Source organism: Fibrella forsythiae, assembly GCF_017353175.1.
GTDB lineage: Bacteria > Bacteroidota > Bacteroidia > Cytophagales > Spirosomataceae > Fibrella > Fibrella forsythiae.
This window is the reverse complement of the sequence record NZ_JAFMYW010000007.1, coordinates 57,242-287,927: the sequence shown is the minus strand read 5'-3', so window position 1 is coordinate 287,927 and position 230,686 is coordinate 57,242. Positions and strand designations below refer to the sequence as shown.

Annotated in this window: 200 protein-coding genes and 2 tRNA genes (1 of these 202 only partly in view); 96 read left to right on the top strand and 106 right to left on the bottom strand. The window is 51.0% G+C overall.

Annotated elements, in window-relative coordinates:
* The first annotated feature begins 134 nt into the window (after positions 1-134).
* From uxaC to J2I46_RS22180, 9 genes are all read left to right on the top strand, one after another.
* Positions 135-1,583, top strand: coding sequence for a glucuronate isomerase (gene uxaC / locus J2I46_RS22220; protein ID WP_207331261.1), 1,449 nt, complete (start codon positions 135-137; stop codon positions 1,581-1,583).
* 69 nt (positions 1,584-1,652) lie between these two features.
* Positions 1,653-2,957 carry an MFS transporter gene (locus J2I46_RS22215; protein ID WP_207331260.1) on the top strand — a complete coding sequence of 435 codons (1,305 nt, stop codon included), beginning with the start codon at positions 1,653-1,655 and terminating at the stop codon, positions 2,955-2,957.
* A 467-nt stretch (positions 2,958-3,424) separates the two neighbouring features.
* Entirely contained in the window at positions 3,425-6,628 is a 3,204-nt protein-coding gene (locus J2I46_RS22210; protein WP_207331259.1) for a SusC/RagA family TonB-linked outer membrane protein, read from the top strand.
* Between the two features lie 23 nt (positions 6,629-6,651).
* Entirely contained in the window at positions 6,652-8,418 is a 1,767-nt protein-coding gene (locus tag J2I46_RS22205) for a RagB/SusD family nutrient uptake outer membrane protein (protein ID WP_207331258.1), read from the top strand.
* A 97-nt stretch (positions 8,419-8,515) separates the two neighbouring features.
* Complete coding sequence (gene pelA, locus J2I46_RS22200) at positions 8,516-9,613, top strand: pectate lyase (RefSeq protein ID WP_207331257.1); 1,098 nt, start codon at positions 8,516-8,518, stop codon at positions 9,611-9,613.
* Positions 9,614-9,646: 33 nt separating this feature from the next.
* A complete protein-coding gene (locus tag J2I46_RS22195; protein WP_207331256.1) occupies positions 9,647-10,627 on the top strand; it encodes a pectinesterase family protein in 981 nt (326 codons plus the stop codon).
* A gap of 45 nt (positions 10,628-10,672) precedes the next feature.
* Positions 10,673-11,434: a rhamnogalacturonan acetylesterase gene (locus J2I46_RS22190; RefSeq protein ID WP_207331255.1), complete on the top strand. Its 762-nt coding sequence runs from the start codon at positions 10,673-10,675 to the stop codon at positions 11,432-11,434.
* A gap of 96 nt (positions 11,435-11,530) precedes the next feature.
* Positions 11,531-12,457, top strand: coding sequence for an alpha/beta hydrolase (locus tag J2I46_RS22185; RefSeq protein WP_229379888.1), 927 nt, complete (start codon positions 11,531-11,533; stop codon positions 12,455-12,457).
* Between the two features lie 41 nt (positions 12,458-12,498).
* Positions 12,499-14,436: a glycoside hydrolase family 88 protein gene (locus J2I46_RS22180; RefSeq protein ID WP_207331253.1), complete on the top strand. Its 1,938-nt coding sequence runs from the start codon at positions 12,499-12,501 to the stop codon at positions 14,434-14,436.
* A 141-nt stretch (positions 14,437-14,577) separates the two neighbouring features.
* Here J2I46_RS22180 and J2I46_RS22175 read toward each other — a convergent pair whose 3' ends face one another.
* The gene (locus tag J2I46_RS22175; RefSeq protein ID WP_207331252.1) at positions 14,578-15,309 is read right to left on the bottom strand and encodes a DUF6503 family protein; all 732 of its coding nucleotides are present in this window, start codon (positions 15,307-15,309) and stop codon (positions 14,578-14,580) included.
* 141 nt (positions 15,310-15,450) lie between these two features.
* Between J2I46_RS22175 and holA the strand changes: the two genes are divergently transcribed.
* A complete protein-coding gene (gene holA / locus J2I46_RS22170; protein WP_207331251.1) occupies positions 15,451-16,470 on the top strand; it encodes a DNA polymerase III subunit delta in 1,020 nt (339 codons plus the stop codon).
* A 54-nt stretch (positions 16,471-16,524) separates the two neighbouring features.
* Here holA and J2I46_RS22165 read toward each other — a convergent pair whose 3' ends face one another.
* Entirely contained in the window at positions 16,525-17,196 is a 672-nt protein-coding gene (locus tag J2I46_RS22165; protein ID WP_374758100.1) for a carbonic anhydrase, read from the bottom strand.
* Positions 17,150-18,763 (bottom strand): SulP family inorganic anion transporter, encoded by a 1,614-nt coding sequence (locus J2I46_RS22160; protein ID WP_207331250.1) that lies wholly within the window; start codon positions 18,761-18,763, stop codon positions 17,150-17,152. The genes J2I46_RS22165 and J2I46_RS22160 overlap by 47 nt, the downstream gene beginning before the upstream one ends.
* Positions 18,764-19,072: 309 nt before the next feature.
* Here J2I46_RS22160 and J2I46_RS22155 point away from each other — a divergent pair, with 309 nt between their 5' ends.
* Positions 19,073-21,415 carry a S9 family peptidase gene (locus J2I46_RS22155; RefSeq protein ID WP_207331249.1) on the top strand — a complete coding sequence of 781 codons (2,343 nt, stop codon included), beginning with the start codon at positions 19,073-19,075 and terminating at the stop codon, positions 21,413-21,415.
* Positions 21,416-21,567: 152 nt separating this feature from the next.
* Here J2I46_RS22155 and J2I46_RS22150 read toward each other — a convergent pair whose 3' ends face one another.
* A complete protein-coding gene (locus J2I46_RS22150) occupies positions 21,568-24,114 on the bottom strand; it encodes a M1 family aminopeptidase (RefSeq protein WP_207331426.1) in 2,547 nt (848 codons plus the stop codon).
* Positions 24,115-25,131: 1,017 nt separating this feature from the next.
* Here J2I46_RS22150 and J2I46_RS22145 point away from each other — a divergent pair.
* On the top strand, positions 25,132-26,538 hold the full coding sequence (locus J2I46_RS22145; RefSeq protein WP_207331248.1) for a site-specific integrase: 1,407 nt from the start codon (positions 25,132-25,134) through the stop codon (positions 26,536-26,538).
* Here the strand turns inward: J2I46_RS22145 and J2I46_RS22140 are convergent.
* The 3 genes from J2I46_RS22140 to J2I46_RS22130 form a co-directional block, all read right to left on the bottom strand.
* Complete coding sequence (locus J2I46_RS22140) at positions 26,535-27,218, bottom strand: IS3 family transposase (RefSeq protein ID WP_310589073.1); 684 nt, start codon at positions 27,216-27,218, stop codon at positions 26,535-26,537. The genes J2I46_RS22145 and J2I46_RS22140 overlap by 4 nt on opposite strands.
* 147 nt (positions 27,219-27,365) lie before the next feature.
* Positions 27,366-27,773, bottom strand: a complete 408-nt coding sequence (locus J2I46_RS22135; RefSeq protein ID WP_207331246.1) for a transposase — start codon at positions 27,771-27,773, stop codon at positions 27,366-27,368.
* A 1,010-nt stretch (positions 27,774-28,783) separates the two neighbouring features.
* Entirely contained in the window at positions 28,784-30,289 is a 1,506-nt protein-coding gene (locus J2I46_RS22130; protein ID WP_229379887.1) for an autotransporter outer membrane beta-barrel domain-containing protein, read from the bottom strand.
* Between the two features lie 241 nt (positions 30,290-30,530).
* Between J2I46_RS22130 and J2I46_RS22125 the strand changes: the two genes are divergently transcribed.
* The 3 genes from J2I46_RS22125 to J2I46_RS22115 all read left to right on the top strand — a co-directional run bounded on the left by J2I46_RS22125 (position 30,531) and on the right by J2I46_RS22115 (position 34,211).
* Positions 30,531-30,740 carry a hypothetical protein gene (locus tag J2I46_RS22125; RefSeq protein WP_207331245.1) on the top strand — a complete coding sequence of 70 codons (210 nt, stop codon included), beginning with the start codon at positions 30,531-30,533 and terminating at the stop codon, positions 30,738-30,740.
* 805 nt (positions 30,741-31,545) lie between these two features.
* Positions 31,546-31,812 carry a hypothetical protein gene (locus J2I46_RS22120; RefSeq protein ID WP_207331244.1) on the top strand — a complete coding sequence of 89 codons (267 nt, stop codon included), beginning with the start codon at positions 31,546-31,548 and terminating at the stop codon, positions 31,810-31,812.
* A gap of 656 nt (positions 31,813-32,468) precedes the next feature.
* A complete protein-coding gene (locus J2I46_RS22115; protein WP_229379886.1) occupies positions 32,469-34,211 on the top strand; it encodes a beta strand repeat-containing protein in 1,743 nt (580 codons plus the stop codon).
* Positions 34,212-34,258: 47 nt separating this feature from the next.
* On the opposite strand, the gene J2I46_RS22110 is transcribed toward J2I46_RS22115, so the two are convergent.
* The gene (locus J2I46_RS22110) at positions 34,259-35,506 is read right to left on the bottom strand and encodes a hypothetical protein (RefSeq protein WP_229379885.1); all 1,248 of its coding nucleotides are present in this window, start codon (positions 35,504-35,506) and stop codon (positions 34,259-34,261) included.
* Positions 35,507-36,347: 841 nt separating this feature from the next.
* Positions 36,348-36,421, bottom strand: a tRNA-Met gene (locus J2I46_RS22105).
* Positions 36,422-36,615: 194 nt separating this feature from the next.
* Here J2I46_RS22105 and J2I46_RS22100 point away from each other — a divergent pair.
* From J2I46_RS22100 to J2I46_RS22090, 3 genes are all read left to right on the top strand, one after another.
* The gene (locus J2I46_RS22100; protein WP_207331243.1) at positions 36,616-37,008 is read left to right on the top strand and encodes an START-like domain-containing protein; all 393 of its coding nucleotides are present in this window, start codon (positions 36,616-36,618) and stop codon (positions 37,006-37,008) included.
* Positions 37,009-37,170: 162 nt separating this feature from the next.
* Positions 37,171-38,658 (top strand): LptF/LptG family permease, encoded by a 1,488-nt coding sequence (locus J2I46_RS22095; protein ID WP_207331242.1) that lies wholly within the window; start codon positions 37,171-37,173, stop codon positions 38,656-38,658.
* 465 nt (positions 38,659-39,123) lie between these two features.
* Positions 39,124-39,606 (top strand): response regulator, encoded by a 483-nt coding sequence (locus tag J2I46_RS22090; protein WP_207331241.1) that lies wholly within the window; start codon positions 39,124-39,126, stop codon positions 39,604-39,606.
* A gap of 6 nt (positions 39,607-39,612) precedes the next feature.
* Here J2I46_RS22090 and J2I46_RS22085 read toward each other — a convergent pair whose 3' ends face one another.
* The 8 genes from J2I46_RS22085 to J2I46_RS22050 form a co-directional block, all read right to left on the bottom strand.
* Positions 39,613-40,440 carry a LytTR family transcriptional regulator DNA-binding domain-containing protein gene (locus J2I46_RS22085; protein ID WP_207331240.1) on the bottom strand — a complete coding sequence of 276 codons (828 nt, stop codon included), beginning with the start codon at positions 40,438-40,440 and terminating at the stop codon, positions 39,613-39,615.
* Positions 40,441-40,472: 32 nt separating this feature from the next.
* Positions 40,473-41,093, bottom strand: a complete 621-nt coding sequence (locus tag J2I46_RS22080) for a glycosyltransferase family 2 protein (protein ID WP_207331239.1) — start codon at positions 41,091-41,093, stop codon at positions 40,473-40,475.
* 338 nt (positions 41,094-41,431) lie between these two features.
* The gene (bioB, locus tag J2I46_RS22075) at positions 41,432-42,427 is read right to left on the bottom strand and encodes a biotin synthase BioB (RefSeq protein ID WP_207331238.1); all 996 of its coding nucleotides are present in this window, start codon (positions 42,425-42,427) and stop codon (positions 41,432-41,434) included.
* A gap of 32 nt (positions 42,428-42,459) precedes the next feature.
* Entirely contained in the window at positions 42,460-43,671 is a 1,212-nt protein-coding gene (locus J2I46_RS22070; protein ID WP_229379884.1) for a thioredoxin domain-containing protein, read from the bottom strand.
* Positions 43,672-43,702: 31 nt separating this feature from the next.
* Positions 43,703-44,056: a gliding motility protein GldC gene (gene gldC / locus J2I46_RS22065; RefSeq protein ID WP_207331237.1), complete on the bottom strand. Its 354-nt coding sequence runs from the start codon at positions 44,054-44,056 to the stop codon at positions 43,703-43,705.
* A gap of 81 nt (positions 44,057-44,137) precedes the next feature.
* Entirely contained in the window at positions 44,138-45,538 is a 1,401-nt protein-coding gene (locus J2I46_RS22060; protein ID WP_207331236.1) for an alkaline phosphatase family protein, read from the bottom strand.
* Between the two features lie 171 nt (positions 45,539-45,709).
* Positions 45,710-46,900 carry a metabolite traffic protein EboE gene (eboE, locus tag J2I46_RS22055; protein WP_207331235.1) on the bottom strand — a complete coding sequence of 397 codons (1,191 nt, stop codon included), beginning with the start codon at positions 46,898-46,900 and terminating at the stop codon, positions 45,710-45,712.
* Between the two features lie 124 nt (positions 46,901-47,024).
* Entirely contained in the window at positions 47,025-48,182 is a 1,158-nt protein-coding gene (locus tag J2I46_RS22050; RefSeq protein ID WP_207331234.1) for a 3-dehydroquinate synthase, read from the bottom strand.
* A 136-nt stretch (positions 48,183-48,318) separates the two neighbouring features.
* On the opposite strand from J2I46_RS22050, the gene J2I46_RS22045 reads away from it, so the two are divergent.
* The gene (locus tag J2I46_RS22045; RefSeq protein WP_207331233.1) at positions 48,319-48,645 is read left to right on the top strand and encodes a DUF3106 domain-containing protein; all 327 of its coding nucleotides are present in this window, start codon (positions 48,319-48,321) and stop codon (positions 48,643-48,645) included.
* Between the two features lie 143 nt (positions 48,646-48,788).
* Here J2I46_RS22045 and eboC read toward each other — a convergent pair whose 3' ends face one another.
* From eboC to J2I46_RS22025, 4 genes are all read right to left on the bottom strand, one after another.
* Positions 48,789-49,673 carry a UbiA-like protein EboC gene (gene eboC, locus J2I46_RS22040; protein ID WP_207331232.1) on the bottom strand — a complete coding sequence of 295 codons (885 nt, stop codon included), beginning with the start codon at positions 49,671-49,673 and terminating at the stop codon, positions 48,789-48,791.
* A gap of 101 nt (positions 49,674-49,774) precedes the next feature.
* Positions 49,775-50,680, bottom strand: a complete 906-nt coding sequence (locus J2I46_RS22035; protein ID WP_207331421.1) for a TatD family hydrolase — start codon at positions 50,678-50,680, stop codon at positions 49,775-49,777.
* A 192-nt stretch (positions 50,681-50,872) separates the two neighbouring features.
* Positions 50,873-51,598 carry an EboA domain-containing protein gene (locus J2I46_RS22030; RefSeq protein WP_207331231.1) on the bottom strand — a complete coding sequence of 242 codons (726 nt, stop codon included), beginning with the start codon at positions 51,596-51,598 and terminating at the stop codon, positions 50,873-50,875.
* Between the two features lie 197 nt (positions 51,599-51,795).
* A complete protein-coding gene (locus J2I46_RS22025; protein ID WP_207331230.1) occupies positions 51,796-52,569 on the bottom strand; it encodes a DUF4197 domain-containing protein in 774 nt (257 codons plus the stop codon).
* Positions 52,570-52,733: 164 nt separating this feature from the next.
* Here J2I46_RS22025 and J2I46_RS22020 point away from each other — a divergent pair, with 164 nt between their 5' ends.
* The 13 genes from J2I46_RS22020 to J2I46_RS21960 all read left to right on the top strand — a co-directional run bounded on the left by J2I46_RS22020 (position 52,734) and on the right by J2I46_RS21960 (position 65,021).
* Positions 52,734-53,987, top strand: coding sequence for a competence/damage-inducible protein A (locus J2I46_RS22020; protein ID WP_207331229.1), 1,254 nt, complete (start codon positions 52,734-52,736; stop codon positions 53,985-53,987).
* Positions 53,988-54,090: 103 nt separating this feature from the next.
* Positions 54,091-55,491: a dihydrolipoamide acetyltransferase family protein gene (locus tag J2I46_RS22015; protein WP_207331228.1), complete on the top strand. Its 1,401-nt coding sequence runs from the start codon at positions 54,091-54,093 to the stop codon at positions 55,489-55,491.
* 137 nt (positions 55,492-55,628) lie between these two features.
* Positions 55,629-56,159: a 5' nucleotidase, NT5C type gene (locus J2I46_RS22010; RefSeq protein ID WP_207331227.1), complete on the top strand. Its 531-nt coding sequence runs from the start codon at positions 55,629-55,631 to the stop codon at positions 56,157-56,159.
* Positions 56,160-56,245: 86 nt separating this feature from the next.
* Positions 56,246-57,481 carry an ATP-dependent Clp protease ATP-binding subunit ClpX gene (clpX, locus tag J2I46_RS22005; RefSeq protein ID WP_207331226.1) on the top strand — a complete coding sequence of 412 codons (1,236 nt, stop codon included), beginning with the start codon at positions 56,246-56,248 and terminating at the stop codon, positions 57,479-57,481.
* A 204-nt stretch (positions 57,482-57,685) separates the two neighbouring features.
* Entirely contained in the window at positions 57,686-58,300 is a 615-nt protein-coding gene (locus J2I46_RS32920; protein WP_229379883.1) for a hypothetical protein, read from the top strand.
* A 44-nt stretch (positions 58,301-58,344) separates the two neighbouring features.
* Positions 58,345-58,956: a hypothetical protein gene (locus J2I46_RS21995; RefSeq protein WP_207331225.1), complete on the top strand. Its 612-nt coding sequence runs from the start codon at positions 58,345-58,347 to the stop codon at positions 58,954-58,956.
* Positions 58,957-59,141: 185 nt separating this feature from the next.
* Complete coding sequence (locus tag J2I46_RS21990; RefSeq protein WP_207331224.1) at positions 59,142-59,885, top strand: alpha/beta fold hydrolase; 744 nt, start codon at positions 59,142-59,144, stop codon at positions 59,883-59,885.
* Positions 59,886-59,999: 114 nt separating this feature from the next.
* Entirely contained in the window at positions 60,000-61,145 is a 1,146-nt protein-coding gene (locus tag J2I46_RS21985) for an aspartate aminotransferase family protein (protein ID WP_207331223.1), read from the top strand.
* Positions 61,145-61,324, top strand: a complete 180-nt coding sequence (locus J2I46_RS21980; RefSeq protein ID WP_207331419.1) for a GxxExxY protein — start codon at positions 61,145-61,147, stop codon at positions 61,322-61,324. The genes J2I46_RS21985 and J2I46_RS21980 overlap by 1 nt, the downstream gene beginning before the upstream one ends.
* Before the next feature lie 30 nt (positions 61,325-61,354).
* Positions 61,355-62,317: an N-acetylornithine carbamoyltransferase gene (locus J2I46_RS21975; protein ID WP_207331222.1), complete on the top strand. Its 963-nt coding sequence runs from the start codon at positions 61,355-61,357 to the stop codon at positions 62,315-62,317.
* Between the two features lie 110 nt (positions 62,318-62,427).
* Positions 62,428-63,216 (top strand): acetylglutamate kinase, encoded by a 789-nt coding sequence (gene argB, locus J2I46_RS21970; protein ID WP_207331221.1) that lies wholly within the window; start codon positions 62,428-62,430, stop codon positions 63,214-63,216.
* Positions 63,217-63,602: 386 nt separating this feature from the next.
* Positions 63,603-63,902, top strand: coding sequence for an ArsR/SmtB family transcription factor (locus J2I46_RS21965; protein WP_207331220.1), 300 nt, complete (start codon positions 63,603-63,605; stop codon positions 63,900-63,902).
* Positions 63,903-63,914: 12 nt separating this feature from the next.
* Positions 63,915-65,021, top strand: a complete 1,107-nt coding sequence (locus J2I46_RS21960; protein ID WP_207331219.1) for an NADH:flavin oxidoreductase — start codon at positions 63,915-63,917, stop codon at positions 65,019-65,021.
* A gap of 331 nt (positions 65,022-65,352) precedes the next feature.
* Here J2I46_RS21960 and J2I46_RS21955 read toward each other — a convergent pair whose 3' ends face one another.
* The gene (locus tag J2I46_RS21955; protein ID WP_207331218.1) at positions 65,353-67,167 is read right to left on the bottom strand and encodes an acyl-CoA dehydrogenase; all 1,815 of its coding nucleotides are present in this window, start codon (positions 67,165-67,167) and stop codon (positions 65,353-65,355) included.
* Between the two features lie 234 nt (positions 67,168-67,401).
* Here J2I46_RS21955 and J2I46_RS21950 point away from each other — a divergent pair, with 234 nt between their 5' ends.
* The gene (locus tag J2I46_RS21950; protein ID WP_207331217.1) at positions 67,402-67,932 is read left to right on the top strand and encodes a DUF2911 domain-containing protein; all 531 of its coding nucleotides are present in this window, start codon (positions 67,402-67,404) and stop codon (positions 67,930-67,932) included.
* A gap of 132 nt (positions 67,933-68,064) precedes the next feature.
* On the opposite strand, the gene J2I46_RS21945 is transcribed toward J2I46_RS21950, so the two are convergent.
* From J2I46_RS21945 to J2I46_RS21915, 7 genes are all read right to left on the bottom strand, one after another.
* On the bottom strand, positions 68,065-68,943 hold the full coding sequence (locus tag J2I46_RS21945) for a glycosyltransferase family protein (protein ID WP_207331216.1): 879 nt from the start codon (positions 68,941-68,943) through the stop codon (positions 68,065-68,067).
* Between the two features lie 49 nt (positions 68,944-68,992).
* Positions 68,993-71,353: a translocation and assembly module lipoprotein TamL gene (gene tamL / locus J2I46_RS21940; RefSeq protein ID WP_207331215.1), complete on the bottom strand. Its 2,361-nt coding sequence runs from the start codon at positions 71,351-71,353 to the stop codon at positions 68,993-68,995.
* Positions 71,354-71,356: 3 nt separating this feature from the next.
* Positions 71,357-71,506, bottom strand: coding sequence for a hypothetical protein (locus tag J2I46_RS21935; protein WP_207331214.1), 150 nt, complete (start codon positions 71,504-71,506; stop codon positions 71,357-71,359).
* A 2-nt stretch (positions 71,507-71,508) separates the two neighbouring features.
* Complete coding sequence (locus tag J2I46_RS21930; protein ID WP_207331213.1) at positions 71,509-76,644, bottom strand: translocation/assembly module TamB domain-containing protein; 5,136 nt, start codon at positions 76,642-76,644, stop codon at positions 71,509-71,511.
* Positions 76,645-76,852: 208 nt separating this feature from the next.
* Positions 76,853-79,333 (bottom strand): alkaline phosphatase family protein, encoded by a 2,481-nt coding sequence (locus J2I46_RS21925; protein ID WP_207331212.1) that lies wholly within the window; start codon positions 79,331-79,333, stop codon positions 76,853-76,855.
* Between the two features lie 105 nt (positions 79,334-79,438).
* A complete protein-coding gene (locus J2I46_RS21920) occupies positions 79,439-80,641 on the bottom strand; it encodes a molybdopterin molybdotransferase MoeA (RefSeq protein ID WP_207331211.1) in 1,203 nt (400 codons plus the stop codon).
* Positions 80,642-80,759: 118 nt separating this feature from the next.
* Positions 80,760-81,677 (bottom strand): YihY/virulence factor BrkB family protein, encoded by a 918-nt coding sequence (locus tag J2I46_RS21915; protein ID WP_207331210.1) that lies wholly within the window; start codon positions 81,675-81,677, stop codon positions 80,760-80,762.
* Between the two features lie 199 nt (positions 81,678-81,876).
* Between J2I46_RS21915 and J2I46_RS21910 the strand changes: the two genes are divergently transcribed.
* Together J2I46_RS21910 and J2I46_RS21905 are read left to right on the top strand one after the other, a co-directional pair.
* Positions 81,877-83,199 (top strand): PQQ-dependent sugar dehydrogenase, encoded by a 1,323-nt coding sequence (locus J2I46_RS21910; protein WP_207331209.1) that lies wholly within the window; start codon positions 81,877-81,879, stop codon positions 83,197-83,199.
* Positions 83,200-83,302: 103 nt separating this feature from the next.
* Entirely contained in the window at positions 83,303-84,412 is a 1,110-nt protein-coding gene (locus J2I46_RS21905) for a lactonase family protein (protein ID WP_207331208.1), read from the top strand.
* Between the two features lie 11 nt (positions 84,413-84,423).
* Here the strand turns inward: J2I46_RS21905 and J2I46_RS21900 are convergent, their stop codons facing one another.
* Positions 84,424-85,551, bottom strand: a complete 1,128-nt coding sequence (locus J2I46_RS21900) for an XdhC family protein (protein WP_207331207.1) — start codon at positions 85,549-85,551, stop codon at positions 84,424-84,426.
* 271 nt (positions 85,552-85,822) lie between these two features.
* On the opposite strand from J2I46_RS21900, the gene J2I46_RS21895 reads away from it, so the two are divergent.
* The 4 genes from J2I46_RS21895 (at position 85,823) to J2I46_RS21880 (ending at position 91,022) form a co-directional block, all read left to right on the top strand.
* On the top strand, positions 85,823-87,172 hold the full coding sequence (locus J2I46_RS21895; RefSeq protein ID WP_207331206.1) for a GH1 family beta-glucosidase: 1,350 nt from the start codon (positions 85,823-85,825) through the stop codon (positions 87,170-87,172).
* A 203-nt stretch (positions 87,173-87,375) separates the two neighbouring features.
* Positions 87,376-89,415 (top strand): M3 family metallopeptidase, encoded by a 2,040-nt coding sequence (locus J2I46_RS21890; protein WP_207331205.1) that lies wholly within the window; start codon positions 87,376-87,378, stop codon positions 89,413-89,415.
* Positions 89,416-89,569: 154 nt separating this feature from the next.
* Complete coding sequence (locus tag J2I46_RS21885; RefSeq protein ID WP_207331204.1) at positions 89,570-90,550, top strand: helix-turn-helix transcriptional regulator; 981 nt, start codon at positions 89,570-89,572, stop codon at positions 90,548-90,550.
* Between the two features lie 79 nt (positions 90,551-90,629).
* Positions 90,630-91,022 (top strand): RidA family protein, encoded by a 393-nt coding sequence (locus tag J2I46_RS21880; protein ID WP_207331203.1) that lies wholly within the window; start codon positions 90,630-90,632, stop codon positions 91,020-91,022.
* Positions 91,023-91,219: 197 nt separating this feature from the next.
* Here the strand turns inward: J2I46_RS21880 and J2I46_RS21875 are convergent, their stop codons facing one another.
* The gene (locus tag J2I46_RS21875; protein WP_207331202.1) at positions 91,220-91,768 is read right to left on the bottom strand and encodes a YceI family protein; all 549 of its coding nucleotides are present in this window, start codon (positions 91,766-91,768) and stop codon (positions 91,220-91,222) included.
* 235 nt (positions 91,769-92,003) lie between these two features.
* Between J2I46_RS21875 and J2I46_RS21870 the strand changes: the two genes are divergently transcribed.
* From J2I46_RS21870 to tkt, 11 genes are all read left to right on the top strand, one after another.
* A complete protein-coding gene (locus J2I46_RS21870; protein WP_207331201.1) occupies positions 92,004-92,846 on the top strand; it encodes an outer membrane beta-barrel protein in 843 nt (280 codons plus the stop codon).
* Between the two features lie 154 nt (positions 92,847-93,000).
* On the top strand, positions 93,001-94,869 hold the full coding sequence (locus J2I46_RS21865) for a glycoside hydrolase family 13 protein (RefSeq protein ID WP_207331200.1): 1,869 nt from the start codon (positions 93,001-93,003) through the stop codon (positions 94,867-94,869).
* Between the two features lie 178 nt (positions 94,870-95,047).
* Positions 95,048-96,040, top strand: a complete 993-nt coding sequence (locus tag J2I46_RS21860) for a hypothetical protein (protein WP_207331199.1) — start codon at positions 95,048-95,050, stop codon at positions 96,038-96,040.
* Between the two features lie 11 nt (positions 96,041-96,051).
* Positions 96,052-96,720: a hypothetical protein gene (locus J2I46_RS21855; RefSeq protein ID WP_207331198.1), complete on the top strand. Its 669-nt coding sequence runs from the start codon at positions 96,052-96,054 to the stop codon at positions 96,718-96,720.
* Positions 96,717-97,793, top strand: a complete 1,077-nt coding sequence (locus J2I46_RS21850) for an ATP-binding protein (protein WP_207331197.1) — start codon at positions 96,717-96,719, stop codon at positions 97,791-97,793. The genes J2I46_RS21855 and J2I46_RS21850 overlap by 4 nt, the downstream gene beginning before the upstream one ends.
* A 12-nt stretch (positions 97,794-97,805) precedes the next feature.
* Positions 97,806-98,438: a response regulator transcription factor gene (locus tag J2I46_RS21845; RefSeq protein WP_207331196.1), complete on the top strand. Its 633-nt coding sequence runs from the start codon at positions 97,806-97,808 to the stop codon at positions 98,436-98,438.
* A 317-nt stretch (positions 98,439-98,755) separates the two neighbouring features.
* The gene (locus J2I46_RS21840) at positions 98,756-99,310 is read left to right on the top strand and encodes a hypothetical protein (RefSeq protein ID WP_207331195.1); all 555 of its coding nucleotides are present in this window, start codon (positions 98,756-98,758) and stop codon (positions 99,308-99,310) included.
* Between the two features lie 165 nt (positions 99,311-99,475).
* Positions 99,476-100,351: a PIG-L family deacetylase gene (locus tag J2I46_RS21835; protein ID WP_207331194.1), complete on the top strand. Its 876-nt coding sequence runs from the start codon at positions 99,476-99,478 to the stop codon at positions 100,349-100,351.
* A 102-nt stretch (positions 100,352-100,453) separates the two neighbouring features.
* Complete coding sequence (pgmB, locus tag J2I46_RS21830; protein ID WP_207331193.1) at positions 100,454-101,140, top strand: beta-phosphoglucomutase; 687 nt, start codon at positions 100,454-100,456, stop codon at positions 101,138-101,140.
* Between the two features lie 131 nt (positions 101,141-101,271).
* Positions 101,272-103,596 carry a glycoside hydrolase family 65 protein gene (locus tag J2I46_RS21825; RefSeq protein ID WP_207331192.1) on the top strand — a complete coding sequence of 775 codons (2,325 nt, stop codon included), beginning with the start codon at positions 101,272-101,274 and terminating at the stop codon, positions 103,594-103,596.
* 291 nt (positions 103,597-103,887) lie between these two features.
* Positions 103,888-105,933 carry a transketolase gene (gene tkt / locus J2I46_RS21820; RefSeq protein ID WP_207331191.1) on the top strand — a complete coding sequence of 682 codons (2,046 nt, stop codon included), beginning with the start codon at positions 103,888-103,890 and terminating at the stop codon, positions 105,931-105,933.
* Between the two features lie 72 nt (positions 105,934-106,005).
* Here the strand turns inward: tkt and J2I46_RS21815 are convergent, their stop codons facing one another.
* A complete protein-coding gene (locus tag J2I46_RS21815; protein WP_207331190.1) occupies positions 106,006-107,160 on the bottom strand; it encodes an acyltransferase family protein in 1,155 nt (384 codons plus the stop codon).
* 118 nt (positions 107,161-107,278) lie between these two features.
* Between J2I46_RS21815 and J2I46_RS21810 the strand changes: the two genes are divergently transcribed.
* The gene (locus J2I46_RS21810; protein ID WP_207331189.1) at positions 107,279-108,520 is read left to right on the top strand and encodes a glycosyltransferase family 4 protein; all 1,242 of its coding nucleotides are present in this window, start codon (positions 107,279-107,281) and stop codon (positions 108,518-108,520) included.
* On the opposite strand, the gene J2I46_RS21805 is transcribed toward J2I46_RS21810, so the two are convergent.
* Complete coding sequence (locus J2I46_RS21805; protein WP_207331188.1) at positions 108,517-108,828, bottom strand: GNAT family N-acetyltransferase; 312 nt, start codon at positions 108,826-108,828, stop codon at positions 108,517-108,519. The genes J2I46_RS21810 and J2I46_RS21805 overlap by 4 nt on opposite strands.
* A gap of 333 nt (positions 108,829-109,161) precedes the next feature.
* Here J2I46_RS21805 and J2I46_RS21800 point away from each other — a divergent pair, with 333 nt between their 5' ends.
* The 5 genes from J2I46_RS21800 to J2I46_RS21780 all read left to right on the top strand — a co-directional run bounded on the left by J2I46_RS21800 (position 109,162) and on the right by J2I46_RS21780 (position 114,414).
* Complete coding sequence (locus J2I46_RS21800; RefSeq protein WP_207331187.1) at positions 109,162-109,905, top strand: 3-keto-disaccharide hydrolase; 744 nt, start codon at positions 109,162-109,164, stop codon at positions 109,903-109,905.
* A gap of 69 nt (positions 109,906-109,974) precedes the next feature.
* Positions 109,975-111,024, top strand: a complete 1,050-nt coding sequence (locus J2I46_RS21795; RefSeq protein WP_207331186.1) for a LacI family DNA-binding transcriptional regulator — start codon at positions 109,975-109,977, stop codon at positions 111,022-111,024.
* 169 nt (positions 111,025-111,193) lie between these two features.
* The gene (locus J2I46_RS21790) at positions 111,194-112,063 is read left to right on the top strand and encodes an inositol oxygenase family protein (RefSeq protein WP_207331185.1); all 870 of its coding nucleotides are present in this window, start codon (positions 111,194-111,196) and stop codon (positions 112,061-112,063) included.
* 250 nt (positions 112,064-112,313) lie between these two features.
* A complete protein-coding gene (locus tag J2I46_RS21785) occupies positions 112,314-113,627 on the top strand; it encodes an OmpA family protein (protein ID WP_207331184.1) in 1,314 nt (437 codons plus the stop codon).
* A 358-nt stretch (positions 113,628-113,985) separates the two neighbouring features.
* A complete protein-coding gene (locus J2I46_RS21780) occupies positions 113,986-114,414 on the top strand; it encodes a hypothetical protein (RefSeq protein WP_207331183.1) in 429 nt (142 codons plus the stop codon).
* Between the two features lie 482 nt (positions 114,415-114,896).
* On the opposite strand, the gene J2I46_RS21775 is transcribed toward J2I46_RS21780, so the two are convergent.
* From J2I46_RS21775 to J2I46_RS21765, 3 genes are all read right to left on the bottom strand, one after another.
* Positions 114,897-116,546: a DUF8832 domain-containing protein gene (locus J2I46_RS21775; RefSeq protein WP_229379882.1), complete on the bottom strand. Its 1,650-nt coding sequence runs from the start codon at positions 116,544-116,546 to the stop codon at positions 114,897-114,899.
* A gap of 52 nt (positions 116,547-116,598) precedes the next feature.
* The gene (locus J2I46_RS21770) at positions 116,599-117,837 is read right to left on the bottom strand and encodes a hypothetical protein (protein WP_229379881.1); all 1,239 of its coding nucleotides are present in this window, start codon (positions 117,835-117,837) and stop codon (positions 116,599-116,601) included.
* 398 nt (positions 117,838-118,235) lie between these two features.
* Positions 118,236-119,510 (bottom strand): asparagine synthetase B, encoded by a 1,275-nt coding sequence (locus J2I46_RS21765; RefSeq protein WP_207331182.1) that lies wholly within the window; start codon positions 119,508-119,510, stop codon positions 118,236-118,238.
* Positions 119,511-119,676: 166 nt separating this feature from the next.
* On the opposite strand from J2I46_RS21765, the gene J2I46_RS21760 reads away from it, so the two are divergent.
* Complete coding sequence (locus J2I46_RS21760) at positions 119,677-120,915, top strand: ABC transporter permease (protein ID WP_207331181.1); 1,239 nt, start codon at positions 119,677-119,679, stop codon at positions 120,913-120,915.
* A 219-nt stretch (positions 120,916-121,134) separates the two neighbouring features.
* On the top strand, positions 121,135-123,930 hold the full coding sequence (locus J2I46_RS21755) for a TonB-dependent receptor (protein WP_207331180.1): 2,796 nt from the start codon (positions 121,135-121,137) through the stop codon (positions 123,928-123,930).
* A gap of 46 nt (positions 123,931-123,976) precedes the next feature.
* On the opposite strand, the gene J2I46_RS21750 is transcribed toward J2I46_RS21755, so the two are convergent.
* Entirely contained in the window at positions 123,977-124,741 is a 765-nt protein-coding gene (locus tag J2I46_RS21750) for a class I SAM-dependent methyltransferase (protein WP_207331179.1), read from the bottom strand.
* 142 nt (positions 124,742-124,883) lie between these two features.
* On the opposite strand from J2I46_RS21750, the gene J2I46_RS21745 reads away from it, so the two are divergent.
* A tRNA-Leu gene (locus J2I46_RS21745) sits at positions 124,884-124,967 on the top strand.
* Between the two features lie 118 nt (positions 124,968-125,085).
* Positions 125,086-126,270: a tyrosine-type recombinase/integrase gene (locus J2I46_RS21740; RefSeq protein ID WP_207331178.1), complete on the top strand. Its 1,185-nt coding sequence runs from the start codon at positions 125,086-125,088 to the stop codon at positions 126,268-126,270.
* A gap of 59 nt (positions 126,271-126,329) precedes the next feature.
* Here the strand turns inward: J2I46_RS21740 and J2I46_RS21735 are convergent, their stop codons facing one another.
* The 31 genes from J2I46_RS21735 to J2I46_RS21585 all read right to left on the bottom strand — a co-directional run bounded on the left by J2I46_RS21735 (position 126,330) and on the right by J2I46_RS21585 (position 148,313).
* Positions 126,330-126,899 (bottom strand): hypothetical protein, encoded by a 570-nt coding sequence (locus J2I46_RS21735; RefSeq protein WP_207331177.1) that lies wholly within the window; start codon positions 126,897-126,899, stop codon positions 126,330-126,332.
* A gap of 6 nt (positions 126,900-126,905) precedes the next feature.
* Positions 126,906-127,400 carry a hypothetical protein gene (locus J2I46_RS21730; protein ID WP_207331176.1) on the bottom strand — a complete coding sequence of 165 codons (495 nt, stop codon included), beginning with the start codon at positions 127,398-127,400 and terminating at the stop codon, positions 126,906-126,908.
* Position 127,401: 1 nt separating this feature from the next.
* Positions 127,402-129,333 carry a hypothetical protein gene (locus J2I46_RS21725; protein ID WP_207331175.1) on the bottom strand — a complete coding sequence of 644 codons (1,932 nt, stop codon included), beginning with the start codon at positions 129,331-129,333 and terminating at the stop codon, positions 127,402-127,404.
* A gap of 3 nt (positions 129,334-129,336) precedes the next feature.
* Positions 129,337-129,699, bottom strand: a complete 363-nt coding sequence (locus J2I46_RS21720; protein ID WP_207331174.1) for a hypothetical protein — start codon at positions 129,697-129,699, stop codon at positions 129,337-129,339.
* Positions 129,700-129,766: 67 nt separating this feature from the next.
* Positions 129,767-130,537: a hypothetical protein gene (locus J2I46_RS21715; protein ID WP_207331173.1), complete on the bottom strand. Its 771-nt coding sequence runs from the start codon at positions 130,535-130,537 to the stop codon at positions 129,767-129,769.
* A gap of 34 nt (positions 130,538-130,571) precedes the next feature.
* Positions 130,572-132,872, bottom strand: a complete 2,301-nt coding sequence (locus J2I46_RS21710) for an SGNH/GDSL hydrolase family protein (protein ID WP_207331172.1) — start codon at positions 132,870-132,872, stop codon at positions 130,572-130,574.
* A gap of 37 nt (positions 132,873-132,909) precedes the next feature.
* On the bottom strand, positions 132,910-133,167 hold the full coding sequence (locus tag J2I46_RS21705) for a hypothetical protein (RefSeq protein WP_207331171.1): 258 nt from the start codon (positions 133,165-133,167) through the stop codon (positions 132,910-132,912).
* A 3-nt stretch (positions 133,168-133,170) separates the two neighbouring features.
* Positions 133,171-134,454: a hypothetical protein gene (locus J2I46_RS21700; RefSeq protein ID WP_207331170.1), complete on the bottom strand. Its 1,284-nt coding sequence runs from the start codon at positions 134,452-134,454 to the stop codon at positions 133,171-133,173.
* 6 nt (positions 134,455-134,460) lie between these two features.
* Positions 134,461-135,573 carry a hypothetical protein gene (locus J2I46_RS21695; protein ID WP_207331169.1) on the bottom strand — a complete coding sequence of 371 codons (1,113 nt, stop codon included), beginning with the start codon at positions 135,571-135,573 and terminating at the stop codon, positions 134,461-134,463.
* A gap of 44 nt (positions 135,574-135,617) precedes the next feature.
* Positions 135,618-136,517, bottom strand: a complete 900-nt coding sequence (locus tag J2I46_RS21690) for a hypothetical protein (RefSeq protein ID WP_207331168.1) — start codon at positions 136,515-136,517, stop codon at positions 135,618-135,620.
* Positions 136,518-136,542: 25 nt separating this feature from the next.
* Complete coding sequence (locus J2I46_RS21685; RefSeq protein ID WP_207331167.1) at positions 136,543-137,949, bottom strand: LPD29 domain-containing protein; 1,407 nt, start codon at positions 137,947-137,949, stop codon at positions 136,543-136,545.
* A 35-nt stretch (positions 137,950-137,984) separates the two neighbouring features.
* Positions 137,985-138,641, bottom strand: coding sequence for a hypothetical protein (locus tag J2I46_RS21680; RefSeq protein WP_207331166.1), 657 nt, complete (start codon positions 138,639-138,641; stop codon positions 137,985-137,987).
* 4 nt (positions 138,642-138,645) lie between these two features.
* Positions 138,646-138,804: a hypothetical protein gene (locus J2I46_RS21675; RefSeq protein WP_207331165.1), complete on the bottom strand. Its 159-nt coding sequence runs from the start codon at positions 138,802-138,804 to the stop codon at positions 138,646-138,648.
* A 114-nt stretch (positions 138,805-138,918) separates the two neighbouring features.
* Positions 138,919-139,287 carry a hypothetical protein gene (locus tag J2I46_RS21670; RefSeq protein WP_207331164.1) on the bottom strand — a complete coding sequence of 123 codons (369 nt, stop codon included), beginning with the start codon at positions 139,285-139,287 and terminating at the stop codon, positions 138,919-138,921.
* A gap of 63 nt (positions 139,288-139,350) precedes the next feature.
* Positions 139,351-139,692, bottom strand: a complete 342-nt coding sequence (locus tag J2I46_RS21665) for a hypothetical protein (protein WP_207331163.1) — start codon at positions 139,690-139,692, stop codon at positions 139,351-139,353.
* A complete protein-coding gene (locus tag J2I46_RS21660; RefSeq protein WP_207331162.1) occupies positions 139,689-140,348 on the bottom strand; it encodes a hypothetical protein in 660 nt (219 codons plus the stop codon). Before J2I46_RS21660 ends, J2I46_RS21665 begins: the two co-directional genes overlap by 4 nt.
* Positions 140,252-140,848: a hypothetical protein gene (locus J2I46_RS21655; protein WP_207331161.1), complete on the bottom strand. Its 597-nt coding sequence runs from the start codon at positions 140,846-140,848 to the stop codon at positions 140,252-140,254. The genes J2I46_RS21660 and J2I46_RS21655 overlap by 97 nt, the downstream gene beginning before the upstream one ends.
* A complete protein-coding gene (locus tag J2I46_RS21650) occupies positions 140,845-140,982 on the bottom strand; it encodes a hypothetical protein (RefSeq protein ID WP_207331160.1) in 138 nt (45 codons plus the stop codon). The genes J2I46_RS21655 and J2I46_RS21650 overlap by 4 nt, the downstream gene beginning before the upstream one ends.
* A gap of 13 nt (positions 140,983-140,995) precedes the next feature.
* Positions 140,996-141,703: an N-acetylmuramidase family protein gene (locus tag J2I46_RS21645; RefSeq protein WP_207331159.1), complete on the bottom strand. Its 708-nt coding sequence runs from the start codon at positions 141,701-141,703 to the stop codon at positions 140,996-140,998.
* Positions 141,704-141,952: 249 nt separating this feature from the next.
* Positions 141,953-142,147 carry a hypothetical protein gene (locus J2I46_RS21640; RefSeq protein WP_207331158.1) on the bottom strand — a complete coding sequence of 65 codons (195 nt, stop codon included), beginning with the start codon at positions 142,145-142,147 and terminating at the stop codon, positions 141,953-141,955.
* Positions 142,148-142,149: 2 nt separating this feature from the next.
* Positions 142,150-142,608 (bottom strand): hypothetical protein, encoded by a 459-nt coding sequence (locus J2I46_RS21635; RefSeq protein ID WP_207331157.1) that lies wholly within the window; start codon positions 142,606-142,608, stop codon positions 142,150-142,152.
* A gap of 2 nt (positions 142,609-142,610) precedes the next feature.
* The gene (locus J2I46_RS21630; RefSeq protein ID WP_207331156.1) at positions 142,611-143,348 is read right to left on the bottom strand and encodes an SH3 domain-containing protein; all 738 of its coding nucleotides are present in this window, start codon (positions 143,346-143,348) and stop codon (positions 142,611-142,613) included.
* A 1-nt stretch (position 143,349) separates the two neighbouring features.
* Positions 143,350-143,910 (bottom strand): hypothetical protein, encoded by a 561-nt coding sequence (locus J2I46_RS21625; RefSeq protein ID WP_207331155.1) that lies wholly within the window; start codon positions 143,908-143,910, stop codon positions 143,350-143,352.
* A complete protein-coding gene (locus tag J2I46_RS21620) occupies positions 143,900-144,625 on the bottom strand; it encodes a hypothetical protein (RefSeq protein ID WP_207331154.1) in 726 nt (241 codons plus the stop codon). The genes J2I46_RS21625 and J2I46_RS21620 overlap by 11 nt, the downstream gene beginning before the upstream one ends.
* A gap of 9 nt (positions 144,626-144,634) precedes the next feature.
* Positions 144,635-144,985: a hypothetical protein gene (locus tag J2I46_RS21615; RefSeq protein ID WP_207331153.1), complete on the bottom strand. Its 351-nt coding sequence runs from the start codon at positions 144,983-144,985 to the stop codon at positions 144,635-144,637.
* A gap of 12 nt (positions 144,986-144,997) precedes the next feature.
* Entirely contained in the window at positions 144,998-145,354 is a 357-nt protein-coding gene (locus tag J2I46_RS21610) for a hypothetical protein (protein ID WP_207331152.1), read from the bottom strand.
* Positions 145,347-145,694, bottom strand: a complete 348-nt coding sequence (locus J2I46_RS21605) for a hypothetical protein (RefSeq protein WP_207331151.1) — start codon at positions 145,692-145,694, stop codon at positions 145,347-145,349. Before J2I46_RS21605 ends, J2I46_RS21610 begins: the two co-directional genes overlap by 8 nt.
* Before the next feature lie 44 nt (positions 145,695-145,738).
* Positions 145,739-146,257: a hypothetical protein gene (locus tag J2I46_RS21600; RefSeq protein WP_207331150.1), complete on the bottom strand. Its 519-nt coding sequence runs from the start codon at positions 146,255-146,257 to the stop codon at positions 145,739-145,741.
* Between the two features lie 36 nt (positions 146,258-146,293).
* Positions 146,294-146,566 carry a hypothetical protein gene (locus tag J2I46_RS21595; RefSeq protein WP_207331149.1) on the bottom strand — a complete coding sequence of 91 codons (273 nt, stop codon included), beginning with the start codon at positions 146,564-146,566 and terminating at the stop codon, positions 146,294-146,296.
* Between the two features lie 501 nt (positions 146,567-147,067).
* Positions 147,068-147,628: a PKD domain-containing protein gene (locus J2I46_RS21590; protein WP_207331148.1), complete on the bottom strand. Its 561-nt coding sequence runs from the start codon at positions 147,626-147,628 to the stop codon at positions 147,068-147,070.
* 88 nt (positions 147,629-147,716) lie between these two features.
* Positions 147,717-148,313, bottom strand: a complete 597-nt coding sequence (locus tag J2I46_RS21585; protein WP_207331147.1) for a recombinase family protein — start codon at positions 148,311-148,313, stop codon at positions 147,717-147,719.
* Between the two features lie 374 nt (positions 148,314-148,687).
* Between J2I46_RS21585 and J2I46_RS21580 the strand changes: the two genes are divergently transcribed.
* The gene (locus J2I46_RS21580) at positions 148,688-151,384 is read left to right on the top strand and encodes a metallophosphoesterase (protein WP_262898049.1); all 2,697 of its coding nucleotides are present in this window, start codon (positions 148,688-148,690) and stop codon (positions 151,382-151,384) included.
* A gap of 1,008 nt (positions 151,385-152,392) precedes the next feature.
* Positions 152,393-152,548 (top strand): hypothetical protein, encoded by a 156-nt coding sequence (locus J2I46_RS21575; protein ID WP_207331145.1) that lies wholly within the window; start codon positions 152,393-152,395, stop codon positions 152,546-152,548.
* Positions 152,549-152,797: 249 nt separating this feature from the next.
* Here the strand turns inward: J2I46_RS21575 and J2I46_RS21570 are convergent, their stop codons facing one another.
* The 6 genes from J2I46_RS21570 to J2I46_RS21545 form a co-directional block, all read right to left on the bottom strand.
* Positions 152,798-153,184, bottom strand: coding sequence for a hypothetical protein (locus J2I46_RS21570; protein WP_207331144.1), 387 nt, complete (start codon positions 153,182-153,184; stop codon positions 152,798-152,800).
* On the bottom strand, positions 153,171-153,386 hold the full coding sequence (locus tag J2I46_RS21565; protein ID WP_207331143.1) for a hypothetical protein: 216 nt from the start codon (positions 153,384-153,386) through the stop codon (positions 153,171-153,173). Before J2I46_RS21565 ends, J2I46_RS21570 begins: the two co-directional genes overlap by 14 nt.
* A gap of 1 nt (position 153,387) precedes the next feature.
* Positions 153,388-153,993, bottom strand: coding sequence for a hypothetical protein (locus tag J2I46_RS21560; RefSeq protein ID WP_207331142.1), 606 nt, complete (start codon positions 153,991-153,993; stop codon positions 153,388-153,390).
* The gene (locus J2I46_RS21555) at positions 153,990-154,667 is read right to left on the bottom strand and encodes a hypothetical protein (RefSeq protein WP_207331141.1); all 678 of its coding nucleotides are present in this window, start codon (positions 154,665-154,667) and stop codon (positions 153,990-153,992) included. The genes J2I46_RS21560 and J2I46_RS21555 overlap by 4 nt, the downstream gene beginning before the upstream one ends.
* 192 nt (positions 154,668-154,859) lie before the next feature.
* Entirely contained in the window at positions 154,860-155,414 is a 555-nt protein-coding gene (locus J2I46_RS21550) for a hypothetical protein (protein WP_207331140.1), read from the bottom strand.
* Between the two features lies 1 nt (position 155,415).
* On the bottom strand, positions 155,416-156,375 hold the full coding sequence (locus tag J2I46_RS21545; protein WP_207331139.1) for a hypothetical protein: 960 nt from the start codon (positions 156,373-156,375) through the stop codon (positions 155,416-155,418).
* A 211-nt stretch (positions 156,376-156,586) separates the two neighbouring features.
* Between J2I46_RS21545 and J2I46_RS21540 the strand changes: the two genes are divergently transcribed.
* Positions 156,587-156,733 (top strand): hypothetical protein, encoded by a 147-nt coding sequence (locus J2I46_RS21540; protein ID WP_207331138.1) that lies wholly within the window; start codon positions 156,587-156,589, stop codon positions 156,731-156,733.
* Positions 156,734-157,042: 309 nt separating this feature from the next.
* Entirely contained in the window at positions 157,043-157,174 is a 132-nt protein-coding gene (locus J2I46_RS33205) for a hypothetical protein (protein WP_262898048.1), read from the top strand.
* A 297-nt stretch (positions 157,175-157,471) separates the two neighbouring features.
* Here J2I46_RS33205 and J2I46_RS33360 read toward each other — a convergent pair whose 3' ends face one another.
* The 7 genes from J2I46_RS33360 to J2I46_RS21510 form a co-directional block, all read right to left on the bottom strand.
* A complete protein-coding gene (locus J2I46_RS33360; protein ID WP_310589068.1) occupies positions 157,472-157,879 on the bottom strand; it encodes a phytanoyl-CoA dioxygenase family protein in 408 nt (135 codons plus the stop codon).
* Positions 157,876-158,127, bottom strand: a complete 252-nt coding sequence (locus tag J2I46_RS33355) for a hypothetical protein (protein ID WP_310589067.1) — start codon at positions 158,125-158,127, stop codon at positions 157,876-157,878. Before J2I46_RS33355 ends, J2I46_RS33360 begins: the two co-directional genes overlap by 4 nt.
* Before the next feature lie 608 nt (positions 158,128-158,735).
* Positions 158,736-159,869 carry an SAVED domain-containing protein gene (locus J2I46_RS21530; protein WP_207331137.1) on the bottom strand — a complete coding sequence of 378 codons (1,134 nt, stop codon included), beginning with the start codon at positions 159,867-159,869 and terminating at the stop codon, positions 158,736-158,738.
* A 26-nt stretch (positions 159,870-159,895) separates the two neighbouring features.
* Positions 159,896-161,695, bottom strand: coding sequence for an SAVED domain-containing protein (locus J2I46_RS21525; RefSeq protein ID WP_207331136.1), 1,800 nt, complete (start codon positions 161,693-161,695; stop codon positions 159,896-159,898).
* A gap of 66 nt (positions 161,696-161,761) precedes the next feature.
* Positions 161,762-162,265 carry a Mov34/MPN/PAD-1 family protein gene (locus J2I46_RS21520; protein ID WP_207331135.1) on the bottom strand — a complete coding sequence of 168 codons (504 nt, stop codon included), beginning with the start codon at positions 162,263-162,265 and terminating at the stop codon, positions 161,762-161,764.
* Positions 162,262-163,983, bottom strand: a complete 1,722-nt coding sequence (locus J2I46_RS21515) for a ThiF family adenylyltransferase (RefSeq protein WP_207331134.1) — start codon at positions 163,981-163,983, stop codon at positions 162,262-162,264. The genes J2I46_RS21520 and J2I46_RS21515 overlap by 4 nt, the downstream gene beginning before the upstream one ends.
* A 5-nt stretch (positions 163,984-163,988) precedes the next feature.
* Positions 163,989-165,074 carry a cyclic GMP-AMP synthase DncV-like nucleotidyltransferase gene (locus J2I46_RS21510; RefSeq protein WP_207331133.1) on the bottom strand — a complete coding sequence of 362 codons (1,086 nt, stop codon included), beginning with the start codon at positions 165,072-165,074 and terminating at the stop codon, positions 163,989-163,991.
* Between the two features lie 90 nt (positions 165,075-165,164).
* Between J2I46_RS21510 and J2I46_RS21505 the strand changes: the two genes are divergently transcribed.
* From J2I46_RS21505 to J2I46_RS21495, 3 genes are read left to right on the top strand one after another with little or no spacing between them, the layout of a single operon-like run.
* Positions 165,165-165,857 (top strand): RNA polymerase sigma factor, encoded by a 693-nt coding sequence (locus J2I46_RS21505; RefSeq protein ID WP_207331132.1) that lies wholly within the window; start codon positions 165,165-165,167, stop codon positions 165,855-165,857.
* Position 165,858: 1 nt separating this feature from the next.
* The gene (locus J2I46_RS21500; protein ID WP_207331131.1) at positions 165,859-166,188 is read left to right on the top strand and encodes a hypothetical protein; all 330 of its coding nucleotides are present in this window, start codon (positions 165,859-165,861) and stop codon (positions 166,186-166,188) included.
* Positions 166,185-166,979, top strand: a complete 795-nt coding sequence (locus J2I46_RS21495) for an ImmA/IrrE family metallo-endopeptidase (RefSeq protein WP_207331130.1) — start codon at positions 166,185-166,187, stop codon at positions 166,977-166,979. Before J2I46_RS21500 ends, J2I46_RS21495 begins: the two co-directional genes overlap by 4 nt.
* 780 nt (positions 166,980-167,759) lie before the next feature.
* Here J2I46_RS21495 and J2I46_RS21490 read toward each other — a convergent pair.
* From J2I46_RS21490 to J2I46_RS21450, 9 genes are all read right to left on the bottom strand, one after another.
* A complete protein-coding gene (locus J2I46_RS21490; protein ID WP_207331129.1) occupies positions 167,760-167,930 on the bottom strand; it encodes an Hc1-related histone H1-like protein in 171 nt (56 codons plus the stop codon).
* Positions 167,931-168,114: 184 nt separating this feature from the next.
* Positions 168,115-168,402 carry a hypothetical protein gene (locus J2I46_RS21485; RefSeq protein WP_207331128.1) on the bottom strand — a complete coding sequence of 96 codons (288 nt, stop codon included), beginning with the start codon at positions 168,400-168,402 and terminating at the stop codon, positions 168,115-168,117.
* 161 nt (positions 168,403-168,563) lie between these two features.
* Positions 168,564-168,791 carry a hypothetical protein gene (locus J2I46_RS21480; RefSeq protein WP_207331127.1) on the bottom strand — a complete coding sequence of 76 codons (228 nt, stop codon included), beginning with the start codon at positions 168,789-168,791 and terminating at the stop codon, positions 168,564-168,566.
* A 2-nt stretch (positions 168,792-168,793) separates the two neighbouring features.
* Complete coding sequence (locus J2I46_RS21475; protein ID WP_207331126.1) at positions 168,794-169,435, bottom strand: hypothetical protein; 642 nt, start codon at positions 169,433-169,435, stop codon at positions 168,794-168,796.
* Positions 169,416-169,802 carry a hypothetical protein gene (locus J2I46_RS21470; RefSeq protein WP_207331125.1) on the bottom strand — a complete coding sequence of 129 codons (387 nt, stop codon included), beginning with the start codon at positions 169,800-169,802 and terminating at the stop codon, positions 169,416-169,418. The genes J2I46_RS21475 and J2I46_RS21470 overlap by 20 nt, the downstream gene beginning before the upstream one ends.
* 199 nt (positions 169,803-170,001) lie before the next feature.
* Entirely contained in the window at positions 170,002-170,304 is a 303-nt protein-coding gene (locus tag J2I46_RS21465; RefSeq protein ID WP_207331124.1) for a hypothetical protein, read from the bottom strand.
* Positions 170,305-170,312: 8 nt separating this feature from the next.
* On the bottom strand, positions 170,313-171,686 hold the full coding sequence (locus J2I46_RS21460) for a helix-turn-helix domain-containing protein (protein WP_207331123.1): 1,374 nt from the start codon (positions 171,684-171,686) through the stop codon (positions 170,313-170,315).
* Positions 171,687-171,797: 111 nt separating this feature from the next.
* Positions 171,798-172,271: a hypothetical protein gene (locus tag J2I46_RS21455; RefSeq protein WP_207331122.1), complete on the bottom strand. Its 474-nt coding sequence runs from the start codon at positions 172,269-172,271 to the stop codon at positions 171,798-171,800.
* A 216-nt stretch (positions 172,272-172,487) separates the two neighbouring features.
* The gene (locus tag J2I46_RS21450) at positions 172,488-172,781 is read right to left on the bottom strand and encodes a hypothetical protein (RefSeq protein WP_207331121.1); all 294 of its coding nucleotides are present in this window, start codon (positions 172,779-172,781) and stop codon (positions 172,488-172,490) included.
* Positions 172,782-172,978: 197 nt separating this feature from the next.
* Between J2I46_RS21450 and J2I46_RS21445 the strand changes: the two genes are divergently transcribed.
* From J2I46_RS21445 to J2I46_RS21410, 8 genes are all read left to right on the top strand, one after another.
* On the top strand, positions 172,979-173,320 hold the full coding sequence (locus J2I46_RS21445) for a hypothetical protein (RefSeq protein WP_207331120.1): 342 nt from the start codon (positions 172,979-172,981) through the stop codon (positions 173,318-173,320).
* Between the two features lie 173 nt (positions 173,321-173,493).
* Entirely contained in the window at positions 173,494-173,754 is a 261-nt protein-coding gene (locus tag J2I46_RS21440) for a hypothetical protein (RefSeq protein ID WP_207331119.1), read from the top strand.
* A 277-nt stretch (positions 173,755-174,031) separates the two neighbouring features.
* On the top strand, positions 174,032-177,940 hold the full coding sequence (locus tag J2I46_RS21435) for an SdrD B-like domain-containing protein (protein WP_207331118.1): 3,909 nt from the start codon (positions 174,032-174,034) through the stop codon (positions 177,938-177,940).
* A 228-nt stretch (positions 177,941-178,168) separates the two neighbouring features.
* Positions 178,169-178,858, top strand: coding sequence for a response regulator transcription factor (locus J2I46_RS21430; protein ID WP_207331117.1), 690 nt, complete (start codon positions 178,169-178,171; stop codon positions 178,856-178,858).
* Entirely contained in the window at positions 178,855-180,222 is a 1,368-nt protein-coding gene (locus tag J2I46_RS21425; protein ID WP_207331116.1) for a HAMP domain-containing sensor histidine kinase, read from the top strand. Before J2I46_RS21430 ends, J2I46_RS21425 begins: the two co-directional genes overlap by 4 nt.
* Before the next feature lie 114 nt (positions 180,223-180,336).
* Complete coding sequence (locus tag J2I46_RS21420; RefSeq protein ID WP_207331115.1) at positions 180,337-181,620, top strand: TolC family protein; 1,284 nt, start codon at positions 180,337-180,339, stop codon at positions 181,618-181,620.
* An 8-nt stretch (positions 181,621-181,628) separates the two neighbouring features.
* Positions 181,629-182,711, top strand: coding sequence for an efflux RND transporter periplasmic adaptor subunit (locus tag J2I46_RS21415; RefSeq protein ID WP_207331114.1), 1,083 nt, complete (start codon positions 181,629-181,631; stop codon positions 182,709-182,711).
* Between the two features lie 93 nt (positions 182,712-182,804).
* A complete protein-coding gene (locus tag J2I46_RS21410) occupies positions 182,805-185,939 on the top strand; it encodes an efflux RND transporter permease subunit (RefSeq protein WP_207331113.1) in 3,135 nt (1,044 codons plus the stop codon).
* On the opposite strand, the gene J2I46_RS21405 is transcribed toward J2I46_RS21410, so the two are convergent.
* Complete coding sequence (locus tag J2I46_RS21405; RefSeq protein ID WP_207331112.1) at positions 185,918-186,112, bottom strand: hypothetical protein; 195 nt, start codon at positions 186,110-186,112, stop codon at positions 185,918-185,920. The genes J2I46_RS21410 and J2I46_RS21405 overlap by 22 nt on opposite strands.
* Positions 186,113-186,211: 99 nt before the next feature.
* The gene (locus tag J2I46_RS21400) at positions 186,212-188,965 is read right to left on the bottom strand and encodes a hypothetical protein (RefSeq protein WP_207331111.1); all 2,754 of its coding nucleotides are present in this window, start codon (positions 188,963-188,965) and stop codon (positions 186,212-186,214) included.
* Positions 188,966-189,264: 299 nt separating this feature from the next.
* Here J2I46_RS21400 and J2I46_RS21395 point away from each other — a divergent pair, with 299 nt between their 5' ends.
* The 18 genes from J2I46_RS21395 (at position 189,265) to J2I46_RS21310 (ending at position 209,458) form a co-directional block, all read left to right on the top strand.
* Positions 189,265-189,795, top strand: a complete 531-nt coding sequence (locus tag J2I46_RS21395) for a hypothetical protein (protein WP_207331110.1) — start codon at positions 189,265-189,267, stop codon at positions 189,793-189,795.
* A gap of 10 nt (positions 189,796-189,805) precedes the next feature.
* Complete coding sequence (locus J2I46_RS21390; RefSeq protein ID WP_207331109.1) at positions 189,806-190,633, top strand: fimbrial biogenesis chaperone; 828 nt, start codon at positions 189,806-189,808, stop codon at positions 190,631-190,633.
* Positions 190,630-191,133, top strand: coding sequence for a hypothetical protein (locus tag J2I46_RS21385; protein WP_207331108.1), 504 nt, complete (start codon positions 190,630-190,632; stop codon positions 191,131-191,133). Before J2I46_RS21390 ends, J2I46_RS21385 begins: the two co-directional genes overlap by 4 nt.
* 159 nt (positions 191,134-191,292) lie before the next feature.
* On the top strand, positions 191,293-192,933 hold the full coding sequence (locus J2I46_RS21380; protein ID WP_207331107.1) for an NADP-dependent glyceraldehyde-3-phosphate dehydrogenase: 1,641 nt from the start codon (positions 191,293-191,295) through the stop codon (positions 192,931-192,933).
* Between the two features lie 113 nt (positions 192,934-193,046).
* A complete protein-coding gene (locus tag J2I46_RS21375) occupies positions 193,047-193,841 on the top strand; it encodes a DUF2490 domain-containing protein (RefSeq protein WP_207331106.1) in 795 nt (264 codons plus the stop codon).
* A 126-nt stretch (positions 193,842-193,967) separates the two neighbouring features.
* Positions 193,968-194,513 (top strand): hypothetical protein, encoded by a 546-nt coding sequence (locus J2I46_RS21370; RefSeq protein WP_207331105.1) that lies wholly within the window; start codon positions 193,968-193,970, stop codon positions 194,511-194,513.
* A gap of 331 nt (positions 194,514-194,844) precedes the next feature.
* Positions 194,845-195,978 (top strand): hypothetical protein, encoded by a 1,134-nt coding sequence (locus tag J2I46_RS21365; protein WP_207331104.1) that lies wholly within the window; start codon positions 194,845-194,847, stop codon positions 195,976-195,978.
* A 115-nt stretch (positions 195,979-196,093) separates the two neighbouring features.
* Positions 196,094-196,984 carry a hypothetical protein gene (locus tag J2I46_RS21360; RefSeq protein WP_207331103.1) on the top strand — a complete coding sequence of 297 codons (891 nt, stop codon included), beginning with the start codon at positions 196,094-196,096 and terminating at the stop codon, positions 196,982-196,984.
* A gap of 49 nt (positions 196,985-197,033) precedes the next feature.
* Complete coding sequence (locus J2I46_RS21355; protein WP_207331102.1) at positions 197,034-198,575, top strand: phosphatase PAP2 family protein; 1,542 nt, start codon at positions 197,034-197,036, stop codon at positions 198,573-198,575.
* Between the two features lie 110 nt (positions 198,576-198,685).
* Positions 198,686-200,869 carry a TonB-dependent receptor family protein gene (locus J2I46_RS21350; RefSeq protein ID WP_207331101.1) on the top strand — a complete coding sequence of 728 codons (2,184 nt, stop codon included), beginning with the start codon at positions 198,686-198,688 and terminating at the stop codon, positions 200,867-200,869.
* A gap of 14 nt (positions 200,870-200,883) precedes the next feature.
* On the top strand, positions 200,884-201,435 hold the full coding sequence (locus tag J2I46_RS21345; protein ID WP_207331100.1) for a hypothetical protein: 552 nt from the start codon (positions 200,884-200,886) through the stop codon (positions 201,433-201,435).
* Between the two features lie 174 nt (positions 201,436-201,609).
* Entirely contained in the window at positions 201,610-202,170 is a 561-nt protein-coding gene (locus J2I46_RS21340; RefSeq protein ID WP_207331099.1) for a carboxymuconolactone decarboxylase family protein, read from the top strand.
* Between the two features lie 43 nt (positions 202,171-202,213).
* Entirely contained in the window at positions 202,214-204,991 is a 2,778-nt protein-coding gene (locus tag J2I46_RS21335; protein WP_207331098.1) for a TonB-dependent receptor, read from the top strand.
* Positions 204,992-205,067: 76 nt separating this feature from the next.
* Positions 205,068-206,300 carry an MFS transporter gene (locus J2I46_RS21330; protein ID WP_207331097.1) on the top strand — a complete coding sequence of 411 codons (1,233 nt, stop codon included), beginning with the start codon at positions 205,068-205,070 and terminating at the stop codon, positions 206,298-206,300.
* A 47-nt stretch (positions 206,301-206,347) separates the two neighbouring features.
* A complete protein-coding gene (locus J2I46_RS21325; RefSeq protein ID WP_207331096.1) occupies positions 206,348-206,917 on the top strand; it encodes a carboxymuconolactone decarboxylase family protein in 570 nt (189 codons plus the stop codon).
* A gap of 93 nt (positions 206,918-207,010) precedes the next feature.
* Positions 207,011-207,577 (top strand): carboxymuconolactone decarboxylase family protein, encoded by a 567-nt coding sequence (locus tag J2I46_RS21320; protein ID WP_207331095.1) that lies wholly within the window; start codon positions 207,011-207,013, stop codon positions 207,575-207,577.
* A 109-nt stretch (positions 207,578-207,686) separates the two neighbouring features.
* Complete coding sequence (locus J2I46_RS21315; RefSeq protein WP_207331094.1) at positions 207,687-208,148, top strand: ester cyclase; 462 nt, start codon at positions 207,687-207,689, stop codon at positions 208,146-208,148.
* A gap of 107 nt (positions 208,149-208,255) precedes the next feature.
* On the top strand, positions 208,256-209,458 hold the full coding sequence (locus J2I46_RS21310) for a DUF3179 domain-containing (seleno)protein (RefSeq protein WP_207331093.1): 1,203 nt from the start codon (positions 208,256-208,258) through the stop codon (positions 209,456-209,458).
* Positions 209,459-209,521: 63 nt separating this feature from the next.
* On the opposite strand, the gene J2I46_RS21305 is transcribed toward J2I46_RS21310, so the two are convergent.
* Positions 209,522-212,227, bottom strand: coding sequence for a hypothetical protein (locus tag J2I46_RS21305; protein WP_207331092.1), 2,706 nt, complete (start codon positions 212,225-212,227; stop codon positions 209,522-209,524).
* A 320-nt stretch (positions 212,228-212,547) separates the two neighbouring features.
* Between J2I46_RS21305 and J2I46_RS21300 the strand changes: the two genes are divergently transcribed.
* Positions 212,548-212,751: a hypothetical protein gene (locus tag J2I46_RS21300; RefSeq protein ID WP_207331091.1), complete on the top strand. Its 204-nt coding sequence runs from the start codon at positions 212,548-212,550 to the stop codon at positions 212,749-212,751.
* Positions 212,752-213,118: 367 nt separating this feature from the next.
* On the opposite strand, the gene J2I46_RS21295 is transcribed toward J2I46_RS21300, so the two are convergent.
* The 13 genes from J2I46_RS21295 to J2I46_RS21235 form a co-directional block, all read right to left on the bottom strand.
* Positions 213,119-214,393, bottom strand: coding sequence for a hypothetical protein (locus tag J2I46_RS21295; RefSeq protein WP_207331090.1), 1,275 nt, complete (start codon positions 214,391-214,393; stop codon positions 213,119-213,121).
* Positions 214,394-214,424: 31 nt separating this feature from the next.
* The gene (locus J2I46_RS21290; RefSeq protein ID WP_207331089.1) at positions 214,425-215,105 is read right to left on the bottom strand and encodes a hypothetical protein; all 681 of its coding nucleotides are present in this window, start codon (positions 215,103-215,105) and stop codon (positions 214,425-214,427) included.
* A gap of 18 nt (positions 215,106-215,123) precedes the next feature.
* Positions 215,124-216,488, bottom strand: coding sequence for an ethanolamine permease (gene eat, locus J2I46_RS21285; RefSeq protein WP_310589064.1), 1,365 nt, complete (start codon positions 216,486-216,488; stop codon positions 215,124-215,126).
* Positions 216,479-217,270 (bottom strand): hypothetical protein, encoded by a 792-nt coding sequence (locus J2I46_RS21280; RefSeq protein ID WP_229379880.1) that lies wholly within the window; start codon positions 217,268-217,270, stop codon positions 216,479-216,481. Before J2I46_RS21280 ends, eat begins: the two co-directional genes overlap by 10 nt.
* Before the next feature lie 21 nt (positions 217,271-217,291).
* Entirely contained in the window at positions 217,292-217,510 is a 219-nt protein-coding gene (locus J2I46_RS21275) for a YgaP family membrane protein (RefSeq protein WP_207331088.1), read from the bottom strand.
* 106 nt (positions 217,511-217,616) lie between these two features.
* Positions 217,617-218,495, bottom strand: coding sequence for an N-acetylmuramoyl-L-alanine amidase-like domain-containing protein (locus J2I46_RS21270; protein WP_207331087.1), 879 nt, complete (start codon positions 218,493-218,495; stop codon positions 217,617-217,619).
* Between the two features lie 36 nt (positions 218,496-218,531).
* Positions 218,532-220,268, bottom strand: coding sequence for an alpha-amylase family protein (locus tag J2I46_RS21265; protein WP_207331086.1), 1,737 nt, complete (start codon positions 220,266-220,268; stop codon positions 218,532-218,534).
* 122 nt (positions 220,269-220,390) lie between these two features.
* Positions 220,391-221,155: a GLPGLI family protein gene (locus tag J2I46_RS21260; RefSeq protein ID WP_207331085.1), complete on the bottom strand. Its 765-nt coding sequence runs from the start codon at positions 221,153-221,155 to the stop codon at positions 220,391-220,393.
* Positions 221,156-221,247: 92 nt separating this feature from the next.
* Positions 221,248-224,103 carry an outer membrane beta-barrel family protein gene (locus J2I46_RS21255; RefSeq protein ID WP_207331084.1) on the bottom strand — a complete coding sequence of 952 codons (2,856 nt, stop codon included), beginning with the start codon at positions 224,101-224,103 and terminating at the stop codon, positions 221,248-221,250.
* A gap of 518 nt (positions 224,104-224,621) precedes the next feature.
* The gene (gene trhO / locus J2I46_RS21250) at positions 224,622-225,581 is read right to left on the bottom strand and encodes an oxygen-dependent tRNA uridine(34) hydroxylase TrhO (protein ID WP_207331083.1); all 960 of its coding nucleotides are present in this window, start codon (positions 225,579-225,581) and stop codon (positions 224,622-224,624) included.
* A gap of 118 nt (positions 225,582-225,699) precedes the next feature.
* Positions 225,700-226,449, bottom strand: coding sequence for a uroporphyrinogen-III C-methyltransferase (gene cobA, locus J2I46_RS21245; RefSeq protein ID WP_207331082.1), 750 nt, complete (start codon positions 226,447-226,449; stop codon positions 225,700-225,702).
* A 111-nt stretch (positions 226,450-226,560) separates the two neighbouring features.
* Positions 226,561-228,702, bottom strand: coding sequence for a nitrite/sulfite reductase (locus J2I46_RS21240; protein ID WP_207331081.1), 2,142 nt, complete (start codon positions 228,700-228,702; stop codon positions 226,561-226,563).
* 248 nt (positions 228,703-228,950) lie between these two features.
* On the bottom strand, positions 228,951-229,322 hold the full coding sequence (locus J2I46_RS21235) for a DUF3471 domain-containing protein (RefSeq protein WP_207331080.1): 372 nt from the start codon (positions 229,320-229,322) through the stop codon (positions 228,951-228,953).
* 159 nt (positions 229,323-229,481) lie between these two features.
* On the opposite strand from J2I46_RS21235, the gene J2I46_RS21230 reads away from it, so the two are divergent.
* Entirely contained in the window at positions 229,482-230,015 is a 534-nt protein-coding gene (locus tag J2I46_RS21230; RefSeq protein WP_207331079.1) for a (2Fe-2S)-binding protein, read from the top strand.
* 23 nt (positions 230,016-230,038) lie between these two features.
* On the top strand, positions 230,039-230,686 hold the 5' portion of the coding sequence (locus J2I46_RS21225; protein WP_207331078.1) for an FAD binding domain-containing protein. Its footprint extends 369 nt past the window's final position; only the first 648 of its 1,017 coding nucleotides appear in the window; its start codon is at positions 230,039-230,041; its stop codon lies off the right edge, out of view.

The window sequence follows — 230,686 nt, the reverse complement described above, 5'->3', positions numbered from 1 at the left end:
GTGTGCCGGGGCGCAGAGCATAGGCTGTCATTCGTTGACAGCAATCAATGACTACCTGATGCCGGCGAGGCCCAGTGAGCACTCAGGCTCCGCGCCCCGACAGAATGACCACACAAATGACTCTTCTCTAAATCATGAAAAAAACCTTTCTAACCGATACCGACTTCCTGCTGCAAACCGAAACAGCGCAGCAGCTATATCATCAGTTTGCCAAGCCGATGCCCATCATCGACTACCATTGCCACCTGCCGCCCGACCAGATTGCCGGCGATAAACAGTTCGGTAACCTGACCCAGGCCTGGCTCTATGGTGATCACTACAAGTGGCGGGCCATGCGGACCAACGGCATTAACGAACGGTTTTGTACCGGCGACGCCTCCGATGTCGAGAAGTTCCAGAAGTGGGCCGAAACTGTACCCTACACCCTCCGCAACCCATTGTATCACTGGACGCACCTGGAATTGCAACGCTACTTTGGCATCAATGAGGTGCTGTCTGGTAAAAATGCCCGGTCTGTCTACGACGCCTGCACCGAGCAGCTACAAGCATCCACCCATTCGGTGCGGGGGCTGCTTCGTCAGATGAACGTTGAAACTGTTTGTACAACGGATGATCCGGCTGATTCGCTGGAGCATCACCGGAAAATTGCCGACGAGCAGGCGGCCGGGTCCGACTTCACGATCAGCGTGTTGCCCACCTTCCGGCCCGATAAGGCAATGGCAGTTGACAACGCCGCAGAATTCAATAGGTACGTTGCCCGGCTTGAAGAAGCAGACAATTCGTCGATCACCACGTTTGATGACTTTCTGGGTACGTTGGCCCGCCGGCACGATTACTTTGCCGAGATGGGGTGCAAGCTATCTGACCACGGTCTGGAGCAGATCTACGCCGCCGACTATACCGACGAGGGCGTGAAGTCGATTTTCAACAAAGTGCGGTCGGGCAGCGAACTGACAACGCAGGAAGTGCTGGTGTTTAAATCGGCGATGCTGGTTTACCTGGCTGAAATGGACTGGGAAAAGGGCTGGACGCAGCAGTTTCACCTGGGTGCCCTGCGTAATAATAACAGCCGGATGCTCTCGCAACTTGGTCCCGACACGGGCTGGGATAGCATTGGCGACTTCTCACAAGCCCGCGCCCTGTCGCGTTTCCTCGACCGATTGGACACGAGCGATAAACTGGCTAAAACAATCATCTATAACCTGAACCCCGCCGATAACGAGATCATGGCGACGATGATCGGGAATTTCAACGACGGGTCCGTTGCCGGGAAAGTACAGTTTGGCTCTGGCTGGTGGTTCCTGGATCAGAAAGACGGTATGGAGCGGCAGATGAATGCCCTCTCGAACATGGGGCTGTTGAGCCGTTTCGTGGGTATGTTAACCGATTCCCGTTCTTTCCTGTCGTATCCACGCCACGAGTATTTCCGGCGCATTTTGTGCAACCTGCTGGGTAACGACATTGAAAACGGCGAACTGCCCGACGATATGGAGTGGATCGGTCAGGTGGTTCAGAATATCAGCTACGGAAACGCAAAGACTTATTTCGGATTTAGCAGTAAACCCGTTGCGGCGGTCCTCTAAGTCAGGCGGTAGGTGGCCGGGTACGTACCTGACCGGCCAGTATGCAGTACTTTCATTCTCTACACCCCTATGACCAAACCGTTAGGAAACTACCGCTGGACCATTGTAGCGCTCCTGTTTTTCGCTACGACCATAAACTACCTCGACCGGCAAGTGGTCGGATTGCTTAAACCTGCGCTTGAAAAGGAGTTCCACTGGTCGGAGCTTGATTTCAGCCGAATTGTGCAGGTGTTTTCAGGTGCATACGCCATTGGCCTGCTTATTTTCGGTCGGGTGATTGACCGGATCGGCACCAAACTGGGCTACACCATCTCCATTATTTTCTGGAGTCTGGCGGCCATGCTTCATGGGTTGGCAACCAGCACCACGGGCTTCATCTTTGCCCGGATCGGTCTTGGCTTAGGTGAGGCGGGCAACTTCCCGGCGGCGATCAAAACCGTTGCCGAGTGGTTTCCCAAGCGGGAGCGCGCACTGGCAACGGGTATTTTCAACTCCGGCGCAAACATTGGTGCCGTTATTGCCCCCATTGCCGTTCCCTGGATTCTGGGTATCTACGGCTGGGAAATGGCCTTCATTGCAACGGGTGCCGTTGGTTTCATCTGGTTGATTTTCTGGCACTTTACCTACGAAATTCCGGCCAAACAGGCGAAACTAACGAAAGCTGAATTCGACTATATCCATAGCGATAACGAAACCACGCCCGACGAGGAAGCGGATCATGGCAAACCGGTATCATGGGCTAAGTTGCTGAGTGTTCGCCAAACCTGGGCGTTCGTTTTCGGTAAAATGCTGACCGACCCGATCTGGTGGTTTTTTCTGTTCTGGTTGCAGGATTATTTCGCCACGACCTTCCACCTCGACGTGAAGAAGCCGAACCTGTACCTGGCCGTATTATACACGTTGGTGAGTATCGGTAGTATTGGCGGCGGCTATCTATCGTCTTGGCTGATTGGTCGTGGCTGGACCGTATGGCGGGCCCGGAAAACAGCCATGTTCATCTTTGCCGTTCTGGTCCTACCTGTTATTGCCGTACGCTTCGGCCCTGGTATCTGGGGTGCTGTTGCCCTGATCGGTCTGGCAGGGGCTGCTCACCAGGCCTGGAGCGCAAATATTTTTACAACGGCATCGGATATGTTCCCGAAACGGACCATTAGTTCAATCGTTGGTATTGGCAGTATGGCCGGGTCAATTGGCGGAATCATTTTCCCGGAAATTGTTGGGCGTATTCTTGATACTTACAAAAAAGCCGGTGATGCACAGGGCGGCTATGGTATCATTTTCCTGATGTGCGGGTCGGCCTATATGCTTGCCTGGATCGTGATGCACCTGCTTACGCCGACCATGAAGCCGGTAAAGCTTGATACAACTGAGTAGACGTCTGTTAGTCAGACGGAGCATTCAGGTTCGTTCATTCGCTCGACACGTACCTGACCCCGGAAAGCCCTTCTGTGGTAAGCCTTTGATAACACAAGTCAAAGGCTTGCCACAGGAGGGCTTTTCGGCGTAAGAACCACTGGTTCTTATATATTGGAATAGTTATATAATAGGGAAAACCCTAATACGATCTTGTCAGAATTTATATACAATACTTGCACGCTTTGGTTCTGAGATTATTCCCATTGATCCGTTAAAAATTTCTTTTTGGCATCGTTCCCGGTAACGATTGCGTAAAAAAAGTCAATTGTATACTTGTTCCTTACCATTTACAGCGCAAATTTTAATAGGCTACTAATCTCGGTGGTAGTGGCTATTATCTTCAATAAGTACAACTCTTTCAGTTTGGTACTGCTGTTATGCACCTATCTGTTTTCCGCGAAAAAAGCGGTTATACATGCTGCCTTATGAATCGAACACTACGTCTACTTGTACTCCTGCTAGGCATCATCCCGGCGGCTTACGCCCAACAGACCCGTCAGATAACGGGGCAAATCAAGGACAACGCTACGGGTACAACGCTACCCGGCGTATCAGTTGTGTTAAAGGGAACATCGTCGGGAGCAACCTCCGATGCCGATGGAAAATATGCCATCCGGGTTCCTGACAAAAGCGATGTGAAGCTGACGTTCAGTTTCATCGGGTACGTTCCACAGGAAGTGAGTGTGGGCAGCCGCGCAACGCTCGATATATCGCTGGCGACCGACGAAAAAACGCTGAATGAAGTGGTTGTTATCGGTTACGAAGCCGTAAACCGTCGCGACGTGACCGGGTCTGTTTCGTCGGTGAATAGCCGCCAGATCCGCGACGTACCCATCACCAACGCTGCCGAAGCCATTACCGGTCGGTTGGCGGGCGTTCAGGTAACCACCGCTGAGGGTGGCCCCGGGGCTGATATCCGTATCCGGGTGCGGGGTGGTAACTCCATTACGCAGGATAACTCGCCGATCTATGTGGTCGATGGTATTCAACTGGACAACGCGCTCAATACGATCAGTCCGCAGGATATTGCCAGTATCGACGTGCTGAAAGACGCCTCGGCCACCGCCATCTACGGGGCACGTGGCGCCAATGGGGTGGTTATTATTACAACCAAATCTGGCCGCACCAACAGCCGAACTACCGTGACGTATAATGGCTCGTTCGGCTTTCGCGAAAACCTGAAGCAACTGCCTGTTCTGAAGCCCTACGATTACGTGCTGTATCAGTATGAGCGCACGCGGGGTAGCGCTACCGACAGTTCATCGTTCGCCAGACAGTATGGGTCAACCTTCGATACGTTGCAGGTGTACAAAAATGCACCATTCATCGACTGGCAGGATAACGTGTTCGGACGGCGGGCGGGTTATCAGAATCACAACGTGTCGATCAACGGTGGTAATCAGCAGACCAGCTACAACCTGAGCCTGACCAACAACAAGGAAGATGGCATTCAACTTGGCTCGGCGTTCACCCGGAATCTGGCCAACTTTAAGCTAGACCACGCTGTCAATTCAAAATTCAAGGTGGGCGTTGTTGTTCGCTACATCGATCAACGGATTGATGGCGCCGGAACAACAACAAGCGGCACGGCCGGTACAAACCGACTGCGCCAAAGCATTCAGTACCAGCCACTCGACCTGGCTACACGTCCGGCCTCGGCTATTGAGTTCGACGAGGATTATTACCTGTCAACACGCCTCACGAACCCGGTTACCCTGACTGGAGCTGAGTACCAGAAGCGGTTTACGAATGGGGTTAATTTAAGCGGATACGCTACCTACGACTTCGCCCCCGGACTTACCCTCCGCGTAACGGCTGGTTATGCCAACAACGTTGACCGGACAGACCAGTTCTACAGCAAGATTACCGGAACGGCCCGTAACTACGCGAGCCTGCCCGTGGCCATTATCCGCAACAGCACCGCCATTACGATCAACAACTCAAACGTGTTGACCTACCGTAAAGCTGGTTTTGGTGGGGGCAAACACGATATTGACGCCCTGATCGGTCAGGAGACGTATGAAACGAACGGCCGGGCAGTAGGACTTGAAACGCGCTATTTCCCGTCAGAGATTTCGCCCGAAAAAGCCCTGGCCAACATGAACCTGGGCTCGCCGCCAACGGGTGCTATTCAACCCCAACCAACGAGTGCTGAATACCAGAACCGGCTGCTATCATTCTTTGGTCGATTGAATTATTCGTACGATAAGAAATACCTGGCCACGGCTACGTTCCGGGCCGACGGGTCAACCAAGTTTGCCCCGGAGAATCGCTGGGCTTACTTCCCATCGGGCTCGCTGGCCTGGCGTTTTTCGCAGGAAGAATTCATGAAGTCGCTGAAGTTTGTGGACGATGCCAAGCTGCGGGTGAGCTATGGTGCAGCCGGAAACAACCGCGTGAATGACTACCTGTACGCCCAGCTGTATAACACGTCGGCTCAGTATGCACTGGGCGAATCGGTTCTGCCTGCTTTCTCGCCGGTTGCGCTGGCTCAGGCAAACCTGACGTGGGAAACCACCTATTCGCGGAACATCGGTCTCGATTTGAGCCTGCTGGGTGGGCGGGTGCAGTTTACCGCCGACTACTACCAGAATACAACGAAAAACCTGCTCGTAAACCTGCCAATTCCGTCAACATCGGGTTATACGACCCAGATCAAAAACGTGGGTGCCACCTCGAACCGGGGCCTTGAGTTCCAGCTGAATGGCACGGTGATGCGCACCAACGATTTCACCTGGAATGCCAGTGCCAACATCTCCTTCAACCGAAACCGGATCGAGGATCTGGGGCCCGTTCTTCAGCAAACGACCAACTCGGGCTGGCAGGGTAGCGATGGCGCCGATGACTACATCCTGAAAGTAGGTGAGCCGGTTGGCCTGATGTACGGATTCGTGACCGATGATTTTTATAAGGTCGACGACTTCACCTACAACGCCACCACACGTACCTACACCCTGAAGGAAGGAATTGCCAACGATGCAACCATCTTCGGGACGCCTCAGCCTGGTACCATCAAACTCAAAGATCTGAACGGAGATGGTCAGGTACGTCTGGAAAACGACCGGACCGTGATTGGTAACGCCAACCCGAAACATATTGGCGGGATGAACAACCAGTTCAGCTACAAGAGTTTCGACCTGAGCGTCTTTGTCAACTGGGTGTATGGCAACAGCGTCTACAACGCCAATAAAATCGAGTTCACGTCGGGGTACTACCTCAACACCAACATGCTCGAGGTGATGAATAACCGCTGGCGGACCATTGACGATAAAGGCGTTGTGGTGAAAGATCCATCGGCGCTGGCCGCCCTGAACGCCAATGCAACGATCTGGCAGCCAATTACCAATAACCGGCCTTACCTGCATTCGTGGGCCGTTGAAGATGGCTCATTCCTGCGGATCAATAACATTACGCTCGGCTACTCGATTCCGAAAGACATTATTCGTAAGGTTAAGGTACAGACCGCCCGTTTCTACGCAACGGTCAATAACGTGGCCACCATCACCGGCTACTCGGGCTTCGATCCGGAAGTGAATGCTCGTCGGTTCAATCCCCTTACGCCGGGTGTTGACTATGCCGCTTACCCCCGCGCCCGGACGTTTGTTTTCGGGGTTAATCTAACGTTTTAATTGCTATACAGACTTGATTTGCTATGAAAATCAATCGATTATATAAAGTACTGGCTGGGGTAGCCCTGTTTTGTACGTCGCTCACGGCCTGCAAAAGTTACCTTGATCTTCAGCCGATTTCTGAATTTGATAACCAGGCCGTGTTCTCCAATGTCAGCAATGCCACGCTGGCTGTGCTGGGAGCCTATGATCTGCTCTCGGGCGATAACACGTACGGTATTCGCATCAGCCTGTATTACCCCTACGACTCAGACGAAATGATGGTGAGCGGTGCGGTTGATAATGGCCGTCGCGGTATTGGCCGGTACAATGCGCTGGCGGGAAATACCGAAATTGCCAATCCCTGGAACAACCTGTATCAGGGCATCGAACGGGCTAACCTGTGTATCGAACAGATTCCGAAAATGGATCTGTACATGAATGGCTCGGCGGCCGACCAGAAGGAATTACGCCGGCTGCATGGCGAAGCGCTGACCTTGCGGGCGCAATATTACCTGGAGCTGATTCGCAACTGGGGCGACGTACCTGCGCCGATGGTACCGGCCTATCAGCAGGCGAACCTGTTTGTGGAAAAAGAAGATCGTGACAAGGTATACGAAAAGCTGATTGCCGACCTGAAAACGGCGGCCGACCTGTTGCCCTGGCGTACTGACGCAGGCGCCCGCAACGAACGCATCACGAAAGGAGCGGCCAAAGCCCTACGTGCGCGCATTGCCCTGTACCGGGGTGGTTATTCGCTCCGCCGTGACTCAAAAGTGATGGAGCGCCGAGCCGACTACGCGACCTATTACCAGATCGCCCGCGACGAAACGAACGACCTCATGCAGCGTCGCGATCAGCACACGCTGAACACCGACTACGTTGCCTTGTTCAAGACGTACGTGAATGGCCTGACCCCCGACCCAGCCGCAGAAATCATGTTCGAAGTTGGTTCAGCGGGCGGTAGTGCTCAATCGGACAGTAAACTGGGCTACTACAATGGGCCGCGCCTTGATGCGGCATCGCGGTACGGACAGGGCGGTGGCGGTATCAACCCGTTGCCAACCTACTTCTATGCATTTGACTCAACTGACGTGCGTCGCGATGTAACCATCACGATCTATCAGGTGCTGGCCACCAACATCAAAAACCCACAACGGCTGACCACCATCACCGATGGTAAGTTCCGGCGCGACTGGCGGAACCCGATCCTATCAGGTACGTCGCAAAACCTGGGCTATAACTGGCCGCTCATTCGTTTCTCAGACGTACTGCTGATGTTTGCTGAAGCGGAAAACGAACTGAAAGGTGGTCCAACGGCCCAGGCGATTGCAGCTTTTGAAGAGGTGCGGAAGCGGGGCTACGCTGGCAAGACGGCGTTGATCGGCCCGACGCCAACCACGAAAGAGGCGTTCTTCAATGCCATCGTGAACGAACGGTTCCTGGAATTTGGGGGCGAAGGAATTCGGAAATATGACCTGATTCGCTGGAACCTACTGTCGTCGAAAATCACCGAAGCACGGGCCAATCTGACCGATATGCAGGCGGCCAAAGGGAAGTACGTCAATGTGCCGCAATATCTGTTCTGGAAAAATAACGGCGAGGAAATTCAGTTTCTGAACTCGTTCTACAAACCCAGCACCGCCACAACTGTAGCCGGCTGGACTCGCCTCGACTGGCGGCAGAACATTACGGCGACATACATTACGTCAGTCGCTCAGTTTTTTACGCCTAACAAGAGCGAATTACTCCCAATCAATCAGGCGGCGCTGGATGCCAATCCGAAACTGACTCAGGATTACGGGTATTAATAAGTAAGCGTCAGCCTATAGTCACTGGCCCACCTGCCCGCAGGTTTGGTCAGTAACTATAGGCTGACTACTTTTTGCTCACGTTACTCTATTTACTATGCGTTATAAAGCAGGCATCACTGTATTGTTGTTATCATCCGGTATTCCAGTAGTGAATGCCGTATTTGGCGTTTCATTCACCGCCTGTAAATCGGCGGTAGTTCCAACGGGGGTTAGCCACGTGGCTGAAGCGAAACTAGATTCCATTGCCGAACGCATGCTGCTCTATCAACGTAGCAACGGCGGCTGGCCTCAACCTGGCGGTAACGCGATTAACTACAACCGGGAACTGACTATTGATCTGAAGAAAAAACTGCTTGCTGATAAAGATAAGCTGGACACCACGATCGATGATAAAGCGACAACCCGCGAAATAAATTACCTGGTTGACGCATTCGGCAAAACGCAGAACGACGCGTACCTAACCGCTGCTCAACAAGGAATTATGTACCTGCTGTCGGCCCAAAATGCGAAAGGGGGATGGGGACAGTTTTACCCCGATTCTAGTTCATACCGGAAGCAGATTACGTACAACGATAACGCGATGATCGATGTGATGTGGGTCATGAAACGTACCGCCGAAAAGACAAACGCTTTTGCCCAACTCGATCGATCGCTGGCTCCGAAGGCGCAGCAGGCCGTTGATAAAGGCGTTGAATGCATTCTGAATTCGCAATACACTCAGCATGGAAAACTTACGGCCTGGTGTGCACAGCATGACCGGAATACGCTGCAGCCAACCAACGCGCGGGCGTTCGAACTGGCATCGCTTAGTGGCAGCGAAAGTGTCGGCATCATTGAATTTCTCATGAGCCTGCCCAACCCATCCGACCGGGTAAAACGGTCTGTTAGTGCTGCCATTGCCTGGCTTGATTCGGTGAAGTTGCTGGGGATCAGTACAAAAACGATTGCAGACCCAACTCAGAAGTCGGGGAAGGACGTGATTGTGGTGCAGGAGCCTAACGCTGTGAAGTGGGCCCGGTTTTACGATTTGGAAACCAACAAGCCGTTCTTTTGCGGCCGCGATGGGGTAAAGAAATTTAGCCTCGACCAGATTGAGAACGAGCGCCGGGTTGGCTACGGCTGGTACGGTACCTGGCCCGCCAAACTCATTGCCACCGATTACCCGGCCTGGCAGGCAACGTGGGGAAAATAAGCCTGAACGATGGTTAGAACGAAACGAATACAGATGCTGCTCTGGTCAGGCTGGCTGTTGCTGCTTCCAGGTACGTTGCTGGCGCAAAAGCAGCGGATAACAGTGGCGCAGGATGGCAGCGGCGACTTTACAACGGTTCAGGCGGCCTTGAATACGGTGCCGGCCAACAACAAGAGTCGCCTCCTGATTCTTATCCGAAAGGGAACGTATAAAGAAAAGCTCAGGCTCGATTCAACCCAGCATATGGTAACGCTGATTGGCGAAGACAAGGCGACGACCGTGCTGACGTATGACGATTTTTCGGGGAAGGAACTGCCGAATGGCACCAAGCTCCGGACATCGACCTCCGGCTCATTCTACATCTTCGGAAACGACTTCCGCGCCGAAAACCTGACCTTCGAGAACACGGCCGGCCGGGTTGGGCAGGCCGTGGCTGCGTTTGTCACGGGCGATCGGGCCGTATTTATCAACTGCCGTTTTTTGGGCAATCAGGATACGCTCTATACGGGTATGCCAGGTCAGTACGGGCGGCAGTATTACAAAGATTGCTATATCGAAGGAACGGTCGATTTTATCTTCGGTTCGGCAACGGCGGTGTTCGAGCACTGCACGATTTACAGTAAGCAGGGATCGTATATCACCGCCGCATCTACCCCCGAGGGTAAGGCGTTTGGGTACGTGTTCCTGAAGTGCACACTCTCCAGCGATCTCCCCAGAGCGAGTACGTACCTGGGTCGCCCGTGGCGCGATTTTGCCAAGACTGCTTTTATCAACTGCACATTGGGTGAACACATCAGGCCCGAAGGATGGCACAACTGGGATAAGCCCAGTGCCGAAAAAACGACGCTTTACGCCGAATACAATTCATCGGGGCCAGGAGCCAACACCGGCCAGCGCGTGGGCTGGGCGAAGCAGCTAACCCGCCAGGAAGCCAGGACCTATACACCCGCCGTCGTTCTGGCAGGAAATGATCGGTGGAAACCTGACTTGACACGCACGTCTATCCGCTTCTGACGGCTAGCTTCAGCGCAAAACTATCACACCAAACCAATTCACCGAATGAAACGCAACACGTTCACCCGACTTAGCGCTGCTGTTTGCTTATTCTCATTACTGGCATTTACGCAGCCACCAGGCCACATTACGGTTTACCTGATCGGCGACTCAACCATGTCGATCAAGCAGGTGAAAGCGTATCCTGAAACGGGCTGGGGCATGCCCTTCGTCCACTTTTTCGATGAGAGCGTAACGGTCGACAATCGGGCCATGAACGGCCGCAGTACAAAATCATTCATCGAAGAAAACAGGTGGCAGCCTGTGGCAGACCAACTGCATGAAGGCGATTACGTGTTTATTCAGTTTGGCCATAATGATGAGGTGAAAACCAAGAAAACCTACACTACAGAAGCCGAATACCAGACTAACCTGATTCGGTTTATCGCCGAAAGCCGGGCTAAGAAAGCGATTCCGGTGCTGTTGACGCCCGTTGCCCGCCGCCAGTTTGATGAGGCTGGTAAAATTCAGGAAACACACGCTGTTTATTCCCAACTGGTCAGAGAGGTGGCCAATGAGTACAAAACCCCACTGATCGACTTAGACAGGCAGAGTCAGGAGCTGTTGCAGCGCTTTGGCGTCGATACCTCGAAACTACTCTATCTGCAGCTAGCGCCCGGCGAGCATCCGAATTATCCTGAAGGAAAAGTTGACAATACCCATTTCAACGAACTCGGCGCGCGTAAAATGGCCCAATTGGTGCTGGCCAATATAATAAGCCTGAAGCTGGAGCTGGCCGGGCGTATCGTTAAGAAAGAGATTAAATAAATGCCCGTAAGTTGGTTGTTGTCAATGAGTAAAGCTGAAATAGTATGTTGCGCGCTGTTGAGTTGCTGTTGTTCCTTGACGGCTTCAGCACAGCAAATGAATGGCCTTACGGGAAAACGCGATACCTCGTTTACGACCTGGAGTGCCTACCGTAAACTGGCAAAGCAGTATCCAGATGCCCGTATTGTTGAGCCAGTGCTACTGCCCGGCGTAACGGCCCAGATGAACGTTGTTTACTGCAACCGGAGTGGACGTGACCTGCATCTCGACGCGTTTTATCCGGCGAAAGCAGACCGTAAAGAATTGCGTCCGGCCGTGCTGATCATTCACGGAGGGGGCTGGCGTTCGGGTGATCGGTCGCAGCATATTCCGATGGCGCAGCGTCTGGCCGCCGCTGGGTACGTTGCCGTAACGGCCGAATACCGACTCTCAACTGAAGCCCTGTATCCGGCGGCTGTGCATGATCTCAAGGCTGTTATCCGGTGGCTCCGGGCAACTGCCGGCCAGTACGCGATCGATACCAACCGAATTGCAACGATTGGCTTTTCGGCGGGCGGTCAATTGGCTGCGTTGCTGGGTGCTTCTGCCAACGTACCTGCCCTCGAAGGTGAGGGGTGCTATCAGGGACATTCGAGCAAGGTACAGGCAATCGTTGATATCGATGGTGTGCTTGCCTTCGATCATCCCGAATCGGGCGAGGGTGACGACAGTAAGTCTACTTCGGCTGCTACTTACTGGTTTGGCGGACCGAAAACACAAACCCTGGACCGTTGGCATGAAGCCTCGGCGTTGACCTATGCCGGGCAACAGACCGCGCCAATCCTGTTTCTGAACAGTTCTGTTGACCGGATGCACGCCGGGCGCGATGATCTGCGCCGGGAATTGGCAGCGCGGGGGATTTATACCGAAATGCATACGTTTCCGGATGCCCCCCATATATTCTGCTTATTACAACCGTGGTTCGAGCCAACGATGGCGTTCATCAGTCAATTCCTGAACAAGGCGCTGGCGGTAAAACCTTAACCAGTGGCCACCCATACATTCGCTTTAAGTAAAGTAAAAAAATGATTCTGAAAACCCGACTCCTTTGTTGCCTGCTGGCGATTGGTCAGTTCGCGCTGGCACAATCTGTTTCAACGAATGCGCCCTGGTCGCAGCGTATGCTGGCAACGATCATGACCAATAACCCCGATTCACTGGCCTACGTGAAAGAAGGGAAAGATGCCCGCTGGGAATATGAAATGGGCGTACTCCTGCAGGCCGCCGAACAGGTTTGGTACCGCACCGCCGACGACCGTTATTTCCAGTATATTCAGAAGAATATGGACAGGTACGTGAACGACAACGGCTCGATACGTACGTACAAAAAAGATAATTACAACATCGATTATATAACACCCGGCCGATCATTGCTGACGCTGTCGCAACAGACGCTGCCCGGCCGGGAGAAGTATAAAAAGGCGGCAGACCTGCTCAGGCAGCAATTGGCCGAACAGCCCCGCACAAAGGAGGGTGGTTTCTGGCATAAGAAGATTTATCCCAACCAGATGTGGCTCGACGGCCTGTACATGGCCGAACCATTCTATGCCGAGTACACCCTTTTGTATGGAGGTGACGCGCAGGCCCGCGATTTTAACGATATCGTGAATCAGTTTGTGTGGATGGAGAAGCACGGCCGCGATCCGAAAACGGGTTTGCTGTACCATGGCTGGGACGAAAGCCGCGAGCAGAAATGGGCGAACAAAGAAACCGGTCAGTCGCCGAATTTCTGGAGCCGGGCTATGGGTTGGTACGTGATGGCGCTGGTTGATGTACTCGATTATCTGCCCCAGTCGCATCCACGCCGGGGCGAGTTGATCTCCATTCTCAACCGCACGCTGCCCGCTATCGTGAAATTTCAGGACCCGGCTTCGGGCTGCTGGTATCAGGTAACAAACCGCCTGGGCGACAAGGGGAACTACCTCGAAGCCTCGGGAACGGGCATGTTTGTGTATGCTTTGGCAAAGGGTGTCCGGATGGGCTACCTGCCGGCGTCGATGATGGCTGCGGCACAAAAAGGCTATGCCGGTATGCTCAAAAACTTCATCTCGACGGATGAAAAAGGCCTGATTCACCTCGAAAAGACCGTACTGGTCAGTGGCCTTGGCGGTAATCCGTATCGGGACGGCAGCTACGAGTATTACCTGAGTGAAAAACTTCGGCAGGATGATCTGAAAGGCGTTGGTCCGTTTATCATGGCCAGCGTTGAGATGGAGATCGCCCGGGAGAACAGCCTCGGGAACGGAAAAACAGTTGCCGTTGATAATTATTTCAACCATGAGTTCCGAAAGAGTATAACGGGTGAACAGGAACCGTTTCATTACCTCTGGGAGGATCGTATGCATTCGGGTTTCTACTGGTGGGGAAATGCGTTCCGACATCTGGGGGCTAAAACAACTACGGTGGCAGGCCCGCCAACGGCCGCCAGCCTGAAAGGTGTAAACGTGTATATCATTGTTGACCCCGACACGCCGAAGGAAACGGCGAAACCGAATTACGTGGGCGAGGCCGACAGCAAAGCCATTGCTGACTGGGTAAAGGCGGGCGGTACGCTGGTGCTGATGGCCAACGACACATCGAACTGCGAACACAAAAACTTTGGCAGGTTGGCTGCGCAGTTTGGTATTCAGTTTTTGCCGGCCAACATCAATATGGTGCAGGGAACCAAGTGGGAGCAGGGCCTTGTCAAGATTCCGGCGGGTACGTCGCTCTTTCCACAAACCCGTTCGGTCTATATCAAAGAGCTTTCGCCCATTGCCGTTTCGGGTCCGGCCAAAGCGGTAGTAACAGAAGCAGGGAATATCATTATGGCCGTAGCTTCTGTTGGCAAGGGAAGGGTATTCGCGGTAGGTGACCCCTGGCTCTACAACGAATACGTTGACGGACGCCGGATTCCCGCTCAATACGAAAACTTCAAAGCAGCAAAAGAACTAGCCAGCTGGCTGTTGTCGGGCAAGAAATAGCTTTAATGCTTGAGATGCATTCTGATATGCTGTCTGGCTTCGCGTGCGGTCGAAGGGCCCGCACGCGAAGCCATGCAACAAACAGAAAAGGCAACGTACCTGACGGGTCAGGTACGTTGCCTTTTCTGTTTTAACCAGATGTTATAGTGGCGTAACCCGAATGTTTTTCTGTTCGATGCGCGATAGTTCGGGAAGTTGCCCGGCCTCGTATCGTTTGTCATACGTACCTACCGAAGTCGTGTCTTTTTCGTCGCCTTTATAATTGATATAGTCCTGGAAGCGAATATCGCCGACGGTCTGCGGGTTTATGGCTTTTCGGAAACGGGGGCCGCCTTCGCTGTAGGCGAGGTAATCCATGGTGTGGGTTTTCTGATTGAACCAGTAGAAAAACGTGTCGCCGTGGTCTTTCCCACCGCCTTCTGCTTTGAAACGTACCTGAACTTTATCATACACCTGGCCGCCGATTGTGCTTTCGCCGATGTAGCTGGCAATAACGGCGGGGTCGCGGAGTTTGAACGGTAAGAGCACGAAGTAGGCCACTGAGTTCACCGCCCGGCTGTATTTACCGATCTGCGCAGTGTCGAGTGTTTGTGGCACATTATTCAGCGAACGTGCAAACGAATCGTTGGTCAGTACTTCGCGAATGACAACGCCTGCTGAATCCGTGTGGGTACGTTCGTAGCGAAAGGTTCCGCCCTGTTGTTGAAGTTCGAGGTGAAACTGCCGAAAATCAAAGGTGATACGTTTGTTCTGCCAGGCGTCGCCACCGTGGGCAGTAATCGACTGATCGATGATAGTTTGGGCTGTTTTTTGGGGAGTACAAGACGCTAGCAGGAATAGAAAGATACTGTAGCTGAAGATAAGACGGAGCATAGGCGGATCGGTTGAGTTAGGTGTAAACCTACGGTTTTCAATTGTAAGTTTGTCATGGGCTGGGCGCAGGCACCAAGTATGTCTGATTGCCTGGTTTACGTACACGTTATCTGTAACCCTCCGTGGGTTGCTCGTTTTCCTTTGTCAGCTACCGTAGATACCCTTCTGAAAGACATTCGCAATAAGCGAATTGCGCCCGTTTACCTCATTCACGGCGACGAGCCGTTTTACCTCGACAAGATTGCCGACGAACTCGAAAAAGTAGTGGTGCCGGTGGCCGAGCGGGGGTTCAACCAGTTTGTGCTGTTCGGTAAAGACGCCGATGTAGGCACAGTCCTCAACAATGCCCGCCGCTATCCGTTTATGGCCGACCGGCAACTGGTGCTGGTAAAGGAAGCCCAGCAACTGAATGGAATTAAAGACAAACAGGGGCAGCAATTGCTGGAAAGCTACGCCATGGAACCGCTTGGCAGCACGGTGCTGGCCATCTTTCACCAGGAACCGCTCGACGAACGCAAAGGCTGGGTGAAGGCATTTGCCAGCAAAGGCGTTCTGCTGGGTGTGAAAAAACTGTACGAAAATAAACTCGTTGACTGGGTTGGGGAGTATTGCCGTGGCCGCGGCGTAAAGATCAGCCCGAAAGCCTGCCAGATGCTGGTGGAGTCGATCGGTAATGACCTGAAACGAATGGCCGGTGAGGTAGACAAGATGCTGCTAAACCTGCGCGTCGACGAAGAGATTTCGGCCACAACCGTTGAGCGGCTCGTTGGCATCAGCAAGGAGTACAATGTATTTGAATTACAGAAGGCACTTGCCCAACGCGATGTGCTAAAGGCAAACCGCATTGTGGATTATTTCGGGCGGAATGCTAAAGACAACCCGGCTGTGGTGGTGCTGGCCCAGCTATATCAATATTTCAGCCGCGTGTTGCTGGTGCAGGCAAGCAAAGATCAAAGCGAGCGGGGTCTGGCCTCTGTCCTGGCGGTTAATCCGTTTTTTGTCAAAGACTACCTGTCGGCGGCGCGTGCTTACCCAATGGTCAAAGTAGCCGATATTATTCACGCCATCAGGCGCGCCGATGCACAGGCAAAAGGCATCGACACGCCTGCGTTGTCGGAAGGAGATATCCTGAAAGAATTAATATTTAGTGTGTTGCACTAAACCGCCAATCTGCGGCCACGTATAGTCAGCGCAGGACTATTGATCAGGTCAGGTTTAACTCCCGATCTTATCCGCAGTGGGCCTGGGGAAATTGTACCGGAAGATCGAAGGCAATTCATACGTATGATCAACGTTGATCAACTCAGTAATCATGCCCGTGTTTAACCCAAATACCCAGCCGTGAACGATGGGCCGCTGATCATTTCGCCAGGCAAGCTGTACAACCGCCGTACGAACGATGTTCATTACCTGTGAGACCACATTTAGTTCAACCAGCCGGTTTGTGCGGGCCTCTTCCGTTTCGATGCTTGTAAGTTCCTCTTCGTTGAGGGCATACACATCACGGATATTCTGCAACCACTTGTTAATCAAGCCCAGGTCGTCTTGCGTCATGGCTGCCTTAACTCCGCCGCAGCCATAGTGGCCGCAAACAATGATGTGCTCAACTTTCAGGACTTCCACCGCGTATTGCAACACACTTTGCAGGTTCATGTCGGTATGAACAACCATGTTGGCAATGTTGCGGTGCACAAATATCTCACCTGGTTTGGCTCCCGTAATGCTTTCGGCCGACACACGGCTGTCTGCGCAGCCTATCCACAGAAACTTGGGTTTTTGCCCTTCTGCCAGCTTATCAAAATAGGAATCGTCTAACTCGAGTTGCTCCTGGGCCCAGGCTTTATTCGCCAGTAATAGCTTCTCGTAGGCTTGCATGTTCTTTGACATATTGTTTGTTTAAAAATATTTCGTTGAGTTCGTAGTGTATCCCCTGCATGTTTGCCGTTACCGAAAAATCAGTCAACATGTTCACAATATCGTGGTCGATAAAGTTAGCGTGTCGGCCGTCAACGTATACCCTGTCGCCCCGTTTCAGGCTTTGTAACGTCTCTTTCAGCTGCGGCTTGCTCAGAAAATAAATGTCTTTCTGAAACTTGATCAGCACTTTATCTCCGTCCCGGATGACCCGGAAAGTGGCCCGCGAATTGGAATACAGGACGTACAGTAAGCCAATGACTGTACCAACCGAAATGCCGATGAGCAGGTCGGTAAAGACAATGCCGATCACCGTGACGATAAAGGGCACAAACTGATTCAATCCCTCCCGGTAAATGCTGATGAACAAGGCAGGTTTGGCGAGTTTGTAGCCAACCATAATCAATAAAGCGGCCAGGCAGGCCAGTGGAATATGGTTCAGCATGGCCCCTGCCAGCGCCACAGCACAAAGCAGCAGCACCCCGTGTGTAATGGCCGAAACACGTGTTTTACCTCCTCCGAACACGTTTGCCGACGTTCGGACAACAACCGAGGTGATTGGCAAACCACCGAGTAATCCTGAGAAAATGTTCCCCATACCCTGAGCAATCAATTCCTGATTGGTTGATGAGTTGCGGCGGAGCGGGTCGAGGCGGTCGGAGGCTTCCAGATTGAGCAGGGTTTCCAGGCTCGCCACCAGGGCAATAGTTGCCGCAACGCCATAAACCGCCGGGTTAGCCAGGCTGCTGAAATCAGGAAAATCGAAGATGGACGTTATGCTTTGGCCTGCCTTCATAATCGGTACCCGCACCATGTGTTCATTGTTGTCGCCCAAATACCAGTCAGGAAAATAGACTAAATACAGTTGATTGAAGATTACACCAATAAAGACAACCGTCAGAGCAGCCGGGAGGTTTTTGAAAAATTTGTAACCCCGTCCCGCTACTCGTTCCCAAAAGATGAGCACGATGATCGACAGTATACTGATCAGAACGGCGCCGGGGCTGGCCGTGACAAAAGCGCGGTAGATTTCGGAGATTGTGTTTTCACCATCGGCCAATTGGCTAAACTCAAATTCACCTTCGTAATCATTGTCGCGCCCCAGTGCGTGTGGAATTTGTTTGAGAATGATAACGATGCCAATACCAACCAGCATTCCCTTGATCACACTGTCGGGAAACAGACTGCTGAAACGACCCGCTTTGAACCAGCCAAGGGCTACCTGGATAGCTCCGGCCAGCATTACGGCTACCAGAAAGGCCTCGAACGTACCCAGCTTAACAATGGAATCAGCCACGATGACCGCCAAGCCAGCTGCGGGACCACTCACACTCAGTTCGGAGCCAGATAAGGTACCAACCACAATGCCGCCCAGAATCCCGGCTACCAGGCCGGAAAAAAGCGGAGCGCCAGACGCTAAGGCAATACCAAGGCAAAGGGGGAGCGCAACCAGAAAGACCGAGAGCCCAGCGGGTAGATCGTGCTGAAGATCAGCTAAGCGGTAGTGCTTAAGCGTTTTTATTGGATTGACTAGTTGCATGGTAGAGGGTGGGTTGAGGCACTGCTGCACATTGGAGACAAATTAATCAAAGCCTCCGCATTATTAAAAGAAGATTAAAAACAATTATTTCTTTTGTGCTACACCAGGTTTGAATAGGTAGTTTTCAATATAGGTACGTCGTCCAGCCTTCTTCTGGCAGAAGATGGAATATGGGCGATGAGTTGTCGTGTTTCGTGGGCATTTATAGTGGTCGCTCACTTATTTTTGAGGCCTCTTACCAACAGAGACGACAACCCGTATGAGAAAGAGTAAATCGACACACAGTTGTCAAAGGAAACGCAACAAACTATGAGTAGAATCTTACTGACAAGCCTACCTTTTATGGTTGCGCTCTGTGCCAACGCCCAGCCACGGCCCACCCTGACCGCCAACGAGTATGAGAAGGCGCAACGGTTTATGGGGTCTAATGCTGAGCAACTGATCGATCACGGCAGCCTTCGGCCAAACTGGTTATCAGGTGACCGGTTCTGGTATCGCGACCTGAATGCCGGAGGAAGCGAGTTTGTTTTGGTTGACCCGGCAAAAGGTATGCGATCAGCGCCGTTCGATGCGCAAAAACTAGCCACGACGCTTTCAAAAGTTACTGGAAAAACCTACGAAGCTGCCCGGTTGCCTTTTCAAAGCTTCAGTTTTACGCCCGGTAATCAGGCCGTCGTTATCCAAGTGGGTGGTAAATCGTGGCAGTACAATCCGTTGACCGATCAGTTGACGGCAGATACCACCAACACCAGAGCAACTACCGGCGGCGGTGGCAGGGGGGCCAGAGAAAGTGACGGAAACGAAGTGCTCTCGCCCGACAAAAAACGGGCTGCCTATATCAAAGATTACAATCTGTGGGTACGTGACGTGCAGTCGGGTGCCCAAACGCAGCTAACCACTGATGGCATAAAAGATTTTGGCTACGCCACTGATAACGCAGGCTGGAAATCGAGCGACAGGGCTATTCTGGCCTGGTCGCCAGACTCTAAAAAGATCGCTACCTTCAAACAGGATCAGCGCGAAGTAAGCGATATGTACCTGGTGACCACCAACGTGGGAAAACCGATGTTGAGGCAGTGGAAATATCCGTTGCCGGGAGACAAGGTCATTCCCATGATTCATCGGGTGATCATCGAGGTAGACGTACCTAAAGTCATTCAGCTTCAGTTGCCACCCGATCCGCACCGGGCAACGCTGAGCGACGATATAGCCAGTAGCGGAACGTTCGATGACGTCAACTGGACGGAAGACGGAGCTAAACTGGCGTTTGTATCGACCTCACGCGACCATAAACAGGAAAAGGTACGCATTGCCGATGCTACAACAGGGGCTGTTCGTGACGTGTTCGAGGAAACGGTTTCCACGCAGTATGAATCTGGTTGGGGCGCTATAAACTGGCGATACCTATCGAAAACGAATGAATTCATCTGGTTCTCGGAGCGCGACAACTGGGGTCATCTGTACCTCTATGACGGCGCCACCGGACAACTGAAAAATCAGATCACCAAGGGCGACTGGCTGGTAACCCGGCTCTTGAAGGTCGACGAAAAGAAGCGGATGCTCTACTTTATGGCGGTTGGACGTCAGGCGGCGAATCCCTATTTTGGGCAGCTTTGTCAGATTGGGTTTGATGGCAGGCAGTTCGCTGTACTTACGCCCGAGCCCGGTAATCACCAGGTAAGCTTTTCGCCGTCAGGTACGTATTTCGTCGATAGCTACTCAGCACCGGATGTTCCCCCGGTTAGTGTGGTTCGTAATCTGGACGGGAAGCTGATAGCCAGCCTGGAGAAAGCAGACATCTCCCGCCTGACGGCAACTGGCTGGCGGCCGCCCACGCCAATCCGGGTGAAAGCGCAGGACGGCCAGACTGATCTGTACGGATTGATGTACACGCCAACCAACCTTGATCCGAACAGGAAATATCCGGTGATTGATTACATATACCCTGGGCCTCAGGGAGGTAGTGTGGGCAACTGGTCGTTCTCTGCCGCCCGGAAAGACAACCAGGCACTGGCTGAACTGGGGTTTGTGGTGGTAGAACTTGAAGGCACCAGCAATCCGCTCCGGTCAAAACGTTTCCACGACATGAGCTACGGCAACATGGCCGAGAACACACTACCTGATCAGATCACCGGTATTCAGCAACTGGCTAAGCAATATCCCTACATGGATCTGGACCGGGTTGGTATCTGGGGTCATTCCGGTGGTGGGTTTGCTACAGCAACGGCTATGTTTCGCTTCCCGGATTTCTTCAAAGTAGGCATAGCCGAATCAGGCAACCACGATAACCGGAACTACGAAGATGATTGGGGCGAGCGCTATAACGGCCTGACATCGGCGTCGGATTATGAAGCGCAGGCCAACCAGAACTACGCCAAGAACCTGAAAGGAAAGCTGATGCTGGCCCACGGAATGATGGATAACAACGTACCACCCTCGAACACATTGCTGGTTGTAGAGGCCCTGGAGAAAGCTAATAAAGATTATGACCTCGTCCTGTTTCCAAACAGCGGTCATGGATTTGGCAGCTACACATCCTACATGACACGCCGGCGTTGGGATTACTTTGTTCGGCACCTGCTGGGATCAGAACCGCCCAAAGAGTTTCAACTGGAACTTAAGCCCGATCAGCGTACCAGCGTAATGCGGTAGCACAGGGCAGGCAACGTACCTGAAAACAAGGAAGAGCGCTGGTAGGCATGCCAGCGCTCTTCCTGTATAAGCGGGATAAACAACGCACAACATCCAGCCATCAGCAATTATTTGCCGATCTGTTGGCCACCGGTTACGTAAGTACTGTCTGACTAACGTACCTGGCGGGCAGGGTAAAGCAGTTTAGCAGCCCGGAACGAGCCATCGGCGGCCTGAAGAAGTTTTGCCTTCAGCCGGGGATTATACGTAGGATGCTCGGTCAGAAAAGTGCGTACAATCCGGGTCACTTCCGGCGTCTGGTAATTGCTCAGCGTTGAACGGAGCCAGGATTCAGGAAAGAATATGTCGCCTGTTCGCTGAATGTCTTCAAGCAGATCGAGACTGGTTCTGATGTAGTTCGCTGACGTAGCTGCCCGTAGCGGATGGTGAAGATACCCCAGTGCGGCCGTGACGTAGGCTTCGCGTTCCCGGTTGGCTGCGTTGCTCAGGGAAGCGAAGAAGGCGTTCCTTGTTTCCTTATCCGGCGACAGCGCCGGTATCATAAACTGAAGACGCTTTTTACGGTCCGGGTTTTTAATCCTGGCCAATTGCTGCTGAAGTAATCCGTCGGCGGGGTAGTCGCGTACGGCCAGCGCCAGCGCCAGGCTGGTGTAATCATCTTCGGTGAGGGTGACACCGGCAGGTGCCTGCTGATTGTTCCAGATAGCGTACAGCCGGTTGCGGGCCTCATTGCTCAGGGCAATGCTTTGGTAACAGCGAAACAACAGCTTCTTTTTTCCAGCCTGCTTCTCCTGTTCCAGCGCCCGCCAGAGTTCACTTTCCAGCGTCGCGGCCAGTGCAGGCCGATCGTCGGGGCGAGTGAGCCGCCAGAAAATGTCAGACAACTGATTGGTGATCAGTCGAATGTTCAGTTCCTCTGTTTCCCGGCTGAGTTGCTGTTGATACAGCGCTGCCAGTTGGCTTGGCGTCACGGCTGTTCCGCCCAGCATATTTTCGTATAAACTGATGTAGGCCGATGCCCGCCCCACCGGATTGGTAAGCTGGTTCAGGCCCAATAGCAGGCGCGGATCAACGGGAAACTGCCCGTAACCCTGCCCCGACGAATTAAAAAGGACAAACAGCGGTTCGGCCTTGCCCACTGCCTGAGTTAGCGTCACTACGGGCTGGTTCATGTTCACGGTCAGTTCCTCCACCCGGTCTGGATATACCAGCGCTACCTCAAAAAACTGGGGCCATTGCCTGTTTGAGCCGTCTTCGCCTGTCTGTGATACGACAAACTGAGAAATCCTGTGCTGACTGGTTTTTAACTGGTACGAGAAACGGGGGCGCCCTGTTTCGTTCACCCAAACCCGATTCCAGCGCAGCAGGTCGGAGGGGGTGTAGGCGTCCAGAATGGCGATGAGATCGGCCCAGGAGGCGTTACCGTAGGCGTATTTCTTCAGGTACTCACGCAGGCCATTGCGCAGTGCCTCTTTGCCCATCAGTCGTTCCAACTGCCGCATCATGATGGGGGCCTTATGATAAATTATGCCGCCGTACAGCGTGCCAGCTTCCTGCAGATTGGCCAGCGGTTGTCCAATGGGGTTGGCGCCTTCAGTTCGGTCTACGTCATAGGCTGCGGGGAAGTGGGCAATCAGGAACTCAAGGTCGTAGTTGCCATCGGGCATATTTACCTCGGTGATCTTATCGGCTATAAAATTGGCGAAGACTTCCTTCATCCAGACATCATCGAACCAGCGCATCGTTACCAGATCGCCAAACCACATGTGGGCTGTTTCGTGGGCAATCAGCGTTGCCCGACTCAGTTTCTGATCGCGGGTGGCACCATTGTCCAGAAAAAGGCTCGCTGCCCGGTATTGTATGGCACCAACATGTTCCATGCCACCGTACTGAAAATCAGGAATAGCCACAAAATCAAACTTGCTGAACGGATACTTGATCTGCGTATAGTCTTCCAGAAATGTCAGCGCATCGGAATGAGTAGAGAAAATGGGGTCCATGCTCAGCCGAATTTTCGTTGAGTCTGTTTCGCGATGGAAGAAATGCATCTCTCGCCCATTGCGCTGCTGAACTACCGTCTCGAACCGACCGGCCGCAAATGAGAATAGGTACGTGCTGATTACCTCCGATTCGCCAAATCGAAGCGTTTTCCGATCGCCGCTGCGGCTCGAATCCAGCAACGCGGCGTTGGTCATTGCCCGCCAGGTTCCGGGGATGGTCAGGGTGAGCTGAAAAGACGCTTTCAGATCGGGCTGGTCGAAGCAGGGAAATACGGTGCGGGCACGGTCGGGAACAAGTAGGGTGTACAGAAAATCGTCGCTGCGGTTGAGCGACAGATTACCGGCCGTAAACTGAAGGGATACCTGATTGGCACCTGCTCTCAACAGATGGGCATCAATAAGAATATGCTCATTGCCGAAAACAACGGGAATCTCAACCTGATTCACCAGTATACGCTGAAGCTGGGTACGTTGCTCTTTAAAATCGAGCTGAACCGGCTGATCATTCTGTTTCCAATTGAATGAGATCGTTTCGAAGGCGCTGATGGGCTGAACTTTACCAGTAGGGATATCGAACCGAATGGCATACGCCAACTGACTGATCGTTTGTTTTCGATGGATGGCCAGTTGTTTCGACACCCCTGCTTCAACGGGTAAGTTGACGGATGATGCTGGCTTGCTCTGACCATAGGCAGCCATAGTTAATAGTTGTAGCAACGAAAACGTAAGGGCAGACAGTGGCCAGTAGTGAGCAGGGGAGAGGCTTGCGGGCATATAACGCGAGAGGTAATTCATAGATAGGTAATGAAAGTAGTAAAGTAGATCAGGTTTACCATAGCGCTGGTTACCAACTCAAGTATTACAGCCTGTTTATATGAAGTCGGCCCCGGTTTATTCTACCGAAGTGGCAAAACACCTACCCGACCTATGAAGCAGGAAGCTGCTTGCGGGCGTAGCCAGATTCCCGAAAGTCGATCAGGTAGATAGCCATGTCGCTCAGTTTATGGTTATTCCCTGTAGCCTGCTTCGGTAGGCGTCAATCAACAGCTACCTGAACAACCCGGAACGAAATGGAAGTGAGTACGATCATTCTTTTAATCCTGGCTATCCTGATCGGATTAGGATATGCCGGATCCAGATGGGCAAAGCGGCGCACTGCAGTCCGTAAAGATCTGGTTGATCTGGACTGGCAGGAAGATCAATACCGATACAGCGTTCTCGACAGATTGGGGCGAAGGGTAAAGTCAATGAAGGCAAGGTGGCTGAAACAGGGAAGATCCTGACAGGCAGAAGCTCCCTTCGGCTTACGGATAGGGTCAGCTGATGGTCATAAAAACGACCATCTTTATCTATAAAGTATTGACTATCATGTGGATAGATCAGTTAACTATCCGTTGGGATTGTGTTGACATATCTGGCTAAAGTCGATATGAATGGGCCCATAAATGCCAAAAACCCGCTTTTTGGGCGGGTTGGCTAATCGGTGAACAACACGATATTAAGTAGCGGGGAGCACGCTCTCACCTACCTAATTCTATGTTTTCGATTCAAGAGAGTTACCAGCATGAAATACCCTTATTTAATCATTAAAGCCACGTTTAGGATAGGAGAGTAGTTAGGTAGGATTAGGCCGAACATGAATAAGTTAAGCTATTCCGTACACCATACCGTACACAGACTTATATTTGGTGTACGGAATAAGCCCGCTAAACGTCTATGGCTCGTACCGCTGATTCACCCGTTACTTACCTGCTTCGTGATTCAAAGGCAACCAAACCAACGCCTATTATCTGTGTAGTACGATTCGAGAACCAGCGCCTCAACGTTGGCTCAGGCTGGAAGGTATTACCCGCACACTGGAATATAGGTACTAACCGGGTAAAGAATGTTGTTGCGGCCACTGATAAGGCCGATATAAACACTTGGTTAGGTAATACAGAGGAAAAGATCAAGGCAATCATAAGTGATATGAAGGCAAATCTCATTCCTTTAACAAAACAGAGTGTTAGGGCCCGTATTGATGAATACCTTAAGCCAGTAGCTAAGGAGGAGCCAACGCAGCCCGCTCTATTTACCTTCATTGACAGGTTTATCGAGACCGCCAACGAACGGGTTAACATCGAAACGGGGAAGCAGATCCATTACCGCACGATACAGAAGTACAGAACTACGGTCAAGGTACTTCGTGATTTCGCGAAAGAGTACCATCGGCCGGTAGACTTCGATACGATGGACCTGGCATTCTACGAAGCCTTCACAACGTACCTGACCAAAAAAGGACCGGAGAAGAGAGGAAGCCAAAAAGGGGGAGAGGAAGCGACCAAAAAGAAGGAGCCCGCCAAACGCGAAGGATTAGCCGTGAACAGTGTAGGTAAGTACTTACATACCCTGAAAGTATTCCTCAACGAAGCGGCCGCCAAGGCAAAGACGTTAGGCGTTGAGGTAAACCCTGAATACAAGAACAGCCGGTTCAAGGTGATGAAAGAAGATGCTGACAGCGTGTATCTGACCGAGCCAGAATTAAAGCTACTGATTGATTTAGACCTCACCGGCAAATCGCGATTGGAGCGCGTCAGAGGTCTGTTCTTAGTCGGATGCTATACCGGGCTTCGCTTCTCTGATTTCACGGCCATACGGCCAGAATACATCAGCAACGGGCTTATCAGGATGGAGCAGTTTAAGACGCAAGGTAAGGTCGTTATACCTTGTCACCCCGTCGTTACGGCTATGCTCGATAAGTACGCAGGTACGTTGCCCGCCGCGATCAGTAACCAGAAGATGAACGATTACGTAAAGGAGCTTTGCCAAGTTGCTGGAATCACCCAGAAAGAATGCAAAGGCATAACGAAGGGAGGAAAGCGGGTTATACGCTCCGTTGAGAAGTGGGAACTCGTCAGCACGCACACAGCGAGGAGAAGCTTTGCAACTAACATGTATGTGCTCGGAGTGCCAGCCATAACGATCATGAAGATCACTGGCCACAAGACAGAGAAAGCATTCATGCGGTATATCAAACTTGATGAAGAACAGCACGCACAAATCATAGCCCAGCACTGGCAAAAGCAAGTTGCCGCTGCCTCAACGTCTATGGACTTTCAACAGTACACTGGAGATTTTTCTTAAGCGGCCATTGGGAAAGTGTAAAAATATGATTCTTGTTGAGCGGGAGTTTGATAGTTCAGGCTTGACTGTTTCCGCCGACGATTGTACCAACCCTCGATATATTCGAAGGTGGCCAACCGCGCTACACTCCGAGTCGGAAAATCAGTATGGTTCACCAGTTCGCTTTTGAACGTCTTGAAAAAGCTTTCCGCCACGGCATTGTCCCAGCAGTTGCCTTTCCGGCTCATGTTCTGTACGACTGGCAGTCCCTTTAATTGCTCTCTAAACTCAGTACAAGCGTACTGGACGCCACGATCTGAATGAAAGAGAAGTTCACCCTTTATACGCCTGTTTTTGAGCGCCATACGCCACGCAGCCACGCTCGTATCGATGGCTTTCAGGGTATCGCTCAATGCCCAGCCGATCACCTTTCGATCTGCCAAATCCAGCACAGTTGTCAAGTATAGCCAGCCTTCACCAGTTGGAATATAGGTAATATCGGACACCCATTTCTGGCCTGGCTTAGTAGCCGTAAGGTCTCTGTTTAACAGATTCTTAGCTACTGGATAATCATGCGATGAGTCGGTCGTCTGAACACGATACTGTTTATACATGATACTACGGATAGCTGCCTTGCGCATCAATCGGGCCACCCGGTTCCGTGACGCTTTTATGCCTAGTTCCTGCAATTCATCAGCGATCCGGGGGCTGGAACGTCAGCCCGGTGCCATATCGATATTGACTCTGGGTGTGTACCCTTCGAATATCGTCCAGCAACTGAGTTTGTTTTGACTGCCTGGCACCGACTGGGTGCTTGCGCCAATAATAGTAGCCACTGCTACTGGCCTTCAGCACTTTGCACATCTTCTCAACCGCAGCGGCGGACCGTGGGAAACTGATTGGCGTGTTCCGCTATAAATCGGAAAGTTTCCCCGGTCCGCCGCTGCGGTCTCCCCTGGAGAAGATGCCGACTGCTGGGGTATGTCGCGCTCAAGCTGAGCCTCTTTAAGCTCTTTCTGCAGTCGTTTGATCAGCTTCTGTTCCTCGCTCAATCCAACGGCCGGGGTTGCTAATTGACTGAAATTCTTGTGGTTTTGACGCCACTTAGTGATTCGGCTTGAATCGATGCCTAACTCGCGAGCAGCCTCCTGAACCGAGCCTTTTGCATGGGATAACTTAACCGGTCCGCCGGTGCGGGCCATTCTCCTAAACGCCTCCGGTCCGCCGGTGCGGTCGAATACACGCTTTTTTTTCATGGGTACCTTCTGGTTTGGCCCCAAATGTGCCTAAAAACTCTCTCCAGTCAAATGTAGCAAGTCCAGTTATTCATTTATATGTCTTTTGGTGTGTAGCTCCCAAAAGACATATTGGGTAAAAGTCTATCTGTGACCCAATTAGTATTGATTAAACGTGACTTTTCTATGTTGAGTCGAAGCATATGCTACCAACAGACTCTATTTAAGCAATAGGTCAGGCAAAATTTACACGGTTAAGACCAATAAAGACCGTAGATAACCAGTCCCACCAGGATCGACTCAATCAACCAGATGGTGCGCGTATTCGAATGCGCGAGACGTCGAATCAACCAGTGTGCCCCCAGACATCCAATCATGATGGGCAGCCCTAGCACAATCTCAAGTGGATAGTCTCGCTGTTGGTCGGGTGTTCCGTAAAGCGTGTAGTACAAGCCATGCAGAATCTCGTAGAGACCCACTAAAGCGCCTAGGATCAGGGGTGTAATCCAGTTTATTAACTTCTCAATGGTCATATAAGCGCCTAATAGCTCTTTAGCTTTCCACATGCAATTAAGGGACATATTAGCAAGTGACCAATAGATTTGGCGTTGCTGGCTTTTTGCCACTTTTGACGCCAACTCAAACGGGAGGTGCTTAAATACTTACGAGCTATAAAGGTGCTCGAAGGACAATAGTATTGTAATATGCCAAATGTGGACAGCCTGCTCAGATTCTGGGCGAGCTGTCCACATTTGGGCTAATAATCTATCACTATCTGATTGCCATACCGAGCCTTTGTAAGACAGTCGTAAAGCCGCCTGGAAAGGCTAATTTGACTTTTGTCAGTTTTGTCGGTAGGTCACCTAGTCGTTTTGAATAATATCAAAACAATTGTAAGCTGTAGCTGATATGGAAATTGAAATGCTACACAAACTATGTATACTTTTTAAAAGCTTTGGCTTATTTAGTAATGAGCTCAAGAGCCTCTACATGAGTGGTATATAAGCTCAACTACTGCTGCGGCCGTAAACTCATCTTTTTTCTAGAAGCTGTTTCACTAATTGCTTCAGTTCATCCATATCAGCCTTTAACCGTTTCAATTCCTGTTGCTTAGCTTGATCAGCCTTTTCTAACTGAATACTGTACAAAGTCAACTCCTCAATCTTTTCTAATAACTTGGCATCCGTCTTATGCAGGTTGTTACCCTGCTCAACCATTTGCGCGGCTGACGGTATGCCCGGCAAATGCCCGTTGACTTTTACAAACTGATCAACCTCCGCTAAAGCCATGAGCTGGTAACCGGACGCAAAAACATGATCGCTCCAGTCACTCGTATTCTTAACGGCGACCTTGACCTTCTCCGTTAAGACCCCCTCTTCAACAAAGAGTTTGTAGCCTGTCGGCGTTTCGTGGACCCCCTTGCCTATGACCACCGATTCGCCGTTCAGGCTTTGCAGCAAGTCACCCACACGATGCCACAAACTCTCGGCCGCCGATTCTCGGCCACCGTTCGTTGTACTCCCCAGGATTACGTTGCCGACTGAATCAACGGTTAGAAACTTAGTCCGATTAAGCACCGACGCGATCGAACTGGTCGTTAGATTCTCAAGCCGTAGTCCCGATTGTCCGGCTACGCCTGATGTCAGATGTAGCCGGGCGGTAGGAGCCGAGTTGCCAATGCCTACGTTGATGCCGTTCCCCAACACCATAGCATTAGATACATTTACTTGGGCGTAGTTGCCAATAGCTGCAGCGTTGGAGAGCGTTGGTGCACCAGCACTGGATGCGAAGCCAAGGAACAAGTTGTTGTTACCTGACTCTAATCCGCCACCGCTGCCGAAACCGATGGCTAAGTTGTTACTGCCACCACCAGCACCAGCGTTGGTACCTAAGTAAACATTATAGCTGCCAGTCTCATTCCGACTACCTGTGTTATCACCTAGAAAGAAGTTTCCGGAGCCTGTGCGGTTGACTAAGCCCGCATTGGTACCCATAATGAAGTTAGAACTGCCAGTTGTGTTATTCAGACCTGACTGTACACCCATGAAAGTGTTGTACCGTCCGGTGGTGTTAGAACCTCCGGCCCGAAAACCAAGGAATGTGTTACCCGTACCAGTGGTGTTCTGTCCTCCGGCTTGAAAGCCCATAAACAGATTAGAGGTTCCTGTCGTGTTGGCCGTGCCCGCCTGATAACCAAAAAACGAGTTATTCGTAGCGTTGTTGACTGAGCCAGCTGCGAAGCCAACAAATGTATTGGCGCCCCCGTTACCACTCCCCCCCGCCGAGTTGCCGACGAACGTACTTCCCGAGCCGTTTGTGAAATTTTGTCCAGCAGCGGCCCCGATAAAGGTGTTTTCAATACTACTGCTGGGATTATCTCTGATTAAAGCCGCACCCGCACTGGGGCCAACAAGCGTATTCAAATAGCCAGGTGTTGCCGATTGGGGACCATTTATGACTAGGTTTTGAGCCATTACTGCCCCTGAAAAGAATAATAGCCATCCACCGATCAATGTGGTTTGATAGAAACGGGTCATGAAGCAAAAGTTAAAAAGGTTGAGTAAATGTTCACCGTCAGCAAGATACAGAGCAGGCTAGAGATTAACAATAGTGGTAATATGAGGGCGCTGGATGCAAGAGCCGCTGGTACTATGCATCATTCGCACCTTCTACGAGGCTAACCGGTATAATCGAGCCGAACCCATCCAAGAGTCTACACCTGGCTCACTTTAGGGAGCTTATTTCAAGTCGCACTTCGCCTGTAGCAGTTGTAAATGTATGGCACGAGTTTCCAGTGAGCAGGGCAATCAAGACAGCCAGTCTGATCAATTTTATGAGCAGCAGTGGCAAGAGTATATAGCCTACGAGACAAGGGCTCGATTAGCACTTGAAGAGCAGCAAAAAGAGGAGGAGGCGCAGTCTTATCTCTACGAGATCAATTTATCTGATCGAGGTTTTGTACCCGTTGCTAAGTGGTGCCGTACGTGAACGTCTGAGAGCGTTCACGTACGGCACCAACTCGGCCGCCTCCCGGTTTACCATTTCTGGCCATGGTCATTGGTAATTAGGCTCGCCAGCTTATTTTAAACTGAGGCAGCTGACTCTAACCCAAGAAGCCGTTAACAAAATCTCTGCAGACCTGTTAAGTTTGCACTTTGTAATCTCTGGGCAAGCGTACTGCTTGCTCATCCGCTGGACTGGATTTGAATTTTACAAAGCACACCGAAGCTGGCTCCAACCGCTTCGGTTTTTTATTGGCTGTCTGCCAATAACTGCAAGGGATTGATCTAAAGATCAATCACCTTTCCTATACTCAACAGCATTCTATCTTCACGCGACATTATTACTAATGACGGTGAAGGGCCCCCGCTATTGGGTTTGAGTATCACATGACCATCAAGACCGGAAGGAAAACATCTTCATCCGTATTTCTAGAGGGTGAATTGAACATGACCGAAGTGAGTCGGATACTTGGCCATAAGACGGTTCTCACAACCGAGCGTTACTATTGCCGCACCACCGCTCAAACCGTCATCAATGGAATGAAACGGACTGGCATAGTAAATCGATAACAAAGTTAGCGCCGCTGTCATCTGCCAACTATTTGTCACCAGATTGTGACTTATTGATTCACAAGCGGTCCGAGGTACTTTGTGACGAGGGTATACAAGACCAACCACCCGCGCCGGGCATCACCACACCGGGCGAACCCACGCCGGGGGCGGTAGTCTGTCCGGTTACGGGTGCGGTTATCAAACAGCCACGTGCGGGCCAACGGTTTGTATCTGCGACAATGCTACGTAACAACGACGATCTGCTGCTGACGCTCACCAGCCAACACCGCGAATATGTCAAAGGCTCGAAAGAGGATGAGTATAGCCGCACAGCGCACAACGTCAGGAATAAGGACAGTAACCAGCGCAACAATCTACGGCGCAACATCAACAAGATTAATCGAAACCCTACACTGTTTGACGTAGCTGACACCTTGCGGCTAACGACTAACCAACGGGCCGCACTCGACTATTGGAATGGAACGCCCTATGAAGTTAACCAGTAACGTACTGCATCATTCTTGCAACCTCGCAACATCATATCAGTATAACGTCATAGGGACTACCCAACACCGTTAAGTCCTCCACTAGTTTGATACGTTTTCCCGTTCGTTCTGCTTCTTCCAATAACCTGTATAGTCTGTCTGGGTTTGACCATACGACCATACGGGCAGTACCGAGGGTTTGTGCATATATCCATTCTTCTGACCCTACAGCATGGTCATACTTATGGTCTTGTATCGTGTCAAATATTTCTTCTCCCCTGCTCATAGTGCGTAGGTTCCTTTAGGGGTTTGCCGAATCAGTGCCAGCATGGCCAGGGTATCTAACAAGGGTAGCACTTTGGCAGGTTGCCTTTTCTGGAACTAGGCAGCAACCGGGGCACTTGTTGCGGGTGTTGCCGTTGGCAGGTTGATACCCAACTGCTGTTGGCCAACTAGCTTCAATTTTCGAGATAGGTTATTGGAGAGTAGCGTGCGAATCAATAGACTAAATCTGGAAGGGATTGTATTGAAAGATAATATACGTTGTAATACCTGATCTGCTGTATACTTGTAACCTAACTGCTCTTGCTAGCCTGTGCATTTATTTTTACGGCCATATTCACTATTGATACAAACAACCCCTTTTCCACTTCCACTCATTTTTTTCTTTAACACATATGAAACATTCTACTTTCTTGTCTCAACAAGTTCTTATTCTATGGGCTGTCTTCTCCTTACCCTTGCTCAGTCAGGCTCAGACCAACTACGTGGCCAACACGGTCAATGCCAACACACCGGGTACCTACAACACCCTGGTAGGCCCTTTAGCAGGCTCAAATAGCTTAACAGGCGAAGCTAATACTTTTGTAGGTTATGGTGCAGGCAATCTCACTACTAACGGGAGGTGGAATGCCTTTATTGGCGCTAATGCGGGCTATTCCAATACCACGGGTATCGCCAATGTGTTCACTGGTTATGGTGCGGGCAACTCCAACACCACAGGTGCCGTCAACGTGTTCATAGGGTCTCATGCGGGCTATTTTAACACGACGGGTAGTCAAAATGTGTTCAGTGGATATCAGGCAGGCTATTTCAACACGACGGGTTACGCCAACGTGTTCACTGGTTATAGTGCGGGTTATTCTAACACGACGGGGAACTACAACGTGTTCACAGGAAATAGTGCGGGTCAAAACAACACGACGGGTTACGCCAACGTGTTCACAGGATTTTGGGCGGGCTATTCCAACAGCACAGGTGGTCAAAACACGTTCCTAGGATATCAGGCCGGTTTCGCCACTACCTCTTCGGCTAACACCTTCCTGGGTTACAAGGCGGGATTTAGTAACACCTCCGGTCAATACAATTCCTTCATTGGTGTGCAGGCAGGTCAGGCCAACACCACGGGCTCTTCCAACTACTTCTTCGGCACCAACTCGGGGGCCTCTAATACCACGGGTACAGGCAACTACTTTCTAGGCGATAACGCCGGAGGGGGCAACACATCCGGGGGCTTCAACATCTATATCGGGGCCAATGCTGGCAACGGTAGGGGGGTAAACGGGGATAACAACCTGGCCATCGGTTTTGAGGCCGGTAAGACTAATCAGTCGGGTATCAACAACACCTTCCTCGGTTTTCGGGCCGATGCAGGGGCAGGTAGTTTGAGTAATGCCACGGCCATAGGCAACAATGCCAAAGTGACGGCCTCCAATAGCCTGATTTTGGGCAGTGGTGCTAACGTAGGCATTGGCAATACGGCCCCTACTGCTAAGCTCCACCTCACCAGTAATACAGCCGATCAGTCGGGTTTACGGCTGGAGAACCTCACCAGTGCCTCTCCTGCCGCTGGAGGACAGAGCAAGTTCTTAACGGTTGACGCTAACGGCAATGTCATCCTGGGCACGAGTGGCTCAGGACGGATTGGAGCTAATGAACTCTGGTCAACGAGCGGAGAGTACCTGCACAATGCGAATGCAGGCGGAGTCGTGATTGGGCAGGGCATTGACAAACTGCCGTTGGATTACAACCTGTTTGTGAGCAAAGGTATCCTGACCGAGAGGGTCAAGGTAGCGGTGAAGAACACCTCGGAGTGGTCGGATAAGGTCTTCGCCCCCACCTACCAGCTTCAACCGCTGGCGGAGGTGGCTAGCTATATTACCCTTCATCAACATTTGCCGGGCGTGCCATCGGCTCAGGAGATGGTGGAACGGGGCAACGACTTACATCAAACCGACACCAAGCTTCTGGAGAAGATTGAGGAGTTGACACTCTACAGTATTCAGTTGGAAAAGGCGGGGCAGTTGTCAGAGCAGAAGCATCAGCAAGAATTACAACAGCAGCAACTTACTAATCAAACGCTAAGGGCCAGGATTGACAAATTAGAGCGAATGGTGCAACAGCTACTAGAAAAGCGATAAAGATTTTAGTCGCTACAATTCTGAATGTAATTGCAACAAGTAGTACGCTAGGGTTTGGCTACACTATTGACCATCCCTTCTAACTGGTCAATCCGTTTCTGTTGCTGCATCAACTCCCTCTTTTGCTGAAGTAAATACAGGGTTAGCTCCTCCACTTTCTCAAGCAACAGGGCATTTATCTTCGCCAGGTCGACGCCTTCTTTCATTACCTCGTCGGCCGAAGGAACACCTGGCAGGTGACCCTGATCCCGCACATATCTTTCTACTGATTCCAGGGACCGAAGCTGGTAGGATGGCGCAAATACCCTATCGCTCCACTCGCTGGCCTTGTTGATCCGTAGCTGATAGCGAGCCTTGATGATGTCGCCTTGATCGTTCACTGTCAGAAACTGATCTGTACTGTGGGTGCTCTGGCTGTTGGCCGTCAGATGACTCAAGCGCAGGCCGCTGGTATTGTCTAGGGAACTAACTACTTCTAACCGTGTGGCAGGGGCTGAGGTACCTATGCCCACATTGACGTTATTACCCAGCACTAAGGCATTACTGATTGCCACTTTAGAGCCTGAACCGATCGCTGTTGAGTTATGCAGATTAGTGGCCAGCGCGTCGGTGTCACGTTGTTCCGTATTGTAGCCGATGTACACATTGTCATCAGAGTTGCTGCCGGCTGGTCCGGCTCCATTGCCTACAAACGTATTATGGCTACCACCACTATTGCTCCGCCCTGATGCTGTGCCAATAAAAGTGTTCCCCCTGCCGGTAGTGGTCGCATAGCCAGACTGGTAGCCTACGAACGTATTGGAATCAGCTACAGCACTATAGCCCGATTGAAAACCTAAATAGGTATTGACCCGGCCAATACGATTAGTGTAGCCCGATTTGCTACCGACAAAGACACTTCCACTGGTTGCATTATTGTAGCCCGCCGAGTCGCCAACCACAACGTTGTGATTGGTACCATCAGGATAGCCCCCGTAACCTGCCGATGACCCCAGATACACGTTGTAAGAACCCTTTGACCGTGATAAGTCGGAAAATAGTCCACCGCCACAGCCAGCATATCGACCAATAACGACGTTATGCTCACCATTTAGTGAATAGCCCGCCCAGAAGCCCATATACGTATTGTTGCTTCCAGTGGTGCGCAACCCAGCAATGTAACCAACGTATGTATTATTGGACCCATAGTTGAGTGTTCCTGCGCCACGGCCAATAAATGTATTTGCTGTACCAGTATTACCCGAATTAGGTTGCGAAGCGATAAAAGTATTGGCAGCGCCAGGAGTAGCGGACATTGGCCCAGCAATCACCATATTATCTTGTGCCTGTAAAGCATCGGTTGTCACGACCAATAGGCCGACAGAAAGCATCAAGCAGTAAAAAAACGGCATATGTCTTATTAGATAGTTATAAAAAAATCAGGCCCTAGTAAGAAGGCGGATCTACTGGGCTGCCCAGTAAAGTTGGCAACAATTTGTTTTAACAAAGGGCAGGTGACCTAAATAATTATACGCTCCTACGCAAATAATGGAGGGCAACGAGTGTAATGCCTTTTCTTGGATTGTGGCTATAGATTGGCTTTAAGAGCGTGAAAGCACAATTCATTCCCGACGGCCAATAGGGGCGGTGGTTTGAAATACCCCGACATAGCCCAATAAAAATATCTTTCGTCGTTTTATCAGCGCATCGCCTTAGATGTTGGTGGCATTCTGTGTCTTGATTGTTGCCCATAGCATGGACTTCGATAAGCTAAGCATTTGTTTAGTGGTAGTAATTAGTGAGTCTACCCACTCGTACCTAATCCGTACTTGCTCGTACCTATCGTATTTCTCGTACCACTTCGTACTTCCGTATAGGTACGAATGGTACGAACAGTGAAGATTATCTGGAAAAAATTTACTCCGAACAAGGGCTATCGCTTGCTTTTATATCGTTTTGAGGCCCTGCTAGTTGGAGTAGGGGCTCACTATTTCGAGAGAAATAGTGAGTTGACTAGCAATCCAGATATTTAGTCAGTGCAGATTCCAAGCTGATTGTTTGACTAATCTGTCGCCTACACCGTACACCAATCCGTACACTATTGTAAATGAATAACGCCCAACCGTCTGACAAGCAGATAGTTGGGCGTTCTTAGTATAGCGGGGAGCAGGATCGAACTGCCGACCTTAGGGTTATGAATCCTACGCTCTAACCATCTGAGCTACCCCGCCGAATTGTTCTGCAAAAGTACGGAAAATCTTTTTTGAGACAACGGGGTGCGCCTTGTATTTGGTATATATTTTACGTTACCTTGCCGAAACCTTGTCGATCACCGTCTGATAGTCCGCCTGTTTTTCGTGGTAAACGGCTGATCGAGAGCCTATCGAAAAGAAAATCAGTATCACGTTTTAAGTCTGTCACCCTCATGGAGAAATTTAAATTTGTGACCGAATATGAGCTTCGGGCCTCTCCAAAAGTGCTTTTCCCCTACATCAGTAGCGCCTCAGGTCTATCGCAGTGGTTTGCCGCCAAGGTAAATACCCTGCCTGAACATAAATTCGATTTCATCTGGGACGACGAGAGTCACCCGGCTAAACAAACATCGCTACGTCAAAATAAAAGCGTTCGTTTCGAGTTTCTGAATACGGGCGAAAATGGGCACGATAGTAATTATGTCGATTTTCGGGTCGACGTTAGTGAACTCACTCAGGCAACGTACCTGCGCATTACCGACTACTCGACCAACACCGATGAAGAAGACCTGCAGGATATGTGGGACGGAATGGTGCACAAACTGAAAGAAATTGTTGGCTCCTGAGGTAGGTAGCCAACAACACACCAGCCAAACAGGCACCGAGCCTGGCTATTGGCAGTTAAAAATCTATAATCAGAAATGGGTAGTGAACAATGAACTGTGTAGCCTGCGTTACATTGATTGGGGCAACTCTGCTCATTTGGTAAGGGCCACTATTCGTTACACGTGAAAAAAATTGACAAACTTGTTCTGAAGTCGTTCTTCGGACCGTTCTTCCTGACATTAGCCGTCGTTATCTTCATCTTCCTGATGCGACTGCTGATGCTGTATATTGAGGAATTTGTTTCAAAAGACATCACACTCGTCACCTTCGGGCGCCTGCTGTACTTTTTTGCCGTTCTGACCGTACCGACCGCCCTGCCGCTTGCGGTGCTGCTCTCATCGCTGATGACGTTCGGTAATCTGGGTGAATTCTTTGAGTTGACAGCCATGAAAAGCGCGGGCATTTCACTGACCCGTGCCTTACGGCCCTTGTTGGTACTGGCTGTGCTGTTCATGGGTTTTTCCTTCTGGTTCAATAATAATGTGGCGCCATGGGCCAATCTGAAAGCCTACAGTCTACTGTATGATATCAAAACGGCGAAAGCTGCGCTGAACCTCAAAGAAGGAATTTTTTATAACGACCTGCCCGGATACAGTATCAAAGTAGATAAGAAGCAGGGCGACTCGCTGACCAATCTGGTTATCTACAAGAACAGTTCGTCGGGTATAGAATCGGGTAACCGCGAAATCATTCTGGCAAAGTCGGGACGGATGTACACGGATCCCAGCCGCTCCTATCTAGTGTTTGAGCTTACCAACGGTAACGATTATCAGGAATATAACGATGGACGATCGGCCGTATCCTACACGGGAAGTGGTACTGTCAAAACAACGCAGTTCATGCGGAATGGCTTCAAACACTATAAGCTGGTAATCAGTCTGGAATCATTTGGTCTGCACAGGACCGATGAGCAGCAGTTTGAATATCATCCCTACATGAAAACGCTGACGGAGTTGACAACTATCGCCGATTCATTGAAGAAAGATGCCACCAGAGCAAGCTTGACTGTGGCCGGTTCATCACGAAACTACTATACGTATCAATTTAAGGATGAGGCTGTTGTGAAAGATAAAAAGGTAACAGAGGGAAAGTGGATCGATACGGTGCTGGCTCGCCCGCTTCATACATCCAACCCGGTTGAGGTTGAGCAACTTGCCCTGTCGCAGGCGCAGAATATGCTGTCTTATGTGCAATCAAACATCCTGTATCTGGCCGAAAAAGAGAAAAGTTCGTATGCGTACGAGTTGGAAAGTCATCACAAGTTCACCCAGTCGGTATCGGTATTCATCATGTTTTTGATTGGTGCACCGTTGGGGGCCATCATTCGGAAAGGGGGGTTTGGCTTACCCGTGCTGGTATCGATTATCTTCTTCATTGTCTTGTATGTGCTTACGCTACTTGGCGACAAATTCGCCAAAGATGGTGCCTGGCCAGTTGTGCTGGGTGCCTGGATGGCTAATATAGTCTTGCTGCCGGTCGGGCTCTATCTCCTTCGGCAAGCTCGGCTCGACTCGCGCCTGTTTGATAAAGATGCGTATCTGATTGCCTGGAACCGACTCAAAGCACGGTTCGGAAAAGATAAACAGCCTTTGTCAGTTCCTGTCAGTTAGCGCCCGCGAAGCCCCGCTCGCGTCGGCCTGGGGGCGTAACAACGTACCTGACAGCTGGGTTGCGATGGCTATAACCCGCAATCCCCAATCGTTTACTGAATAAACCAACTTACTGATAACCAGTTATTTGTTATTGGGTTGGTTTTTTTACGCCTAGTGTTACTTTTTAACAGACAAGCCGGTGTAACCTGGTTATTGCGTGTCGACGCTGCTCTTCTGTGCTCCCCCGACTGTCGGGTCCTATTTATTGGGCTATGCCTGAGGCTAAGCCATTGCATAAGGTTGATAGCCTGCAAACTGATGAAGAAGTTAATCTATAACGTTAACTGAAAGTGGATATGCCTTCATATAATGTTTTAGAAAAGTATGAAGCGGGAATACCGGTGCGTAAATTTTAGTTTCTGATAAATGCATATCCTGTCATATCGGTTATTTTAGATGTTTTGCGGTTTACCCATAGATGTTATGACATATTTACAGGACAATGAATCTATCAGAGCAAATTTCAAGCGTGCCCGAATTTTAGTTGTTGAAGACAATGATGATTATTGGGTGCTCATACAGCGGGCTATGTTACAGATGTTGCCCGAAGTAGTACCAATACGCGCTGCCAGCCGTGATCAGGCCCACGATTTATTGGCCGAGTGGTCACGTGATGAATGGGATATGCCCAAGCTTGTCTTGCTCGACTTATACCTTCCGGAGCGAAATCAGGGATGGCAAGTGCTTTCCGACATCAGAGGCCTGACGGCCCCTTTCAACCAGGTCCCCGTTGTTATGTTGAGTAGTTCGAATATGCAGGCCGATATTAGTGAAGCCTACCGAAGAGGAAGTTCGTCATACCTGGTTAAGCCTACCGTTTTCACAGAGTGGCTGGATTACTTTAAGCAGTTACGTACCTATTGGTGGGAAACTGTTACGCTCCCACCAATGAGGCTCGCTTTCTAACTGACTTTACAACGCCACTGGCAGGGCTGCCGTACGCAGCCAGAATTGACTGATTCGCTCGATAGTCAGGCCGAGTGGGGTCTGGCTATCAGGAATCGATATCACCGAGTTGGCCCGACGGCGATAGCTATCCGTAATTGCATCATCAATGGGTGGAACAAGCATAACAATCGGGATTTGCCCAAACTGCTCATCTTCTTTCAACTGCTGCAACGTATTGAGTCGCTCCAGGGTCGACGTACGCGCATCCAGAATGATCAGTGTCGGCAGTTCATCTGCCGACAGCAAACTCAGCACGCGGGGTAGATGGCTGCTTTGAACAGACGTGTGCAACACGTACTGCGGCCACCGGGATTCGAGTGCCCATTTGATTGATTGCGTGTTGCTGTCTTCTGTGGCCAGCAGAACGGTCCTCGTGGGCGTAGCTGGCGACTCGGCTGATTTCAGGGGCGTAATCGGTGGTTCAACGACCTTCTCAGGTTCCGGTGCCGCAACGGCAGTCACTTCGCCGTCTGGCGAGAGGTATGGCTGAAGTGCAGTGGCAACTTCACGCCATCGCCGTCTGCTGACGGGCAACACAATACCCCCTTCGAGTTGCACGCTGCCCGCCATGCGCTGCCTGGGCGGTTGTTGTAACTTTTCAACACAGGCAGGATTGACAAGGGCTGTTTTATGCACCCGGATAAACTCCGTCAGTTGGGTTTCCAGGTAGCTGATTGGCTTTGCCAGCATTTTCTTCTCCCCATTCCGGAAGTGTAGCCATGTGTAGTTATTCGCGCCTGCTAGATAGGCAATTAAAGCTGGATGCCGAATGGCTGGTTTAACAACGCTCATAAGTTGAGTTGGAAAAAATGTGCAGCTAGCGTTTAAAGTAATTTTGATAACATAATCCGAAGCGTAGAAAACCATGCAGACCCGCGGAATGGACGAACAACGACTGCATCCGGACAGGAGATAATTGGTATCTCTGCCCGGGCCAGTCTGTCCAGCCAGTTGTCTTCATGGTGTTGTTTCCTGTTTAGCCACTCATCAAATCCACCGACCTGCTCAAGCAATGCGCGTCGGCAAAATAAATTGGCCCCTGCCGAAGCCACTATTGGATGGTTGGGCAGAGGGTACTGTACTCGACCAATAATTACCTGCGCTCCATTGTGAAACAGCGGCAACGCCGTAGTTAACCACAGGGGCTGGGGCAGACAGTCGTCGTGGGTAAAGGCAATGAACAAGCTATTGGCCAGTCGCCAACCCCGATTACAGGCAGCTGCCTCATTCCGGTCGCGTCGCTGACTTACATACCGAACGGATAACCCCAACAGGTTTGCCGTTTCCTTAACCATATTTGCCGTCGCCCGGTCGTCGGCCTGATCGACCACGATAATTTCGAACTGGCTGGGTGAAAGCTTCTGCTGTGCTAACGCCAGTAAACAAGCTCTAAGCTTAGCTTGTCGGAGACAGGTGGGTATCACAACAGTAACAAGCGGGTTCATCTATCATCGGGCGGCGGTTTACGAACACTAAGGCTGCTTAGTCAATAAACGCTATAGGGATGATAAGCATAGTTCTGCGCCCAAATGAATGAGCTAACGGTCCTAAGGTAATGTTTTGCCTTTCTTCAGGCAGTAATAGTGAGAAAACGGGCACCTCTTTGTACACTTAGTATGGACAATTTTTGAGATAGTATAAAAAAAAGCCAGACATCGTCTGGCTTTTGGCGGTACGGCTCACTCAATCGATGAACCGTTCAGTAACAAATCTGCGTCGCATTCCGGGTCGGGGCTGGAAGAAGTACAGTTCAACGCAACACGGCCCATCCGAGGCAACGGTATTACACGGGTATCTGCTCGAATTTGACAGCGGCCTGTCCATGCTCATTTTTAAAAGCAGCCCGGGGACGGATGTTCAACGTCTGGAACAGTTGTTGATCGGTGTCTACATCGGGGTTGGGGGTTGTGAGCAACTTGTCGCCGGCAAAGATTGAATTGGCCCCGGCCAGGAAACACAGCGCCTGTTCTTCAGTGGTCATCCGTACCCGACCAGCTGAAAGCCGAACCATAGCGGATGGCATCAGAATACGGGCCGTTGCGATCATGCGAATCATTTCCCAAACCGACACACGTTCCTGCTCTTCCAGTGGTGTTCCTTCAACAGGCACCAGCGCATTCACGGGTACAGACTCAGGGTGCTGTGGCAATGTGGCCAGCGTGAGCAACATACCAATCCGGTCGTTGTGCGACTCGCCCATACCGATAATACCACCCGAACAAACAGAAATACCCGCATCCCGAACGTGCCCCAGTGTATCCAGACGATCGTCGTAGGTACGTGTGCTGATAATGTCGCCGTAGAATTCTTCGCTCGTATCGAGGTTATGATTATAGGCATACAGGCCGGCATCTTTAAGCTTTTGCGCCTGCCCGTCGGTCAGCATTCCCAACGTACAACATACTTCCATACCCATGGCATTCACTCCCCGTACCATATCGAGTACGCTGTCGAAGTCCCGGTTATCGCGCACTTCGCGCCAGGCTGCACCCATACAGAACCGGCTGCTCCCCGATGCTTTGGCCTGACTGGCTGCTTCGAGCACTTCGTTTACTTCCAGGAGCTTATGCACTTTCACCTGGGTGTGATACCGGGCCGCCTGCGGGCAGTAAGCACAGTCTTCGGGACACCCCCCTGTCTTTACCGACAGTAACGTACAAACCTGCACTTCCTGTGGGTCGTGGTGTTGCCGATGTACCGTTGCTGCGCGGTAAATAAGATCTAAAACGGGGCTATTGTAAATGTCAGCGACCTCGTCGCGGGTCCAGTTTGTGCGCATAGCGTTTGAGTTGGGAGTAACAGAAAGCACTGTTACTTTAATTTATTAATCTGTTCCGTATTCCGTTTCGTGTCGATCCGACTGGCCTGGGCTATTTCAAGTGATTTAGATGCCGACTGGCGAGCCTCAGCAGTGCGTTTAGCGCGGCGGTAGGCATCAGCCTGCTCAAAATATAGATCGGCCTGCTCTCCGGGCGATGGTTTCATGGCAAGTGCCTTACCGATCCACTTGATCAGTGACGGTACATCGGCCGAGTCTGGACTGTTGCGGTTGAAAAGACGGGCCACATAAATATACTCCGGGACAGACAGCGAATGAGTGGTAATGTGGGTGTTCATCCGCTCAGCAGCCATACTGCCCTGCTTTAGCCGGAAATAGGCATTTACTTCAGGAAGTAGCGTGCGGGACGAAGCCATTTTAGGGTCAACGCCGATTCGGACCAACCCGTCGTAAACCTGTTTGATCTGAGCAGGCGGGTAGCGTCCGCCCCGGCTGCTATAAAGCGAAGACATAAGGATGTTCTCCGCTACATCGAACGCAGCTTGGCCATACTGTTTTTTGTAGGCGGCAAAGTTATTGATCAGGCTGCGAGCCAGCGGATTGTCCATGTCAATGACCAGCTTCTGCGTGACCAGCCAGTTGGTATTGGTAATGTGGGTGTTGGCAGGCTGCTGGCTGGCATATTCCTCCATGACAGCCATGTTCGTCACCGTATCGGAGATAACCCGGCTATACATAGCCAGATCGATCAGGAAATTGGGCGACTTTTCACCAGCAGCAAATCGCTGTTTCCAGGTTTGACTACGGGTTGAAGGGGCAACCGCATTGTTGGCATGACGGATCAATTCATCCGCCGAGTTTTGGCTCATCGCAAAATGCACCAGTTCACCGTTCGGTGTAAAGAACAGGAACAGGGGCAATGAAGGCACATAGAACTTCTTCGACTTTAACCAATCGCGGGTGGCTGGCAGGTTCACATCAGCCTTTGTGCTGATAAACTTGGCGTTATATGATTTTCCAACCCGGCTGTCGGCCAGCGTGGGCATGAAGCTCTGACACACGTGGCAATCGGGTGAATAGACTTCAACAAAGACCAGTTTACCCGCTTTCTGAGCCGTTTTAAACACCGTACTAAGTGGCGCTTGCTGAAAGGCAATGCCTTTCTGAGCCACCGCCTGCAGGGTGCACAACAGGCAGATTAACAGGATAGTATGCCCCAGACGGAGCCAGACAGAACGATACATAGTTAGTACGGTGAGAGGTAAAATACGCGTATTACTTGCCGGCCTGGTTTTCGGCCCTGAACTCCGCTTCCACTTTCTTACTTAAAGCCCGGCAAAGGTTATCGATATCGTCGGCCATGGCGGCATCGTTGGTGGCCGTACGGACTGTGCTGGCAATGCCGCCCATGATCTCGATCATGAAGCGCTTCATATCACCCACTTCCATGTCTTTGGTCCAGAGGTCGATTTTAAGCGTGTTGCGGTGGTAATGATCCCAAACGGCTATGGAGACACCCTTGGTGTCGTTAAGGCCTTCGTTCGGGTTGTCGGTAGCGTCCCAATAAATTTTGTCAGGTACGTTATCGTTGTCTAATTCTACAGTGAAGTTTATTTCGGATTGACGCATATTGAAGGTTGTCTTCTGTTGCGCCGCTACTTAGAAAGTTACTTCCTCAACAGCGTAACGAAGACTGATTTTTTGTCAAAATTAAGCATTAATCGAACGTGCTGGCTGTAAAACTGGCCCTTTCAGATGCTGCCAGATGACACCATAGACATCAACGGCGTTTATCTCGGGCTGTTCTACAGGCTGATCGGTCACCAGTACGGGGTAGTATTCCTTGCCAATGTTGACTGCACCATGCGATCCTTTCACGAGGGTAGCGTCCAGCGAAATAACGTCCATCAGATACCGGAATCCCAGCAACTTGCGGGCCAACTTGTAGCCCGCTTTGGCTTTGATCAGCGGATTTGTCTGGTCCATAAACAGTTCGACGGGGTCATAACCGGGCTTCCGGTGAATGTCGACAACCTGCGCGTAGTCTGGCTTTTTAGTATCGTCGAGCCAGTAATAATAGGCGAACCAGCTGTCTGATTTAGCCACGGCCACCAGGTCGCCCGAGCGTTCGTGATCGAGATGATTGGCCTTTTTACCTGCCTCATCCAGCACCTCAGCAACCCCCGGCATACCTTCCAGAAGCTTTTTGACGCGGGGAATTTGTGCCGAATCGTTTACGTAAACGTGGGCAATCTGGTGATCGGGCGCGGCGAAGGCAGCGCTGGCTCCGGCGTCGAGTAATTCGCGCCCGGCTTCGATCCGGACCGAGATGAGCCCTGCTTCGCGAAGGGCCCTGTTGATGTAGATTGGCCGGTTAACGGTGTTAATTCCGTATTCCGACAGCAGAATGATCTTCGTTTTTTTCTGCTCGTAGAAGCGAACCAGCTCAGCAACCAGCTCATCGATCTCGCGCAAATCGCTGGCGATCTTCGAGAAATCGACGCCAAACTTCTGGAGGCCATAATCAAGATGGGGCAGGTAGATCAGCGTCAGCGTCGGGTCGTGCTTATCGTCGACATACATCGATGCATTGGCAATCCACTTCGAGCAGGTGATGTTGGCGTTGGGCCCCCAGAAGGTGAACAGCGGGAACGTACCCAGCTTGGCGCTTAGTTCGTCGCGGAGTTCGGCCGGGTGGCTATAACAGTCGGGCATCTTCAGGCCGTCGGCGTGATACTGGGGCCGGGGCGTTACCGAGTAGTCCACGGAGGCGTACATGTTATACCACCAGAACATCTTGGAGCAGGTAAACGAGGGATCTTCCCGTTTGGCACGTTCCCAGATTTTTTCGGCCTGCACCAGCTTGTTCGACTGTTTCCAGAATTTCACCTCGGCGTCTTCGCGATCATACCAGCCGTTGCCAACAATGCCATGTTCGGCTGGCCATTTTCCGGTTACGTAACAGCTTTGCGACGTAGTGGTCACAGCCGGTAGTACGGGCTTGATGTAGGTCAGGTGCCGGGCGTCGATATACTGTTTCAAAAACGGCGTATGCTCGCCAATCAGGCTGGCACTCAGGCCAACAATATCAATGACTACGGTCTTGTTCATAATTCCCTGTAATGCCGAAGCTCCAGCTTCTCACATAAGCATATAGACAGTGTTTCACTACCGAAGCTGGAGCTTCGGCCCTACAGGCTCTTGCCCGTGCAACGGCGTGGTAGACGGGCTAATCTGGAAAACCAACTTGCTATCCGATGAACGTTTACGCTGGTCAGTTCATTAAACGTTCATCACTTTTTTTACCCAATCCAGTTCACGACTGATCGAAGCGCCGATGGGTAACTGGACGTCGGCCGGGAGGACGCCCCATGTGTAGGTTTCGACTTCCAACTGGTTGGTAAAGGGCTGGGTACGTTGCCGGTTCAAGACCTCGGTTACGCTATTCTGCGTAGATTGAAGGAGTCCGTAGCGTTCGAGAAAAAGCGGAACGTGAAAGTGTACACGCCATTCGCGGTGGGTTTTGGCGTCGAAATCGGCCAGGGCATCGGGTAGGTCGTCGTAGTGATTGAACGTACCATCGGCCATCCGGGCCACAACCTGATGCAGGTACGTTGGTTCGTCGAAAGCCGCAATGGCGTTATAGGTTGCCTGGGCGTCCTGATCAAATTGAAGCCGCAGGGCCGAACTGATCTGCACTTTACCCACCCGAATAGTAGCTTCATTCAGTGAGGCCAGCACTGTCTCTGTCTCTTCGTAGGCAACGGCTACATGACAAACGTCGTAGCAAAGCTGAATATGATCGCGCAGGGTAGCATCGGCTTCAGGAACGTTTAAACCGTGTTGCTCGGCCAGGTACGTTCGGGCGGCCGGTTGCAGCACGTCTGTATACCAGGCTACAAAGTCGGCTGCGTTATCGAGAAGTCCGTCCGGCTCAGGTTCAACGTCGAGGTGGAGCAGCTTTCCGGTTGCTTCACGCAGGCGAATCAACTCGCTCACAACCTGCAACATATGCTGTGTTGCCTGATGCGTTGCTTCCTGCCGGGCTTCGGGCGTTGGCCACCAGAGGCGGTAGGAGAGAGGCGACGTCGAAACCCCGCCTTCGGTTTCGCCGTCGGGCAATAGTTTGGCGAGCAACTGAAACAGCCGAATGGTATAATCGCGGCGTTCGGTGGTTGTCCAGTCGGGGGCGTGAACCCGGCCTTTTACGCGTTCATTATGAAAGCCGCCGTAGGGGAAGCCGTTCATAGTGAACACATAACAACCCGTTTCCTGAAGCCAGGCCTGAAGTTCAGCCAGCTGTTCTGGTGCCATCAGATCGATGCTCGCCTGATTAGCGAGTCTGAGGCCAAGAGGAAGCAGTGCATCCGGAGAGACAGCTTCTTTTACCGCCGGTACCTGGTCGCGCAGGTGCCGGAAATGATCAACCCAGGTTTCGCCGGGATGGATATTTGTGCAATAGCCGAGGTGCATGGGGTAGAGAGTAATTTAAGTTGTAAGTGAGTTTCAGGTGTCAAGTACGTTGCTTTTGCCAGGTTAGGCAGATAAGCAGCGCAACTTGACACCTGAAACTTGGAACCTGAAACTTACCTACAACTTATACGTTAGACAGCGAATCGACTTCCAGTTTCGATACCGCCCGACGAATCAGCGTAACGTCCATTTCGTGGACCTCAACGCCTTTGCCCAGTGCATCGAGTAGGGTAATGGTCAGCTCGCCGCCGAGGTGCTCCTGGAATTCAGCCAGGCCACGGACCAGATGTTCACTATTATTTTCGGCGAGGGCGGGGTGGAACAAATCGAAACCAACGCCCTGTAGCACATGCAGAATTCGATCGGCTTCGATCTCCTGAATCCGGCCCGCTAACTGCGAGTAAACCACATCGAGGGCGATACCGATCGCTACGGCCTCACCATGACGAATCGAAAAATCGGTCAGGTACTCCAGTTTATGGGCGGCCCAGTGGCCAAAATCGAGCGGACGAGCCGAGCCCATCTCGAACGGGTCACCCCCCGAAATGTGCTGCATGTGGAGATCGGCGCACCGATAAATCAGGTAGCTCATCGCTTCGCTGTCGCGTTGGGCCAGTGCGTCTGTATGTGTTTCCAGCCATTCGAAGAAGGGGAGGTCTTTGATCAGGGCTACTTTTACAGCTTCGGCAATGCCCGATCGCCAGTCGCGGTCATCGAGGGTTGTCAGGAAATGGGCATCGTTGAATACGGCTACCGGTGGAGCGAACGTACCGATGAAGTTTTTCTTGCCCCGATAATTCACGCCGTTCTTTACGCCTACGCCCGAGTCATTCTGCGACAATACCGTGGTGGGAATTCGAATATGCCGGACACCCCGGTGCGAAATAGCCGCCGCGTAGCCAACCAGATCGAGAACGGCACCGCCGCCAATGCCGACGATATACGAATGCCGGTCGATGCCGAACTCATTTACGGCGTCGACAATCAAATCAACCAGCGAAGGATCATTCTTTGCCGCTTCGCCGCCGGGAACAACCAGCAGATCGGCAACCAATTGAACCGCTGTGTTCTGCGCCAGGTACGTTCTGATCGCTGCCGGTAGGGTTGGGTGAGCACTCAGGACGCCTTCGTCAACGACAACCAGCATTTTTTTGACAGTTCCGCCCGAAGTCTGTTGCGCTAAAAACTGGCGGAATAAGGGGTTGTCTACGCTGAACAGTTTAGTCGTGAACGAGACGTTGTACGTGAAGGGAACGTTGAATGATTGTTGAAGTGAGGTCATTTCACAGGTAGTCAGATAAAGAAGAAAAGACAAATTTACCCACGATTACCCATGTTTTGGGCATGAATTCTAACGGGCTAAACCTTTTAAACGCATCTGTGTCCAACTGCCGATTACGTTAAACCAACACTCGAACATGAAAACGATGAAATTACTGGTTGCCGCGCTCCTGCTTTCAGCCGGTGCTTACGCCCAATCACAGCCCACACCACCCGCTACTCCAGACATGGCTGGCAGGCATCGGGGGCACGGCTCTATGACGCCTGAACAGCGGGCAGCTATGAAGGCAGAACGCAAAGCAAGATTCGATAAGATGACACCCGACGAACGGAAAGCGTTCCGCGAAACGCACCGTGCGCAACGCCAGGCCAAGCTCGACGCCCTTCCTGCCGACAAACGGGCCAAGGTCGTGGAACGGCAACGTACCCGTAAGATCCAGCGTAAACAGGAGAAGGTGAAGTAAAGAGATTGCGGATTTGGGATTACGGATTTCGGAGTTAGCAGAGGAATCCGTACCCATCCGTATCTACCGTGGAGACGCAAGATTTTGCCGGACCACGCCAGACCGTTCTCTACACCCGCATCGGCAAAACCCGTTAGCTAGTATTACGTTACCGCAAATGCTTTTGCCAGCCAGATGGATAGCGGTAGCAGCAGCAACGTACCCAGGGCGAGTTGCCAGTTACCGGATACGCTAACCCAGGCGGCATCCATTACAATCAGGGAGAGAACACCGGCTTTTACGGCGCCACCAATGTTTGATCCGATCGGGTTCTGAATTGCTTTCAGAAGCGGACGGCCAGTCAGGAAGAGGTGCAGAATGACAAAACCGACCGTTAAGTACAATGTCTGAGCACCAAGAGCCAGCGCCAATTGGGCCGAACTGACCATGAGGTAAAATCCCGCCGCCGCGTAAAGTGTCAGGCGTTTACCGCCATGTACCTCATCGCGACTGATCATGGTAATGGCGGCAATGTAAATGACCGGTACCAATGCCAGCCACCACACACCCTGAACGGCAGCGGAACCAGCAGCACCAACGCCCAGCAGCAGATTGAAGCCCCGGCAAAGGCCCATGTTTATTGGCCCAAACCATGACATGTGTTTGCCGTACCGGTCGTAGAAAACGGCGAGGCCGGCAATCAGTGCGGCTAGTCCTCCGGTGGTGGGGCCATAGAAAAAAGCGGATGCGATTCCTGCCACCAGCAAACCAACGCCCAAAGCCGATGCTTGCCCAAGGGTAACCCTACCACTGGGAATTGCCCGTTCGGGCCGTTCTACTGCGTCAAGTTCGGCGTCGAACACATCGTTCAGCACGACCCCGCCGCCGTACAGACCAACCGTCGACAGGAGTAGTAACCAGACAGGTTGCCCTGTTGATAGCGGGGAGATTCCACCTGCCAGCGCCGCCAGCGATAAACCCGCCAGCACATCGGCCACAGCCGTGACCAGGTTGGCCGGGCGCATGAGTTGGAGAAACGATTTAAGCATGAAGAGAGGTAGAGAGCAAACGAGGTAAAGCGCGAAAGAGTGGCTTAAAGCCGCTGAGAGCTCTGGCTGGCCACGCTTCCGCGCTTTACCTCGATCACACTTTACTTGATTAGTACTGAATGTTTATCTGGTCTTGGTTGCTGGCCTCCCCGCAGGATGGTGTTCCCGTTGAATTTCTGACTCTGGTCGATGGCCAGCCCGTCGGCAAAATCGGCGGTGTTGATCTGGCCACTTTGGGCAAATGCGTCGATGGCGTTCTGGTACGTAACCTGCCGAATGTGCTCAACCGGAATGCCGCGCATGACCATCAGGGCCGCTGTTTTAGGAACTGCCAGCGGGTCGCTGATGCCCCAGTCGGCGGCGGAGTTGACCATAATACGGTTGGGGCCATACTGCCGTACCACCTCGACCATGCGCTCATTCCCCATTTTTGTGAACGGGTAAATGGTAAAAGCCGCCCAGAAACCCTTATCAAGCACCGACTTCACGGTCTCTTCATTATTATGATCAACGATCACCATGCCTGGATCAAGGCCGTGTTCGAGGGCGATGGCCATGCTGCGTTCGGTACCTTCTTTTTTGTTGCGGTGGGGCGTATGAATCTGTACCGGTAAGCCGCTCTCTTTGGCTAATTCAAGCTGTGCCCGGTAGAAACGATCTTCGGCCGGTGTCTGATCGTCGAAACCAATTTCACCAATGCCAACTACCCCTTCTTTATACACGAACAGTGGCAGCAGTTCCATCACCTCCTCGGCCAGCGGTACATTGTTGGCTTCGCGCGAATTCAGTCCGATGGTGCAATAGTGCTTGATACCGAACTGCGACGATCGGAAACGCTCCCAACCAATGAGGCTGCTGTAATAATCTTTAAACGTAGCCAATCCTGTTCGGGGTTGACCCAGCCAGAAAGCCGGCTCGATCAGGGCAACAATACCGGCATCGGCCATGGCCTGATAATCATCCGTCGTGCGCGATGTCATGTGGATATGCGGATCGAAAAAACGCATGCCCTGGATATAAGCGGGGTAATCGAACGGGGTTTCGGCCACCGGTAGGGCGGCTGGAGAAACATTTTCGTCTTCGGCGTGAGAAGGGTTCATGTGTCTGTGTTCAGCTATCAGTTACCTGATAACAGTTGTCAGCGCTGCCGGAGTTTGGGTTTTCGACAAATTTCCCGGGTATGGCAACGCTGACAACTGTTATCTGGTAACTGATAGCCGTTTTGCTGGTTCGTAGTCTGTTTGATCAATCACGTGTTGGGCAGCGAGGCGGTCGCGCTCGTCTGGTGACTGGGCTAATTTTTTTACGTCGGCAAGCAATGTTTCGTTCATGAAACGCGGAATCAATTGCCACACGTCGGCCGGTACAGTTCGGCCAGCGGCCCATCGTTCGTGTGCAAAGTTCGATAAATCGTTGGCCAGCGTCTGGTTAGCACGCTGGTCGAGACCCGTGATTTGAGTGATCGGCTTGTCGTTGAAAATGCATTTCAAGACGAGCTGATTCCAGGCGGCTTCAGGGAAATAGTCGGCTGGGTACGTGTTGCCAAACGCAATGGCGTCGAACACCGGACCCATATTCGACCGTACGGCTTCGGTTGCCTGAAAAAGCCAGCGCCCCGGGTAGGTTAGATGCGGAAGCGCCGAATACAGCGCCACAAATTCATATAGTTCAGCCGTATCGAATAACGTCTGGATGGCCTTCACATACGCATCTTCCGGCTCCGTTGGTAGTGAGGTAATCAGGAGTACCCGCGCCAACTGGTCCATTGTCCAGTCGGGTATGCCAGGTACGTTCCGACGGGCAATGAATCGGGGAGCAGCTACAAATGCCGCCAGTTTCGCGGGCGTTGCTGCCGCCAGTTTGGTGTCCAGCCATTGTCGTTCGGCATCGGTGGCTGTGTCGTTGAAAATTGATAGAAGAGTCATGGTAGCCACAAAAGTCGGATAATGCAGGGCAACGGAAAAGTAACGGAATTGGATACACTACTGATTTTAGTCACCAACAATGTTGAAGCCGATCAAATTCATCACACACAACAGGAAGCGCACCGATCGCTAAGGAATTTACTCCCGCAGCCGATGCGCTTCCTGTTGTGTGGCGCTGGTCTTACAATAAACGGTTACTACTTGCTTCCGAATACCCGTCTCAAAATATCGGAAACGCGGGCGACGGGATCTTCGCGAATTCGTTTCTCTTCCTGCGCCACCAGAATAAACAGGCCATCAACCGCCTTGTTTGTGGCGTATTCGGTCAGGTTGGCGTTGACCGGCTTCACCAGCGGCAGGCGGTTGTAGGTCGAGGCCAGCGTTGTATAGTAGCGTGTTGCGTTGTTTTTCTTCAGCGTACTGTCGATGATCGGGGTGAATTCCGTCACCAGTTGCAGACCCGTTGTGCGGCGGAGGTATTGCGTGGCGGCATCCTGGCCACCCCGCAGAATACCAACGGCGTCCTGAATACTCATCTGGGTAATAGCCTTAAAGAAAACCGGCTTGGCTTTCTTGGCGGCATCTTCGGCCGACCGGTTCAGGGCCAACACAAACTGATCGACCTGATTGCCAAAACCAAGCTGGCGAAGCCGCGATTCAACGCGTTGCGCTTCAGGCGGGAACAGAATCCTGATGAGCGTGTTTTTATTGTAGCCATCCAGGGCCGAGGCCTGTGTAGCTCCTTTGTCAATCCCTACGCGAAGGGCTTCTTTGAGACCGGTAGCGATATCGGCCGACGTGAGTGATCCACCCGACGCCGCAGGCTGAATGACCTTTTCTATGAAGCCGCCCAGTTTGCCAAACGGGCTGGCTGGCTTTGGTTGCGCTGGCTTTGCGGTAGTGTCCTGAGCCTGAACGGCCCCGGTGAGCAAGAGCGAAAGGCCCACGGCCCACACACGAATTGGTTTCATCTCAATAGGTTGTTTTACGTACTTTTGACAACGGTAAATGAACAATGTAAAGCGTAGAAAGTAAAAATTTATCACCGACCGTTTCTGCCTCTATTTAACCAACCGGTCGTTTACAATTCATTACCATAGCGGCAAACCGCCAAGTTTAGATTCATACATTCTCTATGCCAACTACCATCCGGGCCGAAGTGATTACTATTGGTGACGAAATTTTATTCGGCCAGATCATCGATACCAATACACAGTGGATCAGTACTGAACTAACCAACATCGGTATACGTACCGTTCGGAAAACATCCGTTGGCGATGAAGCCAGCGTTATTCTGGCTGCCTTATCTGAAGCGGCCGCCCGTGCCGATGTGGTGATCATCACCGGTGGGCTGGGCCCCACTAAAGACGATATCACCAAAAAAACGCTTTGCGAGTTCTTTGGCGTTGGCATGGTGCGTAACCAGGCCGCGCTGGAGCTGGTTACGGGCTTTTTCGAGAAGCGAGGCCGCGAAATGACGGATCTGAACCGCATGCAGGCCGACTTGCCCGAAAACGCTGAATATATTCAGAACGACTGGGGAACTGCCCCTGGTATGTGGTTCGATCAGGAGGGGATAGTCTTCATTTCCCTGCCCGGTGTTCCGTTCGAAATGAAAAGCCTGATGACCTACCGCATGCTGCCCAAGCTGAAAGAGCGCTTCGAGATGCCGGTTATCCGTCACAAAATGATTCGTACGATTGGTATTGGTGAGTCGTTTCTGGCAGAACGGATCGAGGCCTGGGAAGATGCGCTGCCACCGCATATCCGGCTGGCTTATTTGCCCAGCTTCGGCCAGGTAAAGCTTCGATTAACGGCAACCGGTACTGATAGTGACCAGCTTGGTCGTGAACTCGACGAGCAGGTTGCAAACGTGATGCCGCTGATTGGCAACCACGTCTATGGGTTCGATGCCGACGAAATTGAACAGGTTGTCATCAGGCTGCTGAAAGAAAAAGACCTGATGCTGGGCGTGGCCGAAAGCTGCACCGGCGGCCAGGTAGCTGCTACACTTACAAAAGTGCCCGGCGTGTCGGCCGTTTTTGCCGGTGGGGTGGTGAGTTACAGCAACGAGGTGAAAATCATTGCGTTGGGCGTAAACCCTGAAACGCTCGGTCAGTTTGGAGCGGTTAGTGAACCCACCGCCAGCGAAATGGCCGAAGGGGTCCGCATTATGCTTGGCACTGACGTGGGCATAGCCACAACAGGCATTGCCGGTCCGGATGGCGGTACGCCCGATAAACCCGTCGGCACCATCTGGATCGCCGTGGCTACCGATAAAGGTACGGTCACCAAACACCTGAAACTGGGCCAATACCGCGAGCAGAATATCACGCTCACCACAACGTACCTACTAAATCTTTTACGTGAACAACTAATTGAGTCGTAAGTCGAGAGTCGAGAGTTGATAGTCGCGCTGCTTAAGTAGCAGTCTCCCGCTATAGCAGCGCGACTATCAACTCTCGACTCTCGACTTACGACTCTCGTAAAACATGGCACTTATCGACATGGTCATGCCCAAAATGGGCGAGAGTATAATGGAATGTACTGTCATCACCTGGCTTAAAGAGGTGGGCGACCGGATTGAAGTAGACGATTCATTGCTGGAAGTGGCAACCGATAAGGTTGATACGGAAGTGCCTGCCTCAGCGACAGGTACGTTGAAAGAACGGCTGGTGAATGAAGGGGAAGTAGTGCCCATTGGTCAGATCATCGCCCGCATTGAAACCGGGCAGGAATCCGCCCCGACCGATCACCCAACCGCTGATCCGGCACCGTTGGCTTCGCTGGAGGAGGTGGGCGTTGATGCTGCTGCAGTGAATGATGTGGAGGAAGCCGACGCCATTCAGTCGGCCGCCTCGCTGGAAGCCAGCATCGGTTCCATGAGCACCAAACCCAGTCTGGTACCCGCAACCGCCGGCCCGGCTTTCGAGGGGCGATACTATTCGCCGCTGGTGCTGAATATTGCCCGTGAAGAAGGCATTTCCCGTTCCGAACTCGATACTATTCCGGGAAGCGGATCTGATAACCGGGTGACGAAAAAAGACATGCTGGCCTATGTGCTCGACCGCGCTGAAACACAGCGGGCAGCGGGCTCAGGGCAAGGTGCCAAACCAGCTTCCGGCCCATCATCCCTACCCCAGGCGCCAAGCCCCGGGCCAGCCCCGATTGCCTCAAGCCTGAACGGATCATCTGACATTATCCAGATGGATCGGATGCGGAAAATGATTGCGCAGCGGATGATCGAGTCGAAGCAGATATCGCCGCACGTTTCATCATTTGTTGAAGCAGATATGACGGCAATCGTGCAGTGGCGAACGGCCAACAAAGACGCCTTCAAAAAACAAACCGGCGAAAATCTGACCTACACTCCGATTCTGATCGACGCGATTGTAAAAGCCATTCGCGACTTTCCGATGATCAACGTGTCGGTGGAAGGCGACACGATTCTGGTGAAACGCAGCATCAATATTGGTATGGCAGTAGCTCTGCCAACGGGTAACCTGATCGTTCCGGTTATTCACGACGCCGCGCAGTATAATTTGGTTGGCCTGACCAAAAAAGTGAACGATCTGACCCGTCGGGCTCGTGAAAATAAGCTCACGGCCGATGATCTGGCGGGGGGCACTTATACGATCTCAAACATAGGTACGTTCGGTAACCTCATGGGTACGCCCATTATCGTGCAGCCGCAGGTGGCCATTATGGCGTTTGGCGCCATTGTGAAGAAACCAGCGGTCATTGAAACGCCACAGGGCGATCTGCTGGGTATTCGCCAACTTATGTTCCTGAGCCATTCATACGATCACCGCGTGGTAGACGGAGCCCTCGGGGGGCAGTTTGTTCGTCGCGTAGCCGATTACTTCGAAGGCTGGAACGAGCCCAATCTCTAAAAAAAGACGGGTACGCGTATCCTGGGGATTAAACGGATTTCCGCAGATTTCAGAGCTAAGCGGATTGAGAGCTACTGTGTGACCAGTTTGTGCCAACCCGATTTTAATCCAAAAATCTGCGTACCATCAATTTACTTATGAAAAAACGCATTTGCATAGACCAGGACGATGTGCTGGCAAACACCCACGCCAAAATGATTCAGCTATATCTCGCTTCGGGCGCTCCCCGTTACGAACTGGCCGAGCTACAGGAGAAAGCGTTCCAGGAAATCCTGGACGAGAACGAACGCAAATCAATTCACGATCAGATTTTTGCGCCCGGCTTCTTCGCTGATATTGAGGTAATGCCCGGTGCACAGGAAGCCATTATTGCTCTTCAGGATAAATACGACGTTTTTGTTGCCACGGCAGCCATGGAATTCCCTAACTCATTCCGGGAGAAATACGACTGGCTCGCCAGCTATTTTCCAACGATCCACTGGAAAAACATTATCTTCCTGGGCGACAAAAGTATTCTCGGAGCTGACTACCTAATCGACGATATGCCGTATAATCTTCATACGTTCAACGGGAAAGGCCTGCTGTTCGATGCGCTACACAACCGCGACGAAACCGCTTTTGAGCGCGTTATGAACTGGACCGACGTAACAAATCTATTGCTCGATTAAGCCTTTTTTAACGAACGGTCCAACAAGCAGCTTAGACAACTCGTTGCCATTACACACAGACAACCAATCGTAACGCCCCACACGATATGCCACAAATAAGTTGTTCATTTTGCGGTCGCCGTAAAAATGAAGTTCAATTACTGCTGTCGGGCATCGACGCCCACATCTGTAATCATTGCATCGAACAGGGGTTTGAAGTGGTAGTGGAAGAAACTCGGCCAAAAAAGAATCAGAGTGCCGAACCACCGAAACTCAACCTGGTGAAACCGCAGGAAATGAAGCGGTTTCTGGATAAGTACATTATTGGACAGGATGAAGCCAAAAAAGTGCTGTCAGTCGCCGTATACAATCACTACAAGCGGTTGATGCAGCCACAAAGCGACGACGAGATCACGATCGAAAAATCGAATATTCTGATGGTAGGCGAAACCGGAACCGGTAAGACGTACCTGGCACGGACCATCGCCAAAATGCTCGATGTACCTTTTTGCATTGCTGATGCCACCGTCATTACCGAAGCCGGGTACGTTGGTGAAGACGTGGAAACGGTACTGACGCGCTTGCTACAGGCCGCCGACTACAAGATCGATCAGGCTGAGATGGGGATTGTGTACATTGATGAGATCGATAAGATTGCCCGTAAGTCAGATAACCCGTCGATCACCCGCGATGTGAGTGGTGAAGGTGTGCAGCAGGGATTATTGAAGTTGCTGGAGGGGTCATCGGTAAACGTACCACCACATGGTGGCCGCAAACACCCCGATCAGCGGTTAATCTCGATTAACACAGAAAATATTTTATTTATCTGCGGTGGTGCATTTGATGGAATTGAGCGCCATATCGCCAAACGCGTTACCGCACGCCCCATCGGATTTAGTGACGAACGCCGACTCCACGCCAGCACGGATCGCAGCCATTTGATGCGGTACGTTTCGGCCCAGGATCTAAAATCGTTTGGCCTGATTCCGGAGTTGTTAGGTCGTCTTCCGGTGCTGACTCACCTCGAAGCACTCGATCGTAATGCGCTTTTTCGTATTCTGACTGAACCAAAAAATGCCATCACCAAACAGTATGATAAGCTGTTCGCCATGGATGATGTGGTGATTCGGTGGGATGAGTCGGCTCTTAATTACATTGTTGATCAGGCACTTGTCTTTAATCTGGGCGCTCGTGGGCTTCGCTCAATCTGCGAATCGATTATCACCGACGCCATGTTCGAACTTCCTTCACAGCCGGGACAAAAAGAGCTGACCATTACGCACGAGTATGCATTTGAAAAGTTCAGCCGCACGGCTGCCCATGAACTCCGGAATGCAGCCTGATACGAGCCTGAATACGTTGTACCTTTTTACGGGGTAAGTTGCGTTACTACGTGACCATCTTGTTTGAGTAGCAACGCAACTTAGCCCGTAAAAGGTACAACGTATTCAGACTTAAGAATCCCATTTTGTCAGTTGTTCATAACATTCAGGTGGGGTTTGTGTTAGATGGCAGATAGCATATCTCTCACTTAACACACGATCGTTATGAACACGTCGACCAAACACACAATTTTAGCCCTTGCCGTAACGGCTTTCCTTGGCTCATGCAGCCGCCCAGTTGCTACGTTCCAGCCCTCAAAAGCAGAGCGTTTTTATTCATCAGCACAGTCAGCTCCCGCACCAGCAGCGGTTCAGGAAGTAGCCGTTGCTGAACCAGTGGCCGCCGCCCCCGCAACGCCGGTAGTTGAAGCAACGCCAGCCACGGCATCTGCCAGCAACAACATGGAGCAGGCGCTAACAAAAGCAGAAGCGTATGCCTCAACGAAAGCTCGCCCTGCCGATGCCCGCAAACTGGAACGCCGGATCACCAAAATCCGGGAAGTGCTGGCCACCTCACCACAGCAGGCTGTAGCCACCACCAACACGGAAACGGCGAAAAAGACCTCGCTTGTTCAGCGCATGATGCTGAAAAGCATGGACAAGAAAATTCAGAAGCACCTGGCACCAGAGCAACCAATGCGTAGCAGTACACTTACTGCTGGTTTGGTGATTGGTCTGATTGGCCTGCTGTTGCTGTTGCTGACAACCGGCACTGCGGCCACAATTGGTCTGATTGCGTTGGTTGTTGGTATCGTACTGGTTATTTTGGGCCTCCTTTAATCGACCGTTCACTGTAAACTGCATTGTCAAGTTCCATTACACGTATGAAACAGTTCATTCACTCTGTATCTCTTGCACTGGCAGGGGCCGCTCTGCTTACTGCCTGTAGCCGCCCAGTTGCCACATTCCAGAAGTCGCAGCCTGAGCGTTTTTATTCGCAGCAGAAAGCGACTGAGCCTGTAGTTGTAAATGATGAAGTGGCAGCACCTGTCGCCGAATCACCTGTGGTTGCTTCATCAGAAGCTTCCGCTACGCTACCTGTAGTGGCGCAGACAAAGCAGGCGTCTGATGCGCTGGCAAGTTTGAAAGCGACAAACACAACGGATCGCCGGATGACGAAACGGATTGAACGGGCCGAAAAAATGTTGGCCGAAGTAAATCAGAAGGCGTCTACGCAAACGACTACGTCAACGAAGAAGGCAAGCTTTATGGAACGGACGATGCTGAAAAGCATTGATGCGAAGATCAAAAAGCACATGGCTCCCAAAGAAACAAAAGCCATGACTGGCTATGTGCGGCTGGGTGCGATCATTGGCTTGGTAGGTCTTCTCTTACTGCTTATTGGTAATGGTGTGGGGGCCACGATCGGTCTGATCGCGCTGATTGCCGGGCTTGTACTGATTCTGCTGGGTGTAATTAACCAGGGTAGTTTATAGTGTGGTTCATGGGTGCGTAGGGTAATCGGTCCCCGTAAAGAAAACGGTTGTCCCTTAGTCTGCCTACGCGTCTTTTGCCAACTAGCACAGTAGTTAGTAGTTAATCGGGTGGCTTGTTGATTGGTTTTACCAACACAAGCCACCCGATTTCTGTTACAGACAACATCACCTCAATCCCGTTAACCATGATCAAACGCCCAACACTCGTCTTTCTGCATGGCCATCCTGTAAGCCCTGTTATCTGGGATTTTCTGGCCTCGGCACTGTCAGATGACTACGCGATTGTCAAACCAGATTTTTCGCGACTCACTAACCACACCAGTATCGATGCGTATGCCGACGAACTACACGGTCAATTGGTTTCTTCAGAAATGGGGGCCTGTATAATGATTGGCCATTCGATGGGTGGGTATGTTGCCCTCGCCGCTGCTGAGAAATACCCCGACCGCGTGAAAGGCATTGTGCTGTTCAATTCAACGGCCTTGGCTGACCCTGATACCGACCAGCAGCGGCAGAAACGGGACGACGCCAAAACGATGTTGGAGACAGAAGGTGGACATGCTTTTGTTGAGAAATCAATTCCGGCCATGTTTTCGGAGGAACATCGCCACTCACTTGCCAACGAAATACGACAACTGGTTGACGCCCACAAAAGCCTTCCCGAAGACGCCATGCTGGCCGGATTGCAGGCCATACGTACCCGTCCTGATCGGACAGCCGTGTTGCAAAACGCTGGTATTCCTGTGCTGATCATTGTTGGGCGAGAAGATAAAGCCATTCCCATCGAGCGTTCAAACGAGTTGAAACAGAAGCTACCAAACGCCGAATTCGTCGTGCTGGAAGAATCTGGCCATCTGGGGATGATCGAAGAGCCGGAAAAGTCGTTGCTGGCGATAAAACCGTTTATCGAGAAGATTCATGCTGAGTAGGCGTTAACTGGTCTACTATCTTTTCATAAAGTGGCCTCCTAAATGGGGGCTTTTTTTGCACCTGGACCCTCACAAATCCGTATTTTTGCCGACTTATAACCAAAGCACGTACGTATGTCACAGCTATTTAACGTCTATCCACTCTACGATATCGAACCCGTTCGGGCTCAAGGCAGCTACCTCTGGGATGCCAATGGCACGCGGTACCTCGATCTCTACGGCGGTCATGCCGTCATTTCAGTTGGGCATACACATCCCAGGTACGTTCAGGCGCTGACCGATCAGCTACACAAGATTTCGTTCTATTCTAATTCGGTGCACATTCCGCAACAGCAGGAACTCGCTGATAAACTGGGCGAACTGTCGGGACATGCAGAGTATTCGCTGTTTCTCTGTAATTCGGGGGCCGAGGCCAACGAGAATGCGCTCAAACTGGCGTCATTTCATACGGGTCGGAAAGGCGTTGTAGCGTTCACGAAATCGTTTCACGGCCGAACTGCCGGTGCCGTAGCAGCCACCGATAATCCGGCCATTGTGGCACCGGTGAATTCAACCGAACACGTTACTTTTTTGCCGTTCAACGGCGTTGATGGCCTTGACACCGGCATCACCACGAGTACCTGCGCCGTCATTGTAGAAGGCATTCAGGGCGTTGGTGGTATTCAGGTGGCTACCGACGAGTTTCTGGTTGCTTTGCGTAAGCGGTGCGACGAAACGGGAGCTGTGTTGATCCTCGACGGGGTACAGTGTGGCTATGGCCGTACCGGTAAATTCTTCTCGCATCAGTATAGCGGTATTCGTGCCGACATTATCTCCATGGCCAAAGGTATGGGTAACGGTTTCCCGATTGGGGGTATCCTGATCGCGCCGGAGTTCAAAGCCAGCTACGGGTTGCTGGGCACCACCTTTGGCGGCAATCACCTGGCTTGCACCGCCGCTATCGCCGTGCTCGACATCATGCGCGACGAAGAACTGCTCGATAACGCCGACCGCATCGGAACGTACCTGATGGACGGTATTCGCCAGATTGGTGGCTACAAAGACCTTCGTGGCCGTGGTCTGATGATCGGTATCGAATATGATTTTCCGGTCGAAAACCTGCGCCACAACCTTCTGTTCGGCCACAAACAGTTCACCGGCGTAGCTGGCAAACACACCATTCGCCTGTTGCCATCCCTGGCCCTCCGCACTGATGAAGCTGATCAGTTCCTGGAAGCACTGAGTGAAGAGGTCAGTACTGTGAACATAGAGAAAAATTAATTAAACACAGAGACGGTCCGCTAATCGATGAACTTTTAACGGCCGAATGCCTGCTTCTGATTCACATTGCAAAAACGTTAACATACCTTCGTTTATCAAATTGTAGACTTGGGTTATTGATCAATTTTAACGTACCCATGCTCGTTCAAGGAGTTAAGAGAGTTGTTTACAGACAGTAACTCTGTACCTCTGTGTTCCCCCTTTTTTCAATGCACCAATTCATCTCACTCGCCGACGTCACGGATCTTGACGCACTCATTCAGTCGGGCCGCGATGCCAAGGCCAACCCCTTCGCCGACGAACACCTCGGCCATCATAAAACGATTGGTCTGCTGTTCTTCAACTCCAGCCTTCGAACCCGGTTAAGCACCGAAAAAGCCGCCCGAAACCTGGGAATGAACGTAATGACCCTCAACGTAGGGGCCGATAGCTGGGGCCTGGAAATGGAAGACGGTGTGTTTATGAACGCCGACAAGGCCGAACACGTACGCGAAGCCGCCGCCGTTATGGGCCGCTATTGCGACATCCTGGCCGTTCGGGCCTTTGCAGGCCTGAAAGACCGCGAGGCCGATTACAAAGAACAGGTCATGACCCAGTTTGCTAGGTATGCCGGGGTGCCTATTGTGAATCTGGAATCGGCAACTCGCCATCCGTTGCAATCGCTGGCCGACTGTATTACCATCGAAGAAGCAAAGACAACACCAAAACCGAAAGTGGTGTTGACCTGGTTGCCGCACATCAAACCGCTGCCGCAGGCAGTGGCCAACTCGTTCTGTGAGTGGATGAACCCCCGCGCCGCCGCCGGCCATATCGACTTCGTGGTCACACATCCCAAAGGATATGAATTGGCCCCTGAATTTGTTGGCGATGCGCGCGTCATCTATAATCAGGAAGAAGCCTTTGCCGGAGCCGATTTCATCTACGGCAAAAACTGGTCGTCGTATTCACAGTATGGCCAGATGCTCACCGATGACCCATCCTGGGCCGTAACGATGGATAAGATGCAGCTGACCAACAACGGGAAGTTCATGCACTGCCTGCCCGTTCGCCGCAATCTGAAAGTATCTGACGCTGTGCTTGATAGTCCTCAGTCGCTGGTAATCGAACAGGCCGCCAACCGCGAATGGTCAGCTCAAGCCGTGTTGAAATCGTTATTGTTAGAGTTAAAATAGCCCTTTTTTTCTCAGTCTTGCGTCCGCTGTTCCCTCGCTGCTGTTCACGATTCTGAAACCAGCAGCGAGGGAACAGCGGACGCAAGACTGAGAACAGGAAATTTAAATCCATGAATCAAATTACCGTACTTAAAATCGGTGGGAACGTTATTGACAACCCTGCTGCACTGACCCGTTTTCTGACTGCTTTTTCTGCCCTGCGGGGCGATAAAGTGCTGGTGCACGGGGGCGGTAAAATTGCCACGCAGGTAGCCGAGAAACTGAACGTACCCACCACTATGGTTGAGGGGCGACGCATCACTGATCAGCCTATGCTGGAGGTAGTGACGATGGTTTATGGTGGTCTGGTGAACAAACAGATTGTGGCTCAGCTGCAGACTCTTGGCATCAATGCAATTGGCCTTACCGGCGCTGATGCGGGTATTGTAAAGGCTAGCAGGCGGCCGGTTGCAGCGGTTGATTATGGCTTTGTCGGCGACATTCAGGAGGTAGATTCCGGCCGTCTTCAGTCGTTAACCAGTCAGGGATTGGTTCCTGTTTTCGCCCCACTCACCTTCGATCCCTCGCTGGGTACGTTGCTGAACACCAACGCCGATACGCTGGCGCAGGCACTGGCCGTAGACATGATCCGCCACAATGACGTGACGCTTGTCTATTGCTTTGAAAAGAAAGGCGTTCTCTCGAACCCCGACGATGATAACAGCGTCATCAAGCAGCTTACACCTGATGTATATGCCGAACACAAAGATGCCGGCAGCATCAACAAAGGCATGATCCCTAAACTGGACAACGCCTTTGCCGCGCTCGAGGCGGGCGTTAAACGCGTCATCATCTGCCATGCTGATGAACTGGGGGCGGCACTGGACGGTGCTGAGGGAACGACAGTTACATTGGGGTAGTCAGGTCAGTGTTTATCAGAGCATTGACCTCGCTTATAGTTAGAACCCCCTGCCCACAGCGGCCCTGACAAACTGAACATCACAAATCGATTCATACGGTCTCATAGAGCGATTTTCGACTCTACATCTACCGCCGGTGAGCTACTCCACCCAATTCTCCGCCTCTGCCGATTTGGAATACATCAGGCTGCAACTAGTGCCTGCTACCCAGCTTTAGTGTATCGCTTGAGCCTGATGGCCCTTCCTCCTGAAGTCACGTCAGTATAGCAGTGTCCGAAACGTTCATGCTGAGCGAGCCGACTCAAAAAGCCTGTCTGGCGGGTTTCGCCCGATGTTGTCCTGATGTGTTATTTCTATATATCGAGAAAAGTCGATATATTTGCAGCATGGAACAGGTTGATATCTTCAAGGCTTTGGCCAATAAGACGCGGCTGCAAATGCTTGAGTGGCTGAAAGAGCCGGAACTGAATTTCCCGGGGCAGAAAGAAGCCGGCTACGAGCAGGGGGTGTGCGTTGGGCAGCTTCAGGCCAAAGCCAACCTCACTCAGTCGACTGTTTCCGAATACCTCTCAATTCTGCAACGAGCCGGGTTAGTTACGGCAACCCGCAAGGGGCAATGGACTTACTACCAACGCGACGAAGCGGCGTTTGAGCGGTTAAGTAAATTAATTAGCACCACGCTTTAACACCAATCACAAATGAGTACCGAGAGCTTATTCAAGCCTTTTCAGCTAAAAACACTGAACTTACGGAACCGCCTTGTCATGGCACCCATGACGCGTTCTTTTTCGCCCGGAGGCGTACCCACACCGGAAGTCGCTGCCTATTATCAAAAGCGGGCCGAAGGGGAAGTAGGCCTGATTTTATCGGAAGGCACTGTCATTGATCGTCCTTCATCTTCCAATGATGCCAACATACCCCATTTTTATGGTCAGGAAGCTTTAGCAGGTTGGCAACAGGTGATCGATCAGGTCCATGCCGGTGGGGGACAGATGGGACCTCAGATATGGCACATGGGCATTATGGATAACCACCACTCAGGTTGGGTGCCGCCGGTGCCTTTTGAGGGCCCCTCCGGTCTGAACCGCCCCGGTTTCAGTAACGGGTCAACTATGACTCAGGAAGATATCGAAAACACCATTCTGGCGTTTGGTCAGGCGGCGGCATCTGCTAAAAAAGCAGGCTTCGACTGTGTGGAGATCCACGGGGCTCACGGCTACCTGATCGATCAGTTTTTTTGGGAGAGTACTAACCTGCGTACGGACGTGTATGGAGGGAAAACCCTGGCCGAACGAACACGTTTTGCAACGGATGTTATCAGGGAAGTTCGTCGGCAGGTTGGTGACGATTTTGCCGTCATCATCCGCCTGTCGCAGTTTAAACCGTCTGCTTATACCAATAAGCTGGCGACAACGCCGCAGGAAATGGACAGCTGGCTTCAGCCGCTGGTGGAGGCTGGCGTTGACATTCTCCATTGCTCGCAGCGCCGTTTCTGGGAACCCGAATTTGAGGGGTCTGACCTGAACTTTGCCGGTTGGGCCAAAAAGCTAACGGGTAAACCAACGATTACCGTGGGTTCGGTGGGACTGACCGGTGATTTCTTCGGCGCGTTTGCGGGCGAGAGTTCGCAGCCAAGTTCGCTGGATGAGCTAAGCCGACGTATGGACCGGGGTGATTTCGACCTTGTTGCCGTTGGCCGCCCATTGCTGGCTGATCCTAACTGGGTAACAAAAATTAAAACTGGACGGACTAGTGAGCTGAAAGGCTTCACCAAAGAGGCACTTGGCGAATTGGTTATGGACTAACGAAACCCAGTTTCTGTTTCACAAAGAAAGCTCCTCAATGGAGCTTTCTTTGTGAAACAGAAACTGGGTTTTGCTGGGCCTGAGGGATATACCAGCGGTAGAGGATGCAACAGGCAGTAGACAAATGTCCCGCCAGAGATACGGCATTGGCAGACAAGCGAGCTAAAACCAATCGTGTATCCCTGACGTGAACTGCATGCTGCCTACTCCCGTCGTTTTCCGCCAACCTGCCTGACCACGACAGCCATTATGGAGAAGCTCTTCGGGTTATATCTGATATTGAGCTGTAGCCGCCTGTATACGCCACGTAGAACGACAGGCCATAAACAGCTTAAAGGGCCAATTCTTTTGCACTGACGATCGTAAGTACTTCAGGGTCTTTCAAGCGGGCGGCAAGGCCCAGCGTTTTGGGCACTTCGTAGTGGAAGAAGAATTTCATGGTGTGAACTTTCCCTTCGTAGAATGCCAACTCATCGCCCTGTGGATTCTGCGTTAGCATCGCCTGTTTCGCCACGATTCCCTGTTTTAACCACTGCCAGGCAACCACCACAATTCCCATTTGTTCCAGGAAGAGCGTCGCATCGCTGAGGTAACGCTCATAATCACCCGCGCCTGCGTGGGGCATCAAGGCTTGAAATACCTCCTGAATCTGCCCCAACTCAGTTTTTAGCATACCGGCGTATGGCTTCAGCTCGTCGTGGGCGGCGGCTTCTGCAATGGTTTTGCCAATTTCCTGCATTAGCAACTGGGCCGCCTTACCGCCTTTCATGGTCATTTTCCGACCCAGCAAATCCTGCGCCTGAATGCCCGTAGTACCTTCGTAGATGGGCGTGATACGGATGTCGCGGTAGAGCTGTTCCACCGGAAAATCTTCTGTAAAGCCGTAGCCACCAAACGTTTGTACGCTTTGGCTCACCGACTGTACACCCATTTCTGACGGATATGTTTTCGCCATCGGCATCAGAATTTCAACCAGCAGGTGCGCGTTCTCTTTCTCTTCCCCATCGGCTGCGTGGGCAATGTCGAACAGGCGGGCGGCTTCGAGCAGGAGCGAGACTGACCCTTCCGTTACCGCCTTCTGGAACAACAGCATCCGCCGAACGTCGGGGTGGTTGATGATGGGCGTTTGGGGGGCATCGAGAGCATTTTTCTCGTTCAGGCGGCGGCTTTGAGGCCGTTCGCGGGCGTATTGCAGGGCGGCGTGGTAGGCCGCCGTAGCAATGCCCGCCGCCGTCATGCCCACGCCGATTCGCGCTTCGTTCATCATCTGGAACATGTAGGGCAGTCCCTGATGCGGTTCGCCCAGCAGATAGCCCACGCAATCGTCGCGTTCGCCCATCGTCAGGTGCATGGCAGGCACACCCCGCTGCCCCATTTTGTGGTACACGCCCGTCGAAGTGACGTCGTTGTTAACGGTCCAGGTATCAGCCGACCCATCGGTCTGGCTGCGGTATTTGGGCACAACGAACAGAGAAATGCCCTTGGTGCCTTTGGGGGCGCCGTCTATCCGGGCCAACATCAGGTGAATGATGTTGCTGGCGGCGTCGTGGTCACCAGCCGAAATGAATACTTTTTGGCCTTTGATCTTGTAGGTGCCGTCTGGCTGGGGTGTAGCCGAGGTCATCACGTCGGAGAGCGACGAGCCGGCTTGTGGTTCTGTCAGGGCCATGGTTCCCTGCCATTCGCCCGAGAGCATGTTAGGTACGTAGGCGTCTATAAGTTCGCCTGAACCGAAGGAGGTAATCAGGTTAGCTGCTCCGGAGGTGAGCCCAACGTACATCATGCCGTTGTTGGCAGCCATCGTGATCAGGCCAATACACGAGTTGATCAGTTCGGGAAGCTGCTGGCCACCCTTCTCGAACGAAAAGCCCGCGCCGATCAGCCCCGCTTCACCCATTGCCCGGATGTACTCCTTCACTTTCGGGTGTACTGTCACCTGACCGTTTTTCAGCTCAGGCTGGTTGCGGTCTACCTCGCGTACGTAGGGGTGCATGAGCGTGTCGGCAATGTGCGTGGCCGAATCGATCGCCATATCGAATGTACCCCGGTCGTGGGCTGAGAAATAGGGGTACTTGGTTAAGTCTTCGGCGTGAAAGACCTCATGGAGTAAAAACTGGAGATTGCGTTTACTGAAGTAAGCAGACATAAGAAGGAGTTTTCAGTTTGCTGTTTTTCGTCTTCAGTTACCCCGCTTTCCTGGCAGCTACTCAGGGCAGCGCAATGGAAAACGGCAAACTGAAAGCTGGTTTAGTATGCATGCATACTGTTGTGTAAATGTAAGAAAAACTAGGATTCATTAACGGGTAGTGGGCAAAAACCATATTGGTACGGATGTTGTTTACGTTTAGATGCTAAATCACTAACCAATTCAATACACCTCATGAAACACGCAGCTTCACTGTTGACGATCCTGTTTTTTGCCTTTACGGTAACTACTGGCTTTGCCCAAAACACCAAAAGCCCGCATTTAACTGTTGAAAGTCCCGACAAAAACGTTAAAGTTGTGTACGGTCAGCCGTCGAAACGTGGCCGGGTAATTTTCGGGGCAGAAGGAGCCACCTCACTCGAAAAGTATGGTAAACCCTGGCGTACCGGGGCCGATGCTGCTACCGAAATCACGTTCAAGAACGACGGAATGTTCGGTGGTAAGATGGTGAAGGCGGGTACGTATACGCTGGTGACTATTCCAAATGAAAAAGAATGGTCGGTCATTCTGAATTCGGTGTTGGGGCAGTGGGGCGCATATGACTACGACAAACACGTTGCCAAAAACGTGCTTGAAGTGAAGGTGCCTGTGGTGATGAACAAAACGCCGGTTGAAAAACTGACGATCACTCCAACCAATAAAAACCTGTCCATTGCCTGGGATAACATGTCGATTAACGTACCCATTATGAATCACGGGATGTAGGCTACCAGGTACGTACCTGGTAGATGCTACTTGTTACCTTTTATTGTTTCATAAAAAATGCCGATCAGTTTTGATCGGCATTTTTTATGAAACAATCGGACTGTACAATCTGGGGACTGTTTCAGAAAACGATTATTTTTTTATACGGTAGTTCCTGTATTCGCCTATTCGCCAGCTAGTTAATTTTTCGATGAATGTCAGAATATGTACCCGTAGGGAATAGCGGCGTTGACTTGTATCGAACGTAAATGAATTGTCTGTAGAGGTTATTCGAGGTAACATGACGGCAGGATGCGTTCCCGAAAATTCAGTCAGCGAGTCGATGTGTTTTTCGTAGCTAAACTGTTTGGCTTCATTAGCAACACGTTTCATGGCTTCTTCGCTATGCCAGAACCGGTAAAAGTATCCGAATTTAGCCCGTTGCAGTTCAATGGGTTTTACCCAACCATAGTGGTAGATATAGGCGTCGATCAGCTTGACTTGCAACTTTGTGTTATCCTTTTTTCTGAAACCCTGCGCGTCACGGTAAGATGTTACGATGCCGGTATTGCGGATTACCCGTATTTCGCGTCGGTACCATCGGCGCGAATCCCCAACGTACCTGAAAGAGCCGTAAAAGTGCAGGTATTTAAAGAGTAACCCCTCTACAGAAAGGTCACTCAGATTATCCTGCATGGCCTGCCGAACCGTGTTAAGATACTGCTCATGAAGAACTTCGTCGCCCTGAATATAAAAGGCCCAGTCTGCATCGGCCGAAATGGCAGCAAGGGCCTTGTTTGTCTCTTCGGCTAATACCCTTCCGCCTTCACGCAGGTCGTCGTTCCATACTGTGTGAATAACACGCATTTTGGGCGAACAAATTGCTTCAATAAGGCCAAGTGTATTGTCAGTAGAATTACCAACTGCCACCACAAACTCGTCGCACAGTGGTAAAACAGACTGGATAGCTTCCAAGATGGGATAGCCGAACGTCTCAGCATTTCGGATGAACGTAAACCCGGCAACTTTCATGATAGGTGGGCAAGATGGCATACAAAAACGTATGCAAGTTAGCCACAAATCAGAATGGGTAGCCTACGGCGATATTGAGAATCAGGTTTTCGCGACGCCAGTCACGGCTACCAAAATCGATTTGATTCAACACCCAGCGTTGTCCTTCGGGTAAATACGGTTTTTGAAATGGCGTAGCCAGGTCGGCCCGAATCAGGAAGTATGACAGATCGAGTCGAAGGCCAATTCCCCCGCCAATGGCCAGTTGTTTAATGAAATCTTTAGAAAACTGAGACCCTGGCCCGTAGTATGTCTGATCAGTATATGACCAGACATTGCCGGCGTCGATAAAGGTGGCTAGCTGAAAAATAGAGCCAAGTTTAGCCCGCAACTCGGTGTTGACCTCCAGTTTGACGTCGCCGCCACCATCCTGGAAAAGTACCTTGCCGCTCTCACTCGAAAATGTGCCCGGCCCAACAGCCCGGGGCCTGAACGCCCGTACGCTGTTGGCACCGCCAACGAAGTATTGCCGCACGAAGGGTAACTCAACTGAGTTGCCATACGGAATACCAACACCGCCAAAGAAACGATTGGCCCACACTAACGACTTGTTTAGCTGGAAATAATGCCGCGTGTCGAGGTCAATTCTGAAAAACTGAGAAAAGGGTAAACCAAAAATCCGCTTGTAATCGAGATCATCATATTTAACCAGCAGACCGGCCAGATTGCCGGCTGGTTCAATATTCAGGGTGTAGCGATTCGAGTATTTCCTGTTTGAGTTGGGAAGGGAGGTAACATTCAGTGTGTAGATCGAACTCAATATCAAAACATCCTGATCAAGACGCAGGTATGGGCCGGAGATGGCCACATTCGTATCGCTCACGGCTTCATAAAACTTAGGCCCTTCATTGAATGGATGCACAAAGTTGACGTTGAGCGGGTTGAACGAATGCTCTACCCGGTTGCTGGTACGGAAGGCGTAGCCAAACGATGCTCTGAACGAACTCAGGTTGTAGAGCGAATCCCGTTGCAACAATTCATAGCCAAGGCTAAGGTTGGTCTTGGGTAAGATCTGACGTCGATCGTAGCGAATGGTAAACGGTGAAACAAGCCGGGGAAAGCTGAGGGTGGCATCGACCCCATAACGGTAGTTGGTGACACCGCGACCGGCGGCGCCAATCTGCAAGTCGATACCAGCAGTTCCGTTGACAGTCAGTTGTTCGGCCCGCCCCAGGAAGTTACGGCCGATAAAGCTGAGCGTCAGCAACGTACCTGCGAGGTTATTGGAGCGTGAGTTGCCCGATACTTCCAGCCGAACTGATTTGCGTGGAAGGGGTGTCAGGTAGTAATTGACGTCGAACAGCGCCGAGTCGCGACCATATCGCCCAACGGGTTCGAACCGGTTACGGACATACTTGAACGTACCCAGGTTCACCAGCCGCGACAAGGATAGGTCCTGTGCCCGGCTGTTATACCGCCGACCGGGTCGAAGGCTGATCACGTCGTTGAACAACTGCGGCTTAAATACCCGTGCCGAATCGACAATGTAAAAACGCCGCAGAGAGAGGCTCGTATCAGCCGGGTTAGCTACCGGTGGCTGGTACGCTTCGGTCAGATTCGTATCCCGCCGTGCTGTTCTTAGCGTATAATTGGGAAAGATATTAACGTTCCGAATAAAGTAAGGAACCTTGGCGGCAGCCGGGATGTCGGGCTTGATGGCCACATAGAAACGTACCTTATGGTTACCAACTGCGGTATCGGTAAGCATGGCTACATATTCGGGCAGGAAATAATAAAAGCCGCGTTGTTTTACGGCGTCGGCAATTCGCTGTTTTTCCGTGTTGATTACGTCGAGCACAAAGGGATCACCCGCTTTCAGGAGCGTACGGGGCGAGGCATTGAACATCGCTCGGGCAACCTGGGTAGAATCACCAATGAAGGAAACCGAGTCGATGAGGTAGCGTTGCGGCACCTGCGCCGTATACCGTGCCTTTGTTTTGTAACTGTTCACATCGACAAACTCACCGCCCACCCGCGACCGGAAATAGCCCTGGTTTTCGAGCACATTCGCCATTAGTTCGCTGTTGGCCGTCAGCCCCCGGGCACTGGCCAGAACGGGCGCTTCGCCAAATCGGCGGCGAAGACCGGCCCGAAAGCCTTTCTCCTTTTTAGGCTCGCCAATAAAGTAATACATGGCTACCTTGTAGGGAAAGCCAAACAACTGTTTGTTGGGCCGTGGGCGTGCCAACTCGGTCAACTGGTCGGTTAAACGGCTCTTTTCGTCCTTCGTGATCGTAGAGTCTGTATTCAGAACAAAGTCAGTGCCAACGTAGAGCTTCTCCCCGGCGGGAAGGTGTTTAGCCACGTTGCAACCGTACAGAAGTATGCTGGTCAGAAAAGCGACAAGTAGGTATGGTTGAGTTCTTTTCATTGGTTAAAAATAATCAGGTACGTTGTCGTAGCGGGCGTACCAGTCGGCTACCGTGGAGACGCAAGACGTAGCCGCTCCGGAATGCCGGGCCACGACAGGCCGGTCTCTACACGCGATAGGAATACAGACACGCCGGCATTTGAAACAGTTCATCCTTACTCAGTTTCGTCTTCTTTTCGTCGACGAACCAATTCGGCCAGGGTATTGAAATCAACGGTGATTACAAAGCCAACGCCCGTTTCAATGACGAAACCTTCCAGAATGGTTCGCTCTGTATTACTGCGGCGGTAAGCACGAAGGGCGTATCGGCCGTCGCGGGTGAGGTTGTAGTTCAGGTTGAGGTTATCAAAAACAGCGTTATTGTTCTGAGCGGCTTTCACATCCTGCGAGCCATCAACCAGAAAGTTTTTACCCACCGAAACGGTCAGGCGACCCTGTAGGAAACTGCGGGAAAGGCCAATGTTCAAGTCTGTGCGGTTCGAGCCAGACGTGCCGCCCGTTTCTGCCGTTCCACTTCTTGAATTTAAGCCCACATCGAGGTCTATCCCTTTGATCAACCCCGAAGCGAACTGCTGCAACTGCTGACTGATGATCTTGCTCACACTGCTTCGGGCGAGTCCTTCGGCCGTATTGCCAACGTTGAATTCAGATGATGAGTTACCTGACGTTTCAGCGATGAAGTTGCCCAGGATGAGCAGACCAAACACCTGCTTGTTCAGCTGGTTCTGATCTTCGCGCAGACTGGCCAGTTTCTGCGAAACCAGGTCGGAAGCACTCCCGAGGCGCGAGAGCGTTTCGCGCGGGGCAATGATATCAAAGGTGATGGTTGGCGACGCCAGATTGCCACTCAGCGTGAGAGCTACGTTATAGGGCAGGTTGACTTTGGTGGTAGGTTGGGTAGCATTGGTACTTTCGCTGGAAATAAGCGCGTCAGACGTGGTTCGGGCTTCGTAGATTGCTGTCAGGTTCAGGTCTGCCTTCAACGGATCGCCGGTAAAATTAATGTAGCCGCCTTTCTGCAACTCAAATTCACGCTGTAACACCTGGTAGGTCAGCGAATAGCGGCCTTCCGTGACCTCATACCGACCCAGGACGGATACCTGACCGCTGGGCGAGACGCTTACGGCTAAGTTGGCGTTGCCACGGGCCTTGAGGTTATCGCCGTTCAACTCATCCACAACAATCGTGATTTCTGACCGGTCGTCGGCCTCAAGCGTCAGGTTGATCGTCGAGTTGTTCAATTGGTCGAACTGAAGCGGAGCCAGGGCCGTATCTGCCCGGGGACGCAGGTATTTACTGAGCGCCAGCGTATCGTTATGGTTAATGAATGTTACCGATTGGCGCGCATCGTTCAGACTCGCCTCGTCGCTTGGTAAAACCGTTGTGATGTTGCTGCCATCTTCCAGTTTTACACTTCCCGTTACGGCTGGTGTGCCACCCTTACCTACAATATGCATGTTGGCCGAAACGGCGGCTCTTCCGTAAAAAAAGTCGTTGTCTTTACGGGCCGCATTCAGCGCCAGAAAGTTCTGGGCACGTACCCGGAGGTCGTACGAAACGTCGGGAATATTGCTTAGAACAACTTTACCATCAGTGGTCAGGGTACGTCCCAGTGTATCGCGCAGGTTAAAATCGGTGAATGTCAGCGTTTGCCCCTCCAGCCGGATTCGCTCCTGATCGATACGGTAGGTGGCATTCAATTGCTTGATGTTGAAGGCTACGGAGTCGAACGAAATACCGCCGTTGAGGCGTGGGTTATCCGTTGAACCCTGTATATCGGTTTCGCCACGTAGCTGTCCTCTTGCCCGGCGCAGTTCGCCAAAGCTGAAGGCTTCGATCGTTTTCGCGTCGAGCTTGTTGAGCTTCAGGTAAAAATCGAGCTGTTCTTTCGGGTTCGTTGGGTCGTAATAGCCCGACACTTTGGCGTCGTTGGTGGCACTCAGCAGCGTTACATTCACACCAATTCGGCCGCCCGAGGCGTTGGCAAAGTCACCATTCAAGTTCCCGATCGGTTTGTCCATCACCCGCAGACTATCCACTTTCAGGTCGCCCGTAAATGATAAGGGCGTTCCGTTGGGAGCTGAGAGGTAATCGCGCACCACGACGGTACTGTTTAGCGTACCGGCAACCAGGGTAGTATCCTGATTGGCCAGACTGGATAAATCACTCAGGCTGACATTGCGGGCTTCTACGCGTAAGGGCCCGTTGGGAACCGGCTCAACACTGTTGAGACTAATGGTTTGCGCCCCCTGTCGCAGCTGGAAATTCTGGGCAATTATACCCCGGGGTCCATATTCCAGATAGCCCGTCGTGTCAGATGTCCAGGTGCGGTAATTGGTCAATAAACCACGTTGCCCCACCTGCAAACGATAATTGGTGCCAATTAGCGAAACTAACCCTGCCAGTCCATAGCGGTCTTTATTGACCGAATCTTTATTGACGACTGAGAATGAGAACCGATTGTTGGCGGCCGATCCGCTCAGCTGCGTCAGGCCAATTTTCAGGCTGTTGGTCTGGAGCGAATTGATTTGCCCGGCCACACTCATCTGGTTGTTGTAGGCCAGCAGACCCAATGACGAGCCATTCACCACGATGGTATCATAATCGACCAACCCTGTTTTTATGCGGGCGGCAAAGGTGGTGTCGCGGGTGTTATCCAGGTAGGCATCGAGCGAAACGGGTTCGAGTTTACGAAGAGCGGGTACAAACGCCTGGAGCAGCGGATGCTGACGTACCTGACCTGTCACGTAAAAGCTATAGGGCGGTTGAACGGGCTTATAAACCAGATCAGGAATCTTGAAATATTTCCCGATTTCGCTGGCTACAATGTCGTAGAGTTGCGTGTACTCAAACTGACCGCTCAACGCCAGTTGCCCAAACGGAAGCCCCAGAATCAGACTTTTTCGATTTGGGTTGACCGTGCCGGCTTTCAGATACAGCGTATCGATCGGGTACGTCTTGCCTTTTAAACTCACTACCGCATCGTTGGCATAGATGGTACCTTCGGGCCGGACTGGATCCGTTGACGTCATCGCCAGCCGGATATTACCTTTGATCGACAATGGATCCGCGTATAGCTTCAGCTTGTCGAGGTTCAGTTCCTGAATGTTGATATCGCCGGCAATGGCTGGGTACGTGGTTTTCATGTTCACCTTCGTATCCAGATTCAGCCGTACGTTCGGATCGTCTATTCCCCCCTTCAGCGTCAGTGTGCCATTGACCAGCGAGCCATTCACGTCCGCGTTCTTGTACGAATACCCGTTTAGTCCGGCTTCGGCCACCACAGCCCGGAAGCTGGTTTGCATGGTGGCCGGGTCGATACCGGTGCCGTTCACAGCTGCCTGCGCCGTAATGGTCCCGAACTGCTTCGGATTCATCAGCCATTTACCCGCTTCAAAACTGGACAGCACCGCTTTGCCCGCATACGACTGGTTTTTGCCCGCGTAGAAATTCCGAAGTGTACCGTCGAACGAGGCAGTTCCCCAGTTGGTTGCCAGTTTGGCGTCTGTGGTGATGTTATTCAGTGTGCCCCGCACTTTACCAGTCAGTTTCAGCTGCGGAGCCAGGGCCAGCGAGTCAGGCAACGTACCTGGTGGCACGAGCTTACGAATATCGGCGCGGTTGGTTCGGGCATCGGTAAGGGTCAAATCCATACCTAGCTTGTCGGGGTTGGTTACGTTGGTGAGCCGACCGCTGGCTTTGAGCACTGTACCCGAGAACATAGCAAACTCCGCTTCCGGAATGCGTAGATCGGCCAGTGTGCCCTGTAACCGTGCATCGGCCCGGACCACTTCATTGCGATTACCCGCCAATGGTGGCGTATCGGCCAGGAAAGGGGCCAACTGCAACACATCGGCGAAAGCCAGTTTGCTTTGGCGAAGGTTCAGCAACACCTTCACGCGGTTCAGGTTTTTGCCTTCCGTAGCACGGGTCAGCTGACCGAGCGAATCGTAACGCAATTCAAGTCGGTCGCGCAGAATGGTGTTTGGGGTGCGGATAAACAGGTTCGTCAGCAGTGTTGCTTTATCACCATACAGTAGGTCAACATCGAAGTGCTGGAGAACAAACCCGCTTTTGTCTTTGAACTTTCCTTGCCGAATCTGCCCCGAAATACGATCGGGACTATACAGCAGGTTTCGCCCTTCAATGCCCAGTCCGTTCAGATCGAGATGGCCGTAATCGAGGCCGCGTGGCTGACGGGGTTGGGTCTGGTCATCGAACCGGATTCGGTTGTTTGAAAACTTCGCTGAGCCAATGCGCGCCACCCAGCCCGCCGACTGAGCGGCCTCTGCTTTTTCTTCGGCCTTTACAACAGCTTTGATCGTGGGATCAGCCTGCTTGATGGCCGCAACAGCATCGGGCGAACGACCTTCTTTCTTAACACGCTGTGGCTGCAGGAGCGTAGTGGTAATGTCGGCGTTGGCCATTGCCAGCGATTTTATACCAACCTTTTCGCCATTCAGGTGAAAATAATCGGACTCCATAGCCAGTTTGGCCACTTTCCCGGTCGTGGCAAAGTCAGCCGTTTCCAGCCGAACATCCCAAACGGCATGCGTCAGTTGCCATTTGCCGAGCCCCAGCGTCAGTGTATCGCCCGGTTTTGAAGGCGTCGACGGGGTTGGGATCCCTTCATAAATACGGCTCTTTACGTTAAGGCCGTCGGCCGTTACATCTCTGATAAGGTAGCGCGATTTGGCCACATTCACTTCACTGAAGTTGACGCGGATGCTGTCGACATAAGCGTTGACATTGGCACCAGCTACATCATCTTCGTAGCGAATCAGGGTCTTTCGAAGCGAAACCCCCGACAGGCTGATGTCGAGTGGGGTTGAGGTCGTATCGGGCGGTGGCGCAATTTTAGTAGCTAGACTGGCGGTGTCGGGTTGCGCCGTATTGAAGGCATCGATTATGTAGTTGAAATTGAAGGCGGTATCTGGTAATGTGCGTGTTACGTGCAGGCTAACCTGTTCTAGCTCGATCTGATTGAGCGAAATTTTATTCTGTAACAGCGCCATCATGTCTACATCAACGCGCATCCGTTTGCCCAGCAGGAGGGTGTCGCCCTGAGGTGTCTTGAAGAAGACGTCTTCCAGTTCAATCCAGTCAGGAATATGATAGCTAATACGCCCGATCCGAAACGGAGCCTTGATCTTTTTGCCGAGGTAGCTATTAACTTGCTGAGTAACAAAGTTTTGCCCCCACGAGGTAGTGGCTATAACCGTGACAAAGCCAGCCACCAGCAGCACGAGGGCCAGAAGAACCAGACCGGTTGTTACCAAAAATCGTTTCACAAATAGTGTAGAGTGAGTGAAGAATATACCTTACTTAAGTAACGCGAAAAAGGGCGGGGGTGTTATTTAAAGAGCGTTTAAGGCACGTTGACAAACGAAGGGTGCCTTCCCGAATTCCTTTATGAATAGATCGTAGAACGCTTCATTGGTATAAAGCAGATCAGGTAGTTGGCAACGTACCTGGGTTGCGCTTCACTATCGCTCGTTATCAATCATCGTCGTCCTCCTCCTCATCCGGTTTACCTGCTCTGACAAAGGCACCACGGCGCGGGGCAGGCATCACGCTGTGGTGCCCGCGGACAGTTTGCCAGACAATCTCGCTGAAAATCAGGTCGTCTATCTCATCGGGTCGCGTCAGGTTAAAGAGCGATGATCGTTTTGAGTTGTTGTTGATGGCTACGTTCTTCTGGTTCAGGTCAATACCCGCTTCTTTGGCGGTGAATGACGCTGGATTGGCCTTCTTGTCGAAACACCGCCACATGGGCGTCGCTGCCGCGTCGTACTGGCTCATGGGCTTCAGCCCCAGAATCAGTTCAATGGTCCGCAGGAGGCCAGACGTTGAATACATGGTGTGATCAACGTACCCGCGTTTAACGAAGCCACCCGCCACAAACGCAATGGACCGGTGCGCATCAACGTGGTCGGGACCGTTCTGGGCGTCATCTTCCAGAATAAACACGACCGATTCCTTCCAGATAGGGCTCTTCGACAGGTGTTCGACAAACCTGCCAACGGCAAGATCATTATCAGCCACGGCGGCATCGGGCGTGGGAAGGCCAATGCGGGCCCCCGATGTATGGTCATTGCCAAATCGCACTGTACTGAGTCTGGGTACGTTCCCGGCCGCTACCAGCGCATCGAAGTCCGCTTCCCAGGCGGCCTCCCGCTTCGTGTCCATATACCCGAGGTTGTAGCCTTTGAACGTAGGGCAGAAACGGCCTTCCAGCGCTTTGATGTTGGGCTTTTCATCGTCGGCAAACCAGCCGTAACTGCGAAATGAAATGCCCGCCCGAAGGCAGTGGTCCCAGATAAAACCGTCGCGGGGATGGGCAATTTCCTTTTGGCCTTCATAATCATACGTGCCGCCCCGACCGCCGTAACTGGTTACCCAGTTCTTTTCCACGTAATCATTCGTATAGGCGGCGGCTGACCAGTTGTGCCCGTCGGCGCTGACTTCGGCATCAACGTAGAAGTTATCCAGCAAGACAAACTCTTTGGCCAGCGCGTGTTGGTTCGGGGTCACTTTCTGCGGGAACAGACAAAGCGAGGCGTCGCCATTGCCTTCGGTCATGTCGCCCAGAATCTGGTCATATGTCCGGTTCTCCTTGATGATGTAAAACACATACTTGATCGGCGACCGTGAACCCACCTGCGTGGGAATCGGGTTGCCCTGCTCGCCTTCCGACTGGCGTTCTTTTCGCTTCGTGTACGGAGTGTTGGCGTAGACGAGCCGTGAATAAGCCGCCAGCATATCGGGCTCAGGTACGTCGATGATGGAAAGTGTGCCTTTGAATAACCCCGCAATGTATTGCACCGGTCCGGGATTGGCCTGTGGGTTGGCCCCGACATACTGTGGCGTACGTGTTCTAACCGGGTTTGGCCCTTTCGGATTGGCCTTCGACGAGAAGCCTTTGCCGTTGGTGACAAATAGGGTAGACCCGATCACTTTTACCGCCGTTGGGTACCAGCCGGTCGGAATAAACCCGCTGGACAAACTATGTCCTTTCCGCGACACGTCGAAGACCGCCAGGCAGTTGTTATCCGCGTTGGCGATATACAGGGTCGCCTCATCATCGCTCAGGGCTAGTCCGTTCGGCGTAGTACCAACGGGAGCATCCGGGAACAGCGACGCGGTCAGGGTTTCGATCACTTGTCGCCGGGCCACGTCGATCAGCGCCACCGTGTTGTCATTCCCGTTGGCAACGTAGAGGTACTTGCCATCGCGGGTCAGGAGCAGGTCGTTCGGGTTTTTATTCGTCGCAATTGTCGCCACTACCTGCATGGTGTTTACGTTGACCACCGCGACACCGGCACCGCCCCAAAGCGAGACGTACAGTTCCTGCTTGTCAGGCGCGAGCAGGCAGGTGTAGGCCGCCGCCCCGATGGGTAGCCGCTTTAGTACCTGATGCGTCTTTGTGTCGGCCACATAGAGTGAACTATCTTCCTTCGTCACCACATACAGCCGGTCTTTGCTGCTATCGACACAGAGTCCCGTTGGCGAGATCTTCACGGGCCAGGGTTTCCCGAGCACAATGGATTCGTCGGCTACCAGTTGCTGTTTGTCAATTCGGTAGGTCAGCACCTTATTGTCGTTACCGCCCGAGGCGAACAACCGGGATTCGTCCTCGCTGAAGGCCAGACCGACGTAGGCTTTTCCCACGCGGGCGGTGTCGAGAATCTGATGCGTAGACGCGTCGATCAGCGTGATGCTCTGCGTGCTCTGGCCATTGTTGGTAACGGCAATGTATTTCTTCGACGAAGACACGGCCATTGTGAGCGGCAGGTCGTCCAGGTCGAGGCTGCGTCCGGGTGGGGTCAATGACCAACCGTTAGGAAGATCAATCCGCTTGGCCGCCAGACTTTTATACAGGCCGGCGGCCTCTGCCGACTCGCCCGACCGGCTGGTCCGCTGACAACCAGCCAGTACGATCAAACTTAATCCAACGAAGAGAATCAATTGATTTTTCATTCGGGAGTTACCGGATAGAATAAGTGAACAAGTGATAGCCCGAATCTACACCTTTTCCGGCGACAGGAACGAGCTGGCAGTAGTCTACGAAAAATAGCGATGGACCTAACCGATCGACCAGGCGGGGGCTAACGTACCGGCGGGAAATACGGTTGAGGCGGCGGGGAGTTCGAGAAACGCGTCGGCGGCGGTCAGATTAGTGAAATCGCCGGAGCCGCTTCCCGGAAGAGGATTGGCCAGCAGGCGTCCATCTGGCATGGCTTCAAGCCGGACGGGCATGAAGTAGGTGAACGCTGGCTTGAACGTAACCTGTTTGGCCAGTTCAACGTAGAGTGGCGGGTCGGGGGTGAGCCCCATGGCGGTTTGCAGATAGGGCCGGGCGTATCTGTAAAAACACATGGTCGTGGATACCGGATTCCCTGGCAGAGCAAAAACCACGCGCTGCTGATCAGGGCTGCTGCCGAACCACAGCGGCCGACCCGGCCGTTGCTCTACCTTATGAAAATGACACCGGATGCCCAGACCACCCAGCACCTCGGGCACGAAATCGGCTTTCCCGGCCGATACGCCACCGGTCATGATCAGTACATCGTGGTTCGTGAGCAGGGTCGATAAACCCGCGGTTATCGTGGCCACATCGTCGGGAAACGTGTGTACCGAAGCGTCGAGGCCCATATCGTACAGAGCCGCCTGAAGCATATACACGTTCGATTGCCGGATCTGATGGGGGAGGGGTGTCTGATGCGTGTCGACCAGTTCATCGCCGGTAGCAATCACCGCCACACGCGGCCGCTTCAGTACCGATACGGAGGTTTGCCCAACCGAGGCTACTACGGCCAGTTCAACCGGCCGCAGCATTGTACCCGCCGGGAGCAACACATCGAACGTACGCCGGTCTGTTCCCTGTTTATGCACGTTCTGCCCTCGTTCCATTTCGGTGGGAATGGTCAGCGTGGCCACACCGTCCGTAATAGACAGGTCTTCGTACCGAATGACTGTGTCTGCGCCCGTTGGCAACATAGCGCCGGTCATGACCTCAAGGCAGCCGGTAGGGTCAGGTAGTGGTTGCAGCGGTTCACCTGCCCGCTGAATAGCCAGTATTGGGTACGTTACCTGACCGTTGGCGAGGGAATCGTAGTGAATGGCAATTCCGTCCATAGCCACCCGATCAAACGGGGGGAAATCACGATCGGCCAGAATGGTTTCGGCCAGTACCCGCCCCCGCGCCTTTGAAAATGGCACCGTTTCGGTTGTGAGGGTCATACCGTGATCGGCAAGGAGTTGGTCGGCGTCGGCAACAGTCAGCATATAGAATCGGTTGAGAAGCGCCAAAAATAGCTGATTCGCGCCGAGGATGGTTGGTCAGCCGGGACAATCGCCGAAATGCCAGGTACGTCGTCAACGAATCGGGCAGCTTTGCCAGTGGCTAACTGGCCGGGTGGGTGTCTGGTTTCTCTACTTCGGTAATCAGGTAACCAACTGCATTATCGGCGGGAGTAGCCTCCAGGTCAGCCCAGAGCGAATATTGACGGGTGAAAGCGGCACCGAAATAAAAGATCAGGGAGCAATAAAAGACCAGCAGCAACACGAGCGTAATACCGCCCGACCGGCCATGAACGGCCTGCATTTGCCGATCGGTCAGCAAAAGGGTCAGCATTTCTTCGCCGATGGTGAACAGTAACGCCGTGACGAATGAACCCACCCAAACGGCTCGCCAGCTGATCTGAATATCAGGTAAGTACTTGAACAAAAGGGCGAACCAGCATGACAAAGTCAACAGCGATACCAGGAGGCGAATGATGTCGGTTGTTAACAAGTACGTGGCGCCAGTCAGCGTAGAGGCTGGCAGGGTCAGCATTCGGTTTATTGTCAGGGAGGCCGTGACCAGCAGGCCAGACGCAATAATAATGGCCAGTGCGCTGGCTCGGTTTCGAACAAAACGGGTTGGGGGCGCGCCTGCTTTTACCTTGATGTTCCAGAGTTGGTTCAACGAGTTTTTTATCACCTCAAACATCGTTGTTGAGGCCAGCAGCAAGATGAACAGGCTGACAATCATGAGCCAGCCGTCTGTCTTCTGCGGTTGCAGATGCTGGGAAATATCCTTCAACTGGTTGGCGCTCCGGGTACCAAGCAACTCTGCCAGTTCCCGAAATAAGCGCCCGCTTACTGCCGGTTCGTAATCGTTAAATAGTAGACTCAGCACTTGGCTGACAATGATCATACTGGGAGGCAACGCAAAAAAGGCAAAAAAGGCTGTTGCCCCCGCCATCCTAATGGGGTCATTGGTCTTCAGGTTGGTGAAGGCCTGCTTAAATAGCGTCAGAATAGGAATAAGTTTTCTCAATGGTCGTTGATTGCACTCAGTTAACGACCTGCTGGCCCGATAGTTTTACCGTACCTGATTTAACACAAAACCGGCACAGTTGACCAGCCGTTCTTTCGTAAATGAACCAGAGATACAACTGAAAATAGGGTAAGCAGGGCCCATGCATCGCCTTTATCAGCCGTGGAGAATCCTCCGCCCAGACTGATCCTCTTTACTCATGACCTCTACGTTAGTTTCGTTAACCTGCCTGTTAACGTCTTTTCTGACCATCACCAGCGCAGGTACGTATGCCAGCAATCGCCCACCAGTGAAACCGACAACAGCGGTTAAACGGCTGATCAACCCCACCGATATTAAGCTGCCAACGGGTTTTAAAGCCTCTATTGTGGCCGACGATCTGGGCGCTCCCCGTCACGTTGTGGTGAGTAAGAATGGCGATATCTATGTGAAACTCGCCCAGCTGAAAGACGGCAAAGGCATATACCGCCTCCGCGATACGAACAAGGATGGCGTTGTTGATGAGCGTACTGGTTTTGGTACCTATCCCGGAACCGGCATTTTCATTAAAGATGGTTATCTGTACACGTCGTCGAACAACAGCATTTTCCGGTATAAACTCAATGACAAGCAGGAGGTAATCAATCCCGACGAGCCGGAGAAACTGGTGACGGGCCTGCGTGAGAAAGACAGGGATAAGTCGAAGTCGATAGCGCTTGACAATCAGGGAAATATCTACGTGAATATCGCCTCAGACAATGACCGTTGTCGGGTTGCGGGAACGGGGAAAGGCATGATGCCCTGCCCGTTGCTGGATTCGGCGGCGGGTATCTGGCGTTTCAAAGCTGACGTACCTGACCAGCCATTTTCGAGCGGTGTTCGGTTTGCAACGGGACTGAAAAACGTGGTTGGTCTGGACTGGAACTCGAAAACGAACTCGCTCTTTGTCATGCAGCACGGCCGGGGCGCTTTCGACGATTTCTACCCGCAGTATTACACGCCGCAGCAAAGTGCCGAGCTGCCCGCCGAAACCATGTACGAACTTCATCAGGGCGATGATGCGGGTTGGCCTTACGTGTATTTCGATTACCTGCAGAAAAAGAAAATTCTGGCACCCGAGTACGGTGGCGATGGTAAGAAAACCGGAACAGCCAACACGATCGATCCAACGGCTGCCTTCCCGGCCCACATGGGTCCAAACGGGCTGTTGTTCTATACGGGAACGGCCTTTCCGGAGCGGTATCGTAACGGGGCGTTCATTGCATTTCATGGTCAGTCGCAACCGCTGCACAAAGGGTACCTGGTAGGCTTTGTTCCGTTCAAAAACGGAAAGCCGTCAGGCCCGTGGGAGATCTTTGCCGACAATTTTGCGGGTACTGATCTGGTGAAGCCAACCGGCCCCGTTCAGCACCGCCCCTGTGGACTGGCGCAGGGCCCTGACGGCTCGCTCTACGTGACCGACGATCTGAACGGAACACTCTTCAAGATTAGCTACCAGGCGCAGGCTACGACTAAAAAACGCGCCGCAACTTCACAGAAATAGTTCGTTATCATGTTGATAGTCAGTCGGTAGGTTTTATTGGTTTGTTGTCGCTAGTTGTCACGTGGCTAGCCTCACTTACTCGTTTGTCGGGGAACGAATAATCATGAAAAATGGACTGATTACGGGGCTTTTATGCCTGCTGAGCATTTTTAGCGTTGCGCAAAACAGCGACTATTTCCTCTATGTAGGTACGTATACCCGTAAAACCAGCGAGGGAATTTATGGCTATCGGTTCAACGCCCAGACCGGTGAACTAACACAGGCTGGTATTGCCAAAGGAGTGTCGAATCCATCGTTTCTGGCGTTTTCGCCGGATCACCGATTTCTGTACGCCGTTGGCGGCGGCACCGGCGATTCCGTTCGCGCGTTCTCAATTGACCAGCAAACCCATGCGTTAACGCTACTGAATTCGGAGGCGCTGGGCGATAAAGGCGGTGTGCATCTGGCCGTCGATAAAACCCGGAAATGGCTGATCGTGGGTTGTTATAACAGCGGGAGTATCAGTATACTGCCAATTGAAGCAGATGGATCCCTGGGGAAGGTATCGCAGTTGATCCGACACGAAGGGAAGAGCATCGACCCTGAACGGCAGACGAAACCGTATGTGCATTCCATTACGATCGCTCCCAATAACCGGGATGTGTTTGTGCCCGATTTAGGGACAGACAGGGTAGTAAGCTACACCCTGAACGCCAGGACCGGCCAGCTGTTGCCCGGCAAGCCACCGTTCACAGCGGTGACACCCGGTTCTGGCCCTCGCCATTTTACCATTCATCCCAACGGAAAATTTGCGTACCTAATTCAGGAAATGGGCGGGCTGATTACGGCTTTTCGCTACAAAAAGGGTCGGTTAGATACCCTGCAAACAAGTAAAACCCTGCCCGAGGCGTATACCGGACGTACCTGGAGCGCCGATATTCACATCTCGCCCGACGGTAAGTTCCTGTACGGGTCTAACCGGGCGCACGAGAGCCTGGCCATCTACGGCATTAACCAGAAAACCGGGTTACTTACGTTCGTTGGGCACCAGCCTGTTCGCGGCAAAACACCCCGAAACTTTGCCATCGACCCAACCGGAAATTTCGTGTTGGTGGCTAATCAGGATACTGATAATGTCACCGTGTTTCGGCGGGATAAACAAACCGGACTACTCACCTTCACCGGCACGGAAGTCGCCGTGTCGATGCCGGTTTGTCTGCTCTTCACCCGCTAGCACTGCATCACTCAGGCGTGCTCGCGAACATGAATGGTACTTTGCCGCAGACGCAGGTACGTGCCGTCGCGGTCGGAGAAAGACGCTCTGATTTCAGCAGCCAGTGACAGCGCAATCTCTTCTGGCGATACCGCACCAATGTCTAAACCGACAGGGGCGTGAATCCGGGGAAAGTCTGCTGCTTCAATGGGTTTACCTTCATCGGCGAGTTCGGCCCATAGTTTTTCGGAACGTACCCGTGGCCCCAGCATACCGATATACGGTGCTTTGGTGGCCAGGGCGACAGGCAGGTTTTGCTTATCGGTTTTGTAGTCGTGCGACATAAGCACAATGGCCGTGTAGTCATCGAACAGAATGTCGGAAAACCTATCGGGGTGAACGACCTCGTCGACCAGGTCGGCAATTTTCCGGTTCACTTTCAAGGCATTGGCTACAATCGTGACGCGCCAGCCAAGTTCCTTTACCAGGCGCGTGAGTGGGTACACATCGTACTGGTGGCCCCAGAGAACCAGGTGGATTTCCGGCGATACAATTTCGATAAACGCGTCGAGCACCGACCCCAGCCCATTATCGAGCCGATACGGTGCTGATACACCCTTGGCCAGCCGTTCCTGTAGACGCTGCTCCAATTGAGCCTGAATCAGGGGATTATTAAGCACGTTCAGGTTTTCGGCACTGGTGTAGCGAATAACGTCGCCCTCCTTTATGGTGTCCCAACTACCCTGGAGACCGGTAATCGTGATGAGCACGTGCGTTTGACGGCGTTCGTTCATACAGTGTTTAAGTACTTCAACAGGGTTTGCGGCGTCGGTGAAATCCAGGGGGGTAAAGAGCACATCGATAATGCCATTACAGCCCAGCCCTACGCCGATCTGGTGCTCGTCGTCGGTAGTGGTATCGTAAGTGATCTTGGTCGGCGTTGCCTGTGCAATGGCCAATCGGGCACGGTTCAGGGCATCGCCTTCCAGACAGCCACCACTGATGCCGCCTATCCAGAGACCGTCGTTCATAACCAGCATCCGGGCACCCGTGCGGCGGTACGACGAGCCTTCAACCCGCACCACCGTAGCCAGCGCTGCCTGAGTCTGCTGGCGGTCAATCTGATCATAACCGGCAATAATGGCCTTAATTTCTTTCATAAGGGGCGTTGCATTGAATCCGTCTCAGCTGAAAAGCTGCGTGCTCATTTATACGAAACTACGCACGTACCTAACGGTTTTATCAACTCGCAACATACAAACCGAATCAAGTAACGATTTGTCTCCTGCCTGGCTATTTTTAGCAGTTGTAGACTATTCATACCGCGAAGGAGTGCAGGCCAGACAGACGACTTAACAGTTTGTTAATCACCCTGGGCGGTACTATCCGGCGTAAGCAAACCAACTTGCCGTTAATTGATCTGATTTTCCGTTGACGTCATTGCTACACCGAGCCGATTTTGGGGCTGATTTTGTTTGGGGAACGGCCACGGCAGCGTTTCAAATTGAAGGCGCCACCCTGGCCGACGGGCGGGGTGCTTCTGTCTGGGACACGTTCTCGCAGAAGCGCGGTGCCATAAAGACCGGCGAAAATGCCCTGATGGCCTGTGATTTTTATAACCGATACAAGACGGATATTGCGCTGAACAAGCAGATGGGCTTCAGCGCCTTTCGCTTTTCCATTGCCTGGTCGCGGGTATTACCACAGGGGACGGGGCGCGTGAACGAAGCCGGGTTGGCGTTTTACGATCAGGTGATCGATGAATGCATTCGGCAGGGCCAAACGCCCTGGATTACGCTTTTCCACTGGGATTTGCCTCAGGCACTCGAAGACCGGGGCGGCTGGGTAAATCGGGAAATACTGATCTGGTTTTCTGACTATGTGCGATTGATTGTCAGGGCGTTTGGTCATAAGGTGAAACACTGGTTTGTGCTCAATGAGCCATCTGCCTTCACGATTTTGGGCTACCTGGTGGGCATGCACGCACCGGGCCGGCGCAGTTTCAGAAGTGTGCCAGCGGTGATTCACCACGCCGCCCTTGCGCAGGCCGATGGTGGCCGAATCATCCGCGACAACGTACCTGGCGCCGTCATCGGTACTACCTTCTCCTGCTCGCCTGTCGAACCAATCAGCCCGCTGAAACGGGATGTCCAGGCTGCGCAACGGGCCAACGCCCTGTTGAATCGCCTCTTTATTGAGCCTGCGCTTGGTTTAGGGTATCCAGAGCGGGAATTACCGTTTCTGAAATCGATTCAAAAACGATTTGCCAAACCCGGCGACCAGGAACGGTTGGCGTTTGGTTTCGACCTGATCGGATTGCAGCACTATTTCCGGGTGGTGGTTGAACATTCCATGCTGGTACCGTATCTGTGGGGTCGTGATGTGTCGCCCAACCGCCGGCAGGTCGATGCGATCACGGAGATGGGGTGGGAGGTTCATCCAAACAGCATGCTGCACATTCTCCGGCAGTTCAGTTTGTACGATGGGTCGCACAAATGGATCGTGGCGGAGAGCGGTGCGGCCTTTTACGATCAGATAGACAACGGGCAGGTCATCGACACGGCCCGTACGGCCTACCACGTGCAATGCCTGCAACAGGTACGTCAGGCTAAAGCTGAGGGCATCGACATTACCGGTTATTTCGTCTGGACACTGCTCGACAATTTCGAGTGGGCTGAAGGCTATCGTCCCCGGTTCGGTCTGGTTCACGTTGACCACCGAACTCAGCAGCGCATCATCAAAGGGTCAGGGCAGTGGTTCCGGCATTTCCTGATGGAGTAGCGCGTCGTAGCTGAACAGAAAATGCGGTAGACGGAACCGGCGAATACGACAGGCTTCGAGCACTAAATGCTTATTTTTGTGTTTTACCCTCGATCAGCCAATCCGCTCGTCGGTACACCGTATGGGTTTGCTATGTCGTCGCATTCGCCGACGCAGCGCTTGCCCGGTCGACGGCTCCATCCGGTTCGATACCAACTACAAGTATGACTACTAATCCCCTGCTGAAACCGTTTCAGACACTTCACGAAACGGCTCCATTTCCGCTTATTCAGAATGAGCATTACCTGCCCGCCATCACGGAAGGCATTGCCGCTGGCCGGAAAGAAGTGAATGCGATTGCCGACAACAAGGATAATCCCACCTTTGCCAACACGATCGTTGCCCTGGAACGGACAGGCGACCAACTCAGCCGGGCTACATCGGTGCTGTTCAACCTGAACGCAGCTGAAACAAGCCCCGAACTGCAGAAGATCGTGAAGGAAGTATCGCCCATGCTGACGGAATACGGCAACGATATAACCCTGAACGACAAGCTGTTTGCGCGTATCAAGAGCGTATATGAGCATCGGGCGAACCTGAAACTCGACGGAGAAAGCCACATGCTTCTCGAAAAAACGTACAAGCGCTTTGCCCGGAACGGAGCCAATCTGAACGATGCCGATAAGACCATGCTCCGGGCGATCGACAAGGAATTATCGCAACTTTCTATCCAGTTTGGCGAGAACGTGCTCAACGAAACCAACGAGTACGTGATGGAAGTTGCGGACGAGGATGAGTTAAGCGGCCTACCGGATTTCGCGAAGGAATCGGCTAAAAAAGTAGCGCAGGAGAAAAATCTGACCGGCTGGGCCTTCACGTTACAGGCGCCGAGCTACGGCCCGTTCATGCAGTATGCTGACAATCGCGCGCTTCGCGAGAAACTGTACCGGGCCTATAACGGGCGCGGATTCCACGGCGATAAAAACGATAATCAGGAAATCATCAAGCGGATGGTTCAGCTTCGCTACGACCGGGCCAACCTGTTGGGCTACAAAACCCACGCCGATTTTGTCCTGGAAGAAAGCATGGCTGGCTCGAGCGAGAAAGTGCAATCGTTTCTGGACGAACTGGTGCAATATGCCCGCCCTGCCGCCGAAAGTCAGCTAAACGAACTCACCACCTACGCGCAAGCCAACGGATTTACAGGCGACCGGATTGAGCAGTGGGACTACAGTTACTATGCCGAGAAGCTGAAGAAGAAACAGCTGGATCTCGACGATGAAATGCTGCGGCCGTACTTCGAACTTGATAACGTGTTGCAGGGCGTTTTCACCGTAGCCAATAAGCTATACGGTATCACGTTCAACGAGAATAGTTCGATTCCGGTCTATAACCCGGAGGTCAAAGCTTACGAGGTATTTGATCAGAACGGTACGTTTCTAGCGGTGTTCTACGGCGATTATTTCCCTCGCGCTGGTAAACGGAGCGGTGCCTGGATGAATGACGTGCAGGGCCAGAAGATTGTGAATGGTGTAAACCTGCGCCCGCACATTGTCAATGTCTGCAACTTCACTCGCCCTACCGAAACGCGCCCGTCGTTGCTGACATTCTACGAAGTAACCACGCTATTTCACGAGTTTGGTCATGCCCTGCACGGCATGCTGGCCAATGGCCAGTACGAAAGCCTGAGCGGCACCAGCGTTCCCCGCGACTTCGTTGAGTTGCCCTCGCAGGTGATGGAAAACTGGTGCTACACGCCCGAAGCACTGAACCTGTTTGCCAAACACTACCAGACCGGCGAAGTGATTCCGCAATCGCTGGTTGAGAAGATTCGTGCCAGCCAGAATTTCATGGCGGGCATTGCCAACCTCCGTCAACTGCGTTTTGGGCTTACCGATATGTACTTCCACGACCGCCAGCCAACCGGCGAGTCGGTAACCGACGTGGAAAGTCACGCTGATTCATTGGTGAACCTGTTCCCACGGGTGAGCGGAACGTCGTTCAGCACGGCCTTCTCACACATTTTTGCGGGTGGGTACTCGGCTGGTTACTACAGCTACAAATGGAGCGAAGTACTGGATGCCGATGCGTTCGAGTACTTTCAGCAGAACGGCGGTTTAGGGGCTAAAGAAGTGGCTCGGAAATTCCGCCAGCATGTGCTGGAAAAAGGCGGTAGTGAAAAGCCGATGGAGTTGTATAAGAATTTCCGGGGGCGCGAACCATCGCCGCAGGCCATGCTTCGTCGCAGTGGTCTAGCGTTGTAGGTACGTTGTCAGCTCATCACTAAATAGCCCAGCCGGAATGCATGGCTGGGCTATTTAGTGATGAGCTGACAACGTACCTAGACTGCTGGATACAAATACTGATTCAGCAAAACGCGACAGATTGCCTAAATCGGTAGATGCTGCCCACTACGTAATGGAGAATGAAACAAACCGCCTCTCCCGGCTGGTAACCCTGCTTACCATTCTACAATCGAAACGTCTCCTGTCAGGTACGGAATTGGCCCGTCGTTTTGCCGTCAGCACCCGAACCATTTACCGCGATATCCGAACCCTTGAACAGGCGGGTGTTCCGGTCGTGACTGTGGACGGGAAAGGCTACACGCTGGTAGATGGCTATCGGTTGCCTCCGATCCTGTTTACACGCGAGGAAGCAACGGCGCTACTGACCGCCGAAAAGCTGGCAACGGGCCTGACTGACGCGTCAACCGCGCAGTTCACCGGCTCTGCGATGGATAAGTTGCGGGCCGCTCTGCGACGCACCGACCGGGATCACCTCGAAATGGTCGCTCCGCGCATCCAGGTTATGGGGGTGGGAGACCAACCAAACCCGCCGGATACCTACCAGCAACTGGTCACGGCCATCACCCTGAAACGGGTCGTTCTCCTGCGCTACAGTGCCGCCAATTCAGGTGAGATGACGACGCGCCATGTGGAGCCGATCGGTCTGTATCTAAGTCAGCAGTGGCACGTTGTGGGCTTTTGCCGTTTGCGACAGGCGTTCCGAAACTTCCGGATAGATCGGATAACGCAGTTGTCAATCAGTGAGGAAGTATTCACAGCCCGGTCGGAAACGCTACAGCAATACTGGGTTGATGAAGCTGCCCGGCGGGGAAAAGAGAAGGTTGTTGTTCGCTTTCAGCCCGCCAGCGTGTGGACCGAGCAAGCGCAGCGCCTGCACGATACGAAACACCAGTATGGCTGGGCCTATGAAACGGCATTGCCAACCGGTGAGCTGGAGATGACGTTTTTTATCGGCTCTTTTCCGTATCTGGCTGCCTGGCTTTTGCCCTACGCGGGTGCTATCACCGTTCTCGAACCAGCCGAACTACAGCAGCAACTGAGCCAACTTGCCCAGCGAGCGTACGATTTTTTTGTGTTACCGAACAGGGTATGACATAAGGCTGTCAGTGTCGACCTCAATTTTTGTATCGTCAACCGACAAGCATACTTGTTAACTCAAACACAGAAAGAAAATGGAAAAGCGAACAGTTGATCCCTGGAAATGGGGTGAATATACCAATTCGGCACAGGCCGTTGACGTTAAACAGCCCGAAGGCACGCTCTACTGCTCTGGTCAGGTAGCCATCGACGAAAATGGACAGGTCAGTGATGCCGACATGAGAACCCAGTTGCTACAAACCATTCGGAATGTAGAGCAGCTGATCAGCGAGGCCGGCTACGAATGCAGGCACATTGTGCGCCTGAATGTGTTCACTACCTCAACAGCCGAATTCTTTACCACCTGTTTGGATGTCTATCAGGGTTTTACGGCCAGGCATGGCATTAAGCAGGCAACTACGCTGGTTGAAGTAAAAGGGCTGTACCAGACCGCGACTGTTGAACTGGAAGCTACCGTGGTCAAGTGATCGGCTGAACAGAGGTCATAAACGTAAAAGAGCCGGAATGATCCGGCTCTTTTACGTTTATGAAAGGTGGTACGGTGGGAGGTATAAAGTTGTCAGTACGCCTCGTCGGTATGCATTGTCAGCAAACTAACCGACAGCGACGAATGACCAGTCCGTGGAGTAGCCGACGACTATTGGACACCTACTGGTGTGTTAAATTAGGCTTGTTTCGTTACCTGGATATTCATGATCAGGCGTACGTCGTCGCTCACCACTACGCCACCGGCTTCGGTTACGCCGTCCCAGGTAAGACCATATTCTTTCCGCTTGATGACGCCGGTTACTTCGAAACCTGCTTTGGTCTGACCGTAGAAATCCTGCATCTGTCCACCGTACTCGGCTTTCAACGTGACAGATTTCGTTACGCCGTGCAGCGTCAGGTCACCAGTCAGGTTATAGGTATCGTCGCCCGTTTTGGTCATGCTGGTCGATTTGAACGTCAGTTGAGGAAACTGCCCGGCATCAAAAAACTCACCAGACTTCAGGTGGCCGTCGCGCTGTTCGTTGCCCGTGCTGATGCTGTCAATGTCAGCAGAGAATGAGATGTCGGCGTCTTGGAAATCATCGCCAGTCATGGTCAACTGACCATCAAATTTGCTGAATGAACCTGTTACAGTCGACACCATCAGGTGCTTCACTTTAAACTGAACTTCTGAGTGAGTCGGGTCAATGACCCATGTTGTGGCGGTAGTTGCTTGCGCTTCCATGATCGAGTTTATTTATTGTATATGTATTTAATGTACATACATTGAAATAGAGAAAAGTGTTCACACTACCTGAATTTTTTTGATTGATTTTTGGGCTGATGCGTATGCGCTGTCAAAATAGGAGTGCTCACAAGTTGTCTATAAAGTATATAGTCCATATGGTAGAATTGAGGCAATAATGATCGGCTGATCCCGGTTGGACGTTTGGTTGGGATTACTTCCCGGCCTATTGCCTATGCTTATCCGACTCAACGAAAAACTAGTTACCTGCTTATTAGTCCTATGCGCTGGCACAACCGCTCACGCACAGCAATCGTCCCGTTTTAGTCGCCCCGACGAGCCCGGACAACTGGCCTTTACCGCTGGCGTGGGGGCAGCCAACTACCTGGGTGATCTGAATGAACGGGTTGCGTTTCGGCGGGGCGAAATCGGATTTGCCATAGCTGCCGGACTTGCCTACCGACTCACCGATCATTTGTCGACGCGGGCAGAGGTTCGGGTTATTCAGTTGAAAGGGTCACAGCAGGGAACCTCCCATGAGGCCAATAACCTGTCGTTCAGAAGTACGAATCCCGAATTGGCGGGAGGACTTCAATTGGATCTGCTGCCCGCTTCGGCCAAACCGAAGCTTAATCCGTATCTCGTGGTTGGAGTAGGATTTACATACCTGTCTCCCCAGGCGCGGTATCAGGATCGCTGGGTACGTTTGCCCCGGCTCGATACGGAGGGCGACGGGTACAGTCGGCTAGCCGTGCTGGCATCTGGCGGGGCAGGTATTACCCTTCGATTGCCCGGTCAGTGGCTCCTGGCGCTGGAGCTAAACCATACGCTGCCGAGCAGCGACTACGTAGACGATGTCAGCACGGTATATCCATATGCGTCTTCGCTACGCGGAACAGAGGCGATTGTCCTGGCCGATCGGCGGGCCGAATTGGGGCTACCGTTACACGACCCTGGCGATCAGCGGGGGTTCTCGCCGGGGAAAGATACCTACCTGACCGGTCTGATCCGGTTGACCGTTCCCTTGTCTTCAGCCAATGAACGAAGGTTTCGTCGTGATATGAACTGTGTTCGATGAGTCGTTGATCTGGTGTTGACCTGGATGATGAAAGCTCAGCGATCGGTCTGTGTAACGTTTGCAGAATCTATTCCCGGCTGGCAGAACAGTTGCTGGCTACTGGTTGCCAACTGAAATCTGTAAACAGCAGACCAAAATCTGATTAATTTTGGTCATGAAAAAGCCATTTTTCCTTCTCATAATCCTATTCTGTTGTCGAATTGTCTTTGCACAGACGCCACAGATTCAGCGGGTTGACCCAACAAACTGGTGGGTCGGTATGAAAAACCCCAACCTGCAACTGCTCGTTTACGGCCCCAATGCAGGTACGTTGACCTACACCATCAATTACCCCGGCGTTAAACTGGTCAAGGCTTCGAAGGTTGAAAACAAAAACTTCGCCTTTCTGGACCTGACCATCGCACCCACGACAAAAGCAGGTACGTTGCAAATTGTCGGTAAAAACGGTGGACAAACCATCACGCGTGCCTATCAGCTCAAAACTCGTGATAATCAGCCAAAAGGGCAGGGGCTGTCGTCGGCCGATTTTATTTACCTGCTCATGCCCGACCGGTTTAGCGGTGCCGACCCCACCAACGATAAGTTCGATGATATGGCCGATAAAGAGTCGGACCGGAATAGTCCGTTTCTTCGGCATGGTGGTGATCTGAAAGGCGTTGAAAACCACCTCGATTACATCAAGGAACTGGGCGCAACGGCGCTGTGGATGACGCCCGTGATTGAGAATAACCAGCCACAAACCAACGAAGGCGGCGCGATGAGGTCGGCTTACCACGGCTACGGCTTTACCGATCATTATACCGTCGATAAACGGCTGGGCGGCAACGAAGCCTACAAAGCGCTCAACAGAAAAGTGCACGCTATGGGTATGCGTGTGGTGCAGGATGCCGTGTATAACCACGTGGGTATCAACCACTGGTTTTTAAAAGACATGCCGATGAAAGACTGGCTTCACCAATGGCCAACCTACACCAACACATCCTACAAATACCAGCCCGTTACAGATCCGCATTCGTCGGCTATCGACAAGAAAGTTACGCTCGATGGCTGGTTTGTGCCCTTCCTGCCCGACCTGAATCAGAGCAACCCGTTCGTGTCAACGTACCTGATTCAGAACGCGATCTGGAGCGTTGAGGAGTTTGCGCTCGATGCCTGGCGGATCGATACGTATATGTATAATGATCAGCCATTTATGAACCGGTGTAATGCCGCACTTCAGGCCGAATATCCGAAGATGTACACTTTCGGCGAATCGTGGGTAAACAACACGGTTGATCAGGCCTACTACACCCGCAACAAGATCAACTTCCCGTTCAAATCGAATCAGACGGGCGGGCTTGATTTCGTGCTCTACACGGCCATGAACGCTGGCCTGAACGAAAACGAAGGTTGGGATAACGGTGCTAACCGTGTGCAGCAGGTGCTGGCTCAGGATGCCGTGTATGAAGACCCGATGAAGCTGGTTACTTTCCTCGAAAACCACGACACCGACCGTTTCTTCTCCGTTGTTGGCGAAGACATCAACAAGTACAAAATGGGCGTAACCTGGCTGCTCACTACGCGGGGTATTCCCCACTTCTACTACGGCACCGAGATTCTGATGAAGAACTTTAAAAACCCGTCGGATGCCGAAGTTCGCCGTGACTTCCCCGGCGGTTTTGAGGGTGACAAGGAGAATAAATTCACGGAAGAGGGCCGGAATAAAGCCGAGAACGACGCGTTCAACTTCGTAAAGACCCTGGCCAATTACCGCAAAAACACGCCCGCGTTGCACTCCGGTAAATTGATGCAGTATTTACCGCAAAATGGCACCTACGTGTATTTCCGCTACGACGATAAAGCTACCGTCATGATAGCCACCAACCAGACTGATAAGCCCATTGGGTTGGATATGGCTCGTTTTAGCGAACGCACCACTGGCTTCACCAGTGCGAAAAACGTGATGACCGGCGACGTAATTTCTGACCTGAAAACGGTTCAGTTACCCGCTAAAACGGCGCTCGTGCTGGAGTTACAGAAGTAACACACTTTCTTTATCCCTTACCGGGCCATCTGACTGTTGTTGGATGGCCCTTTTTGGTTCAGATGACAAATATTCGCTATTGATCGACGGTACGTCAGGTGGCTAACTTTGAGGTAGGTTTTGGACTGAAAATCAATACCTTGTCAACCATAATGTTCTACCACATTCACGTACTACCATGAAAGCGAGAAACCAGGCAACGTACCTGTGGCTCGGGTTGTGCTTCAGCCTGTTCAATAATCAGGCGATGGCCCAGGGAAACGATGATTTCCGGGAGATTGGCTGGGGCCGATACACACGATCCATTTATGTGCCCGTGCATGTCAGAAAAGGGAAGCGATGGATCAACTCAGTCACACTCAGCCAAATGCTAAGTAACGATGGTGACACCCGGGCGGGCATCAGCGCATTTGAGGATAAATTTCCAGGCAGGGGGGTAATCACGCTCACTAATGAACTCCTTACCGTATTTGACCAAACGCAGGACAGTGTAGCTGGTTTCCACCTGTTTTTTGGTCTCGACTCAACGAATAAATTTCAACCCGTTATCGTACACACGCGAATAAATCGGCTCCTTGATTCGATCGGAACCGGTGCAGATCAACGGTCTGATTATTATCTGGCAGATTTCCGAAAGGCTATGTTCTGGCAGTATGGAAAACGGCAATGGGTAGTGGCCGAAGCCCCAGCAACTAATCCGTATGCACTTGACAACCAGATAACGGCCAATCGAGCCAAATTCCCTTACCCAAATACGCAGGGCTACTACTTCGCAAAAGGTGCGCTGGTTGATGCGTGGAAAAGCTCCGGAAAGAAGCCGTTAACGTTGTTCTTTTCACTTCGGGATGAAAATGTGCATGTTTTTATCCCGTATTGCCCAATGGCGTCATTGACGGAAAGCACAACGCGGTTGAAGCTTGCGCCGAACAGACACGCTACACAGGTACCGATTGCTACTCACGGATTTTCCACGGATGTAGATGGTACAGAGCAGGACATATCAGTAGTCGCAAATCGCGCGGCGAATTCACCAACTCAAACCGTGTACGGAACTGCCAATAAAGCTGGTGCCCTGACAAGGGCCAGCAGTGCGACGAGCCTACGAGCCACCAATTCTTTCAAACTTACAGGGTCAATTCGCCCCTGTCCCAGCTATTGTGGAAGGCCGTAAAACTGATGATTATGTCGTATGCGCTCATGGATTTGGCCGTCTACGCAGGGCTCATTCCAAGCCTGATGGTGATTACATACCGACGATTCCTGAACCGTGTTCAAGTAGTATATGGTGTTGACCTGATACTGGATACTGCGCTGGGTATTCTGTCGGTGGTGCTGGCTACTCGCGGCATCCACAATCAATTTATTTATCCCGTGCTGGCAGTGAAAACGGGGGTAACAATGGGCTTGCTTTTATCAGGACTGGCTACTGATGCGTGGTTGAAACTGGCAATCCGCTTAGCGTACGGCATGTATGTACTCTATGTATTACTGACGGGTTTCAGCCAACTGAGCCAGTTCATGAACCTGAACATCTTTCTGTTTCTAAATGCATCGATTGCTGGCTTGTCCTTTTTTTTCCTGATTAGCCTTATTCGTAATAGCCATTCATTGCGTAAAAAATCGCTTTTCTGGCTGTTGCTGGCCCTGTTTCTAGGTACGTTCTACGATCTGGCTATATCACAGGTAGGTACACTCATCGCTCAGTATGGTGGTAACCGCTGGCAGGATCTGTTCTGGCTGAAGATCAATCCAGTAGTGACCATCATCAAGCTGTCCATTATCACCTATGGCTTTTATCTGGCTCGTTTTCAGTTGATTAAATCAGATAAATTGCCCCACTTCAAGGTATGATCACCCGCTTTGCTTCGCTGCTTGTGCTATTGCTTTGGGGGCGAATGGCGGTGGCCCGGCAACCAGAATTCACCCGGTTCTGGGCCAGTAATGGGCTGCAAGATTCCAGTTTCACGCTTGGTAAGCCCATTCGGCTCAATTATCGTCAAACGCATCTTCGTATTTCGTTTCGTGATCGGAACAGTTCACCAGCAACAAGATATGCCTATCGGCTGGTGGGCGAAGATCCCCGCTGGTATGACAACGGGGGCAGCGAATCGGTCAGCTACGCGAATTTGTTTGGCGGGCAGTACCGGTTTGAGGTTAAAAATATGGCCAACCCGCTAAAGGTCAGTTCATTGTCGTTCGAGCTGGAAGAGGCGTTCTGGCAACGTACCTGGTTTGTTCCTATGCTGGTTGGCTACGGGCTGCTGGTAGCAGGCGTCATTTTGTATCTCGTGATGCTCTATAAACTGCGCGGCAGGCTGCGGCTCCAGCAACTCCGAAACGCTATTGCCGCTGATCTTCACGACGATGTGGGCAGCACACTCAGTACGATTAGCTTTCTGGGCGAACTGGCCAAACGTAAATTTCCGAAGCAGCCGGAGGCCAGTTTACCGCTACTCGAGAAAATGGTAGACGAGGCCCACCAGATGGTTCAGACGATGCGCGGTATGGTCTGGACCATCAGTCCCGGTAACGATAATGCAACTGATTTTCTGGAAAAAGTCAGGTCATTCGTCAGCACCATGCTGAACAGCCGTGACATCAGCCTCACGTTTAAGCACGACGTACCTGAACGCGACTTACTGAGTGTAGAACAACAGCGCCACTTATTTCTGATTATCAAGGAAATAACCCACAATATTGCCAAACACGCCAACGCCCGGCACGTGACTTTCTACGCCCGAAAACACGAACAGTTTCTCTGGATTGGTGTGACCGATGATGGCATTGGCTTTACGGTCGACACGTCGGGAGAGGGCAATGGGTTGCAAAATATGCAGAAAAGGGTTGCCGAACTTGATGGCAAACTGGAGATAGAATCTGCCAACGGGCAGGGTACGATCATCCGGCTTATGATTCCACTATAACCAACAAAGGAAATGATACGGGTAGCTATTTTCGAGGATGACAAGACCTTTGCCGATAACCTCCGGTTAGTACTGGTCGACAACGACGATTACCACCTGGTCGGAACGTTTCCCAATGCAATCCGGGCGGTAGAGCGGGTGGCGCACTGTCGGCCCGACGTGGTCATCATGGATATAAAGATGCCGGATGTGTCTGGCATTGAAGCGGCGGGAGCCATCAAAGCAACGTACCCAGGTATACAGATTTTGATGCAAACCGTCTTTGAAGACGACGATAAAGTATTTGCCGCTATTTGTGCAGGTGCGTCGGGCTACCTCCTGAAGGGGACGCCGCCCGATAAACTCCTGGAAGCCATTACCGACGTATACATGGGTGGAACACCCCTTAGTCCTGGTGTGGGACGTAAAGTGTTCCGGTTTTTTCAGGAGCAACAAGCTGCCCGTCCTGAGTTTTACGACCTGTCAAAACGCGAAAAAGAAATACTGGCCCATCTCGTCGATGGGAACAGCTACAAGATGATCGCTGACGTGTGCGGTATCAGCGTCAACACGGTGAACGCGCATCTCCGCAAAATCTACGAAAAACTGCACGTCAATTCGTCGCAGGAAGCTATCTCGAAAGCGCTTCGCCAAAAACTGGCCTAACCTTGCCGATCTGGCGCAAAATACCCACGATTTTCGTCGGGACGACTAGCAATAATTCGCTATTTTCTCCTCGCTTACCTGTTCCGAATTTTGACTCAGTTAACGAGTCAGTGCTCCTTTATTTCCGCTAATTTATTCTACCTGGATCGCTTTTTTCTAAGCGAAGCCGGTAGTCAACCGGCGTGATATGATGTCGAAAAAATCGCCTGATTATCGTGAAATAAATGAACCTGATTCGCTAAGAAAAGCAATAACTGTAGTCCAGAAAACAGTATAAAAACGGAGCAATGTAAACCAGTTTAACTCTTTACAAGATCATGGGTACGTTTAATTTTGCACTCGACAGTTACAAGGCAATCCGGGTACGTTCGCTACGGAAAGACACAAACACGGTTGGGTTTACGGTGAGTGTTGTTGGTAAGGGCGCGCCGATCACTCAGACTAAATTTATGGGCGATCACGGCAATGGTAGCAAGCAGGTCAACTTCTTTTTTGGCAGTATTGAGGTTGCTGATACGGACGTAGTGCGAATTGCCTATAATATAACCAACCGGGGAGGTAGCCGATCTGAAACGGCGGCACTCATCGAAGATGGTCTGCACAAATTGGTTAGCACGGGCACCAGCGGTGTGCTGGGCGAGATCCCGATCATTGGCGGTGCACTGAAAGAGGTTGCTGATTGGGTTGTAGAAAACACGTGGGGGAAAATTCACGCTAATTGTGATGGGCCGGTTGCTGTGGCGTCTTATTCGTTCACGGGGGCGGAACTGCGGTCTAAGATCGGTACGCATACCGACCATCACGACGGAATCGACTCGGCGGCAGGCTGTGGCAAAAACTCGATCTACGAGGTTACGTGGCGGATCTCTTAACACAGCCTGTCGAGGCTGAAGCAAACTGCTGTTCCAGACATCCTGACGAACGTTAACGTACCTGAACCTATCGGGTGTTCGCGATTCGATAAAACCGATAAGGGCTGACTCAGACCTTATCGGTTTCGTGTTTATTACCTTTGTTGTTCAGCTCAACCAGGTATAATGCGTTTTAGTCAAAGTAGTCTCCTTATTCTGTTGCTCCTCCTTTCAACGGGAGTTGCTGCGCAATCGTTTAAAACACTGATCGTTACGGCTCACCCCGACGATGAGACCATGTTTCCGGTCACGGTTTTTAAGCTTGTTCGTGAACTGGGCGGCTCAGCCGATCTGGCCCTCGTAACCGACGCCTCGGGTGGCTATAATGGCATGGTGGCCTCCAAATATTACGGCATGAATCTGCTCGATTCGGCTGTTGGCCGGCGTGTATTGCCAGCTATTCGGAAGAAAGAACTGATGAAAGCGGGCGAAGTCATGGGTATCACCAATTTTTTCTTCTTCGATCAGGTCGACGATAGCTATTCCACCGATCCGGCGCCTTATCTGGGCGGTCGTCGCTGGAACATTGAGCTGGTTGAGCGGCAGTTAGACGAAGTGCTTACCAAAGGCCGATATGACCTGGTGCTTTGTCTGGTGCCTTCGGCCGAGCAACACGCCCACCATAAAGCCGCCACGATTCTGACGCTCAGAGCCGTTGCCCGGTTGGCGGGAAAGAAACCAATCGTACTGGGTGGCCGTACGCTGAGCCGGGCCACCACTTTATCCTTCGCCGAACTGCCTGGCTACCCCGAAACAAAGGTGTTGGCCAGCGCCCCGGTTTATGAGCTGGATGTGTCGCATACCTTCGGGGAAGGCGGAAAACACAGTTACCAGATCGTAGCCGACTGGGTTAAAGCGGAACATAAATCGCAATCGGGGGATATGAACGTGGCCATGCATCGCGGCGATGTGGAAGTGTTCTATTATTTTGCTCAAAACGGCCCCAACGGCCTCGAAACCATCAAAAAACTGTTCACCGCCCTAAAAGCGAGTGGATATTAAAACAGTCAACTTTTTACAGTCTGCTGTCTTCTGTTGCTTCGCTCATCACCAATTCGTTTTATTAGCGGAACACAGAAGACTGTAAACAGTAAACTCCTTTTTATGATAAAAGCCTTCCTTTTTGACCTCGACGGGGTGCTGGTCGATACTGCCGTATTTCATTATCAGGCGTGGCGGCGGATGGCCAATTCGCTTGGGTTCGATTTTACCCATGAGTTCAACGAAACGCTCAAGGGTGTAAGTCGAATGGACTCCCTGGATCGGATTCTGGCACTGGGTGGCGTTACGCTTACTGATGAGCGGAAGCTGGAACTGGCCGCGCAGAAAAACCAGTGGTACCTTGATCTGGTCAATGAAATGACGCCAGCCGACATCCTGCCGGGTGTCAACGCCTTTCTGGCGCAGATAAAACAGGCGGGTGAACAGGGTCAACCCATCAAGATTGCATTGGGGTCTGTCTCGAAGAATGCGCCGCTTATTCTTGATCGAGTGGGCCTGTCGCACATCTTCGACGCAATCATCGACGGCTCCAAAATCACCCATAGCAAGCCTGACCCTGAAGTTTTTTTGAAGGGCGCTGCCGAACTGAACGTGTTGCCCGAGGAATGTATCGTGTTCGAAGATGCCGTGGCGGGTATTGAGGCCGCCAAACGGGGCAACATGTTTGCCCTCGGCATTGGCTCTCCAGACGTGCTCACACAGGCTGATCTGGTCGTTCCGTCGCTTGAACACCTAACCGTAACCGAACTGCTCAGCGCCGTTGAACGGGCTCAGGGGTTGGGCTACTGAAAAGTTGCCGTCGGCTGTCGCGCGGTTTCAATTACTTCGCTCATCAACGAAGTAGCAATAAGCCACGTGCTTGGAGCCGCACAGCGGTCGACGGAAACGTCTTATCTTGAAACCTGGAATAATAACCTTTTATGAAACAGTACCTTACCAATGATCCCTGGTGTGTTGTTGAAGATGGTTTTCATCGCGAACACAATGAAGTCACCGAAAGTCTGATGTCGCTCGGCAATGGGCGGCTGGGTGGCCGGGGTAATTTTGAAGAGAAATTCACGGGTAAAACACTCCCTGGCAATTACGTGGCGGGCGTGTACTATCCCGACAAAACCCGTGTCGGCTGGTGGAAAAACGGCTACCCGGACTACTTTGCCAAAGTGCTCAACGCGGCCAACTGGATTGGTATCGACGTGGATATCGAATACGAATCGCTCGACCTGAATACCTGTGAGGTGAGCGGTTTTCGGCGTGTGCTGAATATGCAGGAGGGCTACCTGGAACGGCAGTTTGTGGCCACATTGAAGAGTGGTAAGCAGCTGAAAGTCAGTTCGAAACGCTTCTGTTCGATCGTTGATGACGAAGCAGGCGCTATTCGGTACAGCATTACTCCGCTGAATTTCGACGCGAAGATCACCATTACGCCCTATATCGACGGCGCTATTCGCAATAAAGACGCCAATTACGACGAAACCTTCTGGGATGAAGTGCGGAAGGAAACGGCCTATGGTGAAGCCTACATCGAGCTACGTACCCGCAAGACCGGCTTCCATGTGGTAACAGGCATGTGCGTCGATGTGGAGCAGAACGGGGCGAAGTTCGATTACCAGTCGCAGCCAATCAAGTACGAAAAATACGTGGCCAACCGCATCTCGCTCGACTGTCGGCAGGGGCAGGAAACGGTGATTTATAAGTACGCCGTAAACCTGTCGTCGCTCAACTACGACCCTGATGAGCTGATCAAAGAGGCGCATCAGTACATGCAACGGATTACGCGCAAGGGATTCGATAAAATGCTGTTCGAGCAGCAGCAGGCCTGGGCCGATAAGTGGAAAATGAACGACATCACCATCGATGGCGACATTGCCGCGCAACAGGGCATCCGGTTCAATATTTTCCAGTTGAACCAGACCTACACCGGTGAAGATGAGCGCCTGAACATCGGCCCCAAAGGCTTTACGGGCGAAAAATACGGTGGATCGACCTACTGGGATACGGAGGCCTACTGCCTGCCGTTCTACTTATCGACCGCCGACCAGAAAGTAGCGCGCAACCTGCTGATTTACCGGTATAAACAGCTTGAAAAAGCGATCGAGAATGCGCAGAAACTGGGATTCCGGGCCGGGGCAGCGCTGTACCCGATGGTGACCATGAACGGGGAAGAGTGCCACAACGAGTGGGAAATCACCTTTGAGGAAATTCACCGGAACGGAGCCATTGCCTACGCTATCTACGATTATGTGCGCTACACGGGCGACGAGACGTACCTGGTTGACTACGGGCTGGAAGTGCTTGTGGCCATCAGCCGATTCTGGAGCCAGCGCGTCAACTGGTCGGAGGCAAAACAGCAATACGTGATGCTCGGCGTGACCGGGCCGAACGAGTACGAAAACAACGTCAACAACAACTGGTACACCAACTACATCGCCGCCTGGACGCTCCGCTACACCATGCAGGCCGTTGATACGGTGAAACGCCTGAATCCCGAAGCATACGCCGAACTGGCTGATCGCATTCATTTCCGCGAGGAGAAAGAGATTGCCAAAGCCAAACACATCGTCGAGAATATGCATTACCCGTTCGACGAAACGCGGCAGGTATTTCTTCAGCAGAGCGATTTCCTGGACAAGGAAATCATGCCGGTCTCTGATATTCCGAAAGGGCAGCGGCCGTTGAACCAGAACTGGTCGTGGGACCGGATTCTGCGGTCGTGCTTTATTAAACAGGCCGACGTGTTGCAGGGGCTGTACTTCTTTGAGGACGAGTTCGATACTGAAACGCTGAAGCGGAACTTCGATTTCTACGAGCCCATGACCGTGCACGAGTCGTCGCTGTCGCCCTGCGTGCACAGCATTCAGGCGTCGAAGCTGGGCATGAAGGAGAAAGCCTACGAAATGTATCTCCGCACCGCCCGCCTCGACCTCGACGATTATAACAACGACACGGAAGATGGTTGCCACATCACCAGTATGGCCGGTACCTGGCTGGCAGTGGTGAAAGGTTTCGGTGGGATGCGCGTTGCGAATGACCAACTCCAGTTGGCTCCCTACTGCCCCGACGGATGGACATCGTTTGCGTTCAAGATCCGTTTCCGGGGTGCTCTGCTTCAGGTAACAACCACACAGGAGCAAGTGACGGTCGAAAATTTCTCTACCTCGTCAACTACTATTCAGGTACGTGGTAAAGCCGTAACGGTGGCAGCCAACAGCAAGCAGACAGTTGTTGTGAAGAAAGCGACAGCCTAATGGCCTGGAGCGTTTGTGCAGGTGAATGGCTATTCCAGCGTTGAATTAGCTAAGGCCGGGGCAAAACCCCGGCCTTATTTTTTGTTCGAAGTTGAGCATGTCGTCCCCGCCTGTGAGAGTATCATTTCTTCAAAACGAATACATCCAGCAACTACCTGCAACCCCGAAAACGGGATTTTGCTAAATTTTTACAGCCATTTTCTGCGGCATGGGTTAAAGTAATTGGGGTAACGAAGTCGTTGCCTCCTGGTCTGGAAACCAGGTATTCATTCTAGCTGATTAGCCCCTCGTATGCCAACCCAAAACACCCAACTCGACGAACTGAGTGTAAATACCATCCGATTATTGGCCGTCGACGCCGTACAGAAAGCCGGAAGTGGCCACCCCGGCCTGCCGCTGGGAGCCGCGCCCATGGCCTATGTGCTCTGGTCGCGTTTTCTACGGTTTAACCCACAAGATCCCCACTGGCCAAACCGTGATCGCTTTATTCTGTCGGCCGGGCATGGTTCAGCCTTACTCTATAGCCTGCTGCATCTTTACGGCTACGACCTGTCGCTCAACGATCTGCAGCAGTTGCGGCAGATCCATTCTAAAACCCCCGGCCACCCCGAGTCGAATCTGACGCCGGGTGTTGAAGTAACAACCGGCCCACTCGGGCAGGGGGCTGCCAATGGTGTGGGCATGGCTATGGCCGAAGCCTTTCTGGCCGCTACCTACAATCGGGAAGGCCACAACATTGTTGATCATTACACCTACGTGCTAGTGAGTGACGGTGATCTTATGGAAGGTATTGCGTCGGAAGCTGCCTCGCTGGCGGGGCACCTGAAGTTGGGTAAATTGATCTATCTCTACGATGACAACCTGATTTCGCTCGACGGCCCAACTGATCTGGCTTTTACCGAAGACCGGATGAAGCGATTTGATGCTTACGGTTGGCATACACAACAGGTGACAGACGGAAATGATCTTTCCGCCATCGAAAAGGCCATTCAGGCCGCCCAGGATGATACCGACCGACCGTCAATAATCGCCATACGTACCCAGATTGGCTATGGCAGCCCACAGGCGGGTACAAGTAAAGTGCACGGCAGTGCATTAGGTGAAGAAAACGTACGGAAAACGAAAGAGTTTTTAGGCTTTGATCCCGACCAGTCATTCGTGGTGCCTGAATCAGTTGGAACGTACCTGCGAGAGCCGGGTCTGCGGGGAACTGACCTGCAAAATGACTGGGAAAAACGATTTGCAGCCTATACAAGTCAGTTTCCCGACAAAGCGGCGCAGTTTCAACGCTCATTCGACGGTATCTTGCCCGACGGCTGGGACGCAGACCTGCCAACCTTCAAGCCAACCGATAAGCCAATGGCTACCCGACAGGCATCGGGTAAAGCGATTGATGCAATCAAGAAAACGGTTCCGTACCTCTTTGGCGGTTCAGCCGATCTGGCTTCATCGAACGAGATGCCGAAATCGGGTGAAGTCAGTTTCCAGCCCGGTCATCACGATCAGTCGAACGTTTGGTTTGGGGTACGGGAACATGCTATGGGCGCAGCCATCAACGGCATGTCGCAGCACGGTGGCGTGCATCCGTACGGGGGTACGTTCCTCAACTTTTCCGATTACATGCGGGGAGCTATCCGGCTGACAGCCCTGGCCGAATCGCGGGCTACGTTTGTCTTTACCCACGACAGCATCAGCCTGGGGGGGGATGGCCCCACACACCAGCCCGTTGAACAACTTATTTCACTCCGGGCCATTCCGAACATCATTGTGCTCCGGCCGGCTGATGCCAATGAAACCGTAGAAGCCTGGCGCGTAGCCATGCAGACGCCTAAAACGCCGGTATTGCTGATTCTCTGCCGGCAGGAGTTGCCTATTCTGGATCAGGAGAAGTATGCCCCGGCCCGGGGACTGGAGAAAGGAGCCTACATCCTGAGTGAAGCGTACGAAACTCCTCAACTGATTCTGATTGGCACGGGCTCAGAGGTGGCATTGGTACTGAAGACGCAGGACGAACTGAAAAAGCAGGGTATTCCGGCGCGGGTGGTCAGCATGCCGTCGTGGGAATTGTTTGAGAAGCAGGAGCAATCATATCAGCATGAGGTGCTGCCGCCATCGATCCGGAAGCGCCTGGCCGTTGAAGCCGGTTCGCCCCTGGGCTGGCACAAATACGTGACCGACGAAGGAACTACCATCAGTATGAACCGATATGGCCTCTCCGGATCGGCAGACGATGTTCTGGCCTATTTTGGCTTCACCGTTGAGAACGTGGTCGATAGTGCCAAGAAGGTGTTGGCTGGGCAGCCGGAAGGCATCGAGAAAAAAGAGATTTTGTCTTGATTATCAAGTAGTGAGTTGCTTCAATAGTCGAAAGGCACGACTATCGAAGCAACTCACTACCTACTGATTGCATTACGCAGCTAGTCGTTTCGGGCGGCTGGTTATTCTGTTTTTTGCCCACTCGATAACGGGTTGCTCAATCAACATGTTGAGTGCAGTGGCCACCAGCACACAGCTACAGATGCAGAGCAGGAGGGTCATATTACTGGTTGTATCAACCGACAGCTTGCTCAAAAGTGCCTGCGTTACGTGAATAACACCTTTGTGTGTCAGGTAAACAGCGTATGAGATTCGGGCGACAAACGAGGTCAGGCGCGATGGTAAATTATATAGTGTGCCTGACGGAAGCAAAGCACTCAAAACCAGTAAGCCATACCCAATGGCCACCAGCGGAAAACCAGCCATCGAGGCCATATAAGACAGGGAATCCTCACACACGAAATAAGCTCCTGTTAAGGCCAGCAAGCCAAAGAGGAGTAGCCAGTTACCATAGGGAGTTAACCGAGCCCATGATATCGGTGAAAAGCTGGTGATGCCCGCAATGAATACACCCACAAGCACGCCATCCAGCCGATTATAGGTGGGGTAATACACGTACTGATACCAGGTAATGTATTCATTGTCAGTTCCTCTGGCGGGCAGGTAAAACGTTGTCCAGTTGTACTGTCTGAGAAAAAAGCCGCCAGCGAAAAGCAACAGAATTGCCCAATACAGCCAATAGGTACGTCTACGGTGGGCCACCAGGCCCACAAGCAGCGGCAGCAGGAGATAAAAATGTACTTCAACGCAGAGCGACCAGGCATGCGAGAACGTACCCAGTTCGCGCAGGTTCAGACCCAGATTCTGCGTGAATGTCAGGAATTTCCACAACGGGGGCAAGGCCTCTTTTTCCCTGAATTGGGGAACCATGAAATAAACGGCCGTAACCAGAACATAGGCCGGAACGATCCTGAAAAACCGCTTGGTGGCATACGCTTTCCACCGAATTGGCTGACCCCGGTTCAACTGGTCGAATAAATGGGAGGATACAAGGAAGCCACTCAACACGAAAAACAGATCGACTCCCGTCCAGCCGAACGCAGCGTAGGCAGGAATCCAGTCGGGATGCCCGAAGAGCGGTATCTGGTAGTGGAAGAAGAAGACGAGGGCAATGGCTAAGGCCCGCAGATGATCAAGGCCGGGCAGTCGTTGTGGCGGAAGGTGGGGCTGGCGCGTAACCGGATTCATGACCAGTTATAGATTGAGAATGAATTCATGACGAAGATAGAGCGGCATTCAGTAGCCGGTACTGATGATCCGGCTGAAAGGCCCTTTCTTTGCACTTTCATACTCACAGCTTTTACGCATGAATATTGCCGTTTGGCATAATCTTCCCAGCGGTGGAGCCAGCCGCGCCTTACACCAGCATATCAAAGGTCTTGCCCAGCGGGGCCATCAACTTACGGTTTACACAACCTCATTGGCCGATAGTGCATACCTGGACGTAGCTGACTATGCCGGGGCGCCGAAAGTCGTACCACTTGATATGACCCTGCGTATTCGTCATAAATATCAGGACCGCCTAAGCTCGCTTGCTTTACAAACCGATACGCAGATAAACCGAATGCTGATCGCCTGCCAACAGTCTGCAGCACAAATTCAGGCGGGTGGCCATGATCTGCTGTTCGCCAATTCCTGTCAGCACTTCATGATGCCTTATATCGGGCGGTTTGTGAAACAGTTACCCAAGCTGCTTTATTTACAGGAACCAAACCGGGCATTATACGAAGCATTTCCCACTCAACGATGGGCGGCTTTACCGGATGCCACAAACAACTGGCGGAAATCGGATTATCGACAGGCATTCTGGCAGGATATTTTTGAGCAGCGGCAGGCCCGGGTAAGGGTGCGGGAAGAGCTGACCAACTATGCTGCCTATGATCAGTTGCTGGTGAACTCGTATTTCAGTAACGAGAGTGTGGTACGGGCGTACGGTAACGGAGCCGATGTCTGTTACCTGGGCATCGATTCAGATCTGTTCCCGTACCTGAATAAGCCGAGAAAACCCTTTGTTATGGGGTTGGGCGCTTTCTTCCCGCATAAGCGACCCGACACAGCCATTCGGGCCGTTGCGCAGTTGCCTGCCAGTCGTCGTCCGCCGTTGGTATGGGTCGGAAATATGGGTAACGAAACCTATGTTTCTGAGATGCGCCAACTGGCCAGCGAGTTAACTGTCGATTTTCAGACGCGTGAGCGGGTTACGCAGGAAGAACTGGTAGAGTTGCTCAACACCGCCAGTTGCCTGCTGTATACGTCGGGGTTGGAGCCATTTGGCTTTGCTCCTTTAGAGGCCAATGCCTGCGGATTACCCGTCGTTGCCGTGGCTGAAGGAGGTATACGTGAGACTGTTATTGAAGAAAAAAATGGCTTCCTGACTTCGCGAGATCCTGCTCAACTAGCGGCGGCTGTTGACCGGCTACTAACAGACCCGGCATTACACCAGCGTTTTTCGGAGCAGGGACGTACCTGGGTGGCCGACCAATGGGGTATTGATTCAGCTGTTGACCGATTGGAAAAGGCGATGAAAAAAGTGCTGCGGCAAGGTTAGAAATCAGCCGCGTCGTACTCCGTTGAAACTACATGCTGCCAATCAGGATGGCGTTTGATATAGGTTGATACAAAGGGGCAAAGAGGCACAATTTTCTGATTATGTTCTTCCGCATAGGTCAGCACCTGTTTCACCAAATTTGTGCCAATGCCTTTACCTTCCAGATCAGGATGTACTTCTGTGTGGGTCAGGGCAAGCGTGTGCTCGTCGGGTCGAATAAAATCAACTTTCGACAATTTCCCGTCGGTCATCAATTCAAAACGGTGGCGGGTCTCGTTCAGGGTAACAGATGGTTCAGGAGTAGCCATAGCGTGGGCGTGTAGTCAGTGTGTATGAAATGCGCGTGGCAGGAAGAGGTAAATCGAAACCAGATGAGGTCACTACCCTTTGATAACTGGAAAAGTGGTCAAAGGGTTGAGTGATAAGCCTGACTCTCTGCGTCTGTCCTGCGCAGCCAGCCCTGAAAACTTCAGGTTCGTAAAGGATTCCGGGAACCTTTGCGTTGAAAAACTTGACAGTGTCGGCGAATTAGTCATTAGGTCGGGGTACCTATGTACCTTTTGTAGAGCTTGCTATTGGTTGGCAGCAACCTGATAAGAAATAGCCTGCTAGCTAACTCACAACAATTCCGAGAAAAAAGTATGAAAACACCCTTAATGGCCGGGCTTCTAGTGCTGAGCCTGCTCACTGCCAAAGGCCAGCAGGCTCCCAATACGCTGACTGCAAAAGAAAAAAAAGAGGGCTGGCAATTGCTCTTCGATGGTAAAACCACCGCTGGCTGGCGGGGAGCCTATAAAGACAAATTCCCCGAGAAAGGGTGGAGCGTTACTGATGGCTCGCTGACGATTCAGCAGTCAGACGGGTCAGAAGCCCAGAGTTTTGGCGATATACTGACCGAGGGCGAATACAGCGATTTCGACCTGACATTCGATTTTAAACTGACTGAAGGCGCTAATAGCGGCCTCAAATATTTTGTTGTTGAACATTCGCCAAAGCCCAAAGGGTCTGCTTTCGGGCTTGAATATCAGGTGCTCGACGATGATAAACACCCTGATGCCAAGCTTGGAAAGGATGGAAACCGAACCGTGGGTTCGCTGTATGACCTGATTGCGGCTAGCGGTAAAAAAGCCAGTCCAATTGGTGAGTGGAACACGGGGCGCATTGTCTCGAAAGGACATCACGTTGAACACTGGCTGAACGGCAGGAAAGTGGTAGAATACGAACGGGGGAGTGAAAAATTTCGGGAGCTGGTAGCCGGGAGTAAATTCAACAACCCTATCTACACGGCGAACGGTCGTTTTGGTGAAGCGCCTAAAGGTCATATTATGCTACAGGACCACGGAAACCGCGTTTATTTCCGTAACATGAAGATCAAAACCCTCTAGGAAAGTTAGATTGCCCGATCAACTGCCTTCTAATCAACGAACCTGATCTGGCAGTGCGCTACCTGATTGATGAATGCCAACCCGCCGATTACGATCAAGCACATCGCTCGAAAATTCAAATGTTCACCCTCAACCGTATCGCGGGCGTTGAATAATCATCCGTTGATCAATGAGGATACAAGGCGGAACATTCAGGAATATGCCCAACAAGTAGGGTATCAGCGTAATTCCGTTGCCCTTAGTTTGTTGAATCAGAAATCGGCAATGCTCGGTGTTATCGTGCCAAGCCTCAATCATTTTCACGAAACGGCAATGATTGAAGGCTTGCAACACGTATTGCAGGCACGGGGTTATATGCTCACAATCTGCGTTACCAATGAGAGCTATGCGCTTGAAAAAGAGTATGTTGACAAGTTGCTGGCTAATCGGGTGGAAGGGATCTTCCTGTCAGTAGCTCAGGAAACGTACGATTCAGGGCATTCCGACCATCTGGCCAATGTGCTGAAACGCCAGATCCCACTCATTTTTATTGACCGGGAATACAACAGCCTCCCAGCTGGGAGCATCACGGTTGATGATTATTGGGGTGCTTTTGAGGCAACGGAACACTTGATACTGAGCGGAGGCAAACGTATTGCCCACTTGAAGGGTCCTAACGGGTTAACCCTATGCGAAAGGCGTTTTCAGGGTTACAAAGACTGTCTTCATAAACACAATATCAGTATCGACGAATCGCTGATCATCAATACTAATTTCAAAGCTGACAGTGCCATTGGCCCCATGCGCAGCCTGATGGCACTGGAAAATCCGCCCGATAGCGTTTTTGGGGTCAATGATGTGGTAGCCTCCGCCGCGATGCAGGTGATACGGGAAATGGGGTTCTCGATTCCGGATCAGGTGGCGGTTATTGGGTTCGATAACTCGCCTTTTTCGGCTTACCTTAACCCTGGTCTATCAACAGTAAATCGCTTTGGTAAACTGATTGGCGAGAAAGCAACAGGTCTGTTTCTGGACGCTCTGGAACGTGAAAAAGAACAACAGGAAACAATTGTGCTGCGCCCCGAACTGGTAATCAGGAACTCCACCCTACGCTACTATGACCGAACGTACCCGAATTAGTAGTGGCCTGATTACCAGTCAAGTATCCAGAATCTATATTGTGTCGGCAACCTGAATGAGTGCCTGGTAAATTATTGCAAACGTTTGCATAGATGTTTATGTTTTTTCTTGAATAAAATAGCATTCTTTTGTCCTGTCAATCAGTTTCATCAGTTTAACCTAGTGCACAATGAGCTTTACGGAGAAAGAAATTGCCCCTTTGGCCAGTATCGAAGAGTGGGAAGACGATGTGTTGGTGCGCTATCCTGAGCCCAACACCACAGCCAAAACGAAAGACGAATATCGTAATTACGATGATCCTAAACGGGACACGGTGCGCGAGTTCTATCGCCTGAATCATACCTACCAGACGTACGATTTTGTTAACCAGAAAGAAAACAACTTCCTGAAGTTCGACAAGAAAGAGATGCCTGTTTGGGACGCCTGCGATTTCCTGAACACGCTCGTTGATGATTCCGACCCCGATACCGATCTCGACCAGCTACAGCATTTACTGCAAACGTCAGAATCGATCAGAGCCGACGGACATCCCGATTGGTTTGTGCTGACCGGTTTTTTACATGATCTGGGTAAGGTACTCTGCCTGTTCGGTGAACCACAGTGGGCTGTTGTCGGAGATACGTTCCCGGTTGGTTGTCAGCATTCAGACAAGATTGTCTTTCCCGAATTTTTTGCTGCCAACCCTGATTCCACCGATGAGCGGTACAACACCAAATACGGTGTCTATGAGCCCAATTGCGGGTTGCGGAATGTGCATATGTCATGGGGACACGATGAATACCTGTATCAGATCATGAAAGATTACATGCCTGAGCCAGCGCTGTACATGATGCGGTATCACTCGTTCTATGCACAACATCGCGAACACGCATACGATCATCTGATGGATGCGCACGATCACGAAATGTTCAAATGGGTTGATAAATTTAACCCGTATGATCTGTACTCGAAAGTTCCGGTAGCGCCCAACGTAAAGGAACTTAAGCCGTATTACCAGGATCTGATTGCTAAATACTTGCCTGCAACGCTGAAATTCTAGTCCTGTTTCTGCAGGCATCAAAAAAGGGTTTTACTGACTGTATAGTGGTTAACTATGCGTGCAGTAAAACCCTTTTTTGATGCATAAGCATCCTAGTAGCCATTGCTACCAAACGCAAACCCTAAGCTACGGCCAGCAGGCACCCACCCCCGCTTCGTAGTTTTGATTAGGCAAAAATCGGTTGTCAGGTTCTGGAATAGGTGGGAATAGTTGTATTTTTCCAGCCAACCACCGTAACACGCTGACAACAATGCTACTTCGTTTACTATTATTTCTAAGTCTATCCTTCTTGTTTACCAGTTGTGTAGATCTATTGCCCGGTATGGGCGGGGGAGGCTCTACAGGTGGCAGTACCGATGGCCGGGGTACCAACACGACCGGCGATGATACCTATGGCCAATCATCGCCAACCGGCCCGTCAAGGTCAGCCGAACCTGGGGTGAAGGTAGATGATGTACGCCTGACGCAGGACTACACAATCCTGTATCTGACATTTACCGATACCAATCGGCCCAAGTACGACCAGAATGGTAGGGAAGTGCCAACCGGAAATACGATTGCTTTTCAACCGCAGGGGCGGTTGATTGCCGCTAACGGAGCTCGGATATTCAGGTTTATTAAAGCCGACAATATTCCGCTACACCCAAATAACAAACCGACCTACGGTGGTCGATCATACTCGTTCACAGTCTATTTCGAGCGGCTGGATAAGGGTCTTGAAAACTTTGACCTGTTTGAGTGTAATGATTACGATCACCTCGTTTGCTGGAACATCTACAACTTGTATGTTCGTAACCCGGCTGATCCTGTCGTGACGTCGCTACCACCAACCCAACCGGTTCCGGCCCCGACACCTGGCAGTCCAAACCGTGTTCCGGGTGAGACACCAATGCCAGCGCCAGTTCCGACAACCCCCAAGCCAGTCGACCCGCCGGTTGTTCAGATGGTATTTATTTCAGGAGTAGTTAGTAACTCGTTGACAAACAAACCACTTACTGCCACAATCGATTATCAGCTGTCTAACAAATCAAACCCGCTCGATTCGGTACAAAGTTTTTCGTCGGATGGCTTATACCGGATGTATCTGAACCGGGGACAGGTCTATACCTACGTGGCATCGGCCAAAGGCTACCTGCCAACCAGCGGTGTTCTGGACTTGACTAAGGCCTCAAACAATCAGAAGATCACCCGAAATATTGCCCTGAAACCACTCACAGTAGGCACTAAAATAACGCTGCAGAATATTTACTTCGCCATGTCGAAATCGGAATTACTACCCGCTTCATTCGCCGAATTAGATAAGCTGGTAACCATGATGCATGATAATCCGCAGATGCGAATTCGGCTGGAAGGGCATACCGATATTGTGGGCGATAAAGCCGCCAACCTGCAACTCTCCCGCGATCGGGTGCTGGCTTGCCAGAGCTATCTGGTTAAAAAACAGATCGATGTAGACCGGATTGAAACCATCGGCTACGGTGATACCCGGCCCATTCTGACAAAAGGCACCGACGAAGAACGTAAAGTGAACCGACGCGTCGAATTCGCCATCCTATCGCTTTGACAGGTATCAGTTGTTAATGGTCAATGATCAGTTATCAGCCCTGCTCAGGTACGTTCTTCTTGATTATCACCTGTCAAACAAATAATGACTAGTTGATAATTGAGTATATCAAAATCCAGGCACGTTCTAATGGTGATCGGGTGGAATGTCAAAATAGATTATTCTAATTTCCTGATATATTTAAGAATTTAACTAAAAAACAGTCAAAAGAAAGTCCTGTTTTCTACATTAACTCCCGTTCCTATTTTATGTCTATTGGGATTTATTTATTTGATTTATCCGCTCTTCGTAGCAGGTAAAGGAAAGAATATATAGTCTATATAATATCTTCGTCATCTTTCTGGTTATTGCTTTTGCGTTGGATCGATTTTTGGTTTCAAAGTTTGATCATACTAAACTAGTTATAGTAGAGTCGGTTTTTCCAGTCGCAAGTTTTATTGGCTGTTTGTATGTAAATAAGACTACGATCATTAATGTAGTAACTAACAAGGGTTATTTCTTTGTGTTGTATGATGATGACGGGATAAAAAAGAAAGGTATTTCTACAAAAGGACTTTTTGATAAAGCAAAAACCATCTGCGCCGACAGTAATGTGCATGTTAACAAAGCATTAGAGTATGATGTGCAGATAAATACACCAAAGGCGTGGAATTACAATTTCATCTCTAAAAAGAGGGAAGCTATCATAAGTAACAAAAGAATAATAGTTGAAATTTATGCCCGCAATTTGAATGAGCAACAAACTGATGCAAAATTGAGTGAAGAAATTTTTCGCCTTCAGAAATAAAAAGTGTAGGCGTATTATTCGATCATGAAGAGCTATGATTGATTTTTGATAGTAACACTATTTTTTTCTTTTGGAACCCCGCTTGGATGAAGCATTCAAAAATATTGCCGTTATTGTTGAAATAAGCATACAGAAAAGAGCCCAGGTGATTGCCACTATTTAAATAGTACCCTAATGCTTATGAAGTTAGCGTTTTCGGAAATTTTGAAGGAATTTGTTCAATCTGTAATGAAGAGGGGTAAATTAACTATACAAGTTCATTGCGGTAGGTAGAGGAGCGAACGATTGAGTGGACCAACTTCTTCCGACGTATCGTTAAAATTTCGAGTATACACGGTCCGCCGCTGCGGTATCTCCTTCGGCGAATTGGCTCTATCTGGCTAACATTCAGATTATGTCACAACGAATTAAGGCTCACAACCAAACGTGATTCTCCAACACGCTTTAAGCGGAGTCACTAATAACTGATCATTGATGACAGCCTAACGTACCTGGGTATCGAACGAGCCGGTGAGTACGTTGCCGTTTCGTTTCACCTGCACCCAGATTCGATACGTACCTGCTTTGGGGAAGGCGTACGGGAACGTTACCATGTTGTTGGTGGTCTGCGTATGATTCATGCCCGTCATCTCCGGTGCCAGCGCCGCATATTGGGCAGAGGCAGATTGCGTTTTTAGCCTGGCCAGGTACGTATCGATACTATCCCGGAAGCGGGCACCATTCAATCGCGGAACAACACGGGCCGTATCCGCAATGCGGTTCACCAGCAACGACTCTGAGGCCATCGAGTACGTACCTACCGGATGCAGATGAATGTAAACCGACCCGTCAGACCGCAGAATGGCGGCATGTCCGCTCATACCCAGGTAAGGTTCTAGTTTGGTGGCCTTCCCGGATGGGTCAGCCACGGCAAATTTCAACGTATACAACTGACCCGCATCGAGAATGGCGGCTGGCTTATCCGTCCAGATCATCGTTGACCCATCGGCGAGGCGGGCGCTGGCACCTGGTTTGCCGCAGGATGCCATGTCCTTGTCGAGCGTTAACGTACCTGCGTTTTCTGGCTGACTGCCAATCGGCTGCGCTATCAAGAAGCTGTCGTCGGGATCGATCGTTCGCTGTGCGGCCTGCTCTGCCGATACTTTTACGGAGGGAACATCGACGGTATCGGTCAGGGTTTCGGCATACCCAGATCGGTACACGACATCGGTGAACAGCAGGTATTTACCGCCTGGCAGGTTGGGCAACCGTGTTATAAAATGCAGTGAATCTCGACGAGTTGGGTGGAGGTGGGCAAAGGCGTCCATGTTGGGTAGTCGCACCATAAACGTGTGCATTAATTTGCCATGGTCGAGCACCATCAGGTTGAAATCGCGGCTACGTCGCCAGTTTCCGGAAAAGCCGGTGGTGTCGGGCTGCATGGTCAGCACCACCTGTCCATTTTCGGGTTTAGCGGTACTAATAAGCGGAGGTGCCTTGTATAGTTGGTAGGTCCGATACTCATCTGCCCAGCTGTTCCACCACATCCGCCCGCCTGTCAAGACCAGCACCAGCACCACACCACCCACCGCCATGCCAATCAGGCGTCGACGTTGAAACGACCGGGCTTTCGGTAGACCTGGAGCTAGTACCCCGTCTGAATTGCTGGCTCCGATAATGGTAATCATCATAACCAGCAGTAGTAAGCCCATTACAGCCAGGCCTGCGCCAGTACCGGCGGGCATATCGCGAGTAGCCGTAGACGTAGCCAGAACGGGAACAACCACGTCTACATTCCCATCGGGACCTGACAACGAGAGTTGAATGCTGGTAGACCCTGACTCCATGAGCCAGATGGATCCCTCAAACCGATTGGTGCCAACGGAGGTTAATGGGTCAGCTTCCGGAGCGCCTTCATCGCCTTCAAAAAAATAGACCGGTCGGCCCTGAATGCTGGTGGGATTTCCTTTTTCAACGAACACACTGACCTTTGCCGTTCCGGGTACAACATCGGGCGGCTGGATGCTCACCAAAAGCTGATACTTACCTACTTGCTTCTGGACAATCACACCCGAACTGCCAATGTGGGCGCTTGCGATAAACGGGCAAACTACGGCAAACAGTAAAATGAACAGGGACGATAAGGGTCTCATATACGGTCGGGAAGGGGAAACGAACTGTGATCTGCTTGAATAAAAACGGGTACTATCGAACTACCCGACGCATCCAGTTGCCCCAGACAAGGCCAATCCGGGCCGAGATCATGGCGATGACGATGGCTTTGCCAAAACCCAGGGCAAAGGCGGCGGCCGACTGGTTGTACCACGGCCCGAATTTGAACCGGTATTGCCAGTTAGGGTCGCTGCCATAACTCCACGAATCGCTCATGAAAAACCAGTTGCGGGCCAGCGGCGATTCATGCAGGAACCCGCCGAATGGCCATTGTACGGCCAGAAAGACAATCATGAACACAAGGCCGGCTAGTGCAGCCAAAAGCCAGTCATTCATCGGTTTACTGGCGCGCCCCGCAGAAAACCGATTGAGTAACTGATCGAGTGCAAAACCGGGAATAACCAGCAGCAGAGGAAAAATAAATGCCTGATAATGAGTGATCGGGTTGGCCACTGGGCCAAGTTTGGGGACCGCCGGAAACAGTGGGAATACCCAGCTCGGCACCGCAATCGCCAGCATGTAAACGGCTGTCACGGCCGTGATCGGGATACGAAAAATGAGGTCATTCGTTGCCGCCCGTCCGATGGCCAGCAGCAAAAAAGGGAAAGCGATTGCTGCCGTGACATAATACGACGAGTTATGAGAGGCGTATCGTCCCATATTTTCGGATAGAAGTACGAACAACACGCTCAGAAAGAAGCCGCCGGACAGGATGAACAACCACCGGATTCGGGCCGCCTGCCGTGGGTTTTCTGCAACGGCCGACTGGTTCTGCAGAGACAGCACTGCCACAATAGCACCGAACTGTACCATCATCATACCCACGAGCAGAACGGTATGGGGCGGCGTCAGAATCTGGACGTCAAGTCCATAGGTATTATGCCACCAGTCGTCGAATGGGGCAGACGTAAGCATGGCCAATGCGCCCCAAACGCAATACATGGCACCTAGTGAACCGTAGAAAATGCCCCAGAATTTTACCGACCGTACCCGGTCGGGGTGGTCTTTACGAAAAGTCAGTGACAGAATTTGGTAGCCGGAAAAAAGGCCGGAGACCAGGGCACCAACATACATTACCACGTGCGGTGCCGAAAAAAGACCGTCCCGTCCGATGCTCATGTGCCACATAATGTCCCAGAGCAGGCCCATGATGATACAGAACGACGCAAACACTACGGCGTAGGAATAGGTTGGTAAGCCCAGCCGCCAGTCGGTGCTGGTCGACTCGGTCATGGAGAACGGTGACGAAGAGGAGGGGAGTGCCGATTGCATAGTGGTAACTGCCGGAGAAGCAATACCTCAAAGATGCAAAAAACGCCACTTTTGCACAGGAAAATTGAATAAAAGGTCAGGATTGCCACTGAGCCATTCCGTTCGCCGGGAAATGGTCGACCAGCAACGTACCTACGTGGAATTAGTTCAACCAGAAGCCCTTGGCAATAAGATAAGGGATGAGTAACCAAAGCAGTCCTTTGATCAGAAAGAAGAAGAAACCGGCCCAACCCACTCGTTTAAGCCAAAACCTGAACTTGTTCGTGCGTTCACTCATTCCGAAGAAACAGGGTTTGCGCATGTGAGGTTCACCTGAAAGGGCCGCAATTCATCTGGCAGAATTGCGGCCCTTTCAGGTAAACGAGTGTGAACGCAGGCGGTGCTGAAGTAATCTCGGCCTAGGTTTTTTGTTTTTTCTTTTTGGCCGCCGGAAACAGGATGTTGTTCAGAATGAGACGGTAGCCTGCTGAGTTGGGGTGCAGGTTCAGGTCTGTCGGTTCCTCACCAATCTCATGACGGTAATCCTCGGGGTCATGACCTCCGTAGAACGTAAAAAAGCCTTTTCCGTAAGGCGCATGAATGTATCTTGCTTCGCCCGCCGCCCGGTTTTCGGCCAGAATATCTACTTGAGGCTTGATGTAGGCTTTCTTGAACGCCGTAGTCTGTCCCATAAATCCCTTGATAGTAGCCTGGTGATTTTGCGTCAGCATGGTTGGGATTGGGTTCCACTTAGCCGAGAACTGAAACAGCGTGAAGTAATCGTTGTGCTCGCTGAGGCCGCGTTCCTCTGGCTGGTTATCGATGTTCGAGAACTCGATCATGTACGGATTGGTATACACCTGAAAATCCTTGAACGCCATGGTCTGGCTGAAATCCAGCTTGCTGTTACACTGTGGATCAAACGGGTCGCCGTCGTAGAAGGCATCAACAATGTCGGTGTTCTGGGCCGCCAGCGCAATGTCGTACGTATCGGTAGCATTACACATCGCAAACATGTAGCCACCACCCAGCGCAAAATCACGGATCTTTTTAACCACCGCCAGTTTCATCTGGGGTACTTTGGTATAGCCAAATTTCTGCGAAATGATCTCTGCTTCGCGACGTTGCGCAATGTACCAGGGCTGGTCTTTCATATGGAAAAACTTACCAAACTGCCCCGTAAAGTCTTCGTGGTGAAGGTGCAGCCAATCATATTCGGGCAGCTTACCGTTCAGCACTTCTTCGTCGAAGACCACATCGTATGGAATCTCGGCATAGGCCATGACCATGGTGACGGCGTCATCCCAGGGCTGTTTGGTCTTGGGGGAGTACACGGCAACTTTAGGGGCTTTCTGCAACTTAACGGCATCCATATTGGCATTGGGCGAGGCAATTTCAGCCAGAATATTGGCTGCGTCTGCATCTGAGATAACCTCATAGGTTACCCCCCGAATAAGCATTTCATTGGTAAAGGCTGCCGACTGAGGCAACAGGAAAGCCCCGCCCCGGTAGTTCAACAGCCAGTCAATTTCTGTATCATGGGTTTTCAGCACCCAGAAAGCAATTCCGTACGCTTTGAGATGATTTTTCTGGGCATCATCCATTGGCACCAAAATCTTTGACGCCAGTGCCGACGACACGACGCCCGGCAAGGTCAGTAGAAATAGGATAAGCGGTAACAGCAGGCGTTTCATTGGCGGTTTGTCGAGTGCGTCAGGTTGTAGCTTTGTAACGAAGATACGTAGATAATTAGTGAATGGTTATGTGCGCCAATGAGTGAATAATAGGATTGATACATGTAGTAGTTGATTCAACCTGGTATTCGCTCATTCACCCCTTAATCGATCCACTTATTCTAATATGAACATCATTGAAAATATTCGGGAAGGAATCCGGTCAATTCTAAGCAACCGGCTCCGCACCATTCTGACGGCGCTCATCATTGCCATTGGAATCACCTCATTAGTAGGTACGTTAACGGCCATTGATGGCATTCAGGCGTCATTGAATAGCAGCTTCGAAGGTCTGGGCGCCAATACGTTCAGTGTGGTTGCCCGGCAGGATGTTCGTCGGTTTGGCGGACGGGTCATCCAGAAAGATAAACCAATCGATTACCACGATGCTGTCTCTTTCCGTCGTCGCTACAAATACGGGGCCACAATCGCTTTATCGGCGGCGGTGACCGGGGCAGGACAGGTTAAATATGGGTCTATTAAAACGAATCCAAACGTACAGGTAATCGGGATCGATGATGCCTACCTGACGGTAAAAAACTATAAAGTGTCATCGGGGCGGGCCATCAATGCCAATGACCTCAATAATTCGTTGAACGTGGCCCTGATTGGCAGTGAACTAGCCAGCACCCTGTTTAAAGGAAAAATAAACCCTGTTAACCAGGTTGTCAGGGTGCTGGGTGGCCAGTTCCGGGTAGTTGGCGTACTGGATAAGAAGGGATCGCTTACCGGCGGCGGCGACGATCGGGTGCTGTTGATTCCGCTCGAAAACGCCCGTCAACTGGCTGGAACACGCCAACTGACTTTCGATATTACGGCCGCTGTAACAGAGATTGGCGACCAGGACATGGCCGTTGGGGAAGCTATCGGATTGATGCGACAAATTCGGCAGGACCGCCTTGGTCAGCCTGATTCATTTGACGTACAAAAAGCCGATGCGCTGGTTAAAGACATTGAAGAAACAACAGGCTATCTCCGCTGGGGCGGGTTTGGCATTGGTGCCATTACGCTTCTTGGGGCTGCTATTGCGCTTATGAACATCATGCTGGTGTCCGTTACGGAACGTACCCGGGAAATCGGCATTCGTAAATCGCTGGGGGCCACACCAACGCGCATCCGGCAGCAGTTTTTAATTGAGGCTATCGTTATCTGCATTCTGGGTGGGCTAGGGGGCATTCTCATGAGCCTTGCCATTGGTAATTTAATTGCGATGGGCGTGAGCAGTGGTGCCGGCAAATTCGTGGTTCCCTGGCTTTGGATGGGCCTGGGCTTAGTGGTTTGCATCGCTGTAGGGTTGTTTTCTGGTATATACCCCGCCATTCGAGCCTCTAAACTTGACCCGATTGATGCCCTCAGGTACGAATAAGCATCACGTTTACACAAATTAGTTTCGGCGTTACTAACCAATAGTCCAATTGTAGTCTACTTATTGACGGTAGATTATAGTTGGACTATTGGTATATATACTGTAATATAAAGGATAATATATAAGTAAAAATAACATAAGGCTAGGTTAATTGGATTCTGTGAACTTATTTAGAAGCAGTTAACTGTTTCTCAGTTTCACAATTTACCCAAATAATCTATGTTGAAATATTACAACATCAGTAAATTATTACTGGTTAGCGTTCTGTTGCTAGTGCTTACGTCTGGCTGCCTACTAGCACAGCAAGTCATAAAGGGCACGGTTAAAGATGACAAGCAGGAGCCATTGGTTGGCGTCTCTGTTGTGGTTGCTGGTACAAGCACGGGCGCCTCTACAGATGCGACTGGTAGCTATTCGCTAAAAGTGGCTGATGGTACGTACAAGCTCACTTACTCGTTTATTGGTTTCAATACAACCACAAAATCAGTCACTGTAGCGGGTGCGGAAGTTATGCTCGATGTGCAGCTTGAGCCATCGGCGGCGATCCTGTCGGAAGTTGTGGTGGTGGGTAGCCGTGCCTCGCAGCGCTCTATCGTCGATTCGCCCGTGCCGGTCGATATCCTGTCGGCCGCCGATCTGAAATCGACTGGCCAGCCAACGTTCGATAAGTCGATGCAGTACCGCGTGCCTTCGTTCAACACTGTAAATACGCCCGTAAACGATGCCACAACCCTGCTCGACCCATGGGAGCTCAGGAACATGGGCCCAAGCCGAACCCTGATTCTGATCAATGGCAAGCGAAAAAATCTAAGTTCACTCCTGTACGTGCAGTTCTCGCCCGGCCGGGGCGAAACGGGTGTCGATATCTCGGCTATTCCTACCCAGGCGATCAAGCGGGTCGAAATCCTTCGCGATGGTGCCTCGGCTCAGTATGGTTCTGACGCTATTGCCGGGGTTATCAACATCATCCTGAAAGATAAATTCGAGTATTCAAGTCTCGATATCAACGCAGGCATCACCTCGAAAGGAGATGGGGGCATGTACAAGGTTGCTTTCAACGGAGGCTCTAATCTGGCGGGTAAAGGATTCGTGAATTACACGCTCGATTTACAACAGCAAAACAGCGCAGTTCGGTCGGGCACTATTTATGCACCGTCTGAAATTGCCGCCTTTGGTGGCAGCGCTGCGCAGAATGCCTTGATTACCAATTATCTGAATGATTTTCCGACCGCCAACAACATTAACGGTACGGGAGAAACAGCCGCTGCTCGGTTTCTGATCAACGGGGGTGTTTCAATTGGCCCTAAACTTGATCTCTACGGCAACGCGGCCATGGTGGTAAAGCGGGTATCGAGCTTTGCCAACTACCGTCCGGCTTACTGGCGTCAGGATCGTGGCCTTCTGCACAGCGTGACTGATAACGGAGGTAAAAACTACCTGACACAGGCTACACTGGCGTTTCCAGCCGAAGATAACGTTGATCTGTACAAAGGGTATGTTGGCTACGTACCTACGTTCGAGGGCGATATGATCGATAACAATGCTACCCTGGGTATTAAAGGAGAAACCAACGGATGGAAACACGATGTAAGTCTTACCACGGGATTTAACGCCCAGTCGTATACGGTCGATAACACCGTGAACCGGTCGTTAGGTAAAGCCAGTCCAACCCGCTTCAAACCAGGTGGATATGAGTTTGGTCATATCGTTGGGAACGTTGACGTGTCAAAGCAGTTGAATGACAAACTGGGAATTGCCTTTGGTATGGAGGCGCGCCAGGAGAAATACACGATCATTGCTGGTGATGAAGCCTCATATACGGGCGAAGGGGCCAACTCATTCCCCGGTATCAACCCGCTGAGCGCCGGTACGAACCAGCGTTTCAACATTGGTGCCTACGCCGACGTGAGCTATGACCTAACGAAAGACTTCCTGCTAAACGGAACTGTTCGTACGGAAAATTACAGTGATTTTGGCAATGCGAACGTATACAAATTCTCTTCCCGCTATAAGCTGGCCGACGAGAAAATTGTGCTCAGAGCGTCGTACTCAACGGGCTTCCGGGCACCAACGCTGCACCAGATTTACGCCCAATCGATTCAGGCATCGTTTGCCGGCGGCCTTATTCAATCGTCAGGTCTGTTCAACAACCGAAGCTCGCAGGCGCGTCAGTTAGGTATTCCCCAACTTCGCCCGGAAAAATCGACGAACCTGACGCTTGGCGTTGCCCTGAACCCAACGAAGGACTTCAACATCACCCTCGACTATTACCGGATCAACGTAAAAGACCGGATCGTGTACAGTTCGTCAATCAGTTCGTCAGACAGAACCAGCGCACTCGGGCAGATTTTGAGTCAGTATGGCGTAACGAGCATCCAGTTCTTCATTAACGGAATTGAGACGATCAATTCGGGGCTCGATGCCGTAGCGTCGTATCGGAACATCATCCTGGGTAGCGGTAAGCTGGGCCTGAACGTGGCCGGTAACTTCACGCTGCAGAACGAAATCGTAGGAACGCCTGTCGATCCTGCACCCATTAAAGCGGCCGGAGCAACCATTCTGAACACGCAGATCAAATCGTTGCTGACAGAGAGCCGCCCCCGGTATAAAGTAATCTTCGGCGCCGACTACGGCATTGGCAAGTTCAACGTCAATCTGAACAGCACCCTGTTTGGCTCAACGTCATTCCAGGATCTGGACAACGGAGGGGCTGTTATGGAGCACATCAAGGCTACGTTTGTGCCGGCGGCTGTCACTGACCTGAGCGTTGGTTACACGTTTAGTAAGAAGGTGACCGGTACCATCAACGTCAACAACCTATTCAATGTACTTCCGAAGTGGGATCTGATCGCCTTGGATGCCGAAGGTGCCAAAGTAACGAATGACCCAACGGCTAAAGCACGGTTGCGGGGTGATCTGGGCTTTAGCGGCCGGTACGATATTCTTGGCTATAACGGCTCACAGTTCAGCCAGTTGGGAACCACTTTCAACGCAAACCTGAATATCAAATTCTAACTGAAACAGACAGGAGAGAAGCTCCGGTTGCTGACGCCCACCAACGTCAGCAATCGGAGCTTTGACTTTGTACAGCTTTTTGGGCCGAAAACACCCAGGTATCGAAAGCGTAGGTAGGTTGACGCTGTTCCAGTGTCACCGTCAAACCAGCCAGTTGGAGTAGCAGGTGGATTTCGTTGGGCAGAAATGCCCGCAATGTGGCCTCATCGTCTGCCAGGGGCTGTACCGAATGGTCTGTTTGTTCGATATAAAATTCTGAATGCCAGTTCCAGGTGAAACCAGTCAGAAGGTCGGGCGTATAGGTGCTTTTTCGCAGATACGTCTGTCCGTTATACGTGGCTCGGTGTTCAATCGTAGCTGCCGGATCCATCGCCGTCATGAATGAGGTTGCATCAATAAAATCGAAATGCAACGTACCTGCGGGGGCCAGGTGGCTGGCTAACTGCCTGAACGTACCCAGCACATCATCATTGGTTAATAAGTAACTCAGGCTACGTGCCGTGATCAGGATAACATCAACGGATTGACTCAAGTTAAGCGTTCTCATATCAGCCTGTACGAACCGAACACCCGGACAACGCTGGCGGGCTAACTCCAGCATCTGCGGGCTAATATCGACGCCGGTGTAATCGTATCCGGCAGATGTAAAGCGCTCGGCCAGATGCCCGCTGCCACACCCGATTTCCAGTACAGATTTTGTTTTATCGAACCCGAAGCAGCGCTGGTACAGGGCAAACTCAGCGTTGTAGTCAATAAACGTTTGATAGAGAGCATCGTACAGGTACGCCAGTTCTGAATAAAGCTTTGTCATAGCGGCAAGATACAGCCTGTTGGCCAGTCTGGAGACGGTGAATTCTGGCTCGTTTGTCTGAATTCGGTGGTATCTGTTGCTTTTACTGGCTGGAAACACTACTTTTGCCCCACGTTCAACTGAACACTACTGAGTCAAACCTGCCGGGTTGGCGGAACCGGTAGACGCGATGGTCTCAAACACCATTGTTCGCAAGGACATGCCGGTTCGAGTCCGGCACCCGGTACAAAAGCCTCATACTACTTAGTTTGGGGCTTTTTTGTGCAGTTGAGACAAGAATTGAGACAGATTTTGGCCTGAAAAAGAAAATCACAGCTGAGCCAGAGAATTACCGACTGGCTACAATGAACGACTACGGGGGCGACCTCTCTAAGAGGTGGTACATAGTCTTCTATGCCCTCAATCCGGACACGGGCAAGCTGGAAATGGGGAAACGGCAGTGGTGCCCGGCTAAACTAAAAACAGTTACCGCCCGTCGGAATTGGGGTAAACTTCGCTGTCAACAGATCAATCATTTGCTCACTGGTGGGTACGTGTTCGACTTTACTCCAGCTAAACCCGCCAATCCCGATCCGGTAACGACGTCGCTTGTTAATAATCAGCTGAGCAAGCCCGCCACGTTGCTTGATGCAATGGAGCGATTTGTTACGCTCAGGGAGCGAACGCATCGCAACAGGACACACCAGACCAACGCCGGGACGGTCGCCCGCTGGAAGCAGTTTTGTGCGCATCTAAAGGAGACTATGGGCCTTGACCTCTCGCTCAAAGCGCTCGAACCACCTACAACAGCCGAAATCAACGCCTTTTCTGATTACATCATTCAAGCACGTGCTTGCAGTAACCGTACCCGGAATAATCTGATCGCGGATTTACGAACCCTGACTAATGGATTGGCCGAACGGGGCTGGCTTCCGGAGAACTGCTTTCCAAAGTGGACGCGCTTGGTTGAAGATCCTAGTAGGATACACGATGTATACACGCCGGAGCAGCAGCGCACGTTGACCGAGTGGTTACAGGCCAATGATCACCGGTTATACTTTCTGACTCAGTTTGTCTATTACGGATTCTTGCGACCCATCGAATTAACCAGGCTGCGGGTACGAGATGTTGACCTGGCCAACAATCAAATTAAAATTCACCGTTCAGACGCGAAGGGTGGGCGCAAATCAGTAGGCTACGAGGTGATTGTTATTAACCATCAGCTGCAAGTGGCCATTGATAAAATGCAGCTCCACTTAGCCCAGCCAAACGACTACGTATTTGGTAAGGATCTACTGACCTGTGATGTATCTATTTTAAGAAATAGAGTCTCTGAGCGCCATGCAAAGGCGTTGAAAGGAGCAGAGCTGTATAATGGCGAGTTGACCCTCTACGGCTGGAAGCACACCGGGGTCTGTAACGCCTACCGGGCCGGAGCAGATATAATGTGGATTCAAAAGCAGCTACGGCACGCCAGCCTCGATGATACTCAAATCTATTTGCGCTCGCTGGGACTGACCCCGCCTGAGCGTATCCGGGTGGAATGGTAATCAATAAAAAGAGCTGACCTATGTAGGCCAGCTCTTTTTATATCATCAATTTGGGCCGCTTATTTGAACGCCTTTTTCTTGAAAGCGTAATAGCCTACAACTACAACGACTACAACGGCGCCGGTGACAATGCCGATTGTCTTCCAGTTCATCTTTTTAGTTGTGGTCGTTCCACCGGTTGTTCCACCAGTACCGGTATCAGTTAGCCCGCTGCCAGTAGTGGTGCCTGGCGTAGTCGTACCTGGTGTGGTTGTGCCCGGCGTAGTTGTGCCTGGCGTGGTTGTACCTGGCGTGGTTGTCGCTGTCAGGTTTGGCCGAATGAACGCTGAGCCAACCGGCAGGGTGATTACAAAAGCGCTGTATGGCTCCGACGTGTCCGCCGCCCCATTTTCATTCTCTCCAGCAACAAAATTGTCGAAATCACTGGCGATTGCTGGTAGAATGTATTTCATCCAGGACCGGGCCAGTTTGCCAATCTTTTGAGGATTCGCGGCCGCAGGGTTCATCTCCTTACCGACGGTACGAACCGTACCATTCTGAACGCGAACGAAGATGGCCAGACCATCGCCGTACCAACCTACATGTTGACCATCTGAGTAGCCAAACTTTTTCTCTGACGTAAAAGCCATGATGTTTTAACTGGTTAAAAGTGAACGCTTGTCAATTTCAACGCAACTCCTTTTTACCAGGCTGCGCAATTCGGCTGGGGACCAATTCGCGGGCGCATCAAAAGTACTATCTAGTATGCCATAATTCCAAAGCACCCAGAAGGCGAGTTCGGAACAAAACCACTGGCCGTTAGCCATGTGGGCGTAGTGCAACACCTGATTCCAGATTATGCCGGTGTAGGAGTACTCGGTCATGCTCTGGCCAAACAACCATACTAATATCTCGCGCTCTTTAGCGGCATCGATGTTCGGAAGCTGGTAGAATTCCCATAGGTCGTTCTCGACCACTTCCCCGAAGACGCGTGCAGACACAGCTACCTCACCTGGCCGGGCCGACACGCACAGCAAATCTTTTGACTGAAAAACCAGCTCACAATGAACCCACGGTGAGTTCGTCCAGGCTGAAACCAGCCGGGAAGTCAGTGAATTATCCGCTGCTTTATTTTTGAAGGCTATGATCATATTAAGCTACGCCACCCGGGGAATTGGGTGAACTAGTTGAGCCGCCGATAACCAGATTGATTGCCTGGCCAGTGGGCATAAAGGCTGGTTTCTGCTTGAAGCCGGAAACCGGAACATTGTAATTGCCGGTGTACTGGAAGGTTTGGCCCAGGGGATTGGTATGCTCGAAAAAAATATCCTCCGGACGAATGTTTTGGCACCCCTCCGGTAAGGCCATTTGTGCCCAGAAGGTACTGCGACCAACCCAGTTGATGGTGTACGTACCTGAAACCCCATCGTTGCCATCTACCCAGAAATGGGTTTGTGCTGTCGAGTGCTGGCCGGTTGTATCGAGTATGGGATATACGCCTATAATCCATAGTCGCCGCCCGCCACGCTCTTTAAGCAGCCACTTGATGGGCTTATCGAATTCACGCTCGCCAAAGGCTCTGTTGCCGTCGAGAATAAACCGCTTGGGGATGATGAATTCAATCAAGCCAGCATCCATCAGGGCGTAAAAATCCGGGAACATGGACATGCGGTACCGGGCCAGAAACATGGTTTCAAATTGGCCGAAGGCGCAGACCGGCGCTACGTTTGCCTCACCACCAACGGCGTTGTAATCCAGCCGCGCAGTGCCCTGCTGGCCGTTAACCCAATCGTAAGCGTTTCCTTCGTTGGCGAAGGTTACGTTCAGATGGTAGAAGACCGACCGCCACAGAAATTGAAACTCTAGCGCATCCGGGTTCTGGGGACGTTGGTTAGCGGCCTCGATGCCTTTTTCCTGCGTTGACCAGAAGGGTTCAGCTGAGTCGGTAGTATAGTCGTACTGCTGCTCGATCTCCGTATTATTTCTTATCCAACTGGCAAGCTTCAGACCGCCCAGGCCTGGCCGCAAATCATAGGTACCCTTCGGATAAGGCATATTGACGAAATTGCCCTGGTATTCACCGATTGGGGTATTACACCGCCATCTCCATTCAATCAGTGTCCGATCTGCCAGCTCATAGAACATTTCAATAAAGTAGCGTGGCTCGGGCCGATAGATCCAATGCGCCTGGCCGTAATTGCTACTCATGCGACCACCGATTGCAAACGTAGGGTTTCCGGCCTGGTCCAGAATATAAGCGCCCTGGAGCGTTTTGGCGTACACCGACTGATTATCGTGGGTTCTGCGCGCATACTGATCCCCACCCGTATAGGCTCCATTGTTGATAAATACCTGCACGTTTGGGTTATTAGCGTCGAATTGACCATTTGAGCCAAGCCACATGGTACCAGGCAACCGCATGCAGATATCACCATCCTGCTTATTTGCCGTATAGCTTACTGGCCGGTACAAACCGCCGGTGCCGTAGGTGAACAGCTTGCAGTTATGACCCAGCTGATAGATCGCTTGTCGGAACCCCTCATACACGCCAGACATGTAGATATCACCATCGCCCGGAGAGACTTCCCACTGATTTTCCATATCAGCGCCAATCAAGGCGGGTGGAACGCCTAAGTTAGCGGCAACACATATCCGGTAGAGTGTATTACCCAGGGCTCGCCATGCTTGACGATTTCCGTTGACGTAGTGGCGGCCGGTAATGTCGCCGTTTCCAAACGTCAGCAGATCGCTTTTTCTGGGATCATTATCATCCATCTCGCCCGCTGCGGCCAGCGCTGCACTGTGCATGTCCTGACCACCGGGGAAAACGGCACGTCGGCCAGACGGCAGGTACATATCATTGCACAGTAAGGGCTTTACGCTGTGAGAAATGCCACCATGAGAAAATAACTGCTCCCGTTCCTGTGGGCCAGCTGGTACGGGCCCATGCCATAACCACGGCCGGGAGTCGATTACTGACCACCCTTTCGGGTTACGTGTCGTAATCATGGTATTTTGGGCCGTTTGCGGCTGGTAGGGCAGCGCATTGCTAACCGGGCTTGTGCGAATTGTCAGGATAGCCATAGGTCAGATAAAATTGTAAGTAGCGTTATACTGGAATGGGGCAGTCACAAAGCTGGAGCCCAAAAAATCAGTACCACTAACACTCGATGAGTACGTACCTGGCACAAACCCGATTGGTGCTGGAGTAACGCCTGTTTGTCCTGATGTGGAGTCGGTACCAATCTGATCAGGTAGGGCATCCGGATTAATGATCTCTTGCGAATCATTGCCAACTGTTCCTGTAGGCGGGTTGTACTCGACCGGCGTACCTGTTCCGGTAGGCCCCGCTGGTTGATTGACCACCGTAGTTTCTTTGCGACGAAGTAACCACCAGCTCAAACCGGCTACCAGGGCAACAAAACAGGCAAAAAAGAGCCATTTACGCATGAGTATAAGTGGTTAAAGTTGCTCAATGAATTGAACGTAGCCCAATCAATGGGCTACGTTTGACTGGTTAAACAAACCGTGCTGAGTTGGCTGCATAATCGGCCTGCACCTGAGCCAGTGGGTTTTTCCCCGAAACGGTCAGATTTTCCATATAAGCCCGGTAAACGAGCCCTTTAACGCCACCGCCCATGTTTGGGGTGGTGGCAGGGTTGGCTAATCCAGTTTCATTGAACGCGGTATAGTCACGGATTTTTATTCCGTTCCAATAGGCATTAATAGCCGTCCCTACCCGTGAATAAGCCACTTGAAAGACGGTGTTTAGGGCTTGTGCACTTGTAGGAGGAATAGTAACTGTTCCAATGTTATTTGCACCACCAGCGCTACCACGCGGAGTTAAGCCATCAGCCCCCATGTCAAGCCGATATTGCGTATTACCGGCTGTCGTGGTCGTACTACGCCCGAATAACTGAGCATAAGCAGCGCTGGCGGCAGTCATTTTTATCCACATAATATTGAGGAAATCAGCGTTCGAGCTGGCCAGGTTATAATTATCGCCAAAGGTTAAGTTACCTGAGCCGTTAAACTCAATGGCTCCTGCTGCGTTGTAGGCTACCGTTGCTCCGTTAACCGTTGCTGCCGGTGCTGCGTCGACCAGGTTATTCATTGCAAATCCATTGGCCAGCATGCCCGCTGCGGGTGCTACACCGCCCGCATAGGTGGCCAGCGTTTTGAAGTCGAACAACAACATTGACCCAGCGTTCAAAATGCTATCCCGGTATAACTTAGGGAGCGTAGGATCTGTGAAGGTTGTGCCTGAAAGTTTAACAATTAAGCCCATAGTTGTAAGGGATTTACGTGATTAGATGGCTGGTCTACCAGCCTCGTTGGGTGATAAAATTGTATACGGCTTGGGCTACGAGTTGATAGCCAGCTACGGTTAGATGAACGTTGTCGACCCGAAGGGAAGAGGGTGTAATGTCGTTATCATGATCGGTCAAGTCCTGCGCAATAGCTGGGTTATAATTGCGAACAATTAATTCCCGAATGTCGATAAAGTTTCGCGGGTACGTGGCGCGAAGAGTCGCATTCAGGCTCATCATTGTGTTGTAGGTATTACCTCCCATGTATTCACCCGTACCGGTCGAGCCGTAATTGCCATTTAAAACACTCATTACAATGAAGCGCTTCCTGACGCTTTTGAGCGTGGCCACTGTGGCGGCAATATCAGCGAGTACCGTTGCTGTATCGGTGTAGTTGTTACGGCCCATCCAGATTACGGCAATGTTAGTGTCCCAGGTTGATGTTACTGGGTTTACCATTACAGTTTTGTCCAGAATGACAACATCACCGGCCGTTGTCCGGGTGAAGGTGTAATTCCCAGAACTGTCCCGGGCGAACGTACCTGAAATGTTGGCAATGGTCGCCGTAACACTACGGCCATTTTGCAAAATATTCAGGTTAGCAGGTGTTAGTGCGACACTGCCAGAGGCCGGAAGCTGCAAGCCTGTCACCTGCGCGGCCACTGAAATAGACCCGTGCCGGAAGGCAATTTGCGTGCTGGTATCACCGCCTACCCCTCCATTGGTGACGCTCCTACCATCGGTAAACAAGCCACTCAGGATGGTTGGATAATTAGCAGCGGTCAAGCTGTCGCCAATACATTGGATGTTCTTATTGGGCGTGATGAAAGGTGACAATGCGTTTACCTGAGTCTGCACATCGCCATTTAACAGGGCTGCTATTGAAACACCTTTGTAGATAAGATTTCCTGCGCGGTCAAGGCCAAACGCAATCTTACCCGCTGCGTCCATGACTCCCCATACGTACCCCGATTGATCAGGCCAGCTTAAGTTATAGCTGTTAAGTTGATCGATTGAGGCTTGAATGGCCGCGTTACTTGTCGCTAATCCGCTACTGACTAATGCATTAATCAGCGTCGATAAAGCCTGCCCTTTTAGGATCAGGTTTCCCCCTTTATCCAGGCCTATAGCAATTTTGCCGGCCGAGTCAGTAACACCCCACACGTACCCAGACTCATCCGGCCAAACTACCGGTGTTGCGGATTGTACGGCTTGGACAGCTGCTGACACGTCCCCGATCTGGGGCGTCGACAGTCGGCCGGCTAAATCTACATAAAACGATACCTTTCCGTTCTGATCGATAACAGCGTAGGGATAACCACCGTTATAATCAGTCGATGGCAGTTTAGCCGCCAGCGCTGGTGTTAACTTGTTCTCGGAGAGCGACTGGTCAGGTACGCGGGTGGCCAGTGGAAGCCGAATAAAGCCCGTGGGCGTTTTCTTCAGTCGATCTCCAACCACGTAGGTTTCACTAGTTCCGGTAATGCTCGAGGTGCCACCGACGAGAATATCAAACGTATCGCCACTGGCCGTTAAGGTAGCCGCTGCATCAGGTGTATTGGTGGCCACATTCCAGCCCCCTTTATAGACCTCAGGAATAGCTACTGCATTCCAGATCGCCTTTTCAGTATCCGTGGTGAATCGGAAGTTGCTGCTTTGAACGACGCTGGCTGGATTGGTAGCATCGACGTTAGGTACGTTTGGTAACCCGACAGTTGCCGCTGTTATGGGCTTAAACGTTTTATCAGCTGCCAGGAATTGCCCATCCGTACCAGCGGGTAAACTCGCCTGTTTATTAGCCAAGGCCGCAGCTACGGCGGCTGAAACCGGCTTATTAGCGTCACTTGTATTATCGACGTTGGATAAGCCAACATCACTTTTAACCAGCGTAACATCACCTGACTTACCTGCCACACTCTGAACGGGCGCGGCGGCCGAAGCCCGTTGAGTGGTAAAGTACTTGTTAGTTGTCCCTTCCGGAACAGCGTCCGAACTACCGGGCGAAGACGTTATAGGTACGTAGAGTGAACCTGACCAGCGGTATTGTACGGTGGTTTTAGGGTCGGCCGGGTTATTAATGGCAATGTAAATTTTGCCACTTTCGCCCGTCGCAGGAAACGCAGCCAGGTTAGCGAACTCGGAAACGTCATCGACGTAGCTAGGCAATTGAGTGGCCGGTATTTTTCCGTCGACCAGATCTGCCTTACTGCCAATTTTTACGTTTAACCCTTTTATATCGACCCCAATTTGTTTGAGAGCGGTATCGATACCCAGTTTTTTGAGCGCATTGATGATGCTCGTTATTAAGTCCATCCGGTTGGGTGGTTTGAGGTGAGTAGTGAAGGGATTGCTAAATGACCCCTCTGGCGTCTAGGTAGCTATCAAAGAAATCGGTCGACGTTGGCAAATCCGTGTCACTTACTGGAGCGACATTGATCAGCTGATTGATTTCAGCTTTGCTATAGGTGTTGCTGCTCAACTTTTGCAGATCAGGCTCAATCGTTTTACTGATTGTATTGGGCAGCGTTTTTTTTGAGAAGACCCACCAGGCCAGCCCTGCTAATACTAGCAGGACTAGCCCGATCAGGACGTAGGTACGTTGCTTCATGGCTTAGGCGTTACGGTGACGGATCGACCAGCGACCAAGTAGGAATGAACCCAGAATCAGTACGGCCGCCAGTACGGCGCCTAGCAACAAGTTTCGATCAATGCTAATGGCGGCTAGCTTGAACTTGCTGAAACGGCTAATGGTCAACGGCGTGTCATCCGTCTTTTGGGTTTCCACCGGCGCAGTGATCAACTCGACCGCTTTAGCCTGGTAGGGCACCATTTTCGCAAGTACGGTTGGTGGAATCGCGTCCGCCCAGGCCTGCGCTGCTTTGGCTTGCCCTTGTACTGACAAGTGAATGTGGCCACTGTCGATAAAGTCCGCTTCTTCAAGAATTTGCGCGTCGTAATCCGGGCCAGCAAAACAGTAGGCTACGTCTGAAATTACCCGTTGCTGGACGCCACGTATGCCTGTTTTACCAAAGGGAGTTGCCCGGTTAACGACGACAGCTGCTTTTGGCGATTTGCTATCGATTCGGGCCTGCTCGATGATGCCTTTGAAATAGCCAAAAATGGCCTCATAATCCGTATTCTGCCAGTCATTAGCCCCATGGTCGACCAGCATCGCCCGGAATCCACTTACGCTTGTGTATTTCGTAAAAGCGTTTTTGAGGTTGATATAGGGAAAACCTAACCGATAATCGACAAACCCGTGTTCAAACGGCGTCTTTGTAATCGACTTGTACCACTGCTCCAGATTCGTTCCACCAAATGCTGCGTTTAACAGCATCGTAGGTACGTTGTATTTCAAGGTGATTTTCTCGGCAAATTTCGCCCAGAAGTGTGTACTAGACCCGTAGGGGCCGGGTACTACGTCGGACGCGTAGGGTACAATGGCACTCGGCAGATCGGCCGCATCACCCGTGGTATTGTAATGCGCATTAGCACCGTTTGCGGTCATGTCAATGCCAACGGTAAACACGCGTGGATCTGTGGCTCCGCCCAGATGAAACCGGTCATCGCCCTGAGCCACTGAATGTCCCCAGACGACAAACACCTCACCAATGCCAACCTTCTGAGTAATGGCGGCCGCCGTATCTTTTCCCGAGGCCTTGACCGGCGAAACGACCATGGTGTAATCGCCTTGTTCGAGAATCGTAACCGCAGTGAAAGCCCCGTTGATTACTGGTATAGTAGCCGTTTGGAGTCGGCCCGCTATACCAGGTGTACAGATCACCTCCAGGCTTACTACGTCTGTTGGACAGGTTCCTTTGATAGACACGTAGGCTCGACCCTGCGCATTGCGCTGGTAAACCTGATTGGGTAGGGGGCTGGTTAGCTGGAGCATACTGACTTATTTTTTAATTTTCACATTCGTTACTTTTCCCTGACGCACTTTACCCAGCGTAGTAAACGCCCGTTCTTTTGCCTCCGCGCGACTGATCGTATACTGTGGCACCCGGCGGTAGGTGCCTGTTGCCGACTTCTCATGAATCTCTTTGGCCAGGGCGTCAACCTCTTTGATGAAGTTTTTGCCAGTCAGCGCCGATTTATTTTTCACCGTGATTGGCTTATCGCTAACGGGTCTAGCCGTTGTCTTACGACCGAAAATCCGGGCAAACATCCCTACCCGTTTCGGCTTTTCAGCTGCGGCCGGTGCAGCTGCCGTCGACCTGGTTGTTGAGAGTGGTTTCGATGCCGATTTATTGCCTTTCGCCCGGGTTGATCTGGTCGACGTGCTGCGTGTAGGTGACTCGCTTTTTTTAGCCCGTTTAACGCCCACCGTAGCATCTTTTCGGCCGGCCGCGTCAACGCCTATCAGATCAGTGTCACCCGGATTTTTAGCCCACTGCTTTAAATTCTTCTCGGTAGGGGCCAACCGGCGTTTGTTGGTCGTTTTGGCATCCGCTTTTCCGCCAGCGCCACGAGTAGCCTGAATTTTTTTACCCTGTTTAACCACTTCCTTCGTGGAAGTTGTACCGCTGGCCACGGGTGCAGCAGGCTTGGTCACGGCCCGTTTTAGTTGTCGAGCCTGGCCAGCTTTTTTGGCATTGGCTCCCTGATTGGTTTTAGCTCGGCCAAACGCTAGTGAAGCCTGGTTCGATCTAGTCCGTTTAGGTTTTTCCGCTGAGGCGGATTTAGCCGGCGTTTCGTCCGTTGGTTTGGCGTTACGTGCATGGCGCATTGTAGAGGGCTTCCGATCTGCCTTTTTACCAACCATCATCGCGTTTTTGCGTGACTGCTTCAAGTTCACAGGCTTGCTACGCTTACCAGGTGCGACCTTGTTGAATAACTTGATGTGATTCTCCACCAACTCTTTAAAACTGGGGTCGGCATCGACGCGGGCCCAGCTGCTACCGCCATTGGTCATAGCGCGAATTAGCTCATCCCCTTCGCGCAGGTCTTTATCGTCAGGAATACCATTCTTCGAAACGAAATCGAAATAATTGGCACGAGTCACTTTCATGAGTATTGTTCGTTAAAACAGGTTATGATTTTGATACAGGGTGATCAGGCTGCCAGGCGCAGGCGTTGACGCTGGATTAACAATAGGGCTTTGGCTCGTATGGCTAGAGATGGATCATCTTGTACCGATGCGTCTGCGTGCCGCGTCCACTGGCCACTAGTGCTGTTGTAGGTATGCGTAATCTGGGGATTATGGCCAACGACCAGATTACGGGGAAGCGACCAGTAAGCCCTTAGCTCCAGTTTTTTCAGATCAGTGGGGTAAAAGATCGTTTTAGGTTGAAACGGGAGCAGTCGACCCATGCCATCGATGTTGATTGCATTAGGCATCAGGCCTATCACCGGTTGATTTCCTATGCCCCTGTAGGGCTTCTGACTAAATAGGACAATCCGGTTGCGCTCACTGATATTGATATAAAGAGACGTCGCGCCGAGCTTCTCGAAAAAGGTGAGTGTATCCAGCAGGTATTTCCCGTTGAGTCCGATCCAGTCATTTGGCCCTTTCTCTAAGGCAAAATAGTGGTACGGTTTGTCGGTAAATAGTATAGCCGCAGAGGTATAGGAGCGAAGGGCTTGCAGATCTGCACGGTATTCTTTGTGCGTTGTCGGGGATACCACCGGGAACGCCGTTGGATAGTCCGGGTAACGCTCGTCGATCACCTTACCATCCGTGCTATAAACAGTGGGTTTGGCCGTTTTATGAGGAAGCAGAGCAATACGATGCCCATCTGTGGCCACAATATCAGTGGCTCCAAAAAACACATTCATCATAGCCGGACGCAAGCCGTCTTTCGACAGAAACGGCTTTAACAGCGACTTTAAACCCGGATCACCTGGTTCTGGCTTATAGTCCACCCGCCTGATTTTTGGAATATCTAGCGCAGATGGCGGTAACTGATTGAAGAGGACAACCCCGGTAGGTTGGTAAGCAGCTTCTTTTTTCACGATTGTAGAGGAAAGGATAGTCAGGCTAAAGGCGTAAGCGCTGCCGTTGAATGAGTAATAGCACCTTGGCGCGCATTGCTAGGTCTGAATCAGCCGCGGGCGGTGGGGGAGTCGTGTCGCCTGCAGTACTGGTTGAAAACTGTTGCTTGGCCAAGCTGAAATCCTGTTCAGAAAATTTACGGTACCAGATTCCCGAGAATTTGGACCACCGGTACTCATTAGCTTTTAGCCAGGCACGTGTAGCTTCACTGGGCACGGCTGAAAACTTGATCTCAATGCCATTTTTAGCCGTGTTATGATTGATACTTACTTGACCTGGTTCAGTAGCCGCAGCTGGTTTTCCTTTTTTAGCTGCTGATTTGCCTGGCAAAGATTTAGCCGGCGTCGGCGCTTTGGGCAACCCTTGAAGCTGCTTTGGATCATACACCTCCAGCACTGTATACTCCACGATGTTATACCCAAATGCCACTTCGTACCGCCCTTCGCGTTTGTTGCGTACCATGATGGGCGTTGAAGCAGCCAGGTAAACGCGAACAGTGAATTTGCTCCCGTAGCGGGCACGGCCATTAGGGACTGTCAGTATTTGGCAGGGTAGCAGATCTCCTTGCTTAAAGTAGCCGTACTTGCTGTCGACCTTAGGAATGTAGTAGGCCCAATTCCCTTTTTTATGATCGCCATACGTGGCCAGTTTGGCCGCCTTTCGCTTCTCCCGCTCAGCTTCCTCTTTGAGTCGGTTCTGCCGTTCGAGTTCGGCCTGGTTAGCCAGCCGGTTCGGATCAGCTTCATTAAGCAGGTATTCTGGAATCTTCAGGTGGTCTACGTGGCCGTAATAGCGAACGTGGAAATAGTCGACCTGCGCGTTGGAATCATCGAAGTTGTAGCGCTGCTGAATTGACGAGGCTTTTTTGTGAAAAGCCAGGTATTTCGGGCTATATTCTGTATCAATATATGACCCATATCCACGGCTACGGCGCGTAAATTCAGCGTACGATTCCCCGTTGTTAAGGGCCTGCCGCAGTTGGGTTGAGATCGGGTCAAAATCAACGTGAAGAATTTTCACGTTAATGCTGCTGGTCATTGACCCATTATGCTGGTACACTGAGAATTTGCAACCGGGAAACTCGATGGCCAGCTCTTTCCGGATTAGTTTGGCTACCTCAGTAATGGACAGGTCAGCCGTTGAGCGGTAATCCTCGCCTTCAAACTTATGACCACTATACCCTTTATCGACAACAACCTGATCACTCAATCGATCAATCTGCTTGAAGTGATCGTATCTAACCTCATCCAAGTCTAATTCATCCAAATTACTCCAGGCCGTAAAATCGTCCGTTTCCGCCTTTAGATACGTGTGAAACGACTTCATCTCAGCTGAGGCCAAATGCGCAACACGTGCGTATCGCTGAGCGTAATTATCTTGGTTCGTTGTCATTCTAGGGAAAGCCTAAACAATGGGTACGTTATGAGTTAAGCCGTCAGCTGTTCGAGAAAACCGTCTTTTCCGCAAATTTTCCGAACATAGGCGTAGGCCTCGCCGCTTATGCCAGCCAGTAGCAGATCAGTCGTAGCGGTGTTGGCAGGCATTTTAAAATAGTAGCCCTGATTGTAGCGCAGGGCCACTTTATCCACTCGCCACCGTCCCTTTTCAAGTTCTTCCCCAAGCAACTGACTCAGGTACATACCCGTAAGCATGAGGTTGAATTCCGGGTCTTTCAGATCATCTTGGGTCACCACGTAGGTTTTGGTGCCGATGTTCTTTTCGATGTAGTCAAGCCGGGTGCCCAACTGCTTTTTCAAGACAGCGCGTTTCTCATCGTTGAGCAACTTCTTTTTGGCGGCCCGGCTGATGATATCCGTTGCTGAATACATCATGTGTTGGCCGAGGCCGGTCGCCTCTTTGTACTGCGGCCGACCACTGGCCCGGTTCACCGAATCTGCCTTCAGATCAAAATTTTCGATCAACACGATTGATTTCAACAGAAACTCAGGTACGTTGTTGAGGCGGCACGACTGATCAACAAATGGGCCGTACTGGCTCATTAAGGCCGTTGCCTGTGCAGCGATCAGAACGGAGGTGTAGCCCGTCTTAGCTGGCTTTCCGGTAGTAGGTACGTTGACGATCATAGCCTTATGCGTTATCTTCTTCGTCTTCGAGATCTTGTTTCTGGACGATAAACTGACGTTTTTGCTCGACACGCAGGGGACGTCGGTTGATAGCGTCCCAGGCCAGAAAGCTGGCCAGTAACAGGCCTAGCAAAATCAGTAGAAGGGTGATTTTATTTTTCATGCGTACGAGGTTTTGGAATTGGTTTCGCCGCGCAGGGCCCATCGTGGCCAGGTGTCCGGGTGCAGTACCAACCTGCTGGCGGCCGCTGGCAAGCTGGCTTAGGTAATGACCTTTTCATCGTGAAGCAGGTAGGCAGAACGGCGCTGTTTTGCGACCATTCCAGTTCACGCCCATATCACCCCGTTCGCTGTCCAGATGAATGCCGTAGAACTCAGGCAGCAGTCGCCGGTGCCCCTCGGGAAATGACTTGGCAAATACGACGTCAGTGTGATCGGCGCCAACGTGGCATTCCGGATAGCGGGTGATACCTGACTGCCGGGGATTCCACAGCTGGAAAAAGCCGATCGGGAAATAACCGTCCTGATTGTAGTGAGCCACCCGTGAGCCAATGGGGAATGCCCAGGGCTGCACCAAGTAATACTGCTCGTGCATCAATCGGGGTTTGACCAGGTAATTAATCCAGGCCTCGTACGAATGGCACATGAGCCGATCAATGCCGTAGATACTTCGCTCGTCCAGGTGTACCCGGTTGAGAATGTCCCGAGTCTAGGGCGGCAGGTAGATATCTGAATCCAGGTGAACTACCCAGCCGTCCATCTCCAGCCGGGCCAGGCCTGCGTTAATACCTTTCGCCTTATTAAAGACAGCCCCATCATCGTAGAAGGCATCGGTTTGAATGCATTCCACCCGGTAGTATTCACATACCTGTTGGGTATAGCGATCAGCTGGCGTAGTGACCACTACCAGGCGATCAAATAAGCCCCGGATATGAGGCAGGATCTGTACCAAGAAATCAGCGTAGTTTACGCAGACTGTCACCGCTTCGATTTTGCGTTTAGCGGGCTTACTGCAGCTGACAGGAGTGCTAGGCGTATACGTATTGTTCATTTGCTTGAAGCGGTAAGTTTAGCGGCGTATTTGCGCCGAAGGGCTTGAACAGGTAGTGTATCGGAGGTAGGACTGTTTCGCCAGTCGGTGGCCCAGCGGGCAACGCGGTGAGGTCTGATCTTTCGAATGACCCCGTCATTTTTGGTCTTGTAGTGACCGATTGAGTTACTGGTACTGGTATTGGCCTCGATGGTTTGGCAGTAGAGCGGATAAACCTGCTCGACGATACCGACGTGATTACTTTCAAATTTGAACCCGATAACCCAGCCGGGTTGAATCTTGGCAATGTCAGCGGTCTTGGCAAAGGGTCCGAGCAGGATTTTGCTCGGGTGAACTGACCAGTTGATTGCCCGGCCTGGAGAAAGATTAGGACTTACGCCGCTCTGCCGGTGCCAGGCGTAAACCGCGAAGCCGCAGTACGCATCTTGCCATCCCCGGCTGCTGTATACCCCTTTATTTTTAGCCAGGGCACGGTAATAATCAAATATTGGGTGATCATTTCGCCAGGTCTTTTCTTGGTAGCCTACGTCACGGCTTGCTTCAATGACGATTCGATTTCCTATCCTGATTGACCTTGAAACTGGTTGAGCAGTGAGTAAACTAGTAATGAGAATAAAGCCAAATACGCCAAATACTTTTGCTGATTGAGGACGCATTTCTGATATGCAGTTAGGTCAGAAGACTTAATGAGTGTTTCATAGTCGTTTTGCCCGCCCCTATTCACAAAGGGGTTAAAGAAGTCGAAATTGACCCGGTGCATCGCGTAAAACACCAGTTCGACACCCAGCGACCCAAAAGCCAGCATATAGAGCGCGGTAAAACCCGCCCAGATGACCGTGTTGGTCAAGGGGTCGAAAAAGGCGCGTAAAATGTAGGGGAGTACCCAGAACAACAGCACCAAGCCGCCGGTAAACAGTAGCTTCTTAATCACCTCGTAGGCGTACCCCTGCTCGAAGCGTTCCCACCAAGAGAGTTGAACTGTCTCGGTTGCTGGCGAAGTCGGGTAGTAATGCTCCAGCTGATCGAGCAGATACTTTTGCCGGTATTCATCCAGCTCTCCCGCATCGATGCCAAATATGCCTGACGCGGTGTCGATGTTGGTTTTTAGAGATTCCAACACCGCCATCTGTATTAGCTGATCAGTGGGCTTGCTCATACCGCTTTCGCTTTTTTGGCTGCGTAATACGATTTAATTGATACCGCGCTCGCCCAGATACTCAGGATTACGCTGATGACAATGATGTAGGGCATAAGCAGCCCAAATGCAGTGATGATGCGTCCTTTTTGCATGATTGACAAAAAATTAAGCCAGTTGCTGGCGACGAAACAGGCCAGAAGTACGCAGGCGTATGTAGCGCAGTACGTCCGTGGAACGGCCTGAGAAATACAGGTAATAGCCAGCTCCGAACACCAGTAGCAGGATTATGCCAATGATCAGCTCAGTGCTGAGGACTTTTTTTTTAATGACTACCGGATCGTTAAGCGCCTCCGGAAGAATGACCTCCTTCGAATATTTGGCGTAAGCCGTGGCCAGCTTAATATGATACTTGCCCTCGGCATAATTGGCCCCGTTATATTTGTAGGCGAAGGCTGCCCAGCTGCGGGTGCGAATAGCGGTGACTAGCGATTTCTTTTCTACGAATGTCAGAAAGGCGGCCAGGTGCTTTTGCTCGCTTTCGCGCATGGCGTCGACAAACTCATTCACACTCGAATAGCCAACTAACTTGTAGTTGAAGCCCATTACCTGATACCGGCCCCAGCTGGTACTCGTCATGGCGGCCGTGGGATTGATGGCGAACGCCTTGTTAAAGGAATCCCGCGATGAGCCAGAAACGGTAACACCCGTGTAGGTTCTAAACCAGGCCGTTTCAAACCGGATAGTCGGCCGACCGGCCGAATCAAAGCCATTGCCGTTGCTTTCCACCTCGTCCACGGCCCGAATGGCAGCGACCTCACAGCCTAGGCGGGAAGCGGCAGCAATCAGATCGTTATTGGTGAGTTTTGCGGGCATGACCGTTTGAAAAGGGGTTACTTATTAGCTTGCCGAAGGCGGTAAGCTGCATAGGCCGTTAACCGGCGAATTGTTTTGCGCTGAGAGCTCATAATGATTTGGGGATGCGTACCCATTTCTGGGTTCCATCGGCTTGTGTGACAAGTCGTTGCTGGTAAGAGAAACCGCCCACTGCAACGACAAGGAATAGTAGGAGGCTGACTAGAATCAGCCCCCCAATGAATACTAGTTTGAGTGGCCAGCGCTCCATCAGGTTCGCCGTTTAATCACCAGGTCTTTGACGCCTAGTAGCACGACGAACACTACTGCTACGACGGCCAGCCCGCCCATAAACAGCCACATAGTATTTGTCTCGATGCTATGCTCCACTTTCACGGGCACGCCCTCTTTTGAGATGGTATCGATCGCTTTCGTTACCCGTTCTAAATCGTCTACAAACGCCATAATTATTTCAGATTTAAGCCCAGCATCCGCTGAAGCGTCTTGGTACGTACCTGGCCTTCCTCAAAAAAATCGGTTCCGAAATAATCGTCTTCGATGTCTTTGTACAGCGTTTCGGTAATGGTGCCGGGATGGTACAGGTTATTGTACTCGTTGTAGATGTAGGTCAGCTGCACATCCGAAATAGTGAGCAGCGGTTTCAGGGCCTGCGCCTTGTTGGCCGTGAGTATCGACACGCCTAGTAGGGTATCGCCCAAGTTTTTAAGGATGATGGGAGCTTGCAACTTTACCCACTGATCAGGAATCGTATCCCCTTTAGGGTAGGAAGCCTGCTTACCAGTCACCTTCGCTTTGCCGATGTAAATACCCGCCCACAGTAGTAAGCCTACTACAACAAAGGCCAGAATCATGTACTGGAGCGGCTTGGAGGCCAGAGCCTCCCGGAATTTATCTTTCCAGTTCATGTCTACTTTCTCTTACGGCCTTTGGCTTTAGCGAATCGGTAGACGACCAGGATAATGAGTCCGACGCCGAGCGCGACGAAGCCCCATTTAACGGCAGGAGCCGCTTTTTCCCCGACAAGGTTTTCGAGCTTGATCTCGATGGTTTGCGGGAGCGTGTTCTTCTCGCTGGTGGTGTCGGTACTACCGCTGGGGGTAGTGGTGGTAGTACCTCCGGCCGGGGTGGTAGTACTAGGGGTAGTACTACCTGTAGTGCTTGCAGCGCGAGCGGTAATATAGTTGGCAGATATCCAGACCACGGCCCCGTTGGGGCGGGTGATCCGGTAGAAACCGTTTGACTTGGTACCGTCGCCACTGCCGGCCAACTCGCCACCCGACAGCTGGCCAAGGATTTTACCAGTAACGGTAGAAGGAGCAGCGCGATAATTAACCTTGTTGACTTTCGCATTGACATAGTATTGAGCCATAGTCGTTGTGGGGACGTAAACGCCCGTTTCTTTGATAAATACGTTTGAGTAGACTACCCCGCCGTAGGTGACGGGCTGATCTAGTTTGATACCAACCCACTTAGTACCACCTATGCCGAAGACACTGCCTGTTGTCTCCAGTGAAGACACACTGCCCAGCAACAGACCGTTTGCCGGATAGGTCGCTACCTTTTTCTCGAAGGTGGCAGGGCCGCTATAGGCGAAGAAACCGCCGTTGGTAGCGTACCGGGTTTTGATAAGATCACCGACCTTCATATCACTTCGATTTACGGGTCAGCAAAACGATTGTCGTAACCACAACTAGCGCCAGTACGCCGATGAAGCCGTAGGTAATCCACTTCTTCATTTTATCGGTAGTTGACTTATCATCAACCTGTTCCGAGATAAGATCAATACCGGTATTGTCCAGTGTGATCTTGACGTACACCACCTTGCCGTCGTCCAGTTTTATCGGAACTGTACCAGGCTGCTGCGTGGTGTTTGTTGTGGGTGTCGTGGTGCTACCCGTGCTACCACCTGAAGGCGTGTTGGTCGTAGACTCAGCATCTTTGGTGTAGTCATAATCCGGGTTGGTAGAGCCAACGACGAATTCTTCGTCAACCCAGATCTTACGAAATCCCACCGGACTTGATGCATCGACTAGCACAATGGCCAGGTACACTACGCCGCGCAGGGTAATCGTTTCGCCCAGCGACGTACCAATGAGCGTGCCACTGGTCGCAATCGTTTTGAACACGGCACTAGTCGCGTCCGCCTGGGTAAATAATTTGACGTTGGCCCCCTGGGAGGTGACCAGATCGCCGCGTTTAATGCTCATGTCTGCGAGATTTAAAAATGAAAATGTAGGTGCCGACTAGCGCAAACAGGCCTAAGCCAGCGAGTAGGGCGTAAATGTTGTAGCTCTTGGTACTGCCTTTAGTGTCGGCATCACCACTACCTGTTCCTGAATCATCCTTGTCTTCATCCTCAAGGCTGGCAACGGGTACTTTTGCGTTGGCCCCTAGCTTCTTGCTGTCTACATTAAGCACCTTGAACTTATCGTACTCGATGCTGTAGCCATTGGCCCATTTAAGCATCAGTACTGCTTTCCCGTCTAGGTTGGTTACGTAGAAGGCGTCGATTGGCAGGGTAATCCCTAGGGCCGTCCATTCAGGATATATCTGGGATTTCAAGAGACTGATCGTCTCCTGGTTACGCGCTTCCTCCTGCTGGTTTTTAACCTGGTCCTGAGTCAGCGCGTTGTCTTCGCTAGGTTTGAGGTAGACGAAATAGGCAACTGTATAATTGTCGCCAAAAAAGCCTTCCGCGTTAGTCCAGGCTTCAACCTTTAGGTACTTCCCGTCGACTCCATCTACTTCCTCGTGGAAAATGCCGATCTCGTCGTACATTTTGTACTCCCTGACTGGACCATCCGGTTCGTCTCGCTGCGGGCGGAACATCCACCTGGCCGCGTCAGGTCTGGGGTACTGATAGACGTTGATACCATCGCGTTTGGCGTATAGCTTTTCCCCTGATTTTATGATTGTGGCCATAAGTGTGGATTATCTGCGAGTCGGGCCACGCCCGGCCAGTTTTTCTCTGTTGCTTAGCAGCATTATGACCGCTCCGAAAATGCCTATCAGGGCTAGTAGCATCAAACTGGATTTGATGAGCGTAGCCTGCTTCAAGGCGGCTTCTGCGGCTGTTTTTCTGGCAGCAGTGGCCAAGGCTTTATTCTGAAGCTCAGCTGATACTACACCGTAGTCAGCATTGGCCCGCTGAATGGCTAAATCGGCCTCCTTCTGAGCAATAGTGGCGTCAGCCACCTCTTTTGCTCGTTGATTTTCATCTGCTTGCGAGAAGAAGCTGTAGACCCCAGAGACCAGTGATAGTATGCCTAATATGATCTCCATGTTGGGTAACGCTTACTTTCGTCGTATAGCCTTGACGATCAAGACGATTGAAACAATGACTACGGCTGCCACTACCACTAGGGCACCAACGCCGATATACATTTGCTTCCGCTGAGCGATCTTGATCTCAGCTAGCTTGGCGTCCCGCTCGGTCTGAATCTTGGTGATGGCCAGCGTGTATTCCTGCGTACTCAGCGTCGAATCGTTGGTCAGCTTTTGCAACGCCAGGGCTGCATCTGCTTTGATCCGGGTGGCGTCATTAGCCAGTGATTGTGTACCCAGCCCAATCAAGCTGCTGGTAGTGCCCAGAATGTTGCTCCACAGGCCCGCTTTTTCGGTACCGGTTAGCTTGTTTGTCGAATCAGCCATGCGGGTGTCGTTTACGATGGCGAATAATCAGCACTGTTAGCACGGTGGCTATCAGGCCAATACCACCTAATAAATAGTACAAGCCACGCCGACGTTTTGCCTTCTCGGCATCCCGCGCGGCGATCTCCGCTAAAGCATCCTGAACGGCCTTGTCATCGAGCGTTGTGGTAGTAGGTGAGGTACCACCGGCTTGAGCGGCTTTAACGTTCAAAAGGGCCAATACTTCCTGCACGACCTTGTAGCCAGCCGTCTCCAATACGCGCTGCATGGCCCCCTTCACGTCTGACGAAAGGGCGGTGGGACTGATGCCCGATGCCGTAATGAGTTGATCTAGTTCCATGGCAGTACAGGAAGTATTGGTCTAATAGCGGAAAGAAAGAAATCTTAAGACAGAGACACGGGGCGAGGAACCACGTTCATTTCAATTTCGAGTTGAACGCAAACCGTTTTGCCAGCCTTGAGCGTCATGAGCAACGCCCGGTTAGAAGCAGTCTGGAATGGTTTGGCGAAGGTGTAAATCACCTTACCGGCGTCGTCTCCAGTGCCAAGTGTCTGGGCGGCTGGTAAGTTATTTTGTACAGTTACCGGCTCGAAAGGCATGTATGTCTTCTCGACAAAGCTGGCCGTAGCCTGCCCTAAGCTGTCTGAGGAAACCTTAGCGGCAATGACCGAACCGCCGATTGTTGATAAAAAAGACTGCAATTCCGCAATGGTCAGGGGATTCGTAAACCCGGTGGGATTGGTTACGTTAATTTCTTCAGTCCCTGTTTCGGCCTTGAATTTTGTGTCGGTCAGTACCCGGTCTTTCTGATCGAGCGACCGTTTTACCGGAGCACCAATCAGAATAACTGATTGGTCAGTGGTTGCGGCAGAAGCCAGCGCGAATGCTAAGAGAATTTTCATGAACTGCTTATTTATTGATTGTGAAAGACTGGTTTATTACTCTCCGTTGCTGGTCGAGTCGTCATCATCGTCCTCCTCGTCGTCGTCATCGTCCTCTGGTTCAGGATCAGGTTTCCGGCGTGGGCGGCGGCGAGAAGTAGGTTTGTCGACCGTTTTTACGGTGCTTACCTGGCGCATCAAGGTCAGGCGGAACACGAGCAGCGCCAATAAGCAGCCTACAGTGGCAGCAATGAGGATGATACCGACTTGGAGCCAGTTGATGCGGTAAATTGGCCAGTTGTCTGGTCGGTTGGTTTGGGGAAATTCCATTTGGCTGGGGAGGCTTTCTGTTAAGCTGGCTGGTGGCATTTGCCCGGTTGCCACGGGAAGTAAAAAACACTTCCCGTTAGCACCCGAACGAAAGGTTCCCAGCCTATTCGACTGCTAAAGTGATAGGTTCCCCGGTAGCCCTATGACCTTGTTGGGCGTTATTGCCGCTTAGGCAGTTGCTATTGTTGCTTACTGCGCCTTACTGCCGCTTATTGGGTTTTAGCAAGCACGTGCCAATGTTTTCAATTGTTTGCAGACCCGGTTGCCAACCTTTTCAAATGGGGTTGTCAAGGCTCGCCGGTGTGAAGGGAATTTGACCTGGTTAGCGTGGGTTAAAACGGCTAACAAGTACTTTAAAAGGCTTTTTAGCCTAGTTTGCAAAATCACCTACCAATCTTTTAGGAGGTAGTTGACAAGGTTTGCAGGTGGGTTGATAACCCTAAATAAAAAATGCCCAGCTGAGCGCCGGGCATTAGTCATTGAAAGAAACTGGTAATTCGTTCAATAGCTGAGCTGCATGGTTTGACAACTACCGCCCGTGACCAGTACATCACCTTTCCAACTGAGCGGATTGGCTGTTTTCTGTCGGGCCGTAAAGCTGTGCGTGCCTTCCGTTAAGAATGGAAAACTAGCTGTACCGGTAGATCCACAGCTAGGCGCTCCAGAGTACACGCTGGTAATGGTTGCCTGATAGGTGTTATCGATTGTCACCTCAATTTGGGAGCTTCCTGTCTTTACCCAAAATGTTGCATTACCGCGTACGTCTCGCACGTTTAATGAACGTGTAACCACCGTGTTACCACCACGGCCATAGGCGGTAAGCGTAACCAGGTGCAAACCGTTGTTGGCGAATGTATGCACCGGGTTTGCGGTGGTCGCTTTAGCGCCGTCGCCAAAGTCCCAATTGTAAGTTTCGATGTTGGTTCCTGATACTGAAAACTGAAACTGGCCATAATCGCCACCATCTACGCTTACCGAGGCAGTTGGCGTAGGGACGATTTCTTGTTTAATGCAGCTAGCCAAGCCAGTGGCCAACATCAATAAGAGTAAGTTTTTTTTCATACGAAATGCCCGCAAATAAGCTGGTTGAATGGGTTTATATGGGAATTATGCGCGGTACTGCTCATAGACAATTCGCGCAGATACTAGTTTAATCAGTTGCTGCAATTGCCTTGCCAACGGCAATACCTTCATTAGCCAGGTAATTATATAAGGTTTGGGTAGCGATGTTCAGCTGCTCACAAATCTGTTTTACGGACAGGCTACCACTTTTATAAAGAATGGCAGCGGTTTTTGCCTTTGCTTTGGCTTCTGTTGAGAGTCCCGCTGGCCTACCTCCTTTTTGTCCCCGGGCGGCGGCGGCTTTGCGACCGGCCGCTGAGCGGTCCCGTATCATTTCTCGTTCAAACTCGGCAAACACGGCAATCATACCCAGCTGCATCCTACCAATCGATGTGGTGGTATCAATGCGCTGATCGAGGCTTATAAATCCGATATCTTTCTTCCGCAGTTCATCGATGATGGTAAGCAAGCCGATAGTCGAGCGACTTAGCCGATCTAGCTTGTAGACAATCAGCGTGTCACCTGGTCGAAGTTGAGCCAACGCATTCGTTAGCTCGGGGCGATCATCTTTAGCACCTGATAACTTTTCTTTGAAGATGCGTTCGCAGCCAGCTTGGGCCAATGCGTCCAGTTGAAGGTCGAGGTTCTGATCGAGTGTCGAAACACGTGCGTAACCAATGTTCATTCTAGTTTACTCGGATGGTCTGTCGAATATACTAGAAACATTAACTAGAATGGTTTTTTAGAATGGTTGACGGATGAATTGACCATTTATTTAACCAGGCTTGGGGCAAGTCAATCGTTCTACTTAAGGGACGCTTTGAATAGAATTTATATCTTAAAGTGATGGCCGCTTCTATGATTCAAGATTTGTATACAATTGATTGCATATTATTAACTTGTTAAAAATGTTTATAATAAAATTTTCGGTTAAAAAAGTTATAGATGTTTGTAAATGCTCTATTCGTTTATGAATCTTGTACTGTAGGGTCCTAAATACTAAGACTTCTGATCTTACTATAGAATAAGTAGGTGAAACATTAAGAGCGTTGTAATCCCATGAGACTAATTCATCTTTCAGATATACACTTGTCTAAACATAATCAACAGAACCTAAATGTTTATTATCTAGACGCATTAATTACCGATTTGAAAATTTTTCATTTAGAGGAAAAAATTGATGTAATCTTGATTACTGGAGATTTAGTTGATAAAGGAGGGGAATCACTGGGGGATAATCCTTATAAAACCTTTAGTGACACATTTATTATTCCTATTTGTGATGCACTCAGCATACAAACCAGTCAAGTATTGTTTATTCCAGGAAATCACGATATTGAAAGGCATCAGGTACTGGAAGATAACGAATATTTTTTATCTGGTACTCTGACAAAGGACAAGGCAAATAGTCAGTTAGATAGGCAGAGAGACATTATACAACCTTCTAACAAGAGAATTGAAAGATTTAAAATATTTGAAAGAGAATTTCATAAGGATACGCCTGACTATAGCTTTTCTTTCAATGAATCAATAGCAGTGAAAGAGATTGACGGGGCTAAGGTCGGCTTTTTATTAATTAATGATTCTTGGCGTTGTTCCTCTTCACTTAGTAAGGAACAACACTTTGTTGGTACGAATCAGTTGAAAAATGCAAAATCTTATTTCGATACAAAAAAAACAGATCTTAATATTGTACTATTTCATCATCCTTTAGAAGAAATAAATTCACTTGAAAAAGAAGATTTTGAAAATCTACTTCAAGCTTTTCATTTTAACATAGCTTTCTTTGGGCATAGTCATTCAAATAGATTTGAATCTATAAATTCAGCAAATGGAGGTGTAGTTTATATAAAAACTAGGTCCACCTTCAACGATCCTGATGAGCTTAATTCAAGATATCAACCGGGTTATTTAATTGTTGATATTAATATACAGACTCAAAGGTACATTTTATACGCTCGTAAATTTATAACTTCTAGAATACAATTTGATAAAGATGCCGACTCTTTAACGGATGGTAAAGTTATTGGAATGTTGGACAAACAAAAATATGTAAATCTTAATGAAGATATAAAAACTGAAATAATTGACCTCCCGAGTGGGTATAGAGCCGATGTGAACAAAGTTGTAAAACTGCTTATAGGTAAATCTTTATATCCAGACTCTCATATTTTTGTAAGGGAATTAATTCAAAATTCTGTCGATGCTTGTAATAGGCAAAATGAACAATATCCTTATCTAGCGCCAAAAATTATCGTCTATATTAACACACTAGAAAATTCCTTTGAAATTATTGATGAAGGAGATGGGATGTCTAAAAAAGTACTACGAGAACATTTCTCAATTGTGGGTAAAAGTATAAGCCAAGAGTTTACAGAGTCGTTAAACTCAGTTAATCTTATCTCTCAATTTGGAATCGGCTTTATAAGCACATTTATCGTTTCTAGGAAAATTAATGTAAGCACAAAGAGTCAAGAAGATGGACTAATAAATTTTGAGATAGAGGATGTATTTAAAGGATTTGACTATAATGCTCAATCAAGTATGAATTTCTCAGAAAGCCAGTCTACTGGTACGTCTATAAAAGTATATTTGAAAAGCCCCTTTCAAGCTTATAGCTTACTAAGTTACATAAAAACTTATTGTAGACATGTCGATAATCTTACATGCCACTTTGATGGGTCATTACAACCAATTCAAGCCTCTTGGAATCTAGAAGGAGGGTTTGCTGTGTACGAAAGAAAAACATCTAAATATGAGTGTAAATTAACAATTGGAAATACTGGGCGATACATCATTGCAACGAATAGTGGTTTCTTAATTAATGAAAGTCCATCACAAATTATTCCATATAAATTTCCATTTGTTATTGGAGGTGAAGTTGTTTTTGAACCAAGAAGTATAGACTTTGATTTATCAAGGACTAATATAATGCATTCAGAGAAATCTCTTGAGTTTAAAAGATTCATCTCGGCATCACTAAGATATCTTTTTAGATCAGTATTAGAGTCATACAACTCAGAAATGAAAATTATCGTAGTAAGATATTTGCAGTATTACTTAGTTTCATATGAGGATATTATCCAGCAAGTAACGGAGACGTATAACGATTTCTATTCTAAAAATGAATTAATACAATTGTGTAGTCAGTATACTTTTCTTGAATTTAAGAGTTTGCGAAAACCTTTAAATGAAATTTTGATAATTTTAAATAGCGTGAATATTTCTAAGGTTTATTATTATCAAACAGAAAATGTTAGTGACTTGGCACTTTTAATCGCTAGCTTCTTAAAGAGTAATGGGAACCTTGTATTTTCGTCTGTAAATCTTAGTGCTCTTTTTCGGGAAGGATCGTTAGGCTTTAATATGACACAAGTAGTAAACATTATAGCTAGTGTACATGGAATAAGTCTTGTTCACCTTAATGACATACTTTATGATGAGGTTAACAAAGTTTTAATTGATAGGTCTTCAATTCCAGCAAAGGTAAGCGGCTGTATAGATAAATTAGAAAAGAAGTATTCGATAAAGATTAGTTTAGCTCATTTTGGCGCTGACTATAGATTATTTTTAAATAATGGAGAAGTTAATTTTATTAATTGCGACCATGCCTCTTTTGCTGATTTGGTTTCTAATATTGACCATTATAATGACATTACTCTGGAAGTTTTCATGTTAGGAGTATTGGGCCGAAGTTTAAGTTCTGCTTCAATTAACAATGGGCTGTTAGATAATACTTACCCATCAAATAATTAATTGATAGGTTTATGTTAAATTTGTGAAGAAGACAGAGAATGAGAAGACAGCTAAATCTTTTAGGGTGTACATTGAACTTGTTGGTTTAGTGTCTGCTTTAGATAAAATTCGTTAGAGTCTGAAGTGAAACGGCCGATGAATGGGCTGCCACTTTTAATTATCATGTTAAAAGCAGTTGAGTGATTAAGGAAAAAGTAGAATTAGTAATTTCTCATGTGCCTTTCAAATAAAAGAAGCCCGCTACAGTAGCGGGCTTCTTTTATTTACTGTTAGTTCGTGAACTAGGCGGACTTATCAATTTATACCTAAGCTGAGTAGTCCCTTCCTTGATTATTTCAGCGTATAAGTCCTTTAGGGCCTTCCTCTCGCCGTTAATTTCCAGATCGAGTTGGAGTTGCCTGATATGGTGATGTATCTCATCATCTATACCCACATTGATTTTTACCATTTCGAGTCTGCTCTTTACTTAGCTGTTGTGATAGCTATAACGAATACAGCTGGTATAATGCCGCATTAGTTCGTTGGCTTTAGCAGCTGCTACATTATCGCCTAACTGGCGAGCGATCAGGCGGAGATTCCTGGCTTCTGAGTGAAGCCGTACGAGGCCAGCAGGGGCCGTTTGGGGTGCTTGGTAATTGCGCATGGTATTAAAAAAGTATTCACCGCATCCCCCGGCGTTGCGCAATTACCAAGACTTCTGCCCAGGGGCAGCCGAATGTAATTCGCCGGGAGAGGCGGTGATGGAATTTTGAGAGTCAGAAACATGGTACTTGGTAATTGCGCGGCGCATAGTTAGTAGAAAAAAGTGGCGTTTACAAGCTCCTGTCGCCCTTTTAATTTTTAACGTTGAATAATTTGTCTATTTATTTGTAGAATTTAGTGTATATACATTCGTTCATTTAGGGCATTTTCATGTTATTATAATGTGCTCTGTATACGCCTTTAGCCTATTGCTTATGCGAGTGTATTGCTTTGCACATCTGTAAAATAAACAACAAACCTAACTCAATGGAAAACCGACGCCATTTAGATCGGTATCGTGCATGGCAGAAATACAAGTACGTGAAAAGTGCCCTGTTTGTGCAGGGACAGGAACCGTCGAATCGGACTGGTGGAAAGCACTTCGCCAGCGAGAGCAGCAATACAGAGATAAGTACCAGGTAGACGAATGGGATTTACAGGTCGTAGTAGCTAGTTGGTTGCATGAAGCAGGCTATTCCAATTTCAACGACACTAGGCTACCACCTGAGCAGGTTACGTGCTCAAATTGTGCTGGTGACAAGTACGTTATAAAATGGGTGCCAGTTGTTGAAGTAATTGCAACGAGTCAATTGGCTTCATCGATTCCAACCTAAACAAAAAGGCCGGGAAATTCCCGGCCTTTTATGTGAACCCTAACCTTTTATTCGTCATCTAACTGCTGCCAAGAAAGTGTCCTTTGTCTTCCTCTTCGGGTTTCTCGTATGTCGAATCTGTGAGACCAGAGGCCATGGTGTCGCTTTCTGTAGGTAGCCCAAACATGGCTAATGTATACCCGATCGTTTCGGCCTGAACGCCTCTAAACTGAAATCCATGATCGGTAATGTGTTTTAACTCTTCCGCTGAGATACGGTCTGACACAAATACCAAACTATCCACGGGTTCATTGATTACCTCAGAGTAATTCGAGTGTTCGCTGTCTCTGAGCGTAAAGTCTGTGCTGAATTGTTCACCATTGGCTGGAAACAGTTCGACGCGACCAATGCCCATTAAATAGGCAATCAGTTCTGGGTATTTTGTAACAAGTTCAATTCGGGTCATCGGTGAAATTGGTTTTATCGATTAATTCGTTGCGTAAATACTTGACTACTGGCGGCATTAATTTTCGATTCCAGGGACGCCACCCTAATTCAATCATGACCAACAGGTGATGCTTTTCGATATGGTCTTGCAGGGTACGCAAGTCCACCCCAGCAAGTTGAGCCAGGTCGGTGAGCGTACAACTTGCGTACTTATTATCCATATCATAAGTCTTGCAGGCTGATCAGTTTTGCGGCATAGCGGTTGCCGTTAAATTCGTTTGTTTCACGAATGTCCAGCATGGCCAGTATCACTTTTTCGGGGGCAAGCACCTTATCCGGTAGTTTATTGGGATCGTCGCTGGTTTGACGCAGAATGATGTATTCGCTTGAGCGGAAAAGGAAGGGTGCCGGGTCTTTCAGCGAGTGCAGATTAATGATCAAATCGTTGCCTGAATTCCGGTTCGCCAGGATCATCTCACGGAATGGTTTTGACAGATTGCCCACCGCATAACTGGTTGAATCTTCTAAGACAATCACCGCATTGCGTACGTAGGTTACGATACTCCGAAAAAGAGCGTCTGACTCAATCGTTTTGATTTGGAACCAAGGCAATTTTGAGCGGGCGGCCAACGCATTGAATTTGGGTATGTCCGATAGATCGATCTCTTGAAAATCGTCATAATGGCTCTGGTTCCCAATGTTATAGACCAGGCAGGGCTTTTGCTGGTGTTCCCACAAATCCCGACACATATTTAGCGTGTCAGTTGTCTTGCCTGTTTTTTTAGCGCCTATGTGCAGGAAAACAGACGCGTCACGGGTTTGGCTCATCGGGTAAAGGATTTTGCTGCGGCCGCAATTAGCATGGCCATAATGGATTCAGTTAGTTTAGCGACCATGATCTCTCCCGCCGTTTCATAGATACCGAAATTGCGCAAACGGCGCTGGGCATCTTTCGCCCGGATATCAGCCAACACGGCCCGGTGCAGTAAGCTGCGCTGAGCATCACTTAATTCCGCACGGCTTTCGATCTCGGCCAGTTCATTCTCGAATTCTTCGTACCGCTGACGTGCTTCATAGTAGGGATGGTTAGGCGCATATACCGGTTCACTTCCCGTACGTGCTCGTTCTTTCTCCCATTTTCGAATCAATTCCTTGTCGCCTTTTTTCAGTTGCTGCTTAGCTGCATACGCGTTGATTATCGTCGAGATAATCCCCATAGCGGCCGCTATCATTTCAACTTTAGCATCGGCTTTCGCCTGGATTTCATCTTCCGTTAGCGGAATGTATTCATCCGGATCTGTATAAGCCGGCCGACGCTTGGATTGTGGTTGAGAAGCTGGTTCTGACTCATAAGAAGCAGGCTCATCGTCATCTCGAAACGGATTCCGAAGGGGTTCGGGCGCGTCAGGAATGTTGTTTTCAGAAACGCGACTGGGTGGCAGATCAAGCAATCCGGCAATGCTGCTTGTCCCTGTTTTACGAAATTGATCAAGGTTAAACATTGCGATCAGTGTAGGGTGAATAAGGCGCACCATAGCAGCATTGCCATTAGTGCCAGTAAACTTTTGCCCATCACGAACAGCAACAGTATAACCCAGCTGGCTCGCCGCTCGATCTGGTTGATATAGTGCGTGTGATAGTCGTAAAACTGCTGCTGGCTTAACCGCTTATGCCTTTGGCGGTGGCCTGGTCGCTTAAGCGTCAAGCGCATAGTCAGGCGGGCCAAAATAGCGGTCGAGAATGGGTTGTATTTGCCGGTGGCGTTCAGGATCACGCATCAACTGGCGGCGTGTTGGTTCCAGTAGCGCCCAGAACACAGCTTCAGCCTGTTCCTTATTGATGACGATATCTTGACCAGGTTTCCCAATCTTGGCCAGGCCTTTGATCGCCATTACGATCATGGTTCCCTCGAAGCTCAGCAGAAACTCATCGAATTTCCCTAGTTGACTACCGTAACCGGCGAGCTTCTTTCCGTTTTTCGCGGCTAGTTGCGCCTCAGTGAAATAGTCTCGGATGGCCCGGAATACATCATTGTACGTATGACCTGCGGCTGAGAAGCCATCTGCCTGCAAAATGCCCGTACTTTGCAGCGTGGCCAAGATGGTATTACAGAAAATATCCCAATCGTCTTGCGCCTGGGTCAGATTGCCCATTATGCCAAAGTATTCTTCTGGGTTACACTCGCCCAAATGGTGGAGAATCGTAATCTCCCCGGACTCGTTTGAGTCAATAATCGCTAGTACAGGCATTTTACATTCTAAAAAGCTTATCAAACAAATCTGCGGCGAAGGCACGCAGCTCTCTACGTCTAGCTGCCACGGGAGCGATTATTTCGCCGGTTGGCATTGCCGCTGCTTTGTCAATGGTTTGCGTGATAATTTCTTGAAAATGTGACGCTTGAACCTTTAAAGCTGATTGGGATTCATCTCGCATCCGTAATAGGTCGGTACGGTGCTGAGTAGCCAACGAAATGTGGCCATCGACGTTTTCTGATACGCTGGCCACCTGAGTCTCCAGCTGTTCAATGGTTTTATGGGCAGTAGCTAATAATCCTGCCTTCTCATCAATGTCTGCCTGAGCCAATTCGAATTGAGCTGCATGACGATCAATCTGCTCATTCAGCTGCTCTAATTGCTGAACTAGTTCAGCTCTTTCCTGTAACAGTTGGGCATTAGTTTCATCGAGTTGCTGATACGCCTTTTTTAGCGTGCGGAAGTCCGCGTAGGCTGTTTTATAATTTTGGTAATTGAGCAGATAACCTAGCGTGACTTTATGCACTGACGTACCGGTGTCCTGAGCCTCTTTAGCAATCAGCTCGTGTAGCCATGCCGGTACGTGGGCGGTCACGGTTTTTGACCGGTCTGTGGGTATCAAATCAGGTACATCCGGTATCGAGGTACTTGAACCCATTGGTTCAGTAGAAACAAGGGAGGGGCTTTCCTGCGCCTTTTGTTGATCATCGTTAGCCGCAGATGGATCAACTGTCAACTCACTTGTAATAGTCGCTGGTTGGTCTACTGGCTTACTCTCCATGAGGGGAAGCTCCTGATCGGCTTCCGTAGAGCCGTTAACTTCTGGTGTGATGGGAGATTGCTCAGCTGAGTCGGACTTGATTCCTCCGGGAGAAGTGGCGTCTAGCGCCTCAGGAGAGGATTCATGCTGCATTTGTCCGGCGGGCTCGTCGGATGGCGTAAAAGGCTGGGGAGTCATACGGCATTGATTAGTCAATTAATCAAAGCTACGCTGGTCAAAAGCGACGTGATTTATAGGTAGAAAATCAGTCAATTTCTAACACTTTTTGGAAAATGAAATTATGATACTATCTAGTAATTTTCGGAAAAATATTCTTGTACACCTATCGTCCTCTCATCCGTCCATGTGTAATGCTTCTGCCTTAGAAGTTGTCCGTCCAAAAGATATAATGCGCATTTTAGGCGTTGGTAAATCGAAGGCCTATCAGCTAGTAAAAGCTGAAACCCAGAACGGGCCGAAACGTACCTATCTAACCATCGACGAATTTTCTCATTGTAGCAGGATTCCCCGCCAGCGCATCAAGGAGGTGCTTTAGCTTAATACAGCGCCAAAAAAACAGCCCCTTGATTCGTAGTCAAGGGGCTGTTTTTTTGGGCGCTGTATCAAGGTTGATCAGCTGCCATGCGGAAGTAGGTTCGTTTACATAATGATCTGTTAGTTTTAAGGTCTGCGAGTGAAATATAGTATGTAGCAACTACTAATATAAGCTTGGCTACTTTTTATGCAAGGCCGAGGCAATTGGCTGCTTACGGGTATATTTCCGTTTGATACGGACCTTCTTTTTGACAGGCCCTTTTAAGGGGTCAGGAGCGTATTTACTATCATTAAATAAACGGGGTTGATAATGATGCTGCCCTTTCTTGCCATACCGTCGGCGTTCGGCATTATCCTGGCTATCGTGGTGCCGGTGACAGCCTTGACAAAGCGCCGCTATCTTATCAAACTCATTGTTCGCATTGGCAATGGCATAATTTAGTAGGATAGAGGCCGACCTTACAACGCATAGCAGTTGCTCCCAATTTGGCTCAGCCATAACTGCTGTAATAAACGTCATTGTAATTGTCGTATGTTCAGATTAGTTGAACAGCCGTCTCTCAAATAGAGCATTTCTTGAGAATCTATATTGCGATTCGTGTCTAACCTATAGTTACCTCTGGAGTAACTTATTATTGATAATAGAACACACTAACCGCTCTGTTTTTATTTACAAAAAGTCCTGTGTCCTTCCTTTCTATGAAGGATTGAACACAGGAACGCTGTTTACCCCACTTTTTTACAGTGCTATACGAATAGCCTCTTCCACAGGTAAATAGCCATTTTGCGAATCCATAATCACTAACTCATCACGTAGTAGTAGGGGCGGCTGGGCTAAAAATCTGGGTTCGGTGCCTCGATGTGCCTGCGCGGCATGCGCTAAAAAGGGATGACACAGATACACTGTACCAGCTTGACCAATAGCTACGATCTCCTCCCCTTCGGGCATCGCTGACAACTTAGTGGCAAGCTCCATGAACGAAATCCCTGTTTCTCCCGCTGGAGACAGCATGCGGGCTACTTCCAGATGGGAGCCGACTCGAATACGAGTCGGCGCATCGGCTTGGCTGACATCCGAAAAAAGAAATAACATCAGCAGACCTCTTCCTTTCGAGCGCACATTAATCCGCCACTCCAAATAATTCATCGGGTTAGCTCCCGGAAAACTGGCGTCGACATGCCAACCGGTGTCTCCAGGTCTTCATCCGAAGGAAAACGAACGGGAAAGGTACCTATACTTTGAGGGGGAATCCAACGACCTTGCCCAACCAATTGATCGAATGCCTTGTGTAAACTTACCGTGTTTGCAGCCTCAACAAAGGGCGGCTGAGCATACATGCCCAGTCGAATGACTGGTTTGGTCCAACTGGCAGGATTCTGTGGGTCAACAGGCATATCCTGCCAAAGGATGTTCCTTCCCTTCTGAGCATTCTATTGCGAAAAAGCGTTCTCAAGCTGCACAAAACCCGTGTGAATAAATTGTTCGATTTGCTCTTTAGTTAATCCTTCCTGCATAAGTACAAACGATTATGAGAGGATGTACCTGACAGAGGCCAATGAATGACCACCAAGACAAGACTATACTGTAGGTCAACCGCTTGCGAGGTCTACAACACCATTCAAGACCATTGCAAGGTAGAACGTACCATACCGCTCAACGTCTACCAAATCGCACAATACCTCAGTCTGCCGGTCGAGGCGATACAGGGGGCACTTATCAATTATGGTACGAGGCCAGGCATCGCTTAGGCTCTGCTTTTCTACTGGCTACCGAATAAGTATCCGGTAGTGAATCGGCAACGAAGAATTTGATAACAGCCCACTAAAAGGCCCCGCCAACTTTCGTTGGCGGGGCCTTTTAGTGGGCATCTGTAAACAGATGTAAATTTTCAATATCCAAGGGATTTCAAAGGAAAGGTCGGTATAAGAATCCTCAATCTTCAGGAGTAAAGTTGTGTGAGATCACAAATCTCATGGTTGTAAAACATTTGAAGCAATGGGGGCTAATTGATCGTTAGCGCTTTCGAAAACCCATCAGTTTCTTTGTTGTTGTCGTAGAGTACTAAAGGTATGTCGACTTTCGGTAATCGGCTTCGGCCAAATTCTATAGCTATAGAGTTTGGCATTGCCGGAAATACATGTAGTGGTGTTTGTTGTCCATACCTGTAATTGATCGCATCATATGCTGAACGAGCTATCTGACGAAAGGCTGCTAACTGAATAGGACTGCGAACAAAATGGACATTTGGAGCATCGATAGTAATAGTCCAGATCGAACAATCTGAGCCTAATGTTTTATAGATGTGCTGGTCGTTGACCAGTGCGCTCAATGATATATTGAGCGCGACGATTGGACTGTCCTTTGCAGGAGGAATTAATTTGTAGTTTATCGTTTCTGTGGGTAATTGCCATTTCCAAGAAGGGGGTTCTCGATGTCGTTGATATACATCCATCGCATGGGTATCGCCAAGCAATGCCCCCAATTTGATTAATAAGGGCTGTGGAGCAAACCCAAAGACCGAAAAGTGAGCAGTAGACCCATCACCACATAAAGGGGCAACTTTTTCCTTGTACTGTTTAATTAGGTTATCTTCTTCGGTCTTCCAATAATCAGAATCATGATCCCTATTTATACTATTCCGGTAAGATAGGTCTATGGCCCGTGTACTGGCAGGGTAGTAAGCTGGAATAATCGTTTGACAAGCAATATCGTTAGTTAGAGCAGGAGTTTGAGGGCCCACATTCGCTAAATACAATATAATTTGGCTTTTCTTATTTTCCTGAATATCAGTTAATTGCTCCATTCGCTCCTCGTGTGCTAACTTCATCTCATAAAGCGTGTTGACTGGGTGACCTGTAACATCCACTTTGTCAATCAGTCGGTGATGACTATCACAGAGTAACATTAAGTTTTCATAATCCTGACATAGTTTTGGCGATAAAATGGCATCTCCTCGTGGACCGTCAGGTTCTGCGGCAACGATGTGAGCGATGTATGCCTGATTATAATTACGTCGAGTTAAAATATCCTGCCATAGTATTTTATTGCATCCAGTGTAGGCGCACCGTCCTGCTGACCGGGCCCAAAGCCTAGTTATTACTGCGTTGGGTATCTCTTTTCTACTTTTAACGTTCATGGGAACAGAGTCGTGCATGTATATTTTTAATTGGGCAACGCTCCGCCTAATTGCTTAGCTGTCTCGAAAACACCCAGAAAGAAAATCTTGATAGCCTGATGCTGACGCGTTCGGAATGCATCCATCAGTGCAGGTAGATTTGAATTCATTCCGTTGAGGATGCGTAAAAACTTAGCATTCTCTAATACCATTCCCAAAGACAGTTCAACAGTCGGATCCAAATGAGTCATTGAGGCGTAAATGCGGCCTCCACCTACGGATAGCATCGGCCCGATGAGTTCAATGGCAGGCGGTTGAGCTAGCACACTAAAAGTGGTGGACAAAGTGCGACTCTGCTGAACTTGAACATGTCGCCAATACCAATTTAGTAGTCGTCTAATTGACCGCACTTGCCAACGATTGACAACTAGACCTGGAATAAACGCCCAGGTAGAGCGTAGAATGAGGTCTAACTGTTCAGTCAAAAATTCGCGTTGGCGACTAATAACTGCCTGACGTTCGTAATGCAGCATGTAGTCTAATTGATGAAGTAGAGCATACAAATCGGCCATGTAATCTAATCGCTCTAACACGTTAGCAAATCGGCCTACTCCTTCAGCATTGTATTTTGTTAGTGAATGATGTGAATGAAGATATTCATGGAACAAGAATAGGCGAATAAGCTGAGTAAGCTCATAATCATCTCGACACGCATCTGACAAGCCAATTAACAGTGTATCACTTAATCGCCAGCGGTTACTATCGTTGGTGTGTCCATACTCGCCACCTGTATATGGTTCTGTATCAACAGTATCATCCAATTGAACAACTTCCCAGATTGGTGGTAATTGAGGGAATGGTTTTGCTACGCTTAACTCGGCTCGACTTCGCAAATAGCTATACCAAGGTCCTTCTCGACCTTCTGATTCCTCTCGCAATGACGCGGCGTAATCAATGACTGATTGTAAAGCTTGCGGCCATATTCTTGTCCGAATATCAGCCGCTCGCTGCTTTTGTTCCGCTGATAGTTGAACGGTCGCAGATTCTGCTTCCTCTGCCGTTAATAGAATGGCCTCCTTGTTAGCCGGTTCGCCTACGATTCGACGGAAGCGATAGGTCTGAACAGGAACGTTGTTACGAAGTTGGAGCTCCTGGCCAATGACAAAGCATACCGGAGCAGGTGCAGAAACAAATAGATGAATCAGATTCACATTTGGTCGATACCTAATCAGATCGGCTAGGGCTTTTCGAAACGTTTCCCGGATAAGTTGAACATCTTTAGCTGAGCGAACTGTTGAGGCAACCATTGGAGATTGCTCGCCTTCAAGCTGGATCCGAATGTCTGCCAACCGGTCTTTACCGACTACCTGATCTACGTCTTCGTCGGCAATCGCGTAAGAAATCTCGACGCGAATAACTGCGGATCCGCTTTGCGTGACGACCTCACTAGGGACTTGATTCGCTTTTACTTGTAGTAATGTGTCAGTTTCTGACCATTGCCAAGAGTCACGATCGCGGCTGAAATCATACACTTCTACTTTGCGTTGATCACCCAAGTAGGCTCCCAACGCAAGGACATGAGGTACCTCAGCTAATCCAAAAAAAAGTATTCTGACTGCTCCTTTTTCATCGGCAAGCTGCCGAATATCCCGAGCGCGTTGTAAAATGTATTGCTCTGACTCGTCCCAGACACCGCCATCGATCGGGTATTGTTGCATGTCTAAGGCCATATCGTACCGGCGAAGTTGACTTTCTTCTGGAGTCAATATTTCTAGAACTTCGTCCTCGGATATGGCACGTAAGCTAGATGATTGTCGAATGATGAGTAAACTAGTTGTTTTATTCATAACTACAGGTTGGTTTATATGGTATAGACGCAGTTTAATTAAGCCGGTAGCATCACATAAAATTTTCTAAGTATCGGGGGTTATATTTTCCATATGTTGAACCAGTTGGCATTGCTTCTCCCCGACCCACATTTTCGTTTCATGCGTACCGACAATAACAAAAAATAGACTCTTCTCGAAACGATCAGCTCTTAGCTTACGTCTCCAGTCATTGCGGTCGGTTGTAGAAGGGGTAGGTACTGGTTCGGGATGAGTATGCCATTCCCCTAAGTAGATACAAGTTCCGTTGCTCGAATGCCAACGCTGGTTTATGACGGCCTGATGGCCCCGTTTATGGCGGTAAAAAGCAAATCGACTTCGTTTGTCTTGACACATTGGAACTGTTACTTCGTCGATTACGACGTCATTACTGTCAATCAGCAACCGCCCCAGCATGACCCCTCCTGCTTCGCAATCTTCAAGGTTAAGTTGACGAAACGACAACATTTTATCAAGAGCCTGATCTGAAATTTTCAGACGCCCCCCGCCAGGTATTTGGAAGAGCAGAAATGCAGGGTTGATTGATTTCATGTTAAGTTGGCGGAATTCCCGCAAACAGGGCAGACGGGCGTGGCGAACGCATGGCGCGCTTGGACTAATTTATCCGTACTAACGTTGAACCGATCGGCGAGCTCAAAGCCCTGTTCCAAAAAATCGGCTGCGTCTCCTTTCCAAGACACCAAGCTGCTTTTTTGTTCTTTACCCGTCAGGTGTTCGATGGCCAACTGCACTATCAAAGCAGCAGTTCGTACCGCGTCTAATGATCCGTAGGGGGTATGAAGTTGCCCGCAACCGGAAAGGGACTTCCCAAACCATTGGTTTTTTCCGGCAAAAGCGGCTCGATTGATCAACTTGTCTTCTTCATCTTCTGAGCTATACAAACACCTGAAGCAGCCGCTAGTGGCTGGCTGGGTCAGTAAAGCGTGCCCACCGATCCCCAGTGGTTCAACCCATCCAAATAACCCTGGTGTTTTACTCTTGAGTTGTCGATTGATCCAAATTTCTGTTGTTGGGCTGCCCAAGGAGCTGATAACTAAATCAAAAGAGTCAAACCGAACATGCCCGCTTTCAACCAACTCTTCAATGGTCTTGTCAAATGCAGTAACATGAACATAAGGAAATTTTCGACGTAACTCTTCGCTTAGAGCCGTTGCCTTAGGGCGATCTCGGTAAGCGTTTCCTAGTACATGTCTGAAGGTATTATCCAGACTCATCTTGTCGGAGTCTACAGCCGTTACATTCATCACTCCTGCACGAACTAGTTCATGAGCGACATGTCCTCCAAGAGAACCGCAGCCAATTAATAGTACTTTTTTAGACCGTAGACGACTCTGCCCACCCCCGCGGGGTAGTACATAGGATGCCTCCTCACGGTATACCTTCAAAGGGCAGAGCTTTGCGTTTTTGCCAAACTCTGAAAAAGGATGGTATCCCTTAGGACTGTCGTAAGTAACACAGAACAGGCTGTAGCCACCACTTGGTCGGGGAAGGGCAAACAGCATAGTACCTCGCTTGGCATTGTTTACCTTGATGAACTGGCGCTGCTGCTTTATCGACAACGCATTTAAGGCAGGTTGCACAGCTCGTTTTAAATCATCAGGTGTCCAGAACGGATCTTCTGAACGAGGTGGAATAATTTGGCTACCCTGAGGCAAAACGAATAGAGTCGCTTGTTCAACAGTGGGGAATTTTTTGGCAACCTCGTCAAGATTCAGGTGCAAGTAACCTGCCACATCCTGTGCTGATTTAGCAAGATAGCTTGCCTGGTTGTTCCTGAATAGTTTCAATTCTTGAGACTTGGCAACAGAATTAACAAGATTAATAATCGGTTCTTTACTGACTAAACCCCAGTAAGATTCAAACTCATCGGCAAAGTCACCCAGATTTAAACCCGCCTTACCGTCCGCGAGTACGCGAACGGTTTTGTCTATTGCCCAAGTGATGATCTCACTAGGTCTATCTTCATCCAGAATAGTCCCTTCTGAATGGTGATAACAAATTACCTTGTTAGCCAAGACATGCGGTAACTCTTTAAATTCACTACCATCCTCCAAAAAAATAAGAGGTAAACTCCTTGGGAAGGTAGGCAAAAGCATAATTCCTAGGCCGATTTGCTGGCCGCTAACAGTTACTTTTCCTGTAAAAACAAAGACGCCTTTCTCCGATGAATCCCGAATAAGGGTTGCCTGTCGAAGCGTACCATTAGCTTCCAGTTCGGAAATTATCGTTTCTATTTTGTGCCGTTGCATTGAGCTTACCCGTTATTGCTAGACGAAGCTACCGCTGCGGTTTTAGTGATAACAGCAGAAGCGGATTTGGTTGGAACCGGGAAGCTATCCCCCAACACTTTACTACTAGCCAAAATCTTGCAGGCGTCGACTGTGTCTACTTCTGAGGCTGCTTTCTCCAGAGCCGCTTTCAGACTCTTTAATTTCTCCTCAAAGCTCAGCATGTGCGAGTCAGACATTCGCGCATAGATATCCGTCTTGGGTTCGACCGGTAAATACGCCGTCAACCGGCGAACGGTTACGAACTGCCCATTTTCATATTTTGTCGTGGAGGTGAAGTGGTTGAGCATAAAGTCAACTAACCCCGTCAAAGCCGCCAAATCATCCGGCTTGTTGGCGATAACATCAGTGTATTTTGCCACAAATCCCTCATAAGCATTAATCGTCAACCCAATTCCTCGGGGCGCATTGTTGCCGTCAGAGGAAAAATTCAAATCCTTCCACCGCTTTAGATACCGGATGACCCGTCGAAATTGCCTACGCGCTGTTTCATCATTGTCAAACCGTTTGAACAACGTTTTTTTCAGTGTCGTTGGATCTGATTTTTGCCACTCCCGATGATCGTCACCCGACTTTCGTTTACCCATGGCTAGGTAATCCAATCCGTCAGAGTTACTATCTCCATCTGAATAAATGGCTAAATCAACGTGGTAGACCCGCTCACCTGCTTTCTGATAAAATACTGTCACGCAAGGGCGACGGATGCAGACCTCCTTAGTGTGTCCGTCTAGTGCTTCAAACACTCGCTCCTTTAACTTTACAGGGTCGGCTGCGTACGTACCGCTCGTCTTTGAGGTTTTAAAATAAACTCCTTGATCGATGTCATAGTCGCCATTGAGTGGCTTGATGCCCGTCTTCATTTCGTAACTACCTTGGTCACAAAATTCAGGCACTAAGTTTGTTTCGCCGTGTTTCTTGAACACCCCTGGTAGATTCTCTTTCAGTTTGTTACGGATGATGTCCCGTTTCTCGATTAAAACGGATTCTTCATTGATACGACTCAGTTTGATCGCATCGTGGTATTGTTCAAATTGTTTTTGTAAGTTGGCCATACGGGCAGCAGTGTTTATTTTATTATCTATACTCAAAAGCGTGAAAGGCTAGTTATTCACGCTTTTGAGTATGTATTGATAATCCACCCAATGAATAAGAACGTGTCTACTCCTACTATAACAGAATTGCGATCCAAGAGGGATGAGGAACTACTAGAGCTCATGGCTTTACACCAAAATGATGAATTGGCCGCCAAAGTCGCCTTTCAGGTTTTCTACGAGCGGTATGAATCTTATTTATTCGGGATTGCCCGTAACGTTTGTTCGAAGTTCCCGCGCTCTGCCAATGAACTATTCGAAGCCGTTTTTCAAAACACGTTCTTAAAGGCCTATTATAGTGCGGCCACCTTTGACGTGAGTAAGGTAAAGGCCGCAGACATTTCCTTGGGAGTTAAAGCCTGGTTAGGTCGTATTGCGGATAATGAGCATAAACAGCTTCTGGGGAAGTTAGTAAAAGAGCCCTTTATCCAACTGATTGACGACATCCCCATCTCTGACGAAGAGCTTGAATGGGTTCCGGTTGAAGAAATATCCGATGAACCTGATTCGTATCACCGAATGGTGCTTGAGCAAGCATTATCTACGCTTAGCGAAAAAGAGCGTTACATCCTTGTCCAGAGCACAGCTTACGAGAAGGAGGGGAAATATCTTCCGAACTCCTTCATTAACAGCACCTGCAAACTTTGGCAGATTACCCGAGCCAATTTTCGGAAAATAAAAAGTACTGCTCGCCAAAAACTATTTGCGAAAGTAGCCCAGATATTGGCTTTGAAAACTGACTAACATGTATAGCAACGAACACCCCGAGTCTAAATTGGCTTTCTCGTTACGAGCCAATGGGTACCTATTTCCTATCTCTATCGAGCAGGTGCGGCTTCTAGAGGAAAACTGTAACACCTTGTTCGAAAATGCGCCCTCGAACATTACCTCCGCCGAAGCTATTCTTGAGCGAGGATTCATTTCTTTTACACCAGCGTTTCAAATTCAACTCAACTCTGAAACTCAGCAAAACTTGGCGATGGCAGCCCGGGAGGGAAAAGGGATTTCTGAAGAAGTGCGAAAACAGATGGAGAAGGATCGGCTTAATGCCATTAAACGAACGGGTAAAAAGTGATCTCGATAGCTAGAAGACGAGTCATATCGTCACTTGCTGAGTATATAGCGAATGAATATTTCCCTATAAGTGAGATTTTGCCTGAGCGTATCGCAGATGACAACCAAATTAGTTATTGTTACGGAGAATATGGAGATAGTTTTGATGGGTTGATAGAACATCAGTTCGGTGATTTTCATATTTATATAAACTTGACCAAGGTTAATCACCCAACTAGTACTAGGAGCCGATTTACTTTTGGTCACGAGCTGGGGCATTATTTTATAGATGAGCATCGAATTGCGCTAGCATCTGGCGAAACGCCATCTCACCCTTCTATCAATGACTTTTCGACTAAAAATTCAGTCGAACAAGAGGCAGACTTCTTTGCTTGCTCATTACTAATGCCCGAAGCTCGCTTTAGGGCGGATTGTTATGGTCAACCTATTTCGAAAGAATTAATCCAACGTCTTTCAAAAATATACCAGACCAGCATTACAGCCACACTGCTTCGCTATGTGAATATTGGCAATTATCCTCTTATGGTAATCTGCTCTCAAGATAGTCGAATTCTTTGGCACTGGAAGAGTGATGACTTTGCCTATAGCTACTTGAAGAGTATGAGCGGAAAAGTGCCCCGGTACACTGTGACTGGGGAATATTATTATGGCCGTAAAAAATACAGTAGTTCTGAACAAGTATTTGTGGAGGAGTGGTTTACATACGTAGACGTCCAGCCTAATACATGCTCACTAATGGAAGAGTGTTTTTATTTTGATACTTTAAAAATGGTATTAACTATGATATGGTGATTTCAAAACTTACCGTTATGAATATATTGCTTAGGTCTAGGTTTCGATGGTCCGGTTGTTAGACTGATTTTTTTTCCAATGGCGCCCTCAACAGACGCAATGAAGAGCATGCTACGGTACAGCTTTCGGGTCAGCGCGATGGCTTCCTGTAATTCGTTTAGTGTATCGGCGCTTAGGCGGATGCTCAAGCTTTAGGGGGCGCTGGCCGTCTGGTTGAGTGGCATAGGATATATCATTGAAAAGGGTAAGTTGATGCTGGTACTGGCCCGTTTCGCCGTACATGCGCCGGGCGGCGTTGTCCTGGCTATCGTGGTGCCGGTGGCACCGCTGGCATTAGGCCCGTAGGTTGGCGCGGTCGTCCGTTTTTATCAGAATAGTCCAGGTGGCCTACTACAGAGTGAGTAGTAGGCCACCTGGTTTGGCCACCGGCATCCATAAACGGATTGGGTAATCCATGTCGGTCAGATCGGTAGCCTTGGGGCCGCTTAGATATCTCTATAATCGCCCATTTTGCGAAACGGTTGTTGTGCTCTATTCGTTTGCGTTAATGTAAGCTCTGTTCAGTCTCAAATTGTTATCTCGCGAATTAACGCCTCATTTTTAATGATAGGCATGAGTTTGTAAGACTGTTCTTCTCCCAGACGACAAATTACTTTAATATATTGCCTTGAAGACGGCACGAAACGTACATTCATTAATCTCATATTATTTTCTACTTCGGGAAAGAAAACGGAAATCCACACCTTGCTGGTGGAGACTTCCGTTTCATTACTCACATTCCTATTCTTTCATTTTAGCCAAGGTTTGCTGACGGAGTACATTAGTCAGTTTACTAATCTCCATTGCCGATTTTCGGACACGTACACCGGCATTGTTATTACCCGCCCGGGCTTTCTCTACGTCGATCTTCATCTTATCTACAATCTCGGTGATTTGGTCGTACGCTTCCATTGCTATGAAATTGGGTTATGGCCAATTGGCCGGTTAGAAAATTCACTGTAATGATTTCAGAATAATATTTGGTGGTGAGCTCGTCGAGCGGCGGTGCAGCAGCTGTCGACAGATCCTGACCAGGCCAACTTTTGCCCTATTTTGGGCTAATTCTCTACTTGGGTACGTGGGCTAGCCAAACTATCTACTGTTCTTGACTAGCTACGACTTGCTCATTATTGCTAATGGGGCTAGCCAGAAAGTGCAACCTGTAACCCAAATTTCCATTCTCATCTGTCTCTTTAGGCATACCATATACGGCAAAATTGCAGCGGTAAAAAAGGATCTTAGATAGCGCTTTGGCCATATCGGGCCGCTGCTCCACTACCTCGTTATACAGGTCGTGGCGAGCCACTACTTCGTTCGCATTAGTGAACATTGCCTTCCATTGAGCCACGTTCTTAGGATTCTCGAAATGCTTAACTATGTTCATGCTTATTCAGGAAAACTTGATAAGATCCGGGAGCTATAAAATGTACGATTATGAGCAGTAGAGGCGGTTTTTGTTCGATGAAAGCCGGAAGATCTACGAAGCTTGTATCCACCATAACCAGGTGCCATTTTATGGACTATAGACGTATCGCTATTTCTTGATTATGTAGGCTGAGAAAAAGTGTACTCATGATCTGATTTGTCAATGCGAGTCACCTCAAATCCTAAATACTTGATCTCTTGAATGACTTCGCCCATACGTACGCGCTCATGATTGTCATGCTCGTTGAAGACAGGTTGCTGCAACACCCGATTTCGGGTCGCTATGTGTTGTAGGCATAGCAACTGCACCACTTGCTCGTAGGTGTAGGTTGGCTGAATGGGTATCATACTTACTCTGGTTTAGCGATTTGCCTGTACTCGATACTCCAGACCCATTCATTTTTTTGATATGACTCTTCTCCATGCTCTGACTTCCACAGCGAAGCAAACGAGGCCTGTGGAGATAGTTGTATCTTATCAGGGTACGAATAATCTCGATACCCTTTGAAGGCATCTATTTGCTTGGGTTCAATGCCCTGAGCGATACATTCCTCAGCAGTCAATTGCTGCACTGGCTGCGCCCGGACATTCACGATCTCAACCCATAGCCTGGCATGGATTTTCTTCATGTGGGCCGGATTGCGCCAATCTATATCCTGATCATCCGGATTGTCCACCTTATAAACTAGTGTGGATTCGCCGGTCTCGTTACGCACTACAGCACAGGCCTCGTTTATGTACAGTGCATCACCGGCCTGCCCGAATGGACAGACGGTTTTAAGATTTTGCTGGAGCAAGCCCAGCGTCATTTTAAACCAGAAATGACCCTGCTTTTTATCAGTATACGACCATAGCCCATCGTCAGCCATTACGGGCTGATTTTTCATTAATTGACAGAAACCAGTTTTCCGACCGGCCTTATGCATTTGAATTAGCAAAAGACTAGGGTGCAGATTGATCGCTATTAGGCGATTAGGAGTTAGAGATGCCATCAGCTGAAAGGAATTTGTGAGGTGAAAAAAGATCGCGGGTTTGAACGGTGGCTGTGGGTATACGTTCTGGGAACGGGTGATTAGGTAGGGCACTGGCATTAGCCAGAACCTTGTGTAGCTTATAGAGCAGCATTTGTCGCTCGTTGCCCAGCGGGTACATCGATGTTTTAAGCACCCGGAATAGCACACGAACCAGGTGCAGATCCAGTAGAAACGAATAGGATTTGTAAATCCGGCTAAAACTACTGGTACGTCGACGCTCCCGTTTCTGCCAGGTCTGCCGGTCGATGATGGGCCGTAGGTTACGGAGATAGTAGTAACCTAGCACAAAATCATCTTCCGTCAGATCGGCTTTATCTTGGTTCACGAACCGGTCTGCGTAAAAGCGTAGGGTAGTGTCAAGCCCTTCAAATTCAAGGGTCGTTAACTGTAAATCCAGTTTGAGGTGAGGTATAAAAAGCATAGCGTCGACAGAAGCGCTCTGACAATTTTGTAGTTTTGAGTCTCGAAAGCTTGTTTGATTGCAGCCCGGCAGCGTGTGGTGACATTGCCGGGCTTTTTTTTGATCAATACCGCAGGTCGTTCACAAAGGCGACGCCGCCGTGATAGCGGCCGTGTTCATCCATGTAGCCAAGCAGGGAATTTTCGTTAAATTCCTTGTCGTAGAAGCGACATTCTTTGATAGGAGCGCCCCGGTAATTGGCCAGAACCTTCTTGATCGATGCGAATTTTTTAGTTCGCTCTCGCGTCGTCTTCCAGGGGAAAACGACCATGGTGTTATTGACTGATCCATTCTTGTGGACGATCCATACTTTGATGGGTGAATCACGCCATACCTGAGTAGGCACATTGCTTTGTTTGATTGACATTAGGGTATTTATTGTGGTGAAAATTCAGGATTGGGGGCTGCTAGTTTCCCTACGGCGGCCGACACAGTGGTATGAAACCGCTCAGTCAGTAGACCGTCGTTTACCTCTCGATGCAAGCGGTGTTTCCAGTGGGAGTATAGGCCAATTAAAGTGCGCTCGCCGCTGTAACCACGGGGGGGGCGTAGCTGTAGTACTGAATCAATTGCCTGATCGATCAATTGATTGCTTTTCACCACAGCAGCTTGCTTGTCGTCTGCAATCTGCCATTTCGTGGTGTGGTGAAAATTCCCCTTTGCACCACTTTGCAACTGATTTTTGTAATGCTCCTGAGAAAAATAGCATAGCGGCGGCATTACGGATGGCCACTTATTGCGGAGAATGAATCGTTCTGCTTTGTTGAGCTGAGAAATCCGCTGCGTGTAGAGCTCGTTACTTTTTTGATCGGTGGTACACTTCATGCCGCCAAAAAGCACATCATTCCAAAGCAGATTGAGAATCTTGTCCGTATGGTTTTTCGAGAAGTACTGCTTTGGCCAGAACTTTTCCCTAGCCACGTCCCAAAAGGCCATTGTAAGGACTCGCTGCCGTTTGTAGGTAGCAAAATCGCGTCCTTCCAGCTGGGGGACTCCGCCGGTAGTCGGCACGTTTCCTAGGCGTACCGAACTACCGGCGGGCTGACCTCCCGTATCGTCAGCCACTAATTGGGCCTTTTCAAGCCACTGTGGCGTTATTTGTGCTGGGTCGGGCTGGGTATCGACCGGGGCCGCGCCCCCCCCCGGCGACCCATCTAATGAGGCCTCCCGGCCTCGTTGCTCTTGGGGTGCTGCCTCCCGTTCTAATGTTGAAAGTCTAACGTTCAATCGCACCCGTGGAAGCGGTGGCACCGGGCTTTCCTGAAGGCCCACAACCTTATCCACCGATTCCACACCGCTATTAGGAAGGTTATTATTACCTTCTAATGTGTTTTGAAGCGGCGAAATCTGCCGCATAGCCGGGGTGGAAGGTCGATTTCGGGCTGAATCAAGGTCTATCAATACCGGCGGCTCAAACACTGCTCCAAGCAGTATCCACGGGTTTATCCACACCTTAAAATCGTGTTTTCGGCCCCTAAAAACCTTACGAATGAGTCCGACCTTACGCAACCGTTCAAGGTGATCGTAGACAGTTCTAGGGCCACATTTTGCCAGATCGGCAATTTCTTGCCGGTTCGTATAAATAGGCGGAAGCTCATCATTATCGATAGAAAGGACTGACTTCAAATGAACACGGAGCTGTTTACAGGCCGTATTAACGAGCGTTTCCATCGTGGCCAACGTACCTAACCGAATGGTATCGGCCAGGTACGTTTGATGCTCATTATGGTGTTTGATAATTTGATGCATTCGCGTGAACACATCTTGTTCGCAGACAGGTAACATAGAGAAGTCCGGCTACCGAAAGGAAGCCCGTTGAATGTCAAGTGATGGAATCAGCTGGGAACTGAATAGGGTCACTCAATCCGATACATCGGCGGGCATTAAGTCCGAGTTGATACTTCTCGTTTTTTCAAGGGCTTTAATAAGGAGCTTTCCTATATTGTCCGCCCAATTGATTGAATGCAGCTCAGCGATAAGTGGGCCTTGCCGCAGGTTAAAGACCGAATCATTTTCAAGGCCAATCGTAGAGACAGACCCCATTGAGAACAGCACTTGGATAAACTCGTTTTTCTTACGCTGCGAGTGAATAGCGTCGAGTAGATGATGTAGCTCATAGGCTGGTCGGTAGTCACAATCATCACGTCGAGGTGTGAGGCTAACATCAAGCATTAGCATTACCGAGCGAGTTTCCCTATTTCGAACGTATTCAGCTCGACAGAGCCAGGAGAAGCCAAGTTCATACAGCTGTTCCGCTGTTTCTTCTGAAATGTACTGGTCAAGCGAGCTTACAGTTACCTGCGGTTCTGGTTCGCCTAGAGATGTTGTACTCATGGTTAGAAAGGGTAGGGTGCAGTGTCGATCAGCGATTTCGTGTAGGACGAAGTAGACATATTGAGGCAAACCCAACCCCAAACAGGAATAGAGTAGACCACCAGACAGGCCAGGACAATGGCATACCTGTGCAATGAGCGCACCATAGCTCAACGCCCCCCGTACCAGCCAGCAGCAAGCCACCGGCAGCCAAAATCAGACGAACAGTTGACTCACTCATTGCCGTATTGGTGATTTCTTAAGATTCAATGATGCCGCGAGTTCGAGCAGATGCGGCTCTCCCTGGGGCAACTCAAATGGTTTCCGGCCAAGCAGTTCCTCCAGTGGTACGGCAAGCACAATACTGAACAGTAGGTAATCTGACAGATCGGGCGCATCAAGCCTATTGTAGAAAGACCGATTGCTTAGCCCTGTTTCCAACTCCCAACGGGCCTGTAGACTATGTCTGATAGATTTCCCTTGTTCCTCGAACAGCGTTCGCAAGGGCGCATATCTGGATATAGGTCTCATAAATCTGATTCGGAACCGTTGGCTCAAAACTGTCTCAGTAATGAATATTATTGCCGCTACCTAGTCCCGATTTTCACTGTTTTGAAATAGATTTCTATGCAATTCTATTTGATTTACACGACTAAAAGAATTTTTTTCTGAATTTTTTTCCGGAAAAGCCGATGCCCGTACATGTAGGTAAGCGAATTAAGTATCTAATGCGACTCAAAGGGGTATCCCCGAAAGAGATTGCGCTCTGGCTGGATGTGACGGATGGAGCCGTCCAAAAGCTACTTGACAGGGAGAGTCAGAAGACAGATCATCTCTTTATTCTTAGCGAGAATACAGGGATACCCGTTGAAGCCTTTATCCGTGAAACGGAGACTGGTTTACAGCAACTTATCGAGGATAGTAAGGCTAATTACAAACCGCTACCTAAGAGATCGCTGATGGATTGTGAGGCCCAATTGGCCCGGATGGAGGAACAGAATTTACAACTGATGGCTCGCTTAGCAGATAAAGATGATCTAATCCAGGTGCTAAAAACTGCGAGAAACTGAGACAGAAATTGAGATAAATTCTGCTTGAGACGTGATATATAGACCCGTTATATACATAACTATCTGTCTATCAATTGCTTGTTTACTAGTATTGCTCGGGTCCGGCACCCGGTACGATATACCTCTGTAACGCATTGTTAATCAATGTTTTGCAGAGGTTTTTGTTTGTCGACATGGAGACGGGCTATAATCGATTAGAGGATAACGCCCGTTTTGGTAAGCATTTACTGGTCTGCATGCTGGCTAAATCGCTGTCGCTGGCGAACCGCCGTTGCTGCTCAGAAAAGGCAGTTTATACCACTGATCACCCTATTTTTCAACCCGACAGGCAGAAGCTGAACGATCGCCATGTCAGCGATCGGCCGATGGTGGAAATCAAAACCACTATACAGGCTGGCGTAGTTTTTGCGCCCTGTACGGCCCTTACCCGTTGAGTACGCTGAAGGACTGATAATTACTATATCATTACGCTTAATTTATAAATATAGTCATATGTAAATCATTTTGTGGGCTGGTATGAATGTTGCCGATGGTGTGAGTAGACATGATAAGATGGTAAAACCAACATACGTATAGCCTCATCGTGCGCTGTACCATCAGGTTAAAATCGGCTGTCGTATCCGGAAAGTATACAGGCTGAGCGGCTGGAGACAAACTGTCCGTTGCGCCTGATAGTATGCTTGTGATCACTCAACATTCAACCTCACCACCATGAATTTACGGCTACTTGTGCCTCTATTTATCCCCATACTAGTTGTACAATCACCGAATGCCAGCGACGTTAACGCACCACCAAGTATTCATCAACCAATTCATCAACGCAGCCCTGTAGCGCGTAAAATAAACCGATTACCTGCCACCTCGACCATCCTCCCGACTACCTTTACCTCAGTTGAGCCCGCACCCGATAATGATTGTGGCCTGGCCGTCGGCACCCATGTTTCAGGTTGCTATGCCGTGGGTGGAAGCAGCAGGGCAACGGTGACAGCCGAAGTAAGCTGGACAAACGTTCCGGACGGAGAATCAATCTACGTGCAGATAAATGATCAGATAAAGACGATCGTTCCGCGCAACGTACCCACGGTGACCGAGGCCGATATTCATAGCCCACAGGTAGTTGCTTTTGACATCGAGGCAACTGGCATGCCCCTGACTGTATTGGTTACGTATGGATCGGGGGCAACGGCCTGTGCAGTTTCCAGTACACTAACAGCGCCTGTCCCTTGCTTGCCACTGGCCTGCGCTGGCCTGGGCGGAACCGTATTCAAGGATTTTAACGCCGATGGGGTGCATCAGCCGGGCGAGTCAACCGGCTTACCGGATATTAAGGTCAAGGCGATCACCAGCGATGGGGCTACCCTAACCACAGCGACCGATTCAACGGGCAAATACACGCTGGCTGTTGCTCCGGCGGCGTACCCGGTTCGGGTTGAGTTCAGCAACGTACCCACATATGCCGGCAATGGAACAATCAATGGGGCAGATGGCCGTACTACTGTTCAGTTTATAGCTACCCCCGACTGTGCCGTGGACTTAGGCGTACTGAACGCACAGGAGTATTGCCAGACCGATCCGTTGGTTATGGTGCCCTGTTTTGTCAATGGCGATCCACTGCCTGGCGGGTCAACGTCTGGTACGCTCGATGCCCTTGTTGCTTTCCCGTATTCGCTGCGGGGTAACAAGAACATGAGCAGCATGACGCCGCTGGCAACAGCCGGTCAGGTGGGATCGTTGTGGGGAACTGCATATGACAAATTCACCAGACGATTGTATACCAGCGCTGTCATGCGGAGGCACGTGGGTATGGGGCCGGTTGGCGTTGGGGGGATTTACAAAACAGATATGGCAGCTGCCAATCCCGGGCCGGCGAATACAAGCCTGTTTGTCAATGTGGCCGAACTGGGCATCAACCTGGGCGCTATTCCATCCAATTCAGATCGTGGACTGCTGCCCACACCTGGAACTGCCAGTCATGACTCCGCAGCATTTGACGCCGTCGGCAAAGTAGGTATTGGTGATATGGACCTTGCCGAAGATGGGTCTCTGCTCTGGTTTACTAATCTCCATGATGGCCAGTTGTATTCGATGCGTGTTGCCGGAGGCTCCGTTCCAGGCTCCGGCGACTGGGCGGCGCATCCGCTACCCGCCGATACGACCTGCCGCAGCGGGATGCGTCGAATCTGGGGGGTGAAGGCCTATCAGGGCAAGGTATACATAGGAGCCGTTTGCGATGCCTCAGTTAGTAAGAGTAAAAGTGATCTGCGGGCTGTTGTGTTTGCATACACACCTGGCACAACGAACGATCTGGGAAGCGGGGGAACGTATCGGATCATTTTCGATTTTCCGCTGACGTACCCCAAAGGCGCGCCCGACCGGACTGATTTCAGCGTCAGAGGCTGGTTCCCCTGGGTAGATTCGTTCAGCGAACTCACGCTGGTAAACCGGAACACGATCATTCATCCCCAACCTATTCTGGCCGATATTCAGTTTGATATTGATGGGTCTATGGTGCTGGGTTTCAATGATCGGTCGGGCTTACAGCTTGGCTTCGAAAACTTCAGCCCCAGTGCCGCCAACGAGACCCACTATGTGAACATGAGTGGGGGCGATGTGCTGCGGGCCTACTTTAGTAATGGGACCTACGTGCTGGAAAATGGGGGTAAAGCCGGTCCTAACGCAGGATCGAGCCCCACGAATAACCAGGGGCCGGGAGGCGGCGAGTTCTACAATGATGATTTCTACTACGGTGGCGAGCTAATCCATGCTGAAAATGCGAATGGGTCACTGGCCATTCGGCCTGGTTCAGGCGAGGTAGTTGTATCAACCATGGACCCGCTGAATGATCAATCCTGGTCGGGTGGTGTCCGTTATTTGAGCAATTCAACCGGTTATTATAAGTCGGGCAATAATGCGACCAGCTCCTATGTGGTGTATCGAACGCTCGACGGCGATAGTGGCACTTTCGGCAAAGCTACCGGTCTGGGCGGGGTAAGCCTGAATTGCGAACTGCCCAGTTATCTGCAAATTGGGAACCGGGTCTGGCAAGACGACGACCGCGACGGGGAGCAGGACCCGAACGAGAAAGGACTGGCAGGTGTCAATGTGACTCTATATCAGAACAATAACGTCATAGCTACCACGACTACCGATGCCAACGGCGAATATTACTTTACCTATGCGCCAACGTCATCGACGCTTTCGGGCTCAACGTCTTCGCTGTTGCCGAACACCACATACCAGCTCATGTTTGGTACTGCCGGGCAATTTGCCGACGATGTGCTGACGGAAGCCGGGGGCAGGTATCAGCTTACGGTAGCAAACGCTACGGGTGCCACGGCCAGCGACCTGACCGATTCGGACGCTCAGGTGGCCACAATCTCGGCGTTCACGGCACCGGTCATCAGCGTTACTACCGGTAACCTCGGTTCGGTAGATCATAGCTTTGATGTAGGTTTTTATTGCCTGCCAACGATTGTCGCCAGCGTATCGGTTACACCACCGAGCTGTCCAGCCAGCGGTACAGTCACAAATAATGATGGACGTATTGAGCTGAGCGGGATCCAGAACGGAAATAAAGCCATCCTCTTTTCCGCCGGTGCACTGCCATCGTACACCGTCACGGAGAATAGCCAACCGGTTGTTGACGGCCAGGTACGTTTTTCGGACCTGCCTAATCCACAGTACACAAATGGCACTAGCTACTCAATTGTGATCTACAACGGTCCCTGCTGCTTTACTGTGGTATCGACGTTGCTTCCACAACGTACCTGTGTGCCGGCAATCTCAGTTGCGTTATTACCGGGTGTGTGTAATTCAGTGACAAACGAGTATACACTCACCGGGGTCATCTCGCTCTCTAATGCCATAACCGATACGGCGGTTCTGACAGATGGGCCTACGACCATCTTATTACCCATTATGGCGGGAGCCACGTCTGTACCTTTTTCGATAACTGGTTTTCCGTCAGGCTCAGGCCTGCACGCATTGACTTTGAGCTATGCCGGCCAACAGATCAGTGAGCTGTATGATGCACCAGCGAGTTGTACGGTGGCTGCCAGTATCGCTATTGGTAGCACAACTGTCTGCGCTGGCGAAACGGCCGTGCTCACTGCCAGTGGGTGTGAGACAGGCGTAATTCGCTGGTCATCAGGAACGAATCCAGCTAGTGGGGGGTCGGTACTGATCTCAACCGTTGATCTGGCCGCCACAGTCAGCCCAAGCGTATTGAGTTACACGGCTACCTGCACAATCGGCGCAAGTAGTACATACGCCGTTGCCACCATCCTGGTGAATCCCCGGCCAGTAATTGGGCCAATGTCTATCCTGTGCAGTGGCCCCGAGGCGTATACGATCGTACTGGCAGACACTGCCGGTCCGACGGTCGGGACACGTCAGTACGAGTTGGTGAGAGGAAGCTCGTTTGAGTCAGGTGAACCGGTTACGTCGGGCAAAACAACCTTGCCAGCGCGTGGTGATGTAGGCCTGCTCCATTCATCAGGTACGTATTGGATCAGGGTGTATAACGAGAGCGGATGTTACAGCACCGTATCTGTAGTGGTGCCACCCTGCGATTGCCAGACGGGTAAATGCCTGCCAGTTGGGGTTCGACGAGCCAGATAAATGCGTCTGTCATGTCCAACTGGCAGGCTGGCCCGGTTGCAGAAGACAGACGCCCGCGCTTGGCCAGGACGCACCGACCTGCGCCTTTCTGCAGGCGCTTATTCAGCTTTACCTACTCGTAAACTGACTGAAGAATGAAGTAAATTTCATACTGGAAGTACTTCCTGCTGATCGAACAGCTACCTGTTTCGGGCATTGTTTCGGCCAAAACAGAGTTGTAAGTACTACATGAAGAAGATACTGATCATTGAAGACGACCGGCGAATTGCCCAGAACATCAGTCGTGGCCTTCAGCAGGAAGGGTATACTACGGAGGTGGTGTACGAAGGCATTAATGGTCGGCAATTAGCGATGCAACCCGATGTTGATCTGTTGATTCTGGATCTGACACTGCCCGGTTTAAGTGGTTTTGAAGTATGCCGATCTGTTCGTGCAGAGCGCCCTCATCTTCCCATTATCATGCTTACTGCGCTTGGCGAGGTTGACGATAAGGTGGAAGGGCTGGCCCTCGGTGCCGACGATTACATCGTAAAACCGTTCGATTTTCGGGAATTAATTGCCAGGGTAGCCACCTGTTTCCGGCGGTCGTCTCTGGGGCAGGAAAGTCGAAAAGAAGAGGTTTGGCGCGTTGCCAACCTGCTGGTGAACACAAGCACCAAAGAAGTAAAACGAGGGAGTGTGGTGATTGACCTGACTGCCCGCGAGTTTGCCCTGCTCAACTACCTGATTCGGAACAAAGGGCGGGTGATGGCGAAAATGGACATTGCCGAGGCCGTTTGGGGCCTCAATTTCGACCCCGGCACCAATGTGGTGGAGGTGTATGTGAATTACCTGCGCAAAAAGATCGATCGGGATTTTGAGCCTAAACTGATCCATAACCGCCCGGGTATGGGTTACGTGTTGAAAGAGGAGGTATGACCATTCGTAACCGTATTGCGGGCCAATTCTCGCTGATTGTGGCGTCGATCCTCATTGTCTTTTCGGTGGTGATCTACTTCGTGTCGGCCACGTACCGCCGGGAGGAGTTTTACGATCGACTGAAAAATAAGGGCAGAACAACCGTCCGGTTTCTGGTAGAAGTGAAGGAGGTGGACCAGAAGATGCTGAAGATCATCGACCGGAACACACTGACGGCGCTCTTCGATGAGAAAGTGTTGATCTTCGACGAAAAAAACCGACTGATTTACAGCAGTGTAGACGATCAGGTGATCAACTACTCGCCCGCGTTGCTGAATGAGGTTCGTCAGCAAAAAGACATTGAAACGTTTAGCGGCGATAATGAACTGGTCGGGCTGGTATACCGTCAGAATGGCCGCGATTTAGTTATTCTGGCATCAGCAACCGATCGGTTTGGGAAGAGCAAACTGGCAAACCTGCGGCTGACACTGGGTTGGGGCCTGTTGGGCGGGCTGAGCCTGACAATCGGGCTGGGGATTTTCTTCGCCGGTCAATCGCTTCGGCCCATCAGCCAGATCAATGATCAGGTATCGACGATCACAGCCGGTAATCTGCAACAACGGCTTGATGAAGGAAATCGGCAGGACGAGATTGCCCGGCTAGCCATCAATTTCAACACGGTATTGCAGCGGCTTCAGCAGGCGTTTGAGCAGCAACGGAGCTTCGTCTCACAAACATCGCACCAACTCCGTACACCGCTGGCCGCCCTCAAATCAGAGATTCAGCTGGGCTTGTTACGACCACTGACGGTGCCTGAACACGAAGAAATTCTGCATAATCTGTCGTCAGATGCCGACCGACTGATTGGGCTGACGAACAGTATGCTTTATCTGGCCCGGACGCTGGAAACGATTAATCAGTTGCCGTTCCACCCGGTTCGGGCCGATGATGCTGCGTTTACGGCGAAAGACGAATTATTGAGTGCCAAACCACACTACCGTATTGATATTGATTATGCGCATATGCCCGAAACAGAGGCTGATACCCTCGTAGACGGGCACGAGGAATTACTGAAGCAGGTATGGCTGAATCTGTTCGACAATGCCTGCAAATATTCGCCCGACCACAGCGCTCAGGTACGTATCAGTACCGACGCGCAACACTGCCGAATTGCGGTTCATGACAATGGAATTGGAATTACTGAATCAGATCAGGCACGAATCTTCGAGGCATTTTATCGGGCATCCAATGCACTGGATTACCAGGGATTTGGCATTGGCTTATCAATCTGTGCCCGCCTTGTTGCGTTGCATCACGGTACTCTTACCGTAACGAGCGACCTTGGAAAGGGGAGTGTATTCACTGTTTCACTGCCTCATTTATAGGGTGTCAGGTACGTCTCTAATTTTTTTCTAATCGAACTCTAACACAAATCTAAAGGTGTTGTAAGCCTGCTGTAATGGTGGGTGGGGAGCTTTGCCGACGTATTTATCTACGTTATGCGGTTCCTGCTTTTAGTTGTTTTCTCGCTCATCTGCCTGCTTCCTGCCCGTGCCCGGCATCAACCGGCAGGTACGTCATTACCCCCCGATTCGCTCTCGCTGACGCTTCGGCAAGCCGACAGTCTGTTCCTGAAAAATAACCTGCTGCTGCTGGCCGAACGATTTCGGATTGACGCTGGCAGGGCACAGATACTACAGGCCAGCCTGTATGACAACCCGACTGTCAGTGTTGAATTGAGTACCTACAACGGCGAAACCAGACAGGTGCTGGATGTAGGCAGGCAGGGGCAAAAGATCGTTTCGATCAATCAGCTTTTATACACCGCCGGGAAACGGAACAAACGAATTGCCCTGGCTTCAGAAGCCGCTCAATTGACGGAGTTTGAACTCCTTGATCTGCTGCGCGGCCTCCGCTTCGAACTGCGAAGTCGATTTTACGCCATTCATTTTCAGCAACTGACACTGAACCGGTTCGATCAGCAGCTGGGTACGTTGCAAACGACCGTTGCGGCCTACGAAACGCAGTATAATCGGAATAACGTGTCGCTCCGTGAATTACTTCGGCTTAAAGCGCTACTCTTCCAACTCAACAACGACCGGACCGACATCCTGTTTCAACTGGCTGATGATCAACGTGCGTTACGGACACTGCTGTTCGTAGACCAGCCAATACGACCCCTGGTGAGCGACCAGACGCTAAGCCGCTATCGTATTCCCACCCAGCCCGACGATTCGCTGCGGCAGATGGCACAGCGTAATCGACCCGACCTGAAAGCCAGCGAATCACTTACGCGGCAGGCCGAACTCAACTACAGCCTTCAGCGCGCGCTGGCCGTTCCTGATGTGCGGGTGGGTGGCACGTATGATCAGACGGGCAGCTACATCCAGAACTACGTGGGCGTGTCGGTGTCGACCGATATTCCGGTGTTCAACCGCAATCAGGGGGCTATTCGGGCGGCCCGCAGTCAGATTGGCTATCAGACTCAGTTACAGCGCCAGAAAGCCAATCAGGTCGATAATGAAGTGGCTACAGCTCTGGAAAAGGTGCGGGAGGTGGAACGCCGGGTTCAGGGCATCGAGCAGTCGTTTTCCGAACAGTTCGATCTGCTGAACCGGGGTGTGGTCATCAGCTTCCAGAAAGGCAACGTGACCCTGCTCGAATTCGTGGATTTGATTGAGGCGTACACAGATAGCATTCGCCAGCTCAATCGGCTAAAGGCAGATCGGGTAGGGGCTTATGAAGAGCTCAACTACCTCATTGGTAATGATTTATTCAACTAAGTACAGGTATGAAAACGAGTTCAGTAACCCTGCTCATCGGGTATGCATGCGTGTTGGCAGGCTGCGGTACCAAACCGGTTCAGGAAGAACAGAAAGCATTCCGGCTGTCGGATACGATGATGAACCGCATTCAGATCGACAGTGTGCAGACGCAGCCCGTGCGCAGCGAACTGACGCTGGTGGGAAAAATCATGGCTGACGAAAGCCGGGTCATCAAAGTGTTTCCGCTGGTTGGGGGCGATGTAGAGGCCGTTGAGGTTGAGCTGGGCGATTTTGTCAGAAAAGGGCAAACGCTGGCCTCGATCCGGTCGGGCGAGGTGGCGGATCTGGAGCGGCAGCGGATTCAGGCGCAGTCGGAATTGCTGGTGGCCGAGAAGAACCTACGTGTTGCCCAGGACTTGTTCGAGACCAAACTGACATCGCAGCGCGAGGTGGTGGCGGCCCAGAAAGAAGTAGAGAAAGCCCAGGCCGAAACGAAGCGCATTCAGGAAGTGTCGCGCATTTACGGCATCGGTAAGGCGTCTATGTACACGGTCAAAGCACCGATTGATGGGTACGTGATTGAGAAGAACGTGAATCGGGGTACCCAACTCCGCTCCGACAACGCCGACAACCTGTTCACGATCGGGCAGATCAGCGAGGTGTGGGTGCTGGCCAACGTGAACGAGGGTGATATTGGCCAGGTACGTACCGGCATGGATGCCTCGATTCAGACGTTGAGCTACCCCAACGACGTATTCAACGGGAAAGTCGACAAACTCTACACCGTGCTGGACCCCGGCACCAAAGCAATGACCGTTCGTATCCGGTTGGATAACAGGTCGTTGAAGTTGAAGCCGGAGATGCACGCCACCGTAACGCTCCGCTACGAAGATGGTGGTAAACTGACGACGGTTCCGGCCAACTCCGTCATTTTTGAGCGCTCGAAGCAGTATGTAATGGTTTTCCGTAGCCGTTCCGACATAGAAACCCGGGAGGTTACCGTGCTGAAATCACTGGGCGACGTGGCCTATATCCGCAACGGTATCAAACCCGGCGAAAAAGTCATTTCTAAAAACCAGCTGCTGGTTTTCAACGCCCTGAACAACTAAAGAAGGGAAAAAGAAGGAATAGAGGCAAACGCATGTGAGCCACCGATTCGTCTGTCCCGTGCTCTATTTCTCTGTTTTTCCTTTCCTGCTTCTATGAACAAATTCATCAGGAATATTGTCGGTTTTTCGCTCAAGAACCGGTTTTTCATCTTCTTTATGACCGCCGTGCTGGTCATTGCGGGCGTGATCAGCTACCTGAATACGCCGCTGGAAGCCTTCCCGGACGTGACCAATACGCAGATTATCGTGGTGACGGAGTGGAACGGCCGGTCAGCCGAAGAGGTAGAGCGATTCGTGACGGTACCCATCGAAGTGGCCATGAACTCGGTGCAGCGCAAGAGCAACGTCCGGTCGACTACCATGTTTGGGTTGTCGGTCATGAAGATCATTTTCGACGATGGTGTCGATGATTTCTTTGCCCGGCAGCAGGTCAATAATCTATTGCGAAACGTGTCGCTGCCCGATGGCGTTGAACCCGATATTCAGCCACCCTATGGGCCAACAGGCGAGATTTTCCGCTACACGCTGGAGAGTAAAGACCGGGATAGCCGCGAACTGCTGACTATTCAGAACTGGGTGGTTGACCGCCAGCTGCGCAGTGTGCCGGGTGTAGCTGATATTGTTGCGTTTGGCGGACGAGACAAGATCTACGAGCTGCGCGTGAACCCCACGCAACTGGCCAAATACGACATTACGCCCCTTGAAGTGTATCAGGCCGTAACCCGCAGCAACATCAACGTGGGGGGCGATGTGATCGAGCGCAACGGACAGGCCTACGTGGTTCGGGGCGTGGGTCTGTTGACATCTATCCAGGATATTGGCAACATCATCATCGAGGAAGCGAATGGCAACCCGGTGCTGGTCAGGCACGTCGCCGAGGTAGCGGAGTCGAACCTGCCCCGCGTTGGGCAGGTGGGGCTTGATACCAACGACGACGTAGTGGAGGGTATCGTGGTGATGCGGAAAGGAGAGAACCCCAGTGAGATTCTGGGTCGGGTGAAAACCAAAATAGAGGAGCTGAACACCCGTGTATTGCCATCAGACGTGAAGATGGTGACGTTCTACGACCGGGATAACCTTATCGAATTCTGTACCCGCACGGTGATGCATAATCTGACCGAAGGCATTGTGCTGGTCACGGTGATCGTCTTCCTGTTCATGGCCGACTGGCGGACTACGGTGATTGTCAGCATAATCATTCCGCTGGCTCTGTTGTTTGCGTTCATCTGCCTGCGGCTGCGGGGTATGTCGGCAAACCTGCTGTCGATGGGGGCGGTCGATTTTGGGATCATTATCGACGGGGCGGTTGTGATGGTTGAGGGAATCTTTGTGGCGCTGGATCACAAGGCGCACAAGGTTGGCATGGAGCGTTACAACCGATTGGCCAAGCTGGGCCTGATCCGGAAGACGGGCGGCGAGTTGGGCAAAGCCGTATTCTTTTCCAAACTGATCATCATCACGGCCCTGCTCCCCATTTTCTCTTTTGAAAAAGTAGAAGGTAAAATGTTCTCGCCCCTGGCCTGGACTCTTGGTTTTGCCTTGCTGGGCGCATTGCTTTTCACCCTGACGCTCGTGCCGGTTCTTTGCTCTATCTTGCTGAAAAAGAACGTTCGGGAGAAAAATAATCCGCTTGTCAACTTTTTCGACCGCCTTGTCATGAGTGGGTTTGGCTGGTGTTTCCGTAATCGTCGGGTCAGCCTGATTGCTTCGATCAGCCTGATGGGTGCCACGTTTTTCTCGTCGACGCTGCTGGGTACCGAATTCCTGCCGCAACTGAACGAAGGTGCACTTTGGGTAACGGCCGAACTACCCATGAGCATGTCGCTTCCCGAAAGTGTCGAGATGGCTAAAGTCATCCGGCAGGACCTGAAAACGTTTCCCGAAGTGCGGCAGGTCATGTCGCAGGTGGGGCGGTCTAACGACGGGACAGACCCGAACGGCTTCTATTTCTGTCAGTTCCAGGTCGATCTGATGCCCAAAGACAAATGGACGAAGCGCCGCGATGGTCACCAATTGACGAATGAGCAACTGACCGACGAGATGGACGAGAAGCTGAAGAATTATGCGGGCGTGCTGTATAACTATTCGCAACCAATCATTGATAACGTAGCCGAGGCCGTGGCGGGCTATAAAGCGAGTAACGGGATCAAGATTTTCGGCCCCGACGTGTACGAACTGGAAAAGTATGCCAGCCAGGCGTTGGAAGCGGTGAAAAACGTGGAGGGGATCAAAGACCTGGGCATCATACGGAATGTAGGACAGCCCGAACTAAGCGTACAGTTTCATGATCATAAAATGGCCCTTTACGGCGTATCGACGGCTGATGCACAAGCCGTTATCGAGATGGCGATTGGCGGTAAAACAGCGTCGATCCTGTATGAGGGTGAGCGAAAATTCGATATACGGGTACGTTACCAGCCCGAATACCGCAAGAGTGATACTGACATCATGCGCCTGATGGTGCCGACGATGAGTGGCGGAAAGATTCCGCTGAAAGAGATTGCTACGATCAGGCAGATAACCGGGCCAGCCTTTATCTATCGCGATTTGAACAAGCGATTTATTGGGGTGAAATTCTCCGTGCGGGGGCGCGATCTGGGCAGTACCATTGCCGAGGCGCAGCAGAAAGTCAGTGAGAAGTTACAGACCAACAAAGATTATTCAGTTGAGTGGGTGGGTGAGTTCGAGAACCAGGTACGTGCCACTAACCGGTTGGGGCAGGTAGTGCCAATCAGTATTGCCACCATCTTCGTCATTCTGTTTGTGCTGTTCGGCAATGCCAAAGATGCAGGGTTGGTGCTGCTAAACGTGCCGTTTGCGCTCATCGGGGGCATTCTGGCGCTGCACGTAACGGGTATGAACTTCGGCATCTCGGCGGGGGTCGGTTTCATTGCCCTGTTTGGTATCTGCGTTCAGAATGGTGTGATCCTGATTTCGGTCTTCAATGCGAACCGCAAAGAACGTATGCCACTTGACCAGGCTATTCGGGAAGGTGTACAATCGCGCATTCGACCCGTGGTGATGACGGCGCTGATGGCGGCAATAGGTTTATTACCGGCGGCGGTCTCAACAGGCATTGGGTCAGAAACGCAGAAACCGCTGGCCATTGTGGTAATCGGCGGGTTGATAACCGCCACGATCCTGACGCTGCTCATCTTCCCCATTATTTACCGGTTATTTTACAGAACGGCAAAACCCAGGCCGCTTCAGGTAGCCATGAGCAACTGATCTCCCTCTGCAAGGTACGTTGCCGACAGCTGGGCCAGCGTTTTCAGATGGCTGTACATATACGTCAGCAACCACCATAATGCCTTGGCCATTAAGAGGGATAAAAGTACCACAACCAGCCACGTAAGCATCTTTACCGGGTCAAGAGGGGGCTCAGGTCGAGAGCGGGGCATGTCGTACGTAGTTTCCTTAAGTACGCAAGATAGAGGGTTACGAGTCAAAAAAATGAAACGTGCTAGCAACCGTCATTTCATAGCCGCCGTTTTATCACGTCACTCTTTCCTAAATCGCCTGATCTCAACGGCGCGGGTCGATCCGTCGACTGTCCAGTTAAGGGCCTGATGTTCACCGGTCGCGCTTACTTGTAAGGGGCTGGTCTTCACCGTTGCCTGCACCTGACGGCCGCGATCATGCACCAGGATCGTATACGTACCTGGCGACAGATGCAGCGAAAATGTACCATCGGGTAGGGGGGAGGTTGACGCAATTTTCTGCTCTGCCCGACGGACTTCAATTAGGAACCGATCAAATTCACAGGGTTTCTGATCATACGCGTTTGTCTGGCAGGTGAGCTTTCCCGTCACCCGAAATGTTTGCCGTAGCGGAATCAATCGGTTTACCGAACGGTCAACGGTGATGCTCTCCTGAAAGAGAATAGGGTCGCCGAGATGACTTGTGCTGAGGGCCGACACGGCGTAGGTGCCTGGTGGAATATTCTTATAGGTGATGATGCCTTTCTCGTTGGTGATGAGTGTGTTATCGTTCACCGTAACCAGTAGTCCTTCCAGCCATTGTTCGCCTTTGTCTAGCTGGCCGTTTCCGTCAGCATCGCTGAAAAAACGGAGTTGCAGTCGCCCGCTGCCTTTCAACCTCAGTTGGTCGAAGCGCTTCGTTACCTCCAGCCGGTACTGGCTATACGAAAACTCGTTTGCCTGGGCGTAGGGCGTTCCATTGCCTTCCAGCCTCACCGAGAACGTGGGAGTAACATCATACTGTACCCTGCCGACTGCTATATACCTTGACTTCAAGTACAGCGCGTCGAACAGGTAATTAACCCCGGCTGAGCCCGCAAGCCGCCGGTCGAGCAGCGCGAAGTTAAGCATTGGTGTAATCGACGCGGTCATGATCTGATCGGGCCGTTCGGTGCGCAGGTCATTCAGGTAGTACGGACCTTTTTGCAGATACCCCCACAAGGTAAAGTCGCCAATACTGGCCGACGACGTAATGCGCTGGCTAATCAGCTGAGGCTGATTCGGTATCGCCGTTACGTAATTGAAAAGCCCAACATCGTAACTAAGCATAAACTGACTGGCGTTATGATGATACGCAACGGACGGGGCAAGCCGGGCCGAAGTGGCCTGCTGGCTGAACGGGTTCGATGAGTCGACCTGAAGGTTCCAGTAGGCGCGGAGGCCAGCTATGAACGAGCCGGTCTGCCTGTTCACGCTTGCCTCGGCAACTGAGTTGCCAAAGACATACCTGTGAAAATCGGTTGCCGCCGTGTACCGGATCTGATTGTAGTGTACATGATTGATACGGAGCAGTAAGGTCGTGTGCTCCCGAACAGACCAGGCTAACTGGTTATTGAGCAGGGTAGCCCCTCGTTGCAAACCTGCATAAACGGGTGAACTGAAGTAGGAGCGTAGTTGCCACCGGAAGGCAGGTCGCTCATACGTATAATTTACCTGTCCGGCCCATCCCATCGAGCGCGAGGCTGACGGGTTATTCTGCGCGTATTCAGTGCTTTGTCCCGCCAGCACCTGCAAGGATTGGTGCTCAGATTCGTCGTACTGAAAGGAAGCAAAATTCAGGTATCCGGCCCTCATTACACCTGGCTGGGTAAAGTAACTGCTGCTCAGCGACCACGAGGCACCTGGTAGTCCGCGGAGCTGCTGGTCATACCGAACAGAGGCTACGTTGCCGGTCCAGGCGTTTTCTCCGGAATAGAGCCAGTTTGGATTGGTGTTTACGGCCCAAAACGTCCATTGATGATCTGGCCTGATCAAATTGAGCCGTATTCCCCGCCCCAGGAGCGGCATTTCGTGATAATCATACACGCTACCCAACTGAAGCTGGGTTCTGGCAGTTCGTAACGAAATTGCTGAACTCTGTAGCTGCTGAAAATTAGACGAGGCGTAATCCAGATAATTTAGTTGAAAGGCCAATTGCGTTTTGCCCAGAGAATCTGTGCCCCAAATACGGGCTTCTCTGGCCCACTCATTTGTGCTAAGCTTGGTAATCGCCGCCCGAACGCCGTAGCCACTATTGTTTAGCTGGTCTGTTTTTTCGTACCGTTTGGTGGTAACGGCTACAACAACTTTATACAGTACACTGCTGATTATCGACTGGGCAGAATCACGAATAGTTAGCGCTAATTGGTAGGGTTTATTCGGTGACCAGTAGCGTTGGGGGTGTACAATAAAAGTGAACGTTGTGTCTTGTAGTGGTTTAAGGGTAATTATTGTCGGGAAAGACGATTTATCCATGCCCAAGGGGATAGACTGCATCTCAATCGTATACCGGCTACGTCGGGCCTGGTGATGGATCAAATGCAGCGAAGGCCGGGCTGGTTCTGAGCCTGCATACAAAACAAGCGTTTCTTCAGGTACGTAGACAGAAATGGCGGGCTTGTTTACAGGCACCTTTATGTTCAGGGTAAACGAAGCCCGGTGTAAAAGACGTCCCGACGTATCGCTCAAAAATATGGTCACCAGCTGACTGGGTTTTCCGGGTTGGTGATACAGTAGCCCCTTCAACGGGATGGTTTCTGTCTGGCCAGGCTGAATCGATAACCGCTGAGGCGTTGACGATACCCATTGAATATAGCGCGGCGTCTGAACCAGCATATGCAGGATCAGGGGGGCATTGCCACTATTTTCGATCGATAACCTATTGGTGAACGTAGTGCCGACGGTCACCCCGATCGTATCCTGCCAAAACTTGATCGGTACAGTTTGCCCACGTACCTGCAGCGTAAACAGGAAAGCGATGGCCGCACCAAGAATGAGCCTAACCAGTGTAGCCATTTTTCGATAGAATCGTAGTATGCTGGTAAAACGAGACGTAGATCTATCGGAACAATTTTAATGCCGGACCTATGGTAACGGACTGATAAACAAGTAAGTAAAGCGTTTAGTGAAGAGGCTTATTTGGTGATAAATGATTGATAATTAGCTGATAATTGCGCCTTTTAAGTAGTACTATCTATTATATCTACAGATTAAAAATTTTTGTGGTAACCAAAATCAATAAATGGCCTAATAGTTGTATTTAAAGTACTTAGTGTTAACCTATTGATTTTTCACGTTTATTAACCAACTTTCTTATGAAAAAACTCGACAAAATGATGATTGCCATTGCCGCCTTAACTGCTTTGTGTTCCGGCTTTGGGGCCACTTCAGCGCAGGCGCAACTTACCTCCGGCAATGCCCTGGTAACCCTGACATTGGTTGATGTCATGGCTATCGTAGTAACAGAGCCGGCGGTTGCGTTAACGTATGGCCTTGAAACAGATTACATTAACGGTAGGAACGTTACCATACCGCTCCATTTGACCGTCAGCAGCAATCGGCCATACGACCTCAAGGTGCGGGCCGACGGTGACCTGACGTCTGGCCTGGGGCAGTCGGCTGTCAAGATTCCTATTGGTAATGTAACCGTACAGGCAATGAGCGCGGGGTTGGGCACAACACCCGCGGTAAGTCTCTCAACAAGCGACCAGACTTTTGTGTCTAATGCGCCTGGTGCGATGGCAAAAACTGTTAGTGTGAAATACTCCACACCTGCCAACAGCCAGGATTTCATTAAAACGGGTGTGTATACATCAACATTAACCTATTCGATTTCTGCGCACTAACTGTACCAACATGCCAACGCCAGTAAGCTTCAGCACGCGGCGTATGGTTGGCTTGTGGCTAATTCTGTGCCTGGCGGTGGCAATACTGCCCTGTCAGGCACAGATTGGCTTTCAAGTGTCGCCAGCCAAGCTATACGTTAACCACAGCACAACCAGTGAACAGACCCTTCGTCTGCATTTGAACAATACGATGGACACCCGCCTGGTGCTGCAGGCAACCTGTGCTGACTGGCGGCGCGATTCCATGGGGACTAAAGCATATTATCCCGCTGGCAGTTTACCCAATTCCTGCTGCTCTCTGGTGAGGGTCACACCATCTGTCATAGAACTGGCCCCACACGAAGAGCGTGATATCCTGGTAACGGTACAGGCCGATCCCCGTTCGGGTTCGGCAGTTGTTCGTAACGGTATGATTTTGCTCACCCAGGCCAATGAACAGGAAACCGCCCGGGCAAAGGGCGCATCTCAGTTCATTATAAAAGTGCAGATTGGCGTGCATCTCTATGTATTGCCCGAGGTGAGTGCACAGCCAGATATTGCGATTACAGGTATGGATGTGGCAAAAGCTGGTGATCAGTATCAGGTAAAGGTGCAGGTAGAAAACAAGGGAGGTACGTTGCTTGAAAGTCAGCTCCGGCTCGAATACCTGAATCTGGACAGCATGCAGGAATTAAAAATGGAGCCAATGCCCGTCAATACAATGCCTAAAGACCAGTTTAAGGTAGCAGCTATGGTGCCTGCTTCTTTAGCCAAAGGAAAATACCTGATCGTAGCCATTCTCGATAGTGGACCCGGACAGACGTTGAAAGTAGCTGAGTTAGAAGCCGTGCTGAAATGAGTTACTGTAAGTTCCTGATCCTCCTGGCCTGGTTGGGCGTCATTTCCGTCAATGTGCTGGCGCAGCCTTATGTGTCTGAGCAACCGCCGGGCAACCAAACCGATAATGTGGCCGCTCTGGGACTAACTATCCTGAGTAATCCTGCACTGACATTAAGTACCGTTGATGACTACACCAAAGGCGTATCAATTGATCATACTACACTTCGACTGAGCGTCTCGATCGGGTTGACCTGGGCGTTGCAGGTGCGCATCGCAGACGATCTGCGCTACCAGAACAACTCGATTCCTGCGTCGGCGATTGGCATCCAGGCTATTAATCTTGGGAGTCGACCAGAGATTGTGCTCAGTACAGCCGACCAGGTCATTGCCTCTGGTCTGGCGAGCCTACCTATCTTGCTGGGTACTACGTTTCGATATCGTACCAAAGGAGGCAGTGCTTTCCTGAAGCCGGGTGGCACCTACACCGCCACGATAATCTTTAGTTCAACGGCGCTGTAGAATGCGGGGCGTTAATCTGTATGACGACGTACCTGGCGACGGTCATGCCCAATTTGCCTGAATTAACCGATCAGTGCTGTTTTTTGATGTCTGTTAGCGCACGGGCTATCATTATCAGGATTATCCACAAACTTGCGGGTCAACAAAAGTCAACGTACGATGACCTCCACTGACTCCACCACGTTTTTCCCAACGGATCTATCTCAAATTCCGGTTCAGTATCGTATCGAACCGATCCATCAGCGTGAGTACCTGCTTAACGGCGAAATGAAACCCTGGACAGGGAAAGTAGCCGAGGTGTATTCGCCCGTTTGTGTGCCCGACGAATCAGGAACATCCACTCCGGGTACGTTGCAGCGTCAACTGGTTGGCTCATTTCCGGTTGCTGGCCCTGATGAAGCCATGGCAGCCCTGGATGCCGCCGTTGCTGCCTACGACAATGGCCGTGGCGAATGGCCGCAGATGTCTGTTGCCGGCCGAATTGCCTGCATGGAAACCTTCATTGGTAAAATGCTGGCTCAGCGGACCCTGGTAATCAACCTCATAATGTGGGAAATTGGCAAAAACCTGGCCGATTCAACCAAGGAGTTTGACCGGACAGTAAAGTACATCTACGATACCATTGATGCCCTGAAAACAATGGACCGGAACTCATCGCGTTTCCGGATCGAGGAAGGTATCATTGGGCAAATCCGGCGTTCGCCAATGGGTGTTGTGCTATCAATGGGGCCGTTCAACTACCCCTTGAACGAAACCTATACTACGCTGATCCCGGCTATTTTGATGGGAAACACCATCCTGTTCAAAACGCCCAAACACGGCTCCTTGCTGCATTACCCGATGCTGGAGGCCTTCCGGACCAGTTTTCCGAAGGGCGTGGTGAACTCACTCTACGGGCGCGGTGCCGATGTGATACCACCCGTTATGAAATCGGGAAAAGTAAATGTGCTGACGCTAATCGGATCAAGCCGGGTAGCTGACGAATTACAACGGCAACACCCTAAACTGAACCGCTTACGATCGGTGATGAGCCTCGATGCCAAGAACGCGGCCATTATTTTACCCGATGCCGATCTGGACGTTGCGGTACAGGAGTGCCTGCTTGGCTCACTGTCGTTCAACGGCCAGCGTTGTACAGCCATCAAAATCATCTGGGCACACCGCAGCATTGCCGATCAGTTCCTGGCAAAGTTCGGCCCTGCGGTGAGTAAATTAAAGCCGGGTATGCCCTGGACCGATGGCGTGCAGATTACGCCGTTGCCGGAGGCAGGCAAAACAGATTACCTGGCCGATTGTATCAGAGACGCGGAAGCCCAGGGGGCCTCTGTTATTAACGAGGGTGGTGGTCAGACAGAAGCTTCGCTTTTCCGGCCGGCAGTTGTTTATCCGGTAAAAGAAGGCATGAAGCTCTATCGGGATGAGCAGTTCGGACCGGTAGTGCCGGTGGTTGCCTATGATGACGTGAATGAGTTTATCGATTACCTGATTACCGATGATCACGGTATGCAGGCCAGCATTTTCGGTACGGATACCACGGCCATTTCAGCGTTGATTGATCCGTTGGTGAATCTTGTCAGCCGGGTGAACATCAACGCACAATGCCAGCGCGGGCCAGATACGTTCCCGTTCACCGGTCGTAAAGATTCGGCTGAGGGTACCTTATCTGTAGAGGATGCTATTCGCTCATTCTCTATCCGTTCGGCGGTTGCCACGAAAGATACAGCTGCAAACAAGGAGATTTTGAACGAGATCGTGGGCGATCATAAGTCTGTCTTTCTTAGCACGAACTTCATTTTTTAGGGATTCTGTAGTACAGTTAGCAGGTTTTGCCCAGGCCGGAGTACGCACAAACCCGCTGGCACATAAATTGTAGAAGCGTGGTCAGGTGGACGAAGAAAGCCACCTGACCCACTATGAAGAACTGGCTACAAATTGCCGCTTCCTGCCTATTGCTTATTGGTTTGAGCATACCATCAACAGCCCAGACCTGGACGTTTTACGGTGTTTTCCCTCAGTATTCACAAACAGGATCGGTCACCAAACGCCTGGGTTACAACCTGTTTCTGTCTTCGACCAGCCACGCAACCTCGCAGGCTGCCGAGTCGCCGGGAGTAGCCATGCTGGCCCTGCAGTATTATGCTCAACCCAGCCTGACCTACAAAGTAACCGATAACATACAGGTTGGCGTAGGGTATGCATACGTACGCCATAATCTGTTTGGTATTCGGGTCAATGAGAACCGACTTTGGGCGCAAACTGTGCTCTCACATGATATTACGGGCAGCCGGATAAAGATGAGCCACCGACTTCGGTATGAAGAACGGTACCCACTTCGGCTTTCGACCGAGAAATGGTCATTAGCCCAACTTGGCCGCTACCACGTTGGCGCTACCATTCCGTTCTTCGACCCCAAGCAGCAGAAAACAGGCTGGTACGCTGCCTTGTCGAATGAAGCATTCTTCTGTTTTTCCGGGGCGAAAAATAGCCCGATCAGTTCCAAGAATGCGTTTTATGGCGAAAACTGGACGTATGGCGGTGTTGGCTATAATACAGGAAAATGGGGCAAAATTGAAGTGGGGTACCAGTATCAGAACCTGATACGAAATGCCGCGCAGGATCACAGAAACCTACATTTGCTACAGATTCAGTGGGCTACTAATTTTAGCCTCGATGGGCTGACTACGTGGTTATTGACGCCTCCTTTCTGATACTGTGGCTTGATAATTGCTATTTTTCAGTTGAATGAGTTAGCCTAAAACTGCATTTCGCTATATTTGTTCTATTCTTTCTACTAAAACGCCCTGAATTGCCTTTTTTCTATCTGTCATTATAGTATGAAACGCCTGCTGAGTCTTAGCTTATTGGCCTTACTGCTCTACCACATGCTGGCAACGGTATGGGTGGCGGTTGGTGTCTGGTGGCAAGATCAGCACGATCTGACCGAACGGCTAACGGTTTACTCGTCAGTCGATAGCATGGTCGAGTTTCAGGTTGTGCTTGGTGCAGGGCAGGCTCAAAAGCTGGTTGAACAAACCACCGAGGATGGGTTTGCCTACCACGACAAATTCTATGATGTGATCAGCGTTGAACTAAGCGGCGACACACTACGCATTGCCGGGATGGAAGATAAAGCCGCCCGCTTCTGGCAGCAGGATCTCCTTTCCTTTGTTAAAAAAACGATCAGTGCCAATTCTGGCGACGATTCGCAGCGCAAAGCAGGCCATTGGCTTAAGCTGCTGCTGAAAGAATACCAGCCATCAGACCGATTAGTATTTTCTTCATCCCTTTTAGCCTGGCTGGTAGACGTTCGTATCGCCGACGCTCCCCTGGCTACGCTGGCCCGCTGTCTGGCGGTGCTCTCGCCTCCACCCCGAGGTTAATTGAGTTTTTCTGTTTTATAGTCTCGGCGCTAACGATGTTGCAGGTACGTACCTGGCGTTCGTTCTGCTGCGCAATAGGCTATTTATCAATCAGTTACTCAATTAATTGTTCCATTCTGCTTTGGGTGTGGTACACGATAAACCCGTGTAGTGCGTTTACGCACAGGTAATTTAGTTCTGTTTTAAGGTAACCCTTTACCCTGCAAAGGCAGCTGTCATTGTATATGAGCTACTGTTGCGCTGGTGTCAAAAAGGTGTAACCTTAACCTGGTGAATGCCTGACGTATAACGTCTGCAAACGTACCTGGAGTGGGAAGGGATGCTTTCTTCTATGATCTCATCTTTAAAATATACGGGTCTGGCTCTGCTTGGCCTGCTTGTTAGTACCCAATTTGCGGCTGCACAAGGCTGCGTAGCGGTTCGTCACATGAGCTGTGCTGCTCCGTCCGGGTCGTCGGCTGCTTTCTTCAAGCAACGTACTGGTACGTGGCAGGTATCGGCGGGATACCGTTATTTTCAGTCGTACAAACATTTTGTTGGCGATGTTGAACAGAAACAACGCGTCGAACAGGGAACACAGGTTATCAATACTTCACACGCTGTTGATCTTGGCATTACCTATATGCCATCGTTACGCTGGTCGGTTTCGGTTAACCTTCCGCTTCAAACCAACGATCGCTCATCGCTCTACGAGCATTACGGCAACCCAGCGGCTGGTAGCGGCATCAATCCCGACGCTAATCGCTTCCATACGGGTTCCAAAGGCATTGGCGACCTTCGTATTTCGACGAGCTACTGGCTGATCAATCCGGCTACACTGCCAAAGACAAATCTGGCAGTAGGAGTAGGGGTTAAACTGCCAACCGGTGATTACAAAGCAACCGATCAGTTTCACCGCAAAACAAAAGAAGGTGCCGACTACACCATTACATTACCGGTCGATCAGTCGATTCAGCTAGGTGATGGCGGTGTAGGGGCCAGTATTGAACTGCAAGGGTACTCACAACTCACAAAAAGTGGTCTAACTGCTTATGCAAACGGGTTTTATCTCTTTAATCCCCGCGAAACTAACGGTGTTAAGCGCAACCCAACGGCGACTACAATTGACCTGGTAACGGGTGAATTTTCGGTAGCCGATCAGTTTGCTGCCCGGTTGGGTCTGAGCCAGTCAATTCGGTTCGTTCCGGGGCTGGCAGTGATGCTGGGTGGCCGCGTAGAAGGCGTGCCGGCCAAAGATGCCTTTGGTGGAAGCAATGGTTTCCGTCGCCCAGGCTACATCGTTTCGGTTGAGCCAGGTTTCTCCTACATGAAGGGTGGTTATGCCGCCGCCTTATCCGTACCTGTTGCTGTGTATCGGAACCGCACCCGGAGCTACGCTGACCAGCTTGACCCACTTGGGCTGAAGCACGGCGATGCCGCTTTTGCTGATTATCTGATCTCATTCAACGTAAGCCGTTCCTTCTAAACCGCCCTGGCGGCCCTACAGGATTTAAAGGATACACGTTCTGGAAAATGCCGGATCGTTTACTTCGTTAACTCCTGTAGATCAAGATGATCTACTTCGGTAGGTCTTACTTCCTATGAAAAAACAACTCCTCATCGTTGCGTTACTGTTGGCAAGCGCAACAACTAGCTGGGCACAGATGCCCCAGGATGCTATATACATGCCTAAAAAGACCATTTGCGCCGCTGCTATGTATGGTCGGAGCAACTGGAACTCGTATTGGGAAAACACGCTGAAACGGGAAAATTTCAACATTGGCACGCATACAACGCAAAGTGCCTCTCTAATGGCTGCCGTTGGCTTAAGTGATCGTGTGAACCTGATTGTTAACGTACCATACATCTGGACCAGCACAACGGCCGGTAACCTGATGGGTCAGAAGGGGTTTCAGGACGTGTCGGGCTGGTTGAAAGTGAATGCCCTCCAATACAAGGGGTTTTCAGTACATGGCCTGGTTGGCGCATCAACCCCATTGAGCAGCTACATCGCCAGTTTTCAGCCAATGTCGATCGGTATGGGAGCCCGGTCGGTAGCCGGGCGGGTATTGCTGAACTATAAGCATCCCCAAACCGGTCTCTATCTGACAACCCATGGTACCTACACCTGGCGCAGTACGATCCGTATCGATCAGGATTCGTATCTGGCCGACGGGCATGTGTACAATACGAATGAAGTGGCTGTACCTAACGCAATGGACGCCGCCGTTCGGGTTGGTATTCTTCGCCGTACGTTCCAGACTGAAGTATTTGCTGAACGTTTTACCTGTGTATCGGGCGATAATATTCGGCGGAACGATATGCCGTTTCCAACCAATAATATGCAGGCAACTACGGTGGGCTGGTATGGCAAGTACCAGCCGCATAATGTAGGGTTCAATGCACGCGTTGGGTACGTTACCGATGGCCAGAATATGGGCCAGAGTACCTCATTTATGGTGGGATTACTGTATCAAATCAACCTGAAATAACAAGCCTGTACAGGTTGCTAAACCGTACAGATCTGATCGTTTTAACACAATGAAACATATTAATAAAGCGCTTATTATCAGTTTTGTAGCCGTTGCTATGACGGTTGTTTCCTGCGATAAGACAATTGAAGAACCACAACGCGTTGGCTATACGCCGGCCAGCGTTGATGATAAAGCAGGTACGTGGAAAACGTACGTGCTGACAAGCCCAACCGACGTAACGATTGCGACGCCTTCTTCAACATCATCAGCTGAATATATTGCCGAACTGACAGACCTGAAGTCAAAAGCGGCCAACCTGACGCTGGAACAACAGCAGGCTGTGGTGTATTGGGGAGCTGGAGCCGCCTACCGCTGGAACGAAATTGCCCGCGAACTGGCCGCCCGGTATAATACGCCACCAGCATCAAACGCCGAAGGAAAATACCCTGTGCCTGATGCCGCCAACCCCTTGGCCGATCCGAAGTTCCCGTTTGCCAATCCGCCCTATACGGCGCGTGCGCTGGCCAATCTGAGCGTGGCTCAGTATGATGCGCTGGTGGCAGCCTGGAATTACAAGTACAAGTTTAAGCGTACGGCTCCATCGAAAGTAGATGCTACCGTGGCTGCTGCACTGCCCGTTTCGGCCCTGCCAACGTACCCATCAGAAGATGCAGTCGTTGCGGCGGCTTCGGCCGTGGTGTTGAAAGCCATGTTCCCTGGTGAGGTAACATACATTGATGCGAAAGTAGCTGAGCACACGAATGCTCGTCAGTGGGCGGGTATGAACGTGAAAAGCGAACTGGATGCGGGTGCCAGTTTAGGGACGCAGGTGGCAGCCAAAATCATGGCTCGTGCTAAAACGGATGGCATGGGCGCGGCCAATAACCAGACACTCACTGCCGGCATGATCGAATCGGCCAAAGGGCGCGGTCAGACAGAGGTATGGGTCAGCCAGGAGTCTCCGCTGCGTCCGCCCATGTTGCCAAACTACGGTGCCGTTTCAACCTGGAACTTCGACCGCGCCACCCTGGTAGCACTACGTCCCGGCCCGGCTCCGTTGCCCGGTTCCGATCAGTTTAATGCCGAACTGAATGAGTTGCGGGATATTAATAAAAACCAGACGCGTGAGCAGGCCCGCATTGCTAACTATTGGGCTGATGGTGCCGGAAGTTACACGCCTCCTGGCCACTGGATGCGGTCGGCCGCCGATGCTGCACATGAAGCCAAATATAGTGAGGTACGGATGGCCCGTACACTGGCGCTGGTTGGTACAGCCCTGCAGGATGCCGGTGTGTGTTGCTGGGAAACTAAGTTTTATTACTACACGCCCCGTCCGCAACAGTACGGTGTAAAAACGTCGGTTGGTCTCCCCAACTTCCCAAGCTATACCTCTGGTCACTCGACTTTTTCGGCGGCAGCAGCTACCGTATTGGGCAGCATTTTTCCAGATCGTTCAGATGAATTCTGGGCCCGCGCTCAGGAGGCTTCGGTGTCACGGGTGTACGGGATGATTCACTTCCGTTCAGATTGTACTGCGGGCCTGGTATGCGGTAAAAACATCGGGTCTTACGCAGTAGCGAGGGGTAAAACAGATGGATCAGGTCTGTAAATTAACGTAACAAGTTTCAGGCACCTAGTATGGAAAGCTCCACCAGATGAGCTTTCCATACTAGGTGACCATACGTTGTTTCAGCCCGATTAAACACTCAACTATTCTCTATGAAATTCGTGATCAATACGTCGATAGCCTGCTGGCTGTTGGCCTGGCCGTGCTTTGCCCAATCGCCCGAATCCGATACGCTACGTATCCAGCAACTGCGAACGGTTGAGGTGCGAACATCCCGACCTGGTGAGGTTCACTCGTTACCCGATCAGCAGGGAACGTACCTGATGGCTGGCCGTCGGACAGAGCTGATCCGGCTGGCTGATACCGACGCTGATGTGGCTCAGAAAAACCCTCGTCAACTGTTGGCCCGCGTGCCGGGCGTCTTTATCTACGACATGGACGGATCGGGCAACCAGATCAACGTGGCAACGCGGGGACTGGATGCGCACCGTTCGTGGGAGATGAACATGCGCTACAATGGCGTGCTGACCAATTCAGACATGTACGGCTATCCGGCCAGCCATTTCTCACCACCGGGCGAAAGTCTGGAACGGATCGAGATGGTTCGTGGAACGGCGTCGCTTCAGTATGGTGCTCAGTTTGGCGGCATGCTGAACATGGTCTCGAAACAGGCTGATACCACCAGGCGGTTTAGTTTCGAGAGCATCGCTTCTATTGGTTCGTACGGGCTACGCAGCACCTATAATGCCGTTGGCGGGCGTGTTGGTAAGCTTACATACTACGGTTACGCATACTGGCGGCACGCTGATGGATACAGGCAAAACAGTCAGTCTGATGCGCAGGCCCTATTCGCAAGTTTACGCTATCAGGCTTCGTCACGGCTGAGTATCTCTGCCGAGCTGGCCCGGTCAACGTATGTCTATCATATTCCCGGCCCGCTCACCGACTCGATGTTTCGGGCCGATCCGCGTCAGGCAACCCGTACCCGAAATTATTTTAGCCCCGATATCTGGGTGCCCTCGGTGCGGGCCGACTGGCAGCTAAGTAACCAAACCCGGCTGCAATTGATTACGTCGGCTGTGCTGGGAGTACGAAACAGCGTGCTGATTGATGCCTTTGCAACCGTACCGGACGTACCTGATGCAGTAACGGGTCAGTATCGCCAGCGGCAGGTCGATAGTGATCATTTTAACAGTTTCACAACGGAGGCCCGGCTGTTGCATCAGTTCCAGCTGGCCGGGATGGCAACCACTGCGGTTGTTGGCGGGCAACTAATGCATAATGACCTGCATCGCCAGCAGTTGGGCAAAGGCACAACCGGCTCAGATTACGATATGACGTTGACGGCACCCTTTGGCCGGGATTTATGGTACTACACGCGCAACGGAGCCTTTTTTGCCGAAATGCAACTTAAGGTGACGCCGCGCCTGACGCTTTCGCCCGGTATCCGGTTCGAGCATGGGCTCACCCGGATGCGTGGCGTTATCACCAATTACGATCCGGGTAATTTGCCCAATGATATCCGGCACCAGTTCGTACTGCTGGGTATCAGCGGACAGTACAGGGTGAATGAGGCCCTTCGGTTGTATGGCGGCATTTCGCAGGCATATCGTCCGGTGATTTTCAAGGACATCATTCCTGCGTCGACTTACGAACAGGTTGATAAGAACCTGCGAGATGCAAACGGATATAACGCTGAATTGGGGGTAGAAGGCCGCTGGAAAGGGGTACACGTGAACATGAGTCTGTTCGATGTGCTTTACCGTAACCGGATGGGAACGCTGGTTCAAACCGGTACGGATGGTCAGCCCTACACCTTCCGGACAACGATCGGCGACAGTCGTAGTCAGGGCGTAGAGGTGTTGCTGGAAGGACAGGTCCTGAACGCCGGTCGTCTTACTGTCAGCGGCTTTACGTCCACTGCGTTCATGGATGCCCGCTATATCAACGCCAATGTATCGGCCGGCACTGAGAACCGAAACGTAACGGGCAATCAGGTTGAATCGGCTCCCCGTTTCACGTCTCGAAACGGGTTGACGTTTCGTTACCGTACGGCCAGTCTGACGGCTCAGTACAGCTACGTGGGCATGACCTACTCTGATGCCCTGAATACACCCGTCGTTACGGCCAACGGTGCCAAAGGTCCGGTGCCTGCATATGGTGTATGGGATCTGAATGCAACCTGGCGGGTAACCCCCTGGCTGCACGTCAGAGGCAGTGTCAACAACCTGCTGAACAGCCAGTATTTCACCAAACGGCCCTTGTTCTACCCTGGCCCCGGTGTCTGGTCATCAGATGGGCGTAACGCAGTACTATCAGTCGGGATCAAACTCTAAGACGTACCTGCACAATGAGAACTCGAATCCTTGTCGGTGTTTTTTGGGTACTGTCCATTGGAACACTGGCCGCCCAGTCTTTAACGATTGCAGACATGCTTCGGCTGGTAACGAAAACGCCCGCCACGTTTGAGCAGGAAATGGAAGCTAAAGGGTACACCTGCTATCAGCGCAAAAAAACGCTCACAAACTGGAGTTGCCTGTTCATGGATCAGCGGCCCGCTTACCTTAATCAGCCCGCGATGTCATCCCAGGTAATGAGCTATGTATTTGGGCCAAATGCCACAACGCTGGTTGACCAGACGAAGTCAATAGAGGTGTATAACACATGGCACAATGAATTGTTAGCACTGGGGTTTTCCCTGGATAAACGTCCTCAATCGAATGAGGGCGTTGGGTTGCAATACACCAAAGATCGCATATCGGTTGTCCTCCGGAAAGTGGACAGCTATAATGGAATCTCCGAAAACCTATCGGGGTATAGTGCTTCAGTAACCTGGATGCGGCAACCGCCACTACTGCCAAAACAGGACAGGGTTACAACTCAACTGACACGTATCCCATAAATAAACATTAGATTATGTACATACTGGTAGTAATGATAGCGGCAATTCTATGGCTGGCCGGTCTACTTTTTACCCGAAAAACGAGTGATTACTCAGATTCGGGTGCGACCTGTAGGGGTGATATGACACTGGTGGTGATGAATGAGGAACAAATTGCTAACCTGATCTGACACTATGCCACATATTCCACTTCCTGATCATCTGCCGGGCATCACCGGCCTGCTCGAATATCGGTTAGACACCGCCGAGCCAATTCGGAACCTGACGCAACTGCTGTTGCGTGGCGAATCGACGCTTAGCGAAGGCGAGCGCGAACTGATTGCTGCGCTGGTGTCATCGCGCAACTGCACGAACTTCTGCAATGCGGCCCACACCAAAGCAGCCGATCTGTTGCTGGGGGAACCAGAAACGGCACTTGCAGTGAAGGCCGATATCGAAACAGCACCCGTGAGTGAGAAAATGAAAGCACTGCTTCAGATTGCTGCCCTCACGCAACAGTCGGGCCGCGCGGTATCAACCGAAGCAATTGCCCGAGCGAAAGCAGCAGGGGCCAGTGATCGGGAGATTCACGATACGGTGCTGATTGCTGCCTTGTTCTGCCTGTACAACAAGTATGTTGATGGACTGGCAACCGTAACCCCTACCGACCCGGCATATTATCAATTGCTGGGGGAGCGAATCACCGGACGTGGGTACGTTCGTCCGCCGGGCGGATACCCCACTCCAGTAAAATAAGCGAACCCTGAAAACAGGGAAACCACCTTTTACGCGAATAATCATGAAAATTCTATACACCGTCATCGCAATTGCGATGATGCTTACTCTTTCATTGCCCACACTCGCTCAGTCGCGTCGCATAACGGGTATAATCCGCGACGGTCAGGGTCAGCCGTTGCCCGGTGCATCGGTTGTCATTAAAGGTCAATTGTCCGGTGCAACTGCCGACGGAGAGGGTCGATTTTCGCTGAATACGAATCAGAAAAACTCACCAACACTGGTCATTTCGATGGTTGGTCACGAACGCCAGGAAGTAACTGTCGGTACCGGCGACCAGCCGGTCGAGGTACGTCTTGTAGTGAGCACCAGCCAACTGGATGAGGTGGTTGTGGGTGCTTCGCGTGTGGAAGAACGGCTTCTTCGCGCTCCGGTTACGGTTGAAAAAATGGATGTCCGTGCTATTCGTGAAACGCCTTCCGCCTCATTCTATGAAGGGATCAACAACCTGAAGGGGGTAGACATGGTGACGAGTGGCCTGACTTACCGGCAGATCAATACGCGCGGCTTTGCGAGCACGGGCAACAGCCGGTTCCTGCAATTGATCGACGGAATCGACAATCAGCCAGCCGGATTCGGCTTCTCGGTAGGAAATATGTTTGGCCTGAGCGATCTGGATGCCGAAAGTGTTGAACTGGTTCCGGGCGCGGCCTCGGCATTGTATGGCCCTGCGGCGTTCAATGGGGTGTTACTGATGACCAGCAAAGATCCATTCCGCAATCAGGGACTTAGCGTACAATCGAAGGTAGGGGTCAATCACCTGGGCGATGCAAATTCGGGCGCGGCTATTTACACAGACCATGCTCTTCGCTATGCCAAAGCCTTCGGGGCCAGGTTCGCGTTTAAGCTCAACGCCTCGTATATGGCTGGTTTAGATTGGTTTGCCACCGATTATTCTGACGTAAACCAGACAACATCGCCCGAATTGCGTGGGGCAAACAACCCGGCGCGGAATGCGCTTAATATCTACGGCGATGAAGTAGTTCGGACATTGCCAGGTATCGGTCAGGTATCACGGACGGGTTATGAAGAAAAAGATCTGACAGATTACAAGGTCTACAGCCTGAAACTGAACGGCGCGCTCCACTACCGGATTACGCCCAAACTGGAGGCGATCTACGCGTATAATTTCGCCAAAGGAACGGCTAATTATACGGGCTCGAATCGTTTTTCTGTCAACGGGTTCTCACTGATTCAGCACCGGGTTGAACTACGGGGTAGTAACTTCTTCGTGCGCTGGTACACTAATGCCGAAGACTCGCATGACTCATTCAATACGCGGTCGTTGGGGCAGCAGATCAACCGCACTTGGGTACGTGATCTGAACGGTAACGTGGTCACACCCGACAAAGCAGACCAAACCTGGTTCGACCGCTATGCCGCTGCTTTCGCCGGCACGATTCCATCGGTTGCCGGAAACAACCAAACGACGGCCCGGGCCTTTGCTGATCAGGGACGACTACTGCCAGGTTCGTCGGAGTATGAAGCGCAGAAAAGCAGATTGATCGGGGTTCAGGGGCTGGCAGGAGCGGGTATTCTGAGCCAGACGAGCATGTGGCACACGGATGGTCAGTATAACCTGACCTCAGCCCTAAAAAACACGGCTGAAGTGCTGATTGGCGGTAATTACCGGCAGTATAGTCTGTTCACGAACGGCACGTTATTCGATGATAAAGGCGGGAGGATTCTGTATAATGAATTCGGCGCGTTCGTGCAGGTAAGTAAAACGCTGCTTGCCGACCGGCTGAAACTGACTGCGTCGGGCCGGTACGATAAGAACCAGAATTTTGCAGGCTATTTCACGCCACGTGCGTCGGCGGTGTTCTCAGCCACAGATCGGCACCACTTCCGGGCCAGTTACCAGACCGGCTTCCGTAATCCCACACCGTCTGATCAGTTCATCAAGCTGAACGTGGGGCCAATCACTATTCTGGGTGGAGCACCAAGCAACAGCGCGGGTATGAACGTCTATGAAAATTCGTTCACCGCCAGCAGTGTCAACCAGTTTGGTGCTGGCTTTGGGGCTGATGTAAACAAAGTTGGGCCGCAACAGGCAGTGCTCAATAACAAAGACAAGCTGCAGAAATCGGCCGTGCCCTACATTGCACCAGAGCGGGTCAATAGTTTCGAGGTGGGGTACCGGGGCTTGCTGACGGGCAACTTGTCTGTTGACGCCAATTACTACTACGGCGTTTACACCAATTTCATTCTCAACACGGTCGTACTGCGGCCCGACAGCCCGGTGCTGGGTAGTGACGGAAAGCCGAACCCAGCCGCCGCGCAGGATATTCTGAGTGGGCGGGTACAGGCGTTTCAATTGTACACAAACGCGGCTGATAAGGTGTCGGCGCAGGGGGCAACGCTGGGTGTGACCTATCGCACGCCGACAGGCTACCAACTCAGCGGGAACGGAACCTGGTCGTCGTTTAATATTCGGAATGCGGACCCCAATAATGTGGCTGCATTCAACACCCCACGGCTGAAAAGTAATGTTACGCTGGGGCATCGGAATATTTTGCCTAACCTGGGGTTCAATGTTGCCTGGCACTGGCAGGAAGGATTCGATTGGGTCGGTTCATTCAACGCCCTCATCCCGGGTCGTATACCGGCTTATCACCTGCTCGATGCGCAGGTCAACTACCGGGTGTCGTCACTGAAATCGGTGCTCAAGGTAGGTGCGTCGAATCTCACGAATCAGTACGTCGTACAGGCGTACGGCTCTCCTGCTGTTGGTGGCCTTTATTACGTATCACTCACGTTTGATCAAGGTTTAAATAGATAATCTATTGATGGTTAGCTGGTTAGTATTGGATGGGCTGGCTAACTATTTCTGAATGAACACTAAACCATAGCGTGATATGACTACGGAATCAATCAATACGCATGAGGAGGTATTAACCGCCAATTGGCTGGCCTTTGGCCTGTGTGCTGTATCTTATTTGCTGGGTGGCACAGCTTCAACACTCATGGCGACGTTTCTGCCCGTAGTGGTCCCCGAATTACTGGGCGAAAAAACAGGAGCGGCAGAGCTTGGCGATGTGGGGGCATATATCAGTGCTGCGTTTCTATACGGCTGGATGTCGGGAGGGTTAGCGTTTGGCTTCGTCAGTGATCGGATCGGTCGGGCCAGGGGGGTCGCATTTGCCACTGCGCTCTACGGCGTGGCCATGCTGGCAACAACGGTAGTGACCAACTGGCCCTCCTTACTACTCTGCCGATTCCTGACGGGAGCCGGAGTTGGTGGGGTGTTGCTGCTGACAACGGTGTATCTTTCTGAAATTTGGCCTACCCGAAACCGGGCTGTCGTGCTTGGGGTACTGGCTGTTATGTTTCCGGTTGGCATTGTGGCAACGGGTAGTCTGAACGTTGGGCAGGTGCTCTGGCGACACGCGTTCGGGCTGGGGCATATTCCCGTGCTGATCGCGGTGTGCATGCTGGTTAAACTTCCCGAATCGGCGAGTTGGCAACGTGGGCAACAGCTTGAAAACCAGCTGAAAAGCTCAGCCTGGACGGCCAGCAATCGAACAAATCTGATTACCGGTGTTCTCGTGTTCGGATCCGTACTGGTTGGGCTCTGGGGTACGTTCTCCTGGATTCCTACGTGGGTACAGACCCTGTTGCCGCCAGGCCAAACGGGTGAGCGCGAACGTGGCCTGACCATGATGCTGCTCGGAATGGGGGGAATTATCGGCGGGTTGTTTTCGGGGCTGCTGCTCAACCGGTTCGGGTCACGCCAAACCCTGCTGATGACCTTCGTTGGCTGTGAGGGCGGTTGTGGCCTGCTATTCCTGACAAACAACCAGTTCTCTCCAATCATTTACGTCGAAACGGCCTTCGTTGCCCTGTTTTTTGGGATTAGCCAGGGGGCGTTATCCAGCATTATTCCGGCCCTTTTTCCGGTTCAAATCCGCGCAACGGCGGCGGGAATCAGCTTTAACATTGGGCGATTCTTTACCGCGACGGCCGTATTTTTTGTCGGAACGATGGTGGCGGGCCTTGGTGGATTCGGCAATGCGCTGCTCGTTTTTTCGGTTGCGTTCCTGTTCGCCCTGGTAGCGGTCTGGGTACGGTATAAACCGACTGATTCATAATCTGCTGCCAACTAGAAATCTGTTCACAACTAATTGTTTACTGAACAATGCCCCATATTCAACTGAACAATGACGCGCCCGGAATCCGGAGTCTCGTTTTGTACCGGCCCGATACGGGCCAACCTTTATACGAATTGGCGCAGGCACTGCTGCGCGCCGGTTCGCCCGGTAGTACGCTCGTGGACGCAGAGCGGGAGTTGATAGCTGCGTATGTCTCGAGCCGAAACTGTACTGATTTCTGCCAGAATAGCCACGCGGCGGCGGCCCGTTTTCTTTACGGTGATAATCAATCAATTGTTGATCAAGTACTTACTGATGTTGATACGGCCAGTCTGTCGCCCAAAATGAAGGCGTTGTTATCCATTGCTGAACACGTTCAGACTGATGCCCGGACGGTCAGTACCGAGTTGGTAGAAACAGCCCGACAGTATGGCGCAACGGATGGCGACGTACACGATACGGTGCTGATTGCGGCTTCTTTCTGCATGTATAACCGCTATGTGGATGGCCTGGCAACCCTGACACCCGCAGACCCTGCTGCCTATATGGCGATGGGTGAGCGGATGGGTACGTTGGGGTACGTAATACCCCAATCTGGCAGAACGAACCAAGCCTGAACGGGCCATTAACTCTTTTCATAGGTTAGTAGTGCATATCCCCCAGTCTGATTATGGCTGGGGGCATATTGGCTGCTGAATCAACCCAGACATATGCCATATATCGAATTACCCGTCGGCGTCCCTGGCATTCGGGGGCCAATGGTGTTTAGCCCCGAAACGGCTCGACCCCTGAATGAGTTGGTCAACGTTTTACTGCAGGCCAATGCGCACCACCCTGATTCGACGCTTAGCGAAGGCGAGCGCGAACTGATTGCCACCTACGTTTCGGCGAAAAATGACTGTTTCTATTGCCAGACGATACACGGAGCCGTTGCCAGCCACCATTTGGGAGACGAGGACTGGAGTTTGGTACGGTCTGTGAAGGACGATTACCTGAATGCTGCTGTATCGAGTAAACTCAAGGCACTGCTTACGGTGGCAGGCAGCGTGCAGCAGGGAGGCAAAAACGTGACTGCTGAACAGATCGACTTGGCCCGCACTGAAGGAGCTACCGATCGAGACATTCATGATACGGTTCTGATTGCCGCTGCCTTCTGTATGTTCAACCGCTACGTAGATGGCCTGGCAACGGTTGCTCCGGTCAATAATCCAGATTTTTACCGCAACCGGGCTGCCATTATTTCAACCAACGGTTACGCGGCTACTGATATTACATAATCACTTTACCATTCTAAATTCACTATAAATGACTGTACACAAACAACTTCTGATTGCTGCTGGTCTCCTGCTGGCTACCGCTCCATTGGCTGCTGCACAATACACAGCCATGAACACCGGCGTTGCCCAAAAAAACGAGGCGATTATCCAGAAAAACAATGCCCTCGTGGTGAAGACCCCTGCTGCAAAAACGGCCGTTGCTTTCTTCAATGCTTTGCTCAATGCCCGCGATGTTTCTTTCCTGAAAACAATTGTCACCCCTGATGTGGCGTTCCGTAACTCGCTGGGAGTAACCGTTATAGGGATCGACGGGCTGACGGCAATGATGGGTAAGATGGACAACACATTCGCTGGATTTCGAATCGAGATCACGGAAGTGATTGCTGAAGGTGATGCTGTATTCCTGAAGGCCAATTTCTCCGGAACGCATAGTTCTGCGTTTTTAGCCCCGACCGCTACGAACAAACCATTTACCGTTCCGGGCTTTGCTCGCTTTACTATCCGTGATGGTAAAATCGCTGAAGGTTTTTCAGTCGTCGATTTCAACCAGATTACAAAGCAAATTCTGTAAGTGATTAATTGGTTGAGTGGTTAATCTTGTTCCAAAATCTCTCAATTTACCAGCCAACCAATCAATCAGTTAACCAACTAACTACTCAACCAATTAACCCAAACACTATGAACACGAACCCGCTTCGCTGGACGTTGGTGGGCCTGATCCTGCTCATTTTTCTGGAAGCAGTGCGGGTTTACTTCATCATGCCTTTTCCGGGAAGTCAGCTCGACGACGCGGCCAATCTGAGTCGGGTTGGAGTCGCCTACTGGTTGCATCAGTATGTGCCCTGGCTGCGGGCAATAATTCTGCTGTTGCTGATTACGCCCGTTTTCAATGTAATTGCGGCACCAGCAAGAGCCTGGTACCGATGGCTTGTACTTGGACTGGTTGTCGTGTATGCCGGTGCATTCTATGCGGTTACGACCACCATGATGGCCGATCACATGTTTTTGCAACCTACCACCAAACGAATGCTGCCAATGAGCCAGAATAAAATCCCGGTAAGTAAACTGGTGGTAGGGGTCGTGGAAAATGGTGAGGCCAGGGCTTATCCGCTGCAATTGATTGGCTACCATCATCAGGTACGTGACACGGTGGGCGGAAAGCCAATCATGGTTACCTACTGTACCGTTTGCCGTACAGGCCGGGTGTTCGATCCGGTTATTGATGGTAAACCTACCACATTTCGATTGGTTGGCATGGATCATTTCAATGCCATGTTTGAAGACGATAGCTCCGGTAGCTGGTGGCGCCAGGCGACGGGCGAAGCTATTATGGGGCCTTTGCGGGGTAAAACATTGACGGAACTTACAGCCCGGCAAATGACCCTGTCTGAATGGGCATCTGAACACCCCAACACGTTAGTGATGCAACCCGATCCCGCTTTTCGGGAAGAAACCGACAGTCTGGCCACGTATGATACCGGTGTTCGGAGAGGTAAACTCACCCGCCGTGACTCGGCTTCGTGGAAACCTAAATCATGGGTGGTAGGGGTGCTGGATGGCCAATCGGCCAGGGCCATCGACTGGAATGAACTGGTTAAAAAGAAAGTAATCAATACCGTTGTTGGCAAGGAGCCAGTCGTTATTACGCTCGCATCTGACAGACAAACATTCCGCGCTTTCAGTAGACAGGCCTATGGACGAACGCTGACTTTCGAGGCTATTGGTACCGATCAGTTGAGGGATAACGAAACCGCTACAGTCTGGACGAAAACAGGTCTGGCGAGCTCAGGTACGTTGGCTGGTCAGCAACTGACACCGGTGCGGGCCTACCAGGAATTCTGGCATTCATGGCTGTCATTTCATCCGAAAACGGCTCGATGACGCATAAACCCAATAAGGTCCAGTTGAGGCCTTATTGGGTTTATGCGCTCGGAAATCTACCACCTACACGACCAACGGCCTGTTAGGCTCGTTCACTTTCAGCTTCGGATCGATCAGGTACGTCATACCGCCCGTCAGCATGCCATCGATGTATGTTTCGACTACAAAGGCGAGATTTTTCTGCTTACGGAGGTCGGTGGCGGTGAATTTCTCACCGGGCTCAAGCCTCATGGTGGCCGCTACTCGGCCGCCGCCGTCAATTTTGCGTAGCTCCTGCTCATTGACGAAGTGAAGTTTCCAGCCCAGTTTTTCCAGCAGCGGCGGCAGGGTCACCTTGATCTGGAGTTTTCCCGACTCCCGCATCGGATTCCGAATCAGGAACTGTCTGCCTTCAAAAGCCCGAAGCAACCCGTTGAACGTACCGGCAACCGGCGCTACATTCCGTTGGCCAATGTTATTGTCGTGCGGAACCAGTCGCCATTCCGGAATGGTATCACCAGCCGAGAAATTATTGATATTGCTGGCGTCGCCTGTGGCCGAGGCAATCATCAGCATGCACTCATGACCTATCTGCGAAGGCGTCCAGGTGAACGGGCCTACTACAATCTCTGCGCTGCTGTTGGGTGCAATGTTGGCCCCTGCCAACTGAGTGGTTGTCATGGGTATCCAGTCGTTTGGCCAGGTTAACCCAGTGCCGGGGTTGCAATGGTATCCTTTTACGACGACACCCGTTGCTGTTTGTGTTCCCCGGTTTTTGACCTTGACATACGCGAAATTCGGTTGCCCAACAATGGGTTCTTCGTGGGTAGTGCCACCATCGGCGTGCCGTCGGTTCCAGATGCTCTGGTTGCTCCAGTGGTTGTGCAGGTACTGATACTGGCCACCCCGGCCATCCTCAATGTACACGTCTACCAATGGTGGTGCCCCTTCGCTGGTGGCTGGGGTTCCGGGTGTTCGGTAAAGGCCCTGCTTCTCGAATGCCCAACGAATAACCTTGCTGTAGGCACCACCAGCATGCCCCTCCGTTGTCCAGTCGCCCAGATCGGCGGTCATCAGGGCAGAGGCGAGTGCCGCTGGCCCAAGCAATCCGGCTGGTGGATTGGTAGCGGGTGTCAACGTACCTACTGCCCGCAGGATCAGGTAAGCCGCAAAGCGGGCCGCAAATTGCCGCCGCCCCAGATTGGGCGAATCGCCGCCCATTGAGCGGTAGAGCCGGAAGAGCGTTGTTGATACAATCTGCTCGCTGCTGTAGCCCCCCACGTCGTTGCTGCCACCCCAGCCCCAGCCCGCTGCCACCGCCCGGTCGTGTCGACGCCGAGAACTGGCCGGGAAGGAGGAGAATGTCCAGGGAAAGGTCTCAAACCGATCAGCAGCGTGCGTATCGGGATCATTGAGGATAGCCGCGAAGGAGTCACCCGCACTGTGAGCAAAGCCGAAGTTCGGTGAATTGACGTGATCCCAGAGAATACCGTGCCCACCCAGTTCGTGTAAAACAACCCGCCAGTCGGCCGCAATGCTGATCGGGTTGGCTACGTCTGCTGTGTTGGCGAGCATATAGCCCAGCCGCCCAATGCCATTACCGGTTGCGTTACCACCACAGTAAGCGTTAATCTCGTTGCCGTTTGTGGTGGAAATATGACCGCGGTGATCAACCGGGACAGGGAACGAAGTATGATCGAAATACGAGGTTAGATTGAAACCCAGGCTTTGCACCAGACGGAAGAACCGGTCGTTATTATAGTAGGCGTTTACCGCCGCAAAGCCGTTGGTGCGGGCACTGAAGTTGAAATCAGTAGCGGCTGGTGCGGTAGGCGGTGGAATGGTGGGTGTTTCAAAATCAGTGAGTTGAACAAACGGACCTGTCAATGACTGAACGCCTCCAACAGGCGCATTGAGGGGGAGCGCCACCACCTGCCGTAACGTATCGAGCGTAGCGCCAGTGGCCGTTGGACCATTGGCCGCGTTGCCCGTTCTGGTGATCGGGTCTACTTCAAAAACCAGCCCATTGACATTGTCGATCAGGGCCCGCAGGTAGAGAACGGCCCCCGTTTCCACTTCCACAAAGGCCCGCCAGTTCACGGCTCCCATTTCAGGCAGGGGCATGGTGAACAGGAATTCCTCTGCCACATAGAAGTGCCCGTCTTTGATCCGCGAAGGAAGCTTAGGAAGTGGCAGCGTAATGTCGGCATGAGCAAAACCATCGTACTTATGCCCTTTGTGATCAGACGTACGCTTCGCCTTCTCATACCGGAATACGTAAAGAGTACGGGCGTTGATGGCCAGTTTACCCGGCGACGTACCCAGCAAATCAGCTAACTGCGATGCGTTCAACGAAGCCATTCGCTGAATGGCCTCGTCGGTTGGTTTGTCGGGAGCCAGATCTGTTGCCGCTGAGTTTTGTGAACTTACTACGCGGTATGGACCGTCTTTCACCTGAACTGCCACGCCTGCATTCCAAACGGGTAGACCAAAGTAGGTTTGCTGATACCCCACTGTTGTGATATCGAACTGGCTCTTCTCACTGGCGAACCGTAAACCGGCCGCTTCTTCCTCAGGTGCCAGCGCCACTTTCCTCGACAGGCTTTCCATGGATTGTGGCTGAACCATGAACTGATCGGTCTGCTGCTGCAGGTACGCATCAGCAACTTCGCGGGCCGTATTTCCGGCTACTTGTACAGGCTCTTCGCTGTGATTCATGTCTCGCACGATACCGGCCGTATCGAGCGTCAACAGGGTTTGTTTGCCCGGTTGAATGGCTTGATGCATCATTGTAAAATAGGGGGTTTTTGTTAGGATAGTCTGTCCCGAATCAGCACTGACACTGACCCCTGAACAACCCGACAAAGATGCAGGCTGCCTTCCAACTGCTTTAGCGTAGAAGTTACTGTCTTATAAAATCAGGTAATTGAGGCAATCCGTGCGTACATTTCCCCTTTTGAGTGAACGACCCTATTTTTATTATTCGTGCCTGCTGTTACTACCAGCGGATCGTGGTCAGAAGAGCGGAATTGCCCAGATGAATACAGGGCGGCCTGTTGGGCAACTGTTTTGTTCTCTGTATTGTAATCCAACACAATCGGCTCTGGTGAATGTATAGTCTACCTAGTGGCGCCGGTTACCTGCGCTGCTATGGGCCCATTGGCCAGCGCATGGTCCAGCGAGCCCCACTCGCCCGAAAACGGGGGGGAATTGTTATACCCGTATTATTGGTGAAAGTAACCCCACAGACCGGAGCCGCCGAGGCCGACCCAACAGATCCAGGTAAACGGTCGCCGGATGTACCAGAGCTGTAAAAACCACCTGTATTTTTTGAGCCAGTACCAGCCAGGTAAACAACTCTATCACTGTACCATCCCGGAATGGTTATGTTGTCTGTTCACGTATTAGTAGTGCCAGCCGTAGCCAGATTGTCGAAATTCTGTGAATTCGTGAGACTGCCAGCCTTTACGGATACCTGCGCATAGACTGGTTTGGTACAAAAAAAGAAAGACCCCGTAAGAAGGGTCCAGAGGAAGAGTAGTAGTTTTTGCACAAGCAATAGCCGAATAAGTTGGCGAAGCGTAACATAGTTCACAAACTTAATTTAAGCTTATTGGGCAGAAGGTACCAAAATGTTAGTGAGGTGCACTTATTATAATACCTCTATAGATATTCATATAATTAGTGGTTTGCATCAAAGCCATTGCGTAACAATTGGCGAATTGCCTGATGCGGGCGTAATTGGGCCGACCGGTTCGACGGTCCCGATTGTGATTGACGGTCAGCACTTCCGGCTGTATACCCATCATTGTATTGAGCAATCCGGCGGTCAGTTAACGCGAGCCGATGCTCGTTACCCAGTTCGGTAATCAGCGTGAGTAACTGGGTACGCTGCTGTTGTACGACTTCAGCATTCGGTAGATTATCTAGCTGTTTTTCGATCAGTTGCTGTTGCATAGCATGCTCATTCAACGTCTGCTCGGCAGGGTCCAGCTCACGTAACAGGAGCTTTTCGCGGCGGCGAAGTACCCACAGCCGACGATCTGCCTGCAGCCAGCGAAACCAGAATACTGACAAAACCGGCAGGCCGATGCCTAAACAAACCGCACCCGCCAACGCAAAGAGCAAGCCACTCAACACAAACGATAACATCGCCCAAGGGCTGCTGACCAACGCTACATTCAACTCACCCGACTGCTGTAATTGCTGCTCGATCTTAGCCAATATAGCTGCATCGACTGGAGCAGTAGACCCATCCAGCGGAGTTGCCTGTTCCTGCAACTGACGAATGCTACGGTTAATGGCGGCTTTCAACTGGTCGGTCCGATAGGCTTCGTACCGAAACCAGCCCAACACGGCCAGGGTGATCAGGGCAAATACCGCCAGCGAAAGTTTGAACCGCTCATAACGTACCTGATTTTTTGCCGGATCAGCCTGGTAAGGTCGTTCCAGCAACCGATCATAGGCTGGCTTCAGCAATACGGTTACCATAGCCAGGCCGAAAGCGAAGGCCCAGGCTTCCATATTATCGCGGATATTCAGAGCATAAGCAACAATTTCGTGCGAAATGATCAGATCGCCGAAGACGAATGAAAGACCAGCTACAACAAAGAATAAACCGCCGATCAGGGAGTATTCAGGTACGTTGGCTTTACGTCTGGCCCGCAGATCGCTTTGTTCAGCATGCAGCAGTGCTAGCTGTTCACGAAGCCGCGCCACTCGGCCAGATAAGGAACTGATGACGGTCAGGTGCATATCCCTCTGCTTCTCAAGTGATTGCCGTTGGTCCGCCGTGTTGGCTATCGTGGCGTCGAGGTGATCCAGATCACGCTGACAACGGGCAAGCTGGCTGGCCAGAAACGTTTCGTTTTCCTGACTCGATACGTAACTCTCGAAATGGTCTCGCTCTGCCTGATCGTGTCCGCTATCGTAGCCGTGATGAAAATCTGATTGCATAAAAAGAGAGGTTGAAAAAACCTGAGTCGAACTACATGTCAACGAATTGGTCACGCACGTGATGGCGCAGGCTGCGCGCCAGGTCAAACTCGCTTTCGAATAAACGAATCAGTAAATCGCGATGTGCCTGTTGTTGATTGAGCGATGCTTCTGCCCGGTATAACTGGTCAATCTCGACGCGTTTCTGCTGTTGCCAGTTAGCCTGCTCAACCAATCGTTGTTTATGGTCGTCCTGGTGTTGAATCCGGAGCAGTTCGTTGCCCGCTACCTGTTGCCTGTATCTGGCTTGACAGATAAAAAAGGTAGCTGTTACCCCACCCGCACCAGTCAATGCTGCCAAAAGCAGGGCCAGGTGGCTATTTAGCAGGGCTAACGTACCCACATACATACTGGCACAAAGGCCCAGCGAAGCCGCCAGGCCAATCAGACACGTACCAAGCGGCCAACCGCCCAGTCTGGATGAGTGGACAGTAACCGCTTCAGGGGTCTGTGGGCGATCAAGCTGTTCGAGCAATAAATTCAAATGACCGATCGACTCCTGATGTTGCTCGATCTCTTTTTCGAGTGGAGCTGTCAGGGCAGCGAAGGCCATTCGGATAGACGCAATTTTTTCGTCGGGGCGGGCTTCCGAAAGGCCAAAAAGAACCGCCTCATCGCGAAGCTGTTGTTCATCGGTGATCCAGACCGGCAGTGTGTAAGCAGAAGACATCATGTAAATCAGCGTTGAGGGCTAATTGGCCTCTTTCGTAGCGGGCTGTTGGTCAAGTACGTGGAGTTGCACCGCCACCTGACGCCGACCAACCATTCTGAAAAGGCCCAGCGACAGCACGCCTAGAAGGGTAAAAAGCGCGCTGAGTTCAGGGTTGAAATAGACAATGGCAAGTAAACAAATTACCGACAGAACTAGCGCCAGCAAAGGCAGGAATGGGTAAAAAGGCGTCCTGAAGGGTCGTTCAAGGCCAGGCTCTTTCCTGCGAAGGGCTATCAGACTTACCAAACTTATGGCATACATCATCATTGCCCCCAAAACGGAGAAGATGATGATTTGGTCTGTTCTACCCAAAAAAAGCGCTGCCAGACCAACCAGGCCGCCAACCAGCAAGGCCCAGTGCGGCGTACGGAACCGTTCGTTCAGTTGAGCCAGAAAAGCAGGCAGGTAGCCACTGCGGGCCAGTACATAAATCTGTCGGGAATAGCCCAGGGTATTACAGTGGAATGAAGCAATGAGGCCAAATAAGCCCAGGCTGGCGAAAAACCTTGTCCACAGATGACCACGGCCAAGCACCATCGCCAGCGTTTCGGGCAGCGGGTAATCTATGCTCGAAAGCGTCCGCCAGTCGCCGGCTCCGGCGCAGAGAAGCATGGTGCCAAGTGCCAGAACAACCAGTGTGCCGATACTCAGCAGGTAAGCCCGTGGAATGGTACGGCGAGGGTCCTTCACTTCTTCGGCCATCATGGCGGCCCCTTCAATTGCCAGGTAGAACCAGATGGCAAATGGCAAGGCCGCAAATACCCCCGACCAGCCAAACGATTCGGTGTGGGCCACTACATTTTCGACCTTAAACGCCGGGACTACCAGTAGCATAAAAACAAGCAGTTCGGCTACCGACAGGATGGTGATGATCAGTGAGAAATTGGCCGATTCCCGTATTCCAAATAAATTAATGCCCACAAATACGACGTATGCCAAAACGCCGATCCAAAGGGGTGAAAGGGCTGGATTCAGGAAGTGGGCGTAAGCACCCAGCGCAGCGGCAATGGCCGGAGGCGCTAGCAGGAAATCAACGAGGGTAGCAAATCCGGCTAAAAAGCCGCCCATCGGGCCAAAAGCACGATAAGCGTAGGCAAATGGCCCACCCGCGTCGGGTATCGCCGTGGTTAGTTCGGTGTAGCTGAAAATAAAGGCAATATAGAAAACCGTGACAATAACCGTAGCCACCGTGAAGCCCAACGTACCTGCAACAGCCCAGCCATAATTCCAGCCGAAATATTCGCCCGAAATGACCAGCCCAACGGCAATGCCCCAGAGTTGTGGCGTGGTTAGTACCCGGCGTAATGTACGGCTTTCGCCTTCAGGCGATTCGGTCATCGCCATAGAAATATCTTCTTAAGTGACTCCCAAAGTTTCTTTTTTAAAGCTACATCAGCTTCAATTGCCGGTAACGGATCGGCCATCAGGAACGTAATTCCCTCAAACCGCACCGGCTGGTACCGGTCCATCATGATATCGAGGTTGAGACGGGTGAATGGAACGCCGAACGTAAAGAAATGATGAATGTACTTGCCTGCCAGCAGTTCGGCGAAGTTGATCGCGGTTGTGCCGTGTACGTTTAACAGATCAACGCCATTTACGTCCAGGTGCACCGCTTTCAATATCTTTTCAAGGAAAAGTAAATCACTGGGTAACAGGTCGTCGTCGACCAGAATCAATACCTTCTGGCTGATCAGCGGGGTTGCCGGCCGTTGATCTTTAGGATGAGGTTGAATGTCAGTGCCAGCTTTTGTATCAATTTCCGGCAATTGCACGGATACCTGCTTAACAACCACCTCTGTTTCGATCAGTTCAGGGCGATGTGCAGCCACTGCAGGTACGTCTACAGCAACGGGAACAACCGATGGAATGATAGGGTCGCTGATTTGTACAGCAGGCGCGGTGGCTAAGACAGAGTCAACTGAGGTTATAACTATTTCGTCAGTCTCTATCGCAGGAGAAGGTACACCCGTCTTTTCCAGGGCTGGAAACGTAAGAACGTCGTCGGCCTTGCGAAACAGCTGCTCCGTTTGGAAGAATGTCTGGTAAAACGCTTTGTGCGACATAGGCCAAAGATACACCTCACAAACGCAAAAATGCCCCGTTTTCGATGAAGAACGGGGCATTTTTGCGTTTGTGAGCGCTTGTTAAGGCTCAGTACGGTGACGGCTGTTGCGGCCGAGTGTGGTGTAAAGCGGGCAATGACCGGTTGCGCCACTATATGCCAATAAGGCAATCAGGATAATTGAAATCAGTACGGCAACGCCATTAATGAAGGAGGAAAAGCACAATGCTAACAAATCGATTGCCAGCAGTCCACGCACAAGCCGGTCTATAAAACCAACGTTTTGTTTACGATTAGGCATCTTCACAGGTAGGTTAAGATGCTAATATATAATGTTTGTGTATAACAGTAACAAAAAGTTTAAAATACCTTTATCTTAATCTCTATAGAATATAGTTACTAATTTATCAATGTGCCTGAATCAGACTGCCTGGAACAGCATCTGCCATTCGGGCGGTCGTTTGCTTAATCCGCGCTACCCGAACGCCCGACAAGCGTTTATTGGCCAGTAAATAATCGGCCAGAGGCTGTTGGGTAAGCACTACCCGTTTGTAGTCTGATGAGGCATGAAGCAGGTATAGTCGGCCATTACGCCAGGTTGCGTACCCTACATGCCGCATATCCAGACCCGGCCGGGCTGCCGTTAGCATCACGATGTCACCCTCTCGAAATTTGTTTTCCAGCGATCTGAACAGTTTGCTTGGAATAAAGTAGAAAGGCTGCTGGCTAATATCCGATTGAACCTGAGTCATCTGCTTATAAACGGCAGGGTCGGCCAGGGGTGGGTATTTATGTACGGCGGCTGTCATATAGTTTACGGCTTTCTGCACCTGAACGCCACCAATTTCCCGGGTCACATCCTGAAGGATTCCTTTCTTTTCGTTGTCGCGAAGCCAGTCTGACAGATAATGCAATCGACTGGCGTACCCATCAATCTGACCATTTCGGTAGCGTAGCTTTGTCAGATAGCGTCGAAAAACCGTTTCCAGCTGAGCTGTTGTGTATTTAGCGGGTAGTTCCTGCTCGGCCAGTGCCAGCGCCAGGGTTGTTTCAATAAAGGTTGAACAGTCGAACTCGTGCAGATTCACCACCAATTGCTCGGTATCGTTGCCGTCGAGCGTGTGGTGCACATAAGGCTTCCCCAGTAAGGTTTCGGCGGTTTGCACTGCCGTTTCGGCGGTTGTCCGTCCGGGTAGTATGGTAATCTGGCGTAATTCATCAGTACCCTGAGCTGACGCCAGCAGGGGTGAGGCCAACAGTCCGAGCCAAAGCAGTCCTACTTTCATGTACGTTAGACGTTCACCTTCCAAAAAGTATTCGGTCTAGTTTGTGTTGAGTGAAAAAATCCTGACGCTCGTTGGGGGCATCGTAACCGGAATGCCAGTCATACCGCTGCCTGATGTGGTCTCCTTTGTCAGCAGTTGATCGGTTAAAAGGAGAGTATCGTTTCCGGCGATCTGCATCAACTGCAATGCATGCTCAGGTATGTTCAGGGTAACCGATAGTGCGTTCGTCTGATCAAAATTACAGACAATCAATAGCTTTTGGCTGTCTGTATAGCGCAGATAGCTGAAAACACGATGTTGATTGTAGCCTGCCGTTGCCTGGTTTGCCCATTGCAAGTCATAAAATGCACCTTCCCGAATGGCCTCAGACCCGTTAATGAACGTACCCAGCTTTTCGTAGAAGCCTCTCAACTCGCGTTGCTGTTCAGTTAATCCGTTGCCGTCATAGTTATGGCCATTCAGATACCCCTGCCAGTCGGTTAGCCCCCAATAGTCGAAGATGGTGGTGCGCCCGTCGTGGCCGCTGAATCCCTCGGCGTCTTCGCCCCGTACACCCACTTCCTGCCCAAAATAAACGAGGTAAGGGCCGGTGTGCATGGTTGCCGTTACCACCATGGCGGGAATTGCGCGTGCAGGATCAGTCGCAAAAAAAGAGGAGGCGATGCGCTGCTCGTCGTGCGTTTCCAGAAAGCGAAGCATATGTTCGGCAAAGTCGCCTGATTCCTGCTGCCACACGCGCGTCAGGTCGTAACAGCTCCCATGCCCTTCAATAAGCCGCCGGAGTGCATCATAGAGACCAACCTTGTCGTAGAGGTAATCGAAGCCGCCTTCGAAAATGAATGGGCGGTACAAACCCGGGTCGTAGATTTCAGCGATGAAGACGTGGGCTGGGTACGTTGCTCTGACCTTAGCCGTTACCCATTGCCAGAACGCAACCGGAACCAGGTGAGCCATGTCGCAGCGGAACCCATCCACACCTTTTCCGGCCCAGTACAGCATGATATCGAGCAGTTTGTACCATGTATCCGGGCGTTTAGTTGAGTCAGGCGAAGTGGTATGAAGCGCGCCATCGAACACGTTATAGCCATAGTTGAGCTTGATCGTTTCGTACCAGTCGTCGATGTGCGGCGCTTCGTTGATCGAGCCCGACCCGGTTACTTTCGCCGGTGCCTCATGTATAGGCACGGCCGTATTCGAGAGCGGAGTATATGCGTCAATGATGCCGGGTACAAATGGCGCAACGAAGGTGGTACCGGGCAGGTAGTAAAAATTGTTATCGGTCGAGAAGGCTTGCCGAACATCATCCCCTTCGCCCAGGTCGGCAATACCGGTCGGTTTAGCATCCGATCGGTACTGACGAGCGACGTGGTTGGGTACGAGGTCAATGATTACTTTCAGCCCATGAGCGTGGGTACGTGCCACCAGTGCCTCAAATTCGGCCATCCGGTCGGGCACCGACTGAGCAAAATCGGGTACCACATCGTAGTAATCTTTTATGGCGTAGGGCGATCCCGCGCGTCCTTTCACCACCGCCGGATCGTCGGGCTTAATCCCATGCACCGAATAGTCGGTCATGGTGGCATGTTCAGGAACACCGGTATACCAGATGTGCGTGGCTCCGAGTGTTTTTATACTGTTGAGTGCCGCATCGTTAATATCGGCGAACGTACCTGAGCCGTTGTCGGCAAGTGTACCCCAGGCGTGGTTTGTCGTATTGGTATTGCCAAATAGCCGGGGCAGCAGTTGGTAAATAATGAGTTTGTCGGATGCCATTAGGCAAAAATAGGTTTCAAGTGCCAGGTTTCAAGTCTTTGGTAGTGCTACTGGATGCCTAATGCGGGCTGGAGCAGCGCTACCGGAGACTTGAAACCTGACACTTGAAACCTATTTCTACTCTAGTATCGGATCTCCCAATACGGGTTCTGTTGCTCCTTGATCTGCTCGGCAATGTATGTTTTGAGCATGGTTTCGTACCCCTTTTCGTCTAGCTTTTTGGGCTTCTTTACCTTTGGGAGTTTAATATCAGCGGCAACGGGCTTGAAGGTGATACTGGCGGTCTCAATGATAACGTCACCATTGTTGATGTCCAGCTCCAGAATCAGTCCAGGCAGACCGCAGATGCGCTCAGGACCGGCAGATACGGGAATATCTTGCGCAAACCAGGCAGTCAATACCTGATCTTTCACGGAATCGGTTGTGGTGGCATTGATACACATATGGCCAGCAATCTCCCGAACCTGATTGCCGATCTTCCAGGAAGGAGCCCGTAGCGAGTCTTCTACGACGTACACCTTGCCCAACATCTCCTCAATATCGACCTGCTTTTCATTGGCAAAGTCACGGAAAAGGGCTAGCTCCCGGTTTCGCCAGGTATAGCGGCCATCTTCCGATTCGCTCGACTCGCTTTCGTATCCGTACAAGCTAGTAGTTGGCGTGAAGGTCAGCTTCATCTTTTCTTTGCTTCCCTCTTCATTTTTCCAGGTATTGGCCGCTCGGTCTTTCTGCTCCTGGCTCAGGTACGTCATACGCGCCGTGATTTTTGGCCAGAACGTGCGCCGGGTATAGAGCACAACGCCCTCAGTTTGGTTGGTTTGTGCCTCCGACAGGTACGTCGTGAGCAAGAGAAGGGTAAACAGAACTGGTTTAAGTAATCGAGTCATAGCGTTTTTGAGGGTTGTAGCACCGAAGCTCCAGCTTCGGTAATCCAGGCCTGTCAATCACTGCCGAAGCTGGAGCTTCGGCGTTACATCGTTTAATCCCAGCCATTGCTTTGGCGAACGCTGGCTTTTATGCCGCGCATGTTATAGGTCATGCTGAACATGAAGTAGCGAGCCAGTGTGCGGGTCCGTTCCGACGAAACCGAGTTTTGCCCGGCATACTGCGTAACGTTTACGTTCCGGTTCAGCATATCGTAGGCAGAAAGTCGAACTTCCATGCGCTTCGCCTTACCGATAAGTCGATAAATGGCTGAGTTCCAAAGCGGGATGCCCTGATTGAACCCAAATCGCTGGTTCCGGTAAATCTGGTAATTGAACGATGAACTGACGTAAATATCCCCCGGCAATTTCACGTTGGCATCGGCTTGGTAGCTGTTATTGATCGTTTGTGCATTCTGAGCCGTATTGATCGAGTAGCGGGCATTACCAATCCCTACTTCCGCGCTACCATAGAACGTAAACCAATCGGCAGGTGTCAGACTCAACTTCAGATTAGCATTATAGTTGGTCGTATTCGTTTGGTTATTTACACCATTGATAGGCGTAATAAGTTGACCAAGATTCAGGTTACCTCCCAGGTCAAGGGTTGCTTTCGTTTTCTTCAGCGGGAAGCTCAGGTAACTGTAGTAGCCGAAATTATAACCGCCCGTGATGTTCTGTGGCCGTGTGCTGGTGATCAGCGTGCGCGTGTCAATCGTCTGGCCATACACAATCTGGTTGATATTGTAGCCGTAGTTGACACCGCCGTAGAAGTTGGTAAACGAACCTGGATTGAAGTAGTTGAACCCTAAATTCAACCGGTGCGTGATGGCGGGTAACAGATCTGGATTGCCCTGCGTGATAAACAGCGGATTACTGTTGTCAACGATTGGCTGCAACTGACGTGACGTTGGCGTCTGCACCCCGACGTTATACCCACCGTACAGGTATTTGTTGTTCTTCAAGTCGAAGTTGACTGACATATTGGGCACAAAGGTGGTGAATGTACGGTCAATTCGGCCCAGGATCGGGAGCGTCTGATCAGACGCGTACTGTCCGTTGATCTGGAACTGCTGCACGGCGCCGCCTATCCCCAGGTTCAGTCCTTTGTTGGTATAGCGCAGGCTGGTACCCAGCCGGTTATACAGGTACGTGTTCGTGTAATAACGGCTCAGTGAATCGTTGCGGGTTGGCGTGTCGGTCTGGGTGTTCAACACGTTCCGATCGACCTCGTCATAGCGCAGGCTGAAATTATAGAACGACTCCCAGAAGAACTTCTTCGACAGCGGCTCAACAAACAACAGACTGGCTTTGTACTGAGATACGTTGCTGTTGGTCGACTGCAACTGACTGATGATCCGAAGCTGATCATTAATGTCAGTTGCTTCAAAGAATCGGTTTCTGGCTTCCAGGTCCAGCGTACCGTCGCTGCTGCTCAATTCGTAGTTAGCACTAGCGGCGAAACTGCGGCCTTTCTTCATGAACTTATGCCGGTAGATCAGCGCGTTAGATAGCCCGAACGACTGACCATTCCGGCTATTCACGGTCGTGTTCGAGGTGGTTGGCGTGGTGGCTGTGTTCAGAATCCGGCGAATATCACGGGTGCTCAGCAACAATGCAGTGCTGGTGTTGTAGCGGCCACTGGTCGAAAAGACCAACGTATTCAACGTGTCCAGCTGCTTTTCCAGGCGGAAACTGAACCGGTGGCTGCTGTTTTTGGTGGTCTGATTCGAAGCTGTGGTGGTGTTGAGGTCACCCGTCGGAATAAAGTTGGTCACCTCACCTAGGCTTTCAGTCCGCAGTTTTGTCTGGCTGAAGTAGTAGTTGCTGCTGACCTTCGTTTTCTTGGTGTCGTAGTTGTAATTGGCGCCACCTGCCACGTTATCGGATAGCCCTCGGCCCCGGTCGCCACCGGTAATGGGAATCGAGAAGCTTTCATCGTCGCCACCACCAATTATATAGTAGTTACCACTGCTGAAACCAAAGTCGGCGTTGTCGTTCCAGTTAAAGGAGTTACTGCCCCGGAAGTCCTGATAATCAGCCCAGGAAAGGCCTGTCTGGTTGGTATTGTTGGCTAGGCCGATCAGTGATAGCTGCTGCTTCTTGTCGAATTTATTGTAGCTGCCACGTACCTCGGCGCGGGCGGGCAGATTACTGGCCGGCCCGGCTCCACCCGTAATTTTTCCGAAGCCACCTTTCTTGAATTCTTCCTTCAATTCGAGGTTCATCGTCTTCTCTTTCGTGCCATCGTCAACGCCGGTTAATTTGGCTTTCTCAGTTTTGTCGCTGAATACCTGCACTTTCGAAATGGCCTCGGCCTGCAAGTTTTTAGTGGCGGTTTTCGGGTCATCGCTGAAAAACTGCTTACCATCTACGGTCACCCGTTTCACTTCCTGACCCTGCGCCCGAATATTCCCTTCGCGGTCGACAATCACGCCTGGTAATTTCCGGAGCAAATCCTCAACGGATGATCCTGGTGGCACCTTGAACGCACGAGTGTCATATTCGACCGTATCGCCGCGAATGGTCAGGGGTGCGCGGGCTGCTTTTACCACTACTTCATACAATTCTTTGGCAATCGGCTTGAGCTTGATTGTGCCCAGATCAACCGTCTGATCGGTGTCGAAATTGACCTTCTGGTTCAGCGGCATCATGCCCACGTACGTAATCTTCAGGATGTACGTACCTCGCTTTATACCTTTCAGCGAAAACTTGCCCGTTTCATCGGTGCGGCCAAAGCTGGTTAGCACTGAATCTTTACCCGTCTGGAGCATGACGGTCACAGAATTCAGCTTGGTCCCCAACGTGTCGGTAACGGTGGCCTGAAGCGTAAAACGCGTTGGTGCCGTTTGTGCGAAAGCGGCACTGGAAAAGAGACAAAAAAAGAAGAAAACGAGTAGGCGGTTTTTCATACGCAGTAGAGAGATAGAGAAGCAATAGGCCAAATGTAGGCACGCAATTAATCGCGTAGCCTGGGTTAAGGTATTTTAACTATAAATATAGTTTGAGCGGTACGACAGGGGGACGGATGGCTTTCAATGAGATGCATTGCCCGGTGAGATTGCATAAAAACAAGGTCAAAATCAATTGTAGGAACCGATTGCAAGTAGAAGTTGATTGGGCTGATAGATGTCGAAAAACAGTAAAAGATTGTAAGCAACATGTAAAAGTTGCGAGACCGGGCATTTACAGCCTTCGGCTCCTTATTAGGAGTCAGGATCGCCAGGTACGGCTGGAGAGGTAGCGGCTATCCATGGTAAAAGGATTCCCCAATAGATACGTTCGTTGCACTGGATAGGCATAAAAAAACCGAAAAGGGTTCTGCCTTTTCGGTTTGATAAACGTGTCTATTTTAATCTCAGTATAATCCGGGTGGTGACTTACAGAGTCATGTGTCTGAAAATCAACTAAGCGGTAGCTGATCAGTTACCTAGGCCTCTAATTGACTACGCTGACGACTTTTGTAACCTTGTTCCGGTGTGTAACCAACCGATTTTTTGCTGTAATAGCCCGTACCGTCATAGGTACGTAGGAGTGGATCATGCTTGCAGTCATCCGTACACGTACCTGCGTGGGCATCGCCACAGGCTTCGCAAAGCGGCACGTGGTTGTTACAAGCGGGGCTGGCGCAGTTAACCATGCGACTGCTGATGGTACCGCACCGATAGCATGTCGAGATCACCGTTGGGTTCACCTGGTTCACATCGACTGCCAGCCGGTTGTCGAACACGTAACATTGACCGTCAAACCCTTCGCCCGTGTTCTCCAAACCGTACTTAATAATGCCCCCGTGTAATTGGTACACATTCTCAAACCCCTGCGATAGGAGGTAAGCCGATGCTTTCTCGCACTTGATGCCACCGGTGCAATAGGTAATGATCTTTTTATCTTTCAAATGCGCAATCTCACCAACATGGTCGGGTAGCTCGCGCAGATTTTCCATATCGAACGTGACGGCTCCGCTAAACTTACCCACGCTGTGCTCGTAGTTCGACCGCATATCGACCAGCACCACATCCGGGTCGTCTTTCATGGCCTTAAATTCGGCAGGTTCCAGGTACGTTCCTGTCCGCTCCAATGGATTCACCGGTAATTCCGAATGGACAATTTCGGGCTTTACCCGAACGTGAAGTTTCTGAAAGGCGTGCGCTTCATGCGCATCCACTTTAAACTCAATGGCTGCAAACCGCGGATCGGACCGAACGGCTTCCATATAGGCATCGCAATCAATGGCAAGACCAGAAACGGTGCCGTTCAACCCTTCGGGCGCAACAATGATGCGGCCCAGCAAATTCAACTTAAGGCAAAGCTGATGCTGCTCTTCCCTGAACTGTTCGGGATCAGCAATGGGCGTATAGAAATAGTATAAAAGGACGCGGTATGGTTTCATGGCAAGTTTTACCTCACCCCCGACCCCTCTCCTGCTGAGAGGGGAGCTATTCAGCAGCAGAGCTACGCTGGCGCGGCTCCCCTCTCAGTAGGAGAGGGGTTGGGGGTGAGGTCAAGTATTACGCTTGCAAATTTACGAAAAAACGGGCGTTTTCGGGAGCCGTTGCTAAGGCGGCTACAGCACCAATGACGATCACTGCCGGGTTATCTATTCCCGACCGGGCAACGTCGTCAACGATGGTACGAATACTTCCAACGACAACACGTTGTTGCGGAGTGGTCCCATTCTGGATGATGGCGATTGGTGTTTCGCCCTTACCAACTCCACTGAACAGGGCCGCTATTTCAGGCAGTTTATGCATTCCCATCAAAACAACGACAGTTGCGGATGACTGGGCTGCCAGATGCAGGTCTTTCGAGAGTTTCCCCGCCTTGGTTGTGCCGGTCACGACCCAGAAACTTTCAGATAAACCGCGCGACGTCAACGGGACACCTGCCGCCGCCGGAACGGCGTAACTGCTCGAAATACCAGGAATAACCTCAACCTCCAGGCCATGCTGCCGGGCGTAGTCAAGCTCTTCGTAGCCCCGTCCAAACACAAATGAGTCGCCGCCTTTCAGGCGAACTACGTGCCCGTAATTCTGCGCGTAGTGAACAATTAGTGGGTTGATTTCTTCCTGCATGCAGGAATACGCACCACGCCGTTTACCCACATACACTTTGAGAGCATCGGGGCGGCAATAGTCAAGCAGTTCTTCAGCAACGAGGGCATCATACATGACCACGTCGGCAGTTTTCAGTGCCTTTATTCCTTTTAACGTAATCAGATCAGGGTCGCCAGGACCCGCGCCGATGAGGGTTACCTTCATGATACGATGTACGATGTACGACTGACGAAGTACGATTTGCGTTGCTGTTTTATAATATGGTTACTTAAGCAGCGCAAATCGTACTTCGTCAGTCGTACATCGGAAGTCAGTTTAGCTATCCTGTGCCTGAACGAGTTCTGTCAATGCGGGGAGGCCTTCGAGTTGGATTTGCTGGTCGCGGTAGGCCCGTACAGACGCCAGAAACTCGCTGGCTTCGCTGATGAACGAGGTCGCGAATTCTTCTGTCGGTTCGTGCTTGTTGATGCTGAATACCAGTGATTTAAAGGCCGAGTCGTCTGTATGAAAACCGGCAACACCAGCAAACTCACGGTCAAAATCAGACACGATACCGTGTTGTGTGTTCGTGGGTACGTCGCGGCTCATCAGGGCTGCTTTAGCACCGGTGATGAACACGTTATAGGCGTGATAAATGGCGTCGGCCCAACGGCTGTCTGCCTGTGCTTCTGTTGCCCAGTTTAGTTTGTCAGACGCTTCGTCGAGCGTAGTCGCTACCAAATCGAGCATAACGCCGGCACATTCACCGACACCCACTTCGGTCGCGTATTGCTCGGTATGATCCCAGTCAACATAGTCGCTGTCGGTCACCGTTTTCAGGTCGGCCAGTGGCTTCAGCAGCGTATAGAAATAATTCTTACCCTGCCGACCATAGTAATTATTATAATATTCGCCGTCGAAAGCATTGGCTTCGTAGTCGTTGAACAACGTGCGAAGTGCAGCCGGGCCGCGTTTGGTGGGTAGTTTAATGACCTTGTCGCCCATCTGACCAGCACCTTCCGCATTGAAACCGCCGCCAAGCAAAACCTGTAGAGCCGGCAATACATACGCGCCATTCTTGATCGACGAGCCGTGGAAGCCAATGTTAGCCACCGAGTGCTGACCGCAGCCGTTCATGCAGCCGCTGATCTTGATCTTGATGTCGGTATTGTACACGATGTCAGGAAACTCCTCCTTCATCAGGTCTTCCAGCACGCGTGTGATGCCGTAGCTGCTGGTGATGGCCAGGTTACAGGTGTCGGTACCGGGGCAGGTCGTAATGTCGGCCGTGGTGTCGAAGCCCGGTTTGGCAAGACCCAGCGTATCGAGTGCATCGTACAGCGCAGATAAGTTCTCGGGACGAACGTACCTGAGCAGGTAGCCCTGATTGACCGTTACCCGAATGTCGTCACCTGCATACTGCCGCACGATCTGGGCCAGGGCACGCGCCGTATCAGACGACATGTCGCCCAGCAACACCCGCAGTTGCACGGCGTACCAACCCGCCTGTTTTTGCTCAAATACGTTGGTTTTAAACCAGGTAGTAAACGCTTCGTCCTGACGGTCAGGTTGGTAACCGGTCAATTCAGGTTGCGGCGCTTTTTCATCGGCCAATGCTGAGGAACTGTCTATAACGTATTCCTTGCTCTTCAGCGCCGTCCATTCAGTTTGCACACGGCTCAGGAACTCCTCCAGACCTATATCGTTCAGGAGGTATTTCATCCGGGCTTTGTGCCGTTTGGTGCGCTCACCGTAGCGGTCGAATACACGAATTACGGCCTCGATGAAGGGGATAATCTGCTCTTCGACAATGAACTCGGTAGCCGTTTGCGCGGCGAATGGCTGTGCGCCCAGTCCACCGGCTAGCAGCACTTTGAAACCACGTTTTCCGTCCTGAATGCGTGGAATCAGACCGATATCGTGCATGTAGCCATAAGCCGAATCACGTTCTGATGACGACAACGCGATCTTGAACTTACGACCCATATCCTGACAAATCGGATTGCGCAGGAAGTAGGCATAAATAGCATGGGCGTAGGGAGAAACGTCAAACGGTTCTTCGGGGTCGATACCTGCCCGCGCTGAGCCGGTTACGTTTCGAACGGTATTACCACAGGCTTCTTTCAGCGTGATACCGGCGTCTTCGAGTTCAGCCCAAAGCTGAGGCGAATCGGCTAGTTTAACGAAGTGAAGCTGAATATCCTGACGGGTCGTTGCATGCAGATTTCCCGTGGCGTAGCGGTCCGACACGTCGGCAATACGAACAAGCTGATCGGCGGTGATCCGTCCGTAGGGGAGCTTGATCCGGATCATCTGCACGCCTGCCTGACGCTGTCCGTATACACCCCGTGCCAAACGGAACTTGCGGAATTGCTCGTCGGTCATCTGCCCGGTAGTAAAGGCATCGACTTTTTGCTGGAGGTCGTTGATATCACGCTGAGCCGCCCGGCTGACGTTGGGAGAAAAGGTAATAGACATATTTACTATTACTCTATAGAGTTTATATACTGACTAATTAAAACAAAGGCCGGAGGTGGAATCCGGCTTAGTCGTTGTGAAGATACGTACCTACTAAATTTGAAACCCACTAAAATCGTTCCGAAATGGTCGATTTTAGTGGGTTTTGCGTAATAAGACGCATGTCAAATCACAACTGGTTTAGCTTTCAGGAAGCTAATTTTTGACAGCGGCAGCCTCTGTCAAGAGAAGCAGGCATATTGCATCACTCATTTCGCTTTGGTGGCGCTCAACTCCTGACCTTGTGCCGCCAACGTCAAGCCTGTGACCGCCTTTGTCGCTGCATCACGAATGAATGTGATGATCGATCCATACGAACTGGTCGATTTGAACTGGTCAGCCTGAGCCTGTTTGATGAGCTTGTTTTCACCCATACCTGCATCGCCGTAAAGGAAACCATCTTTGACCGTGATTGTGAAGGTGCTGATTGGACTGCCGCCAGAAAACGTATACGTACCTGCATATACGCGTAAACTATCCGACTGGTTAGCGGTGGCTGGCGTTGGTGTAGTCGTTTGTGCGCTGGCGTTAATCATGCCCGCCGACAAGAAACTGATAATCAGTAATGTGCGTAAGTTCATATCCAGAAAAGTTAAAATAAAAGTGATTGATTAATAGAAAGTTCGACAAAATTTCTGGCTATATATGCACGGCACCAAATCTATGTCGCGTTAACTCACCTTTTTGAACATAGCCTTCTGCCCATCGTTTTGCTGAAGTACTCGACTTATCGATTTCCTATGCAAACGACCCTGTCACCTCCCGCACCTGTGGAGAATGCCTCCGCCGCTCTGCCCGCTCTCGGCACCGTTCGATTAACGGTAAACGGAACTGCTAAAACGCTGCAAATTGCTCCCTGGACAACACTGCTGGATGCACTGCGCGAATACCTGAATCTGACTGGCACCAAAAAGGGCTGCGATCATGGCCAATGCGGTGCCTGCACCGTACTGATAAATGGCAAACGGATCAACTCCTGCCTGACCCTGGCGGTGATGCACGATGATCACGAGATCACCAGCATTGAAGGATTGGCCAACGCTGATGGTTCATTACACCCGCTCCAGACTGCTTTTGTAGATCATGACGCGTTCCAGTGCGGCTATTGTACGCCGGGACAAATCTGTTCGGCTGTTGGCCTGATGAACGAGGGACAAGCCAAGTCGGAAGCTGACGTTCGCGAGTTGATGAGCGGAAACATCTGCCGCTGTGGTGCCTACCCGCACATTGTCGACGCCGTTACGGAGGTAATGGGGATCGAAAAACAAGCATAATTCATCCCAAACAGCGCCACGTTATGAACCCATTTGCCTATTCCCGCCCCGATTCGATCGACTCAGCCATTGACGAGCTAGTGACCGAACCGGCTGCCAAATTCATTGGAGGCGGCACCAACCTCATCGACTTGATGAAGGAAAATATCGAAAAGCCTTCGCGGCTTATTGATATCAACCGGTTGCCCCTAACCGACATCGTTGAACTACCCGATGGTGGATTGCGCCTTGGTGCTCTGGCGACCAACGCCGATACGGCCTACAATCCGTTAGTGAAAGAGCGATATCCATTGCTGTCGCAGACGATTCTGGCGGGTGCATCACCTCAGCTTCGGAATATGGCTACCAACGGCGGTAACCTCTTCCAACGTACCCGGTGCTACTATTTCTACGACACCAGTATGCCCTGCAACAAACGCAAACCTGGCAGTGGCTGCGGAGCATTGAACGGCTACAACCGAATTCATGCAATTCTGGGTACGTCGGACAGTAATCCGTTGACGACCTGTATTGCCACGCACCCATCCGATATGTGTGTAGCGCTGGCTGCGCTCGAAGCTGTTGTTCGCGTAGAGGGTCCAAATGGTGAGCGTACGGTTGCGATGGCTGATTTTCACCGATTGCCCGGGAATGAGCCTCAATACGATAACACCCTGCAACCCGGCGAGATC

Coding starts and splice junctions, on each gene's coding strand:
- uxaC (WP_207331261.1), top strand. CDS start 135: ATGAAAAAAACCTTTCTAACCGATACCGACTTCCTGCTGCAAACCGAA.
- J2I46_RS22215 (WP_207331260.1), top strand. CDS start 1,653: ATGACCAAACCGTTAGGAAACTACCGCTGGACCATTGTAGCGCTCCTG.
- J2I46_RS22210 (WP_207331259.1), top strand. CDS start 3,425: ATGAATCGAACACTACGTCTACTTGTACTCCTGCTAGGCATCATCCCG.
- J2I46_RS22205 (WP_207331258.1), top strand. CDS start 6,652: ATGAAAATCAATCGATTATATAAAGTACTGGCTGGGGTAGCCCTGTTT.
- pelA (WP_207331257.1), top strand. CDS start 8,516: ATGCGTTATAAAGCAGGCATCACTGTATTGTTGTTATCATCCGGTATT.
- J2I46_RS22195 (WP_207331256.1), top strand. CDS start 9,647: ATGCTGCTCTGGTCAGGCTGGCTGTTGCTGCTTCCAGGTACGTTGCTG.
- J2I46_RS22190 (WP_207331255.1), top strand. CDS start 10,673: ATGAAACGCAACACGTTCACCCGACTTAGCGCTGCTGTTTGCTTATTC.
- J2I46_RS22185 (WP_229379888.1), top strand. CDS start 11,531: ATGAATGGCCTTACGGGAAAACGCGATACCTCGTTTACGACCTGGAGT.
- J2I46_RS22180 (WP_207331253.1), top strand. CDS start 12,499: ATGATTCTGAAAACCCGACTCCTTTGTTGCCTGCTGGCGATTGGTCAG.
- J2I46_RS22175 (WP_207331252.1), bottom strand. CDS start 15,309: ATGCTCCGTCTTATCTTCAGCTACAGTATCTTTCTATTCCTGCTAGCG.
- J2I46_RS22165 (WP_374758100.1), bottom strand. CDS start 17,196: ATGTCAAAGAACATGCAAGCCTACGAGAAGCTATTACTGGCGAATAAA.
- J2I46_RS22160 (WP_207331250.1), bottom strand. CDS start 18,763: ATGCAACTAGTCAATCCAATAAAAACGCTTAAGCACTACCGCTTAGCT.
- J2I46_RS22155 (WP_207331249.1), top strand. CDS start 19,073: ATGAGTAGAATCTTACTGACAAGCCTACCTTTTATGGTTGCGCTCTGT.
- J2I46_RS22150 (WP_207331426.1), bottom strand. CDS start 24,114: ATGGCTGCCTATGGTCAGAGCAAGCCAGCATCATCCGTCAACTTACCC.
- J2I46_RS22145 (WP_207331248.1), top strand. CDS start 25,132: ATGGCTCGTACCGCTGATTCACCCGTTACTTACCTGCTTCGTGATTCA.
- J2I46_RS22135 (WP_207331246.1), bottom strand. CDS start 27,773: ATGAAAAAAAAGCGTGTATTCGACCGCACCGGCGGACCGGAGGCGTTT.
- J2I46_RS22130 (WP_229379887.1), bottom strand. CDS start 30,289: ATGACCCGTTTCTATCAAACCACATTGATCGGTGGATGGCTATTATTC.
- J2I46_RS22125 (WP_207331245.1), top strand. CDS start 30,531: ATGGCACGAGTTTCCAGTGAGCAGGGCAATCAAGACAGCCAGTCTGAT.
- J2I46_RS22120 (WP_207331244.1), top strand. CDS start 31,546: ATGCTACGTAACAACGACGATCTGCTGCTGACGCTCACCAGCCAACAC.
- J2I46_RS22115 (WP_229379886.1), top strand. CDS start 32,469: ATGAAACATTCTACTTTCTTGTCTCAACAAGTTCTTATTCTATGGGCT.
- J2I46_RS22110 (WP_229379885.1), bottom strand. CDS start 35,506: ATGTCCGCTACTCCTGGCGCTGCCAATACTTTTATCGCTTCGCAACCT.
- J2I46_RS22100 (WP_207331243.1), top strand. CDS start 36,616: ATGGAGAAATTTAAATTTGTGACCGAATATGAGCTTCGGGCCTCTCCA.
- J2I46_RS22090 (WP_207331241.1), top strand. CDS start 39,124: ATGACATATTTACAGGACAATGAATCTATCAGAGCAAATTTCAAGCGT.
- J2I46_RS22085 (WP_207331240.1), bottom strand. CDS start 40,440: ATGAGCGTTGTTAAACCAGCCATTCGGCATCCAGCTTTAATTGCCTAT.
- J2I46_RS22080 (WP_207331239.1), bottom strand. CDS start 41,093: ATGAACCCGCTTGTTACTGTTGTGATACCCACCTGTCTCCGACAAGCT.
- bioB (WP_207331238.1), bottom strand. CDS start 42,427: ATGCGCACAAACTGGACCCGCGACGAGGTCGCTGACATTTACAATAGC.
- J2I46_RS22070 (WP_229379884.1), bottom strand. CDS start 43,671: ATGTATCGTTCTGTCTGGCTCCGTCTGGGGCATACTATCCTGTTAATC.
- gldC (WP_207331237.1), bottom strand. CDS start 44,056: ATGCGTCAATCCGAAATAAACTTCACTGTAGAATTAGACAACGATAAC.
- J2I46_RS22060 (WP_207331236.1), bottom strand. CDS start 45,538: ATGAACAAGACCGTAGTCATTGATATTGTTGGCCTGAGTGCCAGCCTG.
- eboE (WP_207331235.1), bottom strand. CDS start 46,900: ATGCACCTCGGCTATTGCACAAATATCCATCCCGGCGAAACCTGGGTT.
- J2I46_RS22050 (WP_207331234.1), bottom strand. CDS start 48,182: ATGACCTCACTTCAACAATCATTCAACGTTCCCTTCACGTACAACGTC.
- J2I46_RS22045 (WP_207331233.1), top strand. CDS start 48,319: ATGAAAACGATGAAATTACTGGTTGCCGCGCTCCTGCTTTCAGCCGGT.
- eboC (WP_207331232.1), bottom strand. CDS start 49,673: ATGCTTAAATCGTTTCTCCAACTCATGCGCCCGGCCAACCTGGTCACG.
- J2I46_RS22035 (WP_207331421.1), bottom strand. CDS start 50,680: ATGCGTTTTTTCGATCCGCATATCCACATGACATCGCGCACGACGGAT.
- J2I46_RS22030 (WP_207331231.1), bottom strand. CDS start 51,598: ATGACTCTTCTATCAATTTTCAACGACACAGCCACCGATGCCGAACGA.
- J2I46_RS22025 (WP_207331230.1), bottom strand. CDS start 52,569: ATGAAACCAATTCGTGTGTGGGCCGTGGGCCTTTCGCTCTTGCTCACC.
- J2I46_RS22020 (WP_207331229.1), top strand. CDS start 52,734: ATGCCAACTACCATCCGGGCCGAAGTGATTACTATTGGTGACGAAATT.
- J2I46_RS22015 (WP_207331228.1), top strand. CDS start 54,091: ATGGCACTTATCGACATGGTCATGCCCAAAATGGGCGAGAGTATAATG.
- J2I46_RS22010 (WP_207331227.1), top strand. CDS start 55,629: ATGAAAAAACGCATTTGCATAGACCAGGACGATGTGCTGGCAAACACC.
- clpX (WP_207331226.1), top strand. CDS start 56,246: ATGCCACAAATAAGTTGTTCATTTTGCGGTCGCCGTAAAAATGAAGTT.
- J2I46_RS32920 (WP_229379883.1), top strand. CDS start 57,686: ATGAACACGTCGACCAAACACACAATTTTAGCCCTTGCCGTAACGGCT.
- J2I46_RS21995 (WP_207331225.1), top strand. CDS start 58,345: ATGAAACAGTTCATTCACTCTGTATCTCTTGCACTGGCAGGGGCCGCT.
- J2I46_RS21990 (WP_207331224.1), top strand. CDS start 59,142: ATGATCAAACGCCCAACACTCGTCTTTCTGCATGGCCATCCTGTAAGC.
- J2I46_RS21985 (WP_207331223.1), top strand. CDS start 60,000: ATGTCACAGCTATTTAACGTCTATCCACTCTACGATATCGAACCCGTT.
- J2I46_RS21975 (WP_207331222.1), top strand. CDS start 61,355: ATGCACCAATTCATCTCACTCGCCGACGTCACGGATCTTGACGCACTC.
- argB (WP_207331221.1), top strand. CDS start 62,428: ATGAATCAAATTACCGTACTTAAAATCGGTGGGAACGTTATTGACAAC.
- J2I46_RS21965 (WP_207331220.1), top strand. CDS start 63,603: ATGGAACAGGTTGATATCTTCAAGGCTTTGGCCAATAAGACGCGGCTG.
- J2I46_RS21960 (WP_207331219.1), top strand. CDS start 63,915: ATGAGTACCGAGAGCTTATTCAAGCCTTTTCAGCTAAAAACACTGAAC.
- J2I46_RS21955 (WP_207331218.1), bottom strand. CDS start 67,167: ATGTCTGCTTACTTCAGTAAACGCAATCTCCAGTTTTTACTCCATGAG.
- J2I46_RS21950 (WP_207331217.1), top strand. CDS start 67,402: ATGAAACACGCAGCTTCACTGTTGACGATCCTGTTTTTTGCCTTTACG.
- J2I46_RS21945 (WP_207331216.1), bottom strand. CDS start 68,943: ATGAAAGTTGCCGGGTTTACGTTCATCCGAAATGCTGAGACGTTCGGC.
- tamL (WP_207331215.1), bottom strand. CDS start 71,353: ATGAAAAGAACTCAACCATACCTACTTGTCGCTTTTCTGACCAGCATA.
- J2I46_RS21935 (WP_207331214.1), bottom strand. CDS start 71,506: ATGAACTGTTTCAAATGCCGGCGTGTCTGTATTCCTATCGCGTGTAGA.
- J2I46_RS21925 (WP_207331212.1), bottom strand. CDS start 79,333: ATGAAAAATCAATTGATTCTCTTCGTTGGATTAAGTTTGATCGTACTG.
- J2I46_RS21920 (WP_207331211.1), bottom strand. CDS start 80,641: ATGCTGACTGTTGCCGACGCCGACCAACTCCTTGCCGATCACGGTATG.
- J2I46_RS21910 (WP_207331209.1), top strand. CDS start 81,877: ATGACCTCTACGTTAGTTTCGTTAACCTGCCTGTTAACGTCTTTTCTG.
- J2I46_RS21905 (WP_207331208.1), top strand. CDS start 83,303: ATGAAAAATGGACTGATTACGGGGCTTTTATGCCTGCTGAGCATTTTT.
- J2I46_RS21900 (WP_207331207.1), bottom strand. CDS start 85,551: ATGAAAGAAATTAAGGCCATTATTGCCGGTTATGATCAGATTGACCGC.
- J2I46_RS21890 (WP_207331205.1), top strand. CDS start 87,376: ATGACTACTAATCCCCTGCTGAAACCGTTTCAGACACTTCACGAAACG.
- J2I46_RS21885 (WP_207331204.1), top strand. CDS start 89,570: ATGGAGAATGAAACAAACCGCCTCTCCCGGCTGGTAACCCTGCTTACC.
- J2I46_RS21880 (WP_207331203.1), top strand. CDS start 90,630: ATGGAAAAGCGAACAGTTGATCCCTGGAAATGGGGTGAATATACCAAT.
- J2I46_RS21875 (WP_207331202.1), bottom strand. CDS start 91,768: ATGGAAGCGCAAGCAACTACCGCCACAACATGGGTCATTGACCCGACT.
- J2I46_RS21870 (WP_207331201.1), top strand. CDS start 92,004: ATGCTTATCCGACTCAACGAAAAACTAGTTACCTGCTTATTAGTCCTA.
- J2I46_RS21865 (WP_207331200.1), top strand. CDS start 93,001: ATGAAAAAGCCATTTTTCCTTCTCATAATCCTATTCTGTTGTCGAATT.
- J2I46_RS21860 (WP_207331199.1), top strand. CDS start 95,048: ATGAAAGCGAGAAACCAGGCAACGTACCTGTGGCTCGGGTTGTGCTTC.
- J2I46_RS21855 (WP_207331198.1), top strand. CDS start 96,052: ATGTCGTATGCGCTCATGGATTTGGCCGTCTACGCAGGGCTCATTCCA.
- J2I46_RS21850 (WP_207331197.1), top strand. CDS start 96,717: ATGATCACCCGCTTTGCTTCGCTGCTTGTGCTATTGCTTTGGGGGCGA.
- J2I46_RS21845 (WP_207331196.1), top strand. CDS start 97,806: ATGATACGGGTAGCTATTTTCGAGGATGACAAGACCTTTGCCGATAAC.
- J2I46_RS21840 (WP_207331195.1), top strand. CDS start 98,756: ATGGGTACGTTTAATTTTGCACTCGACAGTTACAAGGCAATCCGGGTA.
- J2I46_RS21835 (WP_207331194.1), top strand. CDS start 99,476: ATGCGTTTTAGTCAAAGTAGTCTCCTTATTCTGTTGCTCCTCCTTTCA.
- pgmB (WP_207331193.1), top strand. CDS start 100,454: ATGATAAAAGCCTTCCTTTTTGACCTCGACGGGGTGCTGGTCGATACT.
- J2I46_RS21825 (WP_207331192.1), top strand. CDS start 101,272: ATGAAACAGTACCTTACCAATGATCCCTGGTGTGTTGTTGAAGATGGT.
- tkt (WP_207331191.1), top strand. CDS start 103,888: ATGCCAACCCAAAACACCCAACTCGACGAACTGAGTGTAAATACCATC.
- J2I46_RS21815 (WP_207331190.1), bottom strand. CDS start 107,160: ATGAATCCGGTTACGCGCCAGCCCCACCTTCCGCCACAACGACTGCCC.
- J2I46_RS21810 (WP_207331189.1), top strand. CDS start 107,279: ATGAATATTGCCGTTTGGCATAATCTTCCCAGCGGTGGAGCCAGCCGC.
- J2I46_RS21805 (WP_207331188.1), bottom strand. CDS start 108,828: ATGGCTACTCCTGAACCATCTGTTACCCTGAACGAGACCCGCCACCGT.
- J2I46_RS21800 (WP_207331187.1), top strand. CDS start 109,162: ATGAAAACACCCTTAATGGCCGGGCTTCTAGTGCTGAGCCTGCTCACT.
- J2I46_RS21795 (WP_207331186.1), top strand. CDS start 109,975: ATGAATGCCAACCCGCCGATTACGATCAAGCACATCGCTCGAAAATTC.
- J2I46_RS21790 (WP_207331185.1), top strand. CDS start 111,194: ATGAGCTTTACGGAGAAAGAAATTGCCCCTTTGGCCAGTATCGAAGAG.
- J2I46_RS21785 (WP_207331184.1), top strand. CDS start 112,314: ATGCTACTTCGTTTACTATTATTTCTAAGTCTATCCTTCTTGTTTACC.
- J2I46_RS21775 (WP_229379882.1), bottom strand. CDS start 116,546: ATGAGACCCTTATCGTCCCTGTTCATTTTACTGTTTGCCGTAGTTTGC.
- J2I46_RS21770 (WP_229379881.1), bottom strand. CDS start 117,837: ATGCAATCGGCACTCCCCTCCTCTTCGTCACCGTTCTCCATGACCGAG.
- J2I46_RS21765 (WP_207331182.1), bottom strand. CDS start 119,510: ATGAAACGCCTGCTGTTACCGCTTATCCTATTTCTACTGACCTTGCCG.
- J2I46_RS21760 (WP_207331181.1), top strand. CDS start 119,677: ATGAACATCATTGAAAATATTCGGGAAGGAATCCGGTCAATTCTAAGC.
- J2I46_RS21755 (WP_207331180.1), top strand. CDS start 121,135: ATGTTGAAATATTACAACATCAGTAAATTATTACTGGTTAGCGTTCTG.
- J2I46_RS21750 (WP_207331179.1), bottom strand. CDS start 124,741: ATGACAAAGCTTTATTCAGAACTGGCGTACCTGTACGATGCTCTCTAT.
- J2I46_RS21740 (WP_207331178.1), top strand. CDS start 125,086: ATGAACGACTACGGGGGCGACCTCTCTAAGAGGTGGTACATAGTCTTC.
- J2I46_RS21735 (WP_207331177.1), bottom strand. CDS start 126,899: ATGGCTTTTACGTCAGAGAAAAAGTTTGGCTACTCAGATGGTCAACAT.
- J2I46_RS21730 (WP_207331176.1), bottom strand. CDS start 127,400: ATGATCATAGCCTTCAAAAATAAAGCAGCGGATAATTCACTGACTTCC.
- J2I46_RS21725 (WP_207331175.1), bottom strand. CDS start 129,333: ATGGCTATCCTGACAATTCGCACAAGCCCGGTTAGCAATGCGCTGCCC.
- J2I46_RS21720 (WP_207331174.1), bottom strand. CDS start 129,699: ATGCGTAAATGGCTCTTTTTTGCCTGTTTTGTTGCCCTGGTAGCCGGT.
- J2I46_RS21715 (WP_207331173.1), bottom strand. CDS start 130,537: ATGGGCTTAATTGTTAAACTTTCAGGCACAACCTTCACAGATCCTACG.
- J2I46_RS21710 (WP_207331172.1), bottom strand. CDS start 132,872: ATGGACTTAATAACGAGCATCATCAATGCGCTCAAAAAACTGGGTATC.
- J2I46_RS21705 (WP_207331171.1), bottom strand. CDS start 133,167: ATGAAGCAACGTACCTACGTCCTGATCGGGCTAGTCCTGCTAGTATTA.
- J2I46_RS21700 (WP_207331170.1), bottom strand. CDS start 134,454: ATGCTCCAGCTAACCAGCCCCCTACCCAATCAGGTTTACCAGCGCAAT.
- J2I46_RS21695 (WP_207331169.1), bottom strand. CDS start 135,573: ATGAAAGTGACTCGTGCCAATTATTTCGATTTCGTTTCGAAGAATGGT.
- J2I46_RS21685 (WP_207331167.1), bottom strand. CDS start 137,949: ATGACAACGAACCAAGATAATTACGCTCAGCGATACGCACGTGTTGCG.
- J2I46_RS21680 (WP_207331166.1), bottom strand. CDS start 138,641: ATGATCGTCAACGTACCTACTACCGGAAAGCCAGCTAAGACGGGCTAC.
- J2I46_RS21675 (WP_207331165.1), bottom strand. CDS start 138,804: ATGAAAAATAAAATCACCCTTCTACTGATTTTGCTAGGCCTGTTACTG.
- J2I46_RS21670 (WP_207331164.1), bottom strand. CDS start 139,287: ATGTGCCATTCGTACGAGGCCTGGATTAATTACCTGGTCAAACCCCGA.
- J2I46_RS21665 (WP_207331163.1), bottom strand. CDS start 139,692: ATGAACAATACGTATACGCCTAGCACTCCTGTCAGCTGCAGTAAGCCC.
- J2I46_RS21660 (WP_207331162.1), bottom strand. CDS start 140,348: ATGCGTCCTCAATCAGCAAAAGTATTTGGCGTATTTGGCTTTATTCTC.
- J2I46_RS21655 (WP_207331161.1), bottom strand. CDS start 140,848: ATGAGCAAGCCCACTGATCAGCTAATACAGATGGCGGTGTTGGAATCT.
- J2I46_RS21650 (WP_207331160.1), bottom strand. CDS start 140,982: ATGCAAAAAGGACGCATCATCACTGCATTTGGGCTGCTTATGCCCTAC.
- J2I46_RS21645 (WP_207331159.1), bottom strand. CDS start 141,703: ATGCCCGCAAAACTCACCAATAACGATCTGATTGCTGCCGCTTCCCGC.
- J2I46_RS21640 (WP_207331158.1), bottom strand. CDS start 142,147: ATGGCGTTTGTAGACGATTTAGAACGGGTAACGAAAGCGATCGATACC.
- J2I46_RS21635 (WP_207331157.1), bottom strand. CDS start 142,608: ATGAACTGGAAAGATAAATTCCGGGAGGCTCTGGCCTCCAAGCCGCTC.
- J2I46_RS21630 (WP_207331156.1), bottom strand. CDS start 143,348: ATGAAGGTCGGTGATCTTATCAAAACCCGGTACGCTACCAACGGCGGT.
- J2I46_RS21625 (WP_207331155.1), bottom strand. CDS start 143,910: ATGAGCATTAAACGCGGCGATCTGGTCACCTCCCAGGGGGCCAACGTC.
- J2I46_RS21620 (WP_207331154.1), bottom strand. CDS start 144,625: ATGGCCACAATCATAAAATCAGGGGAAAAGCTATACGCCAAACGCGAT.
- J2I46_RS21615 (WP_207331153.1), bottom strand. CDS start 144,985: ATGGAGATCATATTAGGCATACTATCACTGGTCTCTGGGGTCTACAGC.
- J2I46_RS21610 (WP_207331152.1), bottom strand. CDS start 145,354: ATGGCTGATTCGACAAACAAGCTAACCGGTACCGAAAAAGCGGGCCTG.
- J2I46_RS21605 (WP_207331151.1), bottom strand. CDS start 145,694: ATGGAACTAGATCAACTCATTACGGCATCGGGCATCAGTCCCACCGCC.
- J2I46_RS21600 (WP_207331150.1), bottom strand. CDS start 146,257: ATGAAAATTCTCTTAGCATTCGCGCTGGCTTCTGCCGCAACCACTGAC.
- J2I46_RS21595 (WP_207331149.1), bottom strand. CDS start 146,566: ATGGAATTTCCCCAAACCAACCGACCAGACAACTGGCCAATTTACCGC.
- J2I46_RS21590 (WP_207331148.1), bottom strand. CDS start 147,628: ATGAAAAAAAACTTACTCTTATTGATGTTGGCCACTGGCTTGGCTAGC.
- J2I46_RS21585 (WP_207331147.1), bottom strand. CDS start 148,313: ATGAACATTGGTTACGCACGTGTTTCGACACTCGATCAGAACCTCGAC.
- J2I46_RS21580 (WP_262898049.1), top strand. CDS start 148,688: ATGAGACTAATTCATCTTTCAGATATACACTTGTCTAAACATAATCAA.
- J2I46_RS21575 (WP_207331145.1), top strand. CDS start 152,393: ATGGAAAACCGACGCCATTTAGATCGGTATCGTGCATGGCAGAAATAC.
- J2I46_RS21570 (WP_207331144.1), bottom strand. CDS start 153,184: ATGACCCGAATTGAACTTGTTACAAAATACCCAGAACTGATTGCCTAT.
- J2I46_RS21565 (WP_207331143.1), bottom strand. CDS start 153,386: ATGGATAATAAGTACGCAAGTTGTACGCTCACCGACCTGGCTCAACTT.
- J2I46_RS21560 (WP_207331142.1), bottom strand. CDS start 153,993: ATGAGCCAAACCCGTGACGCGTCTGTTTTCCTGCACATAGGCGCTAAA.
- J2I46_RS21555 (WP_207331141.1), bottom strand. CDS start 154,667: ATGTTTAACCTTGATCAATTTCGTAAAACAGGGACAAGCAGCATTGCC.
- J2I46_RS21550 (WP_207331140.1), bottom strand. CDS start 155,414: ATGCCTGTACTAGCGATTATTGACTCAAACGAGTCCGGGGAGATTACG.
- J2I46_RS21545 (WP_207331139.1), bottom strand. CDS start 156,375: ATGACTCCCCAGCCTTTTACGCCATCCGACGAGCCCGCCGGACAAATG.
- J2I46_RS21540 (WP_207331138.1), top strand. CDS start 156,587: ATGCGCATTTTAGGCGTTGGTAAATCGAAGGCCTATCAGCTAGTAAAA.
- J2I46_RS33205 (WP_262898048.1), top strand. CDS start 157,043: ATGATGCTGCCCTTTCTTGCCATACCGTCGGCGTTCGGCATTATCCTG.
- J2I46_RS33360 (WP_310589068.1), bottom strand. CDS start 157,879: ATGAATTATTTGGAGTGGCGGATTAATGTGCGCTCGAAAGGAAGAGGT.
- J2I46_RS33355 (WP_310589067.1), bottom strand. CDS start 158,127: ATGCCTGTTGACCCACAGAATCCTGCCAGTTGGACCAAACCAGTCATT.
- J2I46_RS21530 (WP_207331137.1), bottom strand. CDS start 159,869: ATGAACGTTAAAAGTAGAAAAGAGATACCCAACGCAGTAATAACTAGG.
- J2I46_RS21525 (WP_207331136.1), bottom strand. CDS start 161,695: ATGAATAAAACAACTAGTTTACTCATCATTCGACAATCATCTAGCTTA.
- J2I46_RS21520 (WP_207331135.1), bottom strand. CDS start 162,265: ATGAAATCAATCAACCCTGCATTTCTGCTCTTCCAAATACCTGGCGGG.
- J2I46_RS21515 (WP_207331134.1), bottom strand. CDS start 163,983: ATGCAACGGCACAAAATAGAAACGATAATTTCCGAACTGGAAGCTAAT.
- J2I46_RS21510 (WP_207331133.1), bottom strand. CDS start 165,074: ATGGCCAACTTACAAAAACAATTTGAACAATACCACGATGCGATCAAA.
- J2I46_RS21505 (WP_207331132.1), top strand. CDS start 165,165: ATGAATAAGAACGTGTCTACTCCTACTATAACAGAATTGCGATCCAAG.
- J2I46_RS21500 (WP_207331131.1), top strand. CDS start 165,859: ATGTATAGCAACGAACACCCCGAGTCTAAATTGGCTTTCTCGTTACGA.
- J2I46_RS21490 (WP_207331129.1), bottom strand. CDS start 167,930: ATGGAAGCGTACGACCAAATCACCGAGATTGTAGATAAGATGAAGATC.
- J2I46_RS21485 (WP_207331128.1), bottom strand. CDS start 168,402: ATGAACATAGTTAAGCATTTCGAGAATCCTAAGAACGTGGCTCAATGG.
- J2I46_RS21480 (WP_207331127.1), bottom strand. CDS start 168,791: ATGATACCCATTCAGCCAACCTACACCTACGAGCAAGTGGTGCAGTTG.
- J2I46_RS21475 (WP_207331126.1), bottom strand. CDS start 169,435: ATGGCATCTCTAACTCCTAATCGCCTAATAGCGATCAATCTGCACCCT.
- J2I46_RS21465 (WP_207331124.1), bottom strand. CDS start 170,304: ATGTCAATCAAACAAAGCAATGTGCCTACTCAGGTATGGCGTGATTCA.
- J2I46_RS21460 (WP_207331123.1), bottom strand. CDS start 171,686: ATGCATCAAATTATCAAACACCATAATGAGCATCAAACGTACCTGGCC.
- J2I46_RS21455 (WP_207331122.1), bottom strand. CDS start 172,271: ATGAGTACAACATCTCTAGGCGAACCAGAACCGCAGGTAACTGTAAGC.
- J2I46_RS21450 (WP_207331121.1), bottom strand. CDS start 172,781: ATGAGACCTATATCCAGATATGCGCCCTTGCGAACGCTGTTCGAGGAA.
- J2I46_RS21445 (WP_207331120.1), top strand. CDS start 172,979: ATGCGACTCAAAGGGGTATCCCCGAAAGAGATTGCGCTCTGGCTGGAT.
- J2I46_RS21440 (WP_207331119.1), top strand. CDS start 173,494: ATGGAGACGGGCTATAATCGATTAGAGGATAACGCCCGTTTTGGTAAG.
- J2I46_RS21435 (WP_207331118.1), top strand. CDS start 174,032: ATGAATTTACGGCTACTTGTGCCTCTATTTATCCCCATACTAGTTGTA.
- J2I46_RS21430 (WP_207331117.1), top strand. CDS start 178,169: ATGAAGAAGATACTGATCATTGAAGACGACCGGCGAATTGCCCAGAAC.
- J2I46_RS21425 (WP_207331116.1), top strand. CDS start 178,855: ATGACCATTCGTAACCGTATTGCGGGCCAATTCTCGCTGATTGTGGCG.
- J2I46_RS21420 (WP_207331115.1), top strand. CDS start 180,337: ATGCGGTTCCTGCTTTTAGTTGTTTTCTCGCTCATCTGCCTGCTTCCT.
- J2I46_RS21415 (WP_207331114.1), top strand. CDS start 181,629: ATGAAAACGAGTTCAGTAACCCTGCTCATCGGGTATGCATGCGTGTTG.
- J2I46_RS21410 (WP_207331113.1), top strand. CDS start 182,805: ATGAACAAATTCATCAGGAATATTGTCGGTTTTTCGCTCAAGAACCGG.
- J2I46_RS21405 (WP_207331112.1), bottom strand. CDS start 186,112: ATGCCCCGCTCTCGACCTGAGCCCCCTCTTGACCCGGTAAAGATGCTT.
- J2I46_RS21400 (WP_207331111.1), bottom strand. CDS start 188,965: ATGGCTACACTGGTTAGGCTCATTCTTGGTGCGGCCATCGCTTTCCTG.
- J2I46_RS21395 (WP_207331110.1), top strand. CDS start 189,265: ATGAAAAAACTCGACAAAATGATGATTGCCATTGCCGCCTTAACTGCT.
- J2I46_RS21390 (WP_207331109.1), top strand. CDS start 189,806: ATGCCAACGCCAGTAAGCTTCAGCACGCGGCGTATGGTTGGCTTGTGG.
- J2I46_RS21385 (WP_207331108.1), top strand. CDS start 190,630: ATGAGTTACTGTAAGTTCCTGATCCTCCTGGCCTGGTTGGGCGTCATT.
- J2I46_RS21380 (WP_207331107.1), top strand. CDS start 191,293: ATGACCTCCACTGACTCCACCACGTTTTTCCCAACGGATCTATCTCAA.
- J2I46_RS21375 (WP_207331106.1), top strand. CDS start 193,047: ATGAAGAACTGGCTACAAATTGCCGCTTCCTGCCTATTGCTTATTGGT.
- J2I46_RS21370 (WP_207331105.1), top strand. CDS start 193,968: ATGAAACGCCTGCTGAGTCTTAGCTTATTGGCCTTACTGCTCTACCAC.
- J2I46_RS21365 (WP_207331104.1), top strand. CDS start 194,845: ATGATCTCATCTTTAAAATATACGGGTCTGGCTCTGCTTGGCCTGCTT.
- J2I46_RS21360 (WP_207331103.1), top strand. CDS start 196,094: ATGAAAAAACAACTCCTCATCGTTGCGTTACTGTTGGCAAGCGCAACA.
- J2I46_RS21355 (WP_207331102.1), top strand. CDS start 197,034: ATGAAACATATTAATAAAGCGCTTATTATCAGTTTTGTAGCCGTTGCT.
- J2I46_RS21350 (WP_207331101.1), top strand. CDS start 198,686: ATGAAATTCGTGATCAATACGTCGATAGCCTGCTGGCTGTTGGCCTGG.
- J2I46_RS21345 (WP_207331100.1), top strand. CDS start 200,884: ATGAGAACTCGAATCCTTGTCGGTGTTTTTTGGGTACTGTCCATTGGA.
- J2I46_RS21340 (WP_207331099.1), top strand. CDS start 201,610: ATGCCACATATTCCACTTCCTGATCATCTGCCGGGCATCACCGGCCTG.
- J2I46_RS21335 (WP_207331098.1), top strand. CDS start 202,214: ATGAAAATTCTATACACCGTCATCGCAATTGCGATGATGCTTACTCTT.
- J2I46_RS21330 (WP_207331097.1), top strand. CDS start 205,068: ATGACTACGGAATCAATCAATACGCATGAGGAGGTATTAACCGCCAAT.
- J2I46_RS21325 (WP_207331096.1), top strand. CDS start 206,348: ATGCCCCATATTCAACTGAACAATGACGCGCCCGGAATCCGGAGTCTC.
- J2I46_RS21320 (WP_207331095.1), top strand. CDS start 207,011: ATGCCATATATCGAATTACCCGTCGGCGTCCCTGGCATTCGGGGGCCA.
- J2I46_RS21315 (WP_207331094.1), top strand. CDS start 207,687: ATGAACACCGGCGTTGCCCAAAAAAACGAGGCGATTATCCAGAAAAAC.
- J2I46_RS21310 (WP_207331093.1), top strand. CDS start 208,256: ATGAACACGAACCCGCTTCGCTGGACGTTGGTGGGCCTGATCCTGCTC.
- J2I46_RS21305 (WP_207331092.1), bottom strand. CDS start 212,227: ATGATGCATCAAGCCATTCAACCGGGCAAACAAACCCTGTTGACGCTC.
- J2I46_RS21300 (WP_207331091.1), top strand. CDS start 212,548: ATGTATAGTCTACCTAGTGGCGCCGGTTACCTGCGCTGCTATGGGCCC.
- J2I46_RS21295 (WP_207331090.1), bottom strand. CDS start 214,393: ATGCAATCAGATTTTCATCACGGCTACGATAGCGGACACGATCAGGCA.
- J2I46_RS21290 (WP_207331089.1), bottom strand. CDS start 215,105: ATGATGTCTTCTGCTTACACACTGCCGGTCTGGATCACCGATGAACAA.
- eat (WP_310589064.1), bottom strand. CDS start 216,488: ATGGCGATGACCGAATCGCCTGAAGGCGAAAGCCGTACATTACGCCGG.
- J2I46_RS21280 (WP_229379880.1), bottom strand. CDS start 217,270: ATGCCCCGTTCTTCATCGAAAACGGGGCATTTTTGCGTTTGTGAGGTG.
- J2I46_RS21275 (WP_207331088.1), bottom strand. CDS start 217,510: ATGCCTAATCGTAAACAAAACGTTGGTTTTATAGACCGGCTTGTGCGT.
- J2I46_RS21270 (WP_207331087.1), bottom strand. CDS start 218,495: ATGAAAGTAGGACTGCTTTGGCTCGGACTGTTGGCCTCACCCCTGCTG.
- J2I46_RS21265 (WP_207331086.1), bottom strand. CDS start 220,268: ATGGCATCCGACAAACTCATTATTTACCAACTGCTGCCCCGGCTATTT.
- J2I46_RS21260 (WP_207331085.1), bottom strand. CDS start 221,155: ATGACTCGATTACTTAAACCAGTTCTGTTTACCCTTCTCTTGCTCACG.
- J2I46_RS21255 (WP_207331084.1), bottom strand. CDS start 224,103: ATGAAAAACCGCCTACTCGTTTTCTTCTTTTTTTGTCTCTTTTCCAGT.
- trhO (WP_207331083.1), bottom strand. CDS start 225,581: ATGAAACCATACCGCGTCCTTTTATACTATTTCTATACGCCCATTGCT.
- cobA (WP_207331082.1), bottom strand. CDS start 226,449: ATGAAGGTAACCCTCATCGGCGCGGGTCCTGGCGACCCTGATCTGATT.
- J2I46_RS21240 (WP_207331081.1), bottom strand. CDS start 228,702: ATGTCTATTACCTTTTCTCCCAACGTCAGCCGGGCGGCTCAGCGTGAT.
- J2I46_RS21235 (WP_207331080.1), bottom strand. CDS start 229,322: ATGAACTTACGCACATTACTGATTATCAGTTTCTTGTCGGCGGGCATG.
- J2I46_RS21230 (WP_207331079.1), top strand. CDS start 229,482: ATGCAAACGACCCTGTCACCTCCCGCACCTGTGGAGAATGCCTCCGCC.